Below are 230686 nucleotides of genomic sequence, written 5' to 3'. Positions count from 1 at the left end.
TCAGCCTGATGATCAACGAGTTTGGTCTCGATGGCATTCATCACACTGACATGCTGACCAATATCATCGCCAGCCATCACGAACGCTTTGACGGCACCGGCTATCCGCTGGGGCTGGCGGGGGAGGCGATCCCGCTGGCGGCGCGCATCGTGACGGTGGCCGATGTGTTTGATGCCCTTACCAGCGAGCGCCCCTACAAGAAGGCATGGCCGTTCGAGACGGCGTTTGCCTATCTGGAGGAGCATGCCGGCAGCCAGTTTGATCCCGCCTGTGTCGCCGCAGCCCTGCACAACAAGGCCGAGTTTTATGCCATCTATCAGCAGTATCAGGATCCGGCCTGCTCTGCGAGTGTGCCGGCCAGCGGCGCAGAGCCGGGTTGAGCGTGTGTGATGAGCTTAAGGGGCAATACGGCGGATCATGCATGAATGGAAAGCGTAACAAGGGAGGGGGCACCAGCAGGTGCCCCCTCCCTTTTATGCGCCTTTTCTATTTCACGCGCCCTTATTTTGCCGACCTTATCTCTGCGGCTATGGCGGCTGCGGTCAGGTTACTTTTTGGGCGTCGGCTCGCTGATCTGATAGAGGTGATCCGCGCAGGCACTGGAGCAGCCACAGGGGCGCACCTCTTTATCTTCCCGTTTCTGGGCAAGCTGATATTGGCGCCACCAGATGATGGTGCCCATGGCCAGGATCAGCACAAACGAGGCGAGCAGGCTCAACAACCAGATGGACATGATCTCTTCTCCTTGATGGTGATGACATGCACGGCGATGGCATCAGTGATGATGGCAGCAACCGCCCTGCTGGTTGGCGCCTTCACTGCCGTGGCAACAAGTATGGCCTTGTCGTGAGCTCTCTGCCTGATTGCCACTACTGGCGCAACAGTGATCGGAGCCACTGTTGCAACCACCATGACAATGGCTATGACTCTGACTCTGACTCTGACTCTGACTCTGACTCTGACTCTGACTCTGGCCTGCGCCGACGGGCTGGATGGCACGGATCGCAGATTTGCTCTGATGACGGCGAGACGGACGCCCCTGACTGGCCTCGGTTAGAGGTTGCAGATTAGCGGGGGCCAGCAGCGCGGGCAGCGGCAGGCGGGCAGAGCGGCACTGCAGCACCCGGATATTGACCGCCAGCAGGCGACCCAGCATCCGCTCGCCGATATTGCGCACCACCACCTGACCCACCTGATGATGGGTGAGGGCGTCGAGCAGCGCTTGCTTGCCGTGGCAGCCTTCGGCGGCGGCCGGGTTAGCCAGGGTGGCGATAACGTTCCCTTCGGGGTTAAGAATTTGCAGCTGCTCGGCACGGGTAAAGTGGCCAGCCAGCAACCCCTGACTCAGCATCAGGGCGCTGTTGCTGGGGTTGGTGGTCATGGTTGTGACAGCATTCATGTCGGCTCTTCTCCACTGGTTGGGTGGTCGGGCTCGGCGGGTTGCATCATCAATGCCTTGCCCAGACTCAGGCACTCCACCACCTTGTAGCGCCCATTTTTCAGGATATTGGCCAGGGTCTGGCGGGAGACCCCCATCACCTGGGCGGCCTCCTGCTGCTGCATTCCTTGAAGGTCGACGAGGCGCAGTGCCTCGAACTCGTCAGGGGCCAGCGTGACCTGTTCCAGCTGATGCATGGGGCGGCCGTTGGGTTTGAAGCAGCTGTTGGCGGGGCGGCCACAGATCTGGCGGGCAATCTTGGGTCTTGGCATGGTGGCTCCTAATTGGCATAAGCCATTTATACGCTCATATGTGGCATATGCCAATAATTTTGTCGGGTGTAGAGAGCTGCGCGAATGCTGTTTACGGCAGAGAGGGGTAAAGAGGGGGAGGAGGAATACTAACAAAAGCAGTGAAGGGGACAGAAACGATGCAGGCCCGAACATGGTTCGGGCCTGCGGTTTTGCAGAGGATGGTCGGGCTATCCCGGCGAGCTTACGCCTGTTCGGCCTCGGCCACTGGAGCTGCGCTCTCGCTACCGTTGGCGAAGCGATCCGCCCACAGGGCAATCACGCCGTCACCGGTGACGTTGCAGGCGGTGCCGAAGCTGTCTTGCGCCAGATAGAGGGCGATCATCAGGGCGATGGAGGCTTCACCAAACCCCAGCATGGAGGTGAGCAGGCCCAGCGCCGACATCACGCCACCACCCGGCGCGCCCGGTGCGGCGATCATGATCACCCCCAGCATCATGATGAAGGGGAGCATGGTCTCGATGCCCGGAATGGCCAGATGCTCGGAGAGGAACATCACCGCGGTGGCACAGGTGACCAGGGTAATGGTGGAGCCACAGAGGTGAATGGTGGCACACAGGGGCACGGTAAAGTTGGCGATGCCGTCGCTCACCCCGTTGTTCTTGCTCGATTGCAGGGCTACCGGAATGGTGGCTGCGCTCGACATGGTACCCAGCGCGGTGAAGTAGGCGGGCAGCATGTTCTTGATGAGCTGGGTCGGTGAGCGGCCAAGGGCCAGACCGGTGCCGATAAACAGCACGGAGAGCCAGATCCAGTGCATCAGGATCGCCATCACCAGCACCACGCCAAAGGTTTTCAGGGTAGCGAATACGGTGCCTTCCACCGTCATCTCGACAAAGACGCCCGCGATATAGAACGGCAGCAGCGGGATGATCACCTTGGCCAGCAGGCGGTCGATGATGTCACGGCCCTGATCGGCGACCCGGCGAAGATCGGTGGCCTGGGTGGCGCTGATCCCGATGCCGAACACGAAGGCAGCGGCCAGTGCCGACATCACGCCAAACAGCGGCGGGATCTCCAGATTGACGTAGGAAGCAAGCTTGATAGCCGTGGCCGTGGTGGGCTCGGCGGCGGTGGTGAACTGCGGGATCAGGTGGCTCGCCACGGTAAAGGCGAACAGCCCCGCCAGAATGGTGGAGCAGTAGGAGAGGGCCACGGTTTTGCCCAGCAGCTTGCCGGAGTTTTTCGGCAGGCTGGCGATGCCGCTCATGATAAAGAACAGAATGATGAGCGGAATGGTGAAGGTGATCAGCTGACCTATCACTGTCTTGGCCGTAAACAGCACGCGCGCCACCCACTCAGGGGCGTAGAGACCGAGCAAGAGACCGGCAAGGATGCCAGCAATGAGTTTCAGGACAAGTTTCATAAGGAAATCCGGAGTTGGTTGTATTGTCTGTTTTGTTATTAAAATTTGATATTAATCACACTTTTTAACACGTAAGCCGTGTTATGTCTGCCTTTTCTGCGTTAACGCCGAGTTAAATATTGTAGAAAGCCAGGATCGCCGACTAGCTGCCGGCTTGGCGTTGAACGGGAAAATCCGTGATGAATTAGCCCGTTAGGTGGCCTGATGATCGCCACGCAGTAACATGACGTACTGGCTGGCGTGTTGACTTGAGGAATCTGATGTACTGGCTGATACGGCTTCCATCGGCGCCAGTTGCAGCGCTATCCCGGATGTGGTGACCAGTTGCTGTAGCTGATGGTGACTTATCTTGCCGCTTGGGGGCAGGGGGAAGCAGAGCGGAGCACCCGCTTTGAGCAGGGTCGCCAGCTGTTGCAACTGGGGGGCAAGGGTGGCCACGTCGCTATCAAGCGGGCGGCTCAGCCAGATGCCATCGTAAGGGAGCACCGAGTGCATTTTCGCCAGCGGGCAGACCCGCACCGCTTGTCCGGATTGCTGTGAGGCAACTCTGGCGTCAGCCAGCACAGCTTCACAGGCGGTGACCACATACCCTTCTGCACGCAGCCAGCACAGATCCTCCCCCGTACCGCATTGACCATTGAGCAGGTGAGCACCGGGTTTGAGACGTGCCACAAAGGCCGCTCGAGCGCGGGCATGCTGGTCGTTCAAGGGCCGGGAAGCGGGGATGGCGTCAGAGTGTGGCACAGGGGTTACCTCAAGCAGGGGGTGCACAGGGTAACAAATCGGGGCCTGACTGCCAAAACGCGCGGTCAGGCCCCGATTTGGATGGGTGGGAGTTGCCGGAGCCGGTTAGCGGCCGCAGGCAGGCCCGTGGGGCTGGGCCAGCATGGTGAACATGCTCTCTATCATAAAGGCGGATTCGCCCTGCAGGTCGATCCGCCCCGGAAAGTGGAGCCAGTTGATGATGTAGCCATCCAGGGTGCAGTGGAGCAGGGTGGCGGCGCGCTGCAGGTTGAGGTTGGCGGGCAGTTGGCCCCGCCGTACCGCATTGGCCAGGGTGGTCTCCAGGTCCCGAAAGAAGTTGGCGGACTGGCTGCGGATATGTTCGCGCAGTGAGATGGCTTCCCCCTCCAGCGATTCGAGATTGAACAAGATGGTGAACATCTGCCGCTGGGCCGGATTGTGAATGAAGCTGTGGAGCACCCCTTCGAAGAAGAGGCGCAGTTGCCCCAGCGGATCCGGCTCATCTGGATTGAGGCAGGCATCGAGCTGGTGGGCGAGGGGGCTGCAGAGCTCCTGCCAGAGCGAAATGAAGAGTTCATCCTTGTTCTTGAAGTGCCAATAGATGGCCCCGCGGGTCAGGTCTGCCGCCCTGGCGATGTCGGTCAGGCTGGTCTTGGCCAGGCCCTGAGAGCAGAACAGATCCAGCGCCGTGCTCATGATGTGGCAGCGGGTTTGCTGCGCCTCTTCTTTGGTTCGTCTGGCCATCGAAATTTGTGCCTCATGCAAGCAAAAAGTCACTTACATACATTTATGAATGTATGTATATTGCCTCATCTTTCGACTATTTACCAACAGGGCCCATGCGGCCCTGATTGTTCATTGACTGGCAAAGGCTCAGGTGTTTCATGCATAAACATATTCTTGCTCGTTCAGTTGGTCTTGCCTTGCTGGCTACAGGCTTGCTGGCAGGTTGTGGTGACAAGGGGGGCGCACCCCAGGGACAGGGCGACATGCCCCCCGCGGCGGTCAACGTGGTGACCCTGCAGAGCGGTCCGCTGATGTTGACCACCGAGTTGACCGGCCGCAGCGCCCCGTTGCGGGTGGCCGAAGTGCGTCCGCAGGTGAGCGGCATCATCCTAAAGCGCCTCTTTACCGAGGGAAGCGATGTGAAGGCGGGCGACCTGCTCTATCAGATCGACCCGGCTGTCTATCAGGCGGCAGTCGCCAGCGCCAAGGCCAATCTGGCCAAGGCCGAGGCCAACGAGCAGAGTGCCCGCCTCAAGGCGCAGCGCTATCAGGAGCTGCTCAAGGTCAAATCCATCAGCCGTCAGGACTATGACGACGCCGACGCCAGCTGGAAGCAGGCCAAGGCCGAGATCATGGCGAGCAAGGCGGCCCTGCGCACTGCCGAGATCAATCTCGGTTACACCCGCATCACCGCCCCCATCAGTGGCCGCATCGGTAAATCCGCGGTGACCGAGGGGGCGCTGGTGACTGCCCAGCAGGCTGACAGCTTGACTGCCATTCAGCAGCTCGATCCCATGTATGTGGATGTGCGTCAGTCCACGGCCGATCTGCTGCGCCTCAAGCGACTGGTCGCCGAGGGCAAGCTGACTCAGGACGAGCAGAAGGGGGCCAAGGTGACCTTCCAGCTGGAAGATGGCTCCACTTATGGCGAAGAGGGCTCGCTGCAGTTCTCCGATGTGACCGTGGACGAGACCTCCGGCATGGTGACCCTGCGGGTGATTGTACCCAACCCTCACCAGCTGCTGCTGCCCGGCATGTTTATGCGCGCCACCCTGCAAGAGGGTGAGCGGGCGCAAGGGCTGCTGGTGCCGCAAACTGCCGTGACTCGCACCCCCAACGGCGGCGCCACCGTGATGGTGGTAACCGCTGACAATAAGGTGGAGCTGCGCAACGTGCAACTGAGCCGGGTCGTCGGCAGCAACTGGGTGGTGGAGTCAGGGCTCACCTCCGGCGAGCGGGTGATCGTGGCTGGTTTGCAGAAAGTACGACCGGGCGCCGTGGTTAATCCCGCTGAGCAGGGCGCCGATGCGCAGTCTGCTCAGGCTGCGTCCAGCACCCCGGCCAACAAGTAGGATGGAGTAATCGCCTCATGGCTCGATTTTTTATAGACAGACCCATTTTTGCCTGGGTGATCGCGCTGGTGATCATGCTGGCGGGCAGCCTGGCCATCATCAAATTGCCGGTCGCCCAGTATCCGAGCATTGCGCCGCCTGCTGTCGGTATTTCCGCCAGCTATCCGGGCGCATCCGCCAAAACGGTGGAAGATTCGGTGACCCAGATCATCGAACAGAACATGACCGGGCTGGATCACCTGCTCTACATGTCCTCCCAGTCTGACTCCGCGGGTCGGGTGTCGGTGACCCTCACCTTCCAGCCGGGGACCGATCCCGATATCGCCCAGGTGCAGGTGCAGAACAAGCTGCAGCAAGCGATGTCACTGCTGCCGCAAGAAGTTCAGCAGCAGGGGATCCGGGTACAGAAGACCTCTAGCAGCTTCCTGATGGTCGCGGCGTTCATCTCCAGCGATGGCAGCATGAACAACGACGACCTGGCGGATTATGTGGTCTCCAACATCAAGGAGCCCCTGAGTCGTCTGGACGGGGTAGGGGATATCACCTTGTTCGGCAGCCAGTACTCGATGCGGGTGTGGCTCGATCCCAACAAGCTCAACCGGGTGCAGATGACCCCGGGTGATGTGCAGGCGGCCATCAAGGCGCAGAACGCCCAGGTGGCGTTCGGCAAGCTGGGTGGCACACCGTCGGTGGAAGATCAGCAGTTCACCGCCACCATCATGGGTCAGACCCGCCTATCTACCGTGGAGCAGTTCAACGACATTCTGCTGCGGGTGAATCAGGATGGCTCCAAGGTACGACTGAAAGATGTGGCCCGGGTCGAGCTGGCGGGCGAAAGCTATGACGCCGATGCGCTCTACAACGGCCAGTCTACCGCCGCGGTCGCCATCAAGCTGGCTACCGGCGCCAATGCGCTGGATACCGCCGAGAAGGTGCGTGCCAAGCTCAATGAGCTGTCGGATTACTTCCCGGCCAATATGGAGATCGTCTACCCCTACGACACCACGCCGTTCGTGAAGATCTCCATCGAGGAGGTGGTGCAGACCCTGATCGAGGCGATCTTCCTGGTGTTCTGCGTCATGTATCTGTTCCTGCAGAACTTCCGCGCCACCCTGATCCCGACCATTGCGGTGCCTGTGGTGCTGCTCGGTACCTTCGGGGTGATGGCGGCGTTCGGCTTCTCCATCAACACCCTCACCATGTTCGGTATGGTGCTGGCCATCGGCCTGCTGGTGGATGACGCCATCGTGGTGGTGGAGAACGTGGAGCGGCTGATGAGTGAGGAGGATCTCTCCCCGCTGGAAGCCACCCGCAAGTCGATGACCCAGATCACCGGCGCACTGGTGGGGATCGCCTTGGTGCTCTCCGCCGTGTTCGTGCCGATGGCTTTCTTCGGCGGCTCGACCGGTGCCATCTATCGCCAGTTCTCGCTGACCATCGTCTCGGCCATGGTGCTGTCGGTGCTGGTGGCGTTGATCCTGACACCGGCCCTTTGTGCCACCCTGCTCAAGCCGATGAAACATGGCGAATTTGGTGCCAAGCGCGGCTTCTTTGGCTGGTTCAACCGTGCCTTTGATGCCGGTACCAACCGTTATCAGCGCGGTGTACGCAAGGTGATCAAGCAGGGCGTGCGTTACAGCCTGATCTACGGCGCCATGCTGGCGGTGTTGGCGGTGCTGTTTATGCGGATGCCCACCTCCTTCCTGCCTGAAGAGGATCAGGGGGTCATCATGTCGATGGTGCAACTGCCGGTGGGTGCGACCAAGCAGCGCACCGAGGTGGTGCTGGCGGACATGCGCGACTACTTCCTGAAAAACGAGAAGGATAACGTCGACTCTGTACTGACCGTGTCGGGATTCAGCTTCGCCGGTAGTGGCCAGAACGCGGGCATGGCCTTTATCAAGCTCAAGGACTGGAGCGAGCGCAAGAGCCCGGATCGAAGCGCCAATGCCATTATCGGCCGCGCCATGGGCTATCTGTTCAGTATCAAGGAGGCGCAAGTGTTCGCCTTCAACCTGCCTCCGATCCCGGAGCTGGGTACGGCGACCGGTTTTGACTTCTTCCTGCAGGATCGCGGCGGCATCGGTCACGACAAGCTGATGGCGGCGCGCAACCAGCTGCTCGGCATGGCGGCGCAGGATCCCAATCTGGTGCGGGTGCGCCCGAACGGGATGGAAGATACGCCGCAGCTCGATATCAAGATCGACTACGAGAAGGCGCTGGCGCAGGGGCTCTCCATCGCGGACATCAACAACACCCTGGCCGCAGCCTGGGGTTCGTCCTACGTCAATGATTTCGTCGACCGGGGCCGGATCAAGAAGGTCTACCTGCAGGCGGATGCTCCCTTCCGGATGAACCCGGAAGATCTCAAGCTCTGGTATGTGCGCAACGCCGCTGGCCAGATGGTGCCCTTCTCCGCCTTTGCCAGCAGCGAGTGGAGCTTCGGTTCGCCCCGTCTGGAGCGTTATAACGGCGTGCCGGCGATGGAGATCGTCGGTGAGGCGGCGCCCGGCAAGAGTACCGGTGATGCGATGGCTGCCATCGAACAGATGGTGAAACAGCTACCGGAAGGGGTAGGCATCGAGTGGACCGGGCTCTCCTTCCAGGAGCGTCAGGCCGGTTCACAGGCACCCGCGCTCTACGCCATCTCCTTGTTGGTGGTGTTCCTCTGTCTGGCGGCCCTCTACGAGAGCTGGAGCATTCCGTTCTCGGTGATGCTGGTGGTGCCGCTCGGGGTGTTGGGGGCAATTCTGGCTGCCACCCTGCGCGGGTTGGAAAACGACGTCTACTTCCAGGTAGGCTTGCTCACCACCATAGGCTTGTCGGCGAAGAACGCGATTTTGATCGTGGAATTTGCCAAAGAGCTCTACGACAAAGGGATGGGCTTGGGTGAGGCGGTGGTGGAGGCGGCACGCCTGCGTCTGCGTCCGATCCTGATGACCTCGCTCGCCTTTATCCTCGGGGTGCTGCCGCTGGTGATCAGCTCCGGCGCAGGTGCAAGTAGCCGCAACGCCATCGGTACCGGCGTGATGGGGGGGATGATCAGCGCTACCGTACTGGCCATCTTCTTCGTACCCCTCTTCTTCGTGTTGGTGATGCGTTACTTCACCAAAAACAGCACCAAAGAAGAGCGCCTGACCCATGCCCATGAGTCAAAACATGACTGATGGCAGTGTTTTTCTCAGTTAACTTGCACTATCAGAAGATGAAGATTGTGTCAGGCCAAATCTGACCAGTAATGCAAATGGGGCAACCAGCATGGTTGCCCCATTTTTGTTCCAATCAGTACGCTCAGGTTGATTTTTGATCGCATTTGGGGTGGGGTCATACAGCTCTTCTGGTTTTCTATCGAATCTTGGTTGAAAACGAGATACTGAAACATTTTTTGGTGTGCAGTCTTGTTGGAATCGAGATAGAATCTGCCGTTCTATCGGGCTGGTTCTGTGCGTTTTTTGCCATGAAAAGTTCTGTTTCGTAGTTTTACTCGAAAGAAAACATGGTTATACGCCATCAAAACATAACAATGCTGGAGGACACGATGACCAACAGCAAGCACAATCAGGTTAAAAGCAGCAAATTGGGGGCTGTAACTCAGGGGCGGTAGCCATAGCATTTTTCGCTAACTTGATTGAATAGCACTCATCAATACACATTCTGATGATGTTAAAAGACCCCCATACGCGGTCTTGTATTTCTGGGTCAGTCCGCAACCGCATTCATATCAACACCTCGCAAGAGAGCATATATCTATGAAAATTCTCGTTACCGGTGGCGCAGGCTTTATCGGCTCTGCTGTAGTGCGTCATATCATCCGTGATACCCAAGATTCCGTTGTTAACCTCGATAAGCTCACCTATGCCGGCAATCTGGAATCCCTAGCTGATGTATCGTCAAGCGAGCGTTATGCGTTTGAGCAGGTGGATATCTGCAACCGCGCCGAGCTGGATCGGGTATTTGCCCTGCACCAGCCGGACGCCGTGATGCATCTGGCCGCCGAGAGCCATGTTGACCGCTCCATCACCGGCCCGGCTGACTTTATCGAGACCAATATCGTCGGCACCTATATGTTGCTGGAAGCGGCTCGTGCCTACTGGAACGGTCTGGACGAGGTGCGCAAGGCGGCTTTCCGCTTCCACCATATCTCCACCGATGAGGTGTATGGCGATCTGCCCCACCCAGATGAAGTGGCTGCCGGTGAGGCATTGCCGCTCTTTACCGAAACCACCCCCTATGCCCCCAGCAGTCCCTATTCTGCCTCCAAAGCTTCCAGCGACCATCTGGTGCGCGCCTGGCGTCGTACTTACGGTCTGCCGACCATCGTCACCAACTGCTCCAACAACTACGGGCCATATCACTTCCCCGAGAAGCTGATCCCGTTGGTGATCCTCAATGCGCTGGATGGCAAGCCACTGCCGGTGTACGGCAAGGGTGACCAGATCCGTGACTGGCTCTATGTGGAAGATCACGCACGCGCGCTTTATACCGTGGTCACCACAGGTGTCATCGGCGAGACCTACAACATCGGCGGTCATAACGAGAAACAGAATCTGGAAGTCGTTCATACCATCTGCGATCTGCTGGATGAAATGGTGCCCAAGGCTGGCTCCTACCGCGATCAAATCACCTACGTGGCTGACCGCCCTGGTCATGACCGCCGTTATGCTATTGACGCCAGCAAGATGAGCGCCGAGCTCGCCTGGCAACCGCAAGAAACCTTTGAATCCGGTATCCGCAAGACAGTGCAGTGGTATCTGGATAACCAGCAGTGGGTCAACAACGTGAAGAGTGGATCCTATCAGTCCTGGATCGATCAGCAGTACGGGGAGAAGAAGTAATGAAAGGTATTATTCTGGCAGGTGGTTCAGGCTCTCGTCTTCACCCGATCACGCGTGGCATTTCCAAGCAACTGCTGCCGATTTATGACAAGCCGATGATTTACTATCCCCTCTCGGTGCTCATGTTGGCTGGCATCAAGGATATCTTGATCATCACGACGCCCGAGGATTTAGAAAGTTTCCAGCGCCTGCTTGGCAACGGTGAGCAGTTCGGCATCAATCTGCAATACACGGTTCAACCGTCACCGGACGGACTCGCCCAAGCGTTTATTCTGGGTGAGGAATTCATTGGCCAGGATAGCGTCTGCCTGGTACTTGGCGACAATATCTTTTTTGGTCAGGCCTTCGGCAAGCAGTTGCAAAAGGCGATTGCCAATCAGGAAGGGGCCACCGTGTTCGGTTACAAGGTCATGGATCCCGAGCGTTTTGGCGTCGTTGAATTCGATGAAGAATTCCGTGCCAAGTCCATTGAGGAAAAACCGGTAAAACCGAAATCGAACTGGGCTGTCACAGGTTTGTATTTCTATGACAATTCCGTCATCGAGATCGCCAAGAGCATCAAGCCGTCTGAGCGTGGTGAGCTCGAAATCACCAGCATTAACCAAGCATATCTGGATCGTAGTCAGCTGAAGGTAGAACAGTTGGGCCGTGGCTTCGCATGGCTTGATACCGGCACCCATGATTCTCTGATTGAAGCTTCTCAGTTCGTACAAACCGTTGAAAAGCGTCAAGGATTCAAGATCGCTTGTCTGGAAGAGATTGCGCTTAACAATGGCTGGTTGAACCGTGACCAAATCAAGGCTATTGGCAGCAGCATGGTGAAAACCGGTTATGGCAAGTATTTGTTGAGTCTGATCAAATAAGAGATGCCGACATGAATGTAATCAAAACAAAAATTGCAGACCTGCTGATTATTGAGCCGAAAGTGTTTGGTGATGAGCGTGGTTTCTTTTATGAAACCTACCAGGAAGCGCGTTACAAGGCCGCCGGAATCACGCCGGATTTTGTCCAGGACAATCGCTCGCGTTCTACACAAAATGTACTGCGCGGTCTGCATTTCCAGAAAACCAAGCCACAGGGAAAACTGGTTACCCTGACCCAGGGGCGTGTATTTGATGTTGCCGTCGATTTGCGGCCAGACTCTCCTACCTTTGGTCAGCATGAATCTGTCTTGCTGACGGGAGAAAACAAGGTTCAGTTTTACATTCCGCCTGGATTTGCCCATGGTTTCTGCGTACTGAGTGAAACGGCCGATTTCCAATACAAATGTACCGATTACTATGACCCGACCGATGAAAGCGGGTTGCTATGGAATGATCCCGCATTGGGGATCGAGTGGCCGTTGACGGCGCCGCTGTTGTCACCGAAAGACAGGGTGCAACCCACGCTGGCCCAGGTCCGTGACAACCTGGTGAATGGGTGGTGAGCATGAAACGTTACACAGTTTTTGGCGGGCGGGGCTTTATCGGCAGCGAGATCGTCAGCATGCTGGAAGCTGCAGGCCAAAATGTCTGGGTGCCGCAGCGCGACGATGAAAGTGTATTCGATACCGATCTGGGGATTGTGATCTACAGTGCGGGACAGGGTGACTGCAAGAATGCTCCGCTGGGTGTGTTTGACGCCAATTGTCGTTTGCTGGCAGATCTGCTGGCACGAGGTAAGTTTGAGCGTCTCCTTTATGTCTCTTCCACCCGCGTATACATGAACCAGGATTCTGCGGCAGAAGGAGATGACCTGAAGGTATGTTCTGATGATCAGCGCCGGTTGTTCAACCTGACCAAGTTGGTATCAGAAGAACTATGTCTGAAGAGTGGTCGCGCTATTACCATTGTTAGACCGAGCAATGTCTATGGTGTTGCCCTACACAGTCCGCTTTTCCTGCCGGCGATCACCCGTAATGCAATCAATCACGGCAAGGTTGACATGTATATTGACCATGATTATGCCAAAGACTATGTTTCCGTGATGGATGTGGCAACTACATGCATATATTTATCTGAGCATCCAGCTAGCCTTGGTAAAATAATAAATATTGCTTCTGGATATAATGTTACGGCACAACAAATTGCAGATGTATTGCAAGAACATACAGGATGTATCATTAATTGGAACAAAATTGAATATCCCAATGAAGTATTTCCTGTGACAAACATAAGTTCTCTACTTTCTATTTTACCTGACTACTCTCCAAGAAATGTTCTTTCCGACATCGAAAGTATGATTGTAGAATTTAAAGATAAACTGATGGATCTTTAAATGAGTGGTTTTAATCGACTTATTAAGAATTCAATTTCTAACATTATAAATGGGTTTTCAAATGTCATTTTAGGAATAGTGGTTTCTCCATTTATATTAAATAATCTTACATTAGAACAGTTTTCTGTTTGGTCGCTAATTTTACAATTTGGACTTTTCATTAGTTTCCTTGGATTTGGTGCTCAAATTGCTGTTGGTCGATTTACATCTCTTGCTAAGTTCAATAATGATTATGCATTATTTAGAAATACAATGTCTAATTCATTGGTTATTTGTTTTTTAAGCATGAGCATTGCATTTTTTGCAATAGTATGCGCAGTGATAAATTTTGATTTTTTTATTCCTCTTACGAAAAATGATGGTAGTCTGGAATATGAGATCTCTTTTATTGTCGTATGTGTATCATTTACTCTCGGATTGTTGTCATCTATATTTTCTGGGTATTTCACGGGTATAGAAAGAAATGATATAATAGCAACAATTAATTTGTTTTCTAGAGTTTTTCTTGGCTTTGCTATCATCCTTTCTTCAAGATATGGTCTTCTACCGATGGCCGTATCTTATTTTGTGGTGAATTTCATTTCATATACAATTATTTTTTTGGAGTTCAAAAAGAGAGAAAAATCAAGAATCCTCTTAAAAATATCTGATGGAATGAAAGCTCTATTATCATTTTGTGGCGGATTGGCTATATGGAATTTAGCACAATTTTTTATATCAGGCACAGGGGCGTTTATTGTTGGAAAATATGATTTCCAAAATCTAGCATATTATATATTAGCGCTTACGTTAATTAATGCAGTTGTGGGTATAGCTGGTGCAATTATCAATCCAATAATACAACCCGTTGTAAAATTAAATGCTAAAGGGTTACATAATGAGGTAGATAATTTAGTTGTAAAGCTATCATTGCTGTTGTCAGTTATTATTTTCGTTGGACTGAATATATCTCACAATGTATCTGAATTTGTATTAAATTTATGGGTTGGGGCCGACAAAGCTGGGCCAACAAATCAAATTTTCAATTTTCTTCTGGCTGCTTTTTCGATAAGGATCGTTGTGTCACCTTATGGCATGAAACTTGTGGCTGAAGGCAAACAGCTTAGAATTTCTCATTATCCACTTTTGGAGGGAATTATTAACTTATTACTATCCATCTTCTTTGTAAAAGAATTTGGGGCGATAGGTATTGCATATTCAACAATGTGTTCAGCTCTTTTATTAATGATTGCATATGCATATAAATTTTCATCAGAAAGTGCTCTTAGATATAGCATGGTGAAAATATCAATGCCGTTCTTTATAATACCAATGCTTTCTCTATCTAGTGTTTTTTTCTTGGGGTATTTCCCCATGTCAGAAATAGTATTATTTAGTCAATTGTTGAGCCTCATTCCAGCAGTATTTATTTTGCGAAGGATCATGTATGATATTCGAAAGATTATTAACATTATTTAAAATAAAAGTTAGAAGGATAAAGATAATAATTAAATCTGATTTTTATAAAATAAAAAATAAAACATCCATTTTTGACTGTAAAAGTATACTTTTTGGTCGCGCAAATATATTACACTCTGAAGTGGGTCGATACACATATTTAGCTGGTAGTGGTTTTATCAGTCATACCCGTATTGGCGCATTTTGTTCCATCGCTGATGGTGTGAAAATAGGACTAGGCTCACATCCTATAGACTATATATCAACACATCCGGTGTTTTATTCCATTGGGACTATATTTCCCTATCAGTTAGTTGATAAATCAATTTTGGAAAAAGTGAAATTCTCTGATGAACTAAAGCCAGTAGATATTGGGAACAATGTCTGGATTGGTACCAATGCTATTATTTTGAACGGTATTTCAATAGGTAATGGTGCTGTTATTGGGGCTGGTGCAGTTGTCACAAGGAATGTCCCTGATTACGCTATTGTGGGGGGGGTTCCTGCTAAAGTTATTAAATATCGAAATGTCTCAGAGAAAATAGATGGTAAAGATTGGTGGGAGCTGGATGACATAAAACTAAAGGAATATATTGAAACTCATTATAATGCTTTACAATTCATGCTATGAAAATATAAATTTTTATATTGTAATATCAAGTCGATATGTGTCATTTTGTGCCTAAGTGCTATAGAGGGAGGGGGGATGAGAATTTCACATAAAATAAAAATGTTTTTCCTTATGAGTCCATTCAAGAGATATCAGTATATAGAAAACTTATATTTCAAACTGAAGATGCGATTTTTCTATCGATTGTTTTTTTTACAGAGCGGACGAGGAAGTTTGATTAGAAAACCACTTCTCCTGACGCCAGAATTCATTCATTTAGGTAGCAATGTATTTATTTGGGATGCTGCAAGGATAGAAGGCATAAAAAATCATGGAAATCAAGAGTTAAATCCTAAAATAATAATTGGCGATGGTGTAACTATTCAACAGCGATGCCATATTACAGCTGCTGGTGAACTATTTATTGGTGATAATTGCTTGATCTCTTTTGATGTCATGATACAAGATACTGATCATGTATATTCAGATATTACCATTCCCGTAGGCTTACAGCCTTTATCTGTAAATCAAACTATAATTGAAGAACAATGCTTCATTGGGAGTGGTTCGAAGATCATGGCTGGTAGCCATTTAGGGAAGCACTGTATTGTTGGGTGTAATTCCGTTGTTCGGGGTCATTATCCTGATTATTCTGTCCTAGTTGGTAACCCAGCAAAGATAATAAAGAGATTTAGTATCAAAAATTCTCAATGGGAGCGAAATATTTAGCATTTTTCATTTATGTGGAGGCAAGATTGAGACTGTTATTTATAGCTCCAGAATTCAATATATATCACCTGGAAATTATCAAAAGATTAGAAAAGCATGGCTACCGTGTAGACTATTTAAAAGAAAAGAAGGTGGGCCCCCTATGGGATATTTTGCATAAAATTAGCTATAGAGTTTATGAAGTTTTACAAAAAATAATTTTATTAAATAGTTTGAGAGAATTAAAATCGAAAAATGAGAATTATAAAGTGCTTTTCGTTATAAGAGGGGAGTTTGTAGATCAGAGAGTAATTGATTATATAAATCGAGCATTTTTTTTTGAAAAAAAAATATCTTATCAATGGGATTCAGTAAAGAATAATCCGCAAGCAGTTACTCATCTTAGAAATGATTTTTCGGTGTATTCATTTGACCCAGACGATTGTAGCGTATTTGGATTTCACTACCAACCTCTCTTTTACATAAAAGAAGGTAGCCATGAAATTGTACATTTGTACGACTTAAGTTTTGTTGGTGTTTATACAGAAGAAAGATTGAATATAATAAAAAAAATACATCACTTGTACTCAAAAAAGATAAAGATAAAGATAAAGATAAAGATAAACCCCCTCAAGTATCTTTCATTAAAATTTTTTGAGAAAAAATTAAATTATGTTCCTAATGATTATTTCACATTTTCCAACATAAAATATTATAATGTTTTGTCAATAATGGAAAAAAGTTCTATTGTGCTAGATATCTCACATGTCACTCAGTCAGGTCTAACAATGAGGACAATTGAAGCGATAGGTTGTGGGAGTAAACTATTGACAAATAATTATATGATCCGCAAGGAAAAATTTTATGATGAAAATATGATATTTTTATACGATATAAATAATTTTTCATTAGACATAGATTCTATTATTAAAGAAAAGTAAGCCCTTATGAGAAAAAGGATTATTCCATAGATGCTTGGTTAGGTAGTCTATTGAGGTCGGATTGAATGCTAATTAATAAACGAGCTCTAGTTATTAACTTAGTTTTTGTTATAACCGTCTTATCTTTATTTATACTCAATAATAACAGACAAGATCCATCTAATTTGTTTTTTTTGAATTCACTATTATCATTCTTTACTTTTATATTTGTATTAATTATTCCGGTTTATATTTATGCTAATTTCTTATCTAAAGTAAGAATTGTTGATTTTTTTCTATTCTTATTAATGCTCATTAGTGTAGTGTTAGCCTTCATATATAGAGGGTATTTAGTTATACATTGGGTATACTTGTCTATATTTTATATTATAATATCAGAGCGATATTATTCTATCTCGTATAAACTGAAGTTGACTTTTGTCGGTGTCGGCATAATATCAGTGTGCCTTCAGTTACTAATGTTTGATCTAGATGGGCGTCCCGTTCTCAGCTATCTTGACTCTAACTATTCATCGATGATGATTTTTTTGTTCTCTGTGTATGTTTATTACAACATTGGGCGAAAATATTCTATAGCTCCATTTATTCTTGGTGTTGTTACACTAAGTCGGGCATATGTATTAGTTTGTTTATGTTTTTTCATACTCAATGCTCTTATAAAATATAGTTTTTTTAAAAAAATAATGTTATTTTTGAGCCGCACTTGGGTTTCGTTCATCATCATTCTATTTCTACCATTAGCTATTAATTTTTTCTTTGTTTTGTATGTACCTCCAGAGGCTGCGCATGTTACTACAGTCGATGATAAATTTTCTGGAAGTTTGATTGACCGGTCTAATCTTGATCAATCTCTAGCTTCGGTTCTTTTTATTGAACAGTTAATTACAAAGCCAATGGACTACATATTCGGCATTGATATTGATTGGTATTTGGATAATATTTTTAAAAATTCACCTCATCACTCAGTGTTTCAGATGGTATTAAACTATGGATGGTTTTTTTCTATTCCTTATATATGCATTTTTTTATCATGTTGCAGAAGAGTTCTTGTGAACAATAGTGAAATACTGCCATTCTACTTGTCTTTCCTTATCTATATTATGACTCTGGGTGGTGGGATTTTTGGGATGACATTAGTCTTTATAGCATTTATTTTCAGATCACAAAGAGGAGGGATGGGGGGGTGAACAGCAAAGAGCCAAAAGGGAAGATAATATTTATCACTCTTGATATAACCTTACTAGGTGGTATTGAGAGAGTTATTTCTGTTTTGACTGAGCAATTTGTTCAAGATGGTTATGATGTAGACATCTATTCTATTTTCAAAGTTGGGGATAAGCCATCATATAAATTCCCCCAAAATGTAAACATAACGTATCTTAACCAGAGACGATATTTAGGTAAGCTAGAATTATACTACAATATCGTTCGCTCGGTAATAAAAATCAGACAGTTAGTTGAGGGACATTGTGTTATCAGTACACTGACAAATATAAGCTGTATTTATGGTGTTCTTAATTATTTTAAGTATGCTGAGTTTATTGCTGCTGAACACTCGCAATACAATGCACATTCATTTTTAGTAAGGCTGTTAAGATTACTTGCATACAAAAAATCAAAATATATAGTATCGCTTACAGAACATGATGTTGATATTTTCTCTAAGTTTATTAGTTTTGATAAAATAAAACTAATTCACAATCCATCTTCATTTAAAGCAATATCGATATCAAGCTCACTCGCTTCAAAACGTCTCGTTTCAATTGGCCGGTTGGTCGATGTAAAAAATTATTCTTTTATGCTGCAACAGATAGCCCCTTTTTTATTGAAGAATACTGACTGGTGTTTGGAGATTTATGGGGATGGAGAATTAAAGTCTGTTCTATCAGCGTATGCCAATGTATTAGGTATTTCTCAGAATGTTAAATTTAACGGTTTTGTTGAAAACGTGAATGAATGCATAGCCGGCTCTTCATTCTATTTATGTTCTTCAAAAACTGAAGCATTCCCAATGGCATTTTTAGAGGCCTTATCACTTGGCATTCCAATTATCTCAGTGAACTGTCCATTTGGGCCAAGAGAAATAATAAACGATGGCTTTAATGGTTATTTACTTGATTCCGACACTACATATAGTGACTTTTACTCATGCCTACAGTCAATAAAAGAAGATGAACTTATTTATAATGGCCTGCAGAAAGAGGCTTTTGCGTCAGCCAAAAAATATGAGGTTAGTTCAATAGTTTCAAAGTGGTATGAGTTAATATCCATTTAAAATATAGGTGGTTTCAGCGTGAAGTTGAGCATAATAATACCGTTATATAATTCCGAACGCACAATTTTATCTGCGCTCGATTCAGTTTATCTACAAGATGTCAATAATGATGACTTCGAGGTTATAATCATTAATGATGGGTCTACAGATAACTCGCTTGAAGTTATAGAATCATTTATCAACATTAGAACCATCAAAAATATAAAGGTTATTACTCAAGAAAATGGTGGTGTTGCGTCTGCTAGAAATGCTGGTATTCGTATATCAACTGGACAATATATTGCTTTTCTAGATTCAGATGATGTTTGGTTGCCTGGTAAGATAAGATATCAGATGGATTTGATGGATTCTGATGGTTCAATTTTTCTTTGTGGTGGAAGGTTTAACTCTACAGGGTTAGATGTTTCAAAGTTCTCCAAGGTAGTAGATGATGTATATGTGATAGACTTTAAAAGCCTAATTATTCGGAACTATTTTCAGCCATCAACAGTTATGTTTAGAAGTAGTATATTACCTAGTGTTGGACTCTTTAAAGAGGGGATGAGACATGCGGAGGAGGGATTGTTTTTTTATAATATAGCATACTCTTACCGATGTGTTTTCATTGATAAACTCCAAATAAACTTTGGTGGTGGGAAGTGTATGTTTGGAGAAAGTGGCCTAAGTGGAAATTTGCTCTCAATGGAAAGAGGAGAGCTTCATAACTACTTATCGATCTATCGAGATGGTAAAATATCATTTATTAAATACATCTTCTTGGTCACGTTCTCACTGTTAAAATTTATAAGAAGGCTCATCATATCTAGTCTTATAAAGCTGAGAAAACAAAAATGAACTATTATAACCATTATGGTTTTTGGGGGGGTGTTAACTTATTTATATGTAAGTTATACACAATGGTATTTTTTAGTCGGTCCAAAATAATAAGATTACCATTTGAGTGTCGGGGGGGGAAGCGGATAGATTTCGGCGTTGGTTTGAGTACGGGGCGATACTGCAGAATAGAGGCTTATGATAGTTCAGAAAATCACAATAAACGTACCAAGTTATCTTTCGGCAGTGACTGTCAGATTAATGACTCAGTGCATATTGTCGCTGCAGATAGAGTCGAGATTGGTAATAATGTTTTGATCGCAAGCCGAGTTTTTATTTCTGACCTTAATCATGGTTCTTATTCAGGTGATTTACATTCACACCCTGATTCTTGTGCTGCTCAGCGACCTCTGAGTACATCTCCTGTTATTATTAATGATAATGTTTGGATTGGGGAAGGAGTGGTAATTCTACCCGGGGTTAAAATTGGCCAGTCATCAATCATTGGTGCGAATTCCGTTGTGACAAAAGATATTCCTGATTACTCTATTGCTGTTGGTAACCCTGCAAAAATTATAAAAAAATATAATTTCTCCTCCTTGAAATGGGAGGTGGTTTTTAATGGCAAATAATTGTATTTTTATCTGCCCAGACTTTTTTAATTACAAGGAGATAATTGAGAAAGAGCTATCTTTTAGGTATGACAAAGTATACTCTTTTTCTGACAGGCCAGAGTGTAGCTCATTACATAAGGCACTTATAAAATATAATATCCTTAATTTTCAAAAAGTGTATGCAAGAAAGCATTCAAAGCATATTCTTGATTATATATCTAATGGGATAAATGATATATCTACAGTTTTAATTGTAAAAGGAACCTGTATAGATAGAAATTTTCTTTCTCATCTTAAAATCGTCAACCCAAAAATAAATATTGTTATTTATTCATGGGACTCCGTAAAAAATGCACCAAATTTTTTAGAATTATCAAAGTTTGCAGACTCAGTTTTTAGCTTCGACCCTGAAGACTGCCTTAAATATGAGTTTTCTTACACGCCATTATTTTTCTATAATGATATGGAGAAAAAAAGACATATAAATGTCAAAAAATATGATTTTTCTTTTGTTGGTAGTTATCATAGCGATCGAGTTGCTGTATTAAATCGTTTCTTATTAAATCACCCTAATGCTAATTCTTTCATAAAAATATTCTTCCAAAGTAGATTGCAGTATTTATTTTATTTTTTGTATGATAGAGAGTTAAGATGCATGCCAGCATCTTGGTTGACTTTTAATATACTATCCAATGCAGATATAGAAGATGTTTATAGAGAATCTACATACGTTATAGACATACACCATCCATCACAGTCGGGATTGACGATGCGTACGTGGGAAGCACTATCATTAACAACAGCACTTTACACTACCAACATATTTACTTTATTACATGACATGTCAGGAAATGTTAGGTTTATTGAGCGTTGTAGTGGCTTAGAATTAAACCGAAATATTGTTTTAGATAGGGTGGGAAAGTATCAATGTTTATTGGGGGATGCTACATCTTCATTTGATATCGAAACATGGATTAATCATTTGTTAGACAATGTTCGTCAGATATAAATTCTGTAAAGTATTCGCTACGGTTTTAAATGTCCAGCAATGAACATAATTAAACTTAATTGCTAGTGCGAAATATAGTTATGATAATGGATTGTGAGGTTATAATTGAGCTATCTCAGACGTCATTCACGCTGGTATGAGCGCATGTTGTTTAGCGCCACTTCTCTTTTTTTCATTGGGGGGGTGCTTTCTGTTTGTTTACCTGCAATCGAGCGCTGGGGCTGGGAATTTTGGCGTCATCTTGATGCGGTTAGAGTTAATACTTTGTGCGGGGCCTTTCTTGCATTCTTGCTGACGGGGATTGTTCTTCATCGCGTTCTACGTTATCCAGGTGCCAGTCCGGTTGCCTATATGCTCCCCACAGTGACTACCCTCTACGGTGCGCTGGTCGGACTCCTCTTCTTTTTACGCTTACCTTACAGTCGGCAGGTACTGTTCGAGTCGTATGTGGTGGCACTGATCTGCTGCTGGCTGGCTTACTTCATCGGGCGTCGCTACCGGACTCCTAAGTATGCCTTATTGCCCTTTGGTGACTACCAGGCCTTAACTCGGCACTCTTGCGTAGAGTGGCGCCTGCTGGATGAGCCGGATTTGGGATCCATTCGCTATGACGCCGTGGTGGCAGATCTACGGGATGAAAAGTTGGCGGGTGAGTGGGAGCGTTTCTTGGCTCGGTGCGCCTTGGCCCACATTCCCGTCTATCACATCAAGCAGGTCAGCGAGAGCCTGACCGGACGCGTGAAGATCGATCATCTCCACGAGAACCAACTTGGCTCCCTTTTGCCTTCGTCCGTCTATGCCTTCATCAAACGGGGGATGGACATCCTCGCTGCGTTGATCGCGATTCCGCTCTTCTCGCCATTGATGCTGGTGACGGCCATCCTTATTAGGCTGGAGAGCCCGGGCCCCGTGATGTTCCTGCAAAACCGGGTGGGGAAGGGCAACAAGGATTTTCGTATCTACAAGTTCCGCAGCATGTGCAAGGATTCGGAGAAGGCTGGTGCTCAGTTCGCCCAAGATGGTGACATGCGCGTAACTCGGGTGGGAAAAGTGATCCGCAAGCTGCGCATTGATGAGCTACCACAGTTCTTCAACGTCCTCAAAGGAGATATGAGTCTGATAGGGCCGAGGCCAGAACAACGCACCTTCGTCGATCAGTTCGAGCGGGAGATCCCCTTCTACATGTATCGCCATATCGTGCGCCCCGGTATCAGTGGTTGGGCACAGGTTGTTCATGGTTATGCTGCCGATGCTGATGATACGCGCATCAAGATCAACACGATTTCTACTACATCAAGCATTTCTCCCTCTGGCTGGATGTGCTCATCGTCTTTAAAACGATTAAGACCATTTTGACCGGGTTTGGTGCTCGTTAAATGAGTCAACTCTTGCTAGGTGCGGGCCAGTTGGCCCGCGCTTTGCTTTCTGCCACTCACCTAGCCGCGCAACCCGCTATTTCTCTGCCAAGAGAGTGCTACCCAGTGGACAATGACACGTTGATGCATGCATCAACGCTGCGTTATCGCCCAGCAGTCATTCTTAACGCTGCCGCATACACGGATGTGGCAGGGGCCGAGTTTTCCCCTGCGCAGGCGATGCGAGTCAATGGGGAGGGGGTCGCACGACTGGCCGCATTGGCGAGGCAGCATGATGCCTTGCTGGTGCATTTCTCGACGGACTATGTCTTCGATGGCTCCGGTCATTGCCCCTGGCGGGAAGCCGATACCCCGGCCCCTTTAAATGCCTATGGTCAGAGTAAATGGGCGGGGGAGCAAGCGATCATCGCCAGTGGTTGTCGCTATCTGATCATCCGTACCAGCTGGTTACATAGCCCATGGCGCACTAATTTCCTCAAGACCATGCTGCAGCTCGCGCGCGATCGCGATGAGCTGCAGGTGGTGAGCGATCAAGTTGGAGCCCCCACCTCGGCGATGATGTTGGCAGAGGTTACGCTGATGGCCATCGACAGGGTCTTGGCCAAGTCGGAACTGATGGGCCTCTATCATGTGGCGGCTTCCGGGGCCGTCAGTTGGTTCGATTATGCCCGCTTCATTTTCAGCAAGGCGCATGAGTTGGGTCTGATAGAGAAGGTACCGCGAATCAAGCCCATCACCAGTGTGGATTATGGTGGTGTGGTCAACCGCCCCCTTAATTCCCGGCTCGATACGCAGCTGTTTTCGCAGCGTTTTAGCGTGCACTTGCCAAATTGGCGAGTGGGGGTTAGCGCAACGTTGCAGGCATTATGTGAGGAGCTGCGATGACGCCTTTTTTGTGTAACAGAACCTCTCGCAAAAAGGGGTTATTTTGGCAGGAGGAACGGCGACACGTCTTTATCCCGCCATGCTGGCCGTGAGCAAACAGTTGTTGCCTGTCTATGACAAGCCGATGATCTATTACCCCTTGTCAGTGCTGATGTCGGCAGAGATCCGCGAGATCCTGATCATCAGTACGCCCCCGCTTTCACCAGTTGTTTGCGGATGACAGTCAATGGGGGTTAATGTTCTATTATGCCTAGCCCTTCTTAACGGGGGAGGCCGGTCTGTTTGAACCTGGGTGACAATCTGTTTTATGGCGCCGAATTGCCTACGCAGTTACGTCCGGCGATGACAGATGATCAGGGGCCAGAGTGCTTGCCTATCGGGTCGATGATTCGGCCCGCTATGGTGTATTAACGCTCAATGAGCAGGGCAAGGCCTTGGCGATCACCGAGAAGCCGGTCAATCCTGCCAGTCATTATGCGGTGACCGGCCTCTATTCCTTGGCTGGCGCACTGGAAGAAGATATCGGGGTTTCACCGTTGCTCACTGGCAGAGACGGCGATGTATCGGTTCAAGCAGTTATTGGCGGGGAAAATCAGCCTGCGTAACTACAATGGCCAGGTGGGAGAAGTCATGACTTGTTGGCTGATTTGGGCAACAATGCCGTGCTCAGCATCAGCGCAGATTTTTTTATAAATGTACCGATTATTATCTGCCGGGTGATGAAGCGGCCATGCCATGGGATAATGCGCATCTGACGATAACATGGCCGTTATCTGAGCAATTCCCCTTGCTGCTATCTGATAAAGATCGTCAGGCTCCCGATTTCATCGATATGCTTTAGTACTATCTACTGTTGTCAGCCATTTTAATATGGATATTCGAGAGAGAGAAAAAATGAGCAAGAAAACGCCAATCACTCCTAATCAATTGGTACAAACACCTACATCAGATGAGATAGATCTGCGAGAGCTGCTGCTGGTGCTGTGGTGTCAAAAAGTATTGATATTGTTGGTAACCGGTGCGTTTGCTGTTGCGGGTATTGTTTACGCCATGACTGCGCGCCAGGTGTGGACCAGTCAGGCGGTGATTTCTGAACCATCAGTGTCCCAAGTTGAGGCCTTACAGCTAGCTGTAGATAAATTACAAGCAATCATGTCCAGCAATAGCTCTCCTCTGACGACAGCTGAATTTTCCTCGCTTGAGCAACCTGCTATTTTCCAGAGCTTTATCTCAGCCTTTAACAGTATGAATAATAAGCGGGATTTTTTGGTTCGAGAAGGTATCTATGCCGCAGAAATGGAAAAATTTGAGATCTCTGATAAGCGCGATGGCCGTGCGCTAATGAGCAAGTTAGCTGAGTCAGTATCAGCCAAGATTCAGGATAAAACCAGTCAAGAGATGACGTTAAGTTTTTCTGCTGAAACGCCTGAACTTGCTCTGCAGCGACTGGGAAAATATATAGACTTTGTCCAGCAGCAGCAACTAAAAAGCAAAAATGCAGAGTTACAATCTATATGGCAAAATAGAATAAAAGCGCTGACTGCACAATATTACAGTGCCAAAGCTGATACATTGCTAAAAAGGCAGGAAGAGCTTCAGCGGGTTGGATACAGTTTGCGTATCAGTAAGGCGGCTGGAGTTGATGCTCCTCTTGAACGGATTGATAGCCAAGAGGTTTTCAATATTCAGTTAGGGACGAAAGGCCTTGCGGAAAAATTGAAAATATTGAATGAAATTAAAGATCCTGAACTTCTTAATCCTGAATTAGGAAAGATTCGTTTGCAATTAAGTAGTTTAAAAGCATTGAAACTTAAAAATGCTGATTTTCAGTCATTTAATATGATCGATTCACCGGAGGAACCGTTTACCCGTGATAAGCCCAAACGCCCACTAATTGTTGTACTGGCTACCCTGCTGGGGGGCATGTTGGGTGTTGCGATTGTGCTGGTACGGCATGCCTTTCATCGATCAGAAGGGGCGTGATGTTTTTGTTTGAGTATAGAGTTTGAATGCTATTCACTTGGATATGACTTCGTTAGAGCTTAATGCTACCATGCAGCCGTTTTTGCTCATGGTTATCATGGTGTTTATTTTTATGAGTATTGGGTGGAATAACTAAAATGAAACAAAAGGGATTGCTTCTCTCACTGGCTTTGATGGGCTTGCCAGTTATGGCTGCACCACAAATCACGCCTGAGATGATGGCAAAATTTAAACAATTATCTCCTGCCCAGCAGCAGGCACTGGCTGCTCAGTATGGTATCGACCCATCCCAATTGGGAGGGAGTAACAAGCAAAGCAGTGTTACTCCGGTCCATACTGCGCCTGTGGCTGCTCCACGTGAAGTGGATTACAGCCAAGAGTCTCAGCGGCCTTTGGTCGCTGGTGTAGCGCAAGAGGGGGTATTACAGCCTTTTGGTTATAGCGTTTTTGCCGGGGAACCTTTGACAGATGCGCCCGTGGTGGATATGCCGGTTGCAGACGATTATGTGATGGGGCCGGGTGACGAAATCCGGGTTCAACTCTATGGCAAGGAGAATGCGAGTTATACCCTGGCGATTGGCCGTGAGGGATTTATCGATTTTCCTTCTCTTGGCCCTATTGCTGCCAGTGGTCAGACTTTTCAGCAACTGCGCAGTGAACTGGAAAACCGGATCAAAGAGCAAAAAATTGGTGTAGAGGCGTTTATCAGTTTTGGCGCTCTGCGCACTATGCAGGTTTTTGTGATGGGTGATGCCTATCGCCCCGGTGCTTACAACGTCAATGGTATGGCTACTGTGACCCAGGCTTTGCAAGCCGCTGGCGGTATCGATACTGTGGGGTCGCTGCGCAAGATCCAGGTCAAGCGTGCAGGGCAGAAAGTGATCGATGTCGACCTCTACAAAATGTTGGTATGGGGCGATACCAGCCAGGATATCCGTCTGCGCTCCGGTGATACGGTATTTATCCCTGCTAAAGGCAGCGAAGTGAGTATCGATGGTTTGGTTAAACGTCCCGCTATTTATGAATTGAGTGGACCTGCAGCCCTGGTTAATGTGCTTGGGTTGGCGGGCGGCATGAAGGCCGCTGCACTCAAAGAGGTTGCGGTGACCCGTTATGGTGAAACCGGGATGCGGGTATTTAACCTGAACTTGTCAAATCAGCATGATCGTCAGTTTGTCGTGCGTGATGGTGACAAGGTCACGGTCAAGCCGAGCAGCACCGAATATAGCCAGGCGATTGTGGTAAAAGGTGCCGTAGTTCGTGAAGGTGTCTTCAGCTTTCAGCCGGGAATGCGGATCAGTCGTGTGTTGCAAAGTGCCGACCGCGATCTGACATCGGTCACTGACTTGAATTATGCCTTGGTTGTGCGTGAGGTGGATGCGCAACGTAATATCAAGGTGTTGCAATTCAATCTGGGCCGAGTGTTGCAAATGCCGGGTGGGGAAGACGACATTCGTTTGCAGCCGAGGGATCAGGTGCTTATTTTCAGCAATCATGCAACCGATCGACTGAAGCAGCTGGCGAGCACTCAGAGCTCGTCGACAAGTATTGACAATCAGGCTAACCAACGCATGGAGCAACAAGTCAACGCTGTAGACGACAGTACAGGTGCCGATGTTAGTCGTGCTCAGCTGGCTAAAGAAGATAAAATGACTTTGGCTAGTGTGTCTAATACGACCAAGACTGGGGCGTTAGTTGGTGCCTCTCGTCAAGCTTTGCTCGCTCCGGTTATTGAACGTTTGAAAGCTCAAGCAGCACAAGGTAAACCGGTACAGATTGCTGAAGTGCGTGGTGAGGTTAAATATCCGGGGGTTTATCCCTTAACGCCTTATAGTCGAACCCATGATTTGATCATGGCTGCTGGCGGGTTTAACGAACAGGCAAATGTGATTGAGTTATCTCGCGTGAGTGAGCGAGGGAATGATATTGCAATTGAAAATCAACGTCTGGATTTGGCAACTGCAAATCGGGTAACCGGTTCGCCATTGGTGCAATCAAAAGACAGTTTGAACGTATTGCCTCATCCTCAGTGGCGTGAAGAAGCAACTGTACAGGTGTTTGGCGAGGTGAAGTATCCGGGAACTTATACGGTTCGTCGTGGAGAAAGTTTGCATGATCTGATCCAGCGTGTTGGTGGTATTACCCCCTATGCCAATCCGAATGGTTCTGTCTTTGCCCGTGAAGCGCTGCGTAAACAGGAAGCAGAACGAATCGCGTTGCTGCGTGATGAGCTAAAGCAAGAGATCGCGACGATGACACTGCGTCGTCAATCCAGTATCGCTAACTACAACAGCTCGCCTGCAGAGGCGATGACGGTGGTTAATCAACTGGAAAACAGCAAGGCTGTCGGTCGCATGACCATCGATATGCCGGCGATTTTGTCTGGAGACAAGCAGGCTGACGTGATGCTGCAAGATGGCGACAAGCTGTATGTGCCTGCGTTACAAAATGTGGTCTCTATTCAGGGGATGGTGCAATTCCCCTCCTCGCACGTTTACGACGGTAACCTGAGTGTTAATGATTACTTGAGCCGTGCCGGGGGAACCAAGAAACAGGCTGATACCGACCGTATCTACGTGATCAAAGCAAATGGTAGTGTAATGCTGCCTGGTGATAGCTGGTTTGGTAGTCGCAAAGGCCTGGAGCCAGGGGATACCATCGTAGTACCAGTTGATTCTGATTATCTGGATAACCTGAGTATCATGACCTCTGCAACACAGGTCCTCTATCAACTGGGTGTCGCGTGGAGTGCAATCAAGTAATTGCATCGTTTATTTGGTCACCCATTCAGTCAGGTGGTGAAGGTCACCTGACTCTTCTGAGATCTGGTTTGTTATGGCACAAGTAAAAGAATATTCTCCTTTAACCTTGGCAATGAACGGAGGGAAGGAAGATGAAATCGATTTGCGTGAATTATTCGCGGCGCTTTGGCGTGGTAAGTGGTGGGTAGTCGCCAGTACCTTGGTTGGTGCGGTTATTGCTGTCATTTTTGCACTCTCACTGCCAAATATTTATCGTTCAGAGGCTTTGCTTGCCCCATCTACGGAGCAGCAAGGAGGTGGACTTGCTGCTATGGCTGCCCAATTTGGCGGTCTTGCTAGCTTGGCTGGTGTCAATCTCAGTGGTGGCGGTGGTCAGGACAAGACGGCTATTGCGGTCGAAATTGGGAAATCCCGTCAATTCTTAAGTCACTTTATCCGCCAACATCAGTTGGAAGTGCCGTTGATGGCTGTTACCAAAACAGACAAGGCGACCGGTGAATTGGTGATTGATGAAGATGTCTACGATGTCGCCGGCAAAAAGTGGGTGCGTGAAATGCCTCTTGGCAAGTCCGTGGAACCAACAGATTGGGAGCTAGTTAAGGCATTTCGTGAACTTGCCAGTATTAATAAGGATGCCAAATCAGGGTTGGTGACGGTGGCGGTGGAGTACTACTCCCCCGAGTCTGCGAAGCAATGGGTTGACTGGTTGGTGGCCGACCTCAATGAGGCCATGAAGCTGCGTGAGCAAGTTGATGCGACGCGTAACATTGCTTATCTCAAAGCACAGCTTGAGAAAACCCCGGTCGCAGATATGCAGAAGGTGTTTTATCAACTGATAGAGGATCAGACCAAAACCTTGATGTTGACTGAAGTGAATCAAGAGTACGTGTTTAAAACCCTTGATCCTGCCGTGGTTGCCGAGGAAAAGGCAAAACCCAAACGTGCGTTGATTGCAGTATTGGGGACGCTGCTTGGCGGAATGCTAGGCGTTATGATTGTACTGGTTCGCCATGGAATCGGTCGTTCACCTCATCATTGATGAGAGGGCTCATCTGAGCGACTCACACTGGCTAATTGCTCTGTTTCAAGATATCCTGTTAGTACTTTAAGTCATGTTTAAATAAGGAAATTTGTAATGAAAAAATCAGCGTTGACTCTGGCTGCTATGTTGGTTCTCTCTTCAAATGCATTTGCAGCTGAAGAAGTTGCAGGTACTGCGGCTGGTTCCACTGGCGTAGCAGGTACTGCCGCTGTAGGTACTACCACTCTGGTTGCTGTGGGCGTTGGTGCAGCGGCTCTGGCTGCTGTTGTTGTTGCTAATGCCAATGACGACTCCACCAGTACCAGCACTAACACAACAACTGCTACTAAATAAGTTGTTTGATATTGTAATAAGGCTGCCACATTGGCAGCCTTATTTTTGTCGCTTTGCAATTATTTTCCCATTCCACTGAGTAACCCATCTATGTTTTCTCTTCGTTTGTTTATGTCTTTGGGGTTATTACTCTTGAGTGGCTGTTCCGCCACCAGTTCAGATACCTATGCAACTCTCCGCTATGCCCTTTTGGGAATGGATGATGTGGAGGTTACGTCTGAAAAAATACGTGAATTACCTTATGCGAGCGCCTATCTGCGAGTAGGTGATAATCCACAGGCATTGGTTGTGCTTGCGTTTGCAGATCCTGATGGTTCATTGAGCTGGGTGAGCTCTGATAATAAGCTTTTTGTTACCAAATCAGGTCGGCTACACAAGACGGTGGGTTTGGAAAATGATCTCTATTTAGTGGCATCATCCTGGCCTGATCCATTGAAAAAAATGGTAAATGTACCCGATATATCTTTGAACCTGGATGCTATGTCTTGGCAGTATACTGCCGAATGGGAAAAGGATTATCTGAGTGGATATGACATGCGGGCTAAGTTTATATCTGCTGTTCCAGAAAAGTTGTTAATCCTTGATAAAACACATGATGTTATGTTGATTGATGAGTTGGTCAGTGTCGGACATGACCAGAACTCTTGGCATAACTACTATTGGTTTGAGCCTAGTACGAGCAGAGTATTAAAAAGCCAGCAGCAATTGGGGCCGGAATTACCGGTGATTGAAATGACAATATTAAAGCCGTACGCATTATGAAAAGATACCTGACGATCGGTCTCATACCATTTTTTGCTTTGGCTCAAGCTGATGTAAACGTGATTTTTGAGCGTCATGCTACAGCGAAGATTGAGTTGCATGATGGTGCCAGACTTGCAGACCTGTTATTTAATGTTCAATTACCAGATGATATCTATTGGCGTACTGCACAAATTGCGAATGAAAAGACCATAGCGGAATTTCAGATGACTAAAGAGCAATTGCTCAAGGATATTAAAGCACTTCAAGTACTTTGGATGCGAGCAGGTGACAAAGGTTCATTGATCCAGTCAACGCAACAGTTACTACAAGAGCTGGACAAAGTTCCTGTCAGTGGCCGTTTGTCAATCGCATTAGATCCTGCCAAGTCCAGAATTGACCCGCATGGTAATCCACTATTAAAAGGGCAGTACACCCTTTTCCTTGCTTCAAGGCCCGATTTTATCTACTTCGTGGGACTGATTAACGGTCGCAGTAAACAGCCACTTCAGCCTGGTGCCAGTTTGGCAAGCTATTGGCAGGATTACCGCTTGTTGGCTGGCGCTGCGCAGTATGAAGCATTTCTGATCCAGCCTGACGGTTCTATCAGCCAGGTTCCTGTTGCGAATTGGAACAAACTGCATCGTGAACCTATGGCGGGTGCTACGCTCTTTGTCGGTTTTGATCCCCAAATCCTTCCAGAGCAATATAAAGATATCAATATTCGTATTGCCAGTCTGCTTGCTAATCGAGTACCAGAATAATGCTGCCTAAATTGAAATATATTGCGATCTTTGTTTCAGGAGCTGTTTGTGCTGCAGAGTCTGTTATTGATCCTTATGGTCCTTCACAAGGTGATTTCGGTGGTGTGGGTCTGCTTCAAATGCCTACCGCACGAATGGCTAAAACAGGTGAGTTCAGTGCCAACTATGTTGATAATGACCAATATCGTCGATGGTCTATCTCTGCGCAGCCATTCGACTGGTTTGAAGCAACACTGAGATATACTGATGTAAGAACAAAAAAGTACAGTCCCTACGAAGATTTTAGTGGTGATCAAACCTACAAAGACAAAGGGATGGATTTCAAGTTTCGTCTTTGGCAAGAATCTAACTATCTGCCACAGGTTTCAGTTGGCTTTAGAGATCTAATGGGGACCGGTCTCTTTGATAGTGAATTTGTGACGGCCAGCAAGCGGTATGGACCATTTGATTTTACTATCGGTATCGGCTGGGGAAATATGGCCGAAAGTGGTAATGTTAAAAACCCATTTTGTGAGTATAAAGATAGCTGGTGTCAAAGAAATAATAGCTTCTCTGGTAATGGTGGTAAGTTTGAGTTTGATAGCCTGTTTCATGGGCCAGCAGCACTCTTTGGCGGTGTTGAGTATCAAACACCATGGCAGCCACTCAGGTTGAAGCTGGAATATGATGGCAATGATTATAGCAAGGAGTTCGCTGGCCATATTTATCAAGATTCACCTTGGAATGTCGGGGCTGTGTACCGAGTTTTCGAGAATATGGATAGCCATCTAAGCTGGCAGAGAGGAAACACCTTGATGTGGGGGGTGACTTTTCGGACTAACTTTAATGATATGAAACCCGCTCATATTGATCAGCCGAGACCCATTTATCAGCCTGACCAAGTTCCAGCCACTATGACTGATGTGAAGTGGAAGGCGCTAACTGACGATTTGAAAGAGAATGCTGGTTGGCAGGATACAGAATTTTACACAACCACCAATTCTGTGACTGTCATCGGCACGCAGAGCAAGTATCGCGATCAGAATGAGGCGATGAAGAGAACCTCTTTGTTAGCCGCAAATTATTTGCCGGGTACGGTCGATCAGCTGAATGTTGTTGAGCGTAAGGCGAATTTCCAGTTGCAAGAAACCCGCATCGATCTCCCATCTGTTCGTCATGCCAATGTGGTACAGGTGTTGGGAGAAGAACAACATGAAAAATCGATGGTTCAGGCTGCAGGAAAAATTCAGGGAGAATCTATCTACTCATCTGAGCGCAAGTCATTTTCATACTCTTTTGATCCAGACCTAACGCAATCATTTGGTGGTGCTGAGTCTTTCTATATGTATCAGTTAGGCATTAATGCAAATGCTGATTGGCATATAAATGAAAACAACAGTTTGCAAAGTACGCTGTTTGTTAATCTGGTTAATAACTACGATGAGTTCAATTATAAAGCTCCTCCTCCAGATGGCGCTGCCTTACCACGGGTTCGGACGTGGATTCGTGAGTATGTCGATTCTTCTAATGTATTACTCAACAACTTGCAGTTAACCCATATGCAACCACTTGCTCAAGATTGGTACGGGCAAGCTTATGGGGGATATCTGGAGATGATGTATGCCGGTGTTGGCAGTGAGGTACTCTATCGTCCATATGGCAAAACTTGGGCCATTGGCGTTGATGCCAACTGGGTAAAACAACGAGACTGGCACAACACCCTGAAAATGGCTGATTACGATGTAATGACAGGACATGTTACTGCGTATTGGCAGTTACCATTCATGAGTAATGTCACCGCTAAAGTCTCCGTAGGTCAGTATTTGGCTGGTGACAAAGGCGCTACATTCGACTTCTCCAAACGGTTTGATTCGGGTGTTGTCTTGGGGGGGTATGCAACATTTACCAATGTTTCTGCAGACGAGTATGGTGAAGGTAGCTTTACCAAAGGCATTTATGTCACGATACCGTTTGATTTGATGCTGCTCAAGCCAACAACCGCGAAAGGAAGCATTGGATGGGTTCCTTTGACACGGGATGGAGGCCAGATGTTGAGCCGCAAGAATGGTCTTTACGGCTTGACAGAGCTATAGTAATCAAAAGTTGCATAGAGCCTATCTTTTTTCATCAAACAGGGCGAGCAGTTGTAAACTGCTCGCCCTTTTATTACCTACCCAAGAGATATGGCAATCTGCAGAATTATGCTAGGAATGCATGATGATTAAATACTTACGTGTTTTGTTTGGCGTACTTTGTATCGCTTATTGGTTGTTGGGCATGCATTTTTTTATGCATAACCCTGGAGGTGCAGGGCTGTATCTGCCCTTTAACGCATGGGGATGGGTGTTTGCCTCGTTGGCTATTGGATTGGGATTGTGGCAGGTGACGTTACGTCAGCGCCTGCTCTTCTCTCCATTACAAGCGGGTTTATGGATAGGGTCACTCTTGCTGTTGCTCCCGATGCTCTATCCTGGTTTTGCATTCAAGGATTATGCTATTCCCCGATTGCTGGGACTTTTTGCTGGCCTACTGTTTTTGTTTGGACTCTATCAATGGCGTTTTGATAAGGCGCAGCGTGATCGCTTGCTCTATCTCATCCTGATTGCGATCGCGATGGAGGCAGTGCTGGGGCTGGTGCAGTTCTACCTGTTAACGCCAGGTAACTGGATTGGCTATGACACCAAGGCCAATCGCCCTTACGGGATCTTTCAACAGCCAAACGTGATGGCGACGTTTATGGCAACTGGCCTTGCCCTTGCTATCTGGCTGGAATTACGCCGAGAGGGTGGTCGATTGCTGATGGCGTTGCGCTATGGCGTCATTCTATCTGCGGCACTTCTGCTCGTTGTTTTGCAATCCCGAGTGGGGCAGTTAGGCGGCCTGCTAGCCCTGTTCTTACTGATGCCTCAGCTTTATCGACAGCGGCTGCTATGGCGTATATTAGGTCTGGTTATCTTGGCTGTAGCGATTGGCCTGTTATCACAATATTGGATTGTTGGAGCCAAGCGTGGGCTGGAGATCTATCAGTCTGGTGGTATGCGCTCTATTTACTGGCCTTATGCGGCAAAACTGATTGCTCAGGCTCTCTGGAGTGGTTGGGGATACGGTAGTTTTGAATCTATTTTTCTCCATCACTACATGGCTGATAAAGCACTGAATCCGTCCATGGTGCAGATTGAGTACAATTTTGACCACCCCCACAACGAGTTTCTCTATTGGGCTGTTGAGGGCGGTATTGCACCCATGGTCGGCATGGTGATCATGGGAGGTGCATTATTATGGCGTCTGGCGAGTGTGCGCTGGGTGCATGCCATGGGGCTGCTTGCCTTGGTTACCCCAATATTGCTTCATACCCAGACGGAATACCCTCTCTACCATGCGATCGTGTTATGGTGGCTGTTGCTGACGCTGATTTATATCATCGATACCGAAATTGAAGAGACCAACCTGGCGAGTCAGGGTTTCTCATCATGGTGGGATATGGAGTGCCGCCCATGGCTGTTACTGCGATTTATGGCGATCGCTATCCCGCTGCTGGTCGTTCCCTTTATGCTCACAGTAATTCACACCGCATGGGTAGTCACCAAATATGAACGGGGTGGGTATAAAGAGCCTGCTTTGCTACTTGATATCGTCAATCCCATGGCTTGGTTGACCCGAGTGGAATTTGATGTGAACTCAGTTCGTCTGATGGTGGGCTTGCAGACAAATAACAAGACCGAACTGGAAGCTTATCTGGAGTGGGGGCAGGCATTCGTACGCCATACACCGCGTGCCAACATATACGCCAATATGGTGATCGCGCTTAATGCATTGGGTCGTACAGAGGAAGCCAATGCGATGCGAGCTGAAGCACTTAAGCTCTATCCAACCGAGCCCCTTTTAACTGGGTCTGCTTCACAGGCAGTGATTACCGGTGTTGACCAATCAGGCAAGAATATAACCAAAAATAAATAGTGCTATTTGGATACATAGAAAGCCAGCCCTTAAAAACGGCTGGCTTTTTTATTTTTTCCCTTCTGGACAACCAGTATCTGAACAGTCTGTTTTCGGACACATGCGTCTGTCAAACGGGCTATGAAAGGCATATTTGAAATGTCATGTGGCGATCCCAACCAATTGATTAATATGTAATTTTGTCGATGGCGTTGAAGGGGTTGATAGTCAATTGGGAGTATCCCCTTCATCATCGGGTGAAGGGACAGGTTCTAGACGTGTTCATTGCTAAACAGATAGGCATAGTCTTGTCACATGATGTTGAACGTATGGTAGAAATGTTCGCTCAGGCTTATAAAGCAGGTTACCGAGTTAGTTTTGTTGGATGCTGAACTGGAAATTAATGAGTCTTGAAATACCGATGTTTCTTGAACACAAGATGGTAATCACCTCTCTACCCAGAAGATCTGCATTCCAGCCAGTTTGTTATTGATAGTGGCAAGCATTCGATCTTGATGGTGAAATTTAAGAAAAAAAGAACGTTAATATAGAAAAACTGTATGTTCTCGCGAATTGTCCATGCTATTCTGAAACGGTATCCCTGTAACCGACTTTTTTGTGAGGAAATAATGAACGAGTTTCTGAAAGTTCTGCTGAACATTCGCAGTTTGCGTGCGGCTATTCGTGAGCTGCCGTTTGAGCAACTGCTGGAAGCTAAAGAGAAGTTTGACCTGGTTTACCAAGAGCGCGCAGATTCTGTTGAACAGGAGCGTGCTGAACAGGAAGAGCGTCAGCGCAAGCTGAATGAATTCACCGAAATGCTGCAGCAGGCTGGTATTGATCCTCGCGAGCTGTTGGCGACTGCCGCTGCTCCGGCTGCTGCGACTGGCGCTGCCAAGAGCAAGCGTGCTCCGCGTCCGGCTAAATACAAGTACGAAGAAGATGGCCAGGAAAAAACCTGGACCGGTCAAGGCCGTATGCCGAAAGCCATTGCTGCTCAAGTAGCACTGGGTAAAGACCTGAACGATTTCCTGATCTAATTCGTCAGGTTCAGAGATTGAATAATGCCGCCCTTGAGCGGCATTATTTTTGCCGTTTTACTCGTGGTTATCCAATCCGCCTTCCGCCCCACTGCTATCTACATCCTCGCTTGTATCCTTTTTAACGTCGTTTCACTTTACTGTCACTTTGCTCAATATCACTCTGTGTTTGCGATTAATTTCGTCGTGCAGAATTAACTACGTGATATCACTATTTGTATGCGTCGTGCAGATATGCGCTTCGGATATGTCTCTCATGATTCACGGAGCGCCGCTCGGCAAGAGCCAAGCTCTCTGCTGATTGAATATCCGATAATCGTTATCTCCGTTCAGGGAGCGTGAGGGATAGAGAGAGTCGCAAAGTATGGCCGGGATTTTCTGGGTCACCGATGCATGTAATTGGCTGCGCTGCCGTAACTGCCCCTGATGATGAGCAATGGCGTTTGTCTGCCGTGTGGGCGAGGGAATTCGGTGCGGTCGATGGCGATGGTATTCCCCACTCTATAGGCAGAGTGGGGAATATTGGGGGGAGGCGTTATCGGGGCGCCACGCTATCGCTGCCACCCAGGGCGCGATAGATTTTGGCAGTGGTGGTGAGCTGCTCCTTTTGCTGGGCCAACAGGCTCTGCTGGGCATCCCACAGCCGGTTCTGCTCATCGAGCCAGGCTTGCACGCCGGTCGCTCCCGCCTGGAAGCGAGCCTTGGCCAGGCGTTCGGCCTCCTGGGCATAACTCAGTTGTTCCTGCAGATAATCGAGTCGCTGCTGGCCATAGTGGCGGGCGGCCAGATTGTCTTCAACCTCCACCATTGCGGTGTAGAGCTGTTTGCGAAACTCGGTTTCAGCGATCTGGTAATCCAGCTCTGAGCTTTCGATGGCAAGCTGGGTGCGGTTGTATTCAAGGAAAGGGAGGGCAAGGCTGGCCCCTAGTGTACCGACCGGATTTTGCAGCACCTGCGCCAATCTATCGGATGCGGTGCTGGCACTGCCGGTCAGGGTCAGGCTGGGGTAGAAGCTGGTGCGGATCTCATCCCCTTTAGCCAGCGTCTTGCGCAGCCGCAATTCGGCCGCTTTGACGTCGGGGCGGCGTGCCAGCACATCGGCCGGAATACCCACCGCAAGTTCAGGAATGGTCTGCTTTGCAAGGGAAGCGGGTGCATACTCCAGCGGCCCGCTGCTGCGGCCCAGCAACAGACGCAGGGCATTGCGAGCTTGCTCCTGCTGCGCCTTGAGGGAGGCCTGCTCAGCCTGTTTTCCGGCCAACTGTTGGCGTGCCTGCGCCAGATCGAGTCGGGTAATGGCGCCTGCCTGGTATTTGGTCTGGGTCAGCTGCTCGGTACGGGTCAGGTTGGCCAGCTGCTGTTCTCCGAGTGCGATGGCAGAGCCGAGATAGCCGAGCTGCCAATACTGCTCCAGGGTATTGCCGATCAGCAGCAGTCGGGTGCTGGCGAGATCCTGCTCGCTTGCCGCTGCTTCCCAGCTTGCCTGATCTCGCACCGAGGCGAGCTTGCCCCACAAATCTACTTCGTAACTGAAGCTCAGCGAGGGACCCAGACTGTTGGTGCCTTTGCCGGTTTTCAGATCCTTGTTGCCGCTGGCGGCGATAGTGCCATTGACCGAAGGCGTGAGGTTGGTATCGGCCTGCTCGGCGCCCAGTCGGGCGCTTTTGAGCTTGAGGGCCGCCACACGCATGTCCGGGTTGGCGGCCAGTACCGCCTCGACCAGTTTGTCGAGCTGGGGATCATGAAATTCCCGCCACCAGGGGCCAGCCTGCGCAGCCAGTTGGGCGCCCTCTGCCTGTTGCCATACGGGGGCGATCGCCAGCTCGGGTCTTTGATAGGTGCTGTGCTGACTACAGCCGCTGAGGGTCATGCAGAGAGCCAGCCAGGAGAGTTTGTGCATTGTTATTCCCTCGCCAGTGCGACAACAGGGTCGAGCCGCGCCGCATTGCGTGCCGGCAGGTAACCAAACAGGATCCCGATGAGTGACGAGCAGCCAAAGGCCATCAGGATGGAGAAGAGCGAAAACTGCATCTTGATGGAGTTCACCAACAGTGAAAAGAGCGCGCCAATGCCTAGCGAGAGGCCGACGCCGAAGATCCCCCCCAGCAGGCTCACCATCACAGCCTCAATCAGGAATTGCTGCAGAATATCCGACTGGCGGGCACCCACGGCCATGCGAATGCCGATCTCGCGAGTGCGCTCCACCACCGACACCAGCATGATGTTCATCACGCCCACCCCGCCGACGATCAGCGAGATCACTGCGATGGCCGATACCATCAGGGTCATGGTGGCGGTGGTTTTCTCCACCGATTTGATGATGCTGTCGCTGCTGAAGGTGAAGAAATCCTTCACCCCGTGGCGCTTGGTGATCAACTCGATCACCGCCTGCTCGGCCAGTGCCGGTTGTACCCCGTCCTTGACCCGGATAGTGATTTGGCTGAAGTGGTGCTGCGAGATGAGGCGACTCATCACCGCGCTGTAGGGCAGCCAGATATTGACTGACTGGCTGGTGGGGCCGAAGCCGGTCTCCTGCGAAACCACACCGACAATCCGCACCGGCAAGGTGCCGACCAGTACCACCTTGCCGACCGGATCCTCCTTGCCAAGCAGGCTGGTGATGCTCTTCTTGTCCACTACGGCAACGGCGGCACGCTGCTGGATATCTTGCCACTCCAGTAAGCGACCACTGACCAGCGTCATTCCCTTCACCTTGAAATAGTCGTTACCAACCCCGGTCACATTGCCGCTGTTGGTCTTGTTGCGATAGCGCAACTGGCCGGAGCTGCCGATCTCGGGGCTGGCGCCCGCAAGATAAGGTTGTCCCAGCAGAGCATCGAGATCCCCCTTGTTGAGGGTCTGGATGCTGGCCATCTTCTCATCGCCCCATCCCTTGCCCGGGAAGATTTCGATGGTGTTGGTGCCCATCGCATTGATCTGGTCGATCACCTTGGCGCGCGCCCCTTGACCAAGAGCGACCACGCTCACCACGGCGGCGATGCCGATGATGATGCCGAGCATGGTGAGGAAGGTGCGCATCCGGTGGGCGAGCATGGCATGCATCGCCATCCGTCCCGCTTCCCGATAACGATCCCAGTCGTGGCCCATGGCACCTTTAGTGGGCACTATTTTTTGAGGGGTTGTGGCGGTGGCTGGAGCCAACACGGCCGTTTGGCTGGGGCCGCTATCTTGTTCAATCCGACCATCCTTGAGAGTGATGATCCGGTCGGCATGGCTGGCCACGTTCATATCGTGGGTGACCAGAATGATGGTATGGCCCTGAGCGTGCAGCTCCTTGAGGATCGCCATCACCTCCTTGCCGCTCTGGCTATCCAGTGCGCCGGTCGGTTCATCGGCGAGGATCACTTCGCCGCCATTGGCCAGCGCCCGGGCGATACTGACCCGCTGCTGCTGACCGCCGGAGAGTTGGCCCGGGGTATGGTGGCTGCGATCGGCCAGACCCAGTCTGCCCAGCAGCTGACCCGCGCGCGCCTGGCGATCCGGGCGACTGGTGCCAGCATAGACGGCCGGGATCTCCACGTTGGCTGCGGCATCGAGATGGGGCAGTAGATGGTAGCGCTGAAAGATAAAGCCGAAGTGGTGGCAGCGCAGCCGGGCCAGCGCCAACGCATCCATGGTCGCGGTGTCCTGACCGCGAAACAGATACTGGCCGCTGCTTGGGCTATCGAGACAACCCAACAGGTTCATCAGGGTCGACTTGCCAGAGCCGGACGCGCCGACAATGGCGATCATCTCTCCTGCCGTGATGGTGAGGTCAAGAGGGTGGAGCACGGTGACTTCGCTGTCGCCGCTCTGGTAGCGTCGCTCGACCCCTTTCAGCTGGATCAACGGCAGCTGGTTCAGGGGCTCACTCATAGCATCACCGCCATCTCATCATTGTCGGCGGGGGCACCGTGATTGAGCTGCACCTCCTCCTTCTCGCTCAGCCCGCTGATCACCTCAATGCGGATCTCGTCCTTCATACCGGTCTTGATATGACGGGTTTCGGTTGTCTCATCGTCCTTGATCACGGTGACTTCATACTCGTTGTCACCCAACGACTTGCCGAGGGCGGTTTGCGGCACAGTGAGCACCTGCTTGCGCTCGCCGAGCACTATGGTCACCTGGGTGGTCATTGCGACCCGCAGGGTATGAGCGGGATTGGGTACATCGAACAAGGCGTAGTAGTAGACAGCCGCATTGCTGGTGGTGGTGCCGGTGGTGGCCTGATCGTTGATGTTGGTGGGCGCTAACTCCACGGCGCGAAGCGTACCCTGATAGCGGGTATCCGGATCGCCGATCAAGGTGAAATAGACCGGCATGCCGGCTTTGACCTTGGTGACATCGGCTTCGGAGATCTGCGCCTTGACCGTCATGGTCTCGAGGTTGGCCAACTTGAGCACGGTCGGCACCGTCTGGCTGGCAGCCAGGGTCTGGCCCTGACGGGTCACAATGCTGATGACGGTGCCATCCATCGGCGCCAGGATCTTGGTGTAGCCCAGCTCGGTTTTGGCCCGCTCCACCTTGATGATGGCGTTGGCGATGTTGGCCTGACTGTTTTGCAGTTCGGCGCGGGTGACCGCCAGCAGGGCCTCGGCATTCTCCAGATCGGCCCGTGAGCTCGCCTCCTGCTTGAACATCTGCTGCTGGCGCCGCCAGGCGAGCTCGTTCTGTTTGAGTTGTGCCTGCTTGATCTTGAGCTGGGCGCGGTTGCTGGCAAGCTCCGCCTCGGCCGTCTTGAGGTTGTTCTGGGCAATCAGGGGATCGATCTCGGCCAGCAGGTCTCCCTGTTTGACCTGATCACCGGCCTCGACGGCCAGCTTGGTGACCTGACCGGAGACCTGGGCCCCCACATCCACCTGCTCAACGGCCTGCAGCACACCACTGGCCAGTACGGTCTGGGCAATATCCTCGCGGGTCACCTGAGCGGTCAGCATCGCCTTGGGTGGTTGACTGGGCCAGAGCAGCCAGCCGAGGAGCACCACGGCGATCAGCATGGTGATGGCCAGGGTTCTCTGCTTGGGGGTTATGTTCATCGATCACCTGAATGGAAACGGAAAAGGTTGTGCGCGGCGAATATCCTGCAGCAAAGCCCTGATAAAGAACAGCCGCAAATATGTAAGCAAAGTTATGGCGTTAACTGTCAATAAGCCGTGAAAGGAGTAAGCGAGAGGCCGCAGTGGTGAGCAACATGATCAGCAAGAGGGGGGAGTGTGGCTGGCGGTGGCGATGAGAAAGCCCTGCGCAGAGGCAGGGCTTTGGAATAGGTTATGGCGAGTGAGGATTAGGCCTTGGCCAGCAGATCCATCACCCAGGGCAGACCCTGCTTCTTGCGGCTGACAAAGCCCGGGTGGTAGCTGGACTCTGCCGGTACTTTGGCGTGCTCGGTAAAGTAGATACGGCTCGCAGCCGCAGTCAGGTCAGTCACCATCAGCACGAAGAAGTCGAGCCCTTCGCTCGCCACGCGCTGGGCCATCTCCTGCAGCAGGGCTGGCAGGTGCTCGGCCAGTTGCTGTTCGCTGCCCACTTCAATCTGGCTCATGATGAAGTTCAGACCTTCGGCCTGGAATGCCTTCTCATCCTGCTGCAGCAGTTGAGCCGGAGTCAGGCCGCTCAGGTCGGTTTTCGCCATCAGCAGCTGTTGGCCGAATTCGGCCAGCGATACTTCGGCCAGCGGTGCCAGACGCTCACAGGCGATCTTGTCCTGTTCGGTGGTGGTCGGCGAGGTGAGACAGAGGGTGTCGCTCATGATGGCACCCAGCATCAGGCGAGCCTGGCTGCGGGTCACGGTACCTTGCTGGCTCAGCAGATCGAAGGCGATGGTGCAGGTGCAGCCGACGGCACGGATCCAGGCATCCAGCGGAGATTGGGTGACCAGAGTGCCGAGACGGTGGTGATCCACCAGGCCCAGTACATTGGCTTGTGCCAGTGTGGCAGGGCCCTGTTCCAGATCACTGAAATCCACCAGCCAGACATCTTCACCGGTCAGATCTTTGGTCAGCAACTCGGGTTCGCTGACGCCTGCCTGCTCCAGAATAAAACGGGTTTCGGTGCGCAGGTCACCCAGACGCCATGGGGTGGCCTGACGGCCCTGGCCATTGAGCCAGTCGGTGATAACCTGCGCACTGCAGATACTGTCGCTATCAGGATTCTTGTGACCAAAAACGTGGATCATAGACAAAGCCTCACAATTGGATACCCATAAAGGGGGGCAACACTATGCGAAATCCGCTACATGAAGGCAACCGGATCCACGCCCATGTTGCTGCCAGCTTCGCCTAACTCGCCATTTTATTGATCTGGGTCGGTAATCCTGATGCGTCTGTTGTTCTCACAATTGGCTATTGGCTATTGGCTATTGGCTATTGGCTATTGGCTATTGGCTATTGGCTATTGGCTATTGCTGACTGTGCAGGCTATGGCACTCGTCCGTGCCTGCGCAGTCAGCATGTTCTGTCAGCCCTGTCAGTCGCCATCCTGCAAATCGGCGTTTTGGCCTGATTCAACGGCGCAGCAGCTCGCGAGCATTGGCCAGGGTGTTGTCGGTGATCTGGTCGCCACCGAGCAGGCGTGCCAGCTCATTGAGACGGGCATTCTGGTCGAGCGCATCCATCCGGGTTTCGGTGGTTTTGCCATCGGTATGCTTGCTCACCACCATATGCTGGTGGCCGTTGCCTGCCACCTGAGGCAAGTGAGTGACCACCATCACCTGAGTGGACTCGCCGAGCTGGCGCAGCAGGCGACCCACCACGGCGGCAGTCGGGCCGCTGATCCCCACATCCACTTCGTCGAAAATCAGGGTCGGGGTGGAGATCTTGCGGGCGCTGATCACCACGATGGCGAGGCTGATGCGTGACAGTTCACCGCCTGAGGCCACCTTGCCAAGCGGTTGGATCGGTTGGCCCGGGTTGGTGGTGACCATAAACTCCACCCGATCGATACCCAGCGGAGAGAGGCTGCTCTGGGCGTCGGGGCGCACCTCGATGGCGAAACGGCCATCAGGCATCGCCAGTTCGTGCATGCTGCTGGTCACCTTGGCGCCCAGCTCCTGGGCGTAACGCTGACGGCTCTGACTCAGGGCTTCGGCGGCCTGGACAAAAGCCTGACGGGCATCGGCCAGCTCATCTTCCATCCCCTCTAACCGCTCCTCATCGGAGTTGAGGCGAGCGAGATCCGAGGCAAGCTCCTGATGGTGTTGGGCCAGATCCGCCGGTTTGACGTGGTGCTTGCGTGCCAGATTGATGGCTTTGGAGAGGCGGGCTTCCAGCTCGTTGAAACGTTCGGGATCCAGCTCCAGCCGATCGAGGTAGCTGCGAAGTTCGCTGTGGCTCTCCTGCACCCCGATCAGCGCTTCGTTCAGCATCTCCAGTACCGGGGTGAGGCGGCTGTCCATGCTGACCAGCCCCTCGGCCCGATCGACGGCCGATTGCAGCAGCCCTGCGATAGTGGTCTCTTCGTTGTCATAGAGCAGATCGAGGCAAGCCCCGCACTCTTGCATCAGCTCTGTGCCGTTGGCGAGACGCTGGTGCTCCTCTTCTATCTCTTCGAACTCCCCTAGTTGCAGGGCAAATTCGTCCAGCTCCTGCACCTGATACTCGATCAGTTGGCGACGGGCCTCCCGCTGCTGCTGCTCGGCTTTGAGCCGGTTGAGCTCGTTTTGCAGTTGGCGCCACTGCTGATAGTGCTGGCGCACCTCGTCGAGCAGCAGATGGTGACCGGCATAACCGTCGAGCAGAGCGAGCTGGTAGTCGGGTTTGAGCAGCATCTGGTGGGCATGCTGACCGTGTACGTTGACCAGCAGCTGACCCAGATTCTTGAGCTGGGTGAGGGGAACAGGCACGCCGTTGATATAGCTGCGTGAGCGCCCCTCGGCGGAGATGACTCGCCGCACGATACATTCACCTTCGTTTTCCAGTTCGTTGGTGGCGAGCCAGGCGCGAGCGGCCGGGTTGTTGTCCAGCAGGAAGCGGGCGCTGACCTCGCTTTTGTCGCTATCGGGTCGCACCATGCCGGCTTCGGCCCGCTCTCCAAGGCAGAGACCGAGAGCATCGATGGCGATGGATTTACCGGCACCGGTCTCACCTGTGATGCAGGTCATGCCCGGTTGCAGATCGAGTTCGAGAAACTTGACGATGGCGAAGTTGTTGACAGTCAGCTGGGTCAGCATGGTCTCATCCTGTATAGGTCAACATTACTGTGTATGCATCCAGTATATACTGGTCTTATATACAGTAAAGAGGGCACCGTCATTTTTAACAAAGGAAAGCCGCGCCAGTGCGCTATGGCTATGAGAATGCGGGACTGACTATTGGTACGCAGTACGGATATGAAGTGCAGGGGGCGTTGCCACGACAGAAAACAGAGAAGGGCGCCAATTCAGGCACCCTCTGTGGCAATGTTGCTGTCGGTCAGCGCCGATTAAAACAGCTTGCTGCCCCAGCCGAGCTTGTTGCGCAGCACGTGGAAGTAGCTGTAGTCGAGGGGATGCACCAGATGAAGCTGGTGGTGGCTCTTCTTGATCAGGATCTCGTCCCCCGGGTGGACCGCCAGCGTCACCTGGCCATCACAGCTGACCTGCATGGCATCGTCCTGATTATCCGGCGAGACCAGCAGCCGCACTTCGCTGTCGGCATCGAGCACGATGGGGCGACTGCTCAGGGTATGCGGGAACATGGGCACCAGCGTGATGGCGTTGAGTTTGGGGGTGAGGATGGCGCCGCCCGCTGACAGGGAGTAGGCGGTGGAGCCGGTCGGGGTGGCGACTATGATGCCGTCCGAGCGCTGGCTATACATAAAGCTGCCATCGATATAGACCTCGAACTCGATCATATGGGCGATCTTGCCCGGGTGCAGCACTGCTTCATTCACCGCCAGATTGCTCGACTTGCGCTCGCCGTGGCGATAGACCGAGGCCTCCAGCAGGAAGCGGTGTTCGCTCTTGTAGTGGCCGGAGAGCACCTGCTCCAGCGGCAGCAGATAATCCTGCGGCGAGAGATCGGTCAGAAAGCCGAGGTTGCCCCGGTTGACCCCGATCACCGCCACATCGAAGCGCGACAGCACCCGCGCCGCTCCCAGCATGTTGCCGTCGCCGCCGACCACGATGGCGAGATCGGCCTGCTGGCCCAGTTGTACCAGATCCATCACGTTTTCATCGAGGATGCTCAGGGTCTGGGCGACCCGGCTCTCCACCAGTACCCGAAAGCCGCGGGCGGTCAGGTATTGATGCAGGCCGGTCAGCGTCTGGTTGGCACCCTCATGGTGGGGTTTGCCAATCAGGGCGATGGTTTTGAACGGAGAATCCATAGTCAGTCAGATCTGGGATGGGTATTGCGGGCCAGTATACAGTGCTTTGCTCCGCTTGTGACGCTCTCCCGTGTGACGGGGGTGGCTATCCCCTTGAGGTTACTGGTTAAACGGTGAGCTGTAACCCGGATAAACCGACGGTTGCGGCTATTCAGCAACCCTGATTACCCTTTACCCCTTGAAAGCCGGGGATGCATCCCCATAATAGCGCCAACATAGTCGGTCTGTTGTCGTCCGGTCGCTCAACCGGACGTCAGGGCCCTCATAAGTAACCCCGGAATTGGAGATGTCATGAACCACGAAGAGCAAAAGGTTGAAGCGATGGAGCAAGTGGAAGCCCAGCCAGTCGAGCCGACCGATGTAGACAGTGAAGTGACAGCCGAGCAGGCCCGCATTGCCGAACTGGAAGCGCAGCTGGAAACCGCCATCCAAAAAGCGGCGGAAGAGCGTGAACGCGCCCTGCGTACCGCCGCCGAGATGGAGAACCTGCGCCGTCGTACCGAGCTGGATGTGGAGAAGGCGCACAAATTCGCTCTGGAGAAGTTCGCCAATGAACTGCTGCCGGTGCTGGACAACCTTGAGCGTGCCATCGAACTGGCCGACAAGGAGAACGAAGCCCTCAAGCCGATGATCGAAGGTGTCGAGCTGACCCTGAAATCCATGCAGAGCGGCGTGGCCAAGTTTGGTCTGGTGGCGCTCGACCCGATCAACCAGCCGTTTGACCCCAATGCCCATCAGGCGATGAGCATGGTGCCGAGTGCCGATGTGGCCCCGAACACCGTCATTGCAGTGATGCAGAAGGGCTATGACCTCAACGGTCGGGTGATCCGTCCGGCCATGGTGATGATCGCCAAAGCGGTCGACTGATTGGCTGTGGGTGCCCGAGCCCGCCCTGTGGCGGGCTTTTTGTTTCGCAGTGCAGCCCCTGCTCATCTTGCCCGGTTTTACGGCTCAACGTGACCGCGCAACCATGACAAAGGGTGTGGTTTTTTAGGGTTGGGGCTTGAAGCTGCGTCTGGCGACCCCATATAGGTAGCAAGGCCACGGCGGCACAAAAAATTTGATGCCGGGAGCTTGAAAGCCAGATTGGCAGCCCCCACCTAGCCGTTAACGCATTAAGGCGAGTTCCTCGCCAGTTTATTCAAAGTATTTGGAGATTCGTCAAATGGGTAAAATCATCGGTATTGACCTGGGTACTACCAACTCCTGCGTCGCTATTCTGGATGGCGACACTGCTCGCGTGATCGAGAACGCAGAAGGCGATCGTACTACTCCGTCCATCATTGCCTATGCCGATGATGGCGAGATCCTGGTTGGTCAGCCGGCCAAGCGTCAGGCCATCACCAACCCGAAAAACACCCTGTTCGCCATCAAGCGTCTGATCGGTCGTCGTTTTGAAGATGAAGAAGTGCAGCGTGACCTGAAAATCATGCCGTACGCCATCGCCAAAGCTGACAACGGCGACGCCTGGGTTGAAGTGAAGGGCAAGAAAATGGCACCGCCGCAGATCTCTGCCGAAGTGCTGAAAAAGATGAAGAAGACCGCTGAAGACTACCTGGGTGAGCCGGTAACCGAAGCCGTTATCACTGTTCCGGCCTACTTCAACGACGCCCAGCGTCAGGCTACCAAGGATGCCGGTCGCATCGCCGGTCTGGATGTAAAACGCATCATCAACGAACCGACTGCGGCTGCATTCGCTTACGGCGTGAACAAGGTTAAGGGCGAGCGCAAGGTTGCCGTATATGACCTGGGTGGCGGTACTTTCGATATCTCCATCATCGAGATCGACGAAGTGGAAGGCGAAACCACCTTCGAAGTACTGGCGACCAACGGTAACACCCACCTGGGTGGTGAAGACTTCGACAACCGCGTCATCAACTATCTGGTAGACGAGTTCAAGCGTGAGCAGGGCATCGACCTGCGCAACGACCAGCTGGCTCTGCAGCGTCTGAAAGATGCCGCCGAGAAAGCCAAAATCGAGCTCTCTTCTGCCCAGCAGACCGACGTCAACCTGCCGTACATCACTGCAGATGCCACCGGTCCGAAGCACATGAACATCAAGGTAACCCGCGCCAAGCTGGAATCCCTGGTGGAAGACATGGTGAAAGACTCTCTGGAGCCGGTTCGTGTCGCCCTGAAAGACTCCGGTCTGGCAGTTGGCGAGATCGACGACGTGATCCTGGTTGGTGGTCAGACCCGTATGCCGCTGGTTCAGAAGACCGTTGCCGAGTTCTTTGGCAAAGAGCCGCGTAAAGACGTCAACCCGGACGAAGCCGTGGCCATGGGTGCTGCCATCCAGGGCGCCGTACTGTCCGGTGACAAGACCGACGTACTGCTGCTGGACGTGACCCCGCTCTCCCTGGGTATCGAAACCATGGGTAGTGTGATGACTGCGCTGATCGAGAAGAACACCACTATCCCGACCAAGAAGTCCCAGGTGTTCTCCACTGCCGAAGACAACCAGTCTGCCGTGACCATTCACGTGCTGCAGGGTGAGCGCAAGCGCGCCAGCGACAACAAGTCTCTGGGACAGTTCAACTTGGAAGGCATCCGTCCGGCACCGCGTGGTCTGCCGCAGATCGAAGTGACCTTCGACATCGATGCCAACGGTATCCTGCACGTCTCTGCGAAAGACAAAGAGACCAACAAAGAGCAGAAGATCACCATCCAGGCCTCCTCCGGTCTGTCTGATGACGAGATCGAGCGCATGGTACGCGAAGCCGAAGCCAACGCGGCCGAGGACAAGAAGTTTGAAGAGCTGGTACAGGCTCGCAACCAGGCTGATGGTCTGGTCCACTCCGTGCGCAAGCAGATCACCGAAGCCGGTGAAGCCCTGCCTGCCGACGACAAGACCAAGATCGAAGCTGCTCTGAGCGAGCTGGAAGCGGCCATCAAGGGTGACGACAAGGCTGCTATCGAAGCCAAACAGCAGGCTCTGCTGGAAGCGTCCCAGAAGCTGATGGAAATTGCCCAGCAGCAGGCTCAGGCCCAGGGTGCAGCCGGTGCTGATGCCGGTCAGTCCTCCTCTTCTGCCAAGGCTGACGACGACGTAGTCGACGCCGAGTTCGAAGAAGTGAAAGACGACAAGAAGTAAGCCCTACCCAGATGGGCGGAGTCCGCTTCGCCCATCGGCTTGGTCAATGAATTCACGGGCGTTGGGTAACCAACGCCCGTCTGCGTAACCACAGGATGAGTATGTCGAAGCGCGATTTCTACGAAGTACTGGGTGTGGCGAAAGATGCCGACGATCGCGAGATCAAGAAGGCGTACAAGCGCCTGGCCATGAAGTATCACCCGGATCGTAATCAGGGTGATGCCGCATCCGAAGAGAAGTTCAAAGAGGTCAAGGAAGCCTACGAGGTCCTGACCGATGCCAACCTGCGTGCCCGTTACGACCAGTACGGCCATGCTGGTGTCGACCCGAGCCAGGGTGGCGGTGGCCACGGTGGCTTTGGCGGCGGTGCCGACTTCGCCGACATGTTTGGTGACGTATTCGGTGACATCTTCGGCGGTGGCCGTGGTGGTGCTCGTCGTGGCCCGGCCCGTGGCTCCGACCTGCGTTACACCATGGAGCTGACGCTGGAAGAGGCGGTACGCGGGGTCTCCAAGGAGATCAAGGTGCCGACTCTGGTTCACTGCGAAGTCTGTAACGGCTCCGGTGCCCACACCGGCAGCAGTGCCCAGACCTGCCCGACCTGCCACGGCTCCGGCCAGGTGCAGATGCGTCAGGGCTTCTTTGCGGTGCAGCAGGCGTGTCCGCACTGTCACGGTCGCGGCAAGATCATCAAGGATCCGTGCCGCAAGTGTCACGGTGAAGGTCGCTACCAGCGCACCAAGACCCTGTCGGTGAAAATTCCGGCGGGCGTCGATACCGGCGATCGCATCCGTCTCTCCGGCGAAGGGGAGGCAGGGGAGGCAGGGGCTCCGGCAGGGGATCTCTACGTACAGGTGCACGTCAAAGAGCACGAGATCTTCGTGCGTGACGGCAACAACCTCTACTGCGAAGTGCCCATCAGCTTCACCGCAGCTGCGCTGGGTGGCGAGATTGAAGTGCCGACCCTGGATGGCCGCGTCAAGCTCAAGGTCACTCCGGAGACCCAGACTGGCAAGATGTTCCGCATGCGCGGCAAGGGCGTCAAGTCCGTGCGCTCCGGTCAGGTAGGGGATCTGATGTGCAAGGTGGTGATCGAGACTCCGGTCAACCTCACCGAGCAGCAGAAAGAGCTGTTGCGCCAGCTGGACGAGTCGTTCAGCGGTGCCGCTGCCAAGACCCACAAGCCGAAATCGGAAGGCTTCTTCGAAGGGGTGAAACGCTTCTTCGACGATCTGACCAGCTGATTTCAGCGACCCGAATAAACAGAGCCGGCCTTGTGCCGGCTCTTTTTTTGCCCGCCGTTTAGCCAGGATCCGCCCTATTGAGTGGATCCTGATGAGGGATCCTCCTCACAACTCCCGCCAATTCCTGCTGTACAAATGTTATCCCGCTCACACTGTTGCTGAAACGGTTTAGTTGTCATATTGAGTTAGCTAAATTGGTTTAGCTATGCTCTGGCTGTCGATAACAACAGCGCCCGTCCGGGCCACAGATGACAGGTGAGGAAGATGATGATGTTCAAGAGCAAGTTGGCGCTGGCGGTAGCGCTGGGATTGGGGATGAGCAGCCCGCTGTGGGCGGCGCAGGCGAGTATTGCAGGTGAGAGTGTCGAGGCCAGATTGGCGGCGCTGGAGGCGCGGGTACAGGCAGCCGAAGCGAGAGCCGAGGCGGCAGAGAGCCGTGCCAGTCAGGCGGAAGTGAAGGCGAGCGCGGCGAGCGAGCAGGCTCAGGTGGCCGACAACCGCAGCCAGCAGGTGGATGAAAAGACCGCTGGTGCCCAGGGCTTCGAGTTTCACGGCTACGCCCGCTCGGGCCTCCTGGTCAACAGCAATGGCAACGGCGGGCGCGGCGGCCCCTACATCACGCCAGCCGGTTCGGTGGGCGGGGCCGTCGGTCGCCTTGGCAATGAGGATGACACCTATATGGAGGCCAACCTGCTGAAAACCCAGACCTTCGAGGATGGCAGCTGGGCCCGCTACAAGCTGATGCTGGCAGACGGGGTGGAGACCAGCAACGACTGGACTGCCAGCGATTCGAGCCTCAATACCCGTCAGGTGTTTGCCGAGATCGGCAATCTGGCGAGCTTCGACGGCCCCTTCAAGAATGCGGTACTGTGGGCGGGCAAGCGCTTTGATCGGGACAACTTTGACATCCACTGGCTCGATTCCGACGTGGTGTTCCTGGCCGGTACCGGCGGCGGCGTCTACGACGTGCAGCTGGCCGATAGCTGGAAGGCCAACTTCTCCCTCTATGGCCGCGATTACGGCGACATCAGCGCCAGCAGTCTCTCCGATATCGAGAGCTACATCCTCACCATGAACAACCGTGTCGGTAACTGGCAGTGGATGGTGAACGGCCTCTCGGCCAAGGACAATGACGCCCGCATCAATGACAAGGGGGCGGGCAGCGAGGCGGCGGACAAGGGGGCACACACCCTGCTGGCCTACCACGGCGAGAGCTTCTTTGGCTTCAACCCCGGTTTTGCCAAGGCGGCGGTGCTGTATGGTCATGGGCTGGGGGCCGAGGTCAAGGGGCTGGGCTCTGACAGCGAGCTGTTGCCGGACGCCGATGCGGTGCGGGTCGCCGTGTTTGGCGCCACCGATCTTAATCCGCGCTGGCGTTTTGCCCCGGCCCTGCTGGCCGAGCAGAGTCAGGATCGCTACGTGAAAGGGGACGAGTACCGTTGGCTCACCTTCAATACCCGGGTGGCGCAGGTGCTGAGCCAGAACGTCGAGCTGGTCTACGAGGCAGCCTGGCAGTACATGGATCTCGATCCCAAGGGCTACAAGGGACGCCAGGCGGTGAACGGCAACTTCACCAAGCTCACCTTCGCCCCCACCTTCAAGGCGCAGACCGCCGGTTTCTTCGAGCGGCCCGAACTGCGGGTGTTCGCCACTTGGATGGACTGGTCCTCCGAGCTTGACAACTACGCCAGCGACGATGCCATGGGCCAGAGCAACTTCACCGCCGGTGGCGAGTGGAACTTTGGCGTGCAGATGGAAACCTGGTTCTAGTTCGTTATCCCGATCACAAAAATGGCAGTCGGTGCCGAGATCTGTTGGTTGGCTAAAACGGTTTAGCTGATAATGCCAGCCAACAGAACAGAGTTCGGGTTTGACCGTGGATCCGATGCAGCAGTGGAGTAGCAAGGTGACGAATCGTGTGTGGGTAATGGGGGATGCGGTGGTGGACTTGATCCCGGAAGGGGCGTTGCACTACCTCAAGTGTCCGGGTGGCGCACCCGCCAATGTGGCGGTTGGCGTGGCACGGCTGGGTGGCGATGCGGCCTTTATCGGCCGGGTTGGTGCCGATCCGTTCGGCCGCTTTATGGCCGAGACCCTGAGCGGGGAGGGGGTGGATATCGGTGCGCTGCGGCTCGATCCAGACCATCGCACCTCTACCGTGTTGGTGGCACTGGATGACGAGGGGGAGCGCAGCTTCACCTTTATGGTGCGCCCCAGTGCCGACCAGTTCCTCACCCCGGATGAGTTGCCCCGCTTCAAGGCCGGTCAGTGGCTGCTCACCTGCTCCATTGCGCTCGCCAACGAGCCGGTGCGCACCAGTTGCCTGCAGGCCATGGCGGCCATCAAGACGGCAGGCGGGCGGGTCTGCTTCGACCCCAACCTGCGCCCCGAGGTGTGGGGCAACCCCGCCGAGATGCTGCCGCTGGTGCGTCAGGCCATTGCACAGGCGGATGTGGTCAAGCTCTCCATTGAGGAGCTGCAACTGCTGAGTGGCGAGGATGAACTGGTCTCCGGGCTTGCAACTCTCTCTGGCCCGGCGCTGGTGCTGGTGACCAGAGGGGCGGCCGGGGTGGTGGCTCGCCTTGATGGCGAGTTGCTGGAGTGGGTGGGGCAGAAAGTGACGCCCATCGACACCACGGGGGCGGGGGATGCCTTCGTCGCCGGTCTGCTGGCGGCGCTGGCCGGGCGCTCGTCGCTGCCGACTCTGGCCGAGCTACCCGCCATCCTGGCTCAGGCCCACGGCTGCGGGGCGCTCGCCACCACCGCCAAGGGGGCGATGACGGCGCTGCCGACCCGCACCGAACTGGATGCCTTTTTGCGATCAGGTGCAAGCGGCTGTTGAGCTGAGGCTAGAAGCCCGGCTCGACAGCCCCTACTCTCATGTGACAAGGGCCCGCCAGCGTGGCGGGTCATAAGAGGAAGAATATGAATATCAGTGCGATAGCCAAGGATCTGGTGCCCCTGCTCGGGGGCAAGGAGAACATTGTCAGCGCTGCCCACTGCGCCACCCGGCTGCGGTTGGTGCTGGCCGATGACAGCAAGGTAAACAAGGCCGCCATCGACAAGCTGGAGGGGGTCAAGGGGTGCTTTAGCAACGCGGGCCAAATTCAGGTGATCTTCGGCACCGGTCTGGTCAACAAGGTCTATGCGGAGTTTGTGGCGCTGACCGGTACCGGCACCGCCAGCAAGGCTGAGCTGACCGACATGGCGGCGGCCAAGCTCAACGTGGCCCAGCGGTTGGCGCGAACCCTTTCCAACATCTTCGTGCCGATCATTCCGGCCATCGTCGCCTCGGGCCTGCTGATGGGGCTGCTCGGCATGGTGCGCACCTACGGCTGGGCCAATGCCGACAGCGCTCTGTTTGTGATGCTCGACATGTTCAGCTCGGCTGCCTTTATCATACTGCCGATCCTCATCGGCTTTACGGCGGCGCGGGAGTTTGGCGGCAATCCGTACCTCGGGGCGACCCTTGGCGGCATCCTCACCCACCCGGCGCTAACCAACGCCTGGGGCGTGGCCGGTGGCTTCAAGACCATGGATTTCTTCGGGCTCGATGTCGCCATGATCGGCTATCAGGGCACCGTCTTCCCGGTGCTGTTGGCGGTCTGGTTTATGTCCCATCTGGAGAAACAGCTGCGCAAGCGCATTCCGGATGCGCTGGATCTGATCCTCACGCCGTTCCTCACCGTCATCATCACCGGCTTTGTGGCGCTGCTCTTTATCGGCCCGGCGGGTCGGGTGCTGGGGGATGGCATCTCGTTTGGTCTGAGCGCCCTCTATGAGCAGGCAGGCTGGCTGGCGGGGCTGGTATTTGGCGGCACCTACTCGCTTATCGTCATCACCGGCATCCATCACAGCTTCCACGCCATCGAGGCGGGGCTGCTGGCCAATCCGCAAATTGGCGTCAACTTCCTGCTGCCCATCTGGGCCATGGCCAACGTGGCACAGGGCGGGGCTTGCCTCGCGGTCTACTTCAAGACTCGCGATGTGAAGATCAAGGCCATTACCGTGCCGGCGGCCATGTCCTGCCTGCTGGGTATCACGGAAGCGGCGATCTTTGGCGTCAACCTGCGCTACATCAAACCCTTCCTCGCCGGTCTGTTTGGCGGGGCCTGCGGCGGCGCCTACGTGGTGGCGGCCAAGGTGGGGATGACGGCGGTGGGGCTGACCGGTATTCCCGGTATGGCCATCGTCCAGCCCATGAGCCTGATTCACTACATCATCGGGTTGGTGATCGCCTTTGGCGCCGCTTTCGCCGCATCCTACCTGCTCAAGTACAAGGTGGAGTGATGAAGGAAAGCGATCTTCTCAACCAGATTGTCCGGTCGCTGCTGGCCGGACAGCTCAAGGCGGCGGCCGATCCCCATCGGCCCCGCTGGCATCTGGCAGCCCCGGTGGGGCTGCTTAACGATCCCAACGGCTTTATCGAGCACAACGGGCGCTACCACCTCTTCTACCAGTGGAACCCGCTTGGCTGCGAGCACCGCAACAAGGGCTGGGGCCATGTCACCTCCACCGATCTGCTGCATTGGCAGCACGAGCAGGTGGCGCTGTTGCCCACCGAAGCCTATGAGAGCCACGGCTGCTATTCGGGCTCTGCGGTGAGCGACGAGCAGGGGCGTTTGACCCTCATCTACACCGGCAATGTCAAATACCCGGATGGCGGCCGCACCGCCTATCAGTGTCTGGCCCGCGCCGACGGTGAGGGTAGTTTTGCCAAGCTGGGGCCCGTGCTGGATCAGCCCGAAGGCTACAGCGGCCATGTGCGCGATCCCAAGGTGTGGCACGACGGCCAGCAGTGGCTGATGGTGCTGGGTGCTCGCACCCTGGATGACAAGGGCGAAGTGCTGCTCTATCGCGGCGAGACCCTGCAAAGCTGGCAGCGGGTGGGCCCCATCGCCGGTAGCGGGCGAGGGGGGCTGGGTGAGTTTGGCTATATGTGGGAGTGCCCGGATCTCTTCCCGCTGGGGGAGCACCATGTGCTGATCAGCTGCCCGCAGGGGATTGCCCCGGTGGGCGAGGATTATCGCAACCTCTACCAGTGCGGCTGGCTGGCGGGCAACTTCGACGGCAAGCGCTTCGAGCACGGGGCTTTCCACGAGCTGGACCGGGGCTTCGAGTTCTATGCGCCGCAAACTACCCTGGACAGTCAGGGGCGCCGCCTCTTGTTCGGCTGGCTGGGGCTGCCGGAGGAGAACGAGATGAGCCAGCCCACTGTCGCTCACGGCTGGATCCACCAGATGAGCTGCCCGCGGGAGCTGTTCTGGCAGGATGAGTGGCTCTGCCAGCGGCCGGTGGTGGAGCTTGCGGCGCTCAAGGGAGAACTGACCTGCTTCGAGGGGACGCTTGGCGAGTTTCCGGGGTTGGCCATCGACTCGGCCTGGCTCGATCTGGATCTCTGCGGTGAGGGGAGTCTCTGGTTCGGCGCCGTGGCCGAGCTGGTGTGGCAGCCGGGGCGCATCACCTTGCGGCGCCAGAACTGGCAGAGCGGAGCGTGGGAGACCCGCAGCAGCCTATGGGCTGGCGGGCGGATCACCGTCCTGTGCGATCGCTCCAGTCTGGAGTGCTTCATCGATGAGGGGCGACACAGTCTGTCGGCGCGCTACTTCCCCGGGGAAAAGCCGCAACTATCATCAGGTAACGGCGATGATGGCTGCAAAATTTGCCTCAATCACTGGCCGCTGTCGGCGTGCCTAGTACAATAGCCCGGTTCTAGTCAGCCGGGAGGCCAGGTGGAGAAGAAGAAACGGATCACGATTGCCCAGATCGCCGAACTGGCGGGGGTGTCCAAGGCGACCGCCAGTCTGGTGCTCAACGGGAAGAGTGCGGAGTACCGCATTGCCGACGATACCCGCAAGCGCATTCAGGCGGTGGCGGAGGAGTGTCACTACCTGCCGAGCTTTCATGCCCGCTCCCTGCGCGAGACCCGCAGCTACACTTGGGGGTTGGTGATCCCCGATCTCACCAACTTCGGTTTTGCCCGCATCGCCCGCGCCCTCGAGGCGCACTGCTGGGAGGCGGGCATCCAGCTGCTGATCGCCTGCTCCGAGGATGATCCCGCCCTTGAGCAGCGGGTGGTGGACAACCTCATCAGCCGTCAGGTGGATGGGCTGATTGTCGCCTCCAGCGGCCACAGCGATGACATCTATGCCCGCATTCACGACCGCCTGCCGGTGGTGCAGCTCGACCGCCACATCGGCGAGTCGCGCCTGCCCATGGTGATCTCCGATGCCTGCAAGGCGACCGCCGAGCTGGTGCGGGACATGGCCAGCGAGTGCGGCGAGCAGATCTACTACTTCGGCGGCCTGCTGGATCTCTCCCCCAGCCGTCACCGGCTGGCGGGCTATGAGCTGGGGCTCCATCGCGCCGGTTTTGAAGCCGATGCCGCCCGGGTGCGCCATCGCGACTACCAGCCGAGCTCCGGTTATCAGCTGATGGCCGAGCTGGTGGCCGAGCTGGGAGCGCCTCCCAGGGGGCTCTTTACCGCCTCCTTTACCCTGCTGGAAGGGGTACTGCGCTACCTCAACGAGGCGGGGTTGATGGAAACAGGCATGCGCCTGTGCACCTTCGATGATCACGACCTGCTCGACTGCATTCCCATGCGCATCGACTCGGTGGCGCAGGATTGTCCGGCGCTGGCTCTCGCCGCTTTCGAGCTGATGCAGCAACTGATTGCGGGCAATCCTCCGGCTCAGACCGCCCAGGTGATTACCCCCAGGGTGCGCTGGCGCAGTCGCCGCTAGCCACGCCGTGTCACCCATCCCATATGAGAAAGCCCCGCCATTGCTGGCGGGGCTTTTTGCTGCGGGCGGATGGCTCGTTCCTCTGACCGGCAGCTCAGTCGGTGGTACTGGTGCGCCAGAACACCTGCTTGATATGGGGGTGGATGGCCAGCTTTTGCATCAGGGCATCCAGCTCGTCGCCATCGATGGAGGTGGCGAGCAGCACCGCCGAGATCTCCAGATCCCCCGCGCCAAACGGCTCGATGTCGAGCTCGCTCAGGGGGTAGTTGGCCTGCTCCAGCATCTCCTCGAGCCAGTGCAGCACCTCTTTTTGATGTTCGCGCTGGGTCAGCGCCGTCACCTTGTAGGTCACTTCGGTGTCGGTATTGTCCACCGGGCGACGGTTGATCTGGTTGACCAGCGGTCGCAGCAGGGTGTTGGCGGCCAGCACGAACAGGGCGCCCAGAATTGCCTCCATGGCGAGCCCGGCACCACAGGCGGCGCCGACAGCAGCGACGCCCCAGAGGGTGGCGGCGGTGTTGATGCCGCGGATATTGCCCGACTCGCGCATGATGACGCCAGCGCCGAGAAAGCCGATGCCGGAGACGATATAGGCCAACACATGGACCACGTTGTAGTTGCCGCCGTGCAGGTCATAGATGCGCTGGGCCAGACTGACGAACAGGGCGGCCCCCACGGCGACCAGCACGTTGGTGCGAAGACCCGCGGTACGTTGGCGGTACTGGCGCTCCAGCCCGACCAGACTGCCGAGCACAAAGGCGAGCAGCAGGCTGGCCAGGGTGTCGAGCAGGGAGATCATGTCAATTTGTTGCCACATCTTCATGGCGTACTCCTTCTGATAAGCGCTGGCTTGGCGCAATCCATGATGAAACGCCGGGAGGCGGATGGATCAGGGGATGATTGCGCGGATGGCCAGCAGACAAACAAAACGCGGCGTCCCGGGGCGTGAGCATCATCGGATGCCCTGACGCTCGGAGAGGACGCAACAAGCGGGGCCAGCGTGGCTGGCCCCTTTCACTGTGGTTAACGCAGGTGTGCGGTCAGTTGAGCTCGGGATCGCAGTCGATGCGCGGGCGCAGTTGCCAGCGCACCGGATGTGCTACTCCGACCTGATGAACGAACTGCACCAGATAGCGTCGCTGGGGCGGGGTGCACTGCAGGTTGAGCACCAGCTCTCGCCCGCCGCCGCGACCCGGCTTCATCGATTGCATTGGTTGCAGCCCCGCCGGTTGCAGGGTGTGGTTCACCATATCCAGCACCTGTTCCATATCGGCGCGATCCTCACAGCGGATCTGCAGCCGGTAGTGGTGCTGACGCTGTTTGCCGCCCAGCCAGCGTGGCAGCATGCCACGGCCGAGCCGGCTCAACAGGGGGTGAGCCCGGGTAGCAACAGAACCTGTTGCGACCGCGCGATCCGCAGCCGGTTTGATTGAGATAAAACGCATAGCAGCCTCCTTGTGGGAAGCAGAAACTATGCAGGCATGGCGACCGTGGCGGTTGGCCACTGGTTGCCAGACGTCAAGTGTAAAAAGGGAGAAGAGGGGAGTGGATTTCCGCTTCTCGCAGGGTTGCGAGTTGCGGCAGAGAAAGACCTGCGGCTAGCTCGCGACCTTGGTACCGACGATGAGGGTCGGTGTACAACTGTCACTTGATGAGTTGCCCACTGATGGTCTCCGCTATTGATAAGAGGCTCGAATGATAGCCGAGGCGGCAGGCAGGGTAAACTCCGCGCCGCCCGCAGCAACATCTTGAAACATAATCGAAAGCCCCGTTTTGCCGAGCAGGGCCGTAAAAAGAGACCCGGCGAGGGCCGGGTCTGCGGGGTCATTCGGTCTTGTCGATGCCGAGGTATTTGAGCATCAGTTTCTCGTAGATGGGCTCGGTATCCCCCACCTGCATCTTGTGCAGGAAGTACTTCTCAAAGGCGATCTTGGCCAGATGGACCCACTTTCCTTTCTTGAACCAGGCGACGTTGCGCGGCGGGATCTGCGGCATGGCGACGAAGGCGGCACCTGTGTCCCCCATGTCTGCCAGACAGATGGCATTCCACACTGCCTTGGTCACCGGCGGCTGGCCGCTGAGCTCCGCCTTGATGTTGTGACTCAGGGTGCGCACCATCGCTTCAATCATATAGCCGGTCTTGGGCACCCCGGTTGGTACCGGCGTCTTGTGCGGCGGTGCAATGGCGATGCAGACCCCGGCGGCGTAAATCTGCGGGAAGGCAGGGTTGCGCTGGTGCTCGTCGACGATGACAAAGCCGCGGGGATTGACCAGCCCCTCGATGCCCCGCAGTGGCGCAATGCCGACAAAGGCGGGCAGCATCATGGCGTGTTTGTAGGGCAGGGTGTGGGTGCGCTTGAGGTTGCCCTCATCGTCCAGCTCCTCCACCGTCATCTGGCCATCTTGCGCCGCCACGGTGCGGGCATTGCAGATCCACTGCACGTCGCGCATCCGCAGTTCGCTCTCCAGCATCCCCTTGGAGTCCCCCACACCATTGAGACCCAGATGGCCGATGTAGGGCTCGCTGGTGACAAAGGTCATGGGCACATTTTTTCTCACCTTCTTGTCGCGCAGGTGGCGATCGAGGATGAACGCATACTCGTAGGCGGGGCCGAAGCAGGAGGCGCCCGGCATGGCGCCGACAATCACCGGGCCGGGCTCATCGACCAGTGCGCTGACGCTGTGACGGCACTCTTCGGCGTGGGAGAGGGTACAGACGCTGGTGGTGCCACCGGATTCGGGGCCAGCCCCCGCTACCTCGTCAAAGGCGAGGGCCGGGCCGGTGCAGATCGCCAGAAAGTCGTAACGCAGGGTCTGGCCATCGGAGAGGGTGAGCTGCTGCGCCGACGGTTGCAGCTCGGTCAGGGCGGCATGGATAAAGCGGATCCCCTTTTTCTTCACATGGGGTTCGATGGCGATCGAGGTCTCCTTGCGCTCCCGCCACTGGACGGCAATCCAGGGGTTGGAGGGGGTAAATTCAAAGTCCGGTTTGTCATTGATGAGGATCACCTCATGCTGCTTGCCCAGTTCGGCCTTGAGTTCGTAGGCGGCAGACATGCCCCCGAGACCCGCGCCGATGACGATTACCGTTGCCATGTTCAGCCTCCTGCGTTTATTACACGCTCATGTGAGCCGGGTCATCCGACCCTGTTATTTAAATCCTATCCGTTTGAGGATCATCGCTGCCGGGCAGAAACCGGTGAATGCGCTCTGGATCAGGTTGACCCCGACAAAGGCACTCAACCAGACAAAGCCCGGATGAACCCAGGTGGTAAGGATCAGCGAGAGCAGCAACATGCAACCCGCGACGATTCTGACTCCGTTATCTACTGTCATGGTCTTTCTCCTTATTTACTTTAGATATTGCTAATTTAGTGTTGTTTTATACAATAGAACAAATATCAGCAATTGCTAATTTACTCTTATGAGCCAATTCGACGAGATGAACAGACATGCGACAGCCGCCGCCTCCCTGCTCAAGGCGTTGGCTCATCCCGAACGCCTGATGGTGCTCTGCCAGCTGGTGGAGGGGGAGAAGGGGGTCGGGGAGCTGCTGGCCCATAGCCAACTCGGGCAGTCGGCCTTCTCCCAGCAACTTTCGGTATTGAAGCGCTACGGCCTGATCCGTTCGCGCAAGGTCTCCCAGCAGATCTACTACTCGCTGGTGAGCGAGGCGGCGGCCGATGTGCTGGGGGCGCTGCAAACCCATTTTTGTCACTCGGAAAATAAGGAATCTTGATGATGGAAAGCCAATGGCTGCTCTCTTTGGGCGGTGGCATGCTGGCGGGGCTGTCGGCCCTGATCCTGATGTTGTTCAACGGCCGGGTGGCCGGGATCAGCGGCATTCTGGCCGGTGCGCTGCAACACCGTGCACCGTGGCGGGTGCTGTTTCTGCTGGGGCTCGGGGCGGGTGCCTGGTTGGCGCTGACCCTGGGCTGGGCCACCATGCCTGCATTCACCACGCTGCCCGGCTGGCCTGTAGTGCTGCTGGCCGGTCTGCTGGTCGGGGTCGGTACCCGTCTTGGCAATGGCTGCACCAGCGGCCACGGCATCTGTGGCATGGGGCGGCTCTCCCTGCGCTCCATCGTCGCCACCCTGACCTTTATGGCGGCTGGCTTTATCACCGTCTTCGTCACTCATCATCTGCTGTAAGGGGCTGATTGCCATGAAGTTGCTGACAAGTTTGTTTGCGGGTGTGTTGTTCGGACTGGGGATGGCCATCTCCGGCATGGTGGATCCCGCCCGGGTCACCGGTTTTCTCGATCTGGCCGGCGCCTGGGATCCTAGCCTCGCCTTTGTGATGGGGGGCGCTCTGCTGGTCTTTATGCCGGGTTATTTTCTGCTGGTGAAACCCCGTCGCCAGAGTGTGCTGGGGGAGCCCATCGTCGCCGTACCGGCTCCTCGTCTGGATCGTCGTCTGATCGGCGGGGCCGCGCTGTTTGGCATCGGCTGGGGATTGGTCGGTATCTGCCCGGGGCCTGCTCTGAGTCTCATTTCCAGCGGGCAGCCCATGATAATGTTGTTTATAGCGGCCATGGTGGCCGGGATCTTGCTGTTTGACCGAGGGCTGGCCAGGGTGCTGACCAAGGCGCCAGTTCGGGGAGTGGATAAGGTGCGCCAGTCCCATACCGCCTGATCCCGTGAAGTGACAGATTACGCCAGGGAAGGAGAGTAATGATGGAAAAGATCCGGTTGCTGGGGATCACATTGATGGTGATGACATCGCAGGCCATGACATCCCCCTGGGCCTTTGCCGCGGACGGGGAGCCAGAGCCCCCGCTGACAGTGGCGCCACAGCCGGTGACCGACTGGCTGACGCTGGATGGCACCATCAGTGCCATCAATCAGGGGACGGTGGCGGCCCAGACCAGCGGCCGGGTCTCCCGCATGCTGGTGGATGTGAACGATCAGGTGCAGGCGGGGCAACCGCTGCTGGAGATCAGCGGCAAAGAGCAGTTTGCCGCCGTCACGGGGGCCGAGGCGCGGCTGGCGCGGGCACAGGCCCAGCAGGTGGAAGCCGAGCGCCAGCTTGCCCGCTTTCAGGCACTTATCGCCAAGGGCGTGATCACCCGCGCCCAGCTCGACAATGCCCAGGCGACGGATCGCGCCGCCCGCGCCGAGGTGAACGCTGCCGATGCGGCTCTCACTCAGGCCCGCGAGGCCTACGGTTATACCCGCATTCTGGCTCCCTACGCCGGAGTGGTGACCAAGCGGCTGGTGGAGTTGGGGGAGACGGTGGCCCCCGGTACCCCGCTGCTCTCCGGCTTCTCTCTCGACACCTTGCGGGTGGAGGTGGAGTTGCCCCAATCCGCCCTGACGCTGGCTCGTGAGCCTGCGGATGTGCAGGTGCTGCTGCCGGATGGCAAGTCTGTTACCCCGGTCAAACTGACCCGCTTCAACTATGCCGACAGCCAGAGCCACGCCTTCAGGTTGCGCCTCGACTTGCCGCCGCAAACCGCCGGGGTATTGCCCGGCATGTGGCTCAAGGTGCAGCTCAAGCAGGGTGAGCGTCAGGTGTTGCAGGTGCCGGATCGCGCCCTGCTGCGGCAAGGGGAGTTCAACGGCGTCTATCTGCAGCAACCCGCTGGCTGGGCCCTGACGCCGGTGCGGGTCGGCCATTGCTTTGAAGGGCAGTGCGAGATCCTGGCAGGGCTGCAAGCCGGTGACAAGCTGGCCCCTGATGCCTGGGTGCAGCAGGAGGTGGCTCATGAGTAGCGAGCTGAACGGCAACAAGGAGAGGCTGGGGCCTGCCGGTCGGCTGGCTGCGCTGTTTCAGGGCTCGGCCATCACCCCGCTGCTGGCGCTGGTGGGGCTGTTGCTCGGCCTGTTTGCAGTGCTGGTGACTCCCAAGGAGGAGGAGCCGCAGATCGATGTCACTTTCGCCGATGTCTACATTCCCTTCCCGGGAGCCACTCCGGCTGAAGTGGCCTCTCTCGTCACCACCCCTGCCGAGCAGGTTGTCTCCCAGATAAAGGGCATTGATACCCTCTACTCTTTTTCCCAACCCGATGGCGCCCTGCTGGTGGTAGTGTTCAAGGTGGGGGTAAGCCGCGAGCAGGCCATCGTCGATCTCAACAACCAGCTCGACTCCAACCGCGATTGGCTGCCGCAGGGGATTGGAGTCGGTCAGCCGCTGGTAAAACCCCGGGGGATCGATGATGTCCCCATCGTCAGTTTGACCTTATGGAGCAAAGAGGGGAGCAAGCAACTGGGAGCACCCGAGCTGACCCGGGTCGCCCATGAGTTGGAGACCGAACTCAAGCGCATTCCCGGTACCCGCGATATCTACACGCTGGGCAGCCAGAGCGCCGTGCTGCGGGTGATGCCGGATCCGGCGGCCCTCAGTGCCCACGGCATCAGCTGGGGCGAGCTGAGCCAGCGACTTGCGGCCGCCAATCAGGTGGGCACGACACAGGCTATCGAGCAGAGCAACAGTGAGATTAAGGTGCAGGTGGGGCAGTTTCTGCAAAGTGAGCAGGAGGCTAGAGAGCTGGTGGTGGGGCTGCACGACGGCAAGCCGGTCTATCTGGGGGATGTGGCCAGGGTCTCTCTGGGTCAGGAGACCCCGACCAAGCGCAGCTGGATGGGGCTGGGACAGGCCAGTTATCCGGCGGTGACCCTGGCCATCGGCAAGCAGCCGGGCCAGAATGCGGTCGATGTGGCCAAGCGGGTGGAGGCGCGGGTCGAAAGTTTGCAGAACCGACTGATCCCTGCCGGGGTCGAGGTGACGGTGACCCGGGACTACGGCGTCACCGCCGAGACCAAATCCAACACCTTGATCGGCAAGCTGATTTTTGCCACCACAGCGGTGGTGCTTCTGGTGCTGGTGAGCATGGGTTGGCGAGAGGCGCTGGTGGTGGGCGTTGCCATCGTTATCACCCTGGCACTGACCCTGTTTGCCAGCTGGGCCTGGGGCTTTACCCTCAACCGGGTGTCGCTGTTTGCGCTGATCTTCTCCATCGGCATTCTGGTGGATGACGCCATAGTCGTGGTGGAGAACATCCACCGCCATCGCGGTTTGGGCAAGGGGGCGCTCAAGGATCTGATACCGGGGGCGGTGGATGAGGTGGGAGGGCCGACCATACTGGCGACCCTGACCGTTATCGCGGCCCTGCTGCCGATGGCCTTTGTCAGTGGCCTGATGGGCCCCTACATGAGCCCCATCCCCATCAATGCCAGCATGGGGATGCTCATCTCCCTGCTGGTGGCCTTTGTCTTCTCCCCCTGGCTGGCGAGCCATTTGCTCAAGGGTGAGGTGCACGGTGCCCACGGCGAGGCCAAGGCTGGTCTTTTTCACCGGCTGATGACTCCTTTCCTGATTGGTGATGGCGCCAAGCGCGCCAGACGCAAACTCTGGCTGGTGGTGTTGCTGCTGGTCGGGGCCGCCACCGCCATGCCGGTGGTGCAGTGGGTGGTGCTCAAGATGCTTCCCTTTGACAACAAGTCGGAATTTCAGCTGGTGCTCGATATGCCGGAGGGGGCGACCCTGGAGCAGACCGAGCGCACCCTGCTGGCGGTCGGACGAGAGCTTGCCAAAGTGCCTGAGGTGAAGGATTACCAGATCTACGCCGGCACCGCCGCCCCCATCAATTTCAACGGGCTGGTGCGCCACTACTTTATCCGCAGCGGCGCCAACGTGGGGGATATTCAGGTCAATCTGGTGGACAAGCATGAGCGGGATCGCAGCAGTCACCAGATTGCCCAGTCGGTTCGGGAGCCGCTGCAGGCCATCGCCAGTGCGGCAGGGGGCAACCTGAAAGTCGTTGAGGTGCCCCCCGGCCCGCCGGTCTGGTCTCCCATCGTTGCCGAGATCTATGGCCCGACTCAGGCCGCCCGCGAAGCGGCCGCTCGCGCCGTACAGGCCCGTTTTGTGGCTACGGCGGATCTGGTGGATGTGGATATCTATCTGACCGACCCGCAGCCCAAGTGGCGGCTGGTGGTGGATCGCAGCAAGGCGGCCCTGCTCGGGGTCGATCTCGGGGATCTGGTGAACACCCTCAATGGCGGGGTGGGTTATCAGGATGCCAGCTGGCTGCAGGGTCACGGCGCCAAGTATCCGGTGCCGATCCGCATCGAACTGGCTCCCGGTGACAAACGGGATCTGGCGGGCGTACTGGCCCTCAAGGTGCGCAGCCAGAGCGGCCAGTTGGTGCGGGTCTCCGAGCTGGTGAGTCGCCGTGATGAGGTGGCCCCCAGCTATATCATGCACAAGAACATGCAGCCCATGGTGATGGTGGTGGCCGACATGGGTGGCCATACCGACAGCCCGCTCTACGGCATGTTTGCCGCCGGTGCCGACATCGATCTGCCCCAGTATTACGTGCAGCAGCCCGACAAGCTGGGGGAGGTGGCGCTGTTGTGGGACGGGGAGTGGAAGATCACCTACGAGACCTTCCGCGATATGGGCATCGCCTACGGGGTGGGGATGATCCTCATCTATCTGCTGGTGGTGGCCCAGTTCCGATCCTATCTGGTGCCACTCATCATCATGGCTCCTATTCCGCTCACCATCATAGGGGTGATGCCGGGCCACGCCCTGCTGGGAGCCCAGTTTACCGCCACCTCGATGATCGGGATGATCGCCCTGGCCGGGATCATCGTACGCAATAGCATCCTGCTGGTGGACTTTATCGAGCAGCAGCGCAGCGCCGGAGTGGCGTTCGAGCAGGCGGTGATCGAAGCGGCGCAGGTACGGGCCAAACCCATCATGCTGACGGCACTGGCGGCGATGATCGGAGCCCTGTTTATCCTCGATGATCCCATCTTCAACGGACTGGCCATCAGCCTGATTTTCGGGATCCTGGTCTCCACTTTGCTCACCCTGGTGGTGATACCCTTGCTCTATTATGCCCTGCTCTCCCGACGCACATGACGGGAGTCACTAGCGAAAGGATGCGCGATGAAGAGAGGTTGGTTGTGGTGGGGAAGTGGCGCTGTGGTAGCGGTGGCTGCGGCAGCATGGTGGTGGCGACCGCAGCCGGCGCCGATCAGGCTGGCAGAGGTCGGGCGGGGGGATGTGCTGGTCACCGTGGTCAACACCCGGGCTGGCACCATCAAGTCGTGCCAGCGGGCCGGACTCAGTCTGCCCGGTGGCGGCGTGGTGGAGCAGATCGCCGTCAAGGCCGGGGAGCGTGTAGCCCGGGGAGATCTGCTGCTGACCCTCTGGAGTGACGATATTCACGCCGATCTCGCCCGGGCCCGCGCCCAGCAGGCCCTTGGCAAGACCCAGCGCGAGGAGCGTTGCAGCGAGGCGGCCTACTACGAGCGGGAGGCCAACCGGCTGGCCACCTTGCTGGCCAAAAACCTCACCTCCCGCACCCTCGCCGAGCAGGCCCAGAATCTGGCCGATACCCGCCGCTATGTCTGTCAGGCATCCCGTCAGCAGGAGCGGGTTGACGAGGCGCAGGTCGCCCAGGTGGAGGCACGCTTGAGCGAGCGCCGCTTGCTGGCGCCGTTTGCCGGAGTGGTGGCGGAGGTCAACAGCAAGCTGGGCGAATACATGACCCCCTCACCGCCCGGAGTGGCCATGCCCCCCGTTATCGATCTCATCGACGATCGCTGTCTGTATGTCTCAGCCCCCATCGATGAGGTGGATGCCGCCCGCCTCAAGGTGGGCCAGTCTGCCCGGGTACTGCTCGATGCCATGCCCGGGCGCGATTTTGCCGCCACCGTCACCCGCATCGCCCCCTATGTGAAGGAGCTGGAGAAGCAGGCCCGCACCGTCGAGGTGGAGGCAGCGCTCACTGCCCTGCCCACCGATGTGCCCCTGCTTATTGGCTACAGTGCCGACCTTGAGGTCGAGGTGACCCGCGCCACCGATGTGCTGCGGGTAGCGGCCAGCAGCCGGGCCGACGATGGCAGTGTGCTGCGGCTGGAAGGGGATAAGCTGGTGCGGGTGGTGCCCCGCTGGGGCGTGGAGAACTGGAACTGGATTGAAGTGGCCGAGGGGCTCGCCGCCGGTGATCGGCTGGCAGCCCAGCCCGGACAGATTGTCGGGGAGGGCCCTTTCAGCGCCGCCACGGAACAAACGGATGAGTGATCTCATTCGCCTTGATGCCGTCAGCCGTCGTTTCACTCTGGGGGGGAGCGAGGTGGCTGCCCTCGATCGCGTCTCCCTGCGGGTTGCCGAGGGGGAGTATCTGGCGGTGATGGGCCCCTCTGGCTCCGGTAAATCGACCCTGCTCAATGTGCTGGGGCTGCTGGATCGGCCCGATGAGGGGCGCTACTGGCTGGGAGGGGAGGACACCGCCACCCTGTCGGAACCTGCGCTGGCCCAGCTGCGCGGTCATCGCATCGGCTTTGTGTTCCAGTCGTTTCACCTCATCTCCCGCCTCACCGCTCGTGAAAATGTCGAGCTGCCGCTGATGCTGTGCGGGATCGCCCCCGCCGAGCGCCATCGCCGAAGCCAGCAGTTGCTGGGGGAGCTGGGGCTGGAGAACCGGGCCGGACACCGGCCCGCAGAGCTCTCCGGCGGTCAGCGTCAGCGGGTAGCCATCGCCCGGGCCATGGCGATGGCGCCGCGGCTGATCCTGGCCGACGAGCCCACCGGCAATCTCGACTCCCGCTCCGGGGAGGAGGTGATTACCCTGCTGGAGGGGCTCAACCGGGAGCAGGGGATCACGCTGGTGGTGGTGACTCACGACCCGCGCCTCGGTGAGCGGGCAGGCAGGCGGATCCTGATGAACGATGGCCGTATCAGCACCGATAGTATTGACAGTACTAATAGTGATGGGGGCTGAATGCGGCGCCCCGATGTGATCCGCTTTGCCGCCGTGGCCCTGCTGCGCCAGCGCTCACGGGCGCTGGTCTTGATCCTGGCGGTGAGTCTGAGCGTCACCTCCGTGCTGCTGCTCACCGCGCTGGGGGAGGGGGCGAGGCGCTATGTGGCCGACCAGTTCAGCTCCCTTGGCAAGGATCTGCTGGTGATGTTCCCCGGCCGCAAGGAGACCACCGGTGGGCTGCCGCCGGTCACCGGAAACAGTCTGCGGCAGATCACTCTCGATGACATGCACTACCTTGGCCAGCACCAGCCAAACGTGCGGCTGGTGCCGCTGGTGATGGGCTTTGCCGAGGCCAAACTGGGGGCGCGGCTGCGCCAGACCATGCTGCTTGGCAGCAGCAACGGGCTGCGCGATACCCACGGGCTGGAGCTGCTCTCCGGCCGCTGGCTGCCGGGGGATGCCGCAGAGGATCGACCGGCCGTCCTGCTCGGGGCCAAGGTAGCCCGTGAGCTGTTCGGTCAGGCCGATCCGGTCGGTCAGTGGCTGCGTTTTGACAATCGCCGCTTTCGGGTGGTGGGGGTCTTCACCAGCCAGAGCAGCAATCTGGGGATGGACATGGCCGAAGCCGCGCTGATCCCGGTCGGTAGCGCCATGCGGCTGTTCAATACCGAGGGGCTGTTTCGGCTGCTGATCCAGCCGCTGGCGGGGCAAGCGGGGCCGCCGCTGGTCAAGCGACTGGAGCAGCTGATGCAGGCGCGCCACGGGGGGCTCGATGTGACCGTGGTGCGCCGCGACGCCATGCTGGCCACCTTCTCCACCATTCTCTCGACCCTCACCCTGGCGGTTGCCGGCATCGGCGCCATCAGCCTGCTGGTCTCCGGCATCATGATGATGAATCTGGCGCTGATCAGCACCCGCCAGCGCACCGGCGAGATCGGCCTGCTCAAGGCGCTGGGGGCCGACAGCCGCCAGATCCGCCAGCTGTTTTTGTGGGAGGCGCTGCTGCTGAGCGGCAGTGGCGCGCTGTTTGGCACTGTCTTGGGCTATGCCCTGGTGGCCCTCGCCGGAGTGATTTGGCCCGGATTTCCGGCGGCGGTCCCTCTGCTCGCGACCCTCTGCACCATACCGGCGGCCCTGCTGACCGGGCTGTTTTTTAGCTGGCTGCCCGCCTCCCGTGCAGCACGGCAAGATCCGGTCAGCAGCCTGCGCAGCGGGCAGTGGAGCGGTGGCTGATGCGTGCTGTCGATCTGCTGTTCTGGCTCTGGCGCGCCTTGCTGGCAGGGCGCAGTCGCAGCCTGCTGTCGGCGCTCGGCATTGCCATCGGGATCGCCTCGGTGACCCTGCTCACCGGCATCGGCGAGGGGCTCAGGCTCTATCTGCTCGACAGTTTCTCCCAATTTGGCACCCGGTTGATCGCCGTGACCCCGGGCAAGACCGAAACCGCAGGCGGCCCGCCCGGCATCCTCTCCAGCAGCCGTCCCCTGCTGCTGGAGGATGCCGATGCCCTCGCCAGATTGGCAGGGGTAGAGGCGGCGCTCCCTGTAGTGCAGGGGCAGGGGGAGGTGCGCAGCCGCGGGCTCACCCGCAGCACCGCTATTTTGGGCACAGGCTCGGCGGCGCTCTCAGGCTGGCGACTCACCCTGGTGCAGGGGCGTTTTCTGCCCGCGGACGACAGTGCCATGCCCCGCGCCTATGCGGTGCTGGGGGCCAAGGTGGCGGCTGAGTTGTTTCCCGGCGGCGATGCGCCGGGCAGTCTGCTGCGGGCCGGTGATCGCCGTTTTCGGGTGGCCGGGGTGCTGGCTCCCAAAGGGCAATTTCTCGGCTTTGATCTGGACGACATGATCTATCTGCCCGCCGCCCATGCCCAGGCGCTGTTCAACAAGGAGGGGCTGCAGGAGATCGATGTCATCTATCGCGCCGGACAGACGGAGGCCGATATCACCGCCCAGATCCGGCGGGTGCTGATCGCCCGCCACGGCGCCGAGGACTTCACCCTCACCTCCCAGCAGGACATGCTGACCAGCCTCGACAAGATCCTCTCCATCATCAAGCTGGCGGTTGGCGGGCTCGGCATTATCTCGCTGCTGATCGGGGCGGTCGGCATCTTCAGCATCATGAGCATCGCCCAGCAGGAGCGGATCCCCGAAGTGGGCTTGCTGATGGCGTTGGGTTGTCCACGGCGGCGCATTCTATTGCTGTTCCTGCTCGAAGCCGTGGTGCTGGCGCTGCTGGGCGGAGCCATGGGGCTGGCCCTGCTCGGCGGGCTCAAGCTGCTGCTCACCCTGCTGGCGGCCGGGTTGCCGCTCACCCTCCATCCTCTCTATCTGCTGCTGGCGCTCGGTTGCAGCGCCCTGGTTGGCCTGCTAGCCGGGGTCGCTCCTGCGCTGCGGGCTGTGCGTCTCGACCCAGTAGTTGCCCTGCGCGGTGACTAGGTTGCCCCTTTCGCAAGAGGCGCGTTACGCTCGGGGCTGAACAGGGGGGACTAGGTGACCACCTCCGCAACCGGCACGCAGCGCTCAGATCTGAACAGAGGGAAGTAGCGGCGATCCGCCTGACTCATGTGGCCGACTACCAGCTCCTGAATGATGAAGTTGAGCAACTCGTCGTTGCCCAGTGTTCCCGCCTTGGCGGCGTGCAGCAGCTGGCCAGCCTTGTTGAGCAGGCGCTGGTGATCCTGACGGTGGCTGACGAGTTCCTGATAGTCGATCTCCGCCAGCATCTGCTCTTCAAAGGCGAAGTGATGGCGGGCCATGTCGAACAGGCTCTCCAGACTCTCCAGAAACGGGGCCGGCTCCTCGTGCTGATCTTTCATCCGCTCCAGCAGCCGGTTAGTCAATACGAAGAGCTGGCGATGCTCGGCATCGATGCGCGGGTGACCGCACTCGTGGCCGGGTTGCCACAGCAGGGCGCCCTGCTCGGGATCAAGGCCCTCGGTAAAGAGGCAGACCCGGCCGCGGCCGCGATTCTTCGCCTGATACATGGCTTGATCGGCGTGGTGCATCAGGGTTTTGGCATCCTCCCCGTGCTCGGGATAGAGCGCCAGCCCGATACTGCTGGAGATGAGCAGCTCCTGCCCCTCCAGCTGGAACGGATGGCGCAGCTGCTGGTGCAGCTTGTCGGCCACCGCCAGCACTTCGTCGCCACTCTCCGGCAGCAAGATAACGAACTCGTCGCCCCCCAGCCGTGCCACCAGATCCTGTTTGCGCACGCAGTGGCTCATCCGCTCGGCCACCATATTGAGCAGAATATCCCCGGTCTCATGGCCGAAGGTGTCATTGATCGGTTTGAAGTGATCGAGATCGATAAACATCAATGCCAGCGGACGGGGCGTCTCCTGCTCCATCAGCTCCTTGAGCCGTTGCTGCAGCAAGCGGCGATTGGGCAGCCCGGTGAGGGGGTCGTAGAAGGCGAGGCGGCGCATCATCTCCTCTCGCGCTGCCCGCTCGGTGATATCCCGGGTGACCCCGAGGATCGCCTCCGGCTGGGCATTGTGGTTGCCATGGAGGGTGGTGATGGTCTCGGTCGCCACCAGATGGCCATCCTTGTGGCGCAGCTGGGTGCGAATGACCCGGCGAGTCTGGTCATGTTCCCCCCGCTGCCAGGCCTCCAGGGTGGCGGAGATCTCCTCGCGCAGCAGTTGCCTTGAGGCATCGGGCAGCAGCTGTTTGAGGGGCAGGGCAAAAAGCTCGGGGGCCTCGTAGCCGCTCAGAGGGGCGATGGCCGGGCTGACATAGCGAAAGCGCAAGCTGGCGGCATCCATGGTCCAGATCACATCGGCGCTGTTCTCCGCCACGAAGCGATAGTGTTGCTCGCTCTGGGCCAGTTCACGGGTCAGCCGCTGGCGATCCCGCGCCTCCTGGCGCAGGCGCAGATAGAGGTGCAAGAAGATGCCGAGCAGGGTCATCAGGGTAAAGGTGATGAGCATGGCCACCGCCACGCTCTTGTCGAGCAGTTGCCGTTGCTGGCGTAGCCGCTCCTGCGCAGGGTCGTAGATAAAGCGGTCGAGGTTGGGCAATACCGTGAGCATGCCTGCCTCCAGATAGGTTTTGGCGATCTGCAGCCAGCGCTCCTGCTGCATGTAGCCAGGTTCGATCAGGTCCGGTTGCATCAGCTCTCTGGTTTCGCGCGCCTCGAACTCCAACTGTTCACGGCCAGCCCCGGTCGGGTACTGCTCCATGATGAGGTTGATCATCTCTTCGGGGTGGTCCATCGCATAGCGCCACCCCTTGAGGCTGGCCTGCTGGAAGGCGTAGACCCGATCCTGTCGGGTGATCAGCTCCCGCTCGGAGGTAAACAGGTTGTCGCCGTAGAAGTCGAAGTCGATGGTGCGCGGACTGAAGACCCGATAGGGGATGCCTCTTTGCTGCAGATAGAAGGGCTCGGTAGTGCTGTAGGCGCTGATGGCATCCACCTTGCCCGCCAGCAGTGCCTGTATCCCCTGTTTGTAGGGGAGGGTGACCCAGTCGCGGCTGCGGGTCTGGTGAGAAAGGTAGGTCAGCAGCTCGTTGGAGCCCGGCTCCAGCATCAGTCGCTTGTTGGCCAGATCGGCCGGGTTGCGGATATCTGGCCGATCCAGCGTGAGCAGAACCAGCGGCGAGTGCTGCAGCAGGGCGGCGAGCACCACCACCGGACGACCGGCAGCCCGATCCAGCAGCAGATCACTGCCGCTGATGCCAAACTGGGCCTTTCCCGAGATCACCTCGCTGACCACATCGGTGCGGGAGTCCGCTTCACGCAAGGTGACATGCAGACCGGCCTCCCGATAAAACCCTTTGGCGATGGCCGCGTAGTAACCGGCAAACTGGAACTGGTGCTGCCACGGCAACTGGACGATGACCTGCTCGCCGGCTCGCACGGGGGGAGAGGTCAGGGTCGCGATGACCATACTGACCAGCATTGGCATAAACCAGCTGAGGGGCTGGCGGGGGGCTGCGTTCTCCGTCATACAACGTTTCTCTCGGGAGCGGTGTCTAGGCTAGATTCAAGCAATTTTGTGTCACCTGCAAGGGGAGAAAAGGCGTTTGCAATGGGGTATAGGGGGGTTGGAAAGTCATTTTTGTGTCATTCATCACACGGGATGGATACATGCCGTTTTTTTGCAAGTTATGTGACCAATAAGAGAGTCATATGGCCTATCGAAGTGGTCGCATTCTAGCCACTTTTTCCCGTTTTTATTGCTGTCATTGTGGCTTGACTGCATTTTTTTCGTGGTTGCACGTCAAGCTGTGTCGTTATATCAATAGATACTTTTATGGGGCAGTCAGGTGTGACACAAATGTATCGCGGCTGCTGCGCACCGGTTAATGTGCGACAGCTCAGTGATGGTACCCCGTCAGTGTTATCATGCTGCCCCCAGTTCCGGATAAGGTCTTTTTATGTCCCGCTTGCGTCTGCTTGTCTCCGACTCTCACGATCCCCTGTTCAATCTGGCCGTCGAGGAGTGCATCTTCCGCCAGATGGACCCCGGCCAGCGGGTGCTGTTCCTCTGGCGCAATGCCAATACCGTGGTGATTGGCCGTGCCCAGAACCCGTGGAAGGAGTGCAATACCCGCCGCATGGAAGAGGACGGGGTGACCCTGGCGCGTCGCAGCAGCGGTGGCGGCGCCGTGTTCCACGACCTTGGCAACAGCTGCTTCACCTTCATGGCGGGCAAGCCGGAGTATGACAAGAGCGTCTCCACCGCCATCGTGCTGGACGGGCTCAAGCGATTGGGGATCGAGGCGTTTGCCTCTGGTCGCAACGATCTGCTGGTGGCCACCCCGGACGGGGAGCGCAAGGTATCGGGGTCGGCCTATCGGGAGACTCTGGATCGCGGTTTTCACCACGGCACCCTGCTGCGGGATGCCGATCTCGGCCGCCTTGCCAACTATCTCAACCCCGACCCCAAGAAGCTGGCGGCCAAGGGGATCACCTCGGTGCGCAGCCGGGTGGCCAATCTGTGCGAACTGCTGCCGGGGATCGACCATCAACAGGTGAGCGAGGCGCTGCAGGAGGCCTTCTTCCACCATTACGGCGCGCGAGTTGAGCCCGAGCATATCTCCCCGGAGCAGATGCCGGATCTGCCGGGCTTTGCCGAGACCTTCGCCCGCCAGCGCAGCTGGGAGTGGAACTATGGCCATGCCCCGGCGTTCAGCCATCTGCTGGAGGAGCGGTTCAGCTGGGGCGGGGTGGAGCTGCACTTTGATGTGGAGAAAGGGGTCATCACCCGGGCGCAGCTCTTTAGCGATACTCTGGAGCCGGCCCCGTTTGATCTGCTGGCGGCCGAACTGGCGGGTTGCGGCTATCGGCCGGACGCTGTTGCCGCGCGCCTGCAGCCCTGGCTGGCGGCCTTCCCGCAGCAGCAGAGCGAGCTGGCGGAGTTTGCCGAGTGGCTGTTGGCCTCCCTGCGTTGAGGTGGACGCTGCGCTGATGGTGGTCTGGTAGTAAGGACTCTGTCAGCCAGGATGGGAGCAAGATCACGAAATATAAAGAGGCGCCTCAAAGGCGCCTTTTTGCCAGCCCTTGTGATGGCTGATACATGACAAAAAGTAGGGTAGGCCATTAGATATTGTCACTGTCGGCCCCGCTGGTACAGGGGTATAACGGCCGCACATTTGCTGTACTAATGGTATAAAAATGAGTGACTTAGTTTATCTGCAAGACGAAAGCGTCAATGCCGTCCATCCCGATTTCTCCGCCCGTTTCGCCACCGTCAAAGCCAACTTTTTCTCGCGCAATCCCGATCTCTGGCCCGTTTTTCGCGAACCCGGATTTGCCACCCTCAACGAATTTCGGGCCCGTGGCCTGGCTCCCGATGCCCGTTTGAATGCCTGGCCTGATGGCCGCGCCCGCCTGGCCGATCTCTGCGAGACCATGCCGGTGCCCGCCACCATGCGCACCCCGGGCGAGCCGATGGCCGAGCTGCTGTTTGCCGCCGCTCTATCGAAGGATTGGGAGAACCCCTCCAGCGTCGAGAACGTCATCACTATGTCAGCGGATCCCGCCATCTACGGCGCCCAGCTGGGCATTCTGGCCAACCCCAATCTGGTCTACTCCGAATACGCCGGAGTGGCCGAGGAGCTGGAGAAGAAGGTGGTGCGCCAGATTGCGCTGCTGGCAGGCTATGACCCCGAGCGGGCCACCGGCATCTTCACCCAGGGAGGGACCTTCTGTAACCTCTATGGCTACTTGCTCGGCATTCGCAAAACCTTGCCGGAGGCCAAGCACAAGGGGCTAGGCCACTATCAGGATTACCGCATCATCAACTCCCAGGGCGGTCACTACTCCAACATCACCAACCTCTCCCTGCTTGGGGTCGACATCGAGAACAAGACCATCCGGATTCAGGTCGGCGAGAACAATGACATCGATCTTGACCACCTTGAGCGCACCCTGACCGCCTGTTTTGCCCTGAAACACGTGGTGCCGACCATCATGCTCACCATGGGCACCACCGACACTTTCGGGGTGGATCAGGTGAAACCCGTGTTCGAGCTGCGCAATCGCCTCTGCGAGCAGTTCGAGGTGACGGTCAAGCCCCATATCCACGTCGATGCCGCCATCGGCTGGTCGATGATCTTCTTCCTGGGTTACGACTTTGCCGTCAACCCGCTCGCCATCAACAGCGCAACTCTTGCGGGGATTGAGCGCAACGTGGCGCGCTTTGCCGAGCTCAAATATGCCGACTCCTTCACCGTCGACTTCCAGAAGTGGGGCTATGTGCCCTACACCTCCAGTCTGGTGATGATCAAGGAGCAGGATGACCTCAAGGCGATGGAGAATGACCCGGAGAACTTCTCCTACTTCGAGCGGGACATTCAGGGCCAGACCCACCTGCAATCCACCATCGAGTGCTCCCGTGGCGCGAGCGGCCTGTTCGGTGCCTATGCGGCGCTCAACTACATGGGGGTCGAGGGGTATCGCACCGTGCTGGCCCACTGCCTGCAAAATGCCAACTACTTCCGCTATCGCCTGAGTCAGCTTGGCAACGTCAAGCTGGTGGCGCAGGAGAATCAGGGGCCGAGCGTCGGCTTCAAGATCTACAACCCCGAGTGGGTGAGCGATCCGGAAGCCGAATTCGCCTTCGAGCTGGCCCGCTCCAGCGATCCCGTCTACAAGGCGCGACTGCAGCGCAACACTGACTACCACCGCAGCCTGTTCAAGGGGCGCGGCAAGGTGGGGCTCTACACCAACTGGGTGGAGGCGGTGGCCCATTCCGACTATGACGCACGGGGCAAATATTCCTACATCGCAGGGGAGAAGGCCGTCTTTATGAACCCCGCCTGCACCCGCGAGCAGATCGACGCCTTTATCGACCATATTCGCGGTTGATGGCGGTTGCCCTGACTGCCGAGCGCGGTCAATGGTGGCAAAAGATGGTTGGGGTGTATCACGCCAACAGATAGACAAAGGGCAAGCCAATTGGCTTGCCCTGCTGTTTTTACGGCATAGAGCTTAAGTAGTGGGGAAGGTCGGGTTCAGAGAGCCAGCAGTTGCTCGTTTTCGACAATCTCGCACCCGGCGGGCAGTTTCGAGAGGGCGATCATGGCGCGGGCCACCTGACGGGCCTCGATGGCGCGCCAGCGGGCGAGCTTGCCCACCAGCAGCGGCCGAAACAGCGGGTAGATGGTCTGAAAGATCTGCTCGGAGAGGCGCGGTGGCTGGCGATCTCCGAGCAGCATGGCGGGCCGCACGATGGCGAGCCGTGGCCAGGATTGGGCCAGCAGGGCCTGCTCCATCTCTCCCTTGGTACGCGGATAGAGAGCCGGGGACGATGCGCTGGCTCCCATGCTCGAGACCACGATCAGCCGTTGACAACCGTGGCGGCGGGCCAGTTCGGCAAAGGCGATCACATAGTCGAGATCGACCCGGCGAAACGCCTCGGCAGAGCCCGCTTCCTTGCGGGTGGTACCAAGGGCACAGAAGGCGATATCGACCGGGCGGGAGAGGGTGACGCTGGCCAGATTATCAAAATTGACCGGCAGCCAGTGGTGCGCCTCCTTGCCCGGCTTGCGACAGAGCAGGGTCAGTTCATGTTCGGCAGGCAGTTGCTGCACCAGTTCGCGACCGATCAGGCCGCTGGCTCCGGCAATCAGGATCCGGCTCATGGGGATTCTCCCTGTGTCATTCGATGGTGTTGATGCCATGGTGGCTGCTCATCAGCATCAGGCAATTTGCGGGTAGCTGCAATGGGGAGAAATGACTCAGTGTTGTCGGGCAGGATGAATTACGCGGGGCTTGATAAAACAAAACCGGCGCGAGGCCGGTTTTGCGGGATATCAGAGCGGGGTATTGAAGGCTGCTGGCAGCGGGAAGTCACCCGTCACTGTGGTCAGCCTGTCGTTGGCGAAGGTGACGGTGAGCTCTTTGCGCTCCTTGTCGCCGTGGCCCGGCTGGAATTCATAGAGGTAGTACCAGGTGTTGGGGTCAAAGCCGTCACGCAGCATGGGGGTTCCCAGTACATAGCTGACCTGCTCGCGGGTCATCCCCTGGCGCAGTTTGTCGACCTGTTTTTGTTCCACATAGTTGCCCTGGGGAATATCGATACGATAGACCAGGCTGCAACCGGAGAGGGTGAGGGCGGTCAAAGCCGCGGCAATCAGGTGTTTCATCCGCATATCGAGTTCAGATCATCCATACAGTCTTTTTTGGCTCGGCAAATCATACCGACTCCCTCCACGGAAGTAAAAAGCCATTGATCCATCAGCCAATAAAAAGGGCCGCACTGCGACCCTTTCTGGCAATCCGGTGGCCTTTACATCGCCGCGCGGAAGATGGCGACGATCTCTTCGTGGCTCGCCTGTTTCGGGTTGGTGAAGCCGCAGGCATCTTTCAGGGCGTTGCTGGCCAGGGTATCGAAGTCATCGGCCTTGACGCCGAGTTGCTCCAGACCCGCTGGGATCTTCACATCCAGCGCCAGCTGCTTGATGGCGGCAATGGCCGCGGCGGCGCCTTGTTCGTCGCTCATGGCGCTCACGTCTACCCCCATGTAGCGGGCCACATCCTTCAGACGAGCCGCGCTCACCTGGGCGTTGAACGCCTGAACGTGGGGCAGCAGCACGGCGTTGCAGACACCGTGGGGCAGGTCATAGAAACCGCCCAGCTGGTGGGCCATGGCGTGCACGTAGCCCAGGCTTGCGTTGTTGAAGGCCATGCCGGCCAGGAACTGGGCGTAGGCCATCTGCTCGCGGGCATGCAGGTCATCGCCGTGGTGAACGGCGGTGCGCAGGTGCTTGGCAATCAGCTCGATGGCCATCACGGCGCTGGCATCGGTCACCGGGGTGGCGATGGTGGAGACATAGGCCTCGATGGCGTGGGTCAGGGCATCCATGCCGGTGGCGGCGGTCAGACCAGCCGGCTTGGCCAACATCAGCTCGGGATCGTTGACTGACATCAGCGGGGTAACGTGCTTGTCGATGATGGCCATTTTCACGTGGCGCGCTTCGTCGGTGATGATGCAGAAGCGGGTCATCTCGGAGGCGGTACCGGCGGTGGTGTTGATGGCGATAAGCGGCAGTTGCGGTTTGGCGGAGCGATCCACCCCTTCGTAATCCTTGATGCTGCCACCGTTGGCGGCGACCAGCGCGATGCCCTTGGCGCAGTCGTGGGGCGAGCCGCCACCCAGCGAGATGACGCAGTCGCAGCCGTTGGCCTTGATCATCGCCAGACCCGCTTCGACGTTGCTGGTAGTGGGGTTGGGTTTGGTCTCATCGAAAACAGCGCTTTCAATGCCATGTTCAGCCAACAGGGTAGTGAGCTTGGCGACCACGCCGATCTGGTTGAGAATTTTGTCGGTGACGATCAACGCCTTGCGATAGCCGTAACCCTTGATATCGGCGGCAGCCTCTTGCAGACAGCCGGCACCCATCAGGTTGATAGCGGGAATATAGAACTTGAATGTAGCCATGATGGACTTCCTATAGTTAGCCATTAAGTGGTAGTTAAGAGCTAGGCTACCATCTAGAAAGGGATACAAAAGCATCTTGTTTACAACTTTACGGGGTCGATCACGAGTCGTTAATTAAGCGCTGAACCAGGCTTGACTTTCCCGCATCTGACTCGATTTGCAGAAAAACGTTTGTCAATTATTTCATTGAGTTAGCAAACGTTTTGCACAATGTTTGTCACTGTCAATGCGTGGAAGTGTGAGGCGCTTCAAGGAATTGGAAAGCGCTTTCGACCATAGTTGGCGCCTCCCCGAAGAGGGGGGTAAAGGCTTGAAAGTATCATAAAGAATCATCTTAACTTGTGCCCTGACCATGCTGGCAGGGGGCAACCAGGAGTCCAATATGTCTGATGTATTTCACTTGGGTTTGAAGAAAGCGGATCTGCAAGGCGCCACCCTGGCGATCGTCCCCGGTGACCCCGAGCGCGTGAAGCGTATCGCAGAGCTGTTGGATAACCCGGTGCACCTGGCCAGCCATCGTGAATTCACTACCTGGCGCGGCGAGATGGACGGCAAGGCCGTGATCATCTGCTCTACCGGTATCGGTGGCCCGTCCACCTCCATCGCAGTGGAAGAGCTGGCCCAGCTGGGTATCCGCACCTTCCTGCGTATCGGCACCACCGGCGCCATCCAGCCGCACCTGAACGTGGGTGACGTGATCGTGACCACCGGTTCCGTGCGCCTCGACGGTGCCAGCCTGCACTTCGCACCGATGGAGTTCCCGGCTGTTGCCGACTTCGACTGCACCACCGCGCTGGTGAACACCGCCAAAGAGATGGGCTCCAAGCTGCACATCGGTGTGACTGCATCCTCTGACACCTTCTACCCGGGTCAGGAGCGTTACGACACCGTATCCGGCCGCGTAGTGAGCCGTTTCCAGGGTTCCATGAAAGAGTGGCAAGCCATGGGCGTGCTGAACTATGAGATGGAGTCCGCAACCCTGCTGACCATGTGCTCCAGCCAGGGCCTGCGTGCCGGTATGGTGGCCGGCGTTATCGTCAACCGTACCCAGCAAGAGATCCCGAACGCCGAGACCATGGCGAAGACCGAATCTGATGCCATCAAGATCGTACTGGGCGCTGCCCGCAAGCTGATCTGATAGCACCACAAAGAGTGGGGGGTGGGGGCCGTTGCGAAAGCGCGGCCCCTATCTTTATCCGCCGTTTGCCGCTTTTCCTCTCCCGTCACGCCTTTCACTGATCCCGTCGCACTTGCGCTGGTTGTCTCTCCCTATTGGCTCTAAAACGGCGCTGGACAGCGCACTTGCATCGGCTCGCCGCTCACCGGATGAGTAAAATCCAGCTCGCTGGCATGCAGCATCAGCCGCGGTGCCTGTTCGCAGCCGGGCGGCAGCAGGCCACCATAGAGATCGCAACCGAGGATGGGGTGGCCCAGCAGCTGGCTGTGAATGCGCGCAGCTGATGGGTGCGGCCGGTCTCCGGCGCCAGTCGTACCCGGGTCAAAGGCACGGTTTGTCCCTGCATCTGTTGCTCCAGCCGTTCAACCACCTGATAGCGGGAGCGGGCGGGTTTGCCGCTGGTGGCGCAGATCTTCATCAGCGGGAAAATGGCCGGATCCTTGGCGATGGGGGCGTCAATAACCCCTTCGTCGTTAGCCAGATGGCCGCAGAGCAGGGCGCTGTAGGCCTTGCTCACCGCCCGCAGACTGAACTGCTGACAGAGCAGGGCATTGATGGCCTTGTTTTTGGCCACCACCATGAGACCCGAGGTGCCAAAATCTAGGCGGTGCACCAGGGTGCAGCCGGGGTAATCCTGCACCAGGCGATAGTGAACCGAGTCGAGGTTCTGCGGATTCTTGCCCGAGAGGCTCAGCAGGCCGCTCGGCTTGTTGATGAGCAGCAGGTGTTCATCCTCGAACAGGATCTCGATGGCGGCACTGCAAGGTGGGGCGATAAAGGTGTCGACGATAACGGACATAGGGCACACGGGCAGAAAACGGGGGGCCATCATACCCAAGTGGCGGGTAAGGCGCGAATCGGCGTAGCGGATACGCTCGCCACACCATTCCCTCATTGCGGCCTGCTGCTGGCCGGCTGTGACAGTGCGAAGGTAACTGATTGAAAAAAATCAGGAACCGTTTTGTGACCCCCTCCCGAGTTCAGCCGCCGCGAGCTTGCTAAGGTAGGGCTCCCTTTGATGTTGTAAGGAGTCTCTCCATGGCACTGCCCGTTATTCTCGATTGTGATCCCGGCCACGACGACGCCATCGCCCTGATTCTGGCGCTGGCCAGTCCTGAACTGAAGGTGCTGGCGGTCACCACCAGCGCGGGCAACCAGACACCGGACAAGACCCTCAACAATGCCCTGCGCATCCTCACCTTGCTGGGATGGGACGATATTCCGGTGGCGGCCGGGGCGCCGAAACCGCTGGCCCGCGAGTTGATCATCGCCGACAACGTCCACGGCGAGTCGGGCCTCGATGGCCCCAAGTTGCCGGATCCCGCCTTTGCGCCGCAGGGGATGACGGGGATCGAGCTGATGGCCAAATGTCTGCGCGAGAGCCTAGAACCTGTGACCCTGGTGCCGACTGGGCCGCTCACCAATATCGCCCTGCTGTTGGCGGCTCACCCCGAGCTCAAACCCAAGATTGCCCGCATCGTATTGATGGGGGGCGCCGCAGGGGCTGGCAACTGGACGCCGGCGGCGGAATTCAATATTTATGTGGACCCGGAAGCTGCCGATATGGTCTTCAAGTCGGGCATTCCCATCACCATGTGCGGCCTCGATGTGACTCATGAGGCGCAGGTGATGGATGCGGATATCGAACGGGTACGCGCCATCACCAATCCGGTGGCCCAGTGTGTGGCCGGTCTGCTCGATTTTTTCATGATCTACCATCGGGATCCCAAGTGGGGATTTGCTGGCGCGCCGCTGCACGACCCCTGTACCATTGCCTGGTTGCTGGCTCCCGAGCTGTTCCACGGGGTTGAGTGCCGGGTCGATATCGAGACCAGCGGGGTGCATTCCGTGGGGATGACGGTGGTGGATCGTTATGGTCTGACCGGCAAGCCAGCCAATGCGCTGGTATTGTTGGGGCTGGATCGTCCGGGCTTTATCGATCTGCTGGTGACGCGGCTGCGGGCGTTTGACTGAGCGCCGGTTCATTTTTGCAAGAAGGGGCGGGGAATGTGGAAGAGAGGCTTGGTGCTGCTGGCCGGGTTGCAACTGACAGGCTGTGCGACGCCATTCGAGCGGATGTGGCAGGGGCTGGCGACCTGTGAATTTACCGATCTCTATGTGGATGAGACGGGCAGGGCCGCCAATCTACAACTGGCCAACTACACCCCCTACAAGGTGAGCGACGGCTTTGCCTGGTACAAGGTGCACGAGGAGCTACACGGCTTGCCGGTGGTCGGCTTTATCGTGCCCGCTTCCAGCTTCGAAGTGCATGCTCTCTTTGTCGATACCCCCATCGCCAATGCCCGCCGGTTGACCCACAACGCCTACGGCAGCGAGTTTGGCGACGAGCAGAAGCATGACGAGGGCTCAGCCCCTCTGCTTTTGCGCGATCCCAACAACCCCAAGCGCTCCATCATCGACTGCACCCGCGGCGAGTCTGACGGGGAGCTTGAGGATTCGGCCATGCCCGAGTAGGGCCACCTGTCACGCCATTGGCCTGAAAAAAGAGGGGCCAGCCTTGCCGGCTGGCCCCTCTTTTTTATTGTTGCTTAGCGCCCTGATCAGGGATAGCTCAGCGTCTTCTTGATAAGCGGCAGTTGAGCCTTGATCCACGCCGGATTGATGGGCCCCCAGTCGCTGATGCGGTAGTGCCCCTGCAGGTGGCGAGCCCCCTCGGTCTGCTCGAAGGCGCAGCTGATATCGAGTTCGGCCAGCGCCGTCAGGGTATCCTGCGCGGTGCGGCGCGGCATGCCGGTTGCCTCCATGATGGCAGGCACCGTATCTGTGCCCTGACTGATCAGCCAGGCCACGTAGAGCCGCCGGTAGAAGCTGGTGCGGGTCTTGCTCGGCTCACTCATAGCTCGTCCTCAAGACGATCGAAGTAGCGCCAGGTCGCAATGGCTGCCTTGCCCATCACCAGCGCCCAGAGGCCGAACCAGAACCAGCGGAAGAAGCTCCAGGTGGAGGCGTCAGGCTCTGTGCTCTCGATCTTGGTGACGTTGGGGAACATGGAGAACATGTTCACGCGCCAGCCGTAGGAGGTGATGATGGCCAGGCGTTTCTCGAACTCCATCGACTTGGCCTTGGCCTGGACGTCGGCGGCGTTGAATTTGAAGTAGAAGGGCCAGCCCCACTCGGTATCTTCATTGCGAAACACCCGGATCTTCTCGCCGGGGCGCTCGGTGTAGATGTAGTAGACATCGGTGGTGGGGCCGTCAGCCGGGTTCTTCTGGCTGATGGGGCCATCCTTGTCGGTGCGCTTCACCTCGACCCCGGTGATGGTAGCGATGGTGTGCTCCGGCAGGTAGTAGTCGAGCCAGGCGGCGGAAATGAGGGCGATGAGCCCCAAGGCGATAAAAGCGGGTTTCTTGAATCTCAGGCTCATGGTGTGCTCACGTGAGGGGGAGTAACGTGCCTCTACCATACTCACATTTGCCCCCTCAGCCCAGCCCCTTATGGCACCAACGGCCAAAAAATGGCGTTTAAAACAGAGACAAAGCCATTGCTCCATCAACAAGAAAGGCCCTTGCGGGCCTTTTTGTCTGGTTCACTTTGTGCGCTTACAGCTGGAATTGGGCCAGCTGCTTGCGTTGCTGCTCGGCGAGCTGGGAGAGCTCGTTGCTGGCACTGGCGCTCTGGCTGATGCCGGCGGAGCTCTGGCTCACGATCTCGTGAATATTGGTGATGTTGCGGTTGATGTCGGCGGTAACGCAGGACTGCTCCTCGGCGGCGGTGGCGACCTGGGCGTTGGCGTCGTTGATCTGGCGCACGGCACCGGTAATGCCGCTTAGCAGATCCTGCACCTGAGCGGACAAGCGCTGGTTATGGCTGAGGATCTCCAGAGTCTCCTGTACGCCGTTGTTGGCGGATTGGGACTGGCTCTGCAGCCGCTCGATGATGGCCTGGATCTCCTTGGTGGAGTCCTGGGTACGGGCCGCCAGCATTCTTACCTCGTCGGCCACCACCGCAAAGCCACGACCCGTTTCACCGGCACGGGCCGCTTCGATGGCGGCATTGAGCGCCAGCAGGTTGGTCTGCTCGGAGATCCCTTGGATCACTTCAATTACCTTGCCGATCTGCTCGGACTGGGATTTGAGCTGAGCCACGATGGCGGCGGCATCTTCCAGACTGCCCGCCATCCGGCTGTTGGCGGCGATGCTTTCGGTAAAGAGGGCGAGCCCCTGTTCGACCCGGCCATTGGCATCCCGCGCCAGCTCGTCGGCGATGGCGGCGTTGTGGTTGACGTTGTCAGCGGTGCTGGAGAGTTCGGTCACGGCGGAGGCGACCTGTTCGATCTCGCTGTGCTGCTGCTTTGCATTGGCCTCGGACTGGGTCATCACGGCGGCCAGCTCGGTGGCGGCGGAGGCGACGCTGTTGCTGATTCCGGTCAGGCTCTCGATGGTGCTACCAAGTTGCCCCAGAGTGAGATTGATATCTTTGGCCAGACGGGTCAGCTCGTTGTTGCCCTCCGCTTTGGCGCGCACGTTGAAGCGCCCTTGCGCCACGGCGTGCATCACCTCTTGCAACTGACCGATGGGGCTGACGATGCGCCCGGAGAGGACCCAGCCACAGATCAGCGCCGCTAGCAGGGTACCGGCGGTGAGCAGCAGGGTACGCAGCAGGGTGGCGTCGTAGTGGGCCTGCTCTTCGGCCAGCTCTTGCTGGATCAGCTGGTTGATGTGGGCGGACATGCTGTCGATCTGTTTGATCAGCTGTTCACCCAGCTCGCGGAAATGGAGGCGAGCCGCCTCGTAGGCGACCGGATCGCCGCCACCCTGATGTTTTTGCGCAAGCAGCGGCAGCATGTTGCTGCGGGTATGGCTGAGGTAGGCCTGCAGGGCGGCAGCGACCTGACGGTTATCCTGCTCGGCACCGGGAAGCACCAGACGGCCGAGGATGGCGTTGATCTCCTGCTCGGCGCTGTTGAGGTTTGCGGGCAGAGCGGCAAACAGCTTGGCATCGTAGAGGCCATAGATGGCGCTGGTGCGCAGCCGGTAGGTGGCGTGGATCAGTTTGGCAATATCGTCCTTGTGCTGGACCACGCTCTGGGTCGTCTCATCTATGTCATTGATGGCTTCATCCAGACCCTGTTTGCTGATGGCGATCATCACCATCATCAGCAGGCTGGCCAGCAGCAAAGGTATCAAGACCTGGACACGTATTGATAGATTATTCAATGACATAAATGGCTCTAATCCGGAATTGGAGGAGCCGACATCTTACACATGCACGTCAGGAGCTGTCACAGGCTTTTATTGCTGAAATGTGCTGAAGAAAAGGTTTTTTCTTGTGAGAAAGGAGCCATTTAGGCATGATTGAGCGCTTTATCCCCTGAATATGTTGTACAACTGGCTGGGTTGTGTCAATCCTGTCCCGTTTTCGTGATTTCCCGCTATCGTCATATGGAGGTGTGTTGTGTCCAGCTGGATCGATCCGGCCATTCTGGCTCTGTTTATCCCGACCTTTTTCTTTGTCTCGGTGACCCCCGGCATGTGCATGACCCTGTCGATGACGCTGGGGATGAGCCTGGGGGTGCGCCGAACCCTGCACATGATGTGGGGGGAGCTGATCGGGGTCGGGCTGGTCTCGGTGCTGTCGGTGATCGGGGTGGCAGCCATCATGCTCAACTATCCGGGGATCTTCGCCGCCTTCAAATATGTGGGGGGCGCCTATCTGGTGTGGCTTGGCATCCAGATGTGGCAGGCTAAAGGGAAGATGGCCATTCCGGCGGATCTCTCGGCCGGTCAACAGACCAGCGCCATGGGGTTGGCGCTGCAGGGCTTTGTCACCGCCATCGCCAACCCCAAAGGGTGGGCCTTCATGATCTCCCTGCTGCCCCCCTTTATCTCTGCCGACAAGCCGATGGCGCCGCAGATCAGCGCGCTGGTGGCGCTGATCCTGGTCATCGAGTTCTCCTGCCTGTTGCTCTACGCCAGCGGTGGCCGTACTCTGCGCCACTTCCTCGCCAAGAGCGGCAATGTCACCCTGATGAACCGCATCGCCGGTACCCTGATGCTGGGGGTGGGGGTCTGGCTGGCGCTCGGGTAAGAGCTGTCAGTGACTCTCGCCAGACAAGAAAAATGCCACCGGTCGGTGGCATTTTTAATGGGCGCAGGGTGGCTCAGCGAGGCTTGAAACGCTCGACCCAGGGGTTGGCGGTGAGGCCGTGCAGGATGACGCTCAATATGATGGTGCAGAGCACGGTGGCGATGATGGGGCGCTGACCAATCAGGGCTGGCTCGTTTTGCAGCACCATCACCGCAAAGACGATGCTGGCAAGGCCCCGCGGGCCGAACCAGCCGATAAAGAGCTTGAGCTCGGGCTTGAGGCCGGTACCGATGAGGCTCAGCCAAACCGGCACCATCCGCAGCAAGGTAAGGCTGGCAATGGCATAGAGCCAGTATTGCCAGTGCAGCAGCTCGGGCAGGATGGGCATCAGGGTCGCGCCAAACACCATCCAGATCACCACGGAGAGCAGGTCGCCGTAGCCTTCGCAGCTGTCCATATAGGCGTGCTTGTGCTCGCCGAGGCGGCGTCCCATTAGCAGGCCACCAACGAAGGCGGCGATAAAGCCGCTGCCACCGAGAGTCTGGGCCAGTGCAAAGCAGAGCAGGGCCAGCCCCGGCATGGTGAGCTGACGCCAGAGCGGCAGTTGCCAGCCATTGAGATAGGAGATTTTCAACAGCCGGATGGTGAGGCTGGTCAGCACAAAGGCGACCAGCAGGCCAATGCCGATCTCCTCCAGCATCAGGGTGATGGCCAGAGTGGCGGTGCCTGCGTGTTGCTCGGTGGGGGCGATAAGGGCCAGCAGCAGAAGCAGCACCGGTACGCAGATGCCGTCGTTGAGGCCGCTCTCCTGATTGAGCCCTTCACGCACAGGTGCAGGCACCGCGGGGTTGCTCACCACCGCCTTGCCGAGCGCCGCATCGGTGGGCGCGAGAATGGTGGAGAGGATAGCCATCTCCAGCAGTGGCAGGTCGGGGAAGATCCAGTGGCCAAACAGGGCGCCACAAAGCAGGGTGAGGGGCAGGCCAATCAGCAGCAGCCGGATGGGGAGCTGGCGGTTGGCCAGCAATACCTGCCAGTTGGTGTTGGCGGCATCGTTGAACAGCACGATAACCAGCGTCAGCTCGGCCAGCAGCTTGATGCCAGCGCTGTCGATAGAGAGGGAGAGCAGCTCCAGCCCTCCCGGCCCCAGTAGCCAGCCGGTCAGCAGAAATAGCAGGGGGCCGTTGACCAGTTTTGATTCAAAGCGCCCCGCGATCAGGCTGTAGATCAGCAAGAAGGCGGCGATCACCGCCAGATTCTGGTAAAGCAGGTGTGCATCCATACAACCTCCTTCCAGCCCCGCGGGGCGGTTTAATCGGTCAGGCAGTCGGGGTCGAACACATACTCCCCGTCCAGCCAGCGCACGATTTCGTCGACGCAGGATTGGTCACGAAACGGCAGATAGCGCGCCTTGAGGGCGGCAATCTGCTCGGGGGTGAGCTGTGCCAGCCCCAGATCCTGAAACAGCGGTAGGTCGGCCTCGATCATCGCCGAGATCTGCGGGCCGCAGGTGGCGTTGAGGGCGGCATGCAGCGCCTTGTCGGGGTCGTACTGCTTGCCGAGCCGGTAGCTCATTGGCAGGGTAGCGAGGGGCAGGGCGGAGAGTGCTGCCTGTTTCATCGGGTTGACCGCGTGGCCAGAGACCAGCTCTGCCAGCTCGGCAGGGCGATTCTCGAAGGCGCGCAGATGCAGGTAGCTGCTCGCCTTGCTGCCATCGTTAACCGGGTAGTTGTCCCACAGGAAGGGCTTGCGGCCGAGCAGATCGGTCACCTGCTTGAGGTGACTGGCTGGATATTCGCTGGAGCAGACCTTGGGGCCGGTCCAGAAGATCTCGAAACGGCGGTCGAGCTGTTCGCCAAGCTCCTCCAGATAGCGGGGAGGCATGGCGCCAAACACCTTCTCCAGCACCGGATCGGTCGAGTAGTAGCTGGGGCAGAAGATGAGGCGGCTTGCCTTGCTGTGGGCCGCGATATCGTGGGCGATGGTGAGCTGGTGACGGGCCAGGTCCGGGGTATCCCCCTTCATATCGTCAAACAGTACCGCCAGAATATCGGGCTGGAGCATCTCGTCGATGAGGCGCACTTTCTCAAGCAGCGCCGAGCGTTTGCGATCGTAGTCGTGATGCGCCCCCATGGGGCTCAAGCCCACCCCGAAGGCGAGCCCGTTGGCGCGGCACTGGCGCGCCAGTTCGGCGAGATCGGCCAACTGCTGCTCGGGCCAGGGGAGGGCCCAGTGCTTGCGCAGATAGCCATCCTCTTTCGGGGCGTAGATATAGAAACCGTAGCCGTGGCGTGGCAGCCACTGGGCGTAGCGGGCGCGGGCCTGCCAGCTCCATCCCTTGCCAAAAAAGCCTTCAATGACCCCCAGATTGGCAGCGGGGGGCAGGGGGCCGGACAGCAAACTTTGATATGGCATAACTCTCTCCCTTCTTGCTGGGGACTTGATACGGGACGGTCAGTCAGACCGGGTCCTCTTCCTGAAAGCGCACCCCGATCTTGCTCGGCACGCTCTCGTCCATTTCGGCCACGGTCCAGATCAGGCCCTGCCATTCGATGTTGTCACCGACCACCAGATTATCGCCCAACTGACTGGCAATAAAATCGCCCAGTGTCTGATCCGCCACTTCGCTCACATCCAGCCCGTAAAGAGGGGCGAGATCCTCCAGCCGCGCGGCTGCTTCCAGCAGGAAGTCACCGAAGAAGCGGGGGCCGAGATCCTGCTCCGGCGCCTGACTGAACAGCTGGCCGAGGGCGGGGAGGTCACGTTCGTGACCGATGACGCAAAGGATATCGTCCGCCTGCAGACAGGTACTGCCCGAGGGGTGGAGCAGCTCGCGGCCACGAAACAGGGCGCAGATCCGGGTGCCGGTAGGCATCTGCAGATCCCGCAGCGGCGAGCCGATGCACCACTTCTCCTCCCCCAGCTGGTAGACGAAGGTCTCCCACTGGCTGTCGAGATCGATCTCGAGCCCGGAGCGGTTGATGGGCGACGGTGGTGCCGGCACCTCCACCCGCGCCAGTTTTGAGGCCAGCGGCAGCGAGCTGCCCTGCAAAATCAGCGAAACCAGCACCACGAAGAAGGCGACGTTGAAGTAGAGCTGGGCGTTGGGCAGCCCTGCCATCATGGGGAACACCGCCAGAATGATGGGCACGGCGCCGCGCAGGCCAACCCAGGAGATAAACCAGCGCTCGCGGGGGGCGAAGTTCTTGAACGGCAGCAGCCCGATCCAGACCGACACCGGGCGGGCAAACAGGATCATCCACATCGCCAGCGCCAGCGCGGGCAGGGCGATGGGCAGCAGCTTGTGGGGTGAGGCGAGCAGCCCCAGCACCAGAAACATGCCGATTTGGCTGAGCCAGGTCAGACCGTCCAGCACCGACAATGTGGTGCTGCGACTGCGCAGGGCGAGGTTACCGAGCAAGAGACCAGTGAGATAGATGGCGAGAATGCCGCTGCCACCCACCGCCGTGGTGAGGGCGAAGATCAGCAGACCGCCGCTGACGGTGAGTAGCGGATAGAGCCCCGGCGCCAGGCGGGCGGTGTTGATGAGGCGCCACAGCAGCCAGCCGCCGCCAAGGCCAATCCCGGCGCCAAGGCCAAACTGCTTGACCAGTTGCAGCAGCAGGAAGCCCCCATCCAGCCCTTGCTGGGCGGTGGCGAGCACCTCGATCAGGGTGACGGTAAGAAACACTGCCATGGGGTCGTTGCTGCCTGACTCTATCTCCAGCGTCGCGCTTACCCGCTCGTTGAGACTGCGTCCGCCAAGCAGGGAGAAGACCGCTGCCGCATCTGTGGAGCCGACAATGGCGCCGATCAGCATCCCCTGCATCAGGTTGAGGTCAAACAACCAGGCAGCGGCGAGCCCCGTCAGGCCGGTGGTGATAGCCACCCCGACCGTCGCCAGCGACAAGGCAGGCCAGAGTGCCACCCGGAACGAGGAGACCCGGGTGCGCATGCCGCCGTCGAGCAGGATGATGGCAAGCGCCAGGTTGCCCACCAGATAGGCGATGGAGTAGTCAGCGAAGTGGATGCCACCTGGGCCATCCTCACCGGCCAGCATGCCGACGGCGAGGAAGATAACCAGAATGGGAATACCGAGGCGGGAAGAGAGGGCGCTCAACAGTACGCTGGCTCCCACCAACAGGGCAGCGACAAAAAAGAAACTGTTGATGGTAGCGGCATCCAAGGGCGAACTCCTTCCTGGTAATGTGCAAAGTAGGCACATTATATGCAGTTAGGCCCCCCTTGTGTGGCTTATTTGTGCATCAATTTGCACTTTCTTACATTTTTCATCCCTTTTTTCTGCATGGCCGCGCCATATTCTGACAGTGACGGGGTTAACGAAAGCGGAGTCAAAGGAGCGTCGATTTCAGGATGCGCAGGGAGGAGAGGGCGGGGAAAAGCGAAACGGCACAGCAGAGGGAGAGGGGAGCACAAGGGCGCTCCCCACGGGATGGGGGCGGGATTCAGTCGTCCTCGTCATCCTTCACTTCGCGGATCTTGTCCTTGTAGTTGGGCAACTGCTTCTCCAGCCGTTTCATGTCTTTGATGGCATTGAGAAACAGCCCGAGCAGGAACAGCAGCGGCAACCCTATCCACAGCCAGAGATTCATGGGATTTTCCTTTCGTCAGGACAGGTGGTGACATAACGGGCCAAAATTTCATCAAGGTTGGCCAATATGGTCGACTTGCCTTCAATATCCACCTGTTGCAGACAAAGCGCCAGTGCCGCGGGATCGAGTCGCTGCTCGTCGGACTCCAGCGAAAAGCTGATATGCCAGGGCTCGTAGGCGACCCCGCTCTCTGCCCCGACCGGTTTGGCATAAGGGAGGAAGAAGCCGAAGTCGCTCATATGGTCGCTGAGCCACTCGCTGAGATCCGCAAACCAGCCCCCGGCTTCATACTCCCAGGGCTCCAGCGCCAGTTTGGTATCGGCTGGCAGGCAGTCCGGGTCGTAGATATCGAGATCTGTCCCCCAGTGGTGACGGCTGGTGCCGGGCAGGGCACTCCAGCGCAGGATGGCGTGCAGCCGCTCCTCATCGCCGAGTTGCAGGGCATCGATGGGCTGGCTGTTGGCATCGAGCAGTGGTCGTTCGCCGCGCCACTTGCCATTCCAGATGGCGAGCTGGCGCTCGAAGCTGCGCCAGCTGGAAGCCGCCTGCAGGTTGAACCCCTCATAGGCGGCTGCCACCTGCATGTCGTTGAAGGCCGCGGCGGTGGCAGCGGTCAGACGATGGGGGCCGCGCCCCACCAGAATAAGGTGGCTCTCGTCGAGCCCCAGCAGTTGTTCCTGCGTCATGCCAGCAATCTCTCGAGCACCCCTTGGTACATGTCCGCCAGCAGATCCAGATCGTCCGCCTTCACGCACTCGTTCACCTTGTGAATGGTGGCGTTGACGGGGCCAAGCTCAATCACCTCGGCGCCAGTGGGGGCGATAAAGCGCCCGTCGGAGGTGCCGCCGGTGGTGAGTAGGGCCGGTCGCTGACCGTTCACCGCCTCGATGGCCGCCACGGCCGCATCGAGCAGCGCGCCGGTGTCGGTGAGGAACGGCTGGCCGGAGAGGGTCCAGCTCAGCTGATAATCGAGGCCATGTTTATCCAGCAGCGCTTCGACCCGCTCGCGGATATCCAGGTCGGTCAGTTCGGTACTGAAGCGGAAGTTGAACTGTACCTGCAGCTCGCCCGGAATGACGTTGGAGGCGCCGGTGCCGGCCGAGATGTTGGCGATCTGGAAGCTGGTGGGGGGGAAGTAGGCGTTGCCCTCATCCCACACGGTGGCGGCGAGTTCCGCCAGCGCTGGCGCGGCTTTGTGAATGGGGTTGTCAGCCAGATGGGGATAGGCGACATGGCCCTGCACCCCGCGCACCAGCAGATCGCCGGTGATGGAGCCGCGGCGGCCGTTCTTCACCACATCCCCGACCACGGCGGTGGAGGAGGGTTCGCCGACGATGCACCAGCGGATCTTCTCGTTACGGGCCTCCAGGGTGTCGATCACCCGGGTGGTGCCATTGATAAAGGGCCCCTCCTCATCGGAGGTGATGAGAAAGGCGATGGACCCTGTGTGATCCGGATGCTCGGCCACGAAGCGCTCGACCGCCACCACCATGGAAGCCAGCGAGCCCTTCATGTCGGCGGCGCCACGGCCGTAGAGCACGCCATCCTTGATGGTCGGCTCGAACGGCGGGGTGTGCCATTTGTCCAGCGGTCCGGCGGGCACCACGTCGGTGTGGCCAGCGAAGCAGAACAGCGGCCCCTCGCTGCCGCGGCGGGCCCAGAGGTTGGTGGTGTCCTCAAACACCATGGGCTCGATGACAAACCCGATCCTGGCGAGGCGCTCCGCCATCAGGGTCTGGCATCCTTCATCGAGGGGGGTAACGGAGGGGCGGCGGATCAGATCCTTGGCCAGTGCGATGACATCCGACATCAGTTGTCCTTAGTTGTCCTTAACGGGAAAAGAGGGATTGGTAGTGATCAGCCTTGAAACCCAGGGTCAGTTCGCCTTCACGGTCGAGCAGCGGGCGCTTGATCATGGCCGGCTGCTCCAGCAGCAGGGCGCGCGCCTTGGCGGTGTCGAGCCCCTGTTTGGCCTCATCCGGCAGGGCGCGGAAGGTGGTACCGCGACTATTGAGCAGGGCTTCCCAGCCGAGTTTTGCCAGCCAGCTGTCCAGATCGTCCGGATTCAGGCCGTCGGCGCGGTGGTCGTGAAAGCGGTAGTCGATACCGGCCTCATCCAGCCACTTGCGGGCTTTCTTGATGGTGTCGCAGTTCTTGATGCCATAGAGGGTGATGGCCATGGGGAGTCCTTCTCTTGTGGGCGCTGGCCGTGGCCGTGCCCGAAAATCCGAATCAACAGAATGCAAGGGCCCGATTCTGGCATTGTGGCAATCCCATGGCAACGCCGATGGTCCGGCTCGCGGGTTTTACAGGAACTGGTCACACCTGAACGGCGATTTTGAGCCCAAGGTCAGAAGCAGTGCGGCGGGTATGCCCGATGGGGTTGGGTATTGCGGGAGAAGAGCCGCTATTGCAGGAGAAAAAGAGAAAGGGCAAACGCCAGATAGCCAAAACGCGCCAGCGGGCGCGTTTTGGTCGGCATCATCAAGCACCTCAATCAGTGCAGGGTGGTCCACTCATGGTCAAAGACCCGGGCCCGTTCCCAGGGTGCATCAGGCAGGCTGGAAGAGAGGCCAGTGTATTTGCCCACGTCGTCCACCACGATGGCGGAGAGGATCGGCAGGTTGTTTTCGGTGCAGTACATGCGGATGCGTTGCAGCAGGGTGCGCAGTTCATCCTGGCACTGCTCCAGCCCGGCCTGCTTGGCCAGTTTGGAGTAACGAATGGTAGTGCGTTCCTTTGCAGACTCGACGAGGATGTCCCACAGCTTGTAGTCGCAGGTCGAAGCACCTGCGGTGGCTTGGCTTGTCATAACTCTCTCCGGCGCGAAATGGTCGCTATATGTCGAAGCGCATCTTCGCCAGTTCGGCGCCGTCATATGTTGATCCAACGCAAAAAAGAGGGGAGTCGCGTCACACAATTCCCGGATATGGGGTGATAAAGGTTTTCCGACAGTTGAAATAACGAAAAATTGTTACATGGCCGACATATTATGCTAATGAATCACGGTGACGGCACCTTTATTGATAGGGATCAAAGGCAAACAGTGGTCAGATCACTAGATTTCGCTCTTCGATAAATTTATCAGGAGTGAATATTGGAACTTTTATTCGTCTTGCTCGTTCTGGTCGCCGTGGTCTACGGCATTATCAAGGATTACAACCCGCAGGCGGTGTTGGCGCTGGCGGGCATGGCCATTTTTGCAGTGGCCTACTGGTTGGGGCTGCACCCCATTCTCCCCGCTGACAAGAGCACCGGCTTCGCCCTGTTCGACCTGTTCGAAGTGTTCAAGGGGATCTTCTCCTACCGCGCGGCGGGCCTCGGCCTCACCATTATGGCGGTGGCGGGTTTTGCCACCTACATGTCCCATATCGGGGCCTCCCAGGCGCTGGTGCGGGTGGCGGTCAAACCGGTGGCGGGCATCCAGTCCAGCTACCTGATGCTCTCCATCTGTTATCTGGTGGCGGTATTCGTCTCTCTGTTCGTCACCTCCGCCACCGGCCTTGGCCTGCTGTTGATGGTCACCATGTATCCGGTGATGCGCAACCTCGGCATCAGCCCGGCCTCCGCCTGTGGCGTCATCGCCACCTCCCAGGCGTTTGAAATTGGCCCGACCCAGACCAACGCCATCTTCTCCGCCGGTCAATCCGGCATGGATCCGACCAGCTATTTCGTCGACTACCAGATCTGGCTGGTGGCCCCCATGCTGCTGGTGACCATGGTGCTGCACTTCTTCTGGCAGCGTCACTGCGATCGCAAGGATGGCTGGGATCCTGCGCTCCATCGCGGCGATCACGCCGAGCTGGACGAACAGGGCACCGAGAGCGTGCAGGCGCCCACCTGGTATGCCCTGCTGCCAATCATCCCCTTCGTGCTGATGATGACCTTCTCCAAGCTGCTGGTGAGCGACATCAAGATGAGCGTGGAGGTGGCCATGCTGCTGTCGGTCTTTATCGGCATGCTGTGCGAGCTGCTGCGTAGCCGCTCTGTGCGTACCGCATTCGCGGGGCTGTCGAGCTTCCTCGATGGTATGGGCAAGGTGTTTGGCCCCGTGGTGGCGCTCATCGTCTGTGCCGAGCTGTTTGCCGAATCCCTCAAGGCCATCGGCGCCATCGATACCCTGCTGCACTCTGCCAGCAATGCCGGTATCGGCAGCGGTCTGATGACCCTGGTGATGGTGGCGCTGATCATGGTGGCGGCGGTCATCATGGGCTCCGGCAACGCGGCGTTCCTCAGCTTCTCGACCCTGGCACCGGCGGTGGCAGCCAAGTTTGGCGTACCGGCGGTGACCATGCTGCTGCCGATGCAGCTTGCTTCCAGTATCGGCCGCACCGTCTCCCCCATCGCTGCGGTACTGATCGCCTGTGCGGGGATTGCCAAGGTATCGCCCTTTACCGTGGTCAAGCGCACCAGCGTGCCGATGGCGGGGGCGCTGGTGACGGCGTTGACCCTCAACTATCTGCTGTTCATGTAGTGATGTGGGTTATGTAGTGGTGTTTGGAATTTACCGGTCGGGCGGGTGGCATGGCTGCCCGCCTTTTTCTCACTGTGTCGCATTGTTGCAATAGACGATCGGCCATCAACGCTGATTGTTGCATGGAGAAGATAATGACAGTTGTAAAGAGCCCGTTTTCCCTCGATAGCTATCTGGCCGATCTGGCCCCGCTCATCAACCTCGATTGCGGTACTCGCACCCCGGCCGGGGTGGCGAAAGTGGCCGACATCATGACCGAGAAATATGAGGCCATCGGCTGGCAGGTGACTCGCCACCAGTTTGCTGCCGAGTGCGGCCCCTGCCTCGAGATCACCAATGCGCCGGGTGCCGATCACTACGACGTGATGCTGTGCGGCCACATGGATACCGTCTTCCCCGAGGGGACGGCGGCCAAGCGCCCGCTGAAAATCGAAGGCAATCAAGCCTTTGGCCCCGGTATCTCGGACATGAAGAGCGGCCTGCTCTCTATCTGGTATGCACTCAAAGAGATGGATCCGGCATTGCTTGCCAAGCTCAAGGTGCTGGTCTGCTACAACTGCGACGAAGAGATTGGCTCCCCTTGGTCCAAGGATTGGCTGGTGGAGAAGGCCAAGCAGAGCGGCTGCGTGCTGGTGGCCGAGGCGGCGCGTCCCAACGGGGATCTCATCAGCGCCCGCAAGGGCAATGCCAAGTACCGCATCACCTTCCACGGCAAGGCGTCCCACGCGGGTTCGGCCCTGACCGAAGGGATCTCTGCCATCACCGAGCTGGCGCACTGGGTATTGGCCATCAACGAGCAGGTCAACATGACCACGGGCACCACCATGAACGTCGGCGTCGTACAGGGCGGCACCGGTGTCAATGTGGTGCCGGACTTTGCCGAGGCGATCGTCGATCTGCGCTTCTGGAGCAACGAAGAAGCCGCTGCGGTGCACGACCGGCTCACCTTTATGGCCAATAACCCCTTCCTCGCCGGTTGTCGGGTCGAGGTGGATCGCCAGACCTTCAAGCCGGCGATGCGCCCGAGCGGTGACACTGAGGCGCTGATGGCACTGGTGGAGGCGGCAGCCAAGGAGGAGGGGATCCCCTTCAACTGGCTGGAGGCCGGTGGCGGCTCGGATGCCAACTTTACCGCCGCCGCGGGTGTGCCATCGCTGGATGGCTTCGGCCCCATGGGCGGTGGTTTCCACTCGGAGGCGGAATTCCTGCTGCTGGAGAGCATCGAGCCGCGGATCCGCCTGCTGCAGCGGGTACTGGGCAAGCTGGCGAAATAAGCCGGTTTATCCCTTGTTCGGGTCGTCATGGCCCGCTCAAAACTGGTCCGCTAAAATCCAAACGGGAGGCTGTTGCCTCCCGTTTTTTTATCTCGATTTTTCGCGCGCTGAGTGAGTGGGCCAGATGGCCTGCGGCCGTTACCCCTGTGGCTCGGCCAGATAGGCCAGATGATCCTGCCGCGCCACCTGCCAGCCATCGAGGCGCAGCGGGGCGGCAAAGCCCGGGCCGTAGGTCACCATGGTGTGGTACTCCCCCTGCTCGCCGCAGGCATCGAAGCCTTGGGTTGCTGCCAGTTGCTGCAACTCGGCGAGAGTGGCGACATCGAGGGGGCGCCCAGTCCACTCGGGAGCCAGTACCCGGGTATCGACGCAGGAGAGGTGGGCGACGATGCCGCGGGCCAGCATATCCGCCAGCAAGGCTTGACGAGATTGCTGCCAGAGCGGGGTGTGGACGGTGAGGCCCAGCGGCTGGCAGCGTTCGCGGATCCAGTTAGGCGCACCGCCCACGCTGTCGATATCGCCGGTGACCACCCCATCGAGTTGCCACTCCTCCTTGAGCCGTGCCAGTGCCCGCTCATAACCGAGATCGAACGGCGCTTCTATGGTGACCAGCAGATGGGGCAGCCCGAGGGCTTCCGCCTGACGGCGCACCAGCGGCAAGGGGTGAGCGAGAAATCGGGGCTCTGGCGGGGCAAAGGTGGCCAGTGCCACCACCTGATGGCCCGCTTGACGGGCATGACAGAGGGCCAGCATGGCATCTTTGCCACCGCTCCAGAGCAGGATGACGCGAGACATGGATGAGATTCCAATGGTGAACGAGGGGGCATGCTACCCAGCGGCGGGGGTAGAGGTAAAGGCATAGTGTCCGGAAATGGCGGCGGGGAAATGGTTGGGGTCACAGAGCGGGGAAAAAGCAGGCCCCCGAAGCGGGGGCCTGTATTGCAATAGCGTGGTAAACGCCGCTGCGATTAGAGCAGGATGCTGGTGAGGATAAAGCCCAGCGAGCAGGAGGTCACCACCCCGATCAGCCCCGGAATGATGAAGCTGTGGTTGATGATGAACTTGCCGATGCGGGTGGTACCGGAGCGGTCGAAACCGATACAGGCCAGATCGCTCGGGTAGGTCGGCAGCACGAAGTAGCCGTAGCTCGCCGGCAGGAAGGCGATCAGCAGCTTCGGCTCCACACCCAGCGCCAGACCCATGGGGGCGATGGCGGTGAGGGCGGCGGCCTGGCTGTTTACCAGCTTGGAGATAAGGAACAGCACCAGGGCGTAGGTCCAGGGTTGGGCCTGTACCACATGGGCCAGGGTCTCTTTGAGCAGGGGCATGTGGGCCTGGAAGAAGGTCTCACTCATCCAGGCAACCCCGAATACGGAGAAGATGGCGACCATGCCTGCCTTGAAGACGGCACCGTTGGCGATCTCGCCCGGCTTGACCTTGCAGCGCATCAGGATGATGGCACCGGCGATCAGCATCATCATCTGGATCACCAGGTTCATGGAGAGCGGGCCGGTTTTGTCCTTGATGGTGAACACCGGACGCAGACCTTCGTTGGCGCCGAGCAATACCACGGCAGCGATGGCGGCGAAGAAGATCCAGGTAGACCAGTAGGCTTCTTTCGGGAACTTGGTGTTGAGCAGGGTTTCACCGCCGCCGTAGATGAAGGCGCGCTGTTCCGGGTCTTTGATCTTGGCCTGGAACTCTTCGTCCTTGTCCAGATCCTTGCCGCGACGCAGGCTCCACAGGGCTGCCACGATGACACCGGTCAGGGAGGAGGGGATGGCGATCATCAGGATGTCGAGTAGGCCGTAAGCCTGACCGATACCGTGACCGGCCGCCAGAATGGAGACCATGGAGACCACGGCAACGGAGACCGGGGAGGCGCAGATGGCCATCTGGGAGGCAACGGAGGCCACGGCCATCGGACGCTCGGGACGGATGTTCTTCTGCAGCGCGATGTCAGCGATGATGGGGAACATGGTGTAGACCACGTGGCCGGTACCGCACAGGAAGGTGAGGGTCCAGGTCGTGAGCGGCGCCAGGATAGTGATGTATTGCGGGTGACGGCGCAGCAGACGCTCGGCCACTTGCATCATCAGGTTGAGGCCACCGGCAGTCTGCAGGGTGGCGGCACAGCCGATCACCGCCAGAATGGTCAGCATCACCTGAACAGGCGGTTCGCCCGGCACCAGGCCGAAGACGAAGGTCAGCAGGAAGAGACCGATACCACTGATGAGACCGAGTCCCATGCCCCCAAAGCGGGTACCCAGCAGCAAGCAGCCGAGTACCACTAAAAATTCCATCAAGATCATTCCGTTACCTCGTGTGATTCAACCCATATTGCCGCGGGTAGCCTGAACCATGAATTGTCATTGTCTGTTTTATTTAGCCCAAAAGGGTTAGTTGCTATTCTGCTCCCCTGAAAAAGTGAAAAAATTGAGTTACTTCAATAACTCGATGAATTTTTGATTAAACCACTTAAAAACCACGTACTAACAAAAACATTATTTTTGTCACCAAGTGGTATCACTCGGGGCCAAGCCATCCGGTGGTCATGGTGGCAGCACAGAGCGGCAACAGGGCTGCAGGGGAGGGGCATAAAAAGGGCTCGATGGCGGCAGAATAGGGTGAAAAAGCCAGCGCTCAGGCTATTTTTGCCAGCAAGGGCTGACTTCAGCGGGTTGGCTCACTTGGCCGCAGGTGCTTGCTGCAGATAGCGGCGCTGATAATCCTCGCTCAGCCTGGCAATATCCAATCTGGCAATGGCCTGCGCCACCCGTTGCTGCAACGCCTGCTGATCGGGGCGAAACATGATGTGCAGGCTCTTGTGTTCGAGGATCTTCGGGTGAAATTGCAATCCGGCGCTGCTCAGCTTGCGATCATGGTTGATGAGCCAGTGAAAGACATCCCGATCGATCACCGCCAGATCGAGCCGGTCGCGCTGCAATTTGCGCAGGTTGAGCAGGTCTGCATCGACGGCGGCAGTGTTGAGGCGCTTGCTGGCCATCAGAGCATCGAATTCACGGGTGTTGACGTACCCCTCCACCACGCCGATCCGGTAGTGGGCGAGATCCGTGAGCTGCTGCCAGGGGATGGGGGAGCCTGAGCGCTGCGCCATGCCCAGCACGCTGTCGCCCACGCTGGGGGAGCTGCGCCACAGGGTCGGCAGGGTGTCGGAGAGGTACTCGGGAAAATAGCCGCTATAAGGTTGGGTCGGGTCTGCCGCCAGGCGCACTGCCCGCTGCCAGGGATAGAAGTCGAACGTCACTTCCAGTCCCGCTTCGGCAAAGGCGCGTTTGACGATATGACCGGTGAGGCCGCCATCTGGCAGGCTCTGGCTGGTGTAGGGGGGCCACTCCAGGGTGGTCAGCCGAACAGGCTCGGCCCACAGTTGAACAGGCATGCAGGACAGTAGTAGCGAGAGCAGCAGGCGATATCCCATAGGCGACGAGTTCCTTGTGCCGGTTGATCCTGAGTATCACCCATAACGGTGACAATAAAAAAGCCGACCCACAGGTCGGCTTTTGCAATGCAGTGGCAAGATGCCGCTGATCAGAACTCGGCGGTACGCGGAGTACGCGGGAACGGGATCACGTCGCGGACGTTGCCCATGCCGGTCACGTAGACCACCAGACGCTCGAAGCCCAGACCGAAGCCGGAGTGCGGCACGGTACCGAAGCGGCGCAGGTCGCGATACCACCAGTAATCTTCCTTGTTCAGGCCCATCTCGGCCAGACGGGCATCCAGCACGTCCAGACGCTCTTCACGCTGGGAACCACCGATGATCTCGCCGATGCCCGGTGCCAGTACGTCCATCGCGGCAACGGTCTTGCCGTCGTCGTTGAGGCGCATGTAGAAGGCTTTGATATCTTTCGGGTAGTTCTTCACCACCACCGGAGACTTGAAGTGCTCCTCGGCCAGATAGCGCTCGTGCTCGGAGGAGAGATCGATACCCCAGGAGACCGGGAACTCGAACTTCTTGCCGCAATTTTTCAGCACTTCGATGGCGTCGGTGTAGTCGATCTGGGCGAAGTCGGAGGAGACGAAACGCTCCAGACGGCCGATGGCATCCTTGTCCACGTGCTGGGCGAAGAACTCCAGATCGTCGCGACGCTCGGTCAGTACGGCGTTGAAGACATACTTCAGCATGGCTTCGGCCAGTGCGGCGTTATCTTCCAGATCGTTGAAGGCCACTTCCGGCTCAACCATCCAGAACTCGGCCAGGTGGCGGCTGGTGTTGGAGTTTTCAGCGCGGAAGGTCGGGCCGAAGGTGTAGACCTTGGAGAGGGCGCAGGCATAGGTTTCGGCGTTCAGCTGGCCGGATACGGTCAGGAAAGCCTCTTTGCCGAAGAAATCTTCGTTGTAGTCCACCTTGCCGGCGTCGGTGCGCGGCAGGTTTTCCATATCCAGAGTGGAGACGCGGAACATCTCGCCGGCACCTTCGGTGTCAGAGGCGGTGATGAGCGGGGTCGCAACCCAGAGGAAACCCTCTTCGTGGAAGAAGCGGTGGATGGCTTGCGCCAGGCAGTGACGAACGCGGGTCACGGCGCCAACGATGTTGGTGCGCGGGCGCAGGTGGGCCTGTTCACGCAGGTATTCGATGCTGTGGCGCTTGGCGGCCATCGGGTAGGTGTCCGGATCTTCGACCCAGCCGACTACCTTCACCTCGGTCGCCTGCAGTTCGAAAGCCTGGCCGCTGCCCTGAGAGGCGGCAACCACGCCGGTCACTTCCACGGAGCAGGCAGTGGTCAGACGCAGCACTTCATTCTCGTAATTGGCCAGGGTATTGGGGACAACTGCCTGTACCGGATGGAAACAGGAGCCATCGGAAATGGCCAAAAATGAGATCCCCGCCTTGGAATCACGGCGAGTCCGGATCCACCCTTTGACAGTTTGGGTGGTGCCGACCGGATACTTACCGGCCAGCACATCTACTACGGATGCGTGCGTCATCGAAATATTGTCTCCAGCTTGTTCTTGCAGCGCTATTTGCAACACTAGGGAGTCTGGCCCGGGCACAGATGGCCCACCATGGCAGACTAAGCCGTCAATCTTACCCGCGCGGGTTTGATAAACAAGCAAAAATGTCGGACTCTGGTGGGGTTTTCGGCATGGTTCACTCAACAAGAGTGTCACGGGCGCAGGAGAGGTGGGTGAAAGATCGGCGGCATGGGCCAGATTGGCTGACACGGGTGTTACAGGGGCTGGTGATGCTCTGCTGGGGCGGCTTTATCGTGCTGCTCTCCCTTTACCACTATGCCCGTCCCGAAATTGCCTACGGTTTTCTGGTCTATGGCGGGATCGAGGTGCGCGATTATTGGGACCCGGCCCTTACCCCATGGCTGGTCTACGGGCTCTGGAGCTGCTGCGCCCTGACGCTGGTGGTGTTGCTGCTGGAGCGCAAGCGCAGCCGCCGTCAGGATGACTCCCGGCATGTCAATCTGGCCATCCTGCTACTGGTGCTGATCGCCAGCTTGCTCTTCTACTACGTCGGTTAAGCGTTCGTCTTAGCGGGGCTGATCCGGCTCCTGCCTGCTGGCCTTGGTGCGTTTGCCGAGCTGGCGCTCCACGCTGTCGAGCATCTGGTTGTAGGCCACCGCCACCCGGCCAATCTCGTCGCCGTCATCCCCCTCCAGCCGGTGGCCGAAGTCGTGCAAGTCGGTGGCCTCTTCCATGGAGCGGGTCAACTGGTTGAGGGGGCGCACGATCCAGGTGCGGATGACCCAGAGGGTCAGCAGCAGTCCCATCCCGAAGATGCCGGTGAGGATCAGCGCCGAGGTGAGGATATTCTGCTCGACCCGGGTAAACAGCGAATCGAGGGAGTAGTCAAAGCGCACGGCCCCTAACACAGTGTTCTCCGGCACCAGATGACAGCTGGTGCAGTCGGTGCCGCGAAAATCCTTCTTGGCCAGTAGCGGTCGGGTGACCACCAGACGGCTGTGCATGCCGTTGTGCACCACCTCCAGACTCCCTTTGCCCGCCAGAGCCAGCTCATCAAACTCATCTTTTACCTGCTCTGTCTCCCGTCCCGGCCCGAACTGTTTGCTCACCGCATCGCCACGGACGATGCGGGCATCCTCCACATGGGCGTGGTCGAGAAACTTACCGCGCAGGGTATCGCGGGCATCCATCTTGCCGGTCAGCATCAGCATGTTGAGGCCATCGAAATAGGCTTCGGTCTGCTCGCGGCTCTGCTCTTTGATGAGCGTCAGGATGAGATCGCGCTCGCGCACCGCCTGATAGGCTGCGGAGAAGACCAGTACCATGGAGAAGATGAAGAGCAGGAAAAAGTTGATTTTGGCAGCAATGGAGAGGCGCATGAGCAGTCTTTCTTGATGGTAAAACCGCAGCAGTTTACCCCTCTTGGGGCCTCAGGTCTGGTGTTTTGCTCACATTACGGCAAGTGAAACTGCACTGAAGCGGATAAAGTTGCCCTCTTTATATATCAAATGCCGGTAGTCAAACGGGCGGCTGCGATGGCCGCCCGCTGCATGCATTAAAACTCGCCTTCGGCGATGGCCTGACGAATGGCGCCGGTCAATACCCGCAGCTCTTCGGGGGTGATGACGAACGGGGGCATCAGGTAGACCAGCTTGCCAAAGGGGCGGATCCAGGCGCCCAGTTCGACAAACTTGCGCTGGATGCGCGCCACATCCACCCGCTCTTTCATCTCCACCACCCCGATGGCGCCGAGCACTCGCACATCCGCGACCGCCGGGTGCAGGGTCAGCTCCACCAGCTCGGTACGCAGCTGATGCTCGATGGCGCGCACCCGCTCCTGCCAAGGTGAGGCCAGCAGCAACTCGATGGAGGCGTTGGCCACCGCGCAGGCGAGCGGGTTGCCCATAAAGGTGGGGCCGTGCATAAAGACGCCCGCCTTGCCGTCACAGATGGTGCGGGCGACATGCTCGGTGGTCAGGGTCGCAGAGAGGGTGAGGTAGCCGCCGGTAAGCGCCTTGCCCAGACACATGATGTCGGGGCTGATCCCCGCCCAGTCGCAGGCAAACAGCTGGCCGGTGCGGCCAAAGCCGGTGGCAATCTCGTCAGCTATGAGCAGCACGCCGAACTCGTCGCACAGGGCGCGTACCCACTGCAGATAGCGGGGGTGATAGAAGCGCATGCCGCCAGCGCCTTGCACTATGGGCTCAAGCACGATGGCGGCGATCTCCTCGTGATGATCGGCCATGAGCGTCGCCAGCTCCACCACGCACTGTTCATCCCACTCGGCGTGGAAGCGGCAGCTGGGCGCGTCGACAAAATGGTGCTCCGGCAGGAATCCCTTGTAGAGCTCGTGCATGCCGCCATCGGGATCGCAGACGCTCATGGCGCCAAAGGTGTCGCCGTGATAGCCGCTGCGCAGGGCGACAAATTTGGCTCTGGGCGTCCCCCTGGCGTGCCAGTACTGCTGCGCCATTTTGAGCGCCACTTCCACTGCTACCGAGCCGGAATCGGCCAGAAATACCCGATCAAGTCCCTTCGGAGTGATCTCCACCAGCTTGCGGCAGAGCTCGACCGCCGGGGCGTGGGTGAGGCCGCCAAACATCACGTGGGACATCTTGCCGAGCTGGGCGGTGGCGGCAGCATCCAGCTCCGGCACCTGATAGCCGTGCACGCAAGCCCACCAGGAGCTCATGCCATCCACCAGTTTGCGGCCATCGCTGAGGGTGATGGTCACCCCTTTGGCGCTGGCCACTTCATAGCAGGGTAGGGGGTGAGTGAGGGAGGTATAGGGGTGCCAGATGTGGTGCAGGTCGAATTCTTGGTTGGTCATTTGTTGTTCTGTTGTCAATTGGTTTGATCTGGTCGGTGTTGACAGTCTACGCGTGCTCTCTACACTAGCCAACAATTTCAGCCACTTGGCACTGCGCATCACCCTGAGCGCGCGGGCCCGGCGGCGGGTTTTGTGGCCATCCATCCCAAGATGGCGGGCGCAGGATCCCACTAATAACAACCGGAAGCCATGTATGAATGCTCTCACCGCGGGCGGTCACGCCCTTCGTCATGACTGGACCCTCGCCGAGGTTCAGGCCCTGTTTGCCCTGCCGTTCAACGATCTGCTGTTTCAGGCCCAGACCGTCCACCGCGCCCACTTTGACCCGAATGAAGTGCAGGTGAGCACCTTGCTCTCCATCAAGACCGGCGCCTGCCCGGAAGATTGCAAATACTGCCCCCAGAGCGCCCGTTACCACACCGGTCTTGAGGCCGAGCGGCTGATGGAGGTGGAAAAGGTGCTGGAGCGGGCCCGCGAAGCTAAGGCCAACGGCTCGTCCCGCTTTTGCATGGGGGCCGCCTGGCGCAACCCCAAAGAGAAGGACATGCCCTACATCATCCGGATGATTGAGGAGGTGCGCGGGCTGGGGATGGAGACCTGCATGACGCTGGGGATGCTCACCGCAGATCAGGCGGCGCGTCTTGGCGCTGCGGGGCTTGATTACTACAACCACAACCTCGACACCTCGCCGGAGTTCTACGGCGAGGTCATCTCCACCCGCACCTATCAGGATCGGCTCGATACCCTTGAGCATGTGCGCGGTGCCGGCATGAAGGTCTGCTCCGGCGGTATCGTCGGCATGGGCGAGCAGGCGAAAGATCGGGCGGGCCTCTTGATGGCGCTGGCCAACCTGCCCCGTCACCCCGAAAGTGTGCCCATCAACATGCTGGTCAAGGTAAAGGGGACGCCGCTGGAGAACGAAGAGAACCTCGATCCGTTCGAATTTATCCGCACCATCGCCGTGGCGCGGATCATGATGCCCACCTCCCATGTGCGCCTCTCTGCCGGACGGGAGAAGATGAACGAGCAGATGCAGGCGATGTGCTTTATGGCGGGGGCCAACTCCATCTTCTACGGGTGCAAGTTGCTGACCACCCCCAACCCGGACGAGAACAGCGATATGCAGCTGTTCAAGCGACTCGGTATTCGTCCCGCCCAGCGGGCCCAGAAACCGGATCAGGTTCAAGAAGAGGAGCTGCTGGCCGAGGTGAGCCGCCAGAGCGAACCTGCCGAGATGTTTTATGACGCCACCCGCCCCCGTGCAGGGGCTGCGCGGTTATGACGGGCCCTGCAGTAACGGGCCCCTTTGTGTTGGGCACGGCGCTGGCCGAGCGCGAGCAGGTGGGTCTGCTGCGCAACCGCATCGCGACCGACGGGGCGAGTGGCGGGCGGCTCAGGGTTGCAGGGCGCGACTACCTCAACTTTTCCGCCAACGACTATCTGGGACTGGCAGATCACGGCGCCATCAAGGCCGCCTTCAACGCGGGGATTGAGCGCTATGGTGCGGGCTCCGGCGCCTCGCCACTGGTGACCGGTTACAGCGGTGCCCACCAACAGCTTGAGGAGACCCTGGCCGAGTGGCTCGGGGTGGAGGCGGTGCTGCTGTTCAACTGCGGTTTTTCGGCCAATCAGGCGGTGCTCAAAGCGCTGCTCGGCAAGGAACATCTGCTGTGGCAGGACAAACTCAACCACGCCTCTTTGCAGGAGATGGGCAGCCAGCTCCCTTGCAAGATGAAGCGTTTTGCCCACAACGATATGGCGGCCCTTGAACGGCAGCTTGAGCCAAATCGCGGGCTCATCGTCTCGGAGGGGGTGTTCAGCATGGACGGGGATCAGGCCCCCTGGCGCGAGCTCGCAACCCTCGCCGCCCAGAGCGGCAACTGGTTGATGATCGACGATGCCCACGGTCTTGGTGTGCTGGGAGCCGAGGGGCGCGGCACTCTGGCGGCGCAGGGGGTTCCTTCTGCCAGCGTACACATCCAGATGGGCACTTTTGGTAAGGCGCTTGGCGTCGCCGGTGCCTTTGTCGGCGGCAGCCGCGAGCTGGTGGAGTATCTGGTCAACTTTGCCCGCCACTATGTCTACAGCACCCATATGCCGGCCGCCCAGGCCTGCGCGGTCAGCAAGAGTATCGAATTGGTACGTGCCGCCGATGAGGCCCGCGCCCATCTTGGCCAGCTGATCGCCCGTTTCCGACAAGGGGCAAAGGCGCAGGGCTGGCAGTTGGGGGCGAGCGACACCCCGATCCAGCCGCTGCTGGTGGGGGAGAGCTTTGCTGCTTTGCAACTGGCCGAACGGCTGCGGGAGCGCGGCGTCTGGGTGAGCGCCATCCGCCCGCCCACTGTGCCGGTCGGTACGGCCCGGCTGCGTATTACCCTGAGTGCGGCTCACCGCGAGCAGGATGTGGATCGCCTGCTCGATGCCTTGGGGGTCTGCCCTGCAGCTACAACGCTTGGGGAGACTCATCATGGCTGAGCGTTTTCAAACGGTCGACAAGGCGCAGCTTGCTCGCCGTTTCGGCGCCGCCGCTCGTCATTACGATGCCCATGCCCGCTTTCAACAGGAGGTGGGTCAGGCGCTGCTGGAATGGATGCCGAGCAGTCCGGTTGGCACTGATCTGACGGTGAGCGGGCTGGATCTGGGCTGCGGCACCGGCTTTTTCTTGCCCCAACTGGCGAACCGTTGTCACCAGCTGGTGGGGCTTGATCTCGCCCCCGGCATGCTGGTGCAGGCCGCCTTGCGTGGCAGCGGTGCTCGCCTGCTCTGCGGCGATGCGGAGCAGCTTCCTTTCGCCGATAACGCGTTCGACTGGGTTTTCTCCAGTCTGGCGCTGCAGTGGTGCGAGCGTCCGGCCCAGGCTTTTGGCGAGCTGCTGCGGGTGGTCAAACCGGGCGGCCAGATCTTTTTCTCGACCCTGCTCGATGAGTCGCTCTGGCAGTTGCGAGCCGCCTGGCAGCAGCTTGATGGTCGCGCCCATGTCAATCGCTTCCTCAGCCTGCCACAATTGGAGCAGGCGCTGGCGAGCGCCGGGGTATCTGCTCCCGAGCTGCGTTGTATCACCTGGGATCTCGCCTATCTTGAATTGCCGCAGTTGTTGCGTGATCTCAAGGGGATTGGGGCCAATCAGGTCAATGACAATCAGGGGAGTGCCGCCCCGGCCGGTCTGAGCGGTCGCGCCAGATTGCAGCAGCTGGCGCAGGCATATGAGGCGTTTCGCCAGCCCGATGGCAGGCTGGTCGCCAGTTATCGGGTGTGCCTCGGCTGCCTCAGCAAGCCTCGTTGAGCGCCGGGAACCACAGAGTTTGCAGGGCAGTGTGCCACCCCCTGCCAAGGAGAGAACCGTATGAAATCATTCTTTATCACCGGCACCGATACCGATGTGGGCAAGACGCTGGTGGCGCGCACCCTGCTGCGCGAATTCAGCGCACAGGGAATCAAGTGCGCGGGTTACAAGCCGGTCTCGGCCGGATGTGCTCGCACTCCGGACGGGCTGCGCAACCTGGATGCCGTTCTGTTGCAGGAGGCGGCGAGTCTGCCGCTGCCCTATGAGGTGGTCAATCCGTTCGCCTATGAGCCGCCGATTGCACCCCACATTGCCGCCAGCGAGGCGCACCAGCCTATCACCATGCAGGGGGTGAGCGAGGGGCTACGCAAGATTGAACAGGCCGGAGCCGAGCTGGCGGTAGTAGAAGGGGCGGGGGGCTGGTATCTGCCGCTCGATCGCAAGCATCTGCTGTCGGACTGGGTCAAGCAGGAGAACATGGCGGTGATCATGGTGGTGGGGGTCAAGCTGGGTTGCCTCAACCATGCGCTGCTCACCTTTGCCGCCATTCGCAATGATCAGTTGCCGGTAGCGGGGTGGGTAATTAATCGGCTCCATGGTTCCATGAGCCATTATCAGGAAAATCTGGACACCCTGAGGGGCTTGCTGCCAGCCCCCTTCCTCGGCGAAATTCCGTTTATAAACAATCCGCTTGAAGCCGATTTGCAGGGGCGTCTTGATATCTCGCCGCTACTTTGACGGCATATTCAGCGAACATTCATCGAATCTCCCTAGAATGTCGACATTAACATGATCAGGTGGGGATCCCGAGTGATCCCCGGTCATGTCCCTTATCTTCACAAGGAGTCTATATGAAGCGAATTATGCTATTCCTGGTGACCAACCTGGCCGTCATGCTGGTGCTGGGGGTGGTACTCAATATCCTGTTCTCGGTTCTGGGGATCAACAAGTCCAGCATTTCCGGGCTGTTGGTGTTCTGTGCCGTGTTCGGTTTTGGGGGTTCCTTTATCTCCTTGCTGATGTCCAAGTGGATGGCCAAGCGCAGCTATGGCGTCCAGGTCATCGAGCAACCCCGTAACGAGACCGAGCACTGGCTGGTGAGCACTGTGGCGCGTCAGGCCCGCGAAGCGGGTATCAAGATGCCGGAAGTGGGGATCTACGACTCTCCCGAGATGAACGCCTTTGCGACCGGTGCTCGCCGCGATGATTCGCTGGTGGCGGTCTCCTCCGGCCTGCTCTACAGCATGAGCCGTGACGAGGCGGAAGCGGTACTGGCCCACGAGGTGAGCCACGTGGCCAATGGCGACATGGTGACCCTGACCCTGATCCAGGGTGTAGTGAACACCTTCGTGATGTTCTTCGCCCGGATCGTGGCTGGCGTGATCAGCAACTTCTTCAGCTCCAACAACGAGGAAGAGAGCAGCAGCACCGGCGGTTTTGCTTACATGATCACCGTGTTCGTGCTGGAGATGCTGTTCGGCATTCTGGCCTCCATCATCGTCATGTGGTTCAGCCGTCAGCGCGAGTTCCGTGCCGATGCCGGTGCCGCCAAGCTGGCCGGTCGCGACAAGATGATTGCCGCCCTTGAGCGCCTCTCCCGCGGTGTCGAGCCGCAGCTGGAAGGCTCCATGATGGCCTTTGGCATCAACGGCAAGCGCTCCATGAGCGAGCTGTTCATGAGCCACCCGCCCATCGAGCAGCGTATCGCCGCCCTGCGTGGTTGATAGATACTGAATGACGGGAGATGACCCCGAATAAAAAACGGCTGCCTTCGGGCAGCCGTTTTGCTTTTCAGCGTTCTTTAAAGCTTGAAGTGTCCCATCTCCTGACGCAGTACCCGTGACAGCTGTTTGAGCTTGGCCGCCTCTTGGGATACGTGACGGGCGGCATCCCCCGATTGCTCGGAGAGGGAGGTGATGTTGCCGACGGTGGAGACTACCTCGTTGGCGGCGGTCGACTGCTCGCGCAGGGTGTGGCTGATCTCTCCCATCAAGCCGGTGAGGTTGGAGGCGTGGCTCTGGATGCTGGCGATCGCCTCGCCGGTCTGGTTGGCCAGCGTGACCCCGCGAGAGACGTTGTTGACCGTGTTCTCCATGCTGCGGATGGAGGCATCCGCCCCGCTCTGGATTTTGCTAATCATCCCGGTGATCTGTTGGGTTGAGGCCGCCGAGCGGCTGGCCAGATTGCGCACCTCGTCGGCCACCACCGCAAAGCCGCGACCCTGTTCACCGGCCCGCGCCGCCTCGATGGCCGCGTTGAGGGCCAGCAGGTTGGTCTGATCGGCGATGCCGCGGATCACCCCGATGATCTCCGAAATCTGCTGGGTATGGCCGTTGAGCTCGGAGATAGTGCTGGCCGCATCCCCCACAGTGGTGGAGATATTCTCGATGCTGCCAAGCGTCTCTTTAATGACCCCCGAACCCTCCTCCAGGGTATTGGCGGAGACCTTGCTCAGCTCGTCGGCATGGGTGGCATTGTCGGAGAGGTGGCTGATGCTCACTACCAGCTCCTCGATGGCGGCGGCCATGGTCTGGGTGCTGGTTTGCTGATCGGTGGCAAACTGGGCGGTCTGCTCGGCGATCTGGGCGATGCTGTCGGCAGAATGGGATAGTTCCTCGGTGGAGTGAGAGACCTTGGCGATGATCCCCTTGAGGGTGGTCTGCATACCGCCGAGCAGGCCGATCAGGCTCTCTTTCGATCCTGGCGGCACCTTGATGGGGCGCGAGAAGTCCCCTTCCGCCATCATATGGAGGTCGGTCTTGAGCTGCTCGACCGAGGTGCCCACCAGATCGAGCAGGGAGCGATAGGTGCGCCAGAGGAAGAACATCAACACCAGACCGAGGGCGATAAAGAGATAGCGCAGCATGTCGGTATTGGCGATGGCGCTCTCGACTGCCTCATGGTTGCGCTGCTCCATCATCACGTAGAAGTCATCGATGGGGGACATGATGCGCCCCTTGTTCTGGTGATAGGCCTTGTCATGCATCATGGCGATGGCTTTTTGCTGGTTGGCAACCGGGTCGCCATCGGTCTGCTGCACCAGTTTGAAGGCGGCGACCTCGGTGTTGACCAAGGCATCCGAGTTGTTTTTGGCCTCGTTCAGTTTGGCGAGCTCACCGTCGGTGAAACCGGCATCCTTCATCAGGTCGATCAGGCCACGGCGAACATTGCTGTCGGGGCGGGGATTCTGGCCGTTGGCGGCGACAAAGTCCCAGTAGATACGGTTGTAGCCATCCGGCCTCGGCTGTTCGCCGTTGCGAATGGCCAGGATCCGCATGTACTGCTGCTCGTAGGCTGGATCCTTGGTGATGACATAGGTGCGACCGAGTCGGGTCAGATCATCGGAGGATTGGCGCAGTTCGTCGGCCAGCAGGTAGGAGACATATTGTTGTCGATAACTCTCTTCCAGTTGTTTACCCGCCCAGCTGTAGGCGAAAAACACAAGTGACAGCAGGATCAGGGTGATGACGGATAGCAGCAGGTTGAGCTGAAAGGCGGGCTTGTTCTGTTCCATGGTATGGGCGTCCTTTCCCTATGGCTGAGTGTCGTATGGAGCATCGCCAAGTCAATGGCTGGCAAGGCTTTTTGCTCTGAGAGTATAGGAAGGGAAACTCACTGATGAAGGCCGTGGGGACAAATTAAGGGCGGATCAGGTGAACAAGTGTGGATAAAGATGACCGGGGTCAATTCCCCGGTCATCTGGGGGGGGGCGTGAGTTAATGCGGCTCGATCACCCGATCATAGGATTTCAAGGTCAGTGAGCGGCACGGCGCAGCAGGCAAGGATCTTGCCCTCCGCCCGCTCGGCGGCGGTGATGGCGGGGGCGTCGGGGTGATCCACCTCGCCCGAGAGCAGCGTCTGTTTGCAACTGCCGCAGATGCCGGCGCGGCAGCTCCATGGCAGCTCTACGCCTTGCTTGTTGGCCTGATCCAGCACTGTGCCCTGATTGTTGCCGGTAAAGGCTTGGGCGCCGATACGCAGTTGTACCGCCTGATGGGGGCGGGCCACCGAGATAATGGCGCCGCCAAAACTCTCCTGTTTGATCCGTGCGGCTGGAACGCCGAGGGCCGCAACTTTGGCGGCAGCATCGGCCATAAAGCCGTGGGGGCCGCAGATAAAGACCTCTTTTTCGGCCAGACCTTTGATCAGTTGCAGATGCTCATCATTGAGTCGCCCTTGCAGCCCCTGCCAGTGATTGTCCGGCTGGCTCAGGATAATGGTGAGGGTCATCCCCTGCTGCGCCATGGCGTGCAGTTCGCTGGCGGCGGGAATGTCCGCTTCACTGCGGCACAGGTGCATAAAGTGAACCTCTTCCAGCTCCCCGCGTAGCGCCAGGGTGCGGGCTATCGCCAGCATGGGGGTGACGCCGGAGCCTGCGGAGAGCAACAGGAGGTTGCGCTCGCGGCCCAGGTGAAACTCGCCAGCGGGGTTGGCGGCCAGCAGCCGATCACCCACCTGCAACTGCTGGTGCAGCCAGTGGGAGATGCGGCCACCCTCCACCTTTTTGACGCTGATGCTGTAACGCTCCGGGTGATCCGGTGTGGAGCTCAGGGTATAGCGGCGCTGGATCCGCTCATTTTTGATATCGAGGCTGATGGGAAGATGCTGGCCCGGCAGGTAGTCGGGCAGGGGCTCGCCATCGGCGGCTTCGAACCAGAAGGTCTCCAGAGCCCGCGCCAGCGGTTCGCGGGCCACGCAGACCAGCTCCCGCTTCTTCGGCGCGGCGGCGGGATAGACCACCGGACGGGTGCGCTCCAGCACTTCTATCTCGCTACCTGCCTCAATCCATCCCTCGTTCAGCGCCACCAGATTCTGGCCGAAGTAGACCTCGCCATCCTCGCCACGGCGGTAGCGGGTGAGGGTGGCCAGCGGCTCTTTCAGGGCGTTGAAACGATCGGTGCCCGCTTCCACCGTGGTCATGATGCAGCGGCTGCAGGGTTTGACCACCTTGAATTCCACCTCACCGATGCGGATGCGCACCCAGCTGTCCTCCTCGAAGGGCAGGGTATTGCTTGCCACCAGATTGGTGCGGAACTGGCTCATCTGATGCAGCGCATCGGAGCGCAGATTGAGATCCTCAAGGGAAGCCTGGCTTATCAGCAGTAGCGGATAACCGTCGGCAAAGCTGACCCGGGTGCCAGTCTTTTCACGAAAGCGATCCGAGGTTTCACCCAGCCAGAGCAGTTGCACCGTTTCCCCTGCCACCCGGCTCAGCCATCCATCGGCTTTGGGGTCGGTGTGCAGGGCGGTGAAGCGGTCGCTCCAGACTCCGGTAGCTTGCGGGGCGCGGCTGAAGTCGGCCTCTTGCAGGGTGAGCGGTTCAAAGCCCGGAGAGCGCAGTTGCAAGCCCCCTTCGATGGGGGTGGCCACGACCTGTTGCAGCTGGGGATGGGTACGGGCGGTGATAAAGGTGCCGTCCGGTTTGACCACCATGTAGCGGCGATCCCCTGCCAGTCCCTCTTCGGTCACCCGGGCGCGAGCCAGCGGCATACCTGCAGTCGATTTGATGGGGTAGAGGTGAATGCTGTCTAGCCTGGGCATCTTCATATCCTTGTGACGCGGCGCGATCGCCTGGAAAAAGGGGAACATAACGGTTCCCCGGCGATCCGGCAATCCTTTCAAGGGGGCGGTCTATAGTTGGGAAAACAGAACAAGAGGGCATCGGGATGAAAATAAGCTGGTTGCTGGCGGGGAGCCTTTTTTGCCACGGGCTCTGGGCGCAGGAGCTGACCCTGACCACGGGAGAGTATCCCCCTTACTGCTCCGAGACGCTGAAATATCAGGGGCTTATCCCTCATGTGGTGAGCGAGGCATTCAAGAGTGAAGGGGTGAGCGTCAAGTTTCAGTTTCTGCCATGGAAGCGGGCCTTTCGCTTGTCGGAGGAGGGAGTGGTGGATGGCACTGTCCACTGGTATGAGTCGAGCGAGCGGCGCAAAACCCATCTCTACAGCGATCCCATCCTGAGCGAAACCTACGTCTGGTTCTATCTCAAGTCAGATCCGCTGGAATGGCGCAGCTATCAGGATCTGGCGGATCGCAAGCTGGCTGCGGTCAGTGGTTATACCTACAATGCAGATTTTTTTGCAGCCATCGCGCAGGTGCCGCTGCAGGTGCAGTTCGTCACCCGGCTGCGCCAGAGCTTCGATCTGCTGCTCTCCGGCCGCGCCGACCTGACGCTGGAGAACATAGATGTCGGCTACTACTCCCTGCGTCAGTTCTACCCGGCCAGCACGGTCGATCTCTTTGCAACCCATTCAAAACCCGTGATGAAAGTTGAAGGTCACCTGTTGATCAGCCGCAAGCGTGCCAACGCTGACGAACTGATCAAAACCTTTAATCGGGGGCTCGCCAAACTGAAAGCCAGCGGTCAGCTGGAGAAGATGTTACTTGAGTCACGTTCTGGTCTCTATGAACCATAAAGTGCAACATTTTTTGATCCTGATTCGCTAATCAGTACAAAAAAGCGGCCATTATCGACTCAGTTCCCAGTTTCTAACGCTTTCGCTTCTTCCCCATCCGGCCACCGTCCGCCTCGGCTACACGGTATCAAGCGCCATCGGGTGGGGCCTGTCACACAAAAAGAAGAAAGCAATGTATGAGCAAACAACTGGACATGACCCCATTGCCGGATCTCTCCCTGAAAACGGGAACAGGCCCGGTGCGTACCCGGCTACCCGTTTGGCGGCCGGCCCTGCCACCCTGCAATCACGCCTGCCCGGCCGGAGAAAATATCCAGGCCTGGCTCTCTTTGGCGCAGGCCGGCCGTTTTGAGGCGGCCTGGCAGACTCTGATCGAAGAGAACCCCTTGCCCGCCATTCATGGCCGGGTCTGCTATCACCCCTGCGAGAGTGCCTGCAACCGCGGGCAGGTGGATGAATCCGTCTCCATCCATGCCATCGAGCGTTTCCTCGGCGACGAGGCGCTGGCCCGTGGCTGGCAGCCTGCGCCACCTGCCCCTGCCAGCGGCAAGAAGGTGCTGGTCATTGGCGCCGGTCCCTCCGGCCTCTCCTGCGCCTGGCACCTCAACCGGCTCGGCCATCAGGTGGAGATCCGCGAAGCGGGGCCGCTTGCTGGCGGCATGCTGCGCTTCGGTATTCCCGCTTACCGTCTGCCCCGCGACGTGCTGGATCGGGAGGTGGCCCGCATCGTGGCGGCCGGGGTGACGCTGACCCTCAACTACAAGGTGGAGGATGTGCTGCGCGAGCGCGACGAGGGGGGCTTTGATGCCGTCTTTATGGCCATCGGCGCCCATCTGGCCAAGCGGGTCGATATTCCGGCCCGGGAAGCGGGCAAGATCCTCGATGCGGTGAGTTTCCTCGAGCAGGCCAGTCTGGCCGAAGAGCAGGGCTTACCACCCCCTAAACTGGGACGGCGGGTAGCGATTTATGGGGGGGGCAACACCGCCATGGATGCGGCCCGTACCGCCCGCCGTTTGGGCGTTGAAGAGGCAATGATCATCTACCGCCGCGACCGGGACCATATGCCTGCCCATGCCTTCGAGGCCGACGAGGCCGAGGAGGAGGGGATCAAGATCAACTGGCTGCGCAGCATCCGCCAGCTCGACAACACCAATATCGAGGTGGAGGTGATGGCGCTGGATGCCGAGGGCAAGCCGGTGCCCACCGGCAAGTTTGAAACCCTCGAAGCAGACTCCCTTATTCTGGCGCTCGGTCAGGAGGTCGATCTCTCGGTGCTGGAGAGCATTCCCGGCGTGCGGGTCAACAAGGAGGGGGTAGTGCAGGTGGCAGGCAACCTGATGACGGATGTGCCGGGTCTGTTTGCGGGCGGCGACATGGTGCCCTCCGAGCGCACCGTCACCATCGCCACCGGCCATGGCAAGAAGGCGGCGCGCCATATGGATGCCTGGCTGCGCGGTCGCCACTACCAAAAGATGGTCTCCTACCCGCTGGTGGGGCCAGAGCAGTTGCAACTCTGGTTCCAGACCCACGCCCCGGCCAGCAGTCAGCCGGTCAAACCGGCGTGGGCGCGGGATGACTTTGGCGAGATCATCGGTGGGCTGGATGAGGTGGCCGCCCGCTACGAGGCGGCGCGCTGCTACTCCTGCGGCAACTGCTTCGAGTGCGACGGCTGCTATGGCAGCTGCCCCGAGCAGGCCATCGCCAAGCTGGGGCTGGGCAAAGGTTATCAGGTGGATGCCGAGCGCTGCACCGGCTGCGGTGCCTGCCACGACCAGTGCCCTTGTCACGCCATCGAGCTGCGCCAACCGGAGGAGTCCCAATGAAACATGAACTGATCATGGTCGACGGTAACGAAGCCGCGGCCTGGGTGGCGTACCAGCTGAGTGAAGTGTGTGCCATCTACCCCATTACCCCGAGCTCGACCATGGCCGAACTGGCCGATGCCTGGGCGGCGGAGGGGCAGACCAACCTGTGGGGCAACATTCCCACAGTGGTGGAGATGCAAAGCGAAGGGGGGGCGGCCGGCACGGTACACGGCGCCCTGCAGGCGGGGGCGCTCGCCACCACCTTCACCGCCAGTCAGGGGCTGATGCTGATGCTGCCCAACATGTACAAGATCGCCGGTGAACTGACTTCGGCGGTGTTCCATGTGGCGGCCCGCTCTCTGGCGGCGCAGGGGCTGTCGATTTTTGGCGACCATCAGGATGTGATGGCTGCGCGCAGTACCGGCTTTGCCATGCTCGTCTCCGGCTCGGTGCAGGAGGCGCAGGACCTGGCCTTGGTCGCCCATAGCGTCACCTTGCAATGCCGGGTGCCCTTTATCCACTTCTTCGACGGGTTCCGTACCTCCCACGAGGTGAACAAGATCACCGCCCTGCATCGGGATGAAATTCGCGCCCTTATCGACAACGACTGGGTACGCGCCCACCGTGCGCGGGCGCTTAACCCGGATCATCCGGTGATGCGCGGCACCGCCCAGAACCCGGATACCTATTTCCAGTCCCGCGAGAGCGTCAACCCCTTCTACGAGGCGGTACCGGCCCGGGTGCAGCAGTGCATGGACAATCTCGGCGAGCTGACCGGCCGCCACTACCGGCTGGTGGAGTACCACGGTGCATCGGATGCCACCGACGTCATCGTGCTGATGGGCTCGGGGGCGGCCACCGCCCGCACCACTGTGGATTGGCTCAACCGGCAGGATCGCAAGACCGGGGTGCTGGTCATTCGCCTCTATCGCCCTTTCCCGGTACAGGCGCTGCTCGACGCGCTGCCGCAGAGCGTGCGGCGCATCGCCGTGCTGGATCGCACCAAGGAGCCTGGGGCGGGCGGCGAGCCGCTGCTGCTGGATGTGCAGAGCGCGCTGATCGACGGTTTGCAGCGCGGTCTTATCAAGCGGCTGCCCTGGCTCAGTGGCGGTCGCTATGGCCTCTCCTCCAAAGAGTTCACCCCCGCCATGTGCGCGGCGGTGTTTGAGGAGCTCTCTTCCGATGCGCCGCGCCCCCGCTTTACCGTGGGGATTGTCGATGACGTCTCGGGCCTCAGTCTGGCCTGGCACCCCATCGGCGATCTGGAGCCTGCCAGCCGGGTGCGGGCGCTCTTCTTCGGCCTCGGCGCCGACGGTACCGTCGGCGCCAACAAGAACAGCATCAAGATCATCGGCGAGCTGGAGGGGTTCCACGCTCAGGGCTACTTCGTCTACGACTCCAAAAAGTCGGGCTCGCGCACCGTCTCCCACCTGCGCTTTGGCCCCGAACCCATCGACGCCCCCTGGCTTATCGAGCAGGCGAGCTTTATCGGCTGCCACCAGTGGGGCTTTGTTGAATCGGTGGACCTGCTGGAACATGCCGCGGAAGGGGCAACCCTGCTGCTCAATGCCCCCTATGAGGCGGACAAGGTGTGGGGTCAGCTGCCCGAGCGGCTGCGTGCCCGTATTCGCGCCCTCAATATCCAGCTCTACTGCATCGATGGGGATCGGGTGGCCGAGCAAAACGGCATGGGCAATCGCATCAACACCATTATGCAGACCTGCTTCTTCGCCCTGGCTGGGGTGTTACCACGGGACGAGGCCATTGCCCTTATCAAGGAGAGCATCGAGAAGAGCTATGCCCGCAAGGGGCCCGAGGTGGTCGAGCGCAACTTCGCGGCGGTGGACGACACTCTGGCTCATCTCCATCAGGTGGCCATCCCGGCCGGTGAAGAGCAGATCAGCGACTATCCGCTGCCATTGGCGCCGGGTGGCAGCGAGTTTGTCCAGCGCGTCACCGGCGAGATGCTGGCGGGGCGTGGCGATCTGATCCCCGTTTCCATGCTGCCAGTGGATGGCACTTACCCCACCGCCACCAGCCGCTTCGAGAAGCGCGATATCGCCCGCGAGATCCCGATCTGGCACTCCGATATCTGCATCCAGTGCGGCAACTGCGTCTTTGTCTGCCCCCACGCGGCGCTGCGGGCCAAGTTCTACCATCAGGACTGGTTGGCGACCGCCCCCGAGGCCGCTCAGTCGGTGCCGGTCACCGCCAAGGGCTTCCCCGACAGCCGCTACACATTGCAGCTCTATCCGGAAGATTGCACCGGCTGCGGCCAGTGCGTGCAAGCCTGTCCGGTGCGGGTCGGTGCAGATGAGAGCCATGAGGGCGAGCGCGCCATCACCATGATGGACAAGGCGCCGCATCTGGCTGGCCAGAAGCAGGCGCTGCGCTGGTTCGAGAGCCTGCCCTGGCCTGCCCGCGAGCGGGTGGATTTCTCCACGGTGCGCGGTGCCCAGTTCCTCGAACCCCTGTTCGAGTTCTCCGGTGCCTGCGCCGGCTGTGGCGAGACTCCGTATCTCAAGCTGCTGACCCAGCTGTTTGGCGACCGCATGCTGGTGGCCAACGCCACCGGTTGCTCCTCCATCTATGGCGGCAATCTGCCGACCACGCCGTGGGCCAAGAACGCGGAAGGGAAGGGGCCGGCCTGGTCCAACTCCCTGTTTGAGGACAACGCCGAGTTCGGCTTTGGTTTTCGTCTCACCGCCGATCAGCATCACGGGCAGGCGGTGGCGGCCCTCGAAGCGATGAAGGGGGAGTTGGGGGAGGCATTGGTCGATACCCTGATTAGCGCCCCGCAGCGGCTGGAGTCGGAGATCCGCGCCCAGCGTACCCGGGTGGCGCAAGTGCGCGAGCGGCTGGAAGAGGTGAAGTCCGGCAAGGCCCGCGAGCTGCTATCGCTTATCGATCAACTGGTGCGCCGCTCGGTCTGGATCATCGGCGGCGATGGCTGGGCTTATGACATCGGCTCGGCGGGGCTCGATCATGTGCTCGCCTCCGGACGCGATGTGAACGTGCTGGTGATGGATACTGAGGTCTACTCCAACACTGGCGGCCAGATGTCGAAATCGACCCCGCTCGGCGCCGTCGCCAAGTTCGCGGCGGGGGGCAAGACGCTGGCCAAGAAGGATGTGGCGTTGCAAGCCATCTCCTACGGCAACGTCTATGTTGCCCGCATCGCCTTTGGTGCCAACCCGCAGCAGGCGCTGCAAGCCTTGCGTGAGGCGGAGGCCTATCCGGGGCCGTCGCTTATCATCGCCTACAGCCACTGTATCGCCCACGGCATCGATATGGAGTTTGGCCTGACCCAGCAAAAACGCGCCGTCGCCTCCGGCCACTGGCCGCTGATGCGCTACAACCCGGTACTGCGCAGATCGGGGCAGAACCCCTTCAGTCTCGACAGCCTGCGCCCCTCCATCCCCCTCGCTGAATACCGGCAGGAGGAGACCCGTTATCGGGTGCTGGCCCAGAGCCATCCGGAGGAGGCCGAACGGCTGATGCAGGTGGCGCAACAAGTGGCGTGGCAGAAGTGGGCTACCTACGAGGAGATGGCCACCCGCGAGGCCAGCCATTTCCATCCGCCGGTGTGAGAATAGGTGAGTGAAATATAACCAAGCGGGCCAATGGCCCGCTTTTTTCATGTAGGGAAACCATGATAGTTCGATAGAGGTTAATGACTTTTTAATCTATAGCAAGAGAAGTGGTTATGTTGATAATACTGGCAAGAAAACTAAAAGTCATTGATATGTAAATAGTTATTGTGCAAGATGTACGTGGTCGTATTTATATAAGTTACATTATTCAGAATTAATTGGTTTGTTTGTGAAAGGAGGAGATCTTGAGCAATACTAATGAAATTAGCGGAAAGGGGTGGGTCTCGATAAGTAATGGACCATTAACAGCTGAAGTCAAATGCCAGTCATGGGATGCTTTCATTGATTTTCTTCATAGTGAAAAGGCATTAAATTTAAGTGACTCTTACTGTTTTAGAGGGCATGCTTCTGAAAGTTGGGCGTTAAAATCCACCTTAAAAAGGACACTTGGACTTAGGTCCTCAATGGATAGTTTTAATGCAGAAAAAAGTATATTAGAGAACTTTAAAAATTATTGTCTAGGAAGAAGAGGCCATCATCCAATACAGTTATCAGAAGGTGAGTGGTGGGCATTGGGGCAACATTTTGGTCTTAAAACGCCATTGCTTGATTGGAGTGATTCTCCCTACATAGCCGCCTATTTTGCGTTCAATGCTGAGAGCCATGAAACTGAAAATGTTGCTATATGGATTTTAGCTAAAAACATTAATGAATATCCGGAGGTAGCCAGATTAGCAAAACATCATCATCTAGAATTCTTACGCCCATATTTAGATGAAAATGCTCGATTGCTTAATCAACGAGGACTCTTTGTTCGTACTCCGGAAATGATGTGTGTATCTGAGTGGATTAAGCAATTTAAAAACTATGGGAGTGTAGCTCTTGCAAAGGTGTTGATTCCTTCGAGTGAAAAGAAAAGAGCATTACGTTCACTAGATAAAATGAACATTAATCACTTGACTTTATTTCCTGATATCATGGGGGCGGCAGAATATTCTAATTATAAATTGAGAGATTTACTAACTTATCCTCCTGTTCGTGCTGAAACAACATAAATTTATGTATTGTAAATACTGCGCGGGGTAAGATATTACATGTCAGGATGTAGGGTGAGATGAAATAGGTAATGAGATTTTGAATGATTGAAGGTGTAATTTTAATGTAAGTGTTTATTGGATAGTTTGGTGTGCCTCTAGTGGAGCTACATCGCAATCATCCTAATTAGATATATGCCACCTTAATTTACATGCTTTGTTTTTCGCAGCGATTTTCATTTATTACATAACGTCGGATGTGAGGGCGTCAAGGCCTAGGTCTTAGGACAAATATCGCTTCCCAATAAAATAAGAGGCCACCATCTTGGCGGTATATTGCAGGCTAAATCTTCCCTTTCTTACCAAGGCAGGTAAGCTGCGGGGCACATAGCGTCAAGCAGGAGAAGGGACGATGACAGAACAACATATCGCCGGGACGATCGGCATTCTGGGGGCGGGGTGGCTGGGGCTGCCGCTGGCGCGGGCCCTGCTGGCGGCAGGCAAGCAGGTGGCGGTGACGGTCAGCAGCGCCGAGAAGGCGGCCCGTTTGCAGGGGGAGGGGATCAATGCCTATCCGCTGACGATTTCTGCCCATATGTCGGATGCGTGGCCTATCCCCTGCGAATCGCTGGTTATCTGCGTACCGCCCAGCAAGACCGATGACTATCCGCAGGCGGTGGCAAAGGCCTGTCAGCTTGCCAAAGCGAGCGGCACCCGGCGAGTGCTGTTTGTCAGCGCCACCTCGGTATGGGGCGCAGGGCAGCAGGAGGGGGAAGAACCCCAACCCCGCCATGCCCGTGGCGAGCGGATGCTGGCGGCGGAGCAGGCGGTGCTGGCGGCCGGTTTCGAGACGGTGATGATAGTGCGCCCCTCCGGCCTTTATGGCCCGGATCGCCATCCCGGCCGTTTCCTCGCGGGAAAGATTCTGGATGGCGGCGCCCAGTCGGTCAATCTGGTCCATCTGGACGATGTGGTGGCGGCTTGCATGTTGCTGCTGGAGCGGGGCAAGGACGGGGATGTTTTCAACCTAAGCGCGCCTGTGCATCCGCGCCGCGAGCAGTTCTACCCCTTTGCGGCGCGCCAGCAGGGGCTGCCCGTGCCGGTCTTTATCGAGCCTGCCGGTGAATTTCAGCCCATCGACGGTCAGCTGATTTGCCAGCAGATGGGATTCAACTATCGCTGGCCCGATCCGGCCCACTGGTTTGCAGAGCTCGCCGCCTCGGGCAATTGAGGTTTGCCAAGGGGGTGATCGCCCCCTATCATGCCGCCATCCATGAGAGAGAGGCGGTAATGATGGTAGATACAAAACGTCACCCCGATGGGGAGTTGTTGCTGAGAACCCTGGCAATGCCAGCCGATACCAACCCCAATGGCGACATCTTTGGTGGCTGGATCATGTCCCAGATGGATATAGGTGGGGGCATTATGGCCAAGGAGCTGGCAAAAGGACGTATTTGTACCGTATCCGTCGAAGGCATGACGTTTCACAGTCCGGTCAAGGTGGGCGATGTGGTCTGCTGCTACGGCCGCTGCATGAAGATCGGCCGCAGCTCCATGAAGCTCAAGCTGGAGGTGTGGGTCAAGCCGGTACTGCGGGAAAACGATGCCCAGCGTTACTGCGTGACCGAGGGGATCTTCACCTATGTCGCCATCGACGAACATGGCAAATCCCGCCCGGTTCCGGTGAGTGTCTGATTAAATCAGCCGGGCATTGATGATGGATATTTCCTGCTCAAGCCCGGTTTTTTGCCGTATCATGCGTTCCAGCATCTCTTCCGAGCCCACATATTGCAGGGTGTCGAACAGGCAGAGATCGCATTGAGGGTCCCGTCTTATCTGGTAGACGGTGGACAGCTCCACTTGATGACAATTTCCTTGTTGATCATAAAACGTCACGTTGTACCGAAGTTCTTTCGCCATGAGACAAGGTCCTTCTGGTTGGGTGGAACAGGGACTATCAGCTTAGTCGGCGTGGATGACGTTTGTGATGGTCGCAACAAAAAGCAAAGGCGGGCGGTTGTTAGCCAATGAAAAATAGTTATCGCATTCTTGGCACCTCCCTGCTGACCCTGGGGTTGGTAGGCTGTTTTGAGGTGCCGGATCAGAACCATCTGGTCACAGCTCAAGGGATTGTGCCGGGACTCGACTGCCAGCGTCCGCCGCTGGTAGCGTTGGCGACCACGGCGCTGCCCCGTGAATTCGGGGTGACGGTGTGGAATCTCTACAAGGGCCAGCGCAAAAACTGGCGCGAAGGGATGGACAGTTATGCCAAGGGGCAGGATCTGGTGCTGCTGCAAGAGTCGGCCACCCGTCCCGATATGCTCGACTGGCTGCGCGCCGGTGATTTCCAGTGGCAACAGCTGCAAGCCTTCACCCAGGGCGGCGTCTCGTTCGGGGTGATGACGGTGGCCAAGACCCCGCAGGCGTTCGTCTGTGGCGTGCGCTCCCCCGAACCTTTGCTGCGCATCCCCAAATCCGGGCTGGTCAGCCTCTATCCGCTGCAGGGCGATCCTGATGGCGTCATGGTCATCAATATCCATGCGGTCAACTTCGAACTGGGGATGGCTACCTTCCGCGAGCAGCTCAACGATCTGACTGCGCTGATGCGCCGCCATCAGGGGCCGGTGATCCTGGCCGGTGATTTCAACACCTGGAGCGACAAGCGCCAGTTCTGGCTGAATAAATTGGTGGACGAGCTGGGTCTGCAAGAGGCCGTGCCGATGCCTGACTTGCGCCGAACCGCCTTCGGTCGCCCGCTTGATCACCTCTACTACCGCAATCTGGATTTGGTCGAGGTGAGCTCACCGGCGACCGACAGTTCGGATCACAACCCCATCATTGCGCGCTTTGCCGCCCAGTCTGTGACTCCCTGACCCCAGTCTGTGACTTCCTGACAAGGGATGGTGCGAGTTCCGCTAATAAAAAATCCGGCGCCTGATGGCGCCGGATTTTTTATACGTTCTGGCGGTCAACCCGCTCGGGATGACCCGCAGGCATTACTGGTAGAGACCCAGATTCGCTTTGGCGTAGGCTTCGAAATCGGTGCAGCCGCCGATGTGCTGCTCATCCAGGAAGATCTGCGGCACGGTATTGACCGGCTTGCCGGCGCTCTTGGCCAGATCTTCTTTGGTGATCCCTTCGGCATGGATATCCACGTAGCGGAATTTGAAGTCATCGCGCTGTTCGGTCAGCTGCTCGGCGATCTGTACGGCACGGACACAGTAGGGGCAACCCGGGCGACCAAAAATCACTGCAAACATATTTTCTCTCCGTTTTTTAAGCCGTTTATGTATGGCCGTTGATATGAGGCAGGCAACAGCATAGCCCTGCCTCGTGGCGACTTGAAGCCGAAATTATCGATACCCTGATTCGAGTGGGCCTATTGGCTCAGCTCTCATCGGCGATCTGGATCGGCTGCTGCTGATAGATGCTCTCCAGCACCCCCTTCTCGAATACAGTCCAGGGCCACGGCGCCTTGCTGGCACGGTAGCGCTCATGGGTGGCCGGATCTTGGGACAGGCCGCGCTGGAACATCACGAACGCCTTGCGCTGGCCGCCCGCAGTGTCGATAAAGCCCACCAGATTGGAGGTGCCGGTGATGGTGCCGGTCTTGGCGTGGACCTTGTTCTTCATCATGGGGGCGGTGACACTGCGGCGCCACGCCAGGGTGCCATCTACCTGAGAGCTCGGCAGCAGCTTGATCAGGCCAAGCTCGGCATCATTTTTCTGGATGAAGTTCAGCACCGACATCATCTGACGGGCGCTGATGAGATTGTGAGCGGAGAGACCGGAGCCGTCAGCCAGAGTGGCGTTGCCCAGATCGATACCGTTCTTGGTCAGAATGGCGCGCACCGCCATGGTGCCGCTGCGATAGCTGCCCGGCTTGTTGTAGTAGTGACGGCCCACGGTTTTGAGGAAGGTATCGGCGTAGAGGTTGTCCGATTTCTTCAGCATCTTGGCGAGCATCACCGGCAGGGAGACCGAGTAGTGGGTGCCCAGCGTCTCTGCCCCTTCAGGGGCCTTGTGGGTGACCCGCAGCAGGCCATCATGCTTGATACCGGCCCGGTTCATCGCCCAGCGGATATTGTCCCAGCCCCAGGCTTCCACGTCGTGGATGGCGAAACGCAGCCCCTGCGGCTCTTTATTCGGGGTGATGCAGCCCTTGAGCTCGTAGAAGTTGCCCTTGGCCATGTCCACTTCCAGTGCGCAGAACTGGCGCGCCATGTCGCCATAGCTCATCACCTCCACGTTGTCGGCACCGATGCCGATGGGGACGCCGGTGGCCACATTGCCCACCGCCGGTTTGCCGATCTGGGTGGCGGTGATGGTGGCGTAGGCGCAGTTCTTGTCGATGATGACCGAGGAGACAGGTGCTGCGAAGCAGAGGGTCTGATCTCCCCACGACCAGCCGTTGCCGCGCTCGTAGCCGTTGTAGGCGCCAGTGTTAACGTAGACATTGCCCTTGATGCTGGTGACGCCGAGCTGCTTGAACAGGGCCAGCAGATCCATCCGGGAGAGGGTGGGGTCGCCGACGAAGTTAATCCAGATATCGCCGTTGATGGTGTCACCCTGTTTGGCGCCCGGCTGGGACTGAATATCGGTGGCGAAGCGGAAATCGGCACCCAGCTCGAGGCGGGCCGCCAGCGCGGTGAGCACCTTCATGGTGGAGGCGGGGGCGATCATCTGATCCGCATGGCGGGCGAACTCGACGCCGTTATTGCCCTGCACCATGATGGCGTACTGGCCACCCTGAGGGGGCGTCAGCGGGGCGGCATGAGCCGCCAGAGAAGAAAAGAGAGCACAAAAACCAATCAACAGCCGCTGCATAACATCCTCTAACGTGACGAAGGGCCCGGCAGTGGTGCCGACCCTGATAATTCAACCCGCCGATGCGGGATCGACGGGATAACGCAATTCATGCCATGTATGCCGGTCGCCATCATGTCATCGAGTTGGCGGTACGATAGCGACCCTCATAATCAAAAATTTTCTCTTTTATCTGCCAGAAGCGACCCGATTTGCGGGCGATGACAAAATCCGGATGACGGAACTGGCTTTGCGCGGCCAGCACGCTCGCCAGGGTGGCAAATTCGGGCTCCAGCCCCGGGGCGGGCCAATGATGACGCACAAAGTGCTGTTGAAACAAGCGCCGTGCGCCCGGGGAGTGAAATCCGAAGTATTCACTGAGGGTCAATCCATCCTCATCGTGGTAGGTCACCTCCAGCCGCTCCCCCTGTTTGCCGCGCCCTGCTGTGAGGGTTAGCCCCGCACAGCGGATCACCATACAATCCTTGAGATTGAGCGCCTCTTTGAGCTTGTCGTCAGGGTCCACCAGCAGCTGATCGCAGCTCTGGCAGCGGCGGGCGGCGATGTCGTTCTCCGCGCCACAGCCGGGGCAGATCTTGGCGCGAAAGCGGTAGTCGCACTCTTCACGGTTGCCCTCGTCATCTTCAAACAGCCCCTGACAGCGGCGTCCGTAGTGCTCGATCACCTTGCCATCCTCGTCGGTCTTGCCCCAGAAGGTGTTGGCAAAACCGCAGGCGGGGCAGGGTACTTGTACCGGCTCGGTACCGGCGTGGGGGCGAGGCTCCCCCACTTCGGGGGCGAACAGGTTGAAGTTGTTGCCCGCATAGTCGAGCACCAGACAATCCTTCTTGCCCGGCGAGAGACGCAGGCCACGCCCGACGATCTGCTGATAGAGCGAGACCGACTCGGTGGGTCTGAGCATCACGATAAGATCGACGTGGGGGGCGTCGAAGCCGGTGGTGAGCACCGCTACGTTGACCAGAAACTTGAGCTCGCGCGCCTTGAAGGCGTTGATGAGGGTATCGCGCTCCGGCCCCGGCGTTTCGCCGGTGATAAGGGCTGCCTGCTGGCCTCTGGCGCCCAGCAGGCCGTGAATTTCACGGGCATGCTCGACAGTGGCGGCGAAGATCATCACCCCCTGCCGGTCGGCGGCATACTCCAGTACCTGACTCAGGATATGGGGGGTGACCCGCTCCTGCCGCTTGAGCTCGCCGTTGAGTTCCGCCTCGCTGAAGAGGCCATTCTCCCGCGGCACCAGCTTGCTGAAGTCGTAGTGAACGATGGGGGCATCCACCATGCGCGGCGGCGTCAGGTAGCCGTTTTTGACCATAAAGCGCAGCGGCAGCTCGAACACGCAGTCGCCGAACAGCCGCTCGCCGTGGCTTTTGACCATGCCGTGGTAGTGGCGCCGGTAGATCCAGCCTAACCCGAGGCGATAGGGGGTCGCGGTGAGGCCGAGGATCTTGAGGGCCGGATTGGCAGCCTTGAGATGGTCGATCACCTGATGGTACTGGCTGTCGTCATCGAGCGAGACCCGGTGGCATTCGTCGATGATGAGCAGCGAAAACGCCCCGTCGAAGGCCGCCAGATTGCGGGCGACCGACTGCACCGAGCCAAACACCACCTGGGCGCTTGCCTCCTTGCGATCCAGCCCTGGGCGGCGAAGATGTCGGCCCTGAGCCCCCACGCCTCGTATTTGGCGTGGTTCTGCTCCACCAGCTCCTTGACGTGGGCCAGCACCAGCACCCGACCGCGTGCTTTGCGGGCCAGTTCGGCGATCACCAGACTCTTGCCGGCCCCGGTGGGCAGCACCACCACGGCGGGATCCGGGTGTTTGCGAAAGTGGTTGATCACGGCGTTGACGGCGTCGGTCTGATAGGGTCTGAGAACGAACATGCAGGTTTGGCGCGGGGCAGGGCAGGATGGCGCCATTATAGGGATCTTGCCGCCAAAAAACAGCGGGCCGGCATGATGCCGGCCCGTTGAATAGATTGTGTGCTTAGTGGAAGGGGAAGAGGTAGTTCATCCAGCTTGCCATGCGCAGCAGCACTTTGCGCATTACAGAAACATGGTGGAAATACTCGGTATAGACAGCGGCTTGCCCGCTGGCACCGGCAATCACCTGATACTTGGCCCACTCGGGGTCGGTGATGGAGATGAGCACCGGCATGCGGCCCGGGCGGATAGCGCTGGTCTGATCCAGCAGCATAGCGTTGGCCTGCACGTTACCGGCGGCAATGGCCGGGATCACGGCGGTCACCTTGCCCTTGAAGATCTTGCCGGGAATACCGTCGATCACCACTTCGGCCTCATCACCCACCGCCAGACGCTGCATGCTGTTCTGCCAGAACCAGCCAACATAGGCAGTCTCATCTTTGTGGATGAAGGTCATCACCGGACGGTACATAAACGGGGTGGCGATCATGCCTGGACGCAGGGCAAGCTGCACCACATGGCCATCGCTCGGGGCATAGACCACGGTCTGGGCCAGCTGATATTTGGCTTCATCGAGCTGGGCCTGCAGATCTTCCAGCGTGGCGCGTTGCTGATCCATCTGGGCGGCGATCTCGTCTACGCTCGCCTGAGTCACGTCGAGGTCACGCTGCTTGCCGACGCCGCGGCGCATCAGGTCACTGGCGCGATCTCTGTCCAGTTTGGCGGAGCGTAGTCTGGCGTCAATGGACTTGAGTTGATCCTTGTTGGCATCAAGTCGGGCGCTCAGGCTCTCCACTTTCAGTCTGAAAGGCTCGTCATCGAGGCGAAACAGCACATCGCCCTTCTTGACCGGCTGGTTGGCTTGCACCGGCACCTCGACCACCCGGCCCTTGACCAGCGGCACAATGGGGGTGGAAAGGTAGTAGTTGCGCGCCATCTCGGAGTAGGGGTGGTTGTAGTTCATCAGCATGATGAGGGTGCCGATGAGCACCACACCACCCAGCGCGGCAGTCGGAACAGTCCACTTGTTGAGCGGGATGCGGAAGATTTTGAAAATGGCTACACAGAGTGCCGTATAGGTCAGGATCAGTAGCAGGTCCATGATTTATCCCTGTTGCTCTTGCTGTTCGATATGGTTGAGACGGCCCTTCAGTTCAGCCAGCTCTTCTCTGAGGGCCGCGATATCATCTTCATCTTTTTGCAGGCGCTGGTTAAAGCCCCAGCCGCGATCGGGGCGATAGATGGTTGCCCAGATCCAGAGGAAAGGCCACAACACATGCAGGGTGAAGAGACTGACCCAGCCGGCAACATGGATGGCATCCTGATGGGGATGATTGCGATGTTTGGCGATTTCGTAAGGAATATCGTGGATCACGATGATTCCGTAGAAGATGACCAGCGCGACAAAGACGAGCAGGCCAAGGGCAAAGTAATCAAGGAACATGTATAACCTCCACTGGCTTTAAGCACAGCTTTATCATTGATTCATATATTCGGAAAAGCAATTTAAAATCACATATTTATCGTCAGGTCGCACGGAATCTTAAGGGCTTGTGCTGTATAGGAGCTTAAGGGAATAACGAGTTGTTTTATTGGTTTTTTTGTCAATTAAAAAGGGGCCTTTTGGCCCCTTTTTTACCACCTCAAGTCAGACATCATCCTTCACTTGGATTGCTAACCAGTGGTTGGCGGAACTTCATCAGGAAGGCCACGGTAATGGCCGCCGTTGCAGTCAGGCCGATGATGGTGGAGGTCCCCATCTCCAGACCGAACCCGATGGGGGCGTTGGCCAGATAGGTGATCACCACAGCGGTCATGAACATGGCGGGAATGGTGCAGATCCAGTGCAGCTTGCCCTCTTTGATGAGGTAGGCAGCCGCAGCCCACAGCATGATGACGGCGGTGGTCTGGTTGGCCCAGCCGAAGTAGCGCCAGATCACCCCGAACTCAGCCTTGGAGATGATGAAACCAAGGATAAACATGGGGATGGCGATCAGCAGACGCTTGGCCAGCGGCTTCTGGGTCATCTTCAGGAAGTCCGCCACGATCAGGCGAGCACTGCGAAACGCGGTGTCACCGGAGGTGATGGGCAGGATCACCACGCCGAGGATGGCCAGAATGCCGCCGACTGTGCCGAGCAGGCTGGTGGAGACTTCGTGTACCACGGCTGCCGGGCCGCCGTTGGCCATGGTGGCGTTGAGCGCTTCGGTGCTGTCGTAGAAGGAGAGACCCAGAGTGCACCAGATAAGGGCGATGATCCCTTCACCGATCATTGCGCCGTAGAAGATGAAGCGGCCGGATTTTTCGTTCTGCATGCAGCGCGCCATCAGCGGTGACTGGGTGGCGTGGAAGCCGGATACCGCGCCACAGGCGATGGTGATGAAGAGCAGCGGCCACAGTGGCAGCTCGGTCGGGTGCAGGTTGGAGAAGTCCATCCCGGTGTTGTAGAAGCCTTTGCCGGAGGCGATCAGGCCAACGATGAGGCCGACCGACATGAAGACCAGCAGGGCGCCGAAGATGGGGTAGAAGCGGCCGATGATCTTGTCGATGGGGACTATGGTCGCGAGGATGTAGTAGGCAAAGATTGCCACGATCCAGTAGACCAGATCGGTGGAGGTGAGGTTGGCGAGCAGCCCTGCCGGGCTCAGCACGAATACCACGCCCACCAGCATCAGCAGCACCACGGCAAACAGGTTCATGAAGTGCTTGGCGGCGGTGCCCAGATGCTCACCGACCACGGTTGGCACCGAGGCACCCTTGGCGCGCACCGACAGCATGCCGGAGAAGTAGTCATGTACCGCACCGGCGAAGATGCAGCCAAAGACGATCCACAGCATGGCGACCGGGCCGTAGAGGGCACCCAGGATGGGGCCGAAGATGGGGCCGACGCCTGCGATGTTGAGCAGTTGAACCAGATAGACTTTCTTGTCCGACATCGGGACATAGTCCACCCCGTCAGCCATTGTGATGGCGGGGGTTTTCAGCTCGGGTTTCGGGCTGAATATCCGTTCGATGAATTTGCCGTATATGAAGTAGCCGGCCACAAGTAAGCCGACACAGAGGAAGAACCAGATCATTGCTACGCTCCTGCATTGTTATTTTTTAGTGTGCAGAACGAGTCTAAAACGATTGCGCCTGACTGGCAGGTGAAACTCCCCGAGCGGCGCTTTGGCGCGCCGAGCGGTCGGCGGCTGTGATCAGGCGCACACTCCGCGGCTCAGTCCAGCCCCAGCTGATCTTTGAGCTCCTTGAGATAGCGACGACTGACCGGTACCCGGGCGCCGCTCGGGGTGACAATCTCTGCCAGCTGGTTATCCAGCAACCGGATCTCGAAGATGGCGTTGGGGGAGACCAGATACTGGCGGTGGCAGCGCAGCAGCGGGCTCTTTTCTTCCAGCGATTTGAGGGTGAGCTGGGTGTGGAACAGCTCGCCCTGACAGGCCACATGGACCCCGCCCAGATCGGAGAAGGCATACTCCACCTGCGCGATGGGCAGCAGCCTGACCCGATTGTGCAGATAGCCCGGAATGTGTTCGATGGTGGGGGCCAGCCGATCTATGGGCTGCGGGGAGATATCCTGCTTGAGGCGAGCCAGCGTCTTAGCGAGCCGAGCGGGCTCCACCGGCTTGAGCAGGTAGTCGAAGGCGTTCTCTTCAAACGCCTGAATTGCATACTCGTCAAAGGCGGTGACAAAGACGATGCGGGGCAGGGGGTCGAGCATGGCGACCAGCTCCATGCCGCTCAGCTTGGGCATCTGGATATCGAGGAACACCACATCAGGCTTGAGGCGCTGAATAAGTGGCAGCGCCTCGATGGCGTTGGCCGCTTCCCCCACGATCTCGATGGCAGGATCGCAGGCCAGCTGCTGCCTCAGCTCTTCGCGGGCGTAGTGTTCGTCATCGACTATAAGGGTGCGGATCATGGTAGCTCCTTGGGGATGGTGAACGACACCCGGGTCCACTGCTCAGGCTCGCAGGCAATAGTCACGCCATAGCGCTCGCCAAAGGCGCTTTTCAGTCGCCGATCGACAATGGTCATGCCCAGACCGTCGCCAGCGGGATGCGCTTGCCAAGTGCCTGCATTATCTTCCACATGGATGGTGACGCAGGTGGGATGCTCTTCGGTCCAGAGGCGAATGCGCCCCTGCTCCAGCAGAGTCGAGATGCCGTGCTTGATGGCATTCTCGATCAGCGGTTGCAGGGTGAAGCTGGGCAGTCGCAGTGTGGCCAGATGGGGCGGGATTTCGTTTATCACCGTCAGCCGATCGCCAAAGCGGGCAAGCTCGATCTCCAGATAGGATTGGCAGTGCTCCTGCTCCTCCTGCAGGGTCGCAAGGCCGCTCTGGCGCTTGAGGTTCTTGCGAAAGAACAGCGAAAGATGCAGCAGCAGATCCCGCGCCTTGTCCGGATCGCGCCGGGTGATGGCACTGATGGTGTTGAGGGTGTTGAACAGAAAGTGGGGGTTGATCTGGGCCTGGATCAGCTTGAGTTCGGACTGTACCAGCAGCCGCTGATGCTGCTCCAGCCGACCGGCCAGCAACTGCTGTGACAGCAGGTTGGCAATCCCTTCCCCCAGGGTGTGGTTGATCTTGAGAAACAGCCGCTTCTTCGGCTCGTAGAGCTTGATGGTGCCGATCACCCCCTTGTCCCCCTGCAGCGGGATCACCAGCACCGAGCCCAGCTGGCATGCGGAGGAGAGGCTGCAGCGATAGGGCTGGCTGTTGCCATCGGCAAACAGCACCTTGTTCTGGGCGATGGCCTGCATGGTGATGGCTGACGCAATGGGGGTACCCGGTAGGTGGTGATCTTCGCCGGTGCCGATAAAGGCGAGGATCTGCTCGGTGTCCGTGATGGCGACCGCCCCCACGCCGGTCTCCTCCTGAATGATGCGGGCAATCTTGTTGCTCGCTTCCGGGGTAAAGCCCTGACTCATGATCCCCACTGTGCGGTTGGCGATATTGAGCGCCTTGGCGGAGAAGACCCGGGAGAACTTCTCATACATCCGCTGCTGGTCGCGGATCATGCTGATAAAGAGCGCCGCGCCGCAGGAGTTGGCCAGAATCATCGGGGTGGTGATGGTGCGCACCAGCAGCAGGGATTTGTCGAACGGGGTCGCCACCAGCAGGATGATCACCATCTGCATGATCTCGGCATAGAGGGTGGTAAAGAAGGCGATGCGTGGTTCAAACAGGGCATCCGTTCGTCCCGAGCGCATCAGTCGCCAGTGCACTATGCCCCCGAGCAACCCCTCGCAGGTGGTGGAGATGGCGCAGGCGAGATCGGTAAATCCCCCCAGCGTATAGCGTTGCAGGCCGCCAGTCAGCCCCACCAGAAAGCCCACCAGCGGCCCCCCCAATAATCCCCCCAAGACGGCGCCGACCGCCCGGGTGTTGGCGATGGCATCATCGATATCGAGGCCCACATAGGTGCCGAGGATACAAAAGCTAGAAAAGATGATGTATATCAGTATCTTGTGAGGTAGTCTCACGGAATAGTTGGCAAGCGGGCGCAGCAGCGGGCTTTTCGAGAAGAGATAGGCGATCACCAGGCTGACGCTCATCTGTTGCAGCAAGGAGAGGACCAACTGCATAAAAAACGCTCCTCATAAGCCAGCTGAAAAAATAGCCAGCCCGTGAATAAGTGTGATCAGGATCTTGTTCTGTTGGCCCAACTGGGCGCAACGGGCCGTCAGTTTGCCAGAACAAGTGGATAAAACCATATTAAATCAGCATGTTAAATTGATATTTGTGTAAGCGGCAGCGGGTTGATATTGATGGATGGAGCATGAATGTATCCGCTGGATACGCCACACGGAGGTGGCATGCTCCGCCCGGCCCCTTGGCTGGGCGTTTTTTATACATGGTCAGTTGACAACCTTCTGATGGGGGTTTGAGCAATTATTCCGGTTTGTCCAATGAGTTATCCCCAGCTTCTGGGGATAACTCAGAATGCAAAGTAGTAGCAGAAGCGGCGGGTCAGGTTGAAGAACTGCCGTTGTCCCTCATCGAGCTCTTCCTGTTTGATAAAAGCAGTGATGGTGCGTTCATCTTCCCGCAGATCGATCATGGCGACCGCTTCCGGCCGCTGTGCCTTGATATAGGGCAGGATCTTCGGCTTGAGGGGCATGGTGGGCTCGGTGGAGAGCACCAGCGCAATGCTCTCGTCGGAAAGTTTCACCAGTGAACCCGGCGGATAGACCCCCAGCACCTTGACCAGCAACTTGACCAGATTCTGGTCGAACTTCTTCTGGGATAACTTGTAGAGCTGGCTGATGGCCTGACTCGGCGCGGCCGGGTTACCGCTGTTGCGGGGATGGAGCAGCTCGTCGTAGAAGTCGACCAGCCCGATCAATCGCGCCAGCGGCGGGATCTCCCCGCCCTTGATCCCGAGCGGATAACCGCTGCCGTCGAGCCGTTCGTGGTGCAGATGGGCGACCTGACGGATTTTCGGTTCAAAGGCGTTGAGCTGGGTCAGCATGTCAAATCCGTACTGGGGATGCATATTGAGGAAGTTCTGCTCGGCCTTGTTGAGATCCCCCCGTTTTTGGGTGATCTGGCTCGGGATTTTCAGTTCGCCGATGTCGTGGATAAGTCCCGCAAGTCCCGTCTCCTCAATCTCGATGGGGTTCATGCCGAGTTCGCGTGCCATCAGCATGGCGATAAAGGCGACGTTGAGGCTGTGTTGCAGCAGGATATCGGTGTGGGGGCTGCGAATAAGGTGGAGCCCGAGAGGCCCTTCGTGCTGACTGAGGGTGAAGGCGGCATTGCGGACAATCTGGGCGGTATTGGCCAGCCCCTCATCCGGTTTGAGGTTCAGCGCCCCGAGTGCATCGCGCAGCTCGCTCATGGATTGGCCAAAGGCTTTGTCAGCGGCGCGCATGGAGCGGCGAAAGGCCTTTTCGTCAAAGGGGGGCGGGCCCGAGGCAATCAGCTCTTCCAGCTCGTCAAGGTCGGGCCCGGCATCCGGGATATCGCCGCGCAGCAGCGGCTCGATGGGCAGATCGCTCTTGTCGGGGTCGACCATTAGCAAGGTGAGATCAAGATGACGGAGAATGTCGAGTTGCTGCTGATCCTTGATCTTGAAGGTATTGAACATAAACGGGTGGTTGGTCCATCCCGTGGGGAGATGGATATAGTGGCCTACTCTCAATTGCTCTATCGAGGCTTGGATCAGTGCCATCGGTTAACCTGCATTTCGTGAATGCCTACTCAACAAGCTAGCAAAATCCGATGGATAGACAACTAAAAATCCATTTCGGGGCTGCGGAGTACCCCGTGCTGTGATGGTGCGCACGAGCGCCATGCTTCTCCTCTTAATTCGCGCTTAAGTTTTACTTCCTACGCTGGCCCCGTCGTTTTTGTTGGCTTGGCCGGCCCGCTGCGCTGCAGGCCGGTATGTAGGAGTTGTTTATGCGTGTAACTCTCGGTGTACTGCAGACCAATCTGTTGCTGGTGCTCTTTTTCGCCCTAGTACTGAACTGGCCAATCTTTTTGCATTTCTATACGGTGCTCAGCGCCCTGACCCATGTCAAAGCCGGATTTGCCATCTCGATCCCGCTGGTGCTGATCGCGGCGCTCAATGCCGTGTTTATTCCCTTCACGTTCCGGTTTGTGCTCAAGCCCTTTTTTACCGTGCTCATTCTGACTGGCTCCATCGTCAGCTACGCCATGCTCAAATACGGCGTCATCTTTGATGCAGGCATGATCCAGAACATAGTGGAGACCAACAGTGGTGAGGCGGGGGCCTATTTGAATGGCTCGGTTGCGCTCTGGTTTCTGCTGACCGGGCTGCTGCCTGTTCTGGTGCTCTGGTCACTGCGGATCCGCTATCCGGCTCGCTGGTATCAGGGGTTGGCGTTGCGGGCTGGTGCACTGGCTATCTCTCTGCTGTTTATCGGGGGCGTCGCGTCACTTTACTATCAGGATTACGCCTCGGTAGGGCGCAACAACAAGTCGCTGGCCAAAGAGATTGTGCCCGCCAACTATGTGCACGGCCTCTACAAATATGGGCGGGATGTGCTGTTTGCCACGCCGATCCCCTACCAACACTTGGGGACCGATGCCAAGGTGGTGGCACGGGGAAGCAAGCCGACTTTGATGTTCCTGGTGGTGGGGGAGACGGCGCGCAGCCAGAACTACTCCCTTAACGGGTATGGCAAGGCGACCAACAGCTTTACGGCCAAAGAGCAGGGAGTGGTGTCGTTCAAAGATGTGCGCTCCTGCGGCACGGCCACCGCTGTCTCGGTGCCCTGCATGTTCTCCAACCTCACACGCCGTGGCTACGATGACCAGCTTGCCAGCTCCCGTGACGGTCTGCTCGATGTGCTGCAACATGCCGGAGTCTCGGTGTTGTGGAAAGAGAACGATGGCGGCTGCAAAGGGGTGTGCCGCAATGTGCCGACCATCGAGATCCTTCCCAAATCCTATCCTGCGCTCTGTCAGGGGGAGTCTTGTTATGACGAGGTACTGCTGGAGGGGCTGGATCAGCAGATTGCCGGCATGAAGGGCAACAAGCTGGTGGCTTTTCACCTGATGGGCAGCCATGGCCCGACCTATTTTCGTCGTTACCCTGCCAGCGAGCGCGCCTTTATGCCGGACTGCCCGCGCAGCGACATTGAAAACTGCAGCAACGAAGAGCTGGTCAACACCTATGACAACACCATCCGCTACACCGACAAGGTGGTGGGGCTGCTGATCGACAAGCTCAAGTCGCTGGAGAGCCAGTACGATGTGGGGCTGGTCTATCTCTCCGATCACGGCGAATCCCTCGGGGCCATGGGGCTCTATCTGCACGGCACACCATACAAGTTCGCGCCGGATGATCAGACCCGGGTGCCGCTGCTGACCTGGTTCTCTCCTCAGTTACAGGCCGATCGCCAGCTTGATATGGGTTGCCTGGCGGCGGAGGCGAGCAGCCAGCGCTTCTCCCATGACAACCTCTTTCACTCCATGCTGGGGATCATGGATGTGCAGACCCGTGTTTACGACAACAAGCTGGATCTGTTCAAGCCATGTCGGGCGGGTTAAACCGCTAGCAAGCACACAATTGAAAACGGCAGCCAGTGGCTGCCGTTTTGTTATCTCGCAAGGTCAGTGCCTTACTTCTGCTCCATGATGATCTGCAGCAGATCCCCTTCCAGCAGGGCGCGCTTGACCAGCGCAAAGCCGCCATAGGTCGGCTGGTTCTGGAAGCGGGCTTTCACGATGGGCAGGCCACGGTGGAAGCTCGGCAGGGATTGATGCTCGACGCAGCGACGGATGGCCGGGAAGAGGATCTCTTCGGCGGCGGTGATTTCTCCGGCGATCAGCACCTTCTGCGGGTTGAACAGGTTGACCGTAATAGCCACCGCTCGTCCCAGATGCTCACCCACGTTCTCGATCACGCTGCGGGCCAGTTCATCGCCCGCCAGCGCCGCCTTGCACACCTCCTGAATGGTGATGTGCTTCTCCTGCAGCGAGCTCTGGTGACCGCGGCTGATGAGCTCCTTCACCTTGTCGATGATCGCTTCGTTGGAGGCGATGGTCTCGAGGCAGCCGAAGTTGCCACAGTGGCAGCGCTTGCCGAGTGGCTCGACCTGAATATGGCCGATCTCGCCGACGTTGCGGTTCTGACCGAGGAACACCTGACCCTTGGTAATGATCCCGGAGCCCGTCCCCTGGTGGACGCTCACCAGAATGGAGTCCATGCAGTCGCGGGACTCGCCGAAGAAGTGTTCGGCCAGTGCCAGCGAGCGGGTGTCGTTGCCCACGTAGCAGGGGAGGTTGAAGTGGTTCTCAAGCAGCTTCGCCAGTCCCAGATTGCGGATCTGGTACTTGGGGGTGTAGATGACCATACCGGATTCCGGGTTGACCAGACCCGGCATGGTCAGCGCGATGCTGATGAGGTTGCGACAGCGTTCGCGGTTGGCATCGATAAAGGCGCCAATCTCCCGCAGCAGCATGTCGACCACGGGTTGCTGGTCGATCTCGGTCACCTGAATGACGTGCTGGTCGAGCTCCTTGCCATCTAGGTCATAGAGACTCAGTTGCAGGTAGCCGCGGCCCAGCTTGGCAGAGACAAACTGAAAGCGATGTTTGATGGTGGTCAGGGAGATGGCACGCCGCCCGCCGGTTGAGGCTTGCGGAGAGGTCTCCTTGATCAGGCCATGCTCGATCAGTTGCCGGGTTATTTTGGTCACGCTGGCCGGGGCCAGCTGACTCAACTCGGCAATCTTGACCCGGGAGATGGGGCCTTGCAGGTCGATGAGCCGATACACGGCTGCACTGTTGACCTGCTTGATAAGATCTACGTTTGCTATTTGTCCGCCAGTCATGATGTCACTGTTGTGTGTAGTGTCCGTTAACCACGGTCCCACGGACCGTGAAGTCCTGATCGAAGACAGTGAGGTTGGCTACTTTACCGACCTGGATACTACCGAGACGTGAGTCCCATCCAATGGCGCGAGCGGGGTAGAGGCTGGCCATTCTCAGTGCTTCATCGAGCGGTAATCCGACCTGCTTGACCAGATTTTCCACCCCCTCAATCATGGTGAGGGAGGAACCGCCGAGTGTACCATTCTCGTCGACACACTGACCATCGCGTAAAAAGACGGTGGTGCCACAAAAATCAAATTTCTCAAAGCCTTCCGGTGCACCGGCTGCCGCGGTGGCATCGGTGACCAGCACCAGTCGCTCCCCCAGCGCCTTGTGAGCCAGACGCACGTTGGCCCAGTGCACATGGTGCCCATCGACGATGATGCCCGCGTAGACATCTTTGCGATCGTAGATGGCGCCCACAACACCCGGCTCGCGACCGTTGAGGGTCGGGGTCATGGCGTTGTAGAGGTGGGTCGCAAAGCGAATACCGTTATCAAACCCGGCCATGGCCTGATCGTAACTGGCGGCAGTGTGACCGGCCGAGACCAGAATGCCCGCTTCCACCAGACGGCGGATATGGGCCGGCTCGTTGCGCTCCGGAGCCAGGGTGATTTTGGTGATGGCATCCGCGTTGGCGCAGAAGAAGTCGATCATCTCGTCCGCTGGCTGGCGGATTTGCGCGGCAGGGTGGATACCCTTGCGCTTGAGGTTGGTGTAGGGACCTTCCAGATGGACACCCAGCACCTCGTTGGGGTGGGCGGCCATGTAGTCACGGGTGACGGCAACGGCCTGCTTCATGTCGGCATCCGGACTGGTGATCAGGGTCGGCAGGAAGCTGGTGGTACCGGATTTGAGGTTGGCCGCCTGCATGGTTGCCAGGGTCTCGACCGTGATGTCGGTGTTGAACATCACCCCGCCACAGCCGTTGAGCTGCACGTCGATAAAACCGGCGGTCAGGTTGGCGCCTTTGAGGTCAATCTGCTCGATGTCCGCAGGTAGTTCGGCCAGGTGAGAGATGGCGACAATCTTGTCGCCCTCGATAAGCACCCCGTAGCCGGTCAGCACGCAGCTGCCGGTGTAGAGGGTGCAGTTGGTCAATCCGTACATGACGACTCCTTACAGACGGCCGATGTTGGCGGCTTCCAGCTGCTGGAAGTAGCGAACGGTCTTGACCTTGAGCTCCATGGTAGAGGGCTCGTCGCACACCATCATTCCCTTCGGATGCAGTTGCAGGGTGGAGATGGTCCACATGTGGTTGACGCTGCCTTCCACGGCGGCCTGCAGGGCCAGTGCCTTGCCGTGACCGGTGACCAGGATCATGATCTCTTCCGCATCCATCAGGGTGCCTACACCCACGGTCAGGGCCAGCTTGGGCACCTGCTCCATGTCGCCACCGAAGAAGCGGGAGTTGGCGATGCGGGTGTCTTCGGTCAGGGTCTTGACCCGGGTGCGGGAGGAGAGGGAAGAGGCCGGCTCGTTGAACGCGATGTGGCCGTCGTTACCCACGCCACCCATGAACAGGTGGATCTTGCCGTAGGACTTGATCTTCTCTTCGTAGCGCTTGCACTCGGCCACCAGATCCTCGGCATTGCCGTTGAGGATGTTGATGTTTTCGGGACGAATGTCGATGTGGCTGAAGAAGTTGTTGTGCATGAAGCTGTGGTAGCTCTCCGGGTGATCTTCCGGCAGGCCGACGTACTCGTCCATGTTGAAGGTGACCACGTTCTGGAAGCTCACTTCACCGGCTTTGTGCAACTCGATCAGGCGCTTGTAGGTGTTGAGCGGGGTGCCACCGGTAGGCAGGCCCAGTACGAAAGGGCGATCGCTGGTCGGCTTGAACGCGTTGATGCGGTCAACGATGTAACGAGCAGACCACAGGCCTACTTGGCTGGCAGATTTCAACGGGATCAGGCGCATATGGGATACCTCTGTGTCGGGTTGCGACCGGTTTGGCGGTGGCAATTGGCTAAGACGGATTCAAGTTGTTTTATAGCGTAAATAAAGATTGCGAACTAAGCCACATCTATCCACCACCTTTATCTTGTTTGGGTGATAACGATCACGATTATCGGTTTATTAATTTGCGCAGCGAAATAAAAGCCCTAGACTGCCAATCAAGCCTTGATGGCTTATGCGTCAAACGTGATAAGCACTTAATTTCTAGAAAAACATTAACTAAGGAGAGGAACCGTGAACATTCTCGGTTATTTGCAAAAGATCGGCCGTGCCCTGATGGTGCCGGTAGCGGTATTGCCTGCCGCCGCGATCCTGATGGGGGTTGGCTACTGGATTGACCCGAATGGTTGGGGTGGTGACAGTGCGCTGGCTGCCTTCCTGATTAAAGCGGGCGCAGCCATTATCGATAACATGTCCGTACTGTTTGCAGTCGGTGTCGCTTACGGTATGTCCAAGGATAAAGACGGTTCTGCTGCTCTGGCAGGTCTGGTCGGCTTCCTGGTCGTTACCACCCTGCTGAGCCCGGGCGCTGTGGCCCAGATCAAGAGCATCCCGGTGGAGCAGGTTCCTGCCGCGTTTGCCAAGATCAGCAACCAGTTCGTGGGTATCCTGTGTGGTGTTATCGCCGCTGAGCTGTACAACCGCTTCAGCAGCGTCGAGCTGCACAAGGCACTCTCCTTCTTCTCCGGTCGTCGTCTGGTACCGATCGTAACCTCCGTAGTGATGATCGTCGTATCTTTCATCCTGATGGCCGTATGGCCGGCAATCTACGGTGGTCTGGTCTCCTTCGGTGAGTCCATCGTGAGCCTGGGCTCTACCGGTGCCGGTATCTACGCCTTCTTCAACCGTCTGCTGATCCCGATCGGTCTGCACCACGCCCTGAACTCAGTGTTCTGGTTCAACGTGGCCGGTATCAACGACATCCCGAACTTCCTGGGTGGTCAGGCTACCATCGATGCCGCTCTGGCCGCTGGCAAGAGCCTGGATCAGGTGAAAGGCGTGGTCGGTATGTACCAGGCTGGCTTCTTCCCCATCATGATGTTCGGTCTGCCGGGTGCCGCTCTGGCCATCTACCACTCCGCCAAGAAAGAGAACAAAGAGAAAGTTGCTTCCATCATGATCGCAGCTGCCTTTGCTTCCTTCTTCACCGGTGTAACCGAGCCGCTCGAGTTCTCCTTCATGTTCGTGGCGCCGGTACTGTATGTCATCCACGCCGTACTGACTGGTATCTCCGTGTTCATCGCTGCCTCCATGCAGTGGATGGCCGGTTTCGGTTTCAGTGCCGGTCTGGTGGATATGGTGCTCTCCAGCCGTAACCCGCTGGCGACCAACTGGTACATGCTGATCCCTCAGGGTCTGGTCTTCTTCGGCCTCTACTACACCGTGTTCCGCGTAGTGATTGCCAAGCTGAACCTGAAAACCCCGGGTCGTGAAGATGACGAAGAGAGTGCTCCGGCTGCCGCTCAATCTACCAACCGTACCGAGCTGGCCAAGCAATACCTGGAAGTGCTGGGTGGTCAAGAGAACCTGGTCTCCATCGATGCCTGCATCACCCGTCTGCGTCTGACTCTGAAAGACCGCAGCATCGTCGATGAGCGCAAGCTGAAAGCCCTGGGTGCGGCCGGTGTGGTCAAACTCGGTGAGCAGAACCTGCAGGTGATTCTGGGCCCATTGGCCGAAATCATCGCCGGTGAGATGAAAGCCCTGCGTTAATCGAGCGACTCGCTCACCTCAAGTCTAAGTCCATTGTTGACATAACTAAGGGCCCCGCTCAGGGGCTCCATATAAAAAAGCCAAGAAAATCCAACCTTTACTTCAAATGAGAGCAGCAGTTATGAACTTGAAACATTCTCTGTTAGCCATTGCCATGTCTACCGTTTTTGTCAGCCAGGTCCAGGCAGCCGATGCCGCCAGCAGCAGGCTGTAGTCGACTCCCTCGCCAACAACCTGGTGGTCAAGTATGAAGTGGTCACCAACGACGGTGCCGGTGCCGGCCTCGATTGCCAGGCGCTTGGTTCCGAGTGGGCGAGCTGTGGCGTTGCCAAGCTGCACCTGACCAATACCGGTGCTGACGTCACCTCCAAAGACTGGAGCATCTACGTCTCCTCCATCCGTCGTATCCAGCGTGTGGATAACGACCAGTTCACCATCACTCACCTGACCGGCGATCTCTATCGTTTGACGCCAAGCGAGACGTTCCAGGGCTTTGCCAAGGATGCCACGGTCGAAGTGCCGCTGGTGGTGGAATACTGGGTACTGTTCGAATCTGACATCATGCCGAACTGGTATGTCGCCAGCGAAGGTGCCGAGCCGAAAGTACTGGCCAGCATGAGCAACATCAATGATGCCAGCACCTACGAGAAGCCGATGCCGGCTGATGGCTGGAAGCGCACCAAGGATGACAAAAACATCCTGATGAACAGCGAAACCCGTTTCGCGGCCAACCAGACCAGCACCCTGCTGCCGGCTGGCAAGATTGACAACCAGATCCTGCCGACCCCGATGAAGCAGGTGGTCAAGGCTGGTCCGCAAATCGACTTCTCTACCATCAAGCTCAATGCCCTGGACTTGCCGAGCGATCGCGCCGAGGCCCTGAAGGCTCAACTGACCAAGCTGGGTGTTACCCTCTCCGACACCGGCTACCCGGTGACCATCAAGCTCGGCAGCAAGCTCAAGCAGGCTGAAGGCTATGACATGACCATCGGTCAGAAGGGCACAGTGATCCAGGGTCGCGACATCGACGGGGCATTCTGGGGTGCACAATCCCTGATCTCCCTGCTGGGTGTTGATGACAAGCTGGTGAGCCCGATGACCGTCGAGGATGCGCCGCGCTTTGAATACCGTGGCATGCAGACCGACGTGGCCCGCCACTTCCGCAGTCTGGATACCATGAAGAAGCTGGTTGACCAGATGTCTGCCATGAAGCTCAACGTGCTGCACCTTGGCCTGACCAACGATGAAGGCTGGCGTCTGGAGATCCCGGGTCTGCCGGAGCTGACCCAGGTCGGTAGCCAGCGTTGCCACGACGAGTCCGAAACCAAGTGCCTGATGCCGCAACTGGGTTCCGGCCCGACCAGCGACAACCAGGGTTCCGGTTTCTACAGCAAGTCTGACTACGTGGATCTGGTGCGTTATGCCAAGGCCCGCGGTGTGACCGTGATCCCCGAGATCAACATGCCGGCTCACGCCCGTGCTGCCGTGGTCTCCATGGAAGCGCGCTACAAGCGTCTGATGGCGGAAGGCAAAGAAGCGGAAGCCAACCAGTTCCGTCTGACTGATCCGGCTGACACCTCCAACGTCACCTCCGTCCAGTTCTACGACAAGATGTCCTTCATCAACCCTTGCCAGCCGGGTGCTGCCACCTTCGTGGCCAAGGTAATGGATGAAGTTGCCCAGATGCACCAGGCCGCCGGTCAGCCGCTGACCGCATGGCACTACGGTGGTGATGAGGCGAAGAACATCATGCAGGGCGGTGGCTATCAGGATCCGGCCGTCACCAAGAAAGAAGAGCTGGTCGCCTGGAAAGGCAACGTCGACTCCAGCAAGCAGGACAAGCCGTTTGGCAAGTCCCCGATGTGCCAGAAGATGATCGACGAAGGCAAGATCAAGGAAGTGGGCGAGCTGCCGGTTTACTTCGCCAAGGAAGTGGGCCAGATGGTCAAAGACCGCGGCTTCTCTACCCTGCAGGCGTGGGAAGATGGTCTGAAGTATGCCAGCGGTGCCAAGGATTTCGCCACCGACAACACCCGTGTCAACTTCTGGGAAACCCTCTACTGGGGTGGCTTCAACGAAGCGATGAAGTGGGCCCACAAGGGTTACCAAGTGGTGCTGTCCAACCCGGATTACCTCTACTTCGACTTCCCGAACGAAGTACACCCGGCCGAGCGTGGCTACTACTGGGCAACCCGTTTCAACGACACTCGCAAGGTGTTTGCCTTCGCCCCGGAAAACCTGCCGCAGAACGCCGAGACCTCGGTTGACCGCGATGGCAACGCCTTCGTGGCCAAGGGTGACCAGGATCCGGTCAAGTTCAAGGGGATCTCCGGTCAGAAGTGGAGTGAAACTGTGCGTACCGATGCTCAGTACGAGTACATGGTCTACCCGCGTATCTTCTCCGTGGCCGAGCGTGCCTGGCACAAAGGTGGCTTCGAGCTGAACTATGTGAAGGGTCGCGAGTTCTCCGGCGAGACCAAGTTCGTTAACAAGGCCACCCTCAACAAAGAGTGGAACCAGTTTGCCAACGTACTGGGTCAGCGCGTGCTGCCGAAACTGGAGCAGGCCGGTGTTGAATACCGCCTCTCCGTACCGGGTGCCAAGGTAGTGAACGGTGTGCTGGAAGCGAACGTGGATCTGCCGGGTCTGCCTATCCAGTACAGCCTGGACGGTACCAACTGGAGTGCCTATGACGCCGCGGCCAAGCCGAGCGTGAATGGCAAGGTCTACCTGCGTACCACCAGCTTCGATGGCAAGCGCACCAGCCGCGTCACCGAACTGAACTGATAGCAGTCAACCGTTAACATGAGGTGGGTCGCAAGACCCGCCTTTCCCAAGGGCGATGGCGCATCGGGTTTGGGAAAGGTTGACTGTGCGTGTGAGCCTTTGTTGTGTGTAATTGTCTGTTTTGTGTTTTTCATCACTTTCAGCCCCGCCTAGTGCGGGGCTTTTTTATGCATTTGGTGTGCAATGTGCCAAGCCACGCCGTTTTTAGCGGTGCAATGGCCGGGAAATGGCCCGGAAGTGCCAAATTCAGGTTGAGACAGCGCCCGTAATAAGGGATCATACCCGGCTTGACGGCGGGGGGATGAGGGTGCCAGCCGGCACAACTTCCGCCAGTGACGCTTTTTTGAGGTGAGCCATGAGTCAGGCGAACAGCCCAACTAACTTTATTCGTCAGATCATTGATGAAGATCTGGCCAGCGGTAAGCACAGCAGCGTGCATACCCGTTTTCCGCCCGAGCCGAACGGTTATCTCCATATCGGCCACGCCAAATCTATCTGCCTGAACTTCGGCATCGCCCGCGACTATCAGGGCCAGTGCAACCTGCGTTTCGATGACACCAACCCGGTGAAGGAAGATATCGAGTACGTAGAGTCCATCAAGCAGGACGTACAGTGGCTCGGCTTCCAGTGGAACGGCGAGATCTGCTACTCCTCCGACTATTTCGACAAGCTGCACGGCTACGCCATCGAGCTGATTGAAAAGGGTCTGGCCTATGTGGATGAGCTGACGCCCGAGCAGATGCGTGAGTACCGTGGCACCCTGACTGAAGCTGGCAAGAACAGTCCGTTCCGCGATCGCAGCGTGGAAGAGAACCTGGCGCTGTTTGCCAAGATGAAGAACGGCGAGTTCGCCGAAGGCACCGCCTGCCTGCGCGCCAAGATCGACATGGCATCCCCCTTCATGGTGATGCGTGATCCGGTTATCTACCGCATCAAGTTTGCCCACCACCACCAGACCGGTGACAAGTGGTGCATCTACCCGATGTATGACTTCACCCACTGCATCTCGGACGCGCTGGAAGGGATCACCCACTCCATCTGCACTCTGGAGTTCCAGGACAACCGTCGTCTGTACGACTGGGTGCTGGACAACATCACCATCGACTGCCACCCCCGTCAGTACGAGTTTTCTCGTCTGAACCTCGAATACACCGTCATGTCCAAGCGCAAGCTGAACCTGCTGGTGACCGAGAAGCACGTCGATGGTTGGGACGACCCGCGCATGCTGACCGTCTCCGGTCTGCGTCGTCGTGGTTACACCCCGGCCTCCATCCGCGAGTTCTGCAAGCGCATCGGTGTGACCAAGCAGGACAACATCGTCGAGATGAGCATGCTGGAAGCCTGCATCCGCGAAGACCTCAACGAGCATGCACCGCGCGCCATGGCCGTGCTGCACCCGGTGAAAGTGGTCATCGAGAACCTGGCTGCCGACGAAGTGCTGACTGCCCCGGCCCACCCGAGCAATGCCGAGATGGGTACCCGCGAGCTGAATTTCACCCGTGAAATCTTCATCGACGAAGCGGACTTCAAAGAAGAGGCGAACAAGCAGTTCAAGCGTCTGGTGCTGGGCAAGGAAGTGCGTCTGCGCAATGCCTATGTGATCAAGGCCGAGCGCATCGAGAAAGATGCCGATGGCAAGGTCACCTGCATCTACTGCTCCTACGACCCCGAGACTCTGGGCAAGGATCCGGCCGATGGCCGCAAGGTGAAAGGGGTGATCCACTGGGTCAGCGCCACTCACTCCCTGCCAGCGGAAGTGCGTCTCTACGATCGTCTGTTCAAGGTGCCGAACCCGGGCGCCGAGGATGACTTTGAAGCTGCGCTGAACCCGGAATCCCTGGTGATCATCGAGGGTGCCCGTGTCGAGGCATCCCTGAAGAACGCCAAGCCGGAGCAAGCTTACCAGTTCGAGCGTGAAGGTTATTTCTGCGCCGACAACAAGCTCTCCAGCCCGGAGCATCTGGTGTTTAACCGCACCGTTGCCCTGCGCGACTCCTGGGGCAAGGTAGAAGGCTAAGCCGATGGGGCAGGGGAGACCCTGCCCTGTGCGATGCCACGGCCTGCGCCGGACAATAAAAAAGCCAGCTGATGCTGGCTTTTTTATTGTCCGTTATCTGCAAGTCGCGGGCGACTTATTCGTCGTGCTTGCACTCACCGGTAGCACAGTGACCGTAGAGGTAGAGGCTGTGGTTGGTGAGACGGATATTGAATTTCTTGGCGATCTCGCGCTGACGCTGTTCGATCACTTCGTCGGAGAACTCGATCACCTTGCCGCAGTCAAGGCAAACCAGGTGGTCGTGGTGCTCCTGAGTGGCCAGCTCGAATACCGACTTGCCACCTTCGAAGTGGTGACGGGTAACGATACCGGCATCATCAAACTGGTTGAGAACGCGATAGACGGTAGCGAGACCAATCTCTTCACCCAGGTCGATCAGTCGTTTATAGAGATCTTCGGCGCTGGTGTGCTGGCAATCCGGCTGTTGCAGGATTTCCAGGATTTTGACCCGGGGCAAGGTGATCTTGAGCCCGGCCTTTTTTAACGCTTGGTTGTTGTCTGCCATATTCTACTTATTCGCATTCTCGAAGGTGGGGTTATTCTGATGGACTGCCGCAGGAATGGCAACCTTGAACTCGCTTGGCCTGTCATTATAGGTCGTAGCCTCCCTAAAAATAAACCCAGCAATTCAAGGGGTTTAGCCATAAATGGCCGGTTGGATTGAAATAATCAATCGTGTCGTCCGACTTGCTGGCATGGCAGATGTTGATAAGATGTAACTTTCATATTTCTGGTCGGATGAGATCCATGGATTGGCTTTTTGACAATGCGGCCTGGGTGCGCCGCGCACTCAACGCCTGGCCCCCTTTCTGGGGTGCCGGTATCAAGATAGAGACCCTGAGCGATGACTTTCGCTACTGCCGGGTGACCCTCAAATCCCGCTGGTGGAACAAGAACGCCAACCGCACCCAGTTTGGCGGCAGCATGTTTGCCATGACGGACCCCATCTATCCGCTGATGCTGATGGGCTACTTCAAGAATCGCTACTACGTCTGGGACAAGGCGGGCAGCATCAACTACATCAAGCCGGGCAAGGGCAAGCTGGTGGCCGAGTTCAACCTGACCGAGGGCAAGCTGGCCGAAATCGTGGCGGCGACCGAAGGTGGCAACAAACACTTCCCCGAATTCGAGGTGACGGTACAGGACAAGAGCGGCGAGCTGGTGGCGCAGGTCAAGCGCACCCTCTATGTGCGAGCCAAACCGGAGCACAGAGGTGAATAACAGGGGAGAATGAAGGCAGGCATCGCCACTTGCAGATACAACAAGGGCCCGTCAGGGCCCTTGTTGTCAGAGGTATGAGGGGGAGGTGGATTACTCCAGCTCGCCCAGGCACATCTCTTCGTGCAGCTGCTTGCACCAGCCCTTGACGCGCTCGGCAGTCAGCTCCGGCTGGCGATCTTCATCGATACCCAGACCGACAAAGTGCTTGTCATCGACCAGTGCCTTTGAGGCTTCAAACTCGTAGCCTGCAGTCGGCCAGTGACCGATGATGATGGCGCCTTTGGCTTCGACGATGTCACGCAAGGTGCCCATGGCGTCGAGGAAGTACTCGGAATAGTCTTCCTGATCACCGCAACCGAAGATGGCGACCAGCTTGTTGGTGAAGTCGATTTCGCCCAGATCGGGGAAGAAGTCGTCCCAGTCGGCCTGGGCTTCGCCGTAGTACCAAGTCGGGATGCCGAACATCAGCAGATCAAAGCTCTCGATGTCGGCCTTGCTGCTCTTGGCGATGTCACGGACTTCAATCAGGTTTTTGCCCAGCTCTTTCTGGATCATCTTGGCGACAGCTTCGGTGTTACCGGTATCGCTGCCAAAAAACAGACCTACACTTGCCATAGTGTTTAGTTACCCGTATTTGGTGTTAATGCTCAACGCTCAGACTGCAATGTCCACCGCAAAGGCGGACTCAATCTGTTGTTTCAGGATAGATTGGATCAGCTCGGCTCGGCTGATGTTCTGTTGTAACGCAAGTTGGTTCAGGCGCTCCAGCAACTCGGCCTCCACCTTTAACTCTACCCGCTTCAGCCCATTTTCCCGATCGCGCTTAAGCTGGTTACGCTTGTTGATCTTGAGCTGGGTCTCGCGGGGGAGTGGATTGGTCTTTGGCCTGCCGGGGCGCTTCTCATTTGCGAACAGATCCAGTGTTGTTCGATCAGTTTGCTGTTTGGCCATACATCACAGATGAAAATAAGTTAGCCGAGTCCTGAGCCTTCCCAGCCCAGTTCGATCAGCCCCTTGGCGACAAAACCCGCACAACCCAGAAACAGTACCAACCAGACGATAAAACGACCGAAACGGGGCACGTTGCCGCGCTTGAGCACGTCCTGAATGGCCAGGCCAATCAATATGAAAATGGCCACAAAGAATAACTTGAGGCCCAAACTTTCGATCAGGTCGATATGTTCACTTAGCATGGATTGCGCACACTCCTTATGACGGGCGCACTATATCACAAAGGATTTGAAACTGTTAACCGCCTGTCGACAGGAAATCCACAACCAATTTGTTGAACAGAGCAGGTTTTTCCGCATGCAGCCAGTGGCCGGTACCCGCGATGACACGCACCTTTGCCGCCGGGAATTGGGCCAGTGCCGTCTCGCTGTATTGGGGCTGCATATAGTCAGAATCCCCCCCTTTGATAAAGAGCACCGGCCCTTCGAAGCGGCGGTCATCCTCTGGCCAGCCCATGATGTTGGCGTAGTTTTGCTCAAGGGCGGGCACATCGAAGCGCCAACCCCAGCCATGCTCGCCTCTGGCGAAGGATTTGAGCAGAAACTGGCGCACCCCGGCGAGCTCGATATGCTGCGCCAGCATGGCTTCCGCTTCACTGCGGCTTTGCGGCGGCGTGCGCAGTGTGGCGTTGAGTCCGGCAAAGACATTCTGGTGGCGGGAGTGGGGATAGGCGACCGGCGCCATGTCGGCTACCACCAGCCGGCTGACCCGCGCGGGCGCCAGCTTGGCGAGCTGCATCGCCACCTTGCCCCCCATCGAGTGGCCAATCAGGGTCGCTTCGGCAATATTCAGCCGATCCATCAGGGTCAGGATGTCGGCCGCTTGCGCCGGATAGCTCATCTCGCTGCTATGAAAGGAGGCGCCGTGGTTGCGCAGATCGACGCTGATGACCCGGCACTGTTCGCAGAGGGCTCGGGCCAGCAGGCCGAGGTTGTCGAGGCTGCCAAACAGGCCGTGGATCAGAATGACCGCCGGCCCCTGACCTTGCTCCTTGAAGTTCAATATGCTGTTTTGTTGCAAAATGACACCTTGTCGGTCGTGGGTGCGTATCGCTGTTTTATTTAACGCACTGGAAAGAAAAGGATTTCGTCCAATGGATTGGGATTTTATGTGGTTTTTTTTCTAAAAAATCCTGTCCGGATCGGCTATCAGTGCGGCTGATCACACACTTGGCCCGCTATTATGCCGTATTCTCGATGAGATTCATGTACATCTGCCAGCCCCTTGCTTGGGCTGTCGGGTTTGCCTATGTATAATCGCCGCATCCGAATTTCGACGAGTCCAGCGCATCCCTATGAAAACCATCGAGCTTGATGACGATCTCTACTTCTATATCGCCAGCCAGACCCGGCACATTGGTGAAAGTGCCTCCGATATCCTGCGCCGTCTGCTGGAACAGCCTGCTCACCAACGTGTGTCGGTTGCCGAGCCAGCTGCCGTCGCGCAGCCCAGTGCGATAGCCACCCGGCAAGGGCTGCAAGCCCTGCTCGATTCAGGTGAGCTGCAAAAAGAAGAGAAGTCCATCAACCGCTTTATGCTGGTGCTGAGTACCCTCTACCGGGATAACCCGGAAGGCTTTACCCAGGCCACCGAAATCAAGGGGCGCAAGCGCGTCTATTTCTCGCAGGATCCCGAGGCTCTGCGTGCCAGTGGCAGCACTACCAAGCCCAAGCCGGTACCGGAGACCCCGTTCTGGGTGATCACCAACACCAACACCAGCCGCAAGCAGAATATGGTGGCCCAGCTGATGGCCAGCATGGACTATGGCGAAGAGGTGATCGCGCAGGTGTGTGGCGCCATTTAACGATTCTTCAAGACTCAGGCCTTGCCCGGCAAGGCCGCCATTACGCAAGGAAAACGCCATGGCTCAGCATTCCCACGCCGGTCAACCGGCCCGTTTAAGCGATCTGACCAACATCCCCCGTCTGGTCAGCTCCTACTACCTCAACAAGCCGGACATGAGCCGCCCCGAGCAGCGGGTGGCCTTCGGTACCTCCGGCCACCGTGGCAGCGCCCTGCACAATGCTTTTACCGAATCCCATATTCTGGCGGTGACCCAGGCACTGGTGGAGTATCGCCAGCAGGCCGGCATCACTGGCCCGCTGTTTGTCGGCATGGATACCCACGCCCTGTCCGAATCCGCCTTTGCCAGCGCCGTCGAAGTGCTGGCTGCCAACGGCGTTGAAACTCGCATTCAAGCCGGTATGGGCTTTACCCCGACCCCGGTCATCTCTCATGCCATCCTGCGCTACAACTCTGGCAAAGAAGGGGCCAGCAAGCCTGCTGCCCGCGCCGACGGCGTGGTGATCACTCCGTCCCACAACCCGCCGGAAGATGGTGGCTTCAAGTACAACCCGCCCCACGGTGGCCCCGCGGAAGGGGAGATCACCAAGTGGGTCGAGGATCGTGCTAACGCCATTCTGGAAGCGGGTCTGGCGGGCGTGAAGCGGATGCCGTTCGCCGAGGCCCTCAAGAGCCCGTTCGTGGTCGAGCACGACTATGTCACCCCCTATGTGGATGATCTGAAGAATGTGCTGGACATGGACGCCATCGAGAACGCGGGCGTCAAGATCGGTGTCGATCCGCTGGGTGGATCCGGCGTCGCCTACTGGGACGTCATCGCCAAGACCTATGGTCTGAACATCGAGGTGGTGAACTACAAGGTCGACCCTACCTTCTCCTTCATGACCCTGGATAAAGACGGCAAGATCCGTATGGACTGCTCCAGCCCGTTCGCCATGGCGAGCCTGATTGCCCTCAAGGACAAGTTCGATATCGCCCTTGGCAACGACCCTGACTACGACCGTCACGGTATCGTTACCAAGTCCGGCCTGATGAACCCGAACCACTATCTGGCGGTGGCGATCCAGTATCTGTTTACCCATCGCACCGGCTGGTCTGCCGATGCAGCCGTCGGCAAGACGCTGGTCTCCTCCTCCATGATCGACCGGGTTGCCGGCGAGATTGGCCGTACCCTCAAAGAGGTGCCGGTCGGCTTCAAGTGGTTCGTGGATGGCCTCTACAGCGGCGAGTTCGGTTTTGGTGGCGAGGAGAGCGCGGGCGCCTCCTTCCTGCGTAAAGATGGCACCGTCTGGACCACTGACAAGGATGGCTTCATTCTGGCGCTGCTGGCGGCAGAAATTCTGGCGGTCACCGGCAAGGATCCGCAGGCTCATTACGACGCACTGGAAGCCAAGTTTGGCCGCTCCAGCTATCGCCGTATCGACGCCCCGGCCAACAGCACCCAGAAAGCCGTGCTCTCCAAGCTGGATCCGGCACTGGTGGAAGCCTCAACGCTCGCCGGTGAGCCCATCATCGCCAAGCTGACCAAGGCGCCGGGCAACGATGCCGCCATCGGCGGCCTCAAGGTGGTGACCGAGAACGGCTGGTTCGCGGCGCGCCCCTCCGGCACCGAGTCCATCTACAAGATCTACATGGAGAGCTTCAAGGGCGAAGCGCACCTAGATCTGATCCAGCAAGAGGCCCAGCAGATCGTCTCCGCGGCACTGGCCAAGGCCGGCGTCTAAATCAGGTAGGAGCCCCTGATGGGGTGGAACGTTGGATATAACAAAGGAGCCATAATGGCTCCTTTTTCATTGTCTGTTTTATGCCAGCGAGTGAGCCATCGGCGGCCTCAAGGTGGTGACCGGCAACTGGCCAAGGCCGGCGTCTAAATCAGGTAGCCATCCTTGAGCCCCTGATGGGGTGGAACGTTGGATATAACAAAGGAGCCATAATGGCTCCTTTTTCATTGTCTGTTTTATGCCAGCGAGTTGTCAGCGCGCCGCCTTCACCGCCAGCCCCAGCTGCCATACCGCCATGGCATAGTGGGTGCTGTGGTTGTAGCGGGTGATGGTGTAGAAGTTGGGCAGACCGTACCAGTATTGGTAGCCGGTGCCGACATCGAGGCGCAGCAGGCTCGACTCGCTGTGGTTGCCGAGGGTGCTGGTGGGGGTCAGCCCTGCGCGGCGCAGGGTGGCGACCGGGTAGCGGGTCTGGAAGCCGTGCTCGTATCCGGGCAGTTGGCCCTGACCGCGCACCGCCACCGGTTGGCCTTTCTCCCAGCCGTGGGCCTTGAAGTAGTTGGCGACGCTGCCGATGGCATCCACCGGATCCCACAGGTTGGTGTGGCCGTTGCCGTCAAAGTCCACCGCATAGCGCTGGAAGCTGGAGGGCATAAACTGGCCGTAGCCCATGGCGCCCGCATAGGAGCCCTTGGGTTCGGTGGGGTCCATCCCCTCATCGCGGGTCATCACTAGGAAGGCTTCCAGCTCGCTGGTGAAGAACTCGGCGCGACGCGGATAATCAAACGCCAGGGTGGCCAGCGCATCCAGAATGCGGGTCTTGCCCATCACTCGGCCCCAGCGGGTCTCGACCCCGATAATGCCGACGATGATCTCCGGCGGCACCCCGTAGACCTGCTCCGCCCGGTTCAGCTCGCTTGCGTATTCACGCCAGAAGTTGACGCCGTTCTGTACGTTGTCGGGGGTGATGAACTTGGCGCGATAGCGGTTCCAGGCACCGGTCGGGCCGGTGGGCTTGGCGGTGGTCGGTGCCTGGGCATCCATCAGGCGGATGATCCAGTCGTAACGCTCTGCCTGTGCCAGCACCTGATGCAGCTGGGCGTTGTCAAAACCGTGCTTCTCGACCATTTTCTGGACGAACCTGTCCACGTTGGGGCGATTGGCGAAGTCCCCCTTGCTAACCCCTTGTGTATAAACGGGTTTGCTGGATGGCGCCTGATTGATAAAGGCGCTCTTGGGTTGGGGGACGACCACGGGCTTTGGCGCTGGGGCGCTGCTGCAGCCACCGAGCAGGGGGAATAACGACAGAGTGAGAAGAGAGGCAAGGCGACGCATAGGGTTCTCAAAGAGACTGATAAAAGTGTCGCAATGGTAAAACATTGTCATCCCCGTGCAAGTGTTCCGTGCGCCTTGTTTGCCGCCAATTCATCGTGCGATGGATTAGCCCTTCTGTGAGGGCTGTGCTGTTTCGCGCTGGGGGTGACGCAGGGTGTGGTAGCCGCTCCAGAGCCGGGTCAGGGTGGTGATGGCGCAGAGCAGGGCAAAGCCGTAGGCGAGCGGGGTAAAAGCGGCGGGCCACAGGCACATCAGCACAAAGAGGGCGATGGTTTCGCTCCCCTCGGTGAGGCCGCCCAGATAGTAGAGGGATTTGTGGTGGTAGACCGGATTGTCGATGCCCCGCTTGCCCGCCATGATGGCAAACGCCAGAAAGCTCGACCCTGTGCCCATAAAGGCAAACAGCAGGGTGGCGGCGGGCAGTGCATTGGCGGGGGCGGCGAGGGCAAAGCCCAGCACCACGGCAGCGTAGAAGATAAAATCCAGCGTGATGTCGAGAAAGCCGCCGCAATCGGTGATGCCGGTTTCCCTCGCCACGGCGCCATCGAGCCCGTCCAGCAGCCGGTTGAGCAGGATGGCCGCCAGCGCCCATGAATAGCAGCCAAAGGCCAGCAGCGGCAGCGCCAGCATGCCGATGGCAAAGCCGGTGAGGCTCACCTGATTGGCACTGACCCCGGCGCGGCTGAGCGGTTTGGCAAGCTGGGTGAGAGGGCTGCGGATCACGGGGATCAGATGGCGATCAAACAAGGTGAACACTCCTCGGTTAACAGTGGCATTCGGTGAGGTTGAGTATGGTGCCCGGCGCGTCTTCCGCATCGTGGGTCACCAGAATAGCGGGGATGGCCAGCGCCTTGATCTGCGCGAACACCAGTTCGCGAAAGGCGGCCCGCAGCGGCTTGTCGAGACGGGAAAAGGGCTCGTCCAGCAGCAGGGCATCGGGTTCGGCCAACAGCGCCCGCAGCAGACTGACCCGCGCCCGCTGACCCCCTGACAGCAGCTGCGGCAGCTTGTCAGCCTGATCCGCCAGCGCGACCTGCGTTAACGCTGTCAGTGCCTTTTCCCGCCGCGCACGTTTTCCCTTGATGGTCGCTGGCATGCCGAACATCAGGTTCTCCACCACCGTCAGATGGTCAAACAGCAGGTCATCCTGAAACAGCATGCCGATGCGCCGTGCCTGCGGTGGCAAGGCGTTGAGTGGCCGCTCGCCGAGCCTTACCTCCCCCTCCAGCCGGATCGGGCCGCTATCTGTCTGCGCGCCGGGCAGTACTCCAGCCAGCCCCGCTAGCAGGGAGCTTTTACCGCAGCCGCTTGGGCCCATCAGGGTCAATACCTCGCCGGGGGCCACTTGCAGGGCGGGCAGCGAAAGCAGCAGATTTTCATCAAGGTAAAGCCGAAGAGGCGTGGTGCTCAGCATATGGCTGTTTCCATCGTGAGAGTTCATCGTGAGCCGCCCCCCTTGAGCGCCGGATTGATCCGCGTCGGCAGCCAGAATGCCAGCAGATAGATAACGAGCGGCAGCAGCAGTTGCAGCAGGCCGTAGAGCCCCGCCAGCCGCCGGTTGAGGCCGCTGCCGATGGCCACCGCTTCGGTGGTGATGGTGACCACTCTGCCTGCGCCAAAGAGCAGGGTCGGCAGATACTGGGCCAAACTCACCGCCGCCCCGACGCCGAAGGCAAACAGCAGCGGGCGCGCCAGCAGCGGCACTTTGACCTGCCACCAGGCTCGCCATGGCGTAGCCCCCAGCAGCAGAGCGCTCTGGGTGATCCGAGGATCGAACTGGCGATAGGGGCCATGCAGACACAAATAGACATAAGGAAAGACAAACAGCAGCTGGCTCCAGAGCACCCAGCCCCAGCCAATGCCGCTGCTTATCGAGTCATGTGCAAGCCAGTCCAGCCCGAGCCGGATACCAAACAGCAGGCTTGCTTGCGGCAGCAACAGCGGCAGGCAGATAAGCCAGAGCGGCCAGGGGCGGCGGCCGGCTTGTGCCTCCAGACTGCACACCGCCATCATCAGTGCCAGCAAGCCGCTCGTCAGCGCCAGCAGCGCGCTGGTTGCCAGCAGCGGCAGCAGGGTTGGCAGCAGATCCAGCCAGTAATGACTGCTCCACTGGCTGGGCCAGAGGGCGGGAAAGGGCCAGCGGCGCGCCAGTGACCAGAGTAGCAGGGCCACCAGCACCGCCAGATTGAGGGTGATCAAAGTGAATGCAGAGCCTGCAGCGAGCCGGTTGGCAAAGGAGTGGGGCGCCGCCCTTTTGCCATCGAGCCAGCAGCCTTTGCCCACCTCTTGATGAAGCCACTCCAGTAATCTGAACAGGGCGATGAGCAGTGCCGTGATGGCAAGCAGCAGCAGGGCGCCGCTGGCGGTGGCACCGCGCCAGAGCAGGTCCGGATCCTGATACCAGAGCCACAACCGCACCGCCAGCGGGGAGGGGGCATCGGGCCCGAGCAGCTGGGCGAGATCCACCACCGCCACTCCATAGGCTGCCACCGCATAGATGGGCAGGCGCAGGGCGGGCCAGAGGGCGGGCAGCAGCAGGCGCCACCAGATCTGGGGGGCGCTGAAGCCAAGGCTCGCCCCCAGCCACTGCTGGCGTGCCAGCTGGATGGGTTGCTGTGCGGCCATCGCCATCAGCAGCAAAAAGGGGGTCTCCTTGAAAACGAGCAGTGCAATCAGCCCGAGCCCCCAAGGGTCGCGGATGGTCTGCCAATCGGGAGGCAGTTCAAACCCGGTCAGAGCTGGCGAGACGAGCCGCAGCAGCCAGCCGGAGGGGGCGAGCAGAAAGGCAAAGCCGATGGCAAAGGCGACGTGAGGCATGGCCAGCATGGGCGAGAGCAGGCGGCGGAGCAGGCCGAAAGCCCGGCTGTCGCTGTGGGCCAGCAGCAGGGCGGTCATCAGCAGGCTGCCAAGGGTGGAGGCAGCGCCAATCCACAGGCTCAGCGCTGCTGAGTACCAAAGACCGGGTTGGGCCAGCAGCAAGGCAAGATGAGAGGCGGTCATCCCCTCCGCCAGCAGTTGCCACAGCCCCGCCAGCAATGGGATGACGAAGAGCGCCAGATAAATGACCGCCATCCCCGTACTCATACTGGGGTGGCGTGTCAACCGGCGCCACGGTCGGGAGCGGGAAAGTGGGTGACCAGCGGCACTCATCAGTGACCGTAACGCTCGGCCCAGGCCGCTTCCAGTTTGAGCTGCCAGCTGGGGTGAGGCTCGGCTACCGATTTGAAGCGCAGTGCCGGTTGCCCCTTGGCTGAATCAGGCAGCGCATCGGCCCGCAGCACGCTGGGATCACCCCAGAAGGCCGGATTGGCTTTTCGTGCCTGCGCCGCCGGGCTCAGCAGGAAGTTGGCCACCACCTTGGCACCCGCACGGGCACTGGCGTTGAAGGGGATGGCGAGAAAATGGCTGTTGGTGAGCGCCCCTTTCTCCATGGCGACGGTTTCCACACTGGGGGGCAGGGCGCCAATCTGGGCGGCGCTTTGCGCCTCCTGCGGATTGAAGCTGATAGCCATGGCCAGTTCGCCATCATCGAGCAGCTGGCGGGTTTCGGCGGCACTGGTGGGGAACAGTTTACCCTTGCGCCAGAGTGCCGGATGCAGCTCATCGAGCCAGGCCCAGAGCGGGGCGGTGAGTTGGGTAAACTCGCTCTCGGTCGCTTCCCGATAGAGGGGGGCGGGGTTTGGCGTCAATTCCAGCAGGATCTGCTTGAGAAAGCTGGAGCCATGGAACTGGGGCGGCTTGGGATAGGTGAAGCGGCCGGGATGGGCCTTGGCCCACGCCAGCAGAGCTGCTGCCGAGGTGGGCGGGCTGGCGACCTCTTCGGTGTCGACCATCAGATTGAGCTGGCCGATGCCCCAGGGGGCTTCCAGCCCTTCCACCGGCAGGGTGAAGTCCTCACTCACCGGCAGGGTGCTGTCTACCAACGCCATGTTGGGCAGCTCGGCGGTAAAGGGGGCGCCGAGCAGCCCCTGCTCCTTGAGCGCCTTGAAGTTCTCGCCGTTGACCCAGAGCAGGTCGATGGGGCCGCCAGCTTGCTTGCCCGCCTGCTTGTTGGCCAACAACTGGCTGACGCTCTGGGCGATGTCATCCACCTTCACCTGCACCAGTTTGACCTGATAGTCGCGTGCCAGCTCCTGCCCGGCCCACACCAGATAGGCGTTGATCTCCGGGCTGCCGCCCCAGGCGTTGAAGTAGACGGTCTGCCCCTTCGCCTCCTCAAGGGTCCGTTGCCAGTTGTCATCAGGGTTGGCTAACAGCGGGCCGCTGGCCAGCAGTGGCAGGGCGCACAGCAGGGCGTTTAGCCGCTGTTTGAGCTGTGAGTTGAGTTGTGAGAATGGCTTGAGCATAAATGTTTCCCTGATTGTCAGGCGCCACGGCGCCAGCGGTGATAACGAGCCAGCAACGCCAGCACCCGGGTGGGCTGGTGGGCCCGTTTCCATTCACCTGCCACGTATTTGTTCCCCTCCATCAGGGTGGGATAGGCGTGAATGGTGCCGAGGATCTTGCCTAGGCCGAGGCGGTGACGCATGGCGAGCACGAACTCGGCAATCCGTTCACCGGCGTGAGTGCCCACTATGGTGGCGCCAAGGATAGTATCCTTGCCCGGCACGGTCAGCACCTCGACAAAACCGTGGCGCTCCCCATCGGCAATGGCTCTGTCCAGCTCAGCCAGCTCGAAGCGGGTCGCCTCGCAGGGAATCCCCTGCGCCTCGGCCTCCTTGCGATTGAGGCCGACCCGGGCAATCTCCGGCGTGGTGTAGGTGGCCGCCGGAATGACCCGATAGTCGGCCCGAAAGCGCTTGAACTGGCCAAACAGGGCATTGACCGCCGCATACCAGGCCTGATGGGCGGCAAAGTGGGTGAACTGGTAAGGGCCGGCTACGTCTCCCACTGCCAGTATGCTGGGGAAGTTGGTGGCAAGGAAGCTATCGACCGCTATGGTGCCGCGGGGGGCAAGCTCGACCCCCAACGCTTCGAGCCCGAAGCCGCTCACATTGGCGACCCGACCCAGTGCCAGCAGCAGTTGATCCCCTTCAACCACTTGTGTCTCATCGCCTCGGCGCAGTTGCAGCCGGATGGGGAGATCCCCCTCGGCTGCGGGCAGATAGTCGGCTCGTTCGGCGCGCCAGCCGGTGAGTAGCTGCACGCCATCTTGGCTCATCTGCCCGGCCAGGGCGTCGGCTACCTCTCTATCTTCGCGGGGCAGCAGTTGCTCCGAGAGTTCCACCAAGGTCACGGGAATGCCGAGCAGGGCGAAGCTCTGGGCCAGCTCGCAGCCGATGGGGCCACCGCCCAGCACCAGCAGCCGGCGCGGCGGGGTGCGCAGCTGCCAGAGGCTATCCGAGGTGAGGTAAGGCACCTGATCCAGCCCCGGCAGCTTGGGCACCAACGGTCGGGCGCCGGTGGCGATGACGATATGGCGGCTGACAAGGCGCTTGCCGTTCACCTCCACCTCCCAGGGAGAGACCAGCCGCGCCTCCCCTTCGATGCATTCCACTCCAAGCCCCTGATAACGTGCGATGGAGTCGTGTGGCTCGACCTCCTTGATCACCTCAGCCACCCGCGCCATCACCGCCGCAAAATCAGCGCGGGAGTGGCTTGGGCTAAAGCCCAGCTCGTCGGCTTTACGCTGCTCTGCGGCAAAGCGGGCGCTTCGGATCAATGCCTTGGAGGGGACGCAACCGCTGTTGAGGCAATCGCCCCCCATCTTGTGTTTCTCGATGAGCGCCACCTTGGCCTTCACCGCTGCCGCGATATAGCTGGTGACCAACCCACCTGCACCGGCACCTATCACCAGCAGGTTGTAGTCGTAGCGAGCGGGTTTGTGGTAGGGGGAGAGCAGGCGCCGTTGGGCAAGGTGTGCGGTCAATTTCTTGACCAGCCAGGGCATCAGCCCCAGCAGGGTCAGCGCGACCATCAGGCCGGGGGAGAGGATATTGCCGGTGCTGGTTAACTGGCCAAGCTCGCTGCCCGCCAGCACATAAACGAAGGTGCCGGGCAGCATGCCAAGCTGGCTGACCCAGTAGTAGGTGCTGACTTTGATGGGGGTGAGCCCCATCAGCAGATTGACCAAAAAGAAGGGGAAGATGGGGATGAGGCGCAGGCTCAGCAGATAGAAGGCCCCCTCCTTCGCCATGCCAGACTGAAAGGTGGCCAGCTTGTCGCCAAAGCGGGCGGTGACCCAGTCGCGCAGCAGAAAACGGGCGCTGAGAAAGGCCAGGGTCGCACCAATGGAGCTGGCAAAAGAGACCAGCAGCAGCCCCCAGGCGACGCCAAACACAGCGCTGCCACCCAGGGTGAGCAAGCTGGCGCCGGGCAGGGAGAGGGCGGTGCTCAGCACATAGATAAGCACGAACAGCAGGCAGGCCGAGACAAAGTGGTTGTCGACCCATTGCGCCACTGCCGCCTGCTGGGCCTGCAAGGCGTCCAGAGTGAGGTAACGACCAAGATCGAGGGCAAAAAAGGCGCCGATAAGGCCCCCCATCACCAGCGCAAGCAGCAGGCGGGTCCGGTTCATCAGGCGTCCTTGCTGTCATGCTTGGCAGGGCGTTCCGGTTGCACCGGCAGCTGGCAGAAGCCCTGCGGCGCGATATCGAGGGCGGCGTTGAACTTGGCCGACATGTTCTGGAATGCGATAAGGCCGGTCAGCTCCACCATGGCATCGTCGTCGAACCAGGGCTTGAGGCGGGCCGCCTGTTCATCGCTCACCCCATCGAGGCCAGTCATCGCTTCGGTATAGTCGAGCACCGCTTTTTCCCGCTCGTCAAACAAGGGGCTTTCGCGCCAGTTGGCCAGCGCCTCCACCTTCTCGCTTGAACCTGCTCTCTTTACCAGGGTCATGGCGTTGATGTCGACACAAAAACGACACCAGTTGAGCTGGGATACCCGCACCGTCACCAGCGAGCGCAGCACGGGATCGATGGGGGAGCGTTTGCGGTTGATGACCCCGTAGAGGGTAGCGACGGCGGCAAAGAGGCGCGGCGAGCGGCCCCAGCACTTGCCCGGAATAAGCACCTGGCCATAGTTGCGCTTTTGCAGCCAGAAAAAGGGGCGGATAAACCAGGCATATTCCCGGTCGGGTTTGACCTCAACGCGCATCAGTTACCTTCTTGTTGTTTCACACTTACGGTTTCAAATTGGGTTTGTAGGCCTGACCGAGGCGCTCGTTCAGGCGGGTCAGGAAATCCTCGATCCGCGCCCGGTTGGTGCCCAGATCGCTTTGCCCCTGACGGGAGGCTGATCGCATATCGATGCGGGTCTCTTTGGGGCCAGCAAAGACCCGCAGCGCCACATCATCCTGAAAGCCGAACCAGCCGGTGGTGACCACTGCATCCAGACCGTCGGGGCTGGGTCGCACCTGCCAGCCCAGCTCCTGCATCAGTTCGCTGGCTTCAATCAACACTTCGGCAGGAGAAGCCCTGGTAAAGAGAGGACCGGGTTTTGCCTCAACTGCTTTCAGCGGGGCGCTATTAATTGGCAGATCCTGCGCGGTTCTGAGCTCTGCCGCCCAGCGTAGCTGGGGGGGATTGTAGGGATCTGTGCTCACATCATTGATCAGCGGCATCCGCAGCGCCTGTGCCACAAAGGTCAGCGGCAGCAGCAGCGGCAAGGCGCCGAGGACGCTGGCGTAGCGGTTGCGGCTCCAGGGCAGGCGTACCAGCAAGATCAGGGAGACAAGGGCTCCGATGAGACAGATCGCAAAACCGATCCACCAGGGCCAGAGATGAAAGCGGCTGCCGAGGGCGCCAGCGAGCGGGAGTAACCAGGCCAGCAGGGGCCACAAGCAAGAGCGGGGCATAGCACGGGATCCATCGTCGAATGTGGACAATGCCGAGAAGGATAAACTTAATTGCCTGATAACGTTAGTAAATTGATGAGAGTTTGGCGTGGTTTTGGTCAGTTTTGCGAGGGAGATGCAGAGGTCGGTGAAGCCCGCCTGACGGGAGCTTCACCGAGAAAATGGTCAGTTGCGATGACTTAGTTGCGATAGAGCACTTTGATCAGATGGAAGCCGAACTTGGTGCGCACCGGTCCCAGCACCTTGAGCAGTTCGCCCTTGAAGACGGCATCGTCAAAGGGCTTGACCATATCCCCTTTATTGAACTCCCCCAGATCGCCGCTGCGTTTTGCAGAAGCGCAGGTGGAAAAGCGCTTGGCCATCTGGCCGAAGTCGGCTCCCTTCTCGATCTTCTCCTTGATCTCCAGACACTGTTTTTCGGTCTTGACCAGAATGTGCTGGGCACAGGCTTTTTTCATCGGGGCGCTCCTGGGAGTGATGGCGAAGGTTGTTAATGCCAAGGGTGGTAGCAAATCGGGGCGCAAGAGTACCCCAATTTGCCACCGGCGTCAGCCATCACAGCCTGCCATTTACCGGCGATCGTCAGCCCTGTTACTGGCGAGCGCGGGTGGCCAGCACGGCGCGGGGACGCGCTTGCCAGATGATCTCCAGCCCGAGCAGGGCGTAGAGGCTCCAGATGGCCAGCGGATTGAGCCATTCGCCCCCCAGTTGCAGGGTCATCAGGGCGCAACCTGCCAGCAGCAAGGTGATCCCCGGCAGCCGCCAGTGGGCGGGCAGGGGGGCCAGCAGCGCCATCGCCAGCAGAATGCCGAGGCCAAACGGCAGGTTCAGGGCGGTAAAGGCCAGCGCCTGTTGGCCACTCATGCCGGTCAGCAGGGCCAGCAGGGCGCTGCAACAGGCGAGAAAGGTGATGAACTCGAGACGATCGGCAATATAGTCAGCCATCTGTTCGCTACGTGCATGCATGATGTGTCTCCTTCAGTTGATGGTTCAAGTGTGAGGGAGGGACGTTCGCAAAGGCAGCGGGATAATTCGATTGCGCTGAACGAGCAATTCTTAATCACCCGCTACGGCGGGCTTTAGGGTGTGCCGGGCCGGTTAAACGGTGAGGGTGGGGTGATGCCGACAAACTCTGTCGTGGTGGGTTTCTGGTTGCAAAGAGAGGAGGAGAGGTGACAAATGGTGCCTGATGGTGGGGTGAGCCTTATTCAGGGCAGGTCAATACGCTTCCATCGGGAAAGCGGGCGTCGTCATTGTCACCAAAATGTGTGATTTGTGGTCAACCTCTTAAAAGATATGGCTAATTTGCCAATGGCACCGCGCTGTCGCTGGCCGATGCCTATGTTAGGATAAGGTTCGCCATTTTTCTGGCGCGCATTTTTGTGTCACGGCCATGCACGGCATGGCGTGCTGCGCCGCATTCGGGGTTGGCCCGAAAGGGCGCTGGTTTCCTTCACCACAGATTCAGGAATATTGACCTTTGACAGGATGCATTTCATCCCTGCTGGCAGGGCGTTTACTGTCCGGCCCTGCGTTTCGCCGCGGCCTGCGGGTACTAGGGGTGGGCCTGTTGCTGTCGCTGCTGGCTTCGCCCGCGTTTGCCGCCAAGCTCACCTATCAGGTCAAGGGGTTGAAAGGGGAGAACAAGGATAACGTTGAAGCCTACCTCAATGCCCTGCCGGTCTATCAGGAGCGGCAATACCGTCCGGCCCGCGCCAAAATCACCGAGAGCGTGCAAAAGGCGCTGCAGGTTTATGGCTACTACCAGCCGAAAATCACCCTGAGCCGCGACAAGAAGACTCCGTCCAAAGTGGTGATTGAGGTGGACAAGGGGGAGCCGGTCATCGTCTCCCGCCTCGATATTCTGCTGGAGGGGGATGCGGGCAGCGACGAGCTTTACAGCGCCCTGCTGGACAAGTTGCCCCTCAAAGAGGGCGAGCCCCTCAACCACGCCAAATATGAATCCATCAAGGCGGATCTGGGCAGTCTCGGGCTGGCCCGCGGTTACTTTGATGCCAAGCTGAGCAAGAGTCAGGTCAAGGTGTTCCCGGACAAGGGGACGGCGGAGATCTTTATTCTGTTCGAATCGGGCCATCGCTACCGTTTTGGCGAGATCCGCTACGATGCCACCCCCGAAGCGCTTCACCTTATTCGCCCGCTTATCAACATCAAGAGCGGCGACCCCTATCTCGCCATCCGTCTGGCCGAGATGTCGCAGGATGTCTCCTCCACCAAGCTGTTCCGTCAGGTAGATATCAAGCCGGTATTGAGCGAGGCGAGCAACTATCGGGTTCCCATCGCGGTGACGCTGGATAACCGGGTCGATCACGAAATCGAGACCGGTATCGGTTATGCCACCGACGTAGGCCCGCGGATGAGTGCCACCTGGGAGAAGCCCTGGGTCAACCGCTATGGTCATCGTCTGTTTGCCACCGCCAAGGTGTCGGCGCCGGAGGCAGAGCTCAGCTTCGACTATCAGATCCCGGTGGGCAACCCGCTGCGGGACTACTACTCCATCCAGACCGGCTACCAGTACAAGGACAACAACGATACCCGCTCCGATCTCACCACTATCGGTGTGCACCGCTGGACGCGGCGGCCGGAGAGCTGGGATCGGGACGTCTTTATCCGGCTGGAGAACGAGATCTATACCCAGGGCGCCGACGAGGGGAACAGCTTGCTGTTGATCCCCGGGGTCTCTTGGTCCCGACTGCGGGTGCGCGGCACTCTGGTGCCCGACTGGGGGGATCGCCAGCAGTTGACGCTGGAGTTCTCCGATCCCAGATGGGGCTCCGACATCAGCTTTATGCGGGTGTGGGGGCGCAGCAAGTGGCTGCGAACTCTTGGCGATAACCACAGATTCCTGATGCGGGCCGAGCAGGGGGCCATCATAGGTGACAGCTTCTCGCTGGTGCCGCCGTCTTTGCGCTTCTTTACCGGTGGCGATCAGACGGTGCGCGGCTTTGGTTACGAGAGCATCTCTCCCACCGGGCCGGATGGCAAGCTGACCGGTGGCCGCTACACCAGCGTGGCCAGTCTGGAATACAACTACCGCTTCAGCGAGAAGTGGCTGGGGGCCATGTTTGTGGATGGCGGCACCTCCACCACCGATTACAGCGAGCCCTGGAAAATAGGTACCGGCGTCGGTGTGCGCTGGGTCACTCCCATCGGTCAGGTCAGACTGGATCTGGCGGTCGGGGTATCGGAAGAGGACAAGCCCTTGCGGCTGCATTTCGCATTGGGGCCTGAATTATGATGTTGTCTAAACGCTTTTTTCTTTGGCCGCTGCGGCTGTATCTTGCGCGGGGGTCTGCATTGTGATCTGGCTAAAACGCATCTTTCTCTGGCTGATGGGGCTGGTGTTCCTGCTGCTCATCGGCGTCAGCCTGTTGGGATTCACCCATCATGGCAACAAGTGGTTGTGGCAACAGGCCAAGGGGGCGCTACCTTCCCTCAAGGGGGAGCTGGTGGCGGGTCAGCTTGGCTATGGCTGGACCCTGGAAGGGGCGGGCTGGCAGGATGAGCTGGTGGATGTGACGGTGGATCGCGCCGTGCTCGACTGGGATCTCGGCAAGTTGCTGCAGGGCAAACTCTGGATCAAATCGCTTGAAGTGACTCATCCGGTGGTGAAGGTGGCTGACTCGGAGCCTGCACCGGAAGAGCCGTCGGAGCCTTTTGTCTGGCATCCGCTCCCCCTCAAAATTCAGGTCGACAGTCTCAAGGTGGCCGATCTCGATCTGGCAGTGCCCGGTGTGGCCGTGACTCTGGGGTCCCTCGATATCGGCGCTACCCTCAACCGCAAGGGGCTGATCGTGCGTGGTCCGGTGCTCGATAACCTGAAGGTGACGCTGGATGACGCTGCACCCGCCAGCGCAGTCAAATCCGCCAAGCAGCCGGTCGCTAACGAGAAGCAAGCCGGGGCTGCGGTGGCGCGCAACGACAAGGCCAGCGCCGAGACAGCCAAACAGGGTAAAGGGACGCCTGCTGCGAACACGGCAAAGGCTGCCCCCATTCTCCTGCCCGCCATTCATCTTCCTTTCCCCATCCAGCTGGAAGGGATCAGCGCGACTCGCGTGAAATATAAGCAGGGCGAGCTGATTGAAGGGCTCGACAAGCTGCTGCTGTCGGCCACTGCTGCCGATGATCGCATCGAGGTGCGCGAGCTCTCGCTGCGCCACGCCATGGCCGATCTGGCGCTCAAGGGCCACATCCAGCTCAGTGAAGACTACCCGCTGGCGGTGACCCTGGATGCCAAGGCCCGCAAGGGGCTGCTGGATGGCGAGCTGCAAGGGGAGCAGGCCACGCTGGCGCTGAGCGGTTCGGTCGGCAAGCTGGGGCTGGCGTTGTCGGCCAAAGGACAGGTCGCCGCCAATCTCAAAGGTTCTCTGGCCGCCCTCGACCCGGATCTCCCTTTTGATGTGACCCTCGACTGGAAGAGCCTCGGTTGGCCATTTCATAAGCCTACCAAAGATGAGCCGAGCTATCGGCTGGACAAGGGGAGTCTGACCGCCAAGGGCAAGCTCTCCGGCTACCAGTTTGCCCTCAATACCTCCGGCAAGGGGACCGATGTCCCCCCCTTCAAGCTTGCGCTGGACGGCAAGGGGGATCTGGAGCGGCTCAGCAAGATAGCCTTGCAGCTCAACGCCCTAAAGGGGGAGCTCAAACTCGATGGCAAGCTCGCCTGGAACAAGGGGGTTGAGTGGCAGGGGACCACCCTGTTCAAGGGGATCAATCCGGCCGAGCTGCTGCCTGAGCTGAAAGGGACGCTGGCCGGTGAGCTGGAGAGCCGTTTCGTGATGAACGACGCGGGTCACTGGGAGCTGAAACTGCCCAAGCTCAAGGTGGATGGCAAGCTCAACCAATACCCGCTGGCCCTCAAGGGGGAGCTTAGCGGCAACGACAAGATGGAGTGGCAGATCCCGGCGCTCTCGTTGCAAAGTGGCCCCAACCAGTTGCAGGCCAAGGGCAGTATCAGCAGCGCCCAGTGGAGGCTTGATGCCAACCTGCAGGCTCCCCAGCTGGGGGGCATCTATCCCGGCCTGAAAGGGGATATCAAGGGACTGGTGAAGGTCAGTGGCAATCAGCAGACGCCAAAAATCGATGCGGATCTCGCCTCCGACCGGCTCTACTATGCCGGCACCGACCTGAAGGGCATTAGCCTCAAGGGCAATGCGGTGATCGGCGCCAAACCGGCCGGTGAGCTCTCGCTGTTGGTGGCGCAGCTGAAACAGGGCGAAACCAAGCTCAGCCAGCTGGCCCTGAACCTCAGCGGCGATATCAGTCAGCATCTGTTGACCCTGACCATGAAGGGGGACCCTGTTGCGGCTAACCTCAAACTGGGTGGCGGCGTGCGCGGGGATCACTGGCGCGGGGCACTTTCCGAGTTGCGGCTGAAAACCCCGCTGCGCCGTTGGGACTTGAGCTCCCCTTGGGCACTGGATCTCGATCTGCCGCGTCAGCGGCTGGCGATGGGGGATCTCTGCCTCGGCTCCCAGGGGGCCAGCCTCTGCGTCAAGGGGAGTCAGGTTTCCGCTGCCCAGGGCACTCTGGAGTTTGCCCTGAGCGAGTTTGATCTCAAGCGGCTGCGCCCCTGGTTGCCGGACAACTTCCGCTGGCAGGCGATGCTCTCGGCCGATGGCCGCGCCAGCTGGCGTGGCAATCAGCCTACCTTGCATGCGGTGGTGCGTACCACACCAGGCACTTTTGTGGCCGATGGCCTCAAGACCGACTATCAGCAGCTGGCTCTGGCCCTTGATTTCGAGCGGCAGCAGGCGGCCATTCGCCTCGATTTTGCCTCCAAGCAGATCGGCAATATCGATACCGACCTGCTGATCAAGGAGCCCGCCGGTCGCGGTCTGCTCGGCGGTCAGCTCAAGTTTGACGACCTCAAGCTTAATACCTTCGCGCCACTGATCCCTGAGGTGCGCTCCTTGCAAGGGATCATCTCCGCTGACGCCCGTTTCGACGGCACGCTGGCGGCGCCCCTGCTGTTTGGCCAGCTCAACCTGCGTGACGGTGAAGTGCAGACCCACTCCGACATGGTGACCCTGACCAAGCTGGTGACCCGCCTCAAGATCGAAGGCAACCGCGCCGAGCTCGATGGCTCCATGCTGGTTGGCAAGGGGCCGCTGGCGTTGGGCGGCTGGCTCAGCTGGGCCAAGATGCCGGTCAGCGGCAGCCTCACCATTCAGGGCAAGGATCTGGAGGCGCAATATCCGGGCATGGGCCGGGTCAGAGTCTCGCCCGATATCGCGGTGTCGCTGGGTGAGGAGACCCGGATTACCGGTCAGGTGGATATTCCCTGGGCACGTATTCTGGTCAAGAGCCTGCCGGATTCGGCGGTGGCGGTCTCTGATGACGTGACCGTGGTCTATGACGAGCTGCCCCCGGCTCCCAAGCAGGCAACTCTGCCGCTGGCGATGAAGGTGGCGATCCGCCTTGGCAACGATGTGAAGCTCGATGCCATGGGGCTGAAGACCGATGTCTCCGGCGGTCTCAATATTCGTCAGGATCCCGAGAAGCCGCTGGCAGGTAACGGCCAGCTGGTGCTGACCAACGGCCGCTTCAAGGCCTATGGTCAGAACCTCATCATCAAGGAGGGGCGGATCCTCTTCTCCGGTCCGCTGGATCGGCCCTTCCTCAACATCGAGGCCAACCGGGATCCCGATACCATCGAGGGTCAGGTGACGGTCGGGGTGCGGGTGACCGGCCCTGCCAGCAAGCCTGAGATCACTGTCTACTCCGAACCGCAGATGGCGCAGTCGGAACAGCTCTCCTATCTGCTGCGCGGCAAAGGGTTGCAGACCGGCGGTGAGGATGGCGGTTTCAATGGTCTGCTGGTGGCCGGTGCGGTGAGTCAGGCCAATGGCGTTGTGTCGAGCATCGGCGAGTCGCTCGGGATGAGCGATGTCTCCCTCGATACCGCCGGCAGTGGCGACAACACCCAGGTGACGTTGTCGGCTTATCTACTGCCGGGCTTGCAGTTCCAGTACGGGGTCGGGGTCTTCAGCCCCATCGCCGAATTCAAGCTGCGCTACGAGGTATTGCCACGGCTCTATCTGCAGGCGATGAGCGGGGTGGCTCAGGCGGTTGATATCTTCTATCGCTTTACTCTGTAACGCTTCATCCCGTAACAGGGCTGATATGAACGTAAACGGGAGGCGCAGGCCTCCCGTTTTTTTATTGCGCGATCGGCTGCAGGTAAATGGCGATAAGGGACTGGAGTGCAGAGGGAGAATGGATTGAGGCGGGCTATAATGCGAAAACCCGGCGCTAGGCCGGGTTTTCTGAATGATGGTGGAGGGAGAAGGATTCGAACCTTCGAAGGCAGAGCCGTCAGATTTACAGTCTGATCCCTTTGGCCGCTCGGGAACCCCTCCACGGGGTATTGCTTTCAAATTGTCGCACTTGAAATGGTGGAGGGAGAAGGATTCGAACCTTCGAAGGCAGAGCCGTCAGATTTACAGTCTGATCCCTTTGGCCGCTCGGGAACCCCTCCACAAGTGCGAGGCGCATACTAACAGATCTTCCGGTTTTGTGAACCCCCAAGCAGGATTTTTCCATTAAAAGAATTGGATTTGTGGCCGATAACCAGTGAAATCGCCATTTTCGAGAGTTATCTCATGCTGCCCAGTTCAATTCGTAATCACCTGCTCGTTGATGAGGGCCAGTTGGGGCAGCGCCTCAACCGTGACCTGCAGCATGGCGATCGCGCTGATTTCCGGTTGCATCTGGCCCTGCTGACCGACGCGGTGGAGGTGCAGCCCTGGTTTGATGCCAAACCGGCGGCCACTCCCCAGAGCAGTGACTGGCGTCTGCACTTTGAGCTGAGACCGGCAGAGGTGCTGGTGGCTGAAGGGGCGGGGAGTGACTGCAGTGCCATCAATGAGCGGCTGCAACAGGGGGGAAGCATGGTGGATGTGCGGCTCTGGCTGGCGCTGCAAACACCGCCGTTGGCGGTCAAACAGCCGCTGCTGGATGAGGCTGTCTACGACAACCTGTCGCCGCTGGCGCGGGAGCGGTTGCAAGGAAAGCTGGCCGATGTGCCGAGGCAGGAGGATCCGCTGGTATTGCTGCCGATCCTCGATCGTTTGCAAGAGGGGGTGGATACCCGGTTGCACTGGCTCAGTTGATGGCGCCTGTTCACTGACGTAATGCTGTGCTTGTGGGGTAAATCACAGGCAACAAAAAGGCGGGTAACCCCGCCTTTATGCTCTTTAGAATTTTTAGCCTTGCAGCATGCTATCAAGCGTCAGCTTCATCCGGTTGCGGCTGCTCTTTGAGTGCGGCATTGGCACGACGGGCAATCGGCTTTTCGGTGTGACGGTTGAGTTGGCGCTCCAGTTTTTGCCCCAGTTCGTTGATGGCGGCGTAGAGATCCTCATGCTCTGCCTGGGCAAACAGTTTGCCGTTGGGGATGCCAGCACTGGCTTCGACAGTGAACATCAGACGCTCTTTGGAAACAATCACATGAGGTGTGATGAGAGGCACCTGAAGACGTTCGAGCTTTTCAAAACGGGATTCGATGCGCTCGCGGATAGCCGGGGTGATGTCGATGATTTTGCTGGTAATTTCGATTTTCATATTGGCCCCCTTCGGGTCGTCTTGCTTGTGTCTTCACCTTCAGATTACTCATTGGTAAAGATTGAAATGTGATCCATGTCACATAACCTTCCCTTGGCTATTCAGCAACTTATAAATTGTGATCTTTTCCGGTTTCGTGCCAAAAACAGCTTGAGCTCCATGAAACTGGCAGGCAGTATGACGGGAATAGGATCGTTTCTGTCCCTTCTTGGCAGCACTTCGTGTCGACCTCATGTCCGGTTTCCACTGCTTGATATCGCATGTTTGTACTCTTCCCTCGCAACCTCTGATCTGATGAGCGGATGCAGGGGGCGTTGTTATGCCTGATTGGACATCAAACGTGGTTGGTTGTTGTGTTGGAGTGGTAAATGAAGCAGCAGGCCACGCAAGTCATGTGGTTTTTCGATCGGCAACATGATCAGTGGAGTCTCTCTGATCAGGGGGCCTACCAGCAGTGGCAAGGGGAGGGCAATCATCCCTGGGCCGCTCGCCTGTTACCGGAAGATGAGGCAGGCTTTGCCGACTTTCTCGTCCGGCTTCATGAATCACATCTGCCGGAGCAGTTTATCGGTCATCTGAAAGATGATCAGGGGCAGCTTAACCATGTGCTCTGGAGCGGTCAGTTTGTGCCCACCCAGCAGATCTGCTGTGGCTGGCTGGCCCCTCTTGATACCGCCAACAGTGCGGTCTCCTCTCTCAACCTCTCTTTGCCGTTGCTGCAAACCACCCTGCTCACCCAGTTGGCGCAGGCGCTCTCTGCCCGCACCGGGCTCGATTTCTTCAATACCCTGGTCAGCCAGCTGGCTCATATTCTCAAGGTGGATGCGGTCTGGGTGGGGGAGTTGTGCGGTGCCGACCGGGTCAAAGTGCTGGCTGCCGACGGGCTGGCGCAGAAGGACTATCTGCTGACGGGATCCCCCTGTCAGGAGCTCTACAAGCAAGGGGCCATCTGTTTCGAGGTGATCGACGAGTCGCAGGAGTATCAATCCTGGCTGGCGGCCGGGCAGACTTATTATGGTCAGCCGCTGTTTGATGCCAGAGGCCAACTTCTAGGCCATCTGGCGCTGCTCTATTCGGCCCCGGCAGATACCAGCAATCTCACCTCGGTGCTCAATACCTTTTCGGTACGGATGGTGGCCGAGCTGGAGCGATTGCAATCAGATGCCCAGATGCGCCTCTCTGCCGTTGCATTCGAGACCCACGAAGGGATCATCATTACGGATCCGGGGTTCAAGATCCTGCGGGTCAACAACGCCTTCAGCCAGATCACCGGCTTTGACAGCCAGTCGGTGCTGGGTCTGCATCTGGAAGAGGATCTCTGGCCCAATCTGGGTGGGCTCGGCTACGAGCTCAATACCCTCAGCCGCTGGCAGGGGGAGACCCTGCGTCGCCACGTCGATGGCCACACCTATCCCCAGTGGGAGATAGTGACGCCGGTGCAGGATGAAAAAGGGGTGATCAGCCACTTTGTCATCTGCTTCGAGGATATCTCCGAGCGCAAGGCGGCCGAGCGACGCATTCAGGATCTCGCCTATTACGACGAGCTGACCGGATTGCCCAATCGCCGTCAGCTCCACGAGACCTTGGTGCAGACCTTCAATGAGGCGACCCGTGATGGCTTGATTGGCGCGCTGCTCTTTATCGATCTCGATCACTTCAAGACCATCAACGACTCCCTCGGCCACGCCACCGGTGACTGGCTGCTCAAGGAGGTCGCCGCCCGTCTCAAACGGTTGGTGCGGCAAGGTGATTGCCTGGCCCGCCTCGGCGGTGACGAGTTTGTGTTGCTGCTGCCATCGCTCTCGGCCAGCCCGCCCCAGGCGGAGATGCAGGCCGATATCATTGCCGAACGGCTTATCACCGAGATTGCCGCTCCTTATACCTATGTCGGGCAGGTGCTGCACATCGGCGCCAGCGTCGGTATTACCCTGTTTCCGGATCGGGAGCAGGGGGTCGATGATCTGCTCAAGCAGGCGGATACCGCCATGTATCAGGCCAAGTCCGCTGGCCGCAAGACCCGCCGCTTCTTCGATGCCTCGATGCAGCAGCAGGCGGATCGCCGTCTGCTCATTCACAACGAACTGCGCAACGCCCTCAGCCAGCAAGAGCTGACCCTCTACTATCAGCCCCAGCATATGGTCGATGGCGGCGATATCATTGGTGTCGAGGCGCTCATTCGCTGGCAGCCGGCCGGTCGCTCGCTGGTCTCGCCAGCAGAATTTATCCCCATCGCCGAGGAGACCGATCTGATTGTCGATATCGGCAACTGGGTGCTGCACGAGGCGTGCGCCCAGTATGTGCTGTGGGAGGAGAACGGCATCCACATTCCGCAGATCTCGGTCAACGTCAGTGCCAAGCAGTTCCATGCCACCGATTTTGTCGAGCGGATCCACGATGTGTTGGCGCAAACCGGCATGGATCCGGCCTGCCTCAATCTGGAGATCACCGAGTCCGTGGTGCTGGGTCATGCCGAGGACACCATCAGCAAGATGACCGAGCTCAAGGAGCTCGGCATCAGCTTTGCCATCGACGATTTTGGCGCCGGCTACTCCTCCCTGAGCTACCTCAAGCGGCTGCCTGCCGATGAGCTCAAGATCGACCGCTCCTTCATTCAGGACATCCCGAAAGATGGTGACAACATGGCCATCGTCGAGGCGGTGATCGCCATGGCGCGACATATGGGGTTCAACGTCACGGCGGAAGGGGTGGAGTCCCGTCAGCAACTGGAGTTTCTCAAGGCGCAGGGGTGCAGTTTCTATCAGGGCTATCTCGCCTCCAAGCCGCTGCCGGTGCCCTATCTGGAGAAATATGTACAGCGGCTGACCAGACCGGAGCAACTGCGCGAAATACAGCTGAGTGAGGCAGAAAAATAGTCCCTGCTCCCCGCTGTAGCGCTGCCCGGCAACGGGTAGAATGAGAGGCAGTAGACCCACCGCCACCGGGCGGTGTATTGCCCTCAATGGAGATGTTCAGTGAAAGCTGTATGGGGAATTGTTTTGTCGGCGCTGTTTGTGCCGACCCTGATGGCGCAGACTGCCGACCAGACGCTCTACCGTCAGGCGTATGACGCCGTACGGGCCAATGATCAGGCCCGTTTCCAGCAAATTCGTGCCCGTTTGACCCATTACCCCCTGCTCCCTTACCTCGATTACTATCAGCTCGCCTTTCGTCCGGGGGCGGCGGATTACAACGATGTGACCCGCTTTATCCGCCAGCATGGAGATACCCCCCAGTCCAACCGGCTGGAGCGCAGCTATCTGACCTATCTGGCCCAGAGCCAGCAGTGGTCGCAGTTCCTGCGCTTCTATCCGGCCAAGCCGAGCTCCACCGACCTGCTCTGCATGCACTATCAGGCGCTCTATTACACCGGCAAGCCGAAAGAGGCGTTGCAGGGGGCGGGCAAGATCTGGATGAGCGGTCAATCGCGCCCTGATGCCTGCTCCCCGCTGTTCCAGCTGTGGCAGGCATCCGGTCAGCGTACCCAGGAGAAGATCTGGCAGCGGATGACGCTGGCGTTCGAGGCGGAAAACCCCAATCTTATCCGCCATCTTGGCGCGACCCTGGGTAGCGGCTTGCAAAGCTATGGCGATCAGATGGTGACCCTGTTCGAGCAGCCAGCCAAGGCGATGAACCCGGCCTATTTCAGCAGCAATCCCTATTCCCGCAAGCTGCTCTCCCTCGGCTTGACCCGCTATGCCAATCAGGAGCCTGAGTCGGTGCTGCGCCAGCTTGCGCTGTTTCGCAGCCGTTTCGGCCTGACCCAGGCCGAGGTGAAACCGGTAGAGCGTGCCATTGCCCGCCGCCTGCTGCTGGATCGCTCCATAGCCCAGCGCAGTTGGGTCGACAGCACGGTGAAAAAACTGGCGGATCCCGATATCACCGAGCTGCGGGCACGACTGGCCATCTGGGAGCAGGATTGGCGTGGCCTCTCCGGCTGGGTGAAGATGATGCCGATGGCCCGTCAGAAAGAGGATCGCTGGCGCTACTGGATGGCGCGCTCCCTTGAGGTGCAGGGGCAGCAAAAACCGGCGCGGGATCTCTATCTGGAGACCGCCAACCTGCGCGGTTTCTACGGCTTTATGGCCGCCCAACGCACCGGCGTGCCCTATCGCATCAAGAACCAGAGCGTCAAGCATGTACCGGACTGGCGCACGGCCAGCCAGCGCTGGCCCTTCCTGTTGCGGGTGCGCGAGCTGCTGTCGATGAACGAGATTGCAGCGGCCCGTTCGGAGTGGATCCACAATATGGATCGCAATCCGGTGGCCCAGCGCATCGAGTTTGGTCATATCGCCCTCAATCAGGGCTGGCACGAGCTGGCCATTCTCGCCAGCATTCGCGCCGAAGCGTGGGATGCCCTCGACCTGCGCTTCCCGCTGCCGCTCAAACGCACCTTCTCCCAGATGGCGCAAGAGCGTACCATGAACACCAGTTTGCTCTATGCCATATCCCGTCAGGAGAGTGCCCTCTATCCGCTGGCCCAGTCGCCGGTGGGGGCGCGCGGTCTGATGCAGTTGATGCCTGCCACCGCCAAAGAGACTGCCGGCAAGCTGGGGGTGCCCTATCGCAACGAGCAGCAACTGTTTGATCCGACGATGAATATTCGTCTGGGGAGCGCCTATCTCAAGCGCTTGCTGGATGTCTATGACGGCAACCGGATCCTGGCGGCGGCCGCCTACAACGCCGGACCGGGACGGGTAAAACGCTGGCGAGAGCAGAGTGACAACAAGCCGATGGACGTGTGGGTCGAGAGTATTCCCTACAAGGAGACCCGCAACTACGTACAAAACGTGTTGTCGTTCGATCTCATTTATCAGCACAAGCTGCAGCAGCCGCTGCGCTTCATGTCAGAGCGGGAGCTCAATCACGCCTATTGAGTCGGGGGCCGCCAGCCGGCCCCTGTTTTCAAATTTCCCTGCTGCCGGGTATCATCGGGTAAGGTTTTGTTACCAAAGGAAACATGCCTGGTGACCTGGCTCCGGGAATTGCATCAGGCCGCAGGATATACTCGGGCGTCGGCATCGACAGGTTCCCCCACAATAAAGGAATGGATAGTGGCAACGATTAAAGACGTTTCTCAGCTGGCAAATGTGTCTATCTCCACCGTGTCGCGGGTTATCAACAACACGGCACAGGTAGCACCGGAAAAGCGTGAGGCCGTACTGGCGGCCATGAAGGAACTGAATTTTCGACCCAACAGTTTTGCCCAGGCACTGGTCAGCAAGCGTTCCAACTGCATTGGCGTGCTGGTTGGCGACCTCTGCGGCGGCCCCTTCTTTGCCCAGATGATGCGTGGCATCGAAACCATGGTCGATCAGGCCAACAAGTTCACCATCGTCATGTCTGGCAATCACGATATCGCACGCGAGCGTCATGCCATTCAGGCGCTGCTGCAGCGCCAGTGCGATGCGCTGATCCTCCATAGCAAGGCGCTCCCGGATGAGGAGCTCAGCGAGCTGGCGGCAGGCTCTACCCCCATCGTTTTCATCAACCGTCAGGTGCCGGGCTTTGAGGATCGCTGCGTCTGGCTCGATAACCAGGCGGGGATCACCACCGCGTGCCAGCACTTGCTGGATGCCGGTCATCGCAACATCGCCTTTATCACCTCCGATGATGAAGAGTTTGTCGATGGTCAGCAGCGGATGGCCGGTTACACCCAGACCCTGGCCAGGGCCGGGATCGCCTTTGATCCTGCACTCGTCAGCCGCGCCTTTGCCGACGAAAATGGCGGCTATGTGGCGATGAGTGAACTGCTGGCCCGTGGTGTCGAGTTCACTGCCGTGCTCGGTTTCAACGACGGCATGGTGGCGGGGGCGATCTCTTGCCTGCTGGAGCGGGGTTACAAGATCCCGCAGCAGGTGTCGGTGGTGGGGTTCGACGATATCCCCTACGCCCGCTACATCTATCCCAAGCTCACCACGGTGCGCTACCCCATCGAGGAGATGGGCAGCCGCGCTGCCGAGCTGGCGCTGCGCCTGCTCGATCACAAGCCGGTAGACGGCCTGGCGCTCAAGTTTGAAGCCCAGCTGGTGGAGCGTGAGTCAGTCGCCTGACGTGCGTCAAACAGTGAACAACAGTGTGGCCCCATCGGGGCCACACTGTTTTCTGAGTTATCTCTCTAATCCGCCATTTATCCCGCCAGGGCGATCCGCTGCTGGCGGCGTGCCTCCACCCCTTCTGCCACCATATCGAGCAGCTGCCTTGTCTGTTCCCAGCCGATGCAGCTATCGGTGATCGACTGGCCGTAGCGCAGCGGTTTGCTGCCAATCTCCTGACGCCCTTCGCAGATAAAACTTTCCACCATGATGGCGGCGATGGCATGGCTACCAGCACCCAGCTGGTCGGCAATGTCACGGGCAACCAGCAGCTGGCGGGCATGTTGTTTCTGGCTGTTGCCGTGGCTGCAATCGATCATCAGCCGGGGTGACAGATGATGCTGGCGCAGCAAGTCTCCAGCCTCTGCAACATGACAGCTCTGATAGTTGGGCTGCTGGCCACCGCGCAGGATCAGGTGGCAGTCGGGGTTGCCATGGCTGCGCACCAGTGCCAGCTGGCCATCACCGGAAGGTTGGGTATAGAGGTGGGCTGCCCGGCTGGCGAGGATCGCCTCTACCGCGATCCGGATATTGCCGTCGGTCCCGTTTTTAAAACCGATGGGGCAGGGAAGGGCCGAGGCCAGCTGACGGTGGAGCTGGGATTCGGTGGTGCGGGCGCCAATGGCACCCCAGCTGATGAGATCCCCCAGATAGAGCATGCTGGTGAGATCGAGAAATTCGGTGGCACAGGCGAGCCCTTCCTGTCCAAGCATCAGGAGTAACTCTCGGGCCTGGGATAGGCCCTTTTCCAGTCGATCGCTGCCATCGAGGTCGGGATCGAAGATAAATCCTTTCCAGCCGAGCGTCGTGCGCGGCTTTTCGAAATAGGTGCGCATCACCAGTTGCAGCTGCTCCCCGTATTGGCCCTGCAGTTCAGCCAGCCGGCCACCATAGTCACGGGCGGCTGCCGGATCGTGAATGGAGCAGGGGCCGATCACCAGCAGCAGGCGGTCGTCCTCTCCCTGCAGAATATGGCGGGCTTGCTGGCGGCTGTGTGCGATTTGGCGAGCGAGCCGTGCCGGACAGGGTCTGGCCTTTAACATCTCGTCAGGGGTGGGCAGGGTGGCAAGGGGTGAAGCATTCAGAAGTGAGGTGAACATGAGCGATCCTGATGAAAATGGAAATCTGCATGCTCTTTGCTGTCCAGTGGGGATCTTCCCCTTATTCTCTTGGTTAACAGAGCGCGGGCATGGGCCCGCGCTCTGTTATATCGGCCTTGGCTACCTTAGAAGCGGGCTGAGCCGCTGACGTAGTAGCTGCGACCCGGTTCGACGTTCTGGAAGACGGTGTCTTTCTCTTGCAGGCGCACGTCGGTCAGGTTGTTGATCCCCAGTCGCAGGTCAAAGTTCTCGGTGACCTTGAAGCCGGTGCCGAGATCGAAGGTCTGATAGCTGGGCAGCTTGTGCAGTACGACAACCTTGTTGACGGTCTGCTCGGCAAACTGGGTGCCGGTGTAGGTGGTGCCGACAAAGGCATTGACCCGCTCGGTGGCCTGCCAGGTGATCTTGGCGTTGGCCTTGTGCTCCGGCCGCTCGGGCAGAGCCTGACCCTGATCGCCTTCCGCCTTGAGGTAGGTGTAGTTGGCGCCAAGGTTGATATCGTCGGTCAGATCGAGTTTGCCGGTCAGCTCCAACCCCTTGGTGGTGGCTTTCTCCAGGTTGTACCAGGTGCGGTCAGTGGAGTTCGGCAACTGCTTGAAGGTGAGCATGTCGTCGATGTCGGAGTAGAAGAGGGTGGCGCTGGTTTCCCAGATCCCTTCTCCTGCGATGACACCCAGCTCGTAGTTGGTGCTGGTTTCAGGCTTGACCTTGTCACTGCCATAGATGCGGCAGCTGCCGCCGCAGCTCTCGATGCTGTAACCGTTGGAGTACTGGTGTGGTGCCGGTGCCTTGAAGGCCTGGCTGACACCGCCTTTCACTGTCACCACATCGTTCATCTCATAGACCAGATAGCCGCGCGGGGTGAAGTGGCTGCCGTAGATCTCGTGGTGATCGTAACGGCCGCCCAGGGTGAAGGTCAGGCTGTCGGTCAGGCCGATCTCGTCCTGAGCGAACAGCGCCTCCTGGGAGTGACTCTCTTTGCCGCCGATATCCTTGTAGCTCACCGCATCCACCAGCTCCCGATCCAGATATTCACCACCCAGGGTCAGGTAGTGGTTGGCCAGCGCCAGGTTGGTATAGCCCTTGAGGGTCAAGGTGTTCTCTTCCAGCTCCCGCTGCTGCGGGGCAGAGTAGCTGGTGTTGAAGTCGTCGATCTGGGAGGTCTCGTAGTTGGCCATGACGGTGGTGTCACCCCAACTCCAGTTCCCCTTGTGGGTCAGACCAAACAGGTTGCGATCGTTTTGCTGCTGGCGGCTGTGCACCTTGTTGCCGGTTTTGCGGAAGATATCGAGAGGCCGCTCATCCTGGTTGTAGAGGTAATCCAGCTCGAAGCGTTGCTGCTCATCCACCAGCCAGCTGAGGGTGGAGGCGAAGTTGCGGGTCTGTTTGGCTTCGATAAGAGGGATGCCGTCAGCAGCTTCGGTGGGGGTCCAGGCTTGACGGTCATACACCTCGCCGTTCATCCGGATCAGCAGGTTGTCGGTCAGCGGGCCGGTAAAGCCCAGGTTGGTCCTGTGCTGATCGCCGCCATCCTTGCCCTCGATGGCCTTGAAGTCGGCATCGGCCGCCCCTTGCCAGGTTTTGCCCGGCTGCTTGGTGATGATGTTGATGACACCACCGATGGCATCGGAGCCGTAAAGTGCCGACATGGGGCCACGGATCACCTCGACCCGCTGGATCATGCCAAGGGGCACGGGAGTGTTGTCGAAGTTGCCGCCGCGCCACAGGGCATTGGAGGAGGAGAGGCGTTTGCCATCCACCAGTACCAGGGTGTACTTGCCGGACATGCCGCGAATACCGATATCGCTGCGGCCATTGGTGTCAGCTTCAGCCTGAATGCCCACTTCGTGGCGCAGCAGGTCGGCAAGGTCATTGACTGGCGCGGCGGCGATCTGTTCGGCCGTGATGACAGAGATAGAGGCCGGTGCCGAGCGGGTATTGTGCGCCGTGGTGGTGACGGTGATCACCTCATCGGCTTGAGGGGCGTTGCTGGCGGCGATCGCTTGCTGGGTCAGCAGAGTGACGATGGTGGTGGCCAGCAGGCTGGGAGTAATAAAACGGGAGGTTGAGGATTTCATTATTTACATCTTCCATAACATTCAAATGATAAGCGTTATCATTATCAAATTGAATTTGCTCCGATCGCAACTCTTTTTTATCGGCGAAGTTCAGTTTCGTTCGTCACCTTCTTTTGACTAAAAAGAAGTTAATGAAATTGATTCTCATTTGTATTGATCGCTTTGTCGCTCCTTGTTAGGATGCCGTTCACCCTGATATCTGGTGAGTCAAATGACTCACTTTAAGTCCTGTCAGGCAGTGATTCATTCCAAGGAGTAGCACCGTCATGTGTGACCATGCACTGGAAGGAGAGTGGCCCGCCACAGCGGTCGGGTTGGATAAAGTGTGCTGTTTTGCCAGCGGTGACAGGGTTCTGGTCGCCTCCGGTATTCACGACAGTTTTACCGGCATCCCGCCGGAGAAGCTCCTCGCCCATCTGCGTCAGTTGCGCCAGCAGGGGATGGTCAATCCCATCGCCATCGGCGCCATCCCGTTTGATACCCAATCTCCCTGGCATCTGGTGATCCCGGCGCAATCGCAGTGGGTCGCAAGGGATGCCCTGTTGCCCGCCCGCTGTTGCCAGCTCCATGGTGAGGTGAGTGAAGTGACCGGCGCTGCCCACTATCAGGGGGCGGTGCGGGCGGCACTGCAGCAGTTCAGCGAGGGCCAGCTTGAGAAGGTGGTGCTGTCGCGCGCCATCGATGTGCAGAGCGCAGAGCAGACCTCCCCCGCACACGCCTTTGGCTCTCTGCTGACCCAGAATCCGGGCGCCTATGTGTTCCAGATCCCGCTGCCGGAGGGAGAGACCCTGCTTGGCGCGAGCCCCGAGCTGCTGGTATCGCGCAGCGATATGGTGGTGGTGAGCAATCCGTTGGCGGGCTCCCGTCCGCGCCACGCTTTTCCTGATCAACAGGCGGCCAGTGCCGAACTGCTGGGGGCCCAGAAAGATCGCTATGAACATGCGCTGGTGGCAGATGCGGTCGCTGAGGCCCTCGCTCCCTTCTGCCGCGAGCTGGATGTCCCTCTGGAGCCGCAGGTGATCGCCACTCCTACCATGTGGCACCTCTCGACCCGCATCGCCGGGCGGCTCCATGAACCCTCTCCCGTGCTGGCACTGGCGTTGGCGCTACACCCGACACCGGCGGTATGCGGCACGCCGCTCTCGGCAGCACGTCAGGCCATCTCCCGGCTTGAGGGGTACGATCGCCGCTTCTACTGCGGCGCCGTCGGCTGGATGGATGCCGACGGCAATGGCGAGTGGGTGGTCACCATCCGCTGTGGTGTGCTGGCCGGCAAGCAGCTGCGGCTCTATGCCGGCGCCGGGGTAGTGGTGGGCTCTTCGCCGGAAGCGGAGTGGCAAGAGACCGCCGCCAAGCTCGGCACCATGTTGCGTGCCTTCGGCCTCGAAAGCCGGGAGCCGGAGGTAACCGCATGAAGCCGCTGGTGCCCTTTACCCCCTGGCCTGCCGAGCTGGCAGCCCACTACCGGGCACAAGGGTGGTGGCGTGGACAACCGCTCACCGCCCTGCTCGATGAATCTGCCGAACGTTATCCCGAGAGCACGGCCCTGATCTGCGGCGAGCGAACCCTCAGTTATGGCCAGTTAAAGCGTGAGGTTGATGCGCTGGCGGCGCGGCTGGCCGCGCGCGGGCTGGGCCATGGCGATACTGCTCTGGTGCAGTTGCCCAACTGCGCCGAATTCTATATCTGCTGGTTTGCCCTGATCCGCTGCGGCGTAGTGGCGGTGCATGCCCTCTACAGCCATCAGCGGCGCGAGCTGGTGGCCTTTGCCCGCCAGATTGAGCCCGCCTTGCTGGTACTCAGCCCCTCCCATCCCGGCTTTGCCGGTGAAGCGGGGAGCTTGGCGGCCCTTGATGAGCGGGTATCGCCTTCTTGCCAGACACTGCTGTTCGAGCAGGCTGAAGGCTCCGATCTTCAGTCAGGATTTGCATGGCGTCAGCCTGACCCGATAGCCCGTGCTGATGGTTCGCCGTTGGCGGCCACAGCGCCAACCCCTACACCTACACCAACCCCGGCCGATCAGGTCGCCTTTTTCCAGCTCTCCGGCGGCAGTACCGGCACTCCCAAACTGATCCCCCGTACCCACGATGACTATGGCTACAGCGTGCGCCAGAGCGTGGCGGTGTGCGGTTGGGATGAACGGGTGATCTATCTCTGTGCCCTGCCGGCGCCCCACAACTTTCCCCTGAGCTCCCCCGGTGCACTCGGGGTGTTTTATGCCGGTGGCTGTGTGGTGCTGGCAAAGGATCCTTCCGCTGCAACCTGTCTGCCGCTGGTGCAGCGCCATCAGGTCAACTGGGCGGCACTGGTGCCACCGGCTCTGGCGCTCTGGCTGGAGGCGGCCAGCCACTATCCGCAGACCTCTCTGGAGTGTGTGCAGGTGGGAGGGGCGCGCCTCAGCCCGGCTCATGCCGAGGCGGTAGCGAGCCGCCTTGGTTGCCGCTTGCAGCAGGTGTTCGGCATGGCCGAGGGGCTGGTCAACTACACCCGCATCGAGGATGACCAGTGGCACATCGTCAATACCCAGGGCCGCCCGATGAGCCCGGGTGACGAGGTGGAGGTACGAGATAGCGACGGGCGCCCCTTGCCGGATGGCGAGTGCGGCGAGCTCTGGACGCGTGGCCCCTACACCTTTCGCGGCTACTTCAAGACCGATGCCCACAATCAGCGGGCTTTCGACCGGGACGGTTTCTACTGCACCGGCGATCTGGTCTGCCGCTTGCCCGGCGGTCATCTGATGGTGGTGGGACGCAATAAGGATCAGATCAACCGGGGTGGGGAGAAGATCGACGCCCTCGAGATTGAAGAGCTGTTGCTGACCCACCCGGAGGTGCGACAGGCGGCGCTGGTCGCCATGCCGGATCCCATGCTCGGGGAGCGCAGCTGCGCCTTTTTGATGTGCCGCGAGCCCCTCAATCTGCCCCGCTTGCGCCGTTTCCTGCGCGAGCAGGGGGTGGCCGATTACAAACTGCCCGATCGCCTGGTGCTGGTGGAGCAACTGCCCCACACCCCGGTCGGCAAGATAGACAAACAGACGCTGCGCGAGCAGCTCGCCAAGGAGTGTGCATGACCATTCAATCCCTCGCCGCCTATCCGCTGCCTACCGCTGAGGAGCTGCCTATCGGGCGGGTGAACTGGCCTTTCGAACCGGGCCGCGCCGCCTTGCTGGTCCACGATATGCAGCACTATTTCGTCGATTTCTACGGGGCGGACAATCCGCTGATCAATCAGGTCATCGACCATATCGCCACCTTGATCCGTCAGGCGCGAGCTCTTGGCATGCCGGTGGTCTATACCGCCCAGCCCGCCGAGCAGAGTCAGGCCGATCGGGCGCTGCTCAACGACATGTGGGGGCCGGGGTTGACCCGAGCGCCGGAGCGTCAGCCGATTGTTTCGGCGCTGGCGCCCGAGCCGCAGGATACGGTGCTGACCAAGTGGCGCTACAGCGCTTTTTGCCGTTCACCGCTGGCGGAGCTGATGGCCGGATGGGGGCGGGATCAGCTGGTGATCTGCGGCATCTACGGCCATATCGGGGTGATGCAGACGGCGGTCGATGCCTTTATGCGGGATATCCGCCCCTTCCTGGTGGCAGATGCCATTGCCGACTTCTCCCGCGAGGATCATCTGCTGGCGCTCTCCTACGTCAGCCGCAATGCCGGTCGGGTGATTACCGTGGCCGAGGTGATGGCGGCCAGCAAACGCCCCCTGACTCGCGAGTCGCTGCGTGCTCAGGTGTTGGCGCGGCTGCCCGCCGAGATGCAGCAGGAGCAGCCCACCGAGGATGACAACCTGCTCGATTACGGTCTCGATTCGCTGGCGGTGATGGGGCTGGTGGAGGAGTGGCGCCAGCAGGGAGTGGTGGTGGAGCTGGCCGAGCTGGCCCGCACGCCGACCCTGGCTCACTGGTGGGCGCTCCTCTCCCGTCAGCTGAATGTCAGTCAGGACACGGCTTATCAGGTCAACGAAGAGCACGTCAGCGAACCGGAGTGCACCCCATGAGCGAGTGGCAAGGCAGAACCGTCTGGGTAACCGGTGCGGCACAGGGAATTGGCCATGCGGTGGCGCGCACCTTTGCCGAGGCGGGGGCCAGCGTGGTGGCGTTCGATCTGCAACTGGCCGAGGCACTGCCCGGCAACGTGAAGAGGGTGGTGATCGATGTCAGCGACAGCGAGGCCGTGACCCGCTGCTGCGAACGGCTGCTGGACGGGGGGCTGGGGCCCGATGTGCTGGTCAATGTCGCTGGCGTACTGGCGACCGGCAGGATCGATGAGGTGGATGACGCTCTTTTGCAGCGCACCTTCGCCATCAACACTTTCGCCCCCTTCTATCTGATGCGGGCCCTGACCCCCTGGTTTCAGGGACGGCGCAGGGGCGCCATCGTTAATGTCTCCTCCAATGCCGGTCGGGTGCCGCGAGTGGGGATGGGCATCTATGGCGCCTCCAAGGCGGCGCTGACCAGTCTCACCCAAACGGCAGGGCTGGAACTCGCCCCCTATGGGGTGCGCTGCAATCTGGTGTCGCCGGGCTCGACCCGTACCCCGATGTTATGCGGCATGTGGCAGGAGGGGGAGGCGGCGCAGCAGGAAGGAGAGATGCGCACCATCGCGGGTTTGCCCGGGCAGTTCAAGCTGGGGATCCCCCTTGGCAAACTTGGGACCCCCGACGAGGTGGCCGCCTGCGTGCTGTTTCTCGCCTCCGATGCGGCCAGCCATATCACCCTGCAGGATCTGGTGGTCGATGGCGGTGCCACCCTGGGGGTCTAGCCCGCGCGCTGCCGATCTGGCAGGCGTAACACTCTCTTATGGAGGAGGTCTGGCCTCCTCGCTTTTCAGCCATGCGGGCAGAGGCAAGTCACTGCTCGCTCGATGTTTGCGCAAGGACATTCCCATGGAACAGACAATGGCGATGCGCGCCACTCACCAGCGTGGTGAGCAGCCGCGCTGGCCGCTAACCACAGCTCAGGCAGGCATCTGGTTTGCCCAGCATAAATATCCACAGAGCCCCGCCTGCAATACCGGCGAGTACTGGCTGCTGGAGGGGGCGCTGGCTCCCCATCACTTCACCCGCGCGGTGCGCCAGACCATCGACGAGATCCCCGGTCTGCACTGCGCCTTTGTGGCCACTGCCGATGGCCCGCAGATGGTGGCCAATCCCGCCTGCTGGCAGCTGAGCGAGCGGGATCTGCGCAGCGAAGCCGACCCGCTTGCAGCCGCGCAGGCCGAGATGCGTGCGCAGCTGGCCGTTCCCTTCAATCTGGCCGGGGGGCCGCTGTTTGCCACTACCCTCTATCGCCTTGGCGAGGGGTTGTGGGCCTGGTTTATCGCCGTGCACCATATCGCCATCGACGGCTTTGGCCTGAGCCTGCTCTGCCAGCGAGTAGCGAGCTGGTATGAGGCGCTCTGCGCAGGTGAGCAGCCAGCCCCCTGCCGTTATGCGACCCAGCAGGAGTTGCTGGCCGAGGAGGCGGCCTATCAGGACTCACCGCGCGCCGCGCGGGATCGCGATTTCTTCTTGCAGCAGCTGGCCGGGGTGGAGAACCCGGCGTCGCTCTCCCGACGTCCGGCGCAAGGGCCGGGTTCCACATATCGTCTTGAGCAGCGGCTGGCTGGCCGCCAGTGGCAGGCATTGGTGGCGCGGGCGACTCGCTCGGCCTGCCACCCCTACAGCCTGCTGCTGGCGGCGGTGGCCAGCTATGTGCAGCGGATGAGCGGCGCTGGCGAGGTGGTGCTGGGTATTCCGCTGATGGGGCGGCTGGGCTCAGCGGCGGCCGATACCCCCTGCATGAAGGTCAATGTGGTGCCCCTGCCCATCGAGCTGAGCGGCACCAGCCAGGTAGGGGAGTTGCTGGTACAGGTCGAGCGGCAATTTGCCGCCCTGCGCCGTCATCAGGGCTGCCGTCAGGAGTGGTTGCAACAGCGCCAGCCGGGCCAGCCGCTGTTTGGTCCTCAGGTCAATTTGATGCCCTTTGCCCGTACCCTCAGCGTTGGTGAAGGGCACAACCAGGTTCGTGGCGAGGTGCAGGTGCTGGCGGCGGGGCCGGTGGAGGAGTGCGCCTTCTACTTTGCCGAGGAGGCTGGCGCGATGACCCTGACCCTAGAAGCACATCAGGGGCGCTTCAGCCAACAGGAGAGTGAACGTCATCTGGCCCGGCTGGTAGCTTATCTGGCGGCCTGGAGTGAGGCGGGTGACGAGGCCCTGGCAGTGCGTTTGCCGCTGCTGCTGCCCTGCGAGCAGGCTGAGCTGGCGCGCTGGAACCAAACCGACCATCCGTTGCCGACCACCACCCTGAGTGCACTGCTGGCCGGGGGGCTGGCGGCCGCGGATCAGAGTGCCATCGCGCTGGAGTGTGGCGCCGAACGCTGGAGTGTGGCCGAGCTGCGCCAGCGTACCCGCCAGCTGGCCTGCTATCTGGCGGGGAGGGGCGTGGGCCCCGGTTGCCAGGTGGCTGTGGTGATCCCGCGCTCTCCCGAGCTTATTCTCGCCCAGCAGGCCATCATGTCGGTGGGGGCCGTCTATGTACCCGTTGATCCGGACTATCCGGCGGAGCGGATCGGCTACATTCTCGCCAGCAGCGACCCTGCGCTGGTGCTGACCAGTCGCACCTTGAGTATGCCGCTCGATGTGGCCGCGCCACTTGTCTGCCTCGATGCCCCCGGTGTGGCAGAGCAGCTGGCGACGATAGACGTGGCGGCGATAGCACCTTGTGAGCTGCCAGCCCCCAGGCCGGAAGATGCGGCCTACATCATTTACACATCAGGTTCGACCGGTCGGCCCAAAGGGGTGGTGGTGAGCCATGGCGCCATCGTCAACCGGCTGCTCTGGATGCAGCACATGTATCCCATCGGCCCGGCGGATCGGGTGCTGCAAAAGACCCCGGCCGGTTTCGATGTCTCCATCTGGGAGTTTTTCTGGCCCTTTATGACCGGGGCGCGGCTGGTGCTCGCCAAACCGGGCGGCCACAAGGATCCCGCCTACCTTGCCGAGCTGATTGAGCAGGCCGGGATCACCACCTTGCACTTTGTCCCCTCCATGCTGCAGGTCTTTGTCACTCAGGCCGAGCCTGCGCGTTGCCGCGCCCTGCGGCAGGTCTTCTGCTCCGGTGAGGCGCTGCCCGCGGATCTAGTGCAGCGCTGGTATGGGGTATTTTCAGCCCCCCTGCACAACCTCTATGGCCCGACCGAGGCGGCGGTGGATGTCACCTGGTATCCCTGCCGGGCAGACGAGGCGGTGACCAGCGTGCCCATCGGCTATCCGGTCTGGAATACCAGCATCCACATTCTCGACCCCTGGTTGCAGCCGGTGCCCCCCGGTGTGGCGGGGGAGCTCTGGATCGGCGGCGTACAGGTGGCGGAGGGCTACTTTGGCCAGCCCGAGCTCACCGCCGAGCGCTTTATTGCCAACCCCTTCGGGGCGGGACGGCTCTATCGCAGTGGCGATCTGGCCGCCTGGCGCGAGGATGGCGCCATCGAGTATCTGGGGCGCCTCGATTTTCAGGTGAAGATCCGTGGTCAACGCATCGAACTGGAGGAGATCGAGCAGGTGCTGCTGCGCCATCCCCGGGTGGCGCAGGCGGTGGTGCTGGCCCCCGAATTTTCCCCCGGCGATCGCCGTCTGGTGGCCTATGTGGTGGCCGCAGATAGCAGCGAGTTGACGCTGGCCGAGTTGGTACCCACCCTTGGCGCTGCCTTGCCTGACTACATGGTGCCGGGGCTCCTGGTAAACCTGGCTGAGCTGCCGCTTACCCCCAATGGCAAGCTGGATCGCAAGGGGTTGCCTCTGCCCGATATGGCGTCGGCAGTGGGTCAGTCGCTGCCGAAAACCCTGCTGGAGGAGCGGCTCTGTCGCCTCTTCGCCGAGGTTCTGGGGCTGGCGCGGGTCGGCGCCGACGATAACTTCTTTGCCCTCGGTGGCCACTCCCTGCTGGCGGCGCAGCTGGTGGTGCGTATTGAGGAATCAATCGGACAGGATCTCACTCTGGCCAGCCTGTTCGAAGCGCCGAGCCCCGCCCAGCTTGCGCGCCGTCTTGGCGGCGAGCGGGAGGCGATGCCCATGCTGTTGCCCCTGCGGGCGCCCGGTTCGCAGTCCGGCGTATCAGGCCCCACCCTCTTTTGCGTCCATCCCGCAGGGGGGCTCGGCTGGTGTTATGCGCCACTGGTGCCCCATCTGCCGGCCGACATGGCGGTCTATGCCCTGCAGGCGCGGGCGCTCTGTCAGCCGGATGCCCCGCAGCCTGCCAGCTTCGACGAGCTGGCCCTCGACTATGTGACCGAGCTGCGTCGTCAGCAGAGCGAGGGGCCCTACTGGCTGCTCGGCTGGTCTCTCGGGGGCATGCTGGTGCACCGGATGGCCGCCATGCTGCAAGAGCAGGGACAGGAGGTGGCCATGGTGCTGCTGCTCGACGCCTACCCCTGCCAGCAGTGGCAAACCCAGCCGTTACCCGACGAGCAGCGGATGCTCGATGCATTGCTGCGGATGGGAGGCATTGCGGTTGCGGACGATGCGCTCGACTCCCTCACTCGCGACGACGTGGTGGCCCGACTGGGGGCAGAGGGGAGTGCGCTAGCCATGCTCGACGAGCAGGTGGTGAGCGCCATGATTGAGCTGGTGGGCCACAACAACCGGCTGATCCGTGAGCCGGTCGACTACTGCTACCACGGGGAGGTGATCTTTATCGAGGCGTCAGCCTCCCGCCAGCCCTGGCTGGATGGACGTGGTTGGGAGCCGCTGACAAAAGGCGAAATCCGCTATGAGCGTTTCCCCTGTCTGCATCAGGAGATGGTGCATCCCGACTGGTTGGCGAAGATCGGCGCTTTTATTTGTGAGCGGGTCGATGGGGTCGGGCAACAGCCGCACATCCGGCAGGAAGGGGACGCATGACCCCTGTTGCCGCCATCCGGGAAGCCTTGCAGGCGGGCAAGCTGGTGGGGCTGGGGGAGCCGCACTGGCACCCGGATTTTATCCGGCGCCAACACGCCTGGCTGTGTGATCCGGTGCTCTGGGGAGTCATGACCGATCTGGTGCTGGAGTGCGGCAATCGCCGCCATCAGGGCTTGCTCGATGCCTGGCTGGCGGGGGAGGAAAGCTGGCAGGGGGAGCCGCTGACGCTGGCACGACTCTATCCGGTCTGGCTCGACTCCTGCGCCTTTCCTGCCTGGATGGCCCCCGAGTTTCCTGCTCTCTTCACCACTCTGCGCCAGAGCAATCTGGTGCGCCCTGAACATGTGCGGCTGCGGGTGCATCTCTGCGAGCCCTTATTCGAGTGGCAGGAGATGAGCCCGGAGCTGTGGCAGCAGCACAACAGGGGGCGGGATCAGGCGCTGGCCGACTATCTTCTTGCACTTCCCGCCCGCGGCGTGGTGGTGCTGGCGGGGGCGCGTCATCTGCTCAAAGTCGCAGGAGATCCCCACTTTGCGCAGCCGACGCTGGGCCAGTTGCTGGAGGCAGCACGGCCGGGTTGGCTACAGGTGCTTCACCCCTGGCCAATGGCTGATGAGAAGGGAGATGAGAAAGAGGAGCGGGTGTGCGAGTTGGCCGATATCACAACTGCTGACCTCTATCCTCACTGGCCGGTGCATCCGCCGCTGGAGACCCTCATCGATCGGTTGGTGCGCGTGGCTGACCGGGGACGGGAGATGCGAATTTGCCCCACCTTGCAGGCCGAGCCCTGGCGCAGCCGCTTGTTGAGTCGCGCTCAATTGCTGCCAGTTGGCATGGCCCGCCAGCTACAACAGTGGCTGGCGTAACTGCTGGTTGGAGTAACCACTGACAGAAGTAACAGTTAACTGAAACAACTCAATGGGGGAGCCAGGCACCCCTTTTCAATATTTGGCATCCTGCATTCAGCGCTGCAAAGTTGCACCATTTACGGCATACCTTGCCACTCATCGCCGAAAATTCAACTCCTTCGCTACTTTAAAGAAGTTTCTACTGGTCTTACCTGAGTAAATCTCTTTGCTTTTTATTTAACAAGGTATTTACATCTAGGTGTCACCAGCATCGGTGACGCTCACAACGGCAAGGAGCCAGTTATGACCCATGTCGACATCCCTTTCCTTCGTTACCTCGATGCGGAAGGGTGCCCGGTCGCCACCTTACCGACCTGGCTGGACAAGGCGATACTGCACACCTTCTACCGCAATATGGTGATGGTGCGCAGCTATGACAAAAAAGCGATTGCGCTGCAACGAACCGGCAAACTCGGTACTTTTCCCTCCCATCTCGGCGCAGAAGCCGTGGGGATTGGCATTGGTCTCGCCATGCAGCCGCAGGATGTCTACGTTCCCTACTATCGGGACATGCCCACCCTCTATGTGCGGGGCGTGCCGATGGAGAAAAACCTGCAATATTGGGGTGGTGACGAGCGGGGCAGTTATTTTCTCAAACCCGATGGGACTCCCTCAGAAGATCTCCCCATCTGCGTCCCCATCGCTACCCAGATCACCCACGCCTGCGGTATTGCCTCAGCCTTCAAACTGCGTAATCAACCGCGTGTCGCCGTAGTCACTATCGGCGACGGTGGCACCTCCAAGGGGGATTTTCTGGAGGGGCTGAACTGCGCCGGTGTCTGGCACCTGCCGATGGTCATCATCGTCAACAACAACCAGTGGGCCATCTCGGTGCCACGCAAGCTGCAATCGAGCGCTCCTACGCTGGCCCAAAAGGGGATTGGTGCAGGGGTGCGCAGCCTGCAGGTGGATGGCAACGATGTGGTGGCGGTCTACGATGCCGCCCGCAGTGCCGTCGAACGGGCTCGCAGCGGCAAGGGGCCGACCCTGATCGAGGCGGTCAGTTATCGCCTCGGCGATCACACCACGGCCGACGATGCCACTCGATATCGCGATGGGGCCGAGGTCGAGGCCGCCTGGGCGAAAGAGCCGGTCAAGCGGCTGCGCCAGTTTATGCACAGCCAGGGCTGGTGGGATGAAGAACAGGAGCAGAGCCTGCTGGCGGAGGCTACCCGAGAGGTCGAACAGGCTGTCGCCCGTTATGAGGCGATGGCGCCCCAGCCGCCGGAGGCGATGCTCGATTATCACTACGCCAGCCTGCCCGCCGAACTCTTGCCCCAGCGCGAGCGAGTGATTGCCAAGGGGATGAAGCAGGAGGTTGGCCATGAGTGAGATCAGTTTGCTGGAAGCGGTCAACATGGCTCTTCACTACGAGATGGAGCACGACCCGGATGTGGTGGTACTGGGCGAGGATGTGGGGGTCAACGGCGGGGTGTTTCGCGCCACCGTGGGCCTGCGCGACAAGTTCGGTTTCAAGCGGGTGATCGACACGCCGCTGGCCGAGGGGCTGATCGCCGGGGTGGCGGTCGGCATGGCCACCCAGGGGCTCAAGCCGGTGGCTGAGTTCCAGTTTCAGGGCTTCATCTTCCCCGGGATGGAGCAGATCATCTGTCAGGCGGCGCGGATGCGAAACCGCACCCGTGGCCGCCTCTCCTGTCCCCTCGTCTATCGCTCCCCGTATGGCGCGGGCATTCATTCGCCTGAACATCACAGCGAGAGCGTCGAGGCGCTGTTTGCCCATATTCCGGGGCTACGGGTGGTGATCCCCTCCAGCCCGAGGCGCGCTTATGGTTTGCTGCTCTCGGCCATCCGCGATCCGGATCCCGTGATGTTTTTCGAACCGGATCGCATCTATCGCTCGATGAAATCCGAGGTGGTGGATGATGGTGTCGGCTTGCCGCTGGACGTCTGTTTCACCCTGCGCCCGGGCCGGGATATCACAGTAGTGGCCTGGGGAGCCTGCATTCAGGAGGTGATGCGGGCGGCGAACCTGTTGGCCGAGCAGGATATCCAGTGCGAGGTGCTGGATCTGGCCACCATCAAGCCGCTGGATATGGAGACCATCCTCACCTCGGTGCGCAAGACCGGCCGCTTGCTGGTGGTACACGAAGCGTGTGGCAGCTTCGGGGCCGGGGCCGAAATTGTGGCGCGGGTGACCGAGCAGGCACTTCCCAGCCTCAAGGCGCCACCCAAACGGTTGACCGGGGTGGATGCCGCCGTCCCCTACTATCGCAACGAGGCGTATTACCTCATCACCGAGCAGGATATCGCCGATGCCGCTCACCAGCTGATGGAGAACCAGTGGCTATGAAATTTTTCAAATTACCGGATCTGGGTGAAGGGTTGGCCGAAGCCGAGATCGTCGAGTGGAAGGTGAGTGCCGGTGATACCGTCGCGGTCGATCAGGTGCTCTTGTCGGTGGAAACGGCCAAGGCGCTGGTGGATGTGCCCTCTCCGGTGGCCGGGGTGATTGCCCGTCTCTGCGGCGCCGAAGGGGATATCCTCCATATCGGTGCGCCGCTGGTGGAGTTCGAGGGGGGGAGGATGATGGCACTGTGGTGGGCAAGGTGAGCGCCCATCAGCAACATATCGAGGATCACTTCGTGGTGGGGGCCATTGCCCCGGGGGGATCGCTGGTGCAAGCCATGCCTGCCGTGCGCCTGCTGGCGCAGAAGCTGGGTCTGGAAATCGACCGGCTCAAGGGAAGTGGCAGCGGCGGCATGGTGACTGAGCTGGATGTGCAGCAGGCATTCGAGGCCCAGCAGAGCAGTGGCAACGAATTCCTCAAAGGGTCACGGCGGGCCATGGCCAAGGCGATGGAGCTCTCTCATCAGACTGTGGTGCCGGTCAGCATCACCGATGAGGTGGATTTGCGTCACTGGCGGCCTGATGAGGATGTGACGGTGCGCCTTATCAAGGCCATTGGCGTGGCGTGCCGCGCCGAGCCCTCGATGAATGCCTGGTTTGATGGCGACACCCTGTCACGGCGGCTGTTCAAAGAGGTCAATGTGGCCATCGCGGTGGATTCAAAGCATGGCCTCTATGTGCCGGTGATGGAGAACGTGGCCGAGCGGGAGGGGGCTGATATCCGGCAGGGGCTGGATCGGATGATCGCCGATGTGAAGGCACGCGCCGTGCCGCGCGAGATGTTGCAGGGGGCGACCATTACGCTCACCAACTTCGGTGCCATCGCAGGCCGTTATGCCAGCCCTATCGTCACGCCGCCGCAGGTAGCCATCATAGGAGCAGGCAAACTGTTCGAAAAAGTGGTGTTCATACATGGTGAAGCGCGTCCCGTCAGGGCATTGCCGCTGTCGATGACATTTGACCACAGAGCCTGCACCGGCGGCGAGGCGGCTCGTTTTCTCAGAGCGCTGGTCGAAGCGTTGGAAGCGGCCACCTTATAACGGATTGTGCCCTGCCGTTGGCAGGGCACAAATTTGTTTGCGTAATCTACAAAGCCACGTATAATCCAAACCAGCTTGAAAGGGCGATAGTTATGTCAATGAATACGATGTTTCACATCTTGTCCTGTTGTTCATAAGTTAATCCCGTTTTTTGAGCTTTACCCGCTGAAAAGCATAAGTAATTATTTTGAATACAGGTTTAAAAGATATGTCTAACATGATCACCGGTACCGTTAAGTTTTTCAACGAAACCAAAGGTTTTGGCTTCATCCAGCAAGAAAACGGCCCGGACGTTTTCGTTCACTTCAGCGCCATTCAAGGTAACGGTTTCCGTACCCTGGCTGAAGGTCAGCGCGTACAGTTCTCTGTGACCCAAGGTCAGAAAGGCCCGCAGGCTGAGAACGTAACCGCTCTGTAATTCTTACAGAATTTAAGAAAGCCGTGGTACCTCTGGTGCCACGGCTTTTTGTTTATCTGGCTTCTGCTACTGACTCCCATGTGCTGAATCATGCTGCTATCGCTCCTGCTTGCTGCCACCTTGAATTCGACGTCCGATGCGCCGGTACCGGTTCAATCCGCGATGGAAGCGCAGGTGATCTGCCAGCAATTTGTCCAGGTCCGGGTGGGCGCGGCGCTGCAACCCGATGAGGTAAATGCGCGACTGGTACCTGAAAGGGAGGGGGAGTGGCTGGTGGATGGCAAAGTAAAAGGACCCGAAGGTCCTTTGCTGTTTGCCTGTCATCTTCACCAAGGGGAGCGCTGGGAGCTACTCAACTTTTCACTCTGGGCACCACAGCCGCTCAAAGCGGTTTGAGTGCGACCAGCAGATGTTGCAGGTGTTCAACCATGGTCATGCCAAACGGGGTGAGATAGCCGCCATCTTCTGCGCTGATGAGCCCCTGTTGATGCAGACGGGCTGCCGCCTGGCACAACTCTTCAGACATATCGCTGCGTAATTTAATCCCCAGGCTCATGTTGGCCGGATCAAAGCATGCCAGTATTTTCAAATCGTTCACGAATTCGTTAGAAACCTGGTCGATCCCAATCATGGATTTACTCCTTACGCTAAAGATGTATGCAAACTAGCATCCTCAGATCCACTTTAGTGGGCGCTGGCTCAAATTATTGACCTTTGACTGGATGCTGCGTTTCAAATGCTGTTTTTTTCGGCGTAATCAGATGGTTGGCTGACAGCTTCGCCAAGGGCCGAGCCGGACCAAACGTGGTAGGATAGGGCACTTCTTTATATCGGACGGTCTATTGGTGGCTGTTCGCCCTGTTCAAGGTATCGCTCATGGTCAAGATCACTCTGGTATCCCTGCTGCATTCACTTTGTACCCGCTTTCCGGTTTACCCCGCTGCTTCGTTGACGTCCCTGCTGGATGTCCATCAGGGCGAGGTGTGGTTGCCTGCACGCAAGGGGGCCGACATTGCACTGTTGCGCAAGCATGCCAAGGGGGCTCATGAGCTGGCGTCACTCGATGCGGGCTGGTGTGATTTTGCCGCCAGCGACAGCGGTGATACGCCAGAGCTGGATGCACTGGCCAACTACGACAGCGAGATGATGGATAACCTGCTGATGTACTGGCACACCGCCGCCAAGATCAACAGCCCGATCACCGATAACCTGTTCGAGCTGCGTCGCGAAGTGGTGGATGAGGCCCACGGTGTCAAACTCGCAGCCGCCTGGGAGCAGCAACAACAGCTGCGTTTTGAGCAGCTGATGGCGATGGCGGCCAATGGCCGGGATCTGCTCTGCTTTGTCGAAGTGGAGTCCGCCTACTGGCTGCGGCAAAAGCTGAGCGAGCAGCCTGATGTGGAGCTGATCACCCCTGCGCTGTAAAAGGGGCAATATGATGGCTGGCGGTCTCGCTATCGAGGAGGCTGCTCTATCCTTATTGGCGTCATTGTCCTCCCCATCCGGTGCCAAGGGGCTGCAAGCTGGACAAGCTGACGACAAGATGTGAACATGGCGCCCTTTATCGAGAGAGAGACTTGGCCAATGAGCTATGAACTGAGCGACACCGAGCGCAATGCCGCGCTGCAACTGAACGCTGATTACCGTTACGATCACTTCATCAGCAAGCTGGTCGAGCATGAAGAGCTGTTCGTCCTGACTGACGAGCATGGCGTCATGATGCTGACCACCGACGATGAAGATTGCATCCCCGTATGGCCGCACCCGGAGTACGCCAAGGCGTGGGCTGAAGGCGAGTGGGCCGATTGCAAGCCGCAGTCCATCACCCTGAAGGTGTGGCTGGAGCGCTGGGTTGACGGTATGGAGCAGGACGAGCTGTGTGTTGCCGTGTTCCCGACCCCGGATCAGGAAGGCATCGTACTGGAGCCGGCTGACGTGGCTGACGCCATTGCCGAGAAGCAGGCCAAACGCGGCTGATCACCGAGCTATTCGCAACACCGGTTGCCAACAAAGACCCCGCTATCTGGCGGGGTCTTTTGTTTTAAGGACTTTTGCCGATGGGCTGATGCAATCAGGGCTGGCGATAAGTGGTGTCGATGATGGGCTCGGCCGGGAAGATCTTGCCACTCTTGATGGCTGCCCTGGTCTCGGATTTTAGCTCTTCATCAATCCATAGCAGACCGCCATAGCTGTAACCGCTGTTGTCGCCACCGAGGGGCCAGTAAAGTTGCTCGCTCTTGGGGGTTGCAGGTACTTTTGGCAGTTTGATCCAGCGCCATGCGCCTTCCCGGGTGTAGGGCACCTGATACGCAGGCACGAAGCTGGCCAGTTCATAGAGCCGCTGCTGGATCTGCCGTGACAGGGCCGCCTTTTTGGCAAAGTCGAACTCCTTGTCATACTGCTCCACCAAGGCTGTGATGGCGTCGTCATCGATGTTCATGATGTTGTTGGTCTGGGGTTTGTTGGCGTTGACCTTGTGGAAGAACTCCCAATAGGCGGGATAGCGGCTGCCCGCCCAGGCCATCCAGGCACTTTGGTGCTTTTTCTCCAGCATCGATTTGAACCCGGCCGAGGCATCCATCAGGTTTAGCTCCAGATTAAGCCCCGCCTTCTTGGCCTCTTCCCGCAACAGCGTGAGCCGCTGGGCATGCTCTGCGGTGGTGTAGGTGATGGCGAGGGTCAGTGACTGCCCCTTGTCGTTTTGCAAAATCCCCTGCGGCCCCACTTTGTTAAAGCCTGCCTTGGCAAAGTATTCCCGCGCCAGTTTGGGATCGAACGGACGGGCCTTGATCTCGCTGTTGGTAAACTCACCCTGACCTGAGCCATAACTGTTGAGTCGCTGGTAATCCCCCCGCAGCAGGGTGGTGAGCATCTTGTCGAGGTTGAGGGCATGCTGGATCCCGAGCCGCATATCGAGATTATTCAGCAGCGGATCGGCGGTGTTGAGATAGAGCCCCATTGGCGATTGCGGGGTCTGGTTGTAGAACCAGGTACGCGCGATATAACCCTTCTCGAACTCGGCGGTTTTGGTCTTGTCGTGCCACCAGTTGGGCATCACCAGCGGGAAGGTGTCGAGATCGCCGCGCAGGAAGTGCTGCCAGGCGATGTTCAGATCCCTGAGCACCTTGATCTCGATCCGTGCAGGATTGAAGCGATGCTGGAAGTAGCGCTCGTCATCCCCCCACCAGTTTTCAATCCTTTTGAAGGTGACCGATTTGCCCTTTTTCACCTGATCGATCTGATAGGGGCCGGTGACCGGCAACACCTTCCAGTTGTACTCCTTGACCCAGTTGGCGGTGAGCTTGATGGCGTGGCTCGGCTCCGGGCTGATGGGCAGTGATTCGAGCAGATCCTGGCGGCTCTTTTCGGTGCCGCTGGTGATGGCCAGGGTGTGATCATCAAACTTGGTAATGTCTGCTATCTGGGTGCTGTAGTAGTTGTTGTACCAGGGGTCGTTGATCTCCTTGCTGCGCATCATCTTGAGGGTAAATAGCCAGTCATCGGCGGTGACCGGCTGGCCGTCTGACCAGCGCGCCTTGGGATTGATGCGAAAATAGAGGGTCTTGTTGTCGGCGCCGAAGGCCCACTCGTTTGCCAGCATCGGCATGGGGTTGCCGGTGACGGGATGAGTGCTCAGCAGTGGCAGGTTGGTTTCCCGCACGTAACCGGCAAAGCCGCCGTTGGAGTCGGGGCCATATTTGCGCAGGGTCAGGGGGAAGCTGGTCATAAAGGTGCGAAAGGTGCCGCCGCGTTTGGCGGCCGGATCGGCATAGAGAGGATCCTGGTTGTTGCTCTCCCACTTCAAGTCGGCGGGCAGCGTGGCACTCCAGCCAAACGGGCTCCAGCACAGGGTCAGGGTGATGGCGGTGGCGCGAATGATAGGGGAGAGTCGGCGCTCCCCGGCGGTGATGGTCGATGGCATGTCCTTGCTCTCCTGAAGTCTGCTTCCTGCAGATCACACACTGGTGATGTCAGTCCCGATGGGGACTGGCTCATCATGGAAATTTTATCCTGTCAGGTCAATGAAATAGCGTGAATTAGCGGGCGGCCTAGGCCGCAACGCAGTGCAGGGTGATCCCCTTGGCCGCGATGGCTGCCCGCATGGGGGCGGGCAGGGCATCGTCGGTAACCAGCACGTTGATCTGGCCCGGCGCGCCAAGCTGGCTCGGGTGGATGGCGCCGAACTTGCTGCTGTCGGTGATGACCACATTGGTCATCCCCTTGGCCAGCACGCTGTTGACCACGTCGGCCCGCATCATGTCGCGGCCGGTGAACCCCATCTCGGGATGAAAACCGTCGACCCCGATAAAGGCCTTGGAGAAGTGCACCTGCTCGATGCAGAGGCGCGTGAGCGGCCCCACCACGCTTTCGCTCTGATGCTGGAACAGCCCGCCGAGCAGCACCACCTGAGCCGGGGTATCTTTGAGCTGATGGGCGATATAGCTGCTGATGGTGATGATGGTGACCCGTTTGTGCAGGGCCAGATGGCGCGCCAGCATGGCGTTGGCGCTGCCCCCTTCGATAAAGACCGTCTCGCCATCTTCCACCAGCTGGGCGGCCCGCTCGGCGAGGCGCTCCTTGAGCAGGTAATTGATGTTCATCCGGGCATCCGGGTCATCGGTTTCCAGCGCCATGGCCGAGCCGTGTACCCGTCTGAGCAGCCCCTGCTTCTCCAGCGCGGTGAGGTCGTTGCGCACCGTCACCTCAGACACGCCGGTATGTCGGGAGAGTTCACTCACGCTCATCTTGCGAGCCTGATGGACCAGAGTGAGGATCAGTTGGTGGCGTGGATTCATGGTGCGCTCACATGCAAGGTGGTGGATAGCGGCAAGCCACCCGTGGGGTGGCTTGCCAATCATATGACGTCACTGGCGCCATGGGTGCGCCCCGTCAGAGACTGTGCTCGGTGCGGGCGATGATATCATCTTGCGCATCCGGGGATAAGGCGGTGAAGAAGGCTGAATAGCCCGCCACCCGTACCACCAGATCCCGGTATTGATCTGGATTGGCTTTGGCTGCCAGCAGGGTCTCGCGCGAGACAATGTTGTACTGCACGTGCCACCCCTTGTGCACCTCGAAGAAGGTGCGCAGCAGGCTCATCAGCTTGGCCTTGTCCCGCTCATTCTCAAGGCTCGCCGGACTCAGCTTCTGGTTGAGCAGCACCCCGCCGAGAATGGCCGCCGTGGGCAGCTTGCCGATGGAGTTGAACACCGCCGTCGGGCCGAGACGATCCGAACCCGAGGAGGGGCTGGCCCCTTCTGCCAGCGGCGTGCGGGCACGGCGACCATCCGGGGTGGCCATGGTGGCGGCACCGAAGGGCACGTTGGCGGAGATGGAGGAGGTGCCCGCATAGTAGGTACCGCCGATGGGGCCGCGGCCGAAGCGGGTGTTGTGCAGTCCCTTGAGCTCGTCGATGTAGCTCTGGTAGGCCTGCACCAGTAGCAGGTCAACCTCGTCCAGATCGTTGCCATATTTGGGGGCGGCGTTGGTGAGGCGCTGGCGCAGCTGCTCCCCCGCCAGTCCGGCAAAATCTTGCTCGAGTGCTTCGGCCAGCTCTTGCTGATCCACAATCCCCTGCTCGAACACCAGTTTCTTCAGGGCTGCCAGGCTGTTGCCGAGGTTGGCGATCCCCACCTGCAGACCGGAGACCCAGTCATAGACGGCGCCCCCCTCCTTGATGGTCTTGCCGCGCTCGATGCAGTCATCTACCAGGGTGCAGCAGAGGATGTCATGGGCTTGGGCTTCCAGCACGCTGTCGACCACGCAGTCGATCTCGATGGATTTGCGGGTGAAGTAGCGCACCTGCTCATCCCAGCGGGCCATCACCTCGTCAAAGTTGCCAAAACTCCCGTCTCGCAGCGACTGGGGCTGGGGCAGGAATACCTTGCCTGTGGTGGCATCGCGGCCGCCATCGAGCGCCGCCAGCAGGATGCGGGCGAAGTTGATAAAGCTCATGCCGGTGCAGCGGTAGCCCCATTTGCCGGGTACGGCGGTCTCGATGCAGCCGATGGCGGCGTAGTGGTGGGCATCCTCCACGCTCACCCCGAGCTTGATGAACTCGGGGATCACCACCTCGTCGTTGTTGAAGGCGGGCATGCCAAAGCCGCAGCGGATCACCTGAATGCAGGCGTCGAGGAAATCCTCACTCATCCCGGCGTGGTAGCGCACCGAGAGGTTGGGCTGGGTGGATCTCAGCTGGCCGCAGGACTCCAGAATCGCGTAGGAGAGGCCGTTGACCCCGTCATGGGCACTGCCATCCCGCCAGTTCTGGCCGCCGATGGTGACGTTTTGATAGAGCGGGCTGCCGGCGGAGGCCTTGGAGTGGGTGCCGGAGCGGATCTTGTTCACCTCCAGCAACTTGAGCCAGCACCCTTGCAGCAGTTCGATGGCGCGCGTCCGAGGCAGGGATTCCGACAATTCCACCTCGCGGCGATACCAGGGGTAGAGGTACTGATCCATCCGGCCAAACGACACCGAGTGACCGTTGGATTCGATCTGCAGGATGAGCTGGATAAAGTAGCAGAGCTGCAGCGCCTGCCAGAAGGTCTCGGGGGGCTGGTGGGCGATGTGGGCGCAGTTGCGCGCAATGGTCTCAAGCTCGTTTCGGCGCTCGGGGCGAGATTCTTGTGCTGCCATATCATGGGCAAGTGCGGCGTAGCGCGAGATGTGAGCGCTGACCGCATCCAGGGTGATGGCGACGGCGTGCAGGAACTGCTCGCGCTGCAGATCGGCCCAATCCGCGAAATCTAGCCGACTGCGGCGCTCGGCCACCTTGGCCTTGAAGCCATCGAGACCCAGCGTGAGCAGCTCCTCATAGTTGACCGCGAGGTGGGCATCCCCCGAGGTCATGTTGCCCTCGGCCTTGATGATGCCGCTCTCCAGCAGCGCTTTCTGCTCGTCGGTAAAGAGGCCGAAGCAGCGATCCTGCACCGTCTGGCCGCGCCAGAAGGGGGTGAGGGCGTGGATGATCGCCTTGTCGGTTTCGCTGACTGCAAAACCGGCGCCGGGACGGTCAGCCAGCTCGTCGATCTCCTTCTCAATCCAGCTCACCGTGTACTCAGGAAACAGTGGCGCCGCCCGTACCTGACTGGCCTGATTGCCAACGATGAGCTCGTCGTGCTTGATCCAGATGGTGCGCGCCTTGAGGTGATGAGCCAGTGCAAGAGCGCGGCGCACCGGCAGCGGCCGGGCGAGATGAGCCCGATAGGCCTCGGTGTAGTGGCGGGCACGCTCGGTGCAGACCGGTGGCTGAACGATGTGGATCAGGCTCTCTTTGTGGGCGCGGATCCGCGGGCTGAGGGTATTGAGGTCGAGCTGGGTCATGATCTTATCCTCTGGTCACAGGGGTCAGCCCCTGACGTTGGGCGTATGCGTGGGCAAAGCTGAGTAAATCGGGATCGTCGAGCGGTGTCTCCGGCGCCTGATAGGGCAGATCCAGCAGGGCATATTTGCCCACGCCTAAGGTGTGGTAGGGGAGGAAGTGGATCTCCTGCACCGTGCCGAGGCTGGCGGCGGTGTCGGTGATGGCTTCGATCGATGCGCGGTCGGCATTGAAGCCGGGAATGAGCGGCACCCGGATCTGCATGGGCACGCCGTGCTCGGCGAGGCGTTTGAGGTTTGCGATGGGCAGCTCCACCTTGCCGCGGGTCCAGTGGAAGAAACGTTCTTTATCAACGTGTTTGAGATCCGCCAGCACCAGATCCAGTGAGGGGAGGCTTGGCTCAATCTGGTGCCAGGGCACATGGAGGCAGCTCTCGACCGCGGTGTGCAGCCCTTTGGCCTTGCAACGGGCCAGCAGGGCAGCGGTAAAGTCGGGCTGCATAAACGGCTCGCCGCCGGAGAGGGTGACGCCACCGCCGCTGCGCTCGAAGAAGGGACGATCCCGCAAGATGGTGTCCATCAGGGTGTCCAGGCTCTCCTCCCGACCGCACACCTGCAGCGCTTCGCTGGGGCAGAGGCCGCGCAGCCGTTCCACATCCTGACTGCCGAGGGCTGAGCGGACGAGCTGGACACCCTGGCTGTCACGCAAGATTGCCGGACAAGCCTGGCAGCAGAGCTGGCATCCCTCGATGCACTGGCGCCGGTCGAGTAGTATGTCCGGCTTGGGAGAGCGGCTTTCCGGGTTTTGACACCAGCGACAGGCCAGCGAGCACCCCTTGAGAAACACCAGGGTGCGAATGCCGGGGCCATCGTGAGTTGAATATCGTTGCAGGTCAAAAATCATACCGCCTCCTTTTGTATTTGCATTCTATTTGCTTTCATTCGAAAGTTGATTTGATTTCGATCAAGCTATTTGCAGATGTTTTATCGCTAGAATGGCGACATATTGAACATCCCGTTAAGGAGTTAGAGATGGAGCTGTATCTCGATACCGCCGATGTGGCGGCAGTGCGTCGCTGGTCACGGATCCTGCCGTTGGCCGGTGTCACCACCAATCCTTCCATTACCGCCGCCGGGGGATTGCCGCTCTGTGAGCTGCTGCCCGTCCTGCGCGACGTACTGGGGCCCAAGGCACGCCTGTTTGCCCAGGTGATGGCCAAAACCGAAACCGAGATGGTGCGCGAGGCGTTCGCCCTGCGTGAGCTGGACCCGGATCTGGTGATCAAGATCCCGGTATGCGCAGAGGGGCTGGCTGCCATCAAGAGCCTGACCGCCAACGGTGTGCCGACTTTGGGCACCGCTGTCTATACCCCGCTGCAGGGTTGGCTGGCGGCGGTGGCGGGGGCGGAATATGTCGCGCCCTACGTTAACCGGCTGGATGCCCAGGGTGGCGATGGCATTGCTACCGTGCAGGAGTTGCAACAGCTGCTTGTGCTGCACGCGCCGAACAGCAAGGTGCTGGCAGCGTCATTCCGCACTCCCCGTCAGGCGCTCGACTGCCTGCTGGCCGGTTGCCAATCGATCACCTTGCCGCTTGATGTGGCCGAGCAGTTGCTGAATGTGCCTGCGGTGGATGCGGCATTGGCGAAGTTTGATCAGGATTGGCAGCGCGCCTTCGGTCGCTGATCCCGGTGACAAGCTGATTGCCGTGATTGAGAGGGGGAGGGTGAAGAAGCGCGGGTGATGGGGATTGACCGACTAGACTGGAAAGAGGTGGCTACATTCGCGGGCCGCCCTGCAGTCTACCGGAGGTATCCCATGAGCGACCATCTGCTACTCCCCCATGGTGAAGATTTGCGTCGTGCGGTGCGTTGGCTCAGTGAGCATCACCAGCACGATATCTCTGCCATTGAAGAGGCCAGCCTGCGTTTTGATCTCTCGCCGTTGGATGAGGAGTTTCTGATCCGGCACTGGCTCGACAGCCAGCGCCAATCATGAAGCTCCGAGGTGAGGGATTAGAAGAAGTTGGCGAGGTTGATGCCGAACTCTTTGGGGTCGACCGTGTTTTCGATGCTCTCCTGCACCCCTGACTTGGCCAGATCCAGCCACTGTACCTCGAGGTAGTGACGCTGGGTGGCGTGATAGATCACCTTGACCACCGGCTTGAGCGGCTGCTGCTCGTTGCGCTGCATCACGATAGCCAGGCGCTGGTTTGAGAGCTGTACCAGAGTGCCCACCGGATAGACCCCCATGCACTTGATGAACTTGGTGACCAGTTCGGCATCGAAGTGCTGATTGATCCCCTTGAGCAGAATGCGGAAGGCCTGGGTCGGCTGCATACCCGCTTTGTAGACTCGATCTGCAGTGATGGCATCATAGACATCGACGATGCCGCTCATCCGGGTATAGAGGGAGAGCTGCTCCCCCTTCAGTCGTTGCGGGTAGCCGGAGCCATCGAGCCGCTCGTGGTGGTTGGCGGCCACCTCCAGCATGGTGGGGGTGATGCCCGGGGTATTGCTGAGGATCTCGTAACTGTGCACCACATGCTGGCGCATGATGGCGAACTCCTCATCGGTCAGCTTGCCCGGTTTGTGGAGCACCTCGTCCGGGGTCATGATCTTGCCCACGTCGTGCAGCAGGCCACCCAGGGTCAGCTCCTTGAGCACGCTGCGCTCCAGTCCCAGATAGCGGCCGAAGTTGGCCAGCAGAATGGCCACATTCATGGAGTGCTCCATCAGGTAGGCATCCTTGGCGCGAATACGGGCCAGACAGAGCATGGCATCGCCGTGGGTGAACATGGTGTCCACCATCTCTTCGGCGACTTCTGCCAGCGGGGTGATGTCGATGGGCTCACCCGCTTTAAGGTGGCGAATGAACTTGCCTTGCAGCTCGCGCGCTTCCTGATAGAGGCGGCGGATTTTAAGCTCCCGTCCTTCGCCGTTGGAACTGGCACGGCGCCCTACCTGGGCGCTGTTGGCATTGAGATCGGGGGAGGTAACGGCGTCACTCTCGGCACTGCCCAGCTTGCTGCGGGCCAGATCGATGCGTACCGTGAGCACCCCCTGACGCACCAGATTGGCAATTTGCGCCACGCTGGTCACCAAGCCCATCTGGGCGATCTCCATCCCACCTGTCTGGCTGGCGATAGCAATGACATACATGCCGGGTTTCAGCTGGTTGACGGGAATGACGGGATAGGATGCTTGAGACTTCATGAGGGCTTCCTGACTCTTATTATTATGAGTATCGTTCGGATGGGTCACACCGGAGAAGTGTAACATCGGATGACCAGTTCGTCATAATTGGCAACCCCTTAACAGTGGCGTTGTCGCCCCCGCCCGATATAATGACGCCCCTTTACTTGTTGGACTCCGAGGTTGTGAATGCGGCTTGATAAATTTCTGTGCGATTGTTCCGATTTGACCCGCTCGCTGGCAGGCAAACTGATCCGTCAGGGCGAGGTCATGGTGGATGGCATTGTGGTCAAGCAGCCCGCCTTTCATATCAATGAGCAGAGCCAGATCGAGTTTGACGGCGTGCTGCTGACGCTGGAGCAGCGCAACCGCTATTTCATGCTGCACAAGCCGGAAGGTTACGTCTGCTCCAACGAGGATCCGGATCACCCGACTGTCTTCTTCCTGATGGATGAACCGGCGATGGGCAAGCTGCATGTAGTGGGGCGCCTCGACCTCGATACCACGGGTCTGGTGCTGGTGACCGACGACGGTCAATGGTCCCACCGCATCACCTCGCCGCGCCACGAGTGTGCCAAGACCTATCACGTCTGGTTGGCCGATCCGGTGAGCCCGGATGCGATCGCGCTGTTCGCCGAAGGGGTCTACCTGCGTAACGAGACCGATAAAACCCGTCCTGCCCAGCTGGAAATTCTCGGCGAGTGCGAGGCCCGTCTTACCATCCACGAAGGCAAGTACCATCAGGTCAAGCGGATGTTTGCCTCCATCGGCAACAAGGTCGTTGGCTTGCATCGCGAGCGGGTGGGTGGCCTGACGCTGGATGAAGAGTTGGCACTAGGTGAATACCGCGAGCTGACCGCTGAGGAGATTGCCCTGTTCTGATCTGGGATGGTGCTGGGTGTCAGTGAGTGCTGAAACCCAGCACCAGCGCCGTGCCCAAGGTGGCAATCAGTGCACCCGCCCAGGCGGCAATGGATGGCCGCTCCCCCGAGTGCCACCACAACAGCGGCAGCAGCAGTACCGGCGTGGTAGAGGAGAGAATGGCCACCATGCCCACCTCGCCCTGCCGCAGCGCCATCAGGATCAGCGTCATCCCCAGCCCCATCGCCAGAAAACCGTTGGTGGCAATCATGGCGAGTATATGGCGATTGACCGGTTTGAGCGGCATGGCCAGCGGCAAGCGCCCCAGCCGCAGGACGCAGTGGGCCAGCAGGGCACTGCCCATCCGGATACCCGATGCACTCACCGCATCCACCTCACCACTCATCATCACCGGCTTGGCGATGATGGCTCCCACGCTCTGACACAGTGCCGCCGTCAGGCCAAGGCCAATTCCCAGCGCCAGATTGCCACGGATCTGCTCCCACTCGTTGCTGCTACTGCGTCTGCCAAACAGGATTGCCAGCATCACGCCGGCAAAGACCAGCATGGCCCCCAGCAGTCGCCAGCCCGTCAGCTGTTCATTAAAGAGCCATAGCCCAAGCAGGGCGGAAAACAGCGCATGGCAAGAGAAGAGCAGGGCACTGCGTCTTGGCCCCAACCGGTTCATGCAGGCAAACAGCGCGGTATCGCCCACGAAGATGCCGACCAGCCCCGAGATGGCGAGCAGGGGCAGGGCGCTTGCGGTGAGGGTTTGCCAGCCACCGGTGAGCAGACTCATGGTGCCGAGCATCAGGCTGACCAGAAACATGCGCCAGCGGCTGTAGGCAAATGCGCCGAGATGACGGGCCGGTTTGACCGAAATTAGCGCTGCAATTGCCCATAAACTGGCCGACGCGAGGGCCAGCCACTCATAACCCATAAAAACTCCTGAAAAAATTAACCCGAAAGACTCCATCTCCCGGGCAAGCCCGATACAATACGGGGCGTTTTCGGGGATAACAAGAGCGGCATCAGGCATTCATCAGGCGCGCCGTCGGCCTTCCCCTCCTGTAGTGGTTTTATTCGAGGTTTTGTCATGAGGTCTGGTTTCTTCCCCAAGCTGGCGCAACGCTGGCTCTCCCCGCTATTGCTTGCCGTGCTGGCTGGGCCCCTGGCCCATGCCACCACCGTTGAGCAGCAGCCTTTGCTTGCCGATCGGCAAACCCTGGTCAAGGGCAACGGTGCCGAGCCGGAGTCACTGGATCCGGCGCTGGTGCGATCCGGTTTTCCGGGGGAGGCCGTGCTGGTCGATCTGTTTGAAGGGCTTGTCAGCGAAGATGGTCAGGGGCATATCGTCCCTGCTCAGGCACAGCGCTGGGAGGTGAGTGAAGATGGGCTGGAGTGGCGATTCTTCCTGCGCCCTCAACTGAAATGGTCCAATGGCGAGCCGCTGGTGGCCGCTGATTTCGTCTATGCATGGCGCCGTCTGCTCGATCCGGCCATCAACTCCCCTTCTGCCGGATTGCTGCTGGCCACGGGGATCAACAATGCGCAATCCATCTATGCCGGCGCGCTGGAGCTCGGCAATCTGGGCATTGAAGCGCAAAGCGATCAGATCCTGAAAATCACCCTGGAGCGGCCGGCTCCCTATTTCCTGCAGCTCATCAGTCAGCGCCCCTTTGTGCCAGTCAACCAGAAGGCGATAGCCAAATTTGGCAAACAATGGACCGAGCCCGGCAAGCTGGTGAGCAATGGTGCTTACCGGCTGGCAAGCTGGACGCCAAACGAGCAGATAGAAGCCGAGCGCAATATCCACTACTGGGATGACCTTCACACCCGTATCGGACGGGTCACCTATTTGCCTATCACCTCGCAACATGCCGAACGGCTGCGCTATGAGGCTGGTGAAATACAGCTCACCAACAAGGTCTCCCTCGGCTATTACCAGAAGATGAAGCGCGAATCTCCGGAGCGGCTCTGGGGCTTGCCGCTGTTTGGCACCTATCTCTATGCGTTCAATCTGAAGCGCCCCGAACTGCAGGATGTGCGGGTGCGTCAGGCGCTCTCGATGGCGGTTGATCGGCAGCAGCTCATTGGATCGGTGAGCGGGCAGGATGAACAGGCGGCATGGTCGCTGTTGCCGGAGATGCCGGGTTACCCCCGGGTGATATTGCCTGTGGCACTTGAAGATATGCCAACCCGCCAGGCCAAAGCGGCAGCGTTGTTGTCAGCGGCCGGGTATAACAGTGCGAATCCACTCAAGCTGAGCATTACCTACAACAGCGCAGAAACCCACAAGCAGATGGCGATGGCCATTGCCGCCATGTGGCAGAAGCTGGGGGTACAGGTCACCCTCAACAGTCTGGAGTGGGGTGCCTATCAGGTGGCCAAGGATAGCGGTGATTTCCAGGTTGCCAGAAGCTTCCTGTTTGGCGATTACGTGGAGCCATCAGCCATGCTGGGCAGCTTCCGTTGTCAGGATCTGCGTAACGAGAGCGGCTACTGCAATCCCGACTTTGATCTGTTGCTGGAGCAGGCTGCCAATACGCTGGACAGCGCGAGCCGGGTTGAACTCTACCGGCATGCCGAACAGTTGCTGCTTGAGGAGGCGCCGATCCTCCCCGTGTATCATTACAATCAGATGAGACTGGTCGATCCCGCGCTGCGGGGACTGCCCAGCCAGAATTTGAAAGGGACGATTGCCACCAAGGATCTCTATTTCAGCCCGCAGTGAGGAGCATTTCATGAAACTTGCCATCATTTCCGACATACACGGCAGCATCATTGCGCTGGAGCGGGTGCTGACCCAACTTGAGCCCTGGCAGCCGGGTCACTATCTACTGCTCGGCGATCTGCTCAACCATGGCCCGCGCAATCCTCTGCCGGAGGGATATAACCCGGCCGCCGTGGCTGATCGGCTCAACGAGCTGGCTCCGCAAATCATCGCGGTGCGGGGCAATTGTGATTCCGAAGTGGATCAGATGCTGTTGCGCTTTCCCATCACAGCCCCCTACAACCAGTTGCTGGTCGATGAGCGGCGCTGGTTTGTCAGCCATGGCCATCTTTATCGCCCGGACGAGGTACAGCTACCGCCGGGTAGTCTGTTCCTGAGCGGCCACACCCATGTGCCTGTGCTGGAGTGGCAGGGGGAACGGATCTTGATGAACCCGGGATCGATTTGTTTCCCGCGCGGCGAGTTGCCTGCCAGTTACGGGAGCTATGAGGGCGGGGTACTGCGCGTCAATGCGTGTGAGGACGGGCGAGAGTTGTTGCGACTGGTGCTTTAAAACGGACAGTAAAAATGCAAGGCCTGATAAGAGATGTCAGGCCTTGATACCGTAGGAGCGGGTGCCAGAGCGAGTGTTGCCCTTGGCGTCATAGGTCAGGCTGTTGCGATCGCGCAGCTGACTCAGAAAGGTTGCCAGACGACGGTTTGATACGATGCTCAATTCAAGCAAGCGACCGTTGATATCATTTTGTGCCTGGCAAGCATCCAGTTTTGCACGAAGCTGCGCCATCTCGTCGGGATAGGCTGCCAGCTGCAGTGCCAGTTCCGGTATCTCTGCCAGTGTCTTGTCCAGAGTTTCTATCGCAGCAAGCATCTGCTGTTTGCGCTCGGTCAGTGCGGGCAGGGCCAGTGCCTGATGCTGTTCGAGCAAGCTGAACTCCTCTTCCAGAATGCCTTGCATCTGGCTGAGGTAATCATCTTGGGTGTGCAGTAACGAAGGTAAGTCCATCATCCCAGAACTTTGTCCAGATTGGCCTCAAAACTGAACATCTTCTTGGCCACAGCGTCGCTGTTAACCTGATATTCGCCACTCGCGACGGCTTTTTTCAGCCGTTCGACCTTGCTCTCATTGCCGGTCGAGGCGGTATTGAGGTTTTGTTGCATCTTTTGCAATTGTTGCGCCTCACTGGTCAAGGAGACGGAGTCCAGCTTGACAGTAGCCGCTTTGTTTTCGGGCGATGAGGTGACTGACTTGCTGCCTGTCCCCTGGCTATTAGCGGTATTTTGCAACCGATTATTCGCCAAGTTGTTGATATTGTTGATGGCCATTTTAGTTACCTTCGTCTGCTTTAAGGTTTGCTTACCTGTTTATCGGTGCGGCAGATCAAAACTTTAGAAAAAAGTTGTCAAGGATCCGGATTTAAAAAGTGACCGATACGGCACCTACCGCACTGACTTTACCCTCAACGGTTTTGCCGGAGCGAATATTGACGAGTTTGATGATCTCTCCGAAGCTGCCATCTTGCAAGGCTCGGGCCATGGTTTTGATCTGGAAGTTGCTATTTTCTGCCGTCAGGGTGACCTGATCCCCTTTGCACACGACACAAACCTGGCTCAAACGGATGGGTTGCCCCGGTTTTAGCTCCCGCTTGCTGCGTACTCCGATAAGAGGGGCGGTGTCAGTTAGGTAGTCGCCGCGGATGAGGGTCTGATCTTGATAGGCCAACACCAGCTGGCTTTCACTCAGCAGGTCCCCCTTGGCGATGGGGTTGGTCACAGTGACATAGGGCTTTTGAATGCTGACCCGCACCGGGAGATAGACGTCCCAGGGCCTCTCTGCCTCACATTTAAGGTAAACTGTTGTATTACGGCGAATTTCCATTTTTGCTGGTAAGCTGATAGTGAGCAGATCTTCGCAGCGGGTCAGTGGGAGCCGTTCATCCAGCGTGGCAGAGGTGACCTCAGCTCTGGCATCCAACGGAATATCCAGCTGGCTGTAAACGAACTCTTGTGCCTTTTCTTGCAGATAAGTAGTGACGTCCGAGGCGTAGCTGGAAGATATGCTGCCAAAAAAGAGGCTGATGAGTAAAAGTCGGTTAATCATTTTCGCTCGTTGGTCGATAAGTTGTTCACGCATATCACCATATTTAACTATGATTGCTTCAGAATCTGTTCGTTGTCACATCGATAGTCTGACGCAATCCATCACGCATGCATGATTAATGCCAAGCGTTTTTAGGGAGTGTTTATGGCCAGTATCCTGGACTCGGTCAACCAACGTACCCAGCTAGTGGGGCAAAACCGGCTGGAGTTGTTGTTGTTTCGTCTCAATGGACGTCAAAGATTTGGCATCAACGTATTCAAAGTGCGTGAAGTGTTGCAGTGTCCCCCCTTGACCGTGATGCCCAAATTGAACTCCTGCATTCGCGGAGTGGCTCATATTCGTGGCCAGACTATCTCGGTCATCGACCTCAGCATGGCGGTTGGTAAACGCCCGATTGATGATCTGAGTAAATGCTTCATTATCATCTCCGAGTACAACCGCTCTATTCAGGGTTTTCTGGTGCATTCGGTCGAGCGCATCATCAATATGAACTGGGAATCCATCCTGCCTCCGCCTAAAGGTGCGGGTCGCATCAACTACATGACAGCCGTGACTGAAGTCGATGGCGAGTTGGTCGAAATCCTTGATGTTGAGCGGATATTGAACGAAATTTCGCCGGTTGCAACGGATGTGAGTGAGGAGCTGGTCCAGGCCAGTGTCGACCATCCGACTCTGGGGCGTCCTGTTCTTGTTGCGGATGACTCCTCAGTGGCACGCAAACAGGTACAACGTGCGCTTGAGGCTATCGGTGTCGAGTGCGTGTTGGCAAAAGATGGCCGCGAAGCATTGAACATGCTGCTGGAAATGACCAAAAATGGTCCTATCAAGGATCAGGTTGCGCTGGTTATTTCGGATATCGAAATGCCGGAAATGGATGGCTATACCTTCACTGCCGAGATCCGGAATAATCCCAATCTCAAGGATTTGCATGTTATTCTGCATACCTCGCTCAGTGGAGTATTCAACCAGGCAATGGTGCAGAAAGTTGGTGCGAACAATTTTATCGCCAAGTTCCAGCCTGATGAATTGGCCAAGGCCGTACAAAACGCACTCTAATAAAGAAGAACAGCTGCATGAAGACACTTTCGGACGACTTATACAAACAGTTCAGCAACTTTCTGGCGGTACAGAGCGGAATTGTGCTGGGGGATAACAAACAGTATCTGGTGAAGAGCCGTCTTTCACCTTTGATGGCTCAGTTTGGCATCGAGAGTCTGTCTGATCTGGTTACCCGTGCAATGAGTGTGCGAGAGCGTGACCTGAAAATGGCCGTGGTGGATGCCATGACGACCAACGAGACCCTCTGGTTTCGTGATACCTATCCGTTTCAGCTTCTTACCGACAAGATTTTCCCCGAGTTGGGGAAAAGTGGCCGCCCCATCAAGATCTGGTCGGCTGCATCCTCGTCAGGTCAGGAGCCCTATTCCATTGCCATGACGGCACTGGAGCAGCAGATGAAAAAGCCGGGGACCTTGCCTGGTGGCGTGCAGATTGTCGGGACGGATATTTCGACGACCATGCTCAATCAGTGTAAGGAAGGCGTTTACGATAGCCTTGCTCTGGCCCGCGGTTTGTCACCGGAGCGCAAGAAGATGTTTTTTGAGCCTTACGGTGACAACAAGATGCGGGTTGCCGAGCGAGTCAGAAAATTGACCACCTTCCGGCCACTCAACTTGCTGGAGAGTTATAGTCTGCTCGGCAAGTTTGACATTATCTTTTGCCGTAACGTGCTCATCTATTTTGCGCCGGAAGTGAAGTCGAAGATCCTCAACCAGTTTGCAGCCAGTCTCAATCCCGGTGGATATCTGATGCTGGGAGCGTCGGAGTCACTGGCCGGGTTGACCGATCGGTTTGAGATGATCCGCTGCAATCCGGGGATTGTCTACAAGGTCAAATAGGCCTGATGGCCATGATATTCGAGGTTTTACCGGATATAACCAGTTCATGTAAAGAGGGAAGCAGCGAGCTTCCCTCTGTCTTTATCTACAGCTCAGTCTTTCTATTTACCTACCATATCTCGCCATCGCAAAAGTGGTTGAAGCCTTAAGGTGGCCAAATGATGCCGTCTGACTCAATGCGCGAGATGCTCCTGCCGTTTTCGGTCTGAAATGTGCTCATACCCAAACCATCGAACTGAGAGATTTGCTTATGGCACACCTCTTGCAAACAAAATATACCAAGCAGGAGGTGTGCTATGGCTCTTTCATTTGACAAGGCATTCGGTGTGCATCAACACACCATAAGCGTTCGCGCCAAGCGTGCAGAGGTGCTTTCCAGCAATATTGCCAACGCAGATACCCCGGGCTTCAAAGCCAGGGATATCAATTTTGCTCAGGCATTGCAGGAGGCCCAGTCGCATCAGGGGTTTGGTTTGGCAACGACCAGCGAAAAGCACTTTGCCTTGAATATGGACGCTCCGGGTACCGTGCAATATCGCAACCCGCTGCAACCGGATACCGGTGACGGCAATACAGTCGATGTGCAGCAGGAGCGCAGCGAATTTCTGCGCAATAGCCTCGAGTATCAAACCTCCCTTGAATTTATGAATAGCAAGATCAGTGGCCTGCTCAAGGCCCTGAAAGGAGAGCAGTGATGAGTTTGTTCAAGGTCTTTGACATAGCAGGCTCGGCTATGAGTGCACAGTCAGTGCGCCTCAACACAGTTGCCAGCAACATGGCCAACGCGGACAGCGTCAGCTCCAGTGTGGAAAATACTTACCACGCCAGGCGGCCAGTCTTTGCCGCCCAGCTCGATCAGGCGATGTCTGACAAGCAGGGCTCGGTCGGGGTTGAGGTGAAGGGGATTGTCGAGAGCAAAGCGCCACTGCTCAAGGAGTACAACCCCAACCACCCGATAGCGGACAAAGACGGTTTTATCTTCAAGCCAAACGTCAACATGGTTGAAGAGATGGCCGACATGATCAACGCCTCGCGCAGCTACCAGACCAACGTACAGGTTGCTGATTCGGCCAAGAAGATGCTGCAGCAGACGCTCCAGCTTGGCAAGTCCTGATAGGAGGGATGCAGCATGGTCGATACAACCAATAATGTGAACGGCATCAGCCGTACCACGACCCAGACGACAGGCAGCACAACGGCGCCGAAGAAAGAGCTGGATCAGGCTTCATTTATGAAGCTGCTAACAATGCAATTATCGTATCAAGACCCCTTCAAGCCTGTCGACAATGCCCAGATGCTTTCCCAAATGGCGTCCATGTCAACTTCGGAGGGGATCAGTAGTTTGTCTACCCAGATGGGGAAACTCAATGACCAGATGATTTCCAGTCAAGCCCTGCAAGCATCCTCTTTGGTAGGTCAAAATGTGCTACTGCCAAGCAATATAAGCTATTTAGACAAAGAGGGGCCACTATCAGCAGTCGTAGCGGTTGGTACTACTAATAAATATGCGAATATCAAAATCACTATCGAAGACGAAAAAGGACAAGTTATCAAAGAGTTTCCTCTGGAAGGAGAGCAAAAAGGTAACGTTGAAGTTGCTTGGGATGGTACAGACAAGGCTGGTAACCGAGTTTCTGCAGGCAAGTATGTCGTCAAAGCTAGCGGTACTCTTGATGGCAAGTCGGAAAATATTGCTTCATACGCTTATGCAAAAGTGGATAGCGTTGCCTTGGGCAATGCAACTAACCCGACTCGCCTCAACTTGAGAGGGCTGGGGAGCGAATATCTGAACAATATTCTGCAAATTTCAGGCACCAATTCAAATCCGACGGTTGCACCGTCAAAAACCACGTCGACAGCATCGATCTAAGGAGCTGGATATGTCATTTAACAATGCCTTGAGCGGTGTCAACGCGGCACAAAAAGACTTGAACGTCACCGCCAACAACATTGCCAACGTTAACACCATGGGCTTTAAAGAGTCCCGTGCCGAGTTTGCGGATGTCTACGCCAACTCCATCTTTGTCAATGCCAAGACCCAGGTCGGTAATGGTGTGGCGACTGGCGCGGTTGCCCAGCAGTTCCACCAGGGGGCGCTGCAATTTACCAATAACGCACTGGACTTGGCGATTCAGGGGAATGGCTTCTTTGTGACCTCCGATGGATTGACCAACCTGGATCGCACCTATACCCGTGCCGGCGCCTTCAAGCTCAATGAAAACAGCTATATGGTCAATAATCAGGGCCATTACCTGCAAGGCTATGAAATTAATCCTGATGGTACGCCCAAGGCAGTCAGTATTAATGCGACCAAGCCTATTCAAATACCTGATAGGGCTGGTGAGCCTAAAATGACTTCATTGGTGGAGGCAAGTTTTAACTTGAGTATTGATAGTAAAACAAAGCCTACTTTGCCCGCTAATTTTGATCGTACTAACTCGTCAACATATGCTCATTCAACATCTGTGACTATTTATGATTCGCTTGGCGCTCCCCATACAATCACGAAGTATTTTGTCCGCCATGAAGATCCGGCCAATGCGGGGCAGCCTCTGAACCCGGGAACTTGGAGTATGTTCATGTATGAAGGGGACAAGCCTATAAATATTAATGGTGGTACGGCGAGTCCAGGAGCAGGTATTCCCACTGGTCTGCAGATGACATTTACTCCTTCGGGTAAGCTGGATACAACAATACCGGTTGCACCTATCAAGACTGTTGCGTTGGGCAATGGCGCTGGTGGTGCAGGGATTATCAACAATGGTGCAGATCCGACCCAGACGTTGGAAATTCGTCTTGGGACTGTTACCCAATACAACTCACCTTTTGAAGTCAACAAATTGACTCAGGATGGTGCGACAGTAGGCCGTCTAACAAAGGTTGAAATTACGCCGGACGGTGTTGTGTCTGCCACGTACAGTAATGCTACGACGTTAAAAGTGGCTATGGTTGCGCTGGCCAAGTTTGCGAACTCGCAAGGATTGACTCAGGTTGGTGATACATCCTGGCGGCAGTCCCTGCTCTCAGGGGATGCATTGCCTGGTACTCCTAATTCAGGTACGTTTGGTAGCATAAAATCTTCAGCGCTGGAGCAGTCCAACGTGGATTTGACCTCGGAGCTAGTGGACTTGATCACTGCCCAGCGTAACTTCCAGGCCAACTCCCGTTCTCTGGAGGTCAACAGTTCGCTGCAGCAGACCATCCTGCAGATCCGTTAATTGCGCAATACATGATAATGAGAGGGGGCTTGGCCCCCTCTCTGTTTCTGTCTCATTCCCATCCTACTTCTCCCCCCCATATTTCTGCTGTTGGCACTCTAATTGCATTTCTCCTGTCAGAGTCATCTGTTTGACGGAGAATTCCATGGATCACCTGCTTTATATCGCCATGTCCGGGGCTAAAGAGACCATGAACAGCTTGGCTGTTCGCGGCAACAACCTCGCCAATGCCAATACCACCGGCTTCAAGTCCGATTTTGAGCAGGCCAGAAGCATGCAGGCGTTCGGAGAGGGCTTGCCAAGCCGGGTGTTTGCCATGGCTGAGCGCCCGGGTCAGAACCTGCAGCATGGCATGCTGATGACCACCGGACGGGATCTGGACGTGGCGGTGGATGGGCCGGGCTGGATTGCCGTGCAGGATCCAAAGGGCGGCGAGGCCTATACCCGCATGGGGAATTTGCAGGTCAATGCGACCGGCAACTTGCAGACCTCGACCGGCCTGAATGTAGTGGATGACGGTGGTCAGCCAATCGTGTTGCCGATGCCGATGGAGAAACTCGAGATTAATCGGGATGGCACCATCAGCGGTCGACCGGAAGGGGCAGCCGCCAACTTGCCGGAAGATTTTCAGCGGATCAAGCTGGTCAACCCGGCCGCCGATGCGGTGGAGAAGGGCCAAGATGGTCTGTTTCGCCGCAAAGATGGCCAGAATGAACCCGCCTCTGCCAATGTCGGCCTGATTGCCGGCTCCCTTGAGGGGAGCAACGTCAATGTGGTGGATGAGATGACCAACCTGATCCGGCTGCAACGCCAGTTCGAAACCCAGGTCAAAATCATGAAGACGGCCGAAGAGAATGATGAAGCTCAAACCCAACTGCTGCGAATCAGCTAATCAAGGAGTTACCTATGAATCCCGCACTCTGGATCAGCAAGACCGGGTTGGATGCACAGCAGACCAATATTTCGGTCACTTCGAACAACCTGGCGAACGCCAGCACCGTGGGCTTCAAAAAGTCACGGGCCATCTTTGAAGATCTGCTGTATCAAAACATCAACCAGCCCGGTGGCCGCTCCTCTGCCGATACCGAGCTCCCCTCCGGCCTGATGCTGGGGGCGGGTGCCAAGGTGGTGGCGACCCAGAAAAACCACAGCCAGGGCAACGTGCAAACCACCGACAACTCGCTGGACCTGATGATCAGTGGTCGTGGTTACTTTGAAATTCAGCTGCCGGATGGTAGTGCGGCCTATACCCGCAACGGTCAGTTCACCCTCAACGATGAAGGGACCATAGTGACCCCGGGTAATGGCTACCCGCTGCAACCGGAAATCCAGATCCCGGAAAACGCCCAGAGCGTTACGGTGGGTGAAGATGGTCAGGTCTCGGTGCAGCTCAAGGGTGATGGCGCTTCTCAGGTCGTCGGTCAGATCAACATCTCCGACTTCGTCAACGCCAGCGGCTTGCAGCCGATGGGGGAGAACATGTTTGTCGAGACCCAATCCAGTGGTGCTGCCGCTCAGGGGACTGCCGGTGCCGATGGCTTGGGGGTGATCAAGCAGGGGATGCTGGAGACTTCCAACGTCAACGTGACCGAAGAGCTGGTGAACCTCATTCAGGCTCAGCGGGTCTACGAGATGAACTCCAAGGTGCTCTCCGCCGTGGACGGCATGATGTCCTTCCTGATCCAGCGTACCTAATTAGGAGGTGCATGATGAAAGCCGTATGGATGCTGGGATTGTTGGTGCTGGGAGGGTGTAGCAGCACTCCCAATACGCCCAAGCCTGATGATCCCGAGTTTTCCCCCGTCTACGGGGAGTCGGAGCCGGTGTCGGTGCGGCCGACAGGGGCTATTTTCCAGCCGGATCAGGTCAATGGCATCTATTCGGATATCAAGGCGCACAAAGTCGGCGACATCATTACCATCGAGTTGTCGGAGTCGACCTCCGCCTCGAAAAAGGCCAATACCCAGAGTGGCAAGGACAATAAATTCAATCTGGACCCGGTCAAGCTGGGTGGCATGCCCGTGACCGCCAGTCCCTATGATCTTTCGGCTTCCATTGGTCAGAACAGTGCGTTCAAGGGGCAGGCCAAAGCGGACCAGAGCAACAGCCTGCAGGGCAATATTTCGGTCAGCGTGGCCAAGGTGCTGCCCAATGGCAATCTGGTGGTGCGCGGCGAGAAGTGGATCATGCTCAACAATGGCAATGAATATATCCGGATCACCGGCCTTATTCGCCCGGAGGATGTGACGTCTGATAACAGCGTTTCGTCCCAGAAAGTGGCCAATGCCCGCATTTACTACGGTGGTACCGGCGATCTGGCCAATAGCCAGGAGCAAGGGTGGCTTACCAGCTTTTTCAATGGTCCCTGGTGGCCGCTCTAGGAGATGTTATGAAGTCACTCCGTCTTGTCACACTGCTCTGCTGTCTGCTGCCCTTGGGTGTGGCCAATGCGGCCCGGATCAAGGACATCAGCTCGGTTGAAGGGGTGCGTAACAACCAGCTGATTGGTTACGGTCTGGTGGTGGGGTTGCCCGGTACTGGCGAGAAGAACAACGCCTTCACCGAGCAGACCTTCCGTACCATGCTCAACAATTTTGGCATCAAGGTGCCGGATAACATCAAGCCCAAGATCAAGGATGTGGCGCCGGTGGCGATCCATGCCGACCTGCCCCCCTTCTCCAAGCCGGGTCAAACCATCGACGTGACGGTCTCTGCCATTGGCGAGGCCAAGAGCCTGCGGGGCGGCACCCTGTTGCAAAGCTTCCTGAAAGGGCTCGATGGGCGGGTCTATGCGGTCGCGCAGGGCAGTCTGGTGGTTGGTGGTCTGGGGGCCGAGGGGGCTGATGGCTCCAAGGTAGTGATCAATACCCCGACCGTCGGGCGGATTGCCAACGGTGCGACCGTGGAGCGGGAGGTGCCCAACTCCTTCAGTCAGGGTGACACTATCACCTTCAACCTTAACCGACCCGACTTTACTACTGCGCGCCGTCTGGCCGATGTCGTCAACGACCTGGTGGGGCCAAATACCGCTCAGGCGCTCGATGCCACCTCGGTCAAGGTCTATGCCCCGCGGGATCCGGGTCAGCGCGTCTCCTATCTCGCCACCATCGAGAATCTGGAGGTGGATCCGGCCAACGAGGCGGCCAAGATCATCGTTAACTCCCGCACTGGCACCATAGTGATCGGCAGTCAGGTCAAGCTCAAACCGGCGGCCATCAGCCACGGCGGGTTGACGGTGACCATCGCCGAAAACCAGCAGGTCTCCCAGCCCAACCCGTTGGCGGGAGGAGAGACGACGGTGACCAACAACTCGACCATCAATGTCCAGCAGGAGCCGGGGCGGATGTTCAAGTTTGATACCGGTGCGACCCTGGACGATCTGGTCCGGGCGGTCAATCAGGTCGGGGTCGCCCCCGGTGATTTGATGGCCATCCTTGAGGCGCTGCAGCAGGCAGGCGCCATCGAGGGGCAACTGGTCATATTGTAACAAGCGGCAAGTGGTTGCCACGGGTGGCAATGAGGTAAGCAAAATGGCGGAGTTTGACAGCAACAGCGGCATGAATCTCGGGATGGTACAGGACATCAAGAACCTGGACCGTCTGCGCCAGATGAGCCAAAGCAAAGAAGGGCAGGCCGAAGCGCTCAAGAGTGCGTCACGCCAGTTCGAGTCAATCTTTACCCAGATGCTGTTTCAGAGCATGCGTCAGGCCAACGGGGTGTTGACTCAGGACAACCCGATGAATAGCAGCTATACCCAGTTCTATGAAGGGATGCTGGATGAGCAGCGGGTTGCCGACATGTCCAGCAAGGGGGGGCTGGGATTGGCTGACATGGTGGCCAAACAGATCTCTCCCGAGACCTTTACCCATCAGGATGGGCGAGTGCTCAAGATGCCGCAGCGCACCGAACGGACCTACAAACCCTATCAGCCACCCACTGCGGCTGCAGATGATTTGATCGCGGCATCAAAAGTTGGCAAAGATTTTGCTGAAAGAGAGATGACCGAGGGGGTCAAGGAGAGCCACGCACTCACTATGCCCCGTCGACCGCACCGCAGCATTCCGCCCATGGGACGCATGGCCAGCGAAGAGGGCAGTGCTACCGGTAGTGGGGGCAAAGAGTTCGATACACCGGAAGAGTTCGTTAATCGCCTTATGCCGCTGGCCAAGAAAGCGGCCGACAAGCTGGGGTTAAGCCCGGCGGTACTGGTCGCCCAGGCGGCACTGGAGAGCGGTTGGGGCAAGCGGGTGATCAAGGATGGCGAGGGGCAGGTGACCCATAACCTGTTTGGCATCAAGGCCGATCCGCGCTGGGAAGGGCCCAAGGCGGTGGTCAGCACGCTCGAGTATGAGCAAGGCGTTGCCTCCCGCCAGAAAGCGGCATTTCGCTCCTATGAGTCGTTTGAAGAGAGCTTCAACGACTATGTGGACTTCCTCACTTCCGGCTCTCGCTACAAGGGAGCCCTGGCGAAGGTGGATAGTCCCGATCGCTACTTTGAGGCGCTGCAACAGGCGGGTTATGCCACCGACCCGCACTACGCCAGAAAATTGAAACAGGTATTGCGCAGTGACGCCATTGCCCAATACAACGAGATGGAGCTGTAACGTATGGCAAGCGACCTGCTTGGGATTGGTTCATCGGGCGTGCTGGCACAGCAACGCCTGCTGCAGACCACCAGTAACAACATAGTGAACGTCAATAGCCAGGGCTATGTGCGTGAGCGTACGCTGGTGTATACCAATACCATCGGTCTGGGGACCGGTGACATCAAGACCCAGCGGGTAATCAACGACTATATGCAGGGGGAGGTGCGCCGTGATACCTCTGCCTATCATGCCTCCCTGACCCATTATGAACAGTTGGCTGGCGTTGACAGCTTGCTGGGGAATACCAGCAACAGCGTGGGGGCGGCCATCACCTCCTACTTCAAGTCATTTCACTCAGCCAATGAATCGCCTGCCGAGATCGGTGGGCGCAAGGTGGTGATGACGGAGTTGAGTGGCATGGTCAACCGTTTTCATACCCTTTCGGCGCAGCTCGACAAGCAGAGCGATACCCTCAACACCCGTATTGAAGATGAAACCAAGCAGGTCAACAGCCTGCTCACCAGCATCAATGATCTTAATCAGGCCATCATCCGCACCCAGGGGTCACCCGAAGAGAACCTGATGCTGTTTGATCAGCGGGATGAGGCGATCCGCCAGCTGTCGGAGAAGATGGATATTCGCACCGTAGCCCAACCCAACGGCAGCATGCTGGTCAATATGAGCACTGGCCATTCGTTGATCCTTGATGGGGGCGTCGCCCAGTTCAAGGTGATTGCAGGAGATCCTGACTCCCGGGATCAGGAGCTGCAGCTGACCCTAGGGGCGAACAAGGCAACCATCGATCACGATACGTTTGGTGGTGCCATGGGGGGGCTGTTCAAGGCGCGTACCGACCTTGAGCCTACCAAGCGCGAACTGGGGCAGCTGGCCGTGGCGATGGCCGATGCGATGAACCAGCAGAACCGCCTCGGGATGGATCTGGATAACGAGATTGGCGGCGATATCTTCACCCTGCCTACCAGCAAGGGCTTACCCTACGGCAATAACACCGGGACGGTCGGGGCGAATGTCAGCTTCGTACCGGGCAAGGGGACATCAGTGACCCCGTTTGATTACGAAGTGCGCTTTAGCAGCGCTACCGGTTATGAGGTGTTCTCGCTCGACAAGTCTGGCAATCGTACCTCTGTGAGCACGGGGACCATGCCGCCAGCGACCTTTGAGCTGCCCGGGCACGGGATCTCGATCGATCTTACCGGCACGTCGGCTGCGGGTGACAGACTGTTGCTGCAACCGACCAAAAGTGCGGCCGCCGGTCTGGGTCAGCTGATCACCCGACCGGAAGATTTGGCCCTGGCCTCTCCGCTTAAAGCGGAAAAGACCACCAATAATGGCGGCGGGGCAGATATCAAACTGGGTGGCGTATTCAATACAGGTGCAGGGTCAGGTTTTGGTACCAATAGTCTGAGCCCGACAGCGCCTCAGGTCGTCAAGATTGACGCCAACGGTAACTATCAGGTGTTTCAAGCCGATGGCACTACCCTGATTGGCACTGCCCCTGCGAGCAGCAAAGGGCAAAACCTGATGTCTGCGATCGTCAACCCTTTCCCCGCCGGAGCCGCAGTCTATGCCAACCCGAAACAGGCGCCAGGCTACGAGTTCAGCATCACCGGAACGGTGGATGCCGGTGACAGCTTCAAGCTCAGTTACAACAGCAATGGCTTTGCCGATAACAGCAATGGCCTGGTTCTGGCCGAACTGCAAAACAAGGATCTGGTGCGCAAGAGCACCAATGGTGGGACGACCAACGACAAGATGACCTTCAATCAGGCCTATTCCGGGCTGGTGATGGAAGTGGGTAACAATACCAGTCAGGCAAAAACGCTGCTCAAGGCCAATGAGTCCAAGCTTATCCAGAGCACCGGCATCTTTGAAAGCGTGTCTGGGGTCAATCTGGAGGAGGAGGCAGCCAATCTGATCCGCTTCCAGCAATCCTATGCGGCATCGGCGCAAATCGTCAGCACGGCCAAAACCATTTTCGATACACTGCTCTCTTCCGTGAGGTAACGTCATGCGCATCACCACCAACATGATCTACGACCGGAATATCTATTCCCTCAACAGTGCCAACGAGCGGTTGAATACTGCCTATCAACAGCTGCAAACCGGCAATAAATTTCAGACTGCCGGCGAAGATCCTGCGGGGATGAGCCAGAAGATGGCACTGACCAAGGAGATTGACCTGTTCAAGCAGTACAGTGTCAATGGCAGCTTGCTGGAAAACAGCCTGGGGCATGAGGAGACGGTATTAACGTCGATTAATAATGCGATGCTTAGTGCCCAGACCCTGATCCAGAAGTCAAATAATGGCGCTATCAGCATGGATGATCGCAAGGCTATTGCCAGCGAGCTGGAAGGGTTGCAGCAGCAGATGTTTGACCTGATGAATAGCAAAAACTCCTCGGGTGAATTTATATTTGGCGGTAATCAGAGCAAGACCCAGCCATATATCAAAGACGCTAACGGAAAATATATTTATCAGGGAGACCCTGGTCAGCGAAATATTCAGGTCTCACCCACAGTACAAATTGCTGCCAATGATTCCGGGCAGGATCTGTTTGAAATCGTGGCGACCAGAAGAACTGCCAGTGCAACCACCGCAAATATCAAGGTCGGAGTCGGCGATCAGGGCAACTTTGATAATTTCTATAAGTCCAATTATAACTCGGCACTGCCCAGCAACACCTATACCGTATCAACCACCATAGGTCCGCCTGATACCTATGATATCAAGGATGCCGGTGGCACTACCCTGCAAACGGGTAACTACACTGCTGGTACCAAGATCCCCTTCAATGGTCTGGAGTTGACCCTTGATTTGCCTGCAGGTGGTGCGGCTCAGCAGTTTGACCTTAACCCACCAAAAAATGACAACGTGCTGAACGGGATGTCGGATTTTATTACCGCCTTGCGTGATCCCGCTATTACCGCTGACAACTTTGCGCTGGAAGTGGCAGATGCCACCGTTCATATGAAAAATGCCCGCCTGAATATCGATCATGGGTTGGGTGAGTTGGGCGGCCGGATGAACAGTCTGGAACAGGCTATGGGCTCCAATGAGGGATTGAGTACCCTCAACGCCGAGGCGAGAGCCAAGGTGTCGGAAGCGGATCTCTATGAAGTGATTTCCGCGCTGTCAAAAGAGGATGCGGCATTGAGTGCCTCGCAACTCTCTTTCAGTAAAATAAGCCGTCTGACGCTATTTGACTATATTCGCTAATTAAAGAAGGGCCCCTTTGGGGCCTTTGCTTTTGTCCAGACTATGAAAATTGGTTCCGTGTCATCTCCTGCCAATTGTAACAAGCTGTTGCCGTTGCCCATTTAATGGTGGTTGCGGGGTTGACCTCCCTGCGGGATTGGATAATCATGCCGCCCGCACAACAGAGGGTTGTGCGAATTATTTGCAGCATCTCGTTAGGCGAGGCTCCTGTATAAACACAGGCCACTGATCTCACGACGTCCAGAGACGCCCAAGATCAGGACAGTTTTCATCGGATTAAGGTGTAAACCCAAGTGGCTTCCGGCATGCCGGATACGTTATACAGTGCTAAAGCTGGTACGTGGGGATGATGACACGCCGAACGGCGTCATTTCCTGCCTATTACTCGTCAATCAAATTGCTGTTTTCTTGTCGTTGCATCCGGCTATTTCCGGAGGCATTCAGGCTCGCCTGAAATCACATGAGGATATCTGTGATGAAGAAAACACATACCATTCTTAACCGTCACCAACTGTTCGATCTGGCCGCCCTGCAGGGTTGGCTGGAACATAATCTGGATCCGGTTCAGCGCGCCGATCAACTGCTGACCCTGCGTCCGGAAGAGCTCAACTGCATCTTTGATACCCTGCCAATTCCACAAGGTGCCGAACTGCTCGGCTCACTCTCGGCCGAGAGTGCCGGGCGCCTGTTGCAGCGGCTCCATGGCAGCATCGTCAGCGTGTTGCAGGAGGCCATTCCCCGCCGCGAGATGGTCGCCATCCTTCGCAAACTGAGTCGTCAGGATCGCACCATGTTGCTGGCTCGCTTCCCGACCCAGGCGCAGGCCATGTATTACTCCCTGCTGGATTGGCCCACCGAGTCGGTGGGGGCCAACATGCGCCACGAATATCTGGCGGTGCGGGAGGAGGACACGGTCGGTCACGCTAAACAGCTGATCCACGATGCCTGGGATAATGCCCAGCTGTTTCGCCATATCTATGTGGTCAACGGGGATGGTCGTCTGCAAGGAAGCCTCTCCCTCAAGACCTTGCTGATCGCCGACCCGCTGGCCAGTGTCGCGACCCTGATGGATCGGGAGACGGTGCGGATCAATGCCCGTGCGGATCAGGAGCTGGCAGCGCGCCTACTCATCGACCGCGACCTGTCGGTATTGCCGGTCGAGGATCAGGGGCGACTGGTCGGTATTTTCCACGTCGATGATGCGGCGGATATTCTGGAGCTCGAATCCACCGAGGATGCCGAGATGCAGGGTGGCTCCTCGCCACTCGATACTCCCTATCTGCAGGCGACCCCCTGGCAGCTGTGGCGCAAACGGGTGGGCTGGCTGCTTATCCTGTTTGTGGCGGAAGCTTACACCGGCACCGTGTTGCGGGCATTCGAGGAGCAGCTGGAAGCGGCGATTGCGCTGGCCTTCTTTATTCCGCTCCTGATCGGTACTGGCGGTAACAGCGGCACCCAGATCACCACCACCATAGTACGTGCCATGGCGGTCGGGGAGGTGAGCTTGCGCAATCTCGGCACAGTGCTGAAAAAGGAGCTCTCCACCGGTCTGCTCATCTCGGGGGCCATTGCCATGGCGGCCTGGGTGCGGGCATGGAGTCTTGGCGTCGGTCCCCAGATTGGCATGGTGGTGACCTTTACCATCATCGCTATCGTGCTCTGGAGTGCCACTGTCGCGTCCATTATTCCCATGGTGCTGCGCCGTTTCCGCATCGATCCGGCGGTGGTCTCTGCGCCATTCATCGCGACACTGGTGGATGGCACCGGCCTTATCATCTACTTCGAGATGGCCAAGTGGTTGTTGCCCGAGTTGCAGTAACGGGTAGATTGATATGCAAAAGGCAGCCTGTGGGCTGCCTTTTTTATTTATCTTTCCGGTTTAGCCGAGCTGGAACAGCAGTGGCCAGCCCTGCTCCTGACAGTAGCGGTGCTCCTTCTCCAGATTCTGCATCAGGAGACGGTTCTCTTCGCACCAGTCGATCGGCAGGGTCACGACCAGCTGATCCCCTTGTACCGCGACTTTCCACTCAGGCAGCAGGTCGTCCTGGCGCTTGTGATGAGCGGCGACCGCGAGGCGCAGGATGCGGATGCAGCGCAGCACCGTCTGCATGTCGTGGTTGGGCAGGGGCGGCAGCTCGGAGAGCTTGAGCCCCTTGCGCTGAAAGCGTACCAGCGCCGCCAGCAGGGCCTGATCGTCCTGGTTGAAGCCGGGCAGGTCGGTGTGTTGCAGGATATAGGCGGAGTGGCGGTGAATGCCGCTGTAGTTGATGGCAAGGCCAATCTCGTGCAGCCGCGCCGCCCAGCCTAGGATGGCGCGATAGGGCTCTATCTCCATCTGCCAGGGCTCTTGCAAGGCGTCGAACAGCGTCAGCACGCTCTGCTCCACCCGGGCGGCTTGTTTGCGGTCCATCCGGTAGTGGGTGCCGAGCGCCTGTGCGGTACGCTCGCGAATATCGTGGTGCTGCAAGCGCTCCTCGAATTCATAAAGCAACCCTTCGCGCAGGGCACCGTCGGAGTAGTCGAGCCGCTCGATGGGCAGCGAGGTAAACAGCCCGAGCAGGATGGCGACCGCAGCGGCAAACACCTCCTGGCGCTCCTCGGTCAGCCCTGTCAGCTTGAGGTTATCGACTCGCTTGCGCTCAATCATCAGCGCCTTGAGCCGCTCCAGCGCCTCCAGCGTAATGCTGCCGTCAGTCAGCCCTTCACCCTGCAGTACATCCCGTACCGTACGAATGGAACCTGAGCTGCCAAGGCAGCTCTGCCAGCCCAGCTTGCGGTACTGGTTGACGATGGGGGCGAGCTGGTGCTGCGCCTCCAGCACGGCATTGGTGAAGTGCTTGTCGCTCAGCTTGCCGCTGGCGAAGAAGCTCTGGGTAAAGCTGACGCAGCCCATCTTGCGGCTGGTGAGGGCCTTGTGTTCAAACCCTTCACCGATGATGAGCTCGGTGCTGCCGCCGCCGATATCGATCACCAGTACCTGGCCCTCGATATGCTGGGTATGGGCAACCCCCTGATAGATGAGGCGTGCTTCTTCCTGCCCGCTGATGATCTCGATGGGGTGGTTGAGCACCTTGGCCGCTTCACTCACAAATTCGCGGGCGTTGCTGGCGCGGCGCAATGTGTAGGTACCGGCGATGCGGATCTGATCCGGTTTGATGTTGGTGAGCCGCTCGGCAAAGAGTGACAGACAGGCGAGGCCGCGTTCCATCGCCTCCGGGCTCATTCGTTTCTGCTCATCCATCCCTTCCGCCAGCCGCACGCGCTCCTTGATGCGATCGACGATACGAAAACGCCCTTCGCTCAGATGGGCGATCACCATGTGAAAACTGTTGGAGCCGAGATCCACGGCGGCATAGAGACTATTGTCCATTGTTTGACTCGATACGTTTGAGATAGTCGTAAATCGCCACCTGAGAGCGGATCTTGCGGCGGTTGCCCCGCTTCACATATTCGTTCTGCTGGTCGGCATCAATGACCCGCGCCTTGCAGGTATCACTCAGTTGTAGTTCGAGAATGTCCATGATGCGCTGCTTGAGGCGCTCATCATAAATGGGGGTGCCCACCTCAATACGGCCGTCGATATTGCGGCTCATCCAGTCGGCGCTGGAGATATAGAGCTGGGGGTTGCCCTTGTTGTGGAACACCATCACCCGAGGGTGCTCGAGGAAGCGGTCGATGATGCTGATCACCTTGATGTTGTCACTGAGACCTGGCACACCCGGGCGCAGGGCGCACATGCCACGGATGATCATCTGGATCGGCACCCCGGCCTGACCGGCGGCATAGAGCCGGTTGATGAGATCCTTGTCCACCAGATTGTTGATCTTGAGGATGATACCGCTCGGCTGGCCCGCCTTGGCGTTGGAGAGCTCGTTGTCGATGAGACGATAGAGCTGACGGCGGCTGTTGATGGGGGAGACCAGCAGGTGGTTGAATTTGTAACGCTTATAGGGGTACTCGATGTATTCAAACACCCCTTCCACTTCGGCGGTGATGTCCGGATTGCGGGTCAGCAGCGAGAAGTCGGTGTAGATCTTGGCGGTCTTCTCGTTGAAGTTGCCGGTACCGATATGGGCATAGCGCACCGCCTCGCCATTTTCGTGGCGGGTGATGAGGCAGAGCTTGGAGTGGATCTTGAGGCTCGGCACCCCGAACACCACCTTGACCCCGGCATCGGTAAGGATGTTGGCCCAGTCGATGTTGGCCGCCTCGTCGAAACGGGCGCGCAGCTCGACCACCACGGTCACCTTCTTGCCGTTGTTGGCGGCATCGATGAGGGAGTGGATGATCCGCGACTTCTTGGCCACCCGATAAATGTTGATGCGAATGGCGCTGACCGCCGGATCGAACGCCGCCTGGCGCACCAGCTCGGTGAAATGGTGGAACTTGTGGTACGGGTAGTAGAGCAGGATATCCTGCTTGGTAATCGCATCGAAGGCGTTGACGAAGCCGTCAAAATCGCGGCAATCGAGGGCCGGCAGCTTGGGGTTTTCCAGATAGTCACGGCCCACGTTGGGGAAGCCAATGAAATCCTTGAAGTTGTGGTAACGCCCGCCCGGCATGATGGCATCGTAGGAGCTGATCTGCAGCTTGAGCTTGAGGAAGCTGATCATGGCAGCGGGCATCTCCCGCTCGTAGACGAAGCGCACCGGCATGGCGGTAAGACGCTGCTTCAAGCCGTCACTCATCTTGTCCACCAGGCTCAAGTCCAGCTGGTCGGAGAGATCATATTCGGCATCCCGGGTCAGCTTCACCGCATAGGCAGCAATCTCGTCGTAGTCGAAGAAGCCTTTGAAGATCTCGTCGAGACAGAAGCGGATGACGTTATCCAGAATGATGATCTGCTTCTTGCGGCGGGTCCCTTCCGGCGGCAGCTGGAAGAAGCGGGGCAGGTCGTCGGTCGGCACTTCCACCAGGGCGTACTGGATCACCTGACCGTTCTTCTTCATCTCGATGGCCAGATAGGTGTACTCATCCTTGAGGAATTTGACCGGATTGACCTCTTTGTTGAGCAGGATCGGGATGATGTGGCGCAGCACCTTCTCCTTGAAGAAGACCCGCAGCCATTTCTGAATGGCATCGGAGAGCTGGTTCTCGTTGACCAGAAAGATGTTGTGGCGGGCCAGCGCAATCAACAGCTCTTTATAGGTGTTGTCGAACGCTTCACCGAGCGCCATCACTTTTTGCTGGATGGCGCGCAGCAGCACTTTCGCTTCATCGTCGCCACCATGTACTTCATTGATGAGGATGCGACGCTTGACGTCCGATACCCGTACCTTGAAGAACTCATCCTGGTTGGAGGAGAAGATCCCCAGAAAACGAACCCGCTCGATGAGGGGCACCGTCTTGTCCATTGCCTCTTGCAACACCCGTTCATTGAATGAGAGCCAGCTAAGCTCTTTCTCTTCATACTGCTTGTCGGTGCTCATCTTGTGCCTCTGTTTCAGGTCGCGTCTGCGCGGCAGTTATGGCGTTAATATATGACAAATAAATGACAGTATTGTTACTGTTCGCTGAACGCTTCGTCGATGTCGACCACCAGATCGTCGGAGAGGGATTCCAGCGCGGTGATAAGCGTATCCATCGCGAGCCCGTCGGGCAGGGCAACCAGCGCATGGGCATAGAAGAGCGGGGCGCCGGAGTGGGGAGCCGGTTCACAGCCGGTGGTGAGATCGGCCACGTTGATCTCGAGCTGGCGCAGGATGCTGGCTACTTCATGGACGATGCCGGGGCGGTCGTTGCCGGTCACCGTCATCATGACTTGATGGGCTGGCTCGGCGGTCGGTGTCCCTTCGGCAAAGCTGATGGTCAGACCCGGTAGCAGGGCCAGTGCTTCGCACAGGCTGCGATAGTGCTCATCGGGGACAGAGACATGGAGGATACCGGCAAACTGGCCCGCCAGTTCGCTCATGGCGCTGCCCAGCCAGTTGCCCTGCTCGCGGTTGATGACAGCTGCCAGACTTTCGACGATCCCGGGTTTGTCTGCACCGATCACGGTGACCACCAATTGCTTTTGCATCCTGCTCTCCTTGAAATGGGATTTCTTGCTATATCCCTATTGTGCCTGCTGGGGCTGGTCATATGAACCCCCGCCTGCTGACAAATAGATAAAAAGACGGGACTTTTCACTTTCTATACACGGGTCTGCTGCCTTGCCCCATGGCGGCTGTGGTAAAGTGATCCCCCTTTCGTGTTGTGAACTGGATCGTGCTCTCATGAATACCCTTGTCCTATCGGGATTGTTGTTGCTAGCGCTGCTTGTGCTGGCGATCTTCTGGAGCAGAGGCAGACAGCAAAAGCGCCTGCCCTATGATGTGCAGGAGACCCTGTTCAGTCCCGCCGAGCGATCCTTCCTCGGGGTGCTGGATTTGGCGGTGGGTGACAAGGCCCGGGTCTTTGCCAAGGTACGGGTGGCCGATGTGCTGACGCCGCAGGCCGGGATCGGCAAAAGCAAATGGCAGCAGCACTTCAACAAGATCAGCGCCAAGCATTTCGACTATCTGCTTTGCCCCCCGCGGATCTCTCCTTTATCTGCGCCATCGAACTCGATGACAGCTCCCATCGTCATCAGAAGCGCAAGGCGCGGGATCTCTTTCTGAAAACCGCCTGCGACAGTGCCGGTCTGCCGTTGCTGCAGATCCCGGCAAGTGCCAGCTATCTGGTGGAAGAGCTGCGCGAACAGATCCTGCCGCTGCTGGTCAAAACCAGCGAACCGGTGATCGACGATCTGCCGCACGGGGCGCGCCGCGAGCCGACGTTCAACCCTCTGTTGCTGGACGGAGTGGATGTCGGTGCCGGGATGCGTGGCCGCACTCCCCATGCCGAGGCTGTCTCGCACTCGTCATTTCACGAACCAGTCATCCAGTCCAAGGGGGGAGAGACGCCGCAGAGTGAGGGTGAACTGGTCGATGGCTTGTTCGCCGATGTGGAGGATGATGAAGAGCACGAGGTGCAGCACTGCCCCCGCTGCGATGCGCCGCTGGTGGAGCGGGAGGCGAAAAAAGGCCCCCATGCCGGTCGACTCTTTCTGGCTTGCAGCCGTTTTCCCGAATGTCGTTACGCGGCGCCGCACCACCATAATCGCCACTGAATGCGCTTCACCATGTCCCATGCTGCCCTCTGACGAGGGCAGTTTTCTTTCCGCTATTGGCGGCGTTTGTTAACGGCGCCAATGCAGAAAATTCCTCGGCAAAATTTATCTAATCTCCCGTTTCTGTCGATACACTTAGCCTGAATACGACAATTTTTGACAATGTGTCGGAATTTTGGCACTTTGTGTGCCAGCAAAAAGACAGTCGGTAGCTGTTTTATCATCAAATAAAACAATAAGTTAGTTCAGGACATCGCGAGGAATGGATATGGTGGAGATGGGCGTGTTGATTGTTGATGCCGATGCGCAGCGGCGCCAACAGTTGGGAACCGTGCTCTCGTTTATGGGGATCCCGTGGCAGGAGGTGGCACAAAGCGATCTGGATGTGGCCATCGAATCCTCCGGACCGCTGCAAGGGGTGCTGGTAGGTGAGCTGACCGACCGCCCCTTGTCAGAGCTGCTGGCAGCCTTCCCCCGTACCCCCTTCCTCTCGCTGGTTGAGGCCGATCTGCCCAACAGCAACTTTATCGGGGTCGCGCTCTCGCCCTTTACTTATGAATCCCTTACCCGTCATCTGCACTTCTGTCAGGCATTCGTCTCCTTGCATCCCCGTCAGCAGACCCATGACAAGGGGCAGGCCCTGCTGCGCTTGCTGGTGGGTAAAGGGAAGGGGATCCAGGAGGTACGCCGCCTCATCAGCCAGGTGGCCGAGACCGATGCCAACGTGCTGATCCTTGGGGAGTCTGGCACTGGTAAAGAGGTGGTGGCTCGCGCCATCCACGAACTCTCTTCCCGCAGCAGTGGCCCCTTCGTGCCCATCAACTGCGGCGCCATTCCAGCCGAATTGCTGGAGAGCGAACTGTTCGGTCACGAGAAGGGGGCGTTTACCGGCGCCATCGCGGCTCGTCGCGGTCGCTTCGAGCTGGCGCAGGGGGGCACCCTGTTCCTCGACGAGATCGGCGACATGCCGATGCCGATGCAGGTCAAACTGCTGCGGGTATTGCAGGAGCGGTTGTTCGACCGGGTCGGTGGCGGCAAGCCCATTCAGGCCGATGTGCGCATCATAGCGGCGACCCACCGGGATCTGGAGGCGATGATCCGCACTCAGGGTTTTCGTGAAGATCTCTACTACCGCCTCAACGTTTTCCCCATAGAGACGCCGCCGCTGCGGGATCGCATCGATGACATTCCGCTGCTGCTGCAGGAGCTGCTCAACCGCCATGCCGAGCAGCACCATGGCTTTATCCGGCTGACCCAGCGGGCGCTGGAGTCGCTGATGCAGTACCCCTGGCCCGGTAACGTACGCGAGCTATCCAACCTGCTGGAGCGGCTGCTGATCCTCTACCCGCACCAGATCGTCGATGTGGCCGATCTGCCGAGCCGTTATCGCCTGCTGCCGAGCGAGCCGCGGGATGAGCGGCTGACCGAGATGGATGAACGGGATGCGCTGGCGGCGGTGTTCCAGGATCCGCCCGAGCTGGATCACTCCCTCGCCTCGGCCCGCACCATGCAGCTGCCGGAGGAGGGGGTCAACCTCAAAGAGATGCTGGCCGACCTTGAAGTGGAGCTGATCCGTCAGGCGCTGGAGTCTCAGGACGGGGTCGTGGCCCGCGCCGCCGATCTGCTTGGCATGCGGCGTACTACCCTGGTGGAGAAGATGAAAAAGTACGGGATGAGCAAGGACCTCTAAGGGTCAAAGCCTTGACGCCAATACGCAATCCATTGTTTTAGTTAATATAATTTAGTGGCATGGAAATTGAATAACCTGACCCAATAGCCAGTTTGAGGTCAGGTTTATGACAATCCAGCAGCAGGACATGCCACTCCAGTCCCACGAAGTGAGCCAGCTCTATGCCATCTTCAAGGCGCTCCCCACCGGGGTGTTGCTGCTTGACGGGGCAGGGGTGGTCACCCGCGCGAATCCGGCGGCCATCTCCCTGCTGGGGGAGCCGTTGGAAGGGGAGCTCTGGCGCCACATCATTGCGCGCTGCTTCGAGCCGCGCGAGGATGATGGCCACGAGATCTCCCTGCGCGACGGGCGCCGGGTGCAGCTCTCGACCCAACCGCTGCCGGATCAGCCCGGCCAGCTGGTTTTTATCAATGACCTGACCGAAACCCGTAAACTGCAAGACCGCATCAATCACATGAAGCGGCTGTCGGCGCTCGGCAATATGGCGGCCTCGCTCGCCCACCAGATCCGCACACCGCTCTCCGCTGCCATGCTTTATGCCGCAAACCTGGCCAACCGCACCCTCAAGCCGGAATCCCGCACTCAGTTTCAGCAAAAGCTGATGGCCCGTTTGCAGGATCTGGAGAAGCAGATCAACGACATCCTGCTGTTCGCCCGCAACGGTGACAATCAGGTGGTCACCCCGATCTCGGTACAAGGGCTGCTGGCCGAAGTGCAGGCCGGTGCCGAGGCCTTCTGTCAGCAACAGGGCTGCGAGCTGCACATGGAGGCGCCAGAGCCCGATCTCTGTCTGCTGGCCAACAGCAGCGCGTTGGCGGGAGCCATCAACAATCTGATTGCCAATGCCCAGCAGGCGGGGGCCACCTCACTCTTGGTCAGCGCGGTGCGCAGCGGTGCCCGGGTGGAGATGCGGGTCATCGATAATGGCAAGGGGATCCCTTCCCATCAGCTCGGTCAGGTATTCGAACCCTTCTTTACCACTCGCTCCCAAGGCACTGGTCTCGGACTGGCGGTGGTGCAATCTGTAGTGCGTGCCCATCAGG

General features: G+C 58.2%; 194 protein-coding genes, 2 tRNA genes, 7 pseudogenes and 1 riboswitch (2 of these 204 running past the window's edge). Of the genes and pseudogenes, 117 read left to right on the top strand and 86 right to left on the bottom strand.

Features of this window, described 5'->3' with window-relative positions; translation table 11 throughout:
• A protein-coding gene (locus tag ACTG27_RS09955) for an HD-GYP domain-containing protein (RefSeq protein WP_439979604.1) crosses the window boundary here: on the top strand, positions 1–380 show its 3' portion. Its footprint begins 745 nt before the window's first position; 380 of the gene's 1125 nt are visible here — the last part of the coding sequence; its start codon lies off the left edge, out of view; it ends in the stop codon at positions 378–380.
• A 167-nt stretch (positions 381–547) separates the two neighbouring features.
• Here the strand turns inward: ACTG27_RS09955 and ACTG27_RS09950 are convergent, their stop codons facing one another.
• The 6 genes from ACTG27_RS09950 to ACTG27_RS09925 all read right to left on the bottom strand — a co-directional run bounded on the left by ACTG27_RS09950 (position 548) and on the right by ACTG27_RS09925 (position 4603).
• On the bottom strand, positions 548–733 hold the full coding sequence (locus ACTG27_RS09950; RefSeq protein WP_005338109.1) for a hypothetical protein: 186 nt from the start codon (positions 731–733) through the stop codon (positions 548–550).
• Between the two features lie 42 nt (positions 734–775).
• Positions 776–1399 (bottom strand): NifB/NifX family molybdenum-iron cluster-binding protein, encoded by a 624-nt coding sequence (locus ACTG27_RS09945; RefSeq protein ID WP_439979603.1) that lies wholly within the window; start codon positions 1397–1399, stop codon positions 776–778.
• A complete protein-coding gene (locus ACTG27_RS09940) occupies positions 1396–1710 on the bottom strand; it encodes a DUF134 domain-containing protein (RefSeq protein WP_439979602.1) in 315 nt (104 codons plus the stop codon). The genes ACTG27_RS09945 and ACTG27_RS09940 overlap by 4 nt, the downstream gene beginning before the upstream one ends.
• A gap of 223 nt (positions 1711–1933) precedes the next feature.
• Positions 1934–3115: a dicarboxylate/amino acid:cation symporter gene (locus tag ACTG27_RS09935; RefSeq protein ID WP_439979601.1), complete on the bottom strand. Its 1182-nt coding sequence runs from the start codon at positions 3113–3115 to the stop codon at positions 1934–1936.
• Positions 3116–3307: 192 nt separating this feature from the next.
• Positions 3308–3859: a hypothetical protein gene (locus tag ACTG27_RS09930; protein WP_439979600.1), complete on the bottom strand. Its 552-nt coding sequence runs from the start codon at positions 3857–3859 to the stop codon at positions 3308–3310.
• Between the two features lie 105 nt (positions 3860–3964).
• Positions 3965–4603 (bottom strand): TetR family transcriptional regulator, encoded by a 639-nt coding sequence (locus tag ACTG27_RS09925; protein ID WP_005359187.1) that lies wholly within the window; start codon positions 4601–4603, stop codon positions 3965–3967.
• A 140-nt stretch (positions 4604–4743) separates the two neighbouring features.
• On the opposite strand from ACTG27_RS09925, the gene ACTG27_RS09920 reads away from it, so the two are divergent.
• The 30 genes and pseudogenes from ACTG27_RS09920 to ACTG27_RS09775 all read left to right on the top strand — a co-directional run bounded on the left by ACTG27_RS09920 (position 4744) and on the right by ACTG27_RS09775 (position 36276).
• Positions 4744–5937, top strand: coding sequence for an efflux RND transporter periplasmic adaptor subunit (locus ACTG27_RS09920; RefSeq protein ID WP_439979599.1), 1194 nt, complete (start codon positions 4744–4746; stop codon positions 5935–5937).
• Positions 5938–5954: 17 nt separating this feature from the next.
• Positions 5955–9104, top strand: coding sequence for an efflux RND transporter permease subunit (locus ACTG27_RS09915; RefSeq protein ID WP_439979598.1), 3150 nt, complete (start codon positions 5955–5957; stop codon positions 9102–9104).
• A 582-nt stretch (positions 9105–9686) separates the two neighbouring features.
• Positions 9687–10772 carry a dTDP-glucose 4,6-dehydratase gene (gene rfbB / locus ACTG27_RS09910; RefSeq protein ID WP_368152558.1) on the top strand — a complete coding sequence of 362 codons (1086 nt, stop codon included), beginning with the start codon at positions 9687–9689 and terminating at the stop codon, positions 10770–10772.
• On the top strand, positions 10772–11635 hold the full coding sequence (rfbA, locus tag ACTG27_RS09905) for a glucose-1-phosphate thymidylyltransferase RfbA (protein ID WP_368152555.1): 864 nt from the start codon (positions 10772–10774) through the stop codon (positions 11633–11635). The genes rfbB and rfbA overlap by 1 nt, the downstream gene beginning before the upstream one ends.
• A gap of 11 nt (positions 11636–11646) precedes the next feature.
• Positions 11647–12198 carry a dTDP-4-dehydrorhamnose 3,5-epimerase gene (gene rfbC, locus ACTG27_RS09900; RefSeq protein ID WP_368152552.1) on the top strand — a complete coding sequence of 184 codons (552 nt, stop codon included), beginning with the start codon at positions 11647–11649 and terminating at the stop codon, positions 12196–12198.
• A gap of 2 nt (positions 12199–12200) precedes the next feature.
• The gene (locus tag ACTG27_RS09895; protein ID WP_439979597.1) at positions 12201–13028 is read left to right on the top strand and encodes an NAD-dependent epimerase/dehydratase family protein; all 828 of its coding nucleotides are present in this window, start codon (positions 12201–12203) and stop codon (positions 13026–13028) included.
• The gene (locus tag ACTG27_RS09890) at positions 13029–14486 is read left to right on the top strand and encodes a flippase (RefSeq protein WP_439979596.1); all 1458 of its coding nucleotides are present in this window, start codon (positions 13029–13031) and stop codon (positions 14484–14486) included.
• Positions 14455–15096: a CatB-related O-acetyltransferase gene (locus ACTG27_RS09885; protein ID WP_439979595.1), complete on the top strand. Its 642-nt coding sequence runs from the start codon at positions 14455–14457 to the stop codon at positions 15094–15096. The genes ACTG27_RS09890 and ACTG27_RS09885 overlap by 32 nt, the downstream gene beginning before the upstream one ends.
• A 75-nt stretch (positions 15097–15171) precedes the next feature.
• Positions 15172–15804, top strand: a complete 633-nt coding sequence (locus ACTG27_RS09880; protein ID WP_368149947.1) for an acyltransferase — start codon at positions 15172–15174, stop codon at positions 15802–15804.
• Between the two features lie 26 nt (positions 15805–15830).
• Positions 15831–16724, top strand: a complete 894-nt coding sequence (locus tag ACTG27_RS09875; protein ID WP_439979594.1) for a hypothetical protein — start codon at positions 15831–15833, stop codon at positions 16722–16724.
• 458 nt (positions 16725–17182) lie between these two features.
• Positions 17183–17911: a hypothetical protein gene (locus ACTG27_RS09870; RefSeq protein WP_439979593.1), complete on the top strand. Its 729-nt coding sequence runs from the start codon at positions 17183–17185 to the stop codon at positions 17909–17911.
• On the top strand, positions 17908–18999 hold the full coding sequence (locus ACTG27_RS09865) for a glycosyltransferase (RefSeq protein WP_368150137.1): 1092 nt from the start codon (positions 17908–17910) through the stop codon (positions 18997–18999). Before ACTG27_RS09870 ends, ACTG27_RS09865 begins: the two co-directional genes overlap by 4 nt.
• A gap of 18 nt (positions 19000–19017) precedes the next feature.
• Entirely contained in the window at positions 19018–19833 is an 816-nt protein-coding gene (locus tag ACTG27_RS09860) for a glycosyltransferase family 2 protein (protein WP_368150139.1), read from the top strand.
• Positions 19830–20444 carry a DapH/DapD/GlmU-related protein gene (locus ACTG27_RS09855; protein ID WP_439979592.1) on the top strand — a complete coding sequence of 205 codons (615 nt, stop codon included), beginning with the start codon at positions 19830–19832 and terminating at the stop codon, positions 20442–20444. Before ACTG27_RS09860 ends, ACTG27_RS09855 begins: the two co-directional genes overlap by 4 nt.
• Positions 20434–21435: a hypothetical protein gene (locus ACTG27_RS09850; RefSeq protein ID WP_439979591.1), complete on the top strand. Its 1002-nt coding sequence runs from the start codon at positions 20434–20436 to the stop codon at positions 21433–21435. The genes ACTG27_RS09855 and ACTG27_RS09850 overlap by 11 nt, the downstream gene beginning before the upstream one ends.
• A gap of 144 nt (positions 21436–21579) precedes the next feature.
• Positions 21580–22791, top strand: coding sequence for a sugar transferase (locus tag ACTG27_RS09845; protein ID WP_439979590.1), 1212 nt, complete (start codon positions 21580–21582; stop codon positions 22789–22791).
• A gap of 20 nt (positions 22792–22811) precedes the next feature.
• Entirely contained in the window at positions 22812–23696 is an 885-nt protein-coding gene (gene rfbD / locus ACTG27_RS09840) for a dTDP-4-dehydrorhamnose reductase (protein WP_368150147.1), read from the top strand.
• A gap of 43 nt (positions 23697–23739) precedes the next feature.
• Complete coding sequence (locus ACTG27_RS09835) at positions 23740–23916, top strand: sugar phosphate nucleotidyltransferase (RefSeq protein WP_439979589.1); 177 nt, start codon at positions 23740–23742, stop codon at positions 23914–23916.
• 145 nt (positions 23917–24061) lie between these two features.
• Positions 24062–24139: pseudogene (locus ACTG27_RS09830) on the top strand (hypothetical protein); the annotation flags it as partial.
• Between the two features lie 58 nt (positions 24140–24197).
• Positions 24198–24329 (top strand): annotated as a pseudogene (locus ACTG27_RS09825) (IS5/IS1182 family transposase); the annotation flags it as partial.
• A 97-nt stretch (positions 24330–24426) separates the two neighbouring features.
• A complete protein-coding gene (locus ACTG27_RS09820; protein ID WP_368150148.1) occupies positions 24427–24537 on the top strand; it encodes a hypothetical protein in 111 nt (36 codons plus the stop codon).
• 53 nt (positions 24538–24590) lie between these two features.
• Entirely contained in the window at positions 24591–25679 is a 1089-nt protein-coding gene (locus tag ACTG27_RS09815; RefSeq protein ID WP_368150150.1) for an LPS O-antigen chain length determinant protein WzzB, read from the top strand.
• 137 nt (positions 25680–25816) lie between these two features.
• A complete protein-coding gene (locus ACTG27_RS09810) occupies positions 25817–28441 on the top strand; it encodes an SLBB domain-containing protein (RefSeq protein ID WP_368150152.1) in 2625 nt (874 codons plus the stop codon).
• A 73-nt stretch (positions 28442–28514) separates the two neighbouring features.
• Positions 28515–29480, top strand: coding sequence for a Wzz/FepE/Etk N-terminal domain-containing protein (locus tag ACTG27_RS09805; RefSeq protein WP_368150154.1), 966 nt, complete (start codon positions 28515–28517; stop codon positions 29478–29480).
• Positions 29481–29576: 96 nt separating this feature from the next.
• Complete coding sequence (locus ACTG27_RS09800) at positions 29577–29816, top strand: hypothetical protein (RefSeq protein WP_108613095.1); 240 nt, start codon at positions 29577–29579, stop codon at positions 29814–29816.
• Positions 29817–29906: 90 nt separating this feature from the next.
• Positions 29907–30578 carry a YjbF family lipoprotein gene (locus ACTG27_RS09795; RefSeq protein ID WP_108613094.1) on the top strand — a complete coding sequence of 224 codons (672 nt, stop codon included), beginning with the start codon at positions 29907–29909 and terminating at the stop codon, positions 30576–30578.
• Entirely contained in the window at positions 30575–31321 is a 747-nt protein-coding gene (locus ACTG27_RS09790) for a capsule biosynthesis GfcC family protein (protein WP_042657814.1), read from the top strand. The genes ACTG27_RS09795 and ACTG27_RS09790 overlap by 4 nt, the downstream gene beginning before the upstream one ends.
• On the top strand, positions 31321–33393 hold the full coding sequence (locus tag ACTG27_RS09785; RefSeq protein ID WP_439979588.1) for a YjbH domain-containing protein: 2073 nt from the start codon (positions 31321–31323) through the stop codon (positions 33391–33393). Before ACTG27_RS09790 ends, ACTG27_RS09785 begins: the two co-directional genes overlap by 1 nt.
• 124 nt (positions 33394–33517) lie before the next feature.
• On the top strand, positions 33518–35257 hold the full coding sequence (locus ACTG27_RS09780) for a Wzy polymerase domain-containing protein (protein WP_439980510.1): 1740 nt from the start codon (positions 33518–33520) through the stop codon (positions 35255–35257).
• A gap of 608 nt (positions 35258–35865) precedes the next feature.
• Positions 35866–36276, top strand: coding sequence for an H-NS family histone-like protein (locus ACTG27_RS09775; protein ID WP_005344269.1), 411 nt, complete (start codon positions 35866–35868; stop codon positions 36274–36276).
• 535 nt (positions 36277–36811) lie between these two features.
• On the opposite strand, the gene ACTG27_RS09770 is transcribed toward ACTG27_RS09775, so the two are convergent.
• From ACTG27_RS09770 to nadK, 6 genes are all read right to left on the bottom strand, one after another.
• Positions 36812–38176 carry an efflux transporter outer membrane subunit gene (locus tag ACTG27_RS09770; protein WP_439979587.1) on the bottom strand — a complete coding sequence of 455 codons (1365 nt, stop codon included), beginning with the start codon at positions 38174–38176 and terminating at the stop codon, positions 36812–36814.
• Positions 38177–38178: 2 nt separating this feature from the next.
• Positions 38179–40152, bottom strand: a complete 1974-nt coding sequence (locus tag ACTG27_RS09765) for a MacB family efflux pump subunit (RefSeq protein ID WP_439979586.1) — start codon at positions 40150–40152, stop codon at positions 38179–38181.
• On the bottom strand, positions 40149–41312 hold the full coding sequence (locus tag ACTG27_RS09760; protein ID WP_439979585.1) for an efflux RND transporter periplasmic adaptor subunit: 1164 nt from the start codon (positions 41310–41312) through the stop codon (positions 40149–40151). Before ACTG27_RS09760 ends, ACTG27_RS09765 begins: the two co-directional genes overlap by 4 nt.
• A gap of 248 nt (positions 41313–41560) precedes the next feature.
• The gene (locus tag ACTG27_RS09755; RefSeq protein ID WP_439979584.1) at positions 41561–42451 is read right to left on the bottom strand and encodes a manganese-dependent inorganic pyrophosphatase; all 891 of its coding nucleotides are present in this window, start codon (positions 42449–42451) and stop codon (positions 41561–41563) included.
• A gap of 327 nt (positions 42452–42778) precedes the next feature.
• Positions 42779–44443, bottom strand: coding sequence for a DNA repair protein RecN (gene recN, locus ACTG27_RS09750; RefSeq protein WP_439979583.1), 1665 nt, complete (start codon positions 44441–44443; stop codon positions 42779–42781).
• A 251-nt stretch (positions 44444–44694) separates the two neighbouring features.
• Positions 44695–45579 (bottom strand): NAD(+) kinase, encoded by an 885-nt coding sequence (gene nadK / locus ACTG27_RS09745; RefSeq protein WP_005338038.1) that lies wholly within the window; start codon positions 45577–45579, stop codon positions 44695–44697.
• 291 nt (positions 45580–45870) lie between these two features.
• Here nadK and grpE point away from each other — a divergent pair, with 291 nt between their 5' ends.
• The 8 genes from grpE to ACTG27_RS09705 all read left to right on the top strand — a co-directional run bounded on the left by grpE (position 45871) and on the right by ACTG27_RS09705 (position 56660).
• Positions 45871–46446: a nucleotide exchange factor GrpE gene (gene grpE, locus ACTG27_RS09740; protein WP_005338036.1), complete on the top strand. Its 576-nt coding sequence runs from the start codon at positions 45871–45873 to the stop codon at positions 46444–46446.
• 298 nt (positions 46447–46744) lie between these two features.
• Positions 46745–48673, top strand: coding sequence for a molecular chaperone DnaK (dnaK, locus tag ACTG27_RS09735; RefSeq protein ID WP_005338034.1), 1929 nt, complete (start codon positions 46745–46747; stop codon positions 48671–48673).
• 101 nt (positions 48674–48774) lie between these two features.
• Positions 48775–49917 (top strand): molecular chaperone DnaJ, encoded by a 1143-nt coding sequence (gene dnaJ, locus ACTG27_RS09730; RefSeq protein ID WP_005338032.1) that lies wholly within the window; start codon positions 48775–48777, stop codon positions 49915–49917.
• Positions 49918–50181: 264 nt separating this feature from the next.
• On the top strand, positions 50182–51687 hold the full coding sequence (locus tag ACTG27_RS09725; RefSeq protein WP_439979582.1) for a carbohydrate porin: 1506 nt from the start codon (positions 50182–50184) through the stop codon (positions 51685–51687).
• A 115-nt stretch (positions 51688–51802) separates the two neighbouring features.
• Positions 51803–52759, top strand: a complete 957-nt coding sequence (locus ACTG27_RS09720; RefSeq protein ID WP_439979581.1) for an aminoimidazole riboside kinase — start codon at positions 51803–51805, stop codon at positions 52757–52759.
• 83 nt (positions 52760–52842) lie between these two features.
• Positions 52843–54207, top strand: a complete 1365-nt coding sequence (locus ACTG27_RS09715; RefSeq protein WP_043818633.1) for a sucrose-specific PTS transporter subunit IIBC — start codon at positions 52843–52845, stop codon at positions 54205–54207.
• Positions 54207–55622: a glycoside hydrolase family 32 protein gene (locus ACTG27_RS09710; RefSeq protein ID WP_439979580.1), complete on the top strand. Its 1416-nt coding sequence runs from the start codon at positions 54207–54209 to the stop codon at positions 55620–55622. The genes ACTG27_RS09715 and ACTG27_RS09710 overlap by 1 nt, the downstream gene beginning before the upstream one ends.
• 27 nt (positions 55623–55649) lie before the next feature.
• The gene (locus ACTG27_RS09705; protein ID WP_439979579.1) at positions 55650–56660 is read left to right on the top strand and encodes a LacI family DNA-binding transcriptional regulator; all 1011 of its coding nucleotides are present in this window, start codon (positions 55650–55652) and stop codon (positions 56658–56660) included.
• Positions 56661–56754: 94 nt separating this feature from the next.
• Here ACTG27_RS09705 and ACTG27_RS09700 read toward each other — a convergent pair whose 3' ends face one another.
• The 4 genes from ACTG27_RS09700 to ACTG27_RS09685 form a co-directional block, all read right to left on the bottom strand.
• Complete coding sequence (locus ACTG27_RS09700; RefSeq protein WP_439979578.1) at positions 56755–57483, bottom strand: MgtC/SapB family protein; 729 nt, start codon at positions 57481–57483, stop codon at positions 56755–56757.
• Between the two features lie 217 nt (positions 57484–57700).
• Complete coding sequence (locus ACTG27_RS09695; protein ID WP_005359258.1) at positions 57701–58105, bottom strand: hypothetical protein; 405 nt, start codon at positions 58103–58105, stop codon at positions 57701–57703.
• A gap of 379 nt (positions 58106–58484) precedes the next feature.
• A complete protein-coding gene (locus tag ACTG27_RS09690) occupies positions 58485–59756 on the bottom strand; it encodes an NAD(P)/FAD-dependent oxidoreductase (protein WP_439979577.1) in 1272 nt (423 codons plus the stop codon).
• Positions 59757–59810: 54 nt separating this feature from the next.
• Positions 59811–59996 (bottom strand): YgaP family membrane protein, encoded by a 186-nt coding sequence (locus ACTG27_RS09685; RefSeq protein WP_005344304.1) that lies wholly within the window; start codon positions 59994–59996, stop codon positions 59811–59813.
• Positions 59997–60084: 88 nt separating this feature from the next.
• Here ACTG27_RS09685 and ACTG27_RS09680 point away from each other — a divergent pair, with 88 nt between their 5' ends.
• Genes ACTG27_RS09680 through ACTG27_RS09640 form a run of 9 tightly spaced genes read left to right on the top strand, consistent with a single transcriptional unit; the run spans position 60085 to position 69813 of the window.
• Positions 60085–60399, top strand: a complete 315-nt coding sequence (locus ACTG27_RS09680; protein ID WP_005338008.1) for an ArsR/SmtB family transcription factor — start codon at positions 60085–60087, stop codon at positions 60397–60399.
• Positions 60399–60812, top strand: coding sequence for a YeeE/YedE family protein (locus ACTG27_RS09675; RefSeq protein ID WP_069554757.1), 414 nt, complete (start codon positions 60399–60401; stop codon positions 60810–60812). The genes ACTG27_RS09680 and ACTG27_RS09675 overlap by 1 nt, the downstream gene beginning before the upstream one ends.
• A gap of 13 nt (positions 60813–60825) precedes the next feature.
• Positions 60826–61296 (top strand): DUF6691 family protein, encoded by a 471-nt coding sequence (locus ACTG27_RS09670; RefSeq protein ID WP_439979576.1) that lies wholly within the window; start codon positions 60826–60828, stop codon positions 61294–61296.
• Positions 61297–61337: 41 nt separating this feature from the next.
• Positions 61338–62375, top strand: coding sequence for an efflux RND transporter periplasmic adaptor subunit (locus tag ACTG27_RS09665; protein WP_439980508.1), 1038 nt, complete (start codon positions 61338–61340; stop codon positions 62373–62375).
• Positions 62368–65532: an efflux RND transporter permease subunit gene (locus ACTG27_RS09660; protein WP_439979575.1), complete on the top strand. Its 3165-nt coding sequence runs from the start codon at positions 62368–62370 to the stop codon at positions 65530–65532. The genes ACTG27_RS09665 and ACTG27_RS09660 overlap by 8 nt, the downstream gene beginning before the upstream one ends.
• Before the next feature lie 27 nt (positions 65533–65559).
• Complete coding sequence (locus ACTG27_RS09655; protein WP_439979574.1) at positions 65560–66699, top strand: efflux RND transporter periplasmic adaptor subunit; 1140 nt, start codon at positions 65560–65562, stop codon at positions 66697–66699.
• Positions 66692–67399 (top strand): ABC transporter ATP-binding protein, encoded by a 708-nt coding sequence (locus ACTG27_RS09650; protein WP_043818605.1) that lies wholly within the window; start codon positions 66692–66694, stop codon positions 67397–67399. The genes ACTG27_RS09655 and ACTG27_RS09650 overlap by 8 nt, the downstream gene beginning before the upstream one ends.
• Positions 67400–68614 carry an ABC transporter permease gene (locus tag ACTG27_RS09645; RefSeq protein ID WP_439979573.1) on the top strand — a complete coding sequence of 405 codons (1215 nt, stop codon included), beginning with the start codon at positions 67400–67402 and terminating at the stop codon, positions 68612–68614.
• The gene (locus ACTG27_RS09640; protein ID WP_421342831.1) at positions 68614–69813 is read left to right on the top strand and encodes an ABC transporter permease; all 1200 of its coding nucleotides are present in this window, start codon (positions 68614–68616) and stop codon (positions 69811–69813) included. Before ACTG27_RS09645 ends, ACTG27_RS09640 begins: the two co-directional genes overlap by 1 nt.
• Positions 69814–69863: 50 nt before the next feature.
• On the opposite strand, the gene ACTG27_RS09635 is transcribed toward ACTG27_RS09640, so the two are convergent.
• On the bottom strand, positions 69864–72326 hold the full coding sequence (locus tag ACTG27_RS09635; protein WP_439979572.1) for a diguanylate cyclase domain-containing protein: 2463 nt from the start codon (positions 72324–72326) through the stop codon (positions 69864–69866).
• A 430-nt stretch (positions 72327–72756) separates the two neighbouring features.
• Between ACTG27_RS09635 and ACTG27_RS09630 the strand changes: the two genes are divergently transcribed.
• Together ACTG27_RS09630 and ACTG27_RS09625 are read left to right on the top strand one after the other, a co-directional pair.
• The gene (locus ACTG27_RS09630; protein ID WP_439979571.1) at positions 72757–73773 is read left to right on the top strand and encodes a lipoate--protein ligase A; all 1017 of its coding nucleotides are present in this window, start codon (positions 72757–72759) and stop codon (positions 73771–73773) included.
• 223 nt (positions 73774–73996) lie between these two features.
• Positions 73997–75691, top strand: coding sequence for a pyridoxal phosphate-dependent decarboxylase family protein (locus ACTG27_RS09625; RefSeq protein ID WP_201942130.1), 1695 nt, complete (start codon positions 73997–73999; stop codon positions 75689–75691).
• Positions 75692–75837: 146 nt separating this feature from the next.
• On the opposite strand, the gene ACTG27_RS09620 is transcribed toward ACTG27_RS09625, so the two are convergent.
• The 3 genes from ACTG27_RS09620 to yiaY all read right to left on the bottom strand — a co-directional run bounded on the left by ACTG27_RS09620 (position 75838) and on the right by yiaY (position 78266).
• Positions 75838–76467: an NAD(P)H-binding protein gene (locus ACTG27_RS09620; RefSeq protein WP_439979570.1), complete on the bottom strand. Its 630-nt coding sequence runs from the start codon at positions 76465–76467 to the stop codon at positions 75838–75840.
• Between the two features lie 171 nt (positions 76468–76638).
• The gene (gene bamE / locus ACTG27_RS09615) at positions 76639–76977 is read right to left on the bottom strand and encodes an outer membrane protein assembly factor BamE (protein ID WP_005337980.1); all 339 of its coding nucleotides are present in this window, start codon (positions 76975–76977) and stop codon (positions 76639–76641) included.
• Positions 76978–77114: 137 nt separating this feature from the next.
• Positions 77115–78266, bottom strand: coding sequence for an L-threonine dehydrogenase (gene yiaY, locus ACTG27_RS09610; RefSeq protein WP_005359322.1), 1152 nt, complete (start codon positions 78264–78266; stop codon positions 77115–77117).
• A 382-nt stretch (positions 78267–78648) separates the two neighbouring features.
• Here yiaY and udp point away from each other — a divergent pair, with 382 nt between their 5' ends.
• Entirely contained in the window at positions 78649–79404 is a 756-nt protein-coding gene (gene udp, locus ACTG27_RS09605; RefSeq protein WP_005337975.1) for a uridine phosphorylase, read from the top strand.
• 140 nt (positions 79405–79544) lie between these two features.
• Here udp and ACTG27_RS09600 read toward each other — a convergent pair.
• Positions 79545–80242, bottom strand: a pseudogene (locus ACTG27_RS09600) (RluA family pseudouridine synthase).
• Between the two features lie 239 nt (positions 80243–80481).
• Here ACTG27_RS09600 and rihA point away from each other — a divergent pair.
• Positions 80482–81417, top strand: coding sequence for a pyrimidine-specific ribonucleoside hydrolase RihA (gene rihA / locus ACTG27_RS09595; RefSeq protein ID WP_439979569.1), 936 nt, complete (start codon positions 80482–80484; stop codon positions 81415–81417).
• Positions 81418–81450: 33 nt separating this feature from the next.
• Complete coding sequence (locus ACTG27_RS09590) at positions 81451–81918, top strand: hypothetical protein (RefSeq protein WP_179903520.1); 468 nt, start codon at positions 81451–81453, stop codon at positions 81916–81918.
• Positions 81919–82004: 86 nt separating this feature from the next.
• Here the strand turns inward: ACTG27_RS09590 and ACTG27_RS09585 are convergent, their stop codons facing one another.
• From ACTG27_RS09585 to ACTG27_RS09575, 3 genes are all read right to left on the bottom strand, one after another.
• Positions 82005–82301, bottom strand: a complete 297-nt coding sequence (locus ACTG27_RS09585) for a winged helix-turn-helix domain-containing protein (RefSeq protein ID WP_319920185.1) — start codon at positions 82299–82301, stop codon at positions 82005–82007.
• Positions 82298–82828 carry a DUF1523 family protein gene (locus ACTG27_RS09580; RefSeq protein ID WP_005350438.1) on the bottom strand — a complete coding sequence of 177 codons (531 nt, stop codon included), beginning with the start codon at positions 82826–82828 and terminating at the stop codon, positions 82298–82300. Before ACTG27_RS09580 ends, ACTG27_RS09585 begins: the two co-directional genes overlap by 4 nt.
• A 175-nt stretch (positions 82829–83003) precedes the next feature.
• Positions 83004–84626, bottom strand: coding sequence for a methyl-accepting chemotaxis protein (locus ACTG27_RS09575; RefSeq protein ID WP_064338348.1), 1623 nt, complete (start codon positions 84624–84626; stop codon positions 83004–83006).
• Between the two features lie 232 nt (positions 84627–84858).
• Here ACTG27_RS09575 and ACTG27_RS09570 point away from each other — a divergent pair, with 232 nt between their 5' ends.
• The gene (locus tag ACTG27_RS09570) at positions 84859–85491 is read left to right on the top strand and encodes a LysE family translocator (protein WP_005344345.1); all 633 of its coding nucleotides are present in this window, start codon (positions 84859–84861) and stop codon (positions 85489–85491) included.
• A 73-nt stretch (positions 85492–85564) separates the two neighbouring features.
• On the opposite strand, the gene ACTG27_RS09565 is transcribed toward ACTG27_RS09570, so the two are convergent.
• The 8 genes from ACTG27_RS09565 to ACTG27_RS09530 all read right to left on the bottom strand — a co-directional run bounded on the left by ACTG27_RS09565 (position 85565) and on the right by ACTG27_RS09530 (position 92916).
• Positions 85565–86773 carry a cation:proton antiporter gene (locus ACTG27_RS09565; RefSeq protein WP_421323043.1) on the bottom strand — a complete coding sequence of 403 codons (1209 nt, stop codon included), beginning with the start codon at positions 86771–86773 and terminating at the stop codon, positions 85565–85567.
• Positions 86774–86802: 29 nt separating this feature from the next.
• Entirely contained in the window at positions 86803–87906 is a 1104-nt protein-coding gene (locus ACTG27_RS09560; protein ID WP_439979568.1) for a beta-N-acetylglucosaminidase domain-containing protein, read from the bottom strand.
• A 43-nt stretch (positions 87907–87949) separates the two neighbouring features.
• Positions 87950–89677 carry a potassium/proton antiporter gene (locus tag ACTG27_RS09555; RefSeq protein WP_236303262.1) on the bottom strand — a complete coding sequence of 576 codons (1728 nt, stop codon included), beginning with the start codon at positions 89675–89677 and terminating at the stop codon, positions 87950–87952.
• 280 nt (positions 89678–89957) lie between these two features.
• Positions 89958–90104 carry a hypothetical protein gene (locus ACTG27_RS09550; protein WP_005337933.1) on the bottom strand — a complete coding sequence of 49 codons (147 nt, stop codon included), beginning with the start codon at positions 90102–90104 and terminating at the stop codon, positions 89958–89960.
• Positions 90101–90790 carry a M15 family metallopeptidase gene (locus ACTG27_RS09545; RefSeq protein WP_439979567.1) on the bottom strand — a complete coding sequence of 230 codons (690 nt, stop codon included), beginning with the start codon at positions 90788–90790 and terminating at the stop codon, positions 90101–90103. The genes ACTG27_RS09550 and ACTG27_RS09545 overlap by 4 nt, the downstream gene beginning before the upstream one ends.
• On the bottom strand, positions 90787–91914 hold the full coding sequence (gene dapE / locus ACTG27_RS09540; RefSeq protein WP_139732458.1) for a succinyl-diaminopimelate desuccinylase: 1128 nt from the start codon (positions 91912–91914) through the stop codon (positions 90787–90789). Before dapE ends, ACTG27_RS09545 begins: the two co-directional genes overlap by 4 nt.
• A gap of 19 nt (positions 91915–91933) precedes the next feature.
• Positions 91934–92284 carry an ArsC family reductase gene (locus ACTG27_RS09535; protein WP_429218740.1) on the bottom strand — a complete coding sequence of 117 codons (351 nt, stop codon included), beginning with the start codon at positions 92282–92284 and terminating at the stop codon, positions 91934–91936.
• A 317-nt stretch (positions 92285–92601) separates the two neighbouring features.
• Entirely contained in the window at positions 92602–92916 is a 315-nt protein-coding gene (locus ACTG27_RS09530) for a hypothetical protein (protein ID WP_005337929.1), read from the bottom strand.
• 285 nt (positions 92917–93201) lie between these two features.
• Here ACTG27_RS09530 and dcuC point away from each other — a divergent pair, with 285 nt between their 5' ends.
• A complete protein-coding gene (dcuC, locus tag ACTG27_RS09525) occupies positions 93202–94578 on the top strand; it encodes a C4-dicarboxylate transporter DcuC (protein WP_005350454.1) in 1377 nt (458 codons plus the stop codon).
• A gap of 134 nt (positions 94579–94712) precedes the next feature.
• Entirely contained in the window at positions 94713–95852 is a 1140-nt protein-coding gene (locus ACTG27_RS09520; RefSeq protein ID WP_439979566.1) for a M20 family metallopeptidase, read from the top strand.
• Between the two features lie 138 nt (positions 95853–95990).
• Here ACTG27_RS09520 and ACTG27_RS09515 read toward each other — a convergent pair whose 3' ends face one another.
• From ACTG27_RS09515 to asnS, 4 genes are all read right to left on the bottom strand, one after another.
• Entirely contained in the window at positions 95991–96647 is a 657-nt protein-coding gene (locus ACTG27_RS09515; RefSeq protein ID WP_439979565.1) for a hypothetical protein, read from the bottom strand.
• A gap of 173 nt (positions 96648–96820) precedes the next feature.
• Positions 96821–98164 carry an anaerobic C4-dicarboxylate transporter gene (locus ACTG27_RS09510; RefSeq protein ID WP_005337916.1) on the bottom strand — a complete coding sequence of 448 codons (1344 nt, stop codon included), beginning with the start codon at positions 98162–98164 and terminating at the stop codon, positions 96821–96823.
• Between the two features lie 374 nt (positions 98165–98538).
• The gene (locus tag ACTG27_RS09505; protein ID WP_439979564.1) at positions 98539–99294 is read right to left on the bottom strand and encodes a substrate-binding periplasmic protein; all 756 of its coding nucleotides are present in this window, start codon (positions 99292–99294) and stop codon (positions 98539–98541) included.
• Positions 99295–99404: 110 nt separating this feature from the next.
• Positions 99405–100805, bottom strand: coding sequence for an asparagine--tRNA ligase (asnS, locus tag ACTG27_RS09500; protein WP_043818544.1), 1401 nt, complete (start codon positions 100803–100805; stop codon positions 99405–99407).
• A 200-nt stretch (positions 100806–101005) separates the two neighbouring features.
• Here asnS and ACTG27_RS09495 point away from each other — a divergent pair, with 200 nt between their 5' ends.
• Positions 101006–101350 carry a hypothetical protein gene (locus ACTG27_RS09495; RefSeq protein WP_113738783.1) on the top strand — a complete coding sequence of 115 codons (345 nt, stop codon included), beginning with the start codon at positions 101006–101008 and terminating at the stop codon, positions 101348–101350.
• A gap of 9 nt (positions 101351–101359) precedes the next feature.
• Here ACTG27_RS09495 and ACTG27_RS09490 read toward each other — a convergent pair whose 3' ends face one another.
• Entirely contained in the window at positions 101360–102172 is an 813-nt protein-coding gene (locus ACTG27_RS09490) for a HAMP domain-containing protein (RefSeq protein ID WP_005350472.1), read from the bottom strand.
• A 176-nt stretch (positions 102173–102348) separates the two neighbouring features.
• A complete protein-coding gene (gene bioA, locus ACTG27_RS09485; RefSeq protein ID WP_439979563.1) occupies positions 102349–103623 on the bottom strand; it encodes an adenosylmethionine--8-amino-7-oxononanoate transaminase in 1275 nt (424 codons plus the stop codon).
• Between the two features lie 193 nt (positions 103624–103816).
• Between bioA and bioB the strand changes: the two genes are divergently transcribed.
• The 5 genes from bioB to htpX all read left to right on the top strand — a co-directional run bounded on the left by bioB (position 103817) and on the right by htpX (position 108630).
• Positions 103817–104905: a biotin synthase BioB gene (gene bioB, locus ACTG27_RS09480; RefSeq protein ID WP_439979562.1), complete on the top strand. Its 1089-nt coding sequence runs from the start codon at positions 103817–103819 to the stop codon at positions 104903–104905.
• The gene (gene bioF / locus ACTG27_RS09475) at positions 104902–106098 is read left to right on the top strand and encodes an 8-amino-7-oxononanoate synthase (RefSeq protein ID WP_439979561.1); all 1197 of its coding nucleotides are present in this window, start codon (positions 104902–104904) and stop codon (positions 106096–106098) included. Before bioB ends, bioF begins: the two co-directional genes overlap by 4 nt.
• Positions 106091–106906 (top strand): malonyl-ACP O-methyltransferase BioC, encoded by an 816-nt coding sequence (gene bioC / locus ACTG27_RS09470; RefSeq protein ID WP_439979560.1) that lies wholly within the window; start codon positions 106091–106093, stop codon positions 106904–106906. The genes bioF and bioC overlap by 8 nt, the downstream gene beginning before the upstream one ends.
• 60 nt (positions 106907–106966) lie before the next feature.
• Positions 106967–107644: a dethiobiotin synthase gene (gene bioD, locus ACTG27_RS09465; RefSeq protein ID WP_439979559.1), complete on the top strand. Its 678-nt coding sequence runs from the start codon at positions 106967–106969 to the stop codon at positions 107642–107644.
• A gap of 113 nt (positions 107645–107757) precedes the next feature.
• A complete protein-coding gene (gene htpX / locus ACTG27_RS09460) occupies positions 107758–108630 on the top strand; it encodes a protease HtpX (RefSeq protein WP_439979558.1) in 873 nt (290 codons plus the stop codon).
• Positions 108631–108707: 77 nt separating this feature from the next.
• On the opposite strand, the gene ACTG27_RS09455 is transcribed toward htpX, so the two are convergent.
• Positions 108708–110420: a methyl-accepting chemotaxis protein gene (locus ACTG27_RS09455; RefSeq protein WP_069527875.1), complete on the bottom strand. Its 1713-nt coding sequence runs from the start codon at positions 110418–110420 to the stop codon at positions 108708–108710.
• A gap of 224 nt (positions 110421–110644) precedes the next feature.
• Positions 110645–112495, bottom strand: a complete 1851-nt coding sequence (locus tag ACTG27_RS09450) for an MOSC N-terminal beta barrel domain-containing protein (RefSeq protein WP_439979557.1) — start codon at positions 112493–112495, stop codon at positions 110645–110647.
• 77 nt (positions 112496–112572) lie between these two features.
• Here ACTG27_RS09450 and ACTG27_RS09445 point away from each other — a divergent pair, with 77 nt between their 5' ends.
• From ACTG27_RS09445 to yciA, 6 genes are all read left to right on the top strand, one after another.
• Positions 112573–113325, top strand: coding sequence for a substrate-binding periplasmic protein (locus ACTG27_RS09445; protein WP_120415265.1), 753 nt, complete (start codon positions 112573–112575; stop codon positions 113323–113325).
• Positions 113326–113501: 176 nt separating this feature from the next.
• Positions 113502–115148 (top strand): NAD(P)-binding protein, encoded by a 1647-nt coding sequence (locus ACTG27_RS09440; RefSeq protein WP_439979556.1) that lies wholly within the window; start codon positions 113502–113504, stop codon positions 115146–115148.
• Positions 115145–118720: a pyruvate:ferredoxin (flavodoxin) oxidoreductase gene (gene nifJ, locus ACTG27_RS09435; protein ID WP_439979555.1), complete on the top strand. Its 3576-nt coding sequence runs from the start codon at positions 115145–115147 to the stop codon at positions 118718–118720. Before ACTG27_RS09440 ends, nifJ begins: the two co-directional genes overlap by 4 nt.
• A gap of 248 nt (positions 118721–118968) precedes the next feature.
• The gene (locus ACTG27_RS09430; protein ID WP_162516294.1) at positions 118969–119778 is read left to right on the top strand and encodes an FRG domain-containing protein; all 810 of its coding nucleotides are present in this window, start codon (positions 118969–118971) and stop codon (positions 119776–119778) included.
• A 391-nt stretch (positions 119779–120169) separates the two neighbouring features.
• Positions 120170–120988: an NAD-dependent epimerase/dehydratase family protein gene (locus tag ACTG27_RS09425; RefSeq protein ID WP_439979554.1), complete on the top strand. Its 819-nt coding sequence runs from the start codon at positions 120170–120172 to the stop codon at positions 120986–120988.
• A 59-nt stretch (positions 120989–121047) separates the two neighbouring features.
• The gene (gene yciA / locus ACTG27_RS09420; protein ID WP_421208088.1) at positions 121048–121452 is read left to right on the top strand and encodes an acyl-CoA thioester hydrolase YciA; all 405 of its coding nucleotides are present in this window, start codon (positions 121048–121050) and stop codon (positions 121450–121452) included.
• On the opposite strand, the gene ACTG27_RS09415 is transcribed toward yciA, so the two are convergent.
• The gene (locus ACTG27_RS09415) at positions 121453–121677 is read right to left on the bottom strand and encodes a hypothetical protein (RefSeq protein WP_005344394.1); all 225 of its coding nucleotides are present in this window, start codon (positions 121675–121677) and stop codon (positions 121453–121455) included.
• Positions 121678–121784: 107 nt separating this feature from the next.
• Between ACTG27_RS09415 and ACTG27_RS09410 the strand changes: the two genes are divergently transcribed.
• Positions 121785–122630, top strand: coding sequence for an endonuclease/exonuclease/phosphatase family protein (locus ACTG27_RS09410; protein ID WP_439979553.1), 846 nt, complete (start codon positions 121785–121787; stop codon positions 122628–122630).
• Between the two features lie 123 nt (positions 122631–122753).
• On the opposite strand, the gene ACTG27_RS09405 is transcribed toward ACTG27_RS09410, so the two are convergent.
• The 9 genes and pseudogenes from ACTG27_RS09405 to ACTG27_RS09365 all read right to left on the bottom strand — a co-directional run bounded on the left by ACTG27_RS09405 (position 122754) and on the right by ACTG27_RS09365 (position 133676).
• Complete coding sequence (locus ACTG27_RS09405; protein WP_223849348.1) at positions 122754–123050, bottom strand: GrxA family glutaredoxin; 297 nt, start codon at positions 123048–123050, stop codon at positions 122754–122756.
• A gap of 94 nt (positions 123051–123144) precedes the next feature.
• Positions 123145–124584 carry a D-alanyl-D-alanine carboxypeptidase/D-alanyl-D-alanine endopeptidase gene (gene dacB, locus ACTG27_RS09400; protein ID WP_439979552.1) on the bottom strand — a complete coding sequence of 480 codons (1440 nt, stop codon included), beginning with the start codon at positions 124582–124584 and terminating at the stop codon, positions 123145–123147.
• A 112-nt stretch (positions 124585–124696) separates the two neighbouring features.
• Positions 124697–126459: pseudogene (locus tag ACTG27_RS09395) on the bottom strand (DEAD/DEAH box helicase).
• 103 nt (positions 126460–126562) lie between these two features.
• A complete protein-coding gene (locus ACTG27_RS09390; protein ID WP_019445440.1) occupies positions 126563–127600 on the bottom strand; it encodes an HlyD family secretion protein in 1038 nt (345 codons plus the stop codon).
• Between the two features lie 3 nt (positions 127601–127603).
• Positions 127604–127942 carry a DUF3302 domain-containing protein gene (locus tag ACTG27_RS09385; protein ID WP_005344404.1) on the bottom strand — a complete coding sequence of 113 codons (339 nt, stop codon included), beginning with the start codon at positions 127940–127942 and terminating at the stop codon, positions 127604–127606.
• Between the two features lie 211 nt (positions 127943–128153).
• A complete protein-coding gene (locus tag ACTG27_RS09380; protein ID WP_019445441.1) occupies positions 128154–129575 on the bottom strand; it encodes a carbon starvation CstA family protein in 1422 nt (473 codons plus the stop codon).
• A 140-nt stretch (positions 129576–129715) separates the two neighbouring features.
• Complete coding sequence (btsR, locus tag ACTG27_RS09375) at positions 129716–130420, bottom strand: two-component system response regulator BtsR (protein ID WP_019445442.1); 705 nt, start codon at positions 130418–130420, stop codon at positions 129716–129718.
• A complete protein-coding gene (locus ACTG27_RS09370; RefSeq protein ID WP_439979551.1) occupies positions 130417–132087 on the bottom strand; it encodes a LytS/YhcK type 5TM receptor domain-containing protein in 1671 nt (556 codons plus the stop codon). The genes btsR and ACTG27_RS09370 overlap by 4 nt, the downstream gene beginning before the upstream one ends.
• A 353-nt stretch (positions 132088–132440) precedes the next feature.
• On the bottom strand, positions 132441–133676 hold the full coding sequence (locus ACTG27_RS09365; protein WP_042080247.1) for an HD-GYP domain-containing protein: 1236 nt from the start codon (positions 133674–133676) through the stop codon (positions 132441–132443).
• Between the two features lie 230 nt (positions 133677–133906).
• Between ACTG27_RS09365 and ACTG27_RS09360 the strand changes: the two genes are divergently transcribed.
• Entirely contained in the window at positions 133907–135523 is a 1617-nt protein-coding gene (locus tag ACTG27_RS09360) for a phosphoethanolamine transferase (RefSeq protein ID WP_439979550.1), read from the top strand.
• 71 nt (positions 135524–135594) lie between these two features.
• Here the strand turns inward: ACTG27_RS09360 and nagC are convergent, their stop codons facing one another.
• Genes nagC through nagB form a run of 3 tightly spaced genes read right to left on the bottom strand, consistent with a single transcriptional unit; the run spans position 135595 to position 138769 of the window.
• Positions 135595–136809, bottom strand: coding sequence for a DNA-binding transcriptional regulator NagC (gene nagC / locus ACTG27_RS09355; protein ID WP_120415258.1), 1215 nt, complete (start codon positions 136807–136809; stop codon positions 135595–135597).
• A gap of 4 nt (positions 136810–136813) precedes the next feature.
• On the bottom strand, positions 136814–137959 hold the full coding sequence (nagA, locus tag ACTG27_RS09350; protein ID WP_439979549.1) for an N-acetylglucosamine-6-phosphate deacetylase: 1146 nt from the start codon (positions 137957–137959) through the stop codon (positions 136814–136816).
• A 9-nt stretch (positions 137960–137968) separates the two neighbouring features.
• On the bottom strand, positions 137969–138769 hold the full coding sequence (gene nagB / locus ACTG27_RS09345; protein ID WP_100654102.1) for a glucosamine-6-phosphate deaminase: 801 nt from the start codon (positions 138767–138769) through the stop codon (positions 137969–137971).
• Between the two features lie 273 nt (positions 138770–139042).
• Between nagB and nagE the strand changes: the two genes are divergently transcribed.
• The 3 genes and pseudogenes from nagE (at position 139043) to glnS (ending at position 145325) form a co-directional block, all read left to right on the top strand.
• Positions 139043–140521, top strand: coding sequence for an N-acetylglucosamine-specific PTS transporter subunit IIBC (gene nagE / locus ACTG27_RS09340; protein WP_058056009.1), 1479 nt, complete (start codon positions 139043–139045; stop codon positions 140519–140521).
• A 121-nt stretch (positions 140522–140642) separates the two neighbouring features.
• A pseudogene (locus ACTG27_RS09335) lies at positions 140643–143308 on the top strand (beta-N-acetylhexosaminidase).
• Positions 143309–143663: 355 nt separating this feature from the next.
• Positions 143664–145325 carry a glutamine--tRNA ligase gene (glnS, locus tag ACTG27_RS09330; RefSeq protein WP_005334302.1) on the top strand — a complete coding sequence of 554 codons (1662 nt, stop codon included), beginning with the start codon at positions 143664–143666 and terminating at the stop codon, positions 145323–145325.
• A gap of 115 nt (positions 145326–145440) precedes the next feature.
• Here the strand turns inward: glnS and fur are convergent, their stop codons facing one another.
• Positions 145441–145869: a ferric iron uptake transcriptional regulator gene (gene fur, locus ACTG27_RS09325; RefSeq protein WP_005334301.1), complete on the bottom strand. Its 429-nt coding sequence runs from the start codon at positions 145867–145869 to the stop codon at positions 145441–145443.
• 242 nt (positions 145870–146111) lie between these two features.
• Here fur and ACTG27_RS09320 point away from each other — a divergent pair, with 242 nt between their 5' ends.
• Positions 146112–146585, top strand: a complete 474-nt coding sequence (locus ACTG27_RS09320; protein ID WP_005334300.1) for a DUF4442 domain-containing protein — start codon at positions 146112–146114, stop codon at positions 146583–146585.
• Positions 146586–146675: 90 nt separating this feature from the next.
• Here the strand turns inward: ACTG27_RS09320 and fldA are convergent, their stop codons facing one another.
• The 4 genes from fldA to ACTG27_RS09300 are packed head-to-tail and all read right to left on the bottom strand — an operon-like array spanning position 146676 to position 148616.
• Complete coding sequence (gene fldA, locus ACTG27_RS09315) at positions 146676–147200, bottom strand: flavodoxin FldA (protein ID WP_005334298.1); 525 nt, start codon at positions 147198–147200, stop codon at positions 146676–146678.
• A 39-nt stretch (positions 147201–147239) separates the two neighbouring features.
• Complete coding sequence (ybfE, locus tag ACTG27_RS09310) at positions 147240–147536, bottom strand: LexA regulated protein (RefSeq protein WP_005334297.1); 297 nt, start codon at positions 147534–147536, stop codon at positions 147240–147242.
• A gap of 20 nt (positions 147537–147556) precedes the next feature.
• Complete coding sequence (locus ACTG27_RS09305; protein WP_005334296.1) at positions 147557–147778, bottom strand: DUF2788 domain-containing protein; 222 nt, start codon at positions 147776–147778, stop codon at positions 147557–147559.
• A gap of 55 nt (positions 147779–147833) precedes the next feature.
• Positions 147834–148616, bottom strand: a complete 783-nt coding sequence (locus ACTG27_RS09300) for an alpha/beta fold hydrolase (protein WP_439979548.1) — start codon at positions 148614–148616, stop codon at positions 147834–147836.
• A gap of 274 nt (positions 148617–148890) precedes the next feature.
• On the opposite strand from ACTG27_RS09300, the gene seqA reads away from it, so the two are divergent.
• On the top strand, positions 148891–149400 hold the full coding sequence (gene seqA / locus ACTG27_RS09295; protein WP_439979547.1) for a replication initiation negative regulator SeqA: 510 nt from the start codon (positions 148891–148893) through the stop codon (positions 149398–149400).
• Between the two features lie 58 nt (positions 149401–149458).
• Complete coding sequence (pgm, locus tag ACTG27_RS09290; protein WP_439979546.1) at positions 149459–151123, top strand: phosphoglucomutase (alpha-D-glucose-1,6-bisphosphate-dependent); 1665 nt, start codon at positions 149459–149461, stop codon at positions 151121–151123.
• A gap of 249 nt (positions 151124–151372) precedes the next feature.
• On the opposite strand, the gene mltB is transcribed toward pgm, so the two are convergent.
• From mltB to ACTG27_RS09240, 10 genes are all read right to left on the bottom strand, one after another.
• Positions 151373–152455, bottom strand: a complete 1083-nt coding sequence (gene mltB, locus ACTG27_RS09285; RefSeq protein WP_439979545.1) for a lytic murein transglycosylase B — start codon at positions 152453–152455, stop codon at positions 151373–151375.
• A 105-nt stretch (positions 152456–152560) separates the two neighbouring features.
• Positions 152561–153202 (bottom strand): CDP-alcohol phosphatidyltransferase family protein, encoded by a 642-nt coding sequence (locus ACTG27_RS09280; protein WP_439979544.1) that lies wholly within the window; start codon positions 153200–153202, stop codon positions 152561–152563.
• Between the two features lie 16 nt (positions 153203–153218).
• Positions 153219–153869, bottom strand: a complete 651-nt coding sequence (locus tag ACTG27_RS09275) for an ATP-binding cassette domain-containing protein (protein ID WP_439979543.1) — start codon at positions 153867–153869, stop codon at positions 153219–153221.
• Between the two features lie 23 nt (positions 153870–153892).
• Entirely contained in the window at positions 153893–155527 is a 1635-nt protein-coding gene (locus tag ACTG27_RS09270; RefSeq protein ID WP_439979542.1) for an ABC transporter permease, read from the bottom strand.
• Between the two features lie 77 nt (positions 155528–155604).
• Entirely contained in the window at positions 155605–156801 is a 1197-nt protein-coding gene (locus tag ACTG27_RS09265) for an ABC transporter substrate-binding protein (protein WP_439979541.1), read from the bottom strand.
• 17 nt (positions 156802–156818) lie between these two features.
• Complete coding sequence (locus ACTG27_RS09260; RefSeq protein WP_439979540.1) at positions 156819–158972, bottom strand: FAD-dependent oxidoreductase; 2154 nt, start codon at positions 158970–158972, stop codon at positions 156819–156821.
• Positions 158972–159553, bottom strand: a complete 582-nt coding sequence (locus ACTG27_RS09255; RefSeq protein ID WP_439979539.1) for a carboxymuconolactone decarboxylase family protein — start codon at positions 159551–159553, stop codon at positions 158972–158974. Before ACTG27_RS09255 ends, ACTG27_RS09260 begins: the two co-directional genes overlap by 1 nt.
• 25 nt (positions 159554–159578) lie before the next feature.
• Positions 159579–160253 (bottom strand): DUF1499 domain-containing protein, encoded by a 675-nt coding sequence (locus ACTG27_RS09250; RefSeq protein WP_064341526.1) that lies wholly within the window; start codon positions 160251–160253, stop codon positions 159579–159581.
• A gap of 179 nt (positions 160254–160432) precedes the next feature.
• Positions 160433–160711, bottom strand: coding sequence for a peptidylprolyl isomerase (locus ACTG27_RS09245; protein WP_005334269.1), 279 nt, complete (start codon positions 160709–160711; stop codon positions 160433–160435).
• Positions 160712–160844: 133 nt separating this feature from the next.
• A complete protein-coding gene (locus ACTG27_RS09240) occupies positions 160845–161219 on the bottom strand; it encodes a hypothetical protein (protein ID WP_069555247.1) in 375 nt (124 codons plus the stop codon).
• A gap of 514 nt (positions 161220–161733) precedes the next feature.
• Between ACTG27_RS09240 and tamA the strand changes: the two genes are divergently transcribed.
• Together tamA and tamB are read left to right on the top strand one after the other, a co-directional pair.
• On the top strand, positions 161734–163509 hold the full coding sequence (gene tamA / locus ACTG27_RS09235) for an autotransporter assembly complex protein TamA (protein ID WP_139429391.1): 1776 nt from the start codon (positions 161734–161736) through the stop codon (positions 163507–163509).
• A gap of 61 nt (positions 163510–163570) precedes the next feature.
• Complete coding sequence (gene tamB, locus ACTG27_RS09230; RefSeq protein WP_439979538.1) at positions 163571–167371, top strand: autotransporter assembly complex protein TamB; 3801 nt, start codon at positions 163571–163573, stop codon at positions 167369–167371.
• A gap of 176 nt (positions 167372–167547) precedes the next feature.
• Here the strand turns inward: tamB and ACTG27_RS09225 are convergent.
• Together ACTG27_RS09225 and ACTG27_RS09220 are read right to left on the bottom strand one after the other, a co-directional pair.
• Positions 167548–167632 (bottom strand) — tRNA-Tyr (locus ACTG27_RS09225).
• 34 nt (positions 167633–167666) lie between these two features.
• Positions 167667–167751 (bottom strand) — tRNA-Tyr (locus tag ACTG27_RS09220).
• A 124-nt stretch (positions 167752–167875) separates the two neighbouring features.
• Between ACTG27_RS09220 and ACTG27_RS09215 the strand changes: the two genes are divergently transcribed.
• Entirely contained in the window at positions 167876–168385 is a 510-nt protein-coding gene (locus tag ACTG27_RS09215) for a VC2046/SO_2500 family protein (protein ID WP_439979537.1), read from the top strand.
• Between the two features lie 112 nt (positions 168386–168497).
• Here ACTG27_RS09215 and hpf read toward each other — a convergent pair whose 3' ends face one another.
• Positions 168498–168836: a ribosome hibernation-promoting factor, HPF/YfiA family gene (gene hpf, locus ACTG27_RS09210; RefSeq protein ID WP_005334257.1), complete on the bottom strand. Its 339-nt coding sequence runs from the start codon at positions 168834–168836 to the stop codon at positions 168498–168500.
• A gap of 368 nt (positions 168837–169204) precedes the next feature.
• Between hpf and ACTG27_RS09205 the strand changes: the two genes are divergently transcribed.
• The 3 genes from ACTG27_RS09205 (at position 169205) to ACTG27_RS09195 (ending at position 174886) form a co-directional block, all read left to right on the top strand.
• Positions 169205–171709: a putative bifunctional diguanylate cyclase/phosphodiesterase gene (locus ACTG27_RS09205; RefSeq protein ID WP_439979536.1), complete on the top strand. Its 2505-nt coding sequence runs from the start codon at positions 169205–169207 to the stop codon at positions 171707–171709.
• 99 nt (positions 171710–171808) lie between these two features.
• The gene (locus tag ACTG27_RS09200; RefSeq protein ID WP_040066126.1) at positions 171809–173710 is read left to right on the top strand and encodes a transglycosylase SLT domain-containing protein; all 1902 of its coding nucleotides are present in this window, start codon (positions 171809–171811) and stop codon (positions 173708–173710) included.
• A 177-nt stretch (positions 173711–173887) separates the two neighbouring features.
• Positions 173888–174886, top strand: a complete 999-nt coding sequence (locus ACTG27_RS09195) for a LacI family DNA-binding transcriptional regulator (protein ID WP_040066127.1) — start codon at positions 173888–173890, stop codon at positions 174884–174886.
• Positions 174887–174963: 77 nt separating this feature from the next.
• Here ACTG27_RS09195 and ACTG27_RS09190 read toward each other — a convergent pair whose 3' ends face one another.
• Both ACTG27_RS09190 and ACTG27_RS09185 read right to left on the bottom strand, forming a co-directional pair.
• Positions 174964–176028 carry a 3-deoxy-7-phosphoheptulonate synthase gene (locus tag ACTG27_RS09190; protein ID WP_439979535.1) on the bottom strand — a complete coding sequence of 355 codons (1065 nt, stop codon included), beginning with the start codon at positions 176026–176028 and terminating at the stop codon, positions 174964–174966.
• A gap of 125 nt (positions 176029–176153) precedes the next feature.
• The gene (locus tag ACTG27_RS09185; protein ID WP_439979534.1) at positions 176154–178106 is read right to left on the bottom strand and encodes a TonB-dependent receptor domain-containing protein; all 1953 of its coding nucleotides are present in this window, start codon (positions 178104–178106) and stop codon (positions 176154–176156) included.
• Between the two features lie 266 nt (positions 178107–178372).
• Between ACTG27_RS09185 and ACTG27_RS09180 the strand changes: the two genes are divergently transcribed.
• From ACTG27_RS09180 to ACTG27_RS09130, 11 genes and pseudogenes are all read left to right on the top strand, one after another.
• Positions 178373–179521, top strand: coding sequence for an isochorismate synthase (locus tag ACTG27_RS09180; RefSeq protein ID WP_439979533.1), 1149 nt, complete (start codon positions 178373–178375; stop codon positions 179519–179521).
• Positions 179518–181176 carry a (2,3-dihydroxybenzoyl)adenylate synthase gene (locus ACTG27_RS09175; RefSeq protein ID WP_439979532.1) on the top strand — a complete coding sequence of 553 codons (1659 nt, stop codon included), beginning with the start codon at positions 179518–179520 and terminating at the stop codon, positions 181174–181176. The genes ACTG27_RS09180 and ACTG27_RS09175 overlap by 4 nt, the downstream gene beginning before the upstream one ends.
• The gene (locus tag ACTG27_RS09170; protein WP_439979531.1) at positions 181173–182105 is read left to right on the top strand and encodes an isochorismatase family protein; all 933 of its coding nucleotides are present in this window, start codon (positions 181173–181175) and stop codon (positions 182103–182105) included. The genes ACTG27_RS09175 and ACTG27_RS09170 overlap by 4 nt, the downstream gene beginning before the upstream one ends.
• Entirely contained in the window at positions 182102–182869 is a 768-nt protein-coding gene (gene dhbA, locus ACTG27_RS09165; protein WP_244774230.1) for a 2,3-dihydro-2,3-dihydroxybenzoate dehydrogenase, read from the top strand. Before ACTG27_RS09170 ends, dhbA begins: the two co-directional genes overlap by 4 nt.
• A 124-nt stretch (positions 182870–182993) precedes the next feature.
• On the top strand, positions 182994–186983 hold the full coding sequence (locus tag ACTG27_RS09160) for an amino acid adenylation domain-containing protein (protein WP_439979530.1): 3990 nt from the start codon (positions 182994–182996) through the stop codon (positions 186981–186983).
• Complete coding sequence (locus ACTG27_RS09155) at positions 186980–187849, top strand: hypothetical protein (protein ID WP_150995962.1); 870 nt, start codon at positions 186980–186982, stop codon at positions 187847–187849. The genes ACTG27_RS09160 and ACTG27_RS09155 overlap by 4 nt, the downstream gene beginning before the upstream one ends.
• 285 nt (positions 187850–188134) lie before the next feature.
• Complete coding sequence (gene pdhA / locus ACTG27_RS09150; RefSeq protein WP_021231078.1) at positions 188135–189223, top strand: pyruvate dehydrogenase (acetyl-transferring) E1 component subunit alpha; 1089 nt, start codon at positions 188135–188137, stop codon at positions 189221–189223.
• Positions 189216–190202 (top strand): alpha-ketoacid dehydrogenase subunit beta, encoded by a 987-nt coding sequence (locus ACTG27_RS09145; protein ID WP_111899683.1) that lies wholly within the window; start codon positions 189216–189218, stop codon positions 190200–190202. The genes pdhA and ACTG27_RS09145 overlap by 8 nt, the downstream gene beginning before the upstream one ends.
• Positions 190199–191298, top strand: a pseudogene (locus ACTG27_RS09140) (dihydrolipoamide acetyltransferase family protein). The gene ACTG27_RS09145 and the pseudogene ACTG27_RS09140 overlap by 4 nt, the downstream one beginning before the upstream one ends.
• A gap of 208 nt (positions 191299–191506) precedes the next feature.
• On the top strand, positions 191507–191716 hold the full coding sequence (locus ACTG27_RS09135) for a cold-shock protein (RefSeq protein ID WP_005302803.1): 210 nt from the start codon (positions 191507–191509) through the stop codon (positions 191714–191716).
• A gap of 90 nt (positions 191717–191806) precedes the next feature.
• Positions 191807–192112: a hypothetical protein gene (locus tag ACTG27_RS09130; protein ID WP_416244833.1), complete on the top strand. Its 306-nt coding sequence runs from the start codon at positions 191807–191809 to the stop codon at positions 192110–192112.
• Here the strand turns inward: ACTG27_RS09130 and ACTG27_RS09125 are convergent.
• On the bottom strand, positions 192099–192347 hold the full coding sequence (locus tag ACTG27_RS09125) for a TIGR02647 family protein (RefSeq protein WP_005334209.1): 249 nt from the start codon (positions 192345–192347) through the stop codon (positions 192099–192101). The genes ACTG27_RS09130 and ACTG27_RS09125 overlap by 14 nt on opposite strands.
• 245 nt (positions 192348–192592) lie before the next feature.
• On the opposite strand from ACTG27_RS09125, the gene ACTG27_RS09120 reads away from it, so the two are divergent.
• Together ACTG27_RS09120 and ACTG27_RS09115 are read left to right on the top strand one after the other, a co-directional pair.
• A complete protein-coding gene (locus ACTG27_RS09120) occupies positions 192593–193141 on the top strand; it encodes a hypothetical protein (RefSeq protein WP_439979529.1) in 549 nt (182 codons plus the stop codon).
• A 159-nt stretch (positions 193142–193300) separates the two neighbouring features.
• The gene (locus ACTG27_RS09115; protein WP_005334204.1) at positions 193301–193693 is read left to right on the top strand and encodes a DUF2750 domain-containing protein; all 393 of its coding nucleotides are present in this window, start codon (positions 193301–193303) and stop codon (positions 193691–193693) included.
• Positions 193694–193787: 94 nt separating this feature from the next.
• Here the strand turns inward: ACTG27_RS09115 and ACTG27_RS09110 are convergent, their stop codons facing one another.
• The 4 genes from ACTG27_RS09110 to ACTG27_RS09095 form a co-directional block, all read right to left on the bottom strand.
• A complete protein-coding gene (locus ACTG27_RS09110) occupies positions 193788–195638 on the bottom strand; it encodes an extracellular solute-binding protein (protein WP_439979528.1) in 1851 nt (616 codons plus the stop codon).
• A gap of 127 nt (positions 195639–195765) precedes the next feature.
• Positions 195766–196512 carry a DeoR family transcriptional regulator gene (locus ACTG27_RS09105; protein ID WP_439979527.1) on the bottom strand — a complete coding sequence of 249 codons (747 nt, stop codon included), beginning with the start codon at positions 196510–196512 and terminating at the stop codon, positions 195766–195768.
• 94 nt (positions 196513–196606) lie between these two features.
• Positions 196607–199039, bottom strand: a complete 2433-nt coding sequence (locus tag ACTG27_RS09100; protein ID WP_439979526.1) for a formate C-acetyltransferase/glycerol dehydratase family glycyl radical enzyme — start codon at positions 199037–199039, stop codon at positions 196607–196609.
• Between the two features lie 4 nt (positions 199040–199043).
• Positions 199044–199940 (bottom strand): glycyl-radical enzyme activating protein, encoded by an 897-nt coding sequence (locus ACTG27_RS09095; RefSeq protein ID WP_439979525.1) that lies wholly within the window; start codon positions 199938–199940, stop codon positions 199044–199046.
• A gap of 128 nt (positions 199941–200068) precedes the next feature.
• On the opposite strand from ACTG27_RS09095, the gene fsa reads away from it, so the two are divergent.
• Positions 200069–200722: a fructose-6-phosphate aldolase gene (fsa, locus tag ACTG27_RS09090; RefSeq protein WP_439979524.1), complete on the top strand. Its 654-nt coding sequence runs from the start codon at positions 200069–200071 to the stop codon at positions 200720–200722.
• A 132-nt stretch (positions 200723–200854) separates the two neighbouring features.
• Positions 200855–201034 carry a hypothetical protein gene (locus ACTG27_RS09085; protein ID WP_043823310.1) on the top strand — a complete coding sequence of 60 codons (180 nt, stop codon included), beginning with the start codon at positions 200855–200857 and terminating at the stop codon, positions 201032–201034.
• A 17-nt stretch (positions 201035–201051) separates the two neighbouring features.
• Here ACTG27_RS09085 and ACTG27_RS09080 read toward each other — a convergent pair whose 3' ends face one another.
• Complete coding sequence (locus ACTG27_RS09080) at positions 201052–202251, bottom strand: HD-GYP domain-containing protein (RefSeq protein WP_439979523.1); 1200 nt, start codon at positions 202249–202251, stop codon at positions 201052–201054.
• Positions 202252–202419: 168 nt separating this feature from the next.
• On the opposite strand from ACTG27_RS09080, the gene rsuA reads away from it, so the two are divergent.
• Entirely contained in the window at positions 202420–203112 is a 693-nt protein-coding gene (gene rsuA, locus ACTG27_RS09075; protein ID WP_236282296.1) for a 16S rRNA pseudouridine(516) synthase RsuA, read from the top strand.
• Positions 203113–203131: 19 nt separating this feature from the next.
• On the opposite strand, the gene ACTG27_RS09070 is transcribed toward rsuA, so the two are convergent.
• Positions 203132–204031 (bottom strand): DMT family transporter, encoded by a 900-nt coding sequence (locus ACTG27_RS09070; protein WP_005350643.1) that lies wholly within the window; start codon positions 204029–204031, stop codon positions 203132–203134.
• 156 nt (positions 204032–204187) lie between these two features.
• On the opposite strand from ACTG27_RS09070, the gene ACTG27_RS09065 reads away from it, so the two are divergent.
• A complete protein-coding gene (locus tag ACTG27_RS09065) occupies positions 204188–205825 on the top strand; it encodes a peptide ABC transporter substrate-binding protein (RefSeq protein ID WP_236282292.1) in 1638 nt (545 codons plus the stop codon).
• 10 nt (positions 205826–205835) lie between these two features.
• Positions 205836–206378 carry a phosphodiesterase gene (yfcE, locus tag ACTG27_RS09060; protein ID WP_439979522.1) on the top strand — a complete coding sequence of 181 codons (543 nt, stop codon included), beginning with the start codon at positions 205836–205838 and terminating at the stop codon, positions 206376–206378.
• 36 nt (positions 206379–206414) lie between these two features.
• On the opposite strand, the gene ACTG27_RS09055 is transcribed toward yfcE, so the two are convergent.
• From ACTG27_RS09055 to flgA, 3 genes are all read right to left on the bottom strand, one after another.
• The gene (locus ACTG27_RS09055) at positions 206415–206831 is read right to left on the bottom strand and encodes a flagella synthesis protein FlgN (RefSeq protein ID WP_268011325.1); all 417 of its coding nucleotides are present in this window, start codon (positions 206829–206831) and stop codon (positions 206415–206417) included.
• Entirely contained in the window at positions 206828–207148 is a 321-nt protein-coding gene (gene flgM, locus ACTG27_RS09050; RefSeq protein ID WP_005334177.1) for a flagellar biosynthesis anti-sigma factor FlgM, read from the bottom strand. The genes ACTG27_RS09055 and flgM overlap by 4 nt, the downstream gene beginning before the upstream one ends.
• A gap of 91 nt (positions 207149–207239) precedes the next feature.
• Positions 207240–207923: a flagellar basal body P-ring formation chaperone FlgA gene (flgA, locus tag ACTG27_RS09045; RefSeq protein ID WP_268011342.1), complete on the bottom strand. Its 684-nt coding sequence runs from the start codon at positions 207921–207923 to the stop codon at positions 207240–207242.
• 144 nt (positions 207924–208067) lie between these two features.
• Here flgA and ACTG27_RS09040 point away from each other — a divergent pair, with 144 nt between their 5' ends.
• The 14 genes from ACTG27_RS09040 (at position 208068) to mgtE (ending at position 222682) form a co-directional block, all read left to right on the top strand.
• On the top strand, positions 208068–208979 hold the full coding sequence (locus tag ACTG27_RS09040; protein ID WP_005334174.1) for a chemotaxis protein CheV: 912 nt from the start codon (positions 208068–208070) through the stop codon (positions 208977–208979).
• A 17-nt stretch (positions 208980–208996) separates the two neighbouring features.
• Complete coding sequence (locus ACTG27_RS09035; protein WP_005350656.1) at positions 208997–209821, top strand: CheR family methyltransferase; 825 nt, start codon at positions 208997–208999, stop codon at positions 209819–209821.
• 296 nt (positions 209822–210117) lie between these two features.
• Positions 210118–210516 (top strand): flagellar basal body rod protein FlgB, encoded by a 399-nt coding sequence (gene flgB, locus ACTG27_RS09030; protein WP_005334169.1) that lies wholly within the window; start codon positions 210118–210120, stop codon positions 210514–210516.
• Entirely contained in the window at positions 210516–210935 is a 420-nt protein-coding gene (flgC, locus tag ACTG27_RS09025; RefSeq protein WP_279464681.1) for a flagellar basal body rod protein FlgC, read from the top strand. The genes flgB and flgC overlap by 1 nt, the downstream gene beginning before the upstream one ends.
• Positions 210936–210950: 15 nt before the next feature.
• Entirely contained in the window at positions 210951–211691 is a 741-nt protein-coding gene (locus ACTG27_RS09020) for a flagellar hook assembly protein FlgD (protein ID WP_368152102.1), read from the top strand.
• Between the two features lie 10 nt (positions 211692–211701).
• Complete coding sequence (gene flgE, locus ACTG27_RS09015) at positions 211702–213039, top strand: flagellar hook protein FlgE (RefSeq protein WP_021231059.1); 1338 nt, start codon at positions 211702–211704, stop codon at positions 213037–213039.
• 145 nt (positions 213040–213184) lie between these two features.
• Positions 213185–213931: a flagellar basal-body rod protein FlgF gene (gene flgF, locus ACTG27_RS09010; RefSeq protein ID WP_005334159.1), complete on the top strand. Its 747-nt coding sequence runs from the start codon at positions 213185–213187 to the stop codon at positions 213929–213931.
• Positions 213932–213945: 14 nt separating this feature from the next.
• Positions 213946–214734: a flagellar basal-body rod protein FlgG gene (gene flgG, locus ACTG27_RS09005; RefSeq protein ID WP_005334158.1), complete on the top strand. Its 789-nt coding sequence runs from the start codon at positions 213946–213948 to the stop codon at positions 214732–214734.
• A gap of 14 nt (positions 214735–214748) precedes the next feature.
• Positions 214749–215420 carry a flagellar basal body L-ring protein FlgH gene (gene flgH / locus ACTG27_RS09000; RefSeq protein WP_257726102.1) on the top strand — a complete coding sequence of 224 codons (672 nt, stop codon included), beginning with the start codon at positions 214749–214751 and terminating at the stop codon, positions 215418–215420.
• 8 nt (positions 215421–215428) lie between these two features.
• Positions 215429–216526 carry a flagellar basal body P-ring protein FlgI gene (locus tag ACTG27_RS08995; RefSeq protein ID WP_005350664.1) on the top strand — a complete coding sequence of 366 codons (1098 nt, stop codon included), beginning with the start codon at positions 215429–215431 and terminating at the stop codon, positions 216524–216526.
• A 43-nt stretch (positions 216527–216569) separates the two neighbouring features.
• Positions 216570–217643 (top strand): flagellar assembly peptidoglycan hydrolase FlgJ, encoded by a 1074-nt coding sequence (gene flgJ / locus ACTG27_RS08990; protein WP_439979521.1) that lies wholly within the window; start codon positions 216570–216572, stop codon positions 217641–217643.
• Between the two features lie 3 nt (positions 217644–217646).
• A complete protein-coding gene (locus ACTG27_RS08985) occupies positions 217647–219650 on the top strand; it encodes a FlgK family flagellar hook-associated protein (RefSeq protein WP_439979520.1) in 2004 nt (667 codons plus the stop codon).
• A gap of 4 nt (positions 219651–219654) precedes the next feature.
• On the top strand, positions 219655–220863 hold the full coding sequence (gene flgL, locus ACTG27_RS08980; protein ID WP_439979519.1) for a flagellar hook-associated protein FlgL: 1209 nt from the start codon (positions 219655–219657) through the stop codon (positions 220861–220863).
• Positions 220864–221046: 183 nt separating this feature from the next.
• Positions 221047–221216: riboswitch (M-box (ykoK) riboswitch) on the top strand.
• Between the two features lie 122 nt (positions 221217–221338).
• On the top strand, positions 221339–222682 hold the full coding sequence (gene mgtE, locus ACTG27_RS08975; RefSeq protein WP_439979518.1) for a magnesium transporter: 1344 nt from the start codon (positions 221339–221341) through the stop codon (positions 222680–222682).
• 60 nt (positions 222683–222742) lie between these two features.
• Here mgtE and ppx read toward each other — a convergent pair whose 3' ends face one another.
• The 3 genes from ppx to ACTG27_RS08960 form a co-directional block, all read right to left on the bottom strand.
• On the bottom strand, positions 222743–224233 hold the full coding sequence (ppx, locus tag ACTG27_RS08970) for an exopolyphosphatase (RefSeq protein WP_110302910.1): 1491 nt from the start codon (positions 224231–224233) through the stop codon (positions 222743–222745).
• Positions 224223–226292, bottom strand: a complete 2070-nt coding sequence (gene ppk1 / locus ACTG27_RS08965; protein ID WP_005350671.1) for a polyphosphate kinase 1 — start codon at positions 226290–226292, stop codon at positions 224223–224225. The genes ppx and ppk1 overlap by 11 nt, the downstream gene beginning before the upstream one ends.
• 74 nt (positions 226293–226366) lie before the next feature.
• Positions 226367–226882, bottom strand: coding sequence for a glycine cleavage system protein R (locus ACTG27_RS08960; protein ID WP_244774201.1), 516 nt, complete (start codon positions 226880–226882; stop codon positions 226367–226369).
• 196 nt (positions 226883–227078) lie between these two features.
• Between ACTG27_RS08960 and ACTG27_RS08955 the strand changes: the two are divergent.
• From ACTG27_RS08955 to ACTG27_RS08945, 3 genes and pseudogenes are all read left to right on the top strand, one after another.
• A pseudogene (locus ACTG27_RS08955) lies at positions 227079–227953 on the top strand (DUF2726 domain-containing protein).
• Between the two features lie 268 nt (positions 227954–228221).
• Complete coding sequence (locus ACTG27_RS08950; RefSeq protein WP_439979517.1) at positions 228222–229643, top strand: sigma-54 dependent transcriptional regulator; 1422 nt, start codon at positions 228222–228224, stop codon at positions 229641–229643.
• Positions 229644–229749: 106 nt separating this feature from the next.
• On the top strand, positions 229750–230686 hold the 5' portion of the coding sequence (locus ACTG27_RS08945; RefSeq protein WP_118853617.1) for a sensor histidine kinase. It continues 98 nt past the right edge of the window; 937 of the gene's 1035 nt are visible here — the first part of the coding sequence; it begins with the start codon at positions 229750–229752; its stop codon lies beyond the right edge, outside the window.

The sequence above is a fragment of the Aeromonas sp. 97A genome, from assembly GCF_051919185.1.
Lineage (GTDB): Bacteria > Pseudomonadota > Gammaproteobacteria > Enterobacterales > Aeromonadaceae > Aeromonas > Aeromonas veronii.
This window is presented reverse-complemented; position numbering and strand designations above follow the sequence as displayed.

Bases quoted from the DNA above. Each gene is read 5' to 3' on its own strand.
- flgG (WP_005334158.1), top strand. From the start codon at position 213,946: ATGAATCCCGCACTCTGGATCAGCAAGACCGGGTTGGATGCACAGCAG.
- ACTG27_RS09620 (WP_439979570.1), bottom strand. From the start codon at position 76,467: ATGAGCCGGATCCTGATTGCCGGAGCCAGCGGCCTGATCGGTCGCGAA.
- ppk1 (WP_005350671.1), bottom strand. From the start codon at position 226,292: ATGAGCACCGACAAGCAGTATGAAGAGAAAGAGCTTAGCTGGCTCTCA.
- hpf (WP_005334257.1), bottom strand. From the start codon at position 168,836: ATGAAAATCGAAATTACCAGCAAAATCATCGACATCACCCCGGCTATC.
- ACTG27_RS09950 (WP_005338109.1), bottom strand. From the start codon at position 733: ATGTCCATCTGGTTGTTGAGCCTGCTCGCCTCGTTTGTGCTGATCCTG.
- ACTG27_RS09120 (WP_439979529.1), top strand. From the start codon at position 192,593: ATGGTCAAGATCACTCTGGTATCCCTGCTGCATTCACTTTGTACCCGC.
- ACTG27_RS09675 (WP_069554757.1), top strand. From the start codon at position 60,399: ATGATGGAAAGCCAATGGCTGCTCTCTTTGGGCGGTGGCATGCTGGCG.
- ACTG27_RS09800 (WP_108613095.1), top strand. From the start codon at position 29,577: ATGAAAAAATCAGCGTTGACTCTGGCTGCTATGTTGGTTCTCTCTTCA.
- ACTG27_RS09520 (WP_439979566.1), top strand. From the start codon at position 94,713: ATGACAGTTGTAAAGAGCCCGTTTTCCCTCGATAGCTATCTGGCCGAT.
- ACTG27_RS09440 (WP_439979556.1), top strand. From the start codon at position 113,502: ATGAGCAAACAACTGGACATGACCCCATTGCCGGATCTCTCCCTGAAA.
- ACTG27_RS09545 (WP_439979567.1), bottom strand. From the start codon at position 90,790: ATGACGCAGGAACAACTGCTGGGGCTCGACGAGAGCCACCTTATTCTG.
- ACTG27_RS09685 (WP_005344304.1), bottom strand. From the start codon at position 59,996: ATGACAGTAGATAACGGAGTCAGAATCGTCGCGGGTTGCATGTTGCTG.
- ACTG27_RS09260 (WP_439979540.1), bottom strand. From the start codon at position 158,972: ATGAACCGGACCCGCCTGCTGCTTGCGCTGGTGATGGGGGGCCTTATC.
- ACTG27_RS09925 (WP_005359187.1), bottom strand. From the start codon at position 4,603: ATGGCCAGACGAACCAAAGAAGAGGCGCAGCAAACCCGCTGCCACATC.
- ACTG27_RS09630 (WP_439979571.1), top strand. From the start codon at position 72,757: ATGTCCCGCTTGCGTCTGCTTGTCTCCGACTCTCACGATCCCCTGTTC.
- pgm (WP_439979546.1), top strand. From the start codon at position 149,459: ATGGCTCAGCATTCCCACGCCGGTCAACCGGCCCGTTTAAGCGATCTG.
- dnaK (WP_005338034.1), top strand. From the start codon at position 46,745: ATGGGTAAAATCATCGGTATTGACCTGGGTACTACCAACTCCTGCGTC.
- rfbD (WP_368150147.1), top strand. From the start codon at position 22,812: ATGAGTCAACTCTTGCTAGGTGCGGGCCAGTTGGCCCGCGCTTTGCTT.
- ACTG27_RS09695 (WP_005359258.1), bottom strand. From the start codon at position 58,105: ATGCGTTTTATCTCAATCAAACCGGCTGCGGATCGCGCGGTCGCAACA.
- flgB (WP_005334169.1), top strand. From the start codon at position 210,118: ATGGCTCTTTCATTTGACAAGGCATTCGGTGTGCATCAACACACCATA.
- ACTG27_RS09135 (WP_005302803.1), top strand. From the start codon at position 191,507: ATGTCTAACATGATCACCGGTACCGTTAAGTTTTTCAACGAAACCAAA.
- ACTG27_RS09125 (WP_005334209.1), bottom strand. From the start codon at position 192,347: ATGATTGGGATCGACCAGGTTTCTAACGAATTCGTGAACGATTTGAAA.
- ACTG27_RS09370 (WP_439979551.1), bottom strand. From the start codon at position 132,087: ATGCAGTTGGTCCTCTCCTTGCTGCAACAGATGAGCGTCAGCCTGGTG.
- ACTG27_RS09510 (WP_005337916.1), bottom strand. From the start codon at position 98,164: ATGATCTTGATGGAATTTTTAGTGGTACTCGGCTGCTTGCTGCTGGGT.
- ACTG27_RS08995 (WP_005350664.1), top strand. From the start codon at position 215,429: ATGAAGTCACTCCGTCTTGTCACACTGCTCTGCTGTCTGCTGCCCTTG.
- ACTG27_RS09575 (WP_064338348.1), bottom strand. From the start codon at position 84,626: ATGTCATTGAATAATCTATCAATACGTGTCCAGGTCTTGATACCTTTG.
- grpE (WP_005338036.1), top strand. From the start codon at position 45,871: ATGAACCACGAAGAGCAAAAGGTTGAAGCGATGGAGCAAGTGGAAGCC.
- ACTG27_RS09535 (WP_429218740.1), bottom strand. From the start codon at position 92,284: ATGGCCATCACCCTCTATGGCATCAAGAACTGCGACACCATCAAGAAA.
- ACTG27_RS09915 (WP_439979598.1), top strand. From the start codon at position 5,955: ATGGCTCGATTTTTTATAGACAGACCCATTTTTGCCTGGGTGATCGCG.
- udp (WP_005337975.1), top strand. From the start codon at position 78,649: ATGTCTGATGTATTTCACTTGGGTTTGAAGAAAGCGGATCTGCAAGGC.
- ACTG27_RS09855 (WP_439979592.1), top strand. From the start codon at position 19,830: ATGAACTATTATAACCATTATGGTTTTTGGGGGGGTGTTAACTTATTT.
- ACTG27_RS09775 (WP_005344269.1), top strand. From the start codon at position 35,866: ATGAACGAGTTTCTGAAAGTTCTGCTGAACATTCGCAGTTTGCGTGCG.
- ACTG27_RS09415 (WP_005344394.1), bottom strand. From the start codon at position 121,677: ATGGCGAAAGAACTTCGGTACAACGTGACGTTTTATGATCAACAAGGA.
- htpX (WP_439979558.1), top strand. From the start codon at position 107,758: ATGAAGCGAATTATGCTATTCCTGGTGACCAACCTGGCCGTCATGCTG.
- ACTG27_RS09565 (WP_421323043.1), bottom strand. From the start codon at position 86,773: ATGGATGCACACCTGCTTTACCAGAATCTGGCGGTGATCGCCGCCTTC.
- ACTG27_RS09770 (WP_439979587.1), bottom strand. From the start codon at position 38,176: ATGCACAAACTCTCCTGGCTGGCTCTCTGCATGACCCTCAGCGGCTGT.
- ACTG27_RS09425 (WP_439979554.1), top strand. From the start codon at position 120,170: ATGACAGAACAACATATCGCCGGGACGATCGGCATTCTGGGGGCGGGG.
- ACTG27_RS09760 (WP_439979585.1), bottom strand. From the start codon at position 41,312: ATGAACATAACCCCCAAGCAGAGAACCCTGGCCATCACCATGCTGATC.
- fldA (WP_005334298.1), bottom strand. From the start codon at position 147,200: ATGGCAAGTGTAGGTCTGTTTTTTGGCAGCGATACCGGTAACACCGAA.
- bioD (WP_439979559.1), top strand. From the start codon at position 106,967: ATGAAATCATTCTTTATCACCGGCACCGATACCGATGTGGGCAAGACG.
- ACTG27_RS09255 (WP_439979539.1), bottom strand. From the start codon at position 159,553: ATGCGCGTTGAGGTCAAACCCGACCGGGAATATGCCTGGTTTATCCGC.
- ACTG27_RS09645 (WP_439979573.1), top strand. From the start codon at position 67,400: ATGCGGCGCCCCGATGTGATCCGCTTTGCCGCCGTGGCCCTGCTGCGC.
- ACTG27_RS09055 (WP_268011325.1), bottom strand. From the start codon at position 206,831: ATGATGGACTTACCTTCGTTACTGCACACCCAAGATGATTACCTCAGC.
- ACTG27_RS09070 (WP_005350643.1), bottom strand. From the start codon at position 204,031: ATGGGTTATGAGTGGCTGGCCCTCGCGTCGGCCAGTTTATGGGCAATT.
- ACTG27_RS09560 (WP_439979568.1), bottom strand. From the start codon at position 87,906: ATGCCATATCAAAGTTTGCTGTCCGGCCCCCTGCCCCCCGCTGCCAAT.
- btsR (WP_019445442.1), bottom strand. From the start codon at position 130,420: ATGATCCGCACCCTTATAGTCGATGACGAACACTACGCCCGCGAAGAG.
- ACTG27_RS09815 (WP_368150150.1), top strand. From the start codon at position 24,591: ATGAGCAAGAAAACGCCAATCACTCCTAATCAATTGGTACAAACACCT.
- ACTG27_RS09710 (WP_439979580.1), top strand. From the start codon at position 54,207: ATGAAGGAAAGCGATCTTCTCAACCAGATTGTCCGGTCGCTGCTGGCC.
- ACTG27_RS09845 (WP_439979590.1), top strand. From the start codon at position 21,580: ATGTTGTTTAGCGCCACTTCTCTTTTTTTCATTGGGGGGGTGCTTTCT.
- ACTG27_RS09365 (WP_042080247.1), bottom strand. From the start codon at position 133,676: ATGGCACTGATCCAAGCCTCGATAGAGCAATTGAGAGTAGGCCACTAT.
- mgtE (WP_439979518.1), top strand. From the start codon at position 221,339: ATGAAGAAAACACATACCATTCTTAACCGTCACCAACTGTTCGATCTG.
- flgJ (WP_439979521.1), top strand. From the start codon at position 216,570: ATGGCGGAGTTTGACAGCAACAGCGGCATGAATCTCGGGATGGTACAG.
- rihA (WP_439979569.1), top strand. From the start codon at position 80,482: ATGGCACTGCCCGTTATTCTCGATTGTGATCCCGGCCACGACGACGCC.
- ACTG27_RS08960 (WP_244774201.1), bottom strand. From the start codon at position 226,882: ATGCAAAAGCAATTGGTGGTCACCGTGATCGGTGCAGACAAACCCGGG.
- ACTG27_RS09270 (WP_439979542.1), bottom strand. From the start codon at position 155,527: ATGGCGGTCATTTATCTGGCGCTCTTCGTCATCCCATTGCTGGCGGGG.
- ppx (WP_110302910.1), bottom strand. From the start codon at position 224,233: ATGGACAATAGTCTCTATGCCGCCGTGGATCTCGGCTCCAACAGTTTT.
- bamE (WP_005337980.1), bottom strand. From the start codon at position 76,977: ATGCGGATGAAACACCTGATTGCCGCGGCTTTGACCGCCCTCACCCTC.
- ACTG27_RS09240 (WP_069555247.1), bottom strand. From the start codon at position 161,219: ATGCATGCACGTAGCGAACAGATGGCTGACTATATTGCCGATCGTCTC.
- ACTG27_RS08950 (WP_439979517.1), top strand. From the start codon at position 228,222: ATGGTGGAGATGGGCGTGTTGATTGTTGATGCCGATGCGCAGCGGCGC.
- flgE (WP_021231059.1), top strand. From the start codon at position 211,702: ATGTCATTTAACAATGCCTTGAGCGGTGTCAACGCGGCACAAAAAGAC.
- ACTG27_RS09640 (WP_421342831.1), top strand. From the start codon at position 68,614: ATGCGTGCTGTCGATCTGCTGTTCTGGCTCTGGCGCGCCTTGCTGGCA.
- ACTG27_RS09895 (WP_439979597.1), top strand. From the start codon at position 12,201: ATGAAACGTTACACAGTTTTTGGCGGGCGGGGCTTTATCGGCAGCGAG.
- flgF (WP_005334159.1), top strand. From the start codon at position 213,185: ATGGATCACCTGCTTTATATCGCCATGTCCGGGGCTAAAGAGACCATG.
- flgL (WP_439979519.1), top strand. From the start codon at position 219,655: ATGCGCATCACCACCAACATGATCTACGACCGGAATATCTATTCCCTC.
- ACTG27_RS09765 (WP_439979586.1), bottom strand. From the start codon at position 40,152: ATGAGTGAGCCCCTGAACCAGCTGCCGTTGATCCAGCTGAAAGGGGTC.
- ACTG27_RS09385 (WP_005344404.1), bottom strand. From the start codon at position 127,942: ATGTTCCTTGATTACTTTGCCCTTGGCCTGCTCGTCTTTGTCGCGCTG.
- ACTG27_RS09190 (WP_439979535.1), bottom strand. From the start codon at position 176,028: ATGTTCACCTCACTTCTGAATGCTTCACCCCTTGCCACCCTGCCCACC.
- ACTG27_RS09455 (WP_069527875.1), bottom strand. From the start codon at position 110,420: ATGGAACAGAACAAGCCCGCCTTTCAGCTCAACCTGCTGCTATCCGTC.
- ACTG27_RS09680 (WP_005338008.1), top strand. From the start codon at position 60,085: ATGAGCCAATTCGACGAGATGAACAGACATGCGACAGCCGCCGCCTCC.
- seqA (WP_439979547.1), top strand. From the start codon at position 148,891: ATGAAAACCATCGAGCTTGATGACGATCTCTACTTCTATATCGCCAGC.
- ACTG27_RS09515 (WP_439979565.1), bottom strand. From the start codon at position 96,647: ATGTCTCGCGTCATCCTGCTCTGGAGCGGTGGCAAAGATGCCATGCTG.
- dacB (WP_439979552.1), bottom strand. From the start codon at position 124,584: ATGCAGCGGCTGTTGATTGGTTTTTGTGCTCTCTTTTCTTCTCTGGCG.
- ACTG27_RS09170 (WP_439979531.1), top strand. From the start codon at position 181,173: ATGACCATTCAATCCCTCGCCGCCTATCCGCTGCCTACCGCTGAGGAG.
- nifJ (WP_439979555.1), top strand. From the start codon at position 115,145: ATGAAACATGAACTGATCATGGTCGACGGTAACGAAGCCGCGGCCTGG.
- ACTG27_RS09780 (WP_439980510.1), top strand. From the start codon at position 33,518: ATGATTAAATACTTACGTGTTTTGTTTGGCGTACTTTGTATCGCTTAT.
- ACTG27_RS09820 (WP_368150148.1), top strand. From the start codon at position 24,427: ATGCCATGGGATAATGCGCATCTGACGATAACATGGCCGTTATCTGAG.
- ACTG27_RS09655 (WP_439979574.1), top strand. From the start codon at position 65,560: ATGAAGAGAGGTTGGTTGTGGTGGGGAAGTGGCGCTGTGGTAGCGGTG.
- ACTG27_RS09690 (WP_439979577.1), bottom strand. From the start codon at position 59,756: ATGGCAACGGTAATCGTCATCGGCGCGGGTCTCGGGGGCATGTCTGCC.
- ACTG27_RS09245 (WP_005334269.1), bottom strand. From the start codon at position 160,711: ATGAAAAAAGCCTGTGCCCAGCACATTCTGGTCAAGACCGAAAAACAG.
- ACTG27_RS09155 (WP_150995962.1), top strand. From the start codon at position 186,980: ATGACCCCTGTTGCCGCCATCCGGGAAGCCTTGCAGGCGGGCAAGCTG.
- ACTG27_RS09175 (WP_439979532.1), top strand. From the start codon at position 179,518: ATGAAGCCGCTGGTGCCCTTTACCCCCTGGCCTGCCGAGCTGGCAGCC.
- ACTG27_RS09880 (WP_368149947.1), top strand. From the start codon at position 15,172: ATGAGAATTTCACATAAAATAAAAATGTTTTTCCTTATGAGTCCATTC.
- ACTG27_RS09530 (WP_005337929.1), bottom strand. From the start codon at position 92,916: ATGACAAGCCAAGCCACCGCAGGTGCTTCGACCTGCGACTACAAGCTG.
- bioB (WP_439979562.1), top strand. From the start codon at position 103,817: ATGAATGCTCTCACCGCGGGCGGTCACGCCCTTCGTCATGACTGGACC.
- nadK (WP_005338038.1), bottom strand. From the start codon at position 45,579: ATGGATTCTCCGTTCAAAACCATCGCCCTGATTGGCAAACCCCACCAT.
- ACTG27_RS09410 (WP_439979553.1), top strand. From the start codon at position 121,785: ATGAAAAATAGTTATCGCATTCTTGGCACCTCCCTGCTGACCCTGGGG.
- ACTG27_RS09805 (WP_368150154.1), top strand. From the start codon at position 28,515: ATGGCACAAGTAAAAGAATATTCTCCTTTAACCTTGGCAATGAACGGA.
- ACTG27_RS09505 (WP_439979564.1), bottom strand. From the start codon at position 99,294: ATGGGATATCGCCTGCTGCTCTCGCTACTACTGTCCTGCATGCCTGTT.
- ACTG27_RS09720 (WP_439979581.1), top strand. From the start codon at position 51,803: ATGCAGCAGTGGAGTAGCAAGGTGACGAATCGTGTGTGGGTAATGGGG.
- rfbC (WP_368152552.1), top strand. From the start codon at position 11,647: ATGAATGTAATCAAAACAAAAATTGCAGACCTGCTGATTATTGAGCCG.
- rfbA (WP_368152555.1), top strand. From the start codon at position 10,772: ATGAAAGGTATTATTCTGGCAGGTGGTTCAGGCTCTCGTCTTCACCCG.
- recN (WP_439979583.1), bottom strand. From the start codon at position 44,443: ATGCTGACCCAGCTGACTGTCAACAACTTCGCCATCGTCAAGTTTCTC.
- flgA (WP_268011342.1), bottom strand. From the start codon at position 207,923: ATGATTAACCGACTTTTACTCATCAGCCTCTTTTTTGGCAGCATATCT.
- yciA (WP_421208088.1), top strand. From the start codon at position 121,048: ATGATGGTAGATACAAAACGTCACCCCGATGGGGAGTTGTTGCTGAGA.
- ACTG27_RS09490 (WP_005350472.1), bottom strand. From the start codon at position 102,172: ATGCGCCTCTCCATTGCTGCCAAAATCAACTTTTTCCTGCTCTTCATC.
- ACTG27_RS08985 (WP_439979520.1), top strand. From the start codon at position 217,647: ATGGCAAGCGACCTGCTTGGGATTGGTTCATCGGGCGTGCTGGCACAG.
- ACTG27_RS09180 (WP_439979533.1), top strand. From the start codon at position 178,373: ATGTGTGACCATGCACTGGAAGGAGAGTGGCCCGCCACAGCGGTCGGG.
- ACTG27_RS09110 (WP_439979528.1), bottom strand. From the start codon at position 195,638: ATGCCATCGACCATCACCGCCGGGGAGCGCCGACTCTCCCCTATCATT.
- ACTG27_RS09660 (WP_439979575.1), top strand. From the start codon at position 62,368: ATGAGTAGCGAGCTGAACGGCAACAAGGAGAGGCTGGGGCCTGCCGGT.
- asnS (WP_043818544.1), bottom strand. From the start codon at position 100,805: ATGACGCACGCATCCGTAGTAGATGTGCTGGCCGGTAAGTATCCGGTC.
- ACTG27_RS09360 (WP_439979550.1), top strand. From the start codon at position 133,907: ATGCGTGTAACTCTCGGTGTACTGCAGACCAATCTGTTGCTGGTGCTC.
- ACTG27_RS09095 (WP_439979525.1), bottom strand. From the start codon at position 199,940: ATGATTTTTGACCTGCAACGATATTCAACTCACGATGGCCCCGGCATT.
- ACTG27_RS09935 (WP_439979601.1), bottom strand. From the start codon at position 3,115: ATGAAACTTGTCCTGAAACTCATTGCTGGCATCCTTGCCGGTCTCTTG.
- ACTG27_RS09670 (WP_439979576.1), top strand. From the start codon at position 60,826: ATGAAGTTGCTGACAAGTTTGTTTGCGGGTGTGTTGTTCGGACTGGGG.
- flgM (WP_005334177.1), bottom strand. From the start codon at position 207,148: ATGGCCATCAACAATATCAACAACTTGGCGAATAATCGGTTGCAAAAT.
- ACTG27_RS09080 (WP_439979523.1), bottom strand. From the start codon at position 202,251: ATGAAGTCTCAAGCATCCTATCCCGTCATTCCCGTCAACCAGCTGAAA.
- dapE (WP_139732458.1), bottom strand. From the start codon at position 91,914: ATGTCGGATGTCATCGCACTGGCCAAGGATCTGATCCGCCGCCCCTCC.
- ACTG27_RS09795 (WP_108613094.1), top strand. From the start codon at position 29,907: ATGTTTTCTCTTCGTTTGTTTATGTCTTTGGGGTTATTACTCTTGAGT.
- ACTG27_RS09755 (WP_439979584.1), bottom strand. From the start codon at position 42,451: ATGATCCACGTTTTTGGTCACAAGAATCCTGATAGCGACAGTATCTGC.
- ACTG27_RS09635 (WP_439979572.1), bottom strand. From the start codon at position 72,326: ATGACGGAGAACGCAGCCCCCCGCCAGCCCCTCAGCTGGTTTATGCCA.
- pdhA (WP_021231078.1), top strand. From the start codon at position 188,135: ATGACCCATGTCGACATCCCTTTCCTTCGTTACCTCGATGCGGAAGGG.
- nagC (WP_120415258.1), bottom strand. From the start codon at position 136,809: ATGACTGGCGGACAAATAGCAAACGTAGATCTTATCAAGCAGGTCAAC.
- ACTG27_RS09035 (WP_005350656.1), top strand. From the start codon at position 208,997: ATGAAGACACTTTCGGACGACTTATACAAACAGTTCAGCAACTTTCTG.
- ACTG27_RS09380 (WP_019445441.1), bottom strand. From the start codon at position 129,575: ATGATCTGGTTCTTCCTCTGTGTCGGCTTACTTGTGGCCGGCTACTTC.
- ACTG27_RS09320 (WP_005334300.1), top strand. From the start codon at position 146,112: ATGGATTGGCTTTTTGACAATGCGGCCTGGGTGCGCCGCGCACTCAAC.
- ACTG27_RS09715 (WP_043818633.1), top strand. From the start codon at position 52,843: ATGAATATCAGTGCGATAGCCAAGGATCTGGTGCCCCTGCTCGGGGGC.
- ACTG27_RS09040 (WP_005334174.1), top strand. From the start codon at position 208,068: ATGGCCAGTATCCTGGACTCGGTCAACCAACGTACCCAGCTAGTGGGG.
- rfbB (WP_368152558.1), top strand. From the start codon at position 9,687: ATGAAAATTCTCGTTACCGGTGGCGCAGGCTTTATCGGCTCTGCTGTA.
- nagA (WP_439979549.1), bottom strand. From the start codon at position 137,959: ATGTACGGATTGACCAACTGCACCCTCTACACCGGCAGCTGCGTGCTG.
- ACTG27_RS09725 (WP_439979582.1), top strand. From the start codon at position 50,182: ATGATGATGTTCAAGAGCAAGTTGGCGCTGGCGGTAGCGCTGGGATTG.
- fur (WP_005334301.1), bottom strand. From the start codon at position 145,869: ATGGCAGACAACAACCAAGCGTTAAAAAAGGCCGGGCTCAAGATCACC.
- ACTG27_RS09160 (WP_439979530.1), top strand. From the start codon at position 182,994: ATGGAACAGACAATGGCGATGCGCGCCACTCACCAGCGTGGTGAGCAG.
- nagB (WP_100654102.1), bottom strand. From the start codon at position 138,769: ATGCGCCTGATCCCGTTGAAATCTGCCAGCCAAGTAGGCCTGTGGTCT.
- ACTG27_RS09940 (WP_439979602.1), bottom strand. From the start codon at position 1,710: ATGCCAAGACCCAAGATTGCCCGCCAGATCTGTGGCCGCCCCGCCAAC.
- bioA (WP_439979563.1), bottom strand. From the start codon at position 103,623: ATGACCAACCAAGAATTCGACCTGCACCACATCTGGCACCCCTATACC.
- ACTG27_RS09305 (WP_005334296.1), bottom strand. From the start codon at position 147,778: ATGCTAAGTGAACATATCGACCTGATCGAAAGTTTGGGCCTCAAGTTA.
- bioC (WP_439979560.1), top strand. From the start codon at position 106,091: ATGGCTGAGCGTTTTCAAACGGTCGACAAGGCGCAGCTTGCTCGCCGT.
- yiaY (WP_005359322.1), bottom strand. From the start codon at position 78,266: ATGGCTACATTCAAGTTCTATATTCCCGCTATCAACCTGATGGGTGCC.
- ACTG27_RS09625 (WP_201942130.1), top strand. From the start codon at position 73,997: ATGAGTGACTTAGTTTATCTGCAAGACGAAAGCGTCAATGCCGTCCAT.
- ACTG27_RS09885 (WP_439979595.1), top strand. From the start codon at position 14,455: ATGATATTCGAAAGATTATTAACATTATTTAAAATAAAAGTTAGAAGG.
- ACTG27_RS09790 (WP_042657814.1), top strand. From the start codon at position 30,575: ATGAAAAGATACCTGACGATCGGTCTCATACCATTTTTTGCTTTGGCT.
- ACTG27_RS09145 (WP_111899683.1), top strand. From the start codon at position 189,216: ATGAGTGAGATCAGTTTGCTGGAAGCGGTCAACATGGCTCTTCACTAC.
- ACTG27_RS09275 (WP_439979543.1), bottom strand. From the start codon at position 153,869: ATGCTGAGCACCACGCCTCTTCGGCTTTACCTTGATGAAAATCTGCTG.
- ACTG27_RS09065 (WP_236282292.1), top strand. From the start codon at position 204,188: ATGAGGTCTGGTTTCTTCCCCAAGCTGGCGCAACGCTGGCTCTCCCCG.
- ACTG27_RS09250 (WP_064341526.1), bottom strand. From the start codon at position 160,253: ATGCCCCGCTCTTGCTTGTGGCCCCTGCTGGCCTGGTTACTCCCGCTC.
- ACTG27_RS09115 (WP_005334204.1), top strand. From the start codon at position 193,301: ATGAGCTATGAACTGAGCGACACCGAGCGCAATGCCGCGCTGCAACTG.
- ACTG27_RS09850 (WP_439979591.1), top strand. From the start codon at position 20,434: ATGGCAAATAATTGTATTTTTATCTGCCCAGACTTTTTTAATTACAAG.
- ACTG27_RS09650 (WP_043818605.1), top strand. From the start codon at position 66,692: ATGAGTGATCTCATTCGCCTTGATGCCGTCAGCCGTCGTTTCACTCTG.
- ACTG27_RS09785 (WP_439979588.1), top strand. From the start codon at position 31,321: ATGCTGCCTAAATTGAAATATATTGCGATCTTTGTTTCAGGAGCTGTT.
- ACTG27_RS09450 (WP_439979557.1), bottom strand. From the start codon at position 112,495: ATGTTCCCCTTTTTCCAGGCGATCGCGCCGCGTCACAAGGATATGAAG.
- ACTG27_RS09945 (WP_439979603.1), bottom strand. From the start codon at position 1,399: ATGAATGCTGTCACAACCATGACCACCAACCCCAGCAACAGCGCCCTG.
- ACTG27_RS09185 (WP_439979534.1), bottom strand. From the start codon at position 178,106: ATGAAATCCTCAACCTCCCGTTTTATTACTCCCAGCCTGCTGGCCACC.
- dnaJ (WP_005338032.1), top strand. From the start codon at position 48,775: ATGTCGAAGCGCGATTTCTACGAAGTACTGGGTGTGGCGAAAGATGCC.
- ACTG27_RS09580 (WP_005350438.1), bottom strand. From the start codon at position 82,828: ATGAGCCTGAGATTCAAGAAACCCGCTTTTATCGCCTTGGGGCTCATC.
- ACTG27_RS09870 (WP_439979593.1), top strand. From the start codon at position 17,183: ATGTTTGATCTAGATGGGCGTCCCGTTCTCAGCTATCTTGACTCTAAC.
- ACTG27_RS09205 (WP_439979536.1), top strand. From the start codon at position 169,205: ATGAAGCAGCAGGCCACGCAAGTCATGTGGTTTTTCGATCGGCAACAT.
- ACTG27_RS09810 (WP_368150152.1), top strand. From the start codon at position 25,817: ATGAAACAAAAGGGATTGCTTCTCTCACTGGCTTTGATGGGCTTGCCA.
- ACTG27_RS09020 (WP_368152102.1), top strand. From the start codon at position 210,951: ATGGTCGATACAACCAATAATGTGAACGGCATCAGCCGTACCACGACC.
- mltB (WP_439979545.1), bottom strand. From the start codon at position 152,455: ATGCGTCGCCTTGCCTCTCTTCTCACTCTGTCGTTATTCCCCCTGCTC.
- ACTG27_RS09390 (WP_019445440.1), bottom strand. From the start codon at position 127,600: ATGGACCTGCTACTGATCCTGACCTATACGGCACTCTGTGTAGCCATT.
- ybfE (WP_005334297.1), bottom strand. From the start codon at position 147,536: ATGGCCAAACAGCAAACTGATCGAACAACACTGGATCTGTTCGCAAAT.
- ACTG27_RS09550 (WP_005337933.1), bottom strand. From the start codon at position 90,104: ATGAATCTCTGGCTGTGGATAGGGTTGCCGCTGCTGTTCCTGCTCGGG.
- ACTG27_RS09215 (WP_439979537.1), top strand. From the start codon at position 167,876: ATGCTGCCCAGTTCAATTCGTAATCACCTGCTCGTTGATGAGGGCCAG.
- ACTG27_RS09265 (WP_439979541.1), bottom strand. From the start codon at position 156,801: ATGCTCAAGCCATTCTCACAACTCAACTCACAGCTCAAACAGCGGCTA.
- fsa (WP_439979524.1), top strand. From the start codon at position 200,069: ATGGAGCTGTATCTCGATACCGCCGATGTGGCGGCAGTGCGTCGCTGG.
- ACTG27_RS09665 (WP_439980508.1), top strand. From the start codon at position 61,338: ATGGAAAAGATCCGGTTGCTGGGGATCACATTGATGGTGATGACATCG.
- ACTG27_RS09585 (WP_319920185.1), bottom strand. From the start codon at position 82,301: ATGAGTGAGCCGAGCAAGACCCGCACCAGCTTCTACCGGCGGCTCTAC.
- rsuA (WP_236282296.1), top strand. From the start codon at position 202,420: ATGCGGCTTGATAAATTTCTGTGCGATTGTTCCGATTTGACCCGCTCG.
- ACTG27_RS09105 (WP_439979527.1), bottom strand. From the start codon at position 196,512: ATGAATCCACGCCACCAACTGATCCTCACTCTGGTCCATCAGGCTCGC.
- yfcE (WP_439979522.1), top strand. From the start codon at position 205,836: ATGAAACTTGCCATCATTTCCGACATACACGGCAGCATCATTGCGCTG.
- ACTG27_RS09700 (WP_439979578.1), bottom strand. From the start codon at position 57,483: ATGAAGATGTGGCAACAAATTGACATGATCTCCCTGCTCGACACCCTG.
- ACTG27_RS09130 (WP_416244833.1), top strand. From the start codon at position 191,807: ATGCTGCTATCGCTCCTGCTTGCTGCCACCTTGAATTCGACGTCCGAT.
- glnS (WP_005334302.1), top strand. From the start codon at position 143,664: ATGAGTCAGGCGAACAGCCCAACTAACTTTATTCGTCAGATCATTGAT.
- ACTG27_RS09085 (WP_043823310.1), top strand. From the start codon at position 200,855: ATGAGCGACCATCTGCTACTCCCCCATGGTGAAGATTTGCGTCGTGCG.
- ACTG27_RS09100 (WP_439979526.1), bottom strand. From the start codon at position 199,039: ATGACCCAGCTCGACCTCAATACCCTCAGCCCGCGGATCCGCGCCCAC.
- flgC (WP_279464681.1), top strand. From the start codon at position 210,516: ATGAGTTTGTTCAAGGTCTTTGACATAGCAGGCTCGGCTATGAGTGCA.
- ACTG27_RS09590 (WP_179903520.1), top strand. From the start codon at position 81,451: ATGTGGAAGAGAGGCTTGGTGCTGCTGGCCGGGTTGCAACTGACAGGC.
- bioF (WP_439979561.1), top strand. From the start codon at position 104,902: ATGACGGGCCCTGCAGTAACGGGCCCCTTTGTGTTGGGCACGGCGCTG.
- dhbA (WP_244774230.1), top strand. From the start codon at position 182,102: ATGAGCGAGTGGCAAGGCAGAACCGTCTGGGTAACCGGTGCGGCACAG.
- ACTG27_RS09445 (WP_120415265.1), top strand. From the start codon at position 112,573: ATGAAAATAAGCTGGTTGCTGGCGGGGAGCCTTTTTTGCCACGGGCTC.
- flgH (WP_257726102.1), top strand. From the start codon at position 214,749: ATGAAAGCCGTATGGATGCTGGGATTGTTGGTGCTGGGAGGGTGTAGC.
- ACTG27_RS09920 (WP_439979599.1), top strand. From the start codon at position 4,744: ATGCATAAACATATTCTTGCTCGTTCAGTTGGTCTTGCCTTGCTGGCT.
- ACTG27_RS09890 (WP_439979596.1), top strand. From the start codon at position 13,029: ATGAGTGGTTTTAATCGACTTATTAAGAATTCAATTTCTAACATTATA.